Annotated in this window: 233 protein-coding genes and 1 pseudogene (2 of these 234 cut by a window edge); 78 read left to right on the top strand and 156 right to left on the bottom strand. The window is 66.5% G+C overall.

The features are described 5' to 3' along the window. Window positions 1-427 carry the 3' portion of a glycoside hydrolase family 65 protein gene (locus ACZYZF_RS11225; RefSeq protein ID WP_463835880.1) on the top strand. It extends 1,940 nt beyond the left edge of the window, so the window shows 427 of its 2,367 coding nt (coding positions 1,941-2,367); its start codon lies off the left edge, out of view; the stop codon is at window positions 425-427. Window positions 428-555: 128 nt separating this feature from the next. Continuing rightward, window positions 556-2,001, top strand: coding sequence for a catalase (locus ACZYZF_RS11220; protein WP_463745285.1), 1,446 nt, complete (start codon window positions 556-558; stop codon window positions 1,999-2,001). Here ACZYZF_RS11220 and ACZYZF_RS11215 read toward each other — a convergent pair. Then, a complete protein-coding gene (locus ACZYZF_RS11215; RefSeq protein ID WP_463835702.1) occupies window positions 1,978-2,583 on the bottom strand; it encodes a TetR/AcrR family transcriptional regulator in 606 nt (201 codons plus the stop codon). The two genes, ACZYZF_RS11220 and ACZYZF_RS11215, sit on opposite strands and share 24 nt — an antisense overlap. A 73-nt stretch (window positions 2,584-2,656) precedes the next feature. Between ACZYZF_RS11215 and ACZYZF_RS11210 the strand changes: the two genes are divergently transcribed. Next, a complete protein-coding gene (locus ACZYZF_RS11210) occupies window positions 2,657-3,556 on the top strand; it encodes a TauD/TfdA dioxygenase family protein (protein ID WP_463835701.1) in 900 nt (299 codons plus the stop codon). 1 nt (window position 3,557) lies between these two features. Here the strand turns inward: ACZYZF_RS11210 and ACZYZF_RS11205 are convergent, their stop codons facing one another. Both ACZYZF_RS11205 and ACZYZF_RS11200 read right to left on the bottom strand, forming a co-directional pair. Then, window positions 3,558-5,555, bottom strand: coding sequence for a YhgE/Pip family protein (locus tag ACZYZF_RS11205; RefSeq protein WP_463835700.1), 1,998 nt, complete (start codon window positions 5,553-5,555; stop codon window positions 3,558-3,560). 1 nt (window position 5,556) lies between these two features. Further along, complete coding sequence (locus tag ACZYZF_RS11200; protein ID WP_463744834.1) at window positions 5,557-6,264, bottom strand: P-loop NTPase family protein; 708 nt, start codon at window positions 6,262-6,264, stop codon at window positions 5,557-5,559. Between the two features lie 46 nt (window positions 6,265-6,310). On the opposite strand from ACZYZF_RS11200, the gene ACZYZF_RS11195 reads away from it, so the two are divergent. After that, a complete protein-coding gene (locus tag ACZYZF_RS11195) occupies window positions 6,311-6,937 on the top strand; it encodes a TetR/AcrR family transcriptional regulator (protein WP_463745286.1) in 627 nt (208 codons plus the stop codon). Between the two features lie 6 nt (window positions 6,938-6,943). Here ACZYZF_RS11195 and phoU read toward each other — a convergent pair whose 3' ends face one another. Beyond that, the gene (gene phoU / locus ACZYZF_RS11190) at window positions 6,944-7,603 is read right to left on the bottom strand and encodes a phosphate signaling complex protein PhoU (protein ID WP_463835699.1); all 660 of its coding nucleotides are present in this window, start codon (window positions 7,601-7,603) and stop codon (window positions 6,944-6,946) included. Between the two features lie 73 nt (window positions 7,604-7,676). Beyond that, window positions 7,677-9,413: a GMC oxidoreductase gene (locus tag ACZYZF_RS11185; protein ID WP_463835698.1), complete on the bottom strand. Its 1,737-nt coding sequence runs from the start codon at window positions 9,411-9,413 to the stop codon at window positions 7,677-7,679. Window positions 9,414-9,633: 220 nt separating this feature from the next. On the opposite strand from ACZYZF_RS11185, the gene ACZYZF_RS11180 reads away from it, so the two are divergent. Beyond that, on the top strand, window positions 9,634-10,515 hold the full coding sequence (locus ACZYZF_RS11180; protein ID WP_463835697.1) for a hypothetical protein: 882 nt from the start codon (window positions 9,634-9,636) through the stop codon (window positions 10,513-10,515). 80 nt (window positions 10,516-10,595) lie between these two features. Here the strand turns inward: ACZYZF_RS11180 and ACZYZF_RS11175 are convergent, their stop codons facing one another. Beyond that, the gene (locus ACZYZF_RS11175) at window positions 10,596-11,723 is read right to left on the bottom strand and encodes a GuaB3 family IMP dehydrogenase-related protein (protein WP_463745287.1); all 1,128 of its coding nucleotides are present in this window, start codon (window positions 11,721-11,723) and stop codon (window positions 10,596-10,598) included. A 38-nt stretch (window positions 11,724-11,761) separates the two neighbouring features. Then, window positions 11,762-13,303 carry an IMP dehydrogenase gene (guaB, locus tag ACZYZF_RS11170; RefSeq protein WP_463744837.1) on the bottom strand — a complete coding sequence of 514 codons (1,542 nt, stop codon included), beginning with the start codon at window positions 13,301-13,303 and terminating at the stop codon, window positions 11,762-11,764. Between the two features lie 158 nt (window positions 13,304-13,461). Here guaB and ACZYZF_RS11165 point away from each other — a divergent pair, with 158 nt between their 5' ends. Further along, the gene (locus tag ACZYZF_RS11165; protein ID WP_069404784.1) at window positions 13,462-13,866 is read left to right on the top strand and encodes a DUF5319 domain-containing protein; all 405 of its coding nucleotides are present in this window, start codon (window positions 13,462-13,464) and stop codon (window positions 13,864-13,866) included. On the opposite strand, the gene ACZYZF_RS11160 is transcribed toward ACZYZF_RS11165, so the two are convergent. From ACZYZF_RS11160 to ACZYZF_RS11150, 3 genes are all read right to left on the bottom strand, one after another. Beyond that, complete coding sequence (locus ACZYZF_RS11160; RefSeq protein ID WP_463835695.1) at window positions 13,857-15,035, bottom strand: anti-sigma-D factor RsdA; 1,179 nt, start codon at window positions 15,033-15,035, stop codon at window positions 13,857-13,859. The genes ACZYZF_RS11165 and ACZYZF_RS11160 overlap by 10 nt on opposite strands. Continuing rightward, window positions 15,028-15,606, bottom strand: a complete 579-nt coding sequence (locus ACZYZF_RS11155) for a sigma-70 family RNA polymerase sigma factor (protein ID WP_463744839.1) — start codon at window positions 15,604-15,606, stop codon at window positions 15,028-15,030. Before ACZYZF_RS11155 ends, ACZYZF_RS11160 begins: the two co-directional genes overlap by 8 nt. 101 nt (window positions 15,607-15,707) lie before the next feature. Further along, window positions 15,708-16,505 (bottom strand): hypothetical protein, encoded by a 798-nt coding sequence (locus tag ACZYZF_RS11150; RefSeq protein ID WP_463835694.1) that lies wholly within the window; start codon window positions 16,503-16,505, stop codon window positions 15,708-15,710. Window positions 16,506-16,940: 435 nt separating this feature from the next. On the opposite strand from ACZYZF_RS11150, the gene ACZYZF_RS11145 reads away from it, so the two are divergent. Continuing rightward, window positions 16,941-17,231 carry a WhiB family transcriptional regulator gene (locus tag ACZYZF_RS11145; RefSeq protein ID WP_454788825.1) on the top strand — a complete coding sequence of 97 codons (291 nt, stop codon included), beginning with the start codon at window positions 16,941-16,943 and terminating at the stop codon, window positions 17,229-17,231. A 73-nt stretch (window positions 17,232-17,304) separates the two neighbouring features. Here ACZYZF_RS11145 and ACZYZF_RS11140 read toward each other — a convergent pair whose 3' ends face one another. Then, entirely contained in the window at window positions 17,305-17,667 is a 363-nt protein-coding gene (locus ACZYZF_RS11140) for a DoxX family protein (RefSeq protein WP_463745288.1), read from the bottom strand. 77 nt (window positions 17,668-17,744) lie between these two features. On the opposite strand from ACZYZF_RS11140, the gene ACZYZF_RS11135 reads away from it, so the two are divergent. From ACZYZF_RS11135 to ACZYZF_RS11125, 3 genes are all read left to right on the top strand, one after another. Continuing rightward, a complete protein-coding gene (locus ACZYZF_RS11135) occupies window positions 17,745-18,611 on the top strand; it encodes a sigma-70 family RNA polymerase sigma factor (RefSeq protein WP_463835692.1) in 867 nt (288 codons plus the stop codon). 91 nt (window positions 18,612-18,702) lie between these two features. Further along, window positions 18,703-19,131: an OsmC family protein gene (locus ACZYZF_RS11130; RefSeq protein WP_463835691.1), complete on the top strand. Its 429-nt coding sequence runs from the start codon at window positions 18,703-18,705 to the stop codon at window positions 19,129-19,131. 42 nt (window positions 19,132-19,173) lie between these two features. Then, complete coding sequence (locus ACZYZF_RS11125) at window positions 19,174-19,581, top strand: nitroreductase family deazaflavin-dependent oxidoreductase (RefSeq protein WP_463835689.1); 408 nt, start codon at window positions 19,174-19,176, stop codon at window positions 19,579-19,581. Here the strand turns inward: ACZYZF_RS11125 and ACZYZF_RS11120 are convergent. The 7 genes from ACZYZF_RS11120 to ACZYZF_RS11090 all read right to left on the bottom strand — a co-directional run bounded on the left by ACZYZF_RS11120 (window position 19,550) and on the right by ACZYZF_RS11090 (window position 25,638). Further along, window positions 19,550-20,353, bottom strand: coding sequence for an enoyl-CoA hydratase (locus ACZYZF_RS11120; RefSeq protein WP_463835688.1), 804 nt, complete (start codon window positions 20,351-20,353; stop codon window positions 19,550-19,552). The two genes, ACZYZF_RS11125 and ACZYZF_RS11120, sit on opposite strands and share 32 nt — an antisense overlap. Further along, window positions 20,350-21,384 carry a zinc-binding dehydrogenase gene (locus ACZYZF_RS11115; protein ID WP_463835687.1) on the bottom strand — a complete coding sequence of 345 codons (1,035 nt, stop codon included), beginning with the start codon at window positions 21,382-21,384 and terminating at the stop codon, window positions 20,350-20,352. Before ACZYZF_RS11115 ends, ACZYZF_RS11120 begins: the two co-directional genes overlap by 4 nt. A gap of 249 nt (window positions 21,385-21,633) precedes the next feature. Beyond that, on the bottom strand, window positions 21,634-22,413 hold the full coding sequence (locus ACZYZF_RS11110) for a bestrophin-like domain (RefSeq protein WP_463835686.1): 780 nt from the start codon (window positions 22,411-22,413) through the stop codon (window positions 21,634-21,636). Between the two features lie 37 nt (window positions 22,414-22,450). Further along, window positions 22,451-22,813 (bottom strand): heme-binding protein, encoded by a 363-nt coding sequence (locus ACZYZF_RS11105; protein ID WP_463835685.1) that lies wholly within the window; start codon window positions 22,811-22,813, stop codon window positions 22,451-22,453. A gap of 44 nt (window positions 22,814-22,857) precedes the next feature. After that, window positions 22,858-23,190, bottom strand: coding sequence for a hypothetical protein (locus ACZYZF_RS11100; protein ID WP_454788815.1), 333 nt, complete (start codon window positions 23,188-23,190; stop codon window positions 22,858-22,860). Window positions 23,191-23,581: 391 nt separating this feature from the next. Then, on the bottom strand, window positions 23,582-24,175 hold the full coding sequence (locus ACZYZF_RS11095; RefSeq protein ID WP_463744847.1) for an HD domain-containing protein: 594 nt from the start codon (window positions 24,173-24,175) through the stop codon (window positions 23,582-23,584). Between the two features lie 11 nt (window positions 24,176-24,186). Then, complete coding sequence (locus tag ACZYZF_RS11090; RefSeq protein ID WP_463835684.1) at window positions 24,187-25,638, bottom strand: FAD-binding oxidoreductase; 1,452 nt, start codon at window positions 25,636-25,638, stop codon at window positions 24,187-24,189. Between the two features lie 148 nt (window positions 25,639-25,786). Here ACZYZF_RS11090 and ACZYZF_RS11085 point away from each other — a divergent pair, with 148 nt between their 5' ends. Beyond that, window positions 25,787-26,452, top strand: a complete 666-nt coding sequence (locus ACZYZF_RS11085) for a DUF6891 domain-containing protein (protein ID WP_463835683.1) — start codon at window positions 25,787-25,789, stop codon at window positions 26,450-26,452. A gap of 78 nt (window positions 26,453-26,530) precedes the next feature. After that, window positions 26,531-27,076, top strand: a complete 546-nt coding sequence (locus ACZYZF_RS11080) for a hypothetical protein (RefSeq protein ID WP_463744850.1) — start codon at window positions 26,531-26,533, stop codon at window positions 27,074-27,076. On the opposite strand, the gene ACZYZF_RS11075 is transcribed toward ACZYZF_RS11080, so the two are convergent. The 4 genes from ACZYZF_RS11075 to groES all read right to left on the bottom strand — a co-directional run bounded on the left by ACZYZF_RS11075 (window position 27,039) and on the right by groES (window position 31,145). Beyond that, window positions 27,039-27,518 carry an SRPBCC family protein gene (locus tag ACZYZF_RS11075; RefSeq protein ID WP_463744851.1) on the bottom strand — a complete coding sequence of 160 codons (480 nt, stop codon included), beginning with the start codon at window positions 27,516-27,518 and terminating at the stop codon, window positions 27,039-27,041. The genes ACZYZF_RS11080 and ACZYZF_RS11075 overlap by 38 nt on opposite strands. A 57-nt stretch (window positions 27,519-27,575) precedes the next feature. After that, window positions 27,576-29,072 carry an adenylate/guanylate cyclase domain-containing protein gene (locus ACZYZF_RS11070; protein ID WP_463744852.1) on the bottom strand — a complete coding sequence of 499 codons (1,497 nt, stop codon included), beginning with the start codon at window positions 29,070-29,072 and terminating at the stop codon, window positions 27,576-27,578. Window positions 29,073-29,137: 65 nt separating this feature from the next. After that, entirely contained in the window at window positions 29,138-30,757 is a 1,620-nt protein-coding gene (gene groL / locus ACZYZF_RS11065; RefSeq protein WP_463835682.1) for a chaperonin GroEL, read from the bottom strand. A gap of 85 nt (window positions 30,758-30,842) precedes the next feature. After that, entirely contained in the window at window positions 30,843-31,145 is a 303-nt protein-coding gene (gene groES, locus ACZYZF_RS11060) for a co-chaperone GroES (protein WP_163669842.1), read from the bottom strand. A 258-nt stretch (window positions 31,146-31,403) separates the two neighbouring features. On the opposite strand from groES, the gene ACZYZF_RS11055 reads away from it, so the two are divergent. Then, window positions 31,404-32,696, top strand: a complete 1,293-nt coding sequence (locus ACZYZF_RS11055) for an HNH endonuclease (protein WP_463835680.1) — start codon at window positions 31,404-31,406, stop codon at window positions 32,694-32,696. Window positions 32,697-32,719: 23 nt separating this feature from the next. Here ACZYZF_RS11055 and ACZYZF_RS11050 read toward each other — a convergent pair whose 3' ends face one another. The 11 genes from ACZYZF_RS11050 to pdxR (ACZYZF_RS11000) all read right to left on the bottom strand — a co-directional run bounded on the left by ACZYZF_RS11050 (window position 32,720) and on the right by pdxR (ACZYZF_RS11000) (window position 42,988). After that, window positions 32,720-33,148, bottom strand: a complete 429-nt coding sequence (locus tag ACZYZF_RS11050) for a nuclear transport factor 2 family protein (RefSeq protein WP_463744855.1) — start codon at window positions 33,146-33,148, stop codon at window positions 32,720-32,722. After that, the gene (gene tsaD / locus ACZYZF_RS11045; protein WP_463835678.1) at window positions 33,145-34,167 is read right to left on the bottom strand and encodes a tRNA (adenosine(37)-N6)-threonylcarbamoyltransferase complex transferase subunit TsaD; all 1,023 of its coding nucleotides are present in this window, start codon (window positions 34,165-34,167) and stop codon (window positions 33,145-33,147) included. The genes ACZYZF_RS11050 and tsaD overlap by 4 nt, the downstream gene beginning before the upstream one ends. After that, complete coding sequence (gene rimI / locus ACZYZF_RS11040) at window positions 34,164-34,625, bottom strand: ribosomal protein S18-alanine N-acetyltransferase (RefSeq protein WP_463744857.1); 462 nt, start codon at window positions 34,623-34,625, stop codon at window positions 34,164-34,166. Before rimI ends, tsaD begins: the two co-directional genes overlap by 4 nt. Next, complete coding sequence (tsaB, locus tag ACZYZF_RS11035) at window positions 34,622-35,254, bottom strand: tRNA (adenosine(37)-N6)-threonylcarbamoyltransferase complex dimerization subunit type 1 TsaB (protein ID WP_463835676.1); 633 nt, start codon at window positions 35,252-35,254, stop codon at window positions 34,622-34,624. The genes rimI and tsaB overlap by 4 nt, the downstream gene beginning before the upstream one ends. Continuing rightward, window positions 35,251-35,718 (bottom strand): tRNA (adenosine(37)-N6)-threonylcarbamoyltransferase complex ATPase subunit type 1 TsaE, encoded by a 468-nt coding sequence (gene tsaE, locus ACZYZF_RS11030; protein WP_463835674.1) that lies wholly within the window; start codon window positions 35,716-35,718, stop codon window positions 35,251-35,253. Before tsaE ends, tsaB begins: the two co-directional genes overlap by 4 nt. Then, window positions 35,711-36,799: an alpha/beta fold hydrolase gene (locus ACZYZF_RS11025; protein ID WP_463744860.1), complete on the bottom strand. Its 1,089-nt coding sequence runs from the start codon at window positions 36,797-36,799 to the stop codon at window positions 35,711-35,713. Before ACZYZF_RS11025 ends, tsaE begins: the two co-directional genes overlap by 8 nt. Continuing rightward, complete coding sequence (gene alr, locus ACZYZF_RS11020; RefSeq protein ID WP_463835672.1) at window positions 36,796-37,965, bottom strand: alanine racemase; 1,170 nt, start codon at window positions 37,963-37,965, stop codon at window positions 36,796-36,798. Before alr ends, ACZYZF_RS11025 begins: the two co-directional genes overlap by 4 nt. Window positions 37,966-38,012: 47 nt before the next feature. After that, window positions 38,013-38,648: an AAA family ATPase gene (locus ACZYZF_RS11015; protein WP_463835671.1), complete on the bottom strand. Its 636-nt coding sequence runs from the start codon at window positions 38,646-38,648 to the stop codon at window positions 38,013-38,015. 10 nt (window positions 38,649-38,658) lie between these two features. Then, entirely contained in the window at window positions 38,659-40,041 is a 1,383-nt protein-coding gene (locus ACZYZF_RS11010) for a glutamate decarboxylase (RefSeq protein WP_463744863.1), read from the bottom strand. A 29-nt stretch (window positions 40,042-40,070) separates the two neighbouring features. Further along, window positions 40,071-41,489, bottom strand: a complete 1,419-nt coding sequence (locus ACZYZF_RS11005) for an NAD(P)H-hydrate dehydratase (protein ID WP_463835879.1) — start codon at window positions 41,487-41,489, stop codon at window positions 40,071-40,073. A gap of 95 nt (window positions 41,490-41,584) precedes the next feature. Further along, a complete protein-coding gene (gene pdxR, locus ACZYZF_RS11000; protein WP_463835670.1) occupies window positions 41,585-42,988 on the bottom strand; it encodes a MocR-like pyridoxine biosynthesis transcription factor PdxR in 1,404 nt (467 codons plus the stop codon). 69 nt (window positions 42,989-43,057) lie between these two features. On the opposite strand from pdxR (ACZYZF_RS11000), the gene ACZYZF_RS10995 reads away from it, so the two are divergent. Continuing rightward, entirely contained in the window at window positions 43,058-44,041 is a 984-nt protein-coding gene (locus ACZYZF_RS10995) for a DMT family transporter (RefSeq protein ID WP_463835668.1), read from the top strand. Here ACZYZF_RS10995 and ACZYZF_RS10990 read toward each other — a convergent pair. Beyond that, entirely contained in the window at window positions 43,933-44,547 is a 615-nt protein-coding gene (locus ACZYZF_RS10990; protein WP_463835666.1) for a TetR/AcrR family transcriptional regulator C-terminal domain-containing protein, read from the bottom strand. The two genes, ACZYZF_RS10995 and ACZYZF_RS10990, sit on opposite strands and share 109 nt — an antisense overlap. A gap of 93 nt (window positions 44,548-44,640) precedes the next feature. Between ACZYZF_RS10990 and ACZYZF_RS10985 the strand changes: the two genes are divergently transcribed. Together ACZYZF_RS10985 and ACZYZF_RS10980 are read left to right on the top strand one after the other, a co-directional pair. Continuing rightward, entirely contained in the window at window positions 44,641-45,600 is a 960-nt protein-coding gene (locus tag ACZYZF_RS10985; protein WP_463835665.1) for a PDR/VanB family oxidoreductase, read from the top strand. An 8-nt stretch (window positions 45,601-45,608) separates the two neighbouring features. Continuing rightward, window positions 45,609-46,280: an MSMEG_1061 family FMN-dependent PPOX-type flavoprotein gene (locus ACZYZF_RS10980; protein WP_463744868.1), complete on the top strand. Its 672-nt coding sequence runs from the start codon at window positions 45,609-45,611 to the stop codon at window positions 46,278-46,280. Window positions 46,281-46,282: 2 nt separating this feature from the next. Here the strand turns inward: ACZYZF_RS10980 and ACZYZF_RS10975 are convergent, their stop codons facing one another. Then, window positions 46,283-47,362, bottom strand: a complete 1,080-nt coding sequence (locus ACZYZF_RS10975) for a zinc-dependent dehydrogenase (RefSeq protein WP_463835664.1) — start codon at window positions 47,360-47,362, stop codon at window positions 46,283-46,285. Window positions 47,363-47,557: 195 nt separating this feature from the next. On the opposite strand from ACZYZF_RS10975, the gene ACZYZF_RS10970 reads away from it, so the two are divergent. Together ACZYZF_RS10970 and ACZYZF_RS10965 are read left to right on the top strand one after the other, a co-directional pair. Further along, window positions 47,558-49,573 carry a PTS mannitol transporter subunit IICBA gene (locus tag ACZYZF_RS10970; RefSeq protein ID WP_463835663.1) on the top strand — a complete coding sequence of 672 codons (2,016 nt, stop codon included), beginning with the start codon at window positions 47,558-47,560 and terminating at the stop codon, window positions 49,571-49,573. A 36-nt stretch (window positions 49,574-49,609) separates the two neighbouring features. Continuing rightward, on the top strand, window positions 49,610-50,368 hold the full coding sequence (locus ACZYZF_RS10965; protein ID WP_463744871.1) for a DeoR/GlpR family DNA-binding transcription regulator: 759 nt from the start codon (window positions 49,610-49,612) through the stop codon (window positions 50,366-50,368). 19 nt (window positions 50,369-50,387) lie between these two features. Here the strand turns inward: ACZYZF_RS10965 and ACZYZF_RS10960 are convergent, their stop codons facing one another. Both ACZYZF_RS10960 and glmS read right to left on the bottom strand, forming a co-directional pair. Beyond that, entirely contained in the window at window positions 50,388-51,308 is a 921-nt protein-coding gene (locus ACZYZF_RS10960) for an alpha/beta fold hydrolase (protein WP_463835662.1), read from the bottom strand. An 84-nt stretch (window positions 51,309-51,392) separates the two neighbouring features. After that, on the bottom strand, window positions 51,393-53,270 hold the full coding sequence (glmS, locus tag ACZYZF_RS10955; protein WP_463835661.1) for a glutamine--fructose-6-phosphate transaminase (isomerizing): 1,878 nt from the start codon (window positions 53,268-53,270) through the stop codon (window positions 51,393-51,395). A gap of 116 nt (window positions 53,271-53,386) precedes the next feature. Here glmS and ACZYZF_RS10950 point away from each other — a divergent pair, with 116 nt between their 5' ends. Beyond that, a complete protein-coding gene (locus ACZYZF_RS10950; protein ID WP_463744874.1) occupies window positions 53,387-54,238 on the top strand; it encodes a dienelactone hydrolase family protein in 852 nt (283 codons plus the stop codon). Window positions 54,239-54,260: 22 nt separating this feature from the next. Here the strand turns inward: ACZYZF_RS10950 and ACZYZF_RS10945 are convergent, their stop codons facing one another. Next, window positions 54,261-54,977 carry an SDR family oxidoreductase gene (locus ACZYZF_RS10945; RefSeq protein ID WP_463835660.1) on the bottom strand — a complete coding sequence of 239 codons (717 nt, stop codon included), beginning with the start codon at window positions 54,975-54,977 and terminating at the stop codon, window positions 54,261-54,263. A gap of 71 nt (window positions 54,978-55,048) precedes the next feature. On the opposite strand from ACZYZF_RS10945, the gene ACZYZF_RS10940 reads away from it, so the two are divergent. After that, window positions 55,049-55,930: a LysR family transcriptional regulator gene (locus ACZYZF_RS10940; RefSeq protein ID WP_463835659.1), complete on the top strand. Its 882-nt coding sequence runs from the start codon at window positions 55,049-55,051 to the stop codon at window positions 55,928-55,930. A 34-nt stretch (window positions 55,931-55,964) separates the two neighbouring features. Here ACZYZF_RS10940 and ACZYZF_RS10935 read toward each other — a convergent pair whose 3' ends face one another. From ACZYZF_RS10935 to ACZYZF_RS10870, 14 genes are all read right to left on the bottom strand, one after another. Then, on the bottom strand, window positions 55,965-56,195 hold the full coding sequence (locus ACZYZF_RS10935) for a biotin/lipoyl-containing protein (protein WP_463744877.1): 231 nt from the start codon (window positions 56,193-56,195) through the stop codon (window positions 55,965-55,967). A gap of 61 nt (window positions 56,196-56,256) precedes the next feature. Next, window positions 56,257-57,402, bottom strand: a complete 1,146-nt coding sequence (locus tag ACZYZF_RS10930) for a thiolase family protein (protein ID WP_463835658.1) — start codon at window positions 57,400-57,402, stop codon at window positions 56,257-56,259. Beyond that, window positions 57,399-57,830, bottom strand: coding sequence for a Zn-ribbon domain-containing OB-fold protein (locus ACZYZF_RS10925; RefSeq protein ID WP_463835657.1), 432 nt, complete (start codon window positions 57,828-57,830; stop codon window positions 57,399-57,401). The genes ACZYZF_RS10930 and ACZYZF_RS10925 overlap by 4 nt, the downstream gene beginning before the upstream one ends. Beyond that, entirely contained in the window at window positions 57,823-58,167 is a 345-nt protein-coding gene (locus ACZYZF_RS10920; protein ID WP_463744880.1) for a 2Fe-2S iron-sulfur cluster-binding protein, read from the bottom strand. The genes ACZYZF_RS10925 and ACZYZF_RS10920 overlap by 8 nt, the downstream gene beginning before the upstream one ends. Window position 58,168: 1 nt before the next feature. Next, a complete protein-coding gene (locus ACZYZF_RS10915) occupies window positions 58,169-59,314 on the bottom strand; it encodes an acyl-CoA dehydrogenase family protein (protein WP_463835656.1) in 1,146 nt (381 codons plus the stop codon). Next, entirely contained in the window at window positions 59,307-60,368 is a 1,062-nt protein-coding gene (locus tag ACZYZF_RS10910; protein WP_463835654.1) for an acyl-CoA dehydrogenase family protein, read from the bottom strand. Before ACZYZF_RS10910 ends, ACZYZF_RS10915 begins: the two co-directional genes overlap by 8 nt. Next, complete coding sequence (locus ACZYZF_RS10905; protein WP_463835652.1) at window positions 60,368-61,888, bottom strand: AMP-binding protein; 1,521 nt, start codon at window positions 61,886-61,888, stop codon at window positions 60,368-60,370. Before ACZYZF_RS10905 ends, ACZYZF_RS10910 begins: the two co-directional genes overlap by 1 nt. 5 nt (window positions 61,889-61,893) lie before the next feature. Then, on the bottom strand, window positions 61,894-62,940 hold the full coding sequence (locus ACZYZF_RS10900) for an alpha-ketoacid dehydrogenase subunit beta (RefSeq protein WP_463835651.1): 1,047 nt from the start codon (window positions 62,938-62,940) through the stop codon (window positions 61,894-61,896). 4 nt (window positions 62,941-62,944) lie between these two features. Beyond that, on the bottom strand, window positions 62,945-63,910 hold the full coding sequence (locus ACZYZF_RS10895) for a thiamine pyrophosphate-dependent dehydrogenase E1 component subunit alpha (RefSeq protein WP_463835650.1): 966 nt from the start codon (window positions 63,908-63,910) through the stop codon (window positions 62,945-62,947). A 159-nt stretch (window positions 63,911-64,069) separates the two neighbouring features. Further along, window positions 64,070-65,527, bottom strand: coding sequence for a carotenoid oxygenase family protein (locus tag ACZYZF_RS10890; protein WP_463835648.1), 1,458 nt, complete (start codon window positions 65,525-65,527; stop codon window positions 64,070-64,072). A gap of 37 nt (window positions 65,528-65,564) precedes the next feature. Beyond that, window positions 65,565-66,947 (bottom strand): aldehyde dehydrogenase family protein, encoded by a 1,383-nt coding sequence (locus tag ACZYZF_RS10885; RefSeq protein ID WP_463835646.1) that lies wholly within the window; start codon window positions 66,945-66,947, stop codon window positions 65,565-65,567. Between the two features lie 3 nt (window positions 66,948-66,950). Then, entirely contained in the window at window positions 66,951-67,583 is a 633-nt protein-coding gene (locus tag ACZYZF_RS10880; RefSeq protein WP_463744888.1) for a TetR/AcrR family transcriptional regulator, read from the bottom strand. Window positions 67,584-67,632: 49 nt separating this feature from the next. Then, entirely contained in the window at window positions 67,633-69,042 is a 1,410-nt protein-coding gene (locus ACZYZF_RS10875) for an aromatic ring-hydroxylating oxygenase subunit alpha (RefSeq protein WP_463835644.1), read from the bottom strand. Further along, window positions 69,039-69,845 carry an SDR family NAD(P)-dependent oxidoreductase gene (locus tag ACZYZF_RS10870; RefSeq protein ID WP_463744890.1) on the bottom strand — a complete coding sequence of 269 codons (807 nt, stop codon included), beginning with the start codon at window positions 69,843-69,845 and terminating at the stop codon, window positions 69,039-69,041. The genes ACZYZF_RS10875 and ACZYZF_RS10870 overlap by 4 nt, the downstream gene beginning before the upstream one ends. A gap of 41 nt (window positions 69,846-69,886) precedes the next feature. On the opposite strand from ACZYZF_RS10870, the gene ACZYZF_RS10865 reads away from it, so the two are divergent. Genes ACZYZF_RS10865 through ACZYZF_RS10810 form a run of 12 tightly spaced genes read left to right on the top strand, consistent with a single transcriptional unit; the run spans window position 69,887 to window position 82,618 of the window. After that, the gene (locus ACZYZF_RS10865) at window positions 69,887-71,245 is read left to right on the top strand and encodes a cytochrome P450 (protein ID WP_463744891.1); all 1,359 of its coding nucleotides are present in this window, start codon (window positions 69,887-69,889) and stop codon (window positions 71,243-71,245) included. Next, complete coding sequence (locus tag ACZYZF_RS10860) at window positions 71,242-72,102, top strand: MlaE family ABC transporter permease (RefSeq protein WP_463745290.1); 861 nt, start codon at window positions 71,242-71,244, stop codon at window positions 72,100-72,102. Before ACZYZF_RS10865 ends, ACZYZF_RS10860 begins: the two co-directional genes overlap by 4 nt. 1 nt (window position 72,103) lies before the next feature. Continuing rightward, window positions 72,104-72,958, top strand: a complete 855-nt coding sequence (locus ACZYZF_RS10855; RefSeq protein WP_463744892.1) for an ABC transporter permease — start codon at window positions 72,104-72,106, stop codon at window positions 72,956-72,958. Next, window positions 72,958-74,250 (top strand): MlaD family protein, encoded by a 1,293-nt coding sequence (locus ACZYZF_RS10850; protein ID WP_463835643.1) that lies wholly within the window; start codon window positions 72,958-72,960, stop codon window positions 74,248-74,250. The genes ACZYZF_RS10855 and ACZYZF_RS10850 overlap by 1 nt, the downstream gene beginning before the upstream one ends. After that, complete coding sequence (locus ACZYZF_RS10845; protein WP_463835642.1) at window positions 74,247-75,305, top strand: MlaD family protein; 1,059 nt, start codon at window positions 74,247-74,249, stop codon at window positions 75,303-75,305. Before ACZYZF_RS10850 ends, ACZYZF_RS10845 begins: the two co-directional genes overlap by 4 nt. Then, window positions 75,305-76,366: an MCE family protein gene (locus ACZYZF_RS10840; protein WP_463835641.1), complete on the top strand. Its 1,062-nt coding sequence runs from the start codon at window positions 75,305-75,307 to the stop codon at window positions 76,364-76,366. Before ACZYZF_RS10845 ends, ACZYZF_RS10840 begins: the two co-directional genes overlap by 1 nt. After that, a complete protein-coding gene (locus tag ACZYZF_RS10835) occupies window positions 76,363-77,469 on the top strand; it encodes an MCE family protein (RefSeq protein ID WP_463835640.1) in 1,107 nt (368 codons plus the stop codon). The genes ACZYZF_RS10840 and ACZYZF_RS10835 overlap by 4 nt, the downstream gene beginning before the upstream one ends. Continuing rightward, window positions 77,466-78,587, top strand: a complete 1,122-nt coding sequence (locus ACZYZF_RS10830; protein ID WP_463835639.1) for an MlaD family protein — start codon at window positions 77,466-77,468, stop codon at window positions 78,585-78,587. The genes ACZYZF_RS10835 and ACZYZF_RS10830 overlap by 4 nt, the downstream gene beginning before the upstream one ends. Then, window positions 78,584-79,873: an MlaD family protein gene (locus tag ACZYZF_RS10825; protein ID WP_463835638.1), complete on the top strand. Its 1,290-nt coding sequence runs from the start codon at window positions 78,584-78,586 to the stop codon at window positions 79,871-79,873. Before ACZYZF_RS10830 ends, ACZYZF_RS10825 begins: the two co-directional genes overlap by 4 nt. Before the next feature lie 15 nt (window positions 79,874-79,888). Further along, complete coding sequence (locus tag ACZYZF_RS10820) at window positions 79,889-80,488, top strand: Mce protein (protein ID WP_463835636.1); 600 nt, start codon at window positions 79,889-79,891, stop codon at window positions 80,486-80,488. Further along, complete coding sequence (locus tag ACZYZF_RS10815) at window positions 80,485-81,153, top strand: hypothetical protein (RefSeq protein WP_463835635.1); 669 nt, start codon at window positions 80,485-80,487, stop codon at window positions 81,151-81,153. Before ACZYZF_RS10820 ends, ACZYZF_RS10815 begins: the two co-directional genes overlap by 4 nt. A gap of 25 nt (window positions 81,154-81,178) precedes the next feature. After that, window positions 81,179-82,618 (top strand): carotenoid oxygenase family protein, encoded by a 1,440-nt coding sequence (locus ACZYZF_RS10810; protein ID WP_463744901.1) that lies wholly within the window; start codon window positions 81,179-81,181, stop codon window positions 82,616-82,618. Between the two features lie 7 nt (window positions 82,619-82,625). On the opposite strand, the gene ACZYZF_RS10805 is transcribed toward ACZYZF_RS10810, so the two are convergent. Next, complete coding sequence (locus ACZYZF_RS10805; protein WP_463835634.1) at window positions 82,626-83,345, bottom strand: DUF3298 domain-containing protein; 720 nt, start codon at window positions 83,343-83,345, stop codon at window positions 82,626-82,628. Between the two features lie 157 nt (window positions 83,346-83,502). Here ACZYZF_RS10805 and ACZYZF_RS10800 point away from each other — a divergent pair, with 157 nt between their 5' ends. Then, complete coding sequence (locus ACZYZF_RS10800) at window positions 83,503-84,543, top strand: LLM class F420-dependent oxidoreductase (RefSeq protein WP_463835633.1); 1,041 nt, start codon at window positions 83,503-83,505, stop codon at window positions 84,541-84,543. A gap of 3 nt (window positions 84,544-84,546) precedes the next feature. On the opposite strand, the gene ACZYZF_RS10795 is transcribed toward ACZYZF_RS10800, so the two are convergent. Further along, entirely contained in the window at window positions 84,547-84,963 is a 417-nt protein-coding gene (locus tag ACZYZF_RS10795; RefSeq protein WP_463835632.1) for a hypothetical protein, read from the bottom strand. 29 nt (window positions 84,964-84,992) lie between these two features. Here ACZYZF_RS10795 and pdxR (ACZYZF_RS10790) point away from each other — a divergent pair, with 29 nt between their 5' ends. After that, complete coding sequence (gene pdxR / locus ACZYZF_RS10790) at window positions 84,993-86,438, top strand: MocR-like pyridoxine biosynthesis transcription factor PdxR (RefSeq protein ID WP_463835631.1); 1,446 nt, start codon at window positions 84,993-84,995, stop codon at window positions 86,436-86,438. Window positions 86,439-86,502: 64 nt separating this feature from the next. Here the strand turns inward: pdxR (ACZYZF_RS10790) and ACZYZF_RS10785 are convergent, their stop codons facing one another. Beyond that, a complete protein-coding gene (locus ACZYZF_RS10785) occupies window positions 86,503-87,642 on the bottom strand; it encodes a Rieske 2Fe-2S domain-containing protein (RefSeq protein ID WP_463835630.1) in 1,140 nt (379 codons plus the stop codon). 313 nt (window positions 87,643-87,955) lie between these two features. Between ACZYZF_RS10785 and ACZYZF_RS10780 the strand changes: the two genes are divergently transcribed. Beyond that, window positions 87,956-91,039 carry an ATP-binding protein gene (locus ACZYZF_RS10780; RefSeq protein ID WP_463835629.1) on the top strand — a complete coding sequence of 1,028 codons (3,084 nt, stop codon included), beginning with the start codon at window positions 87,956-87,958 and terminating at the stop codon, window positions 91,037-91,039. 18 nt (window positions 91,040-91,057) lie between these two features. On the opposite strand, the gene ACZYZF_RS10775 is transcribed toward ACZYZF_RS10780, so the two are convergent. From ACZYZF_RS10775 to ACZYZF_RS10705, 15 genes are all read right to left on the bottom strand, one after another. Further along, window positions 91,058-92,521 (bottom strand): hypothetical protein, encoded by a 1,464-nt coding sequence (locus ACZYZF_RS10775; protein ID WP_463835628.1) that lies wholly within the window; start codon window positions 92,519-92,521, stop codon window positions 91,058-91,060. Between the two features lie 3 nt (window positions 92,522-92,524). Continuing rightward, window positions 92,525-92,830, bottom strand: a complete 306-nt coding sequence (locus ACZYZF_RS10770; protein ID WP_463744909.1) for a type VII secretion target — start codon at window positions 92,828-92,830, stop codon at window positions 92,525-92,527. Window positions 92,831-92,867: 37 nt separating this feature from the next. After that, window positions 92,868-94,208: a phosphoglucosamine mutase gene (gene glmM / locus ACZYZF_RS10765; RefSeq protein ID WP_463835627.1), complete on the bottom strand. Its 1,341-nt coding sequence runs from the start codon at window positions 94,206-94,208 to the stop codon at window positions 92,868-92,870. 141 nt (window positions 94,209-94,349) lie between these two features. Further along, on the bottom strand, window positions 94,350-94,778 hold the full coding sequence (locus ACZYZF_RS10760; RefSeq protein ID WP_463835625.1) for a hypothetical protein: 429 nt from the start codon (window positions 94,776-94,778) through the stop codon (window positions 94,350-94,352). A gap of 330 nt (window positions 94,779-95,108) precedes the next feature. Further along, a complete protein-coding gene (rpsI, locus tag ACZYZF_RS10755) occupies window positions 95,109-95,549 on the bottom strand; it encodes a 30S ribosomal protein S9 (RefSeq protein WP_463745291.1) in 441 nt (146 codons plus the stop codon). A 59-nt stretch (window positions 95,550-95,608) separates the two neighbouring features. Beyond that, a complete protein-coding gene (gene rplM / locus ACZYZF_RS10750; protein WP_454788774.1) occupies window positions 95,609-96,052 on the bottom strand; it encodes a 50S ribosomal protein L13 in 444 nt (147 codons plus the stop codon). A gap of 181 nt (window positions 96,053-96,233) precedes the next feature. Next, a complete protein-coding gene (locus ACZYZF_RS10745) occupies window positions 96,234-97,520 on the bottom strand; it encodes an HAD family hydrolase (protein ID WP_463835623.1) in 1,287 nt (428 codons plus the stop codon). A 22-nt stretch (window positions 97,521-97,542) separates the two neighbouring features. Continuing rightward, the gene (gene eutC, locus ACZYZF_RS10740; RefSeq protein ID WP_463835622.1) at window positions 97,543-98,316 is read right to left on the bottom strand and encodes an ethanolamine ammonia-lyase subunit EutC; all 774 of its coding nucleotides are present in this window, start codon (window positions 98,314-98,316) and stop codon (window positions 97,543-97,545) included. Then, window positions 98,313-99,728, bottom strand: a complete 1,416-nt coding sequence (locus ACZYZF_RS10735; RefSeq protein ID WP_463744915.1) for an ethanolamine ammonia-lyase subunit EutB — start codon at window positions 99,726-99,728, stop codon at window positions 98,313-98,315. Before ACZYZF_RS10735 ends, eutC begins: the two co-directional genes overlap by 4 nt. Next, window positions 99,725-101,137 (bottom strand): ethanolamine permease, encoded by a 1,413-nt coding sequence (eat, locus tag ACZYZF_RS10730; RefSeq protein ID WP_463835620.1) that lies wholly within the window; start codon window positions 101,135-101,137, stop codon window positions 99,725-99,727. The genes ACZYZF_RS10735 and eat overlap by 4 nt, the downstream gene beginning before the upstream one ends. Window positions 101,138-101,357: 220 nt before the next feature. Continuing rightward, window positions 101,358-101,741, bottom strand: coding sequence for a glycerol dehydratase reactivase beta/small subunit family protein (locus ACZYZF_RS10725; RefSeq protein ID WP_463835619.1), 384 nt, complete (start codon window positions 101,739-101,741; stop codon window positions 101,358-101,360). Beyond that, window positions 101,707-103,566 carry a diol dehydratase reactivase subunit alpha gene (locus tag ACZYZF_RS10720; RefSeq protein ID WP_463835618.1) on the bottom strand — a complete coding sequence of 620 codons (1,860 nt, stop codon included), beginning with the start codon at window positions 103,564-103,566 and terminating at the stop codon, window positions 101,707-101,709. Before ACZYZF_RS10720 ends, ACZYZF_RS10725 begins: the two co-directional genes overlap by 35 nt. Next, window positions 103,566-104,159: a propanediol/glycerol family dehydratase medium subunit gene (locus ACZYZF_RS10715; protein WP_463835617.1), complete on the bottom strand. Its 594-nt coding sequence runs from the start codon at window positions 104,157-104,159 to the stop codon at window positions 103,566-103,568. The genes ACZYZF_RS10720 and ACZYZF_RS10715 overlap by 1 nt, the downstream gene beginning before the upstream one ends. 1 nt (window position 104,160) lies before the next feature. Further along, on the bottom strand, window positions 104,161-105,873 hold the full coding sequence (locus ACZYZF_RS10710) for a propanediol/glycerol family dehydratase large subunit (protein WP_463835616.1): 1,713 nt from the start codon (window positions 105,871-105,873) through the stop codon (window positions 104,161-104,163). A gap of 9 nt (window positions 105,874-105,882) precedes the next feature. Next, window positions 105,883-106,311, bottom strand: a complete 429-nt coding sequence (locus ACZYZF_RS10705) for a diol dehydratase small subunit (protein ID WP_463835615.1) — start codon at window positions 106,309-106,311, stop codon at window positions 105,883-105,885. A gap of 137 nt (window positions 106,312-106,448) precedes the next feature. Between ACZYZF_RS10705 and ACZYZF_RS10700 the strand changes: the two genes are divergently transcribed. Then, entirely contained in the window at window positions 106,449-107,153 is a 705-nt protein-coding gene (locus tag ACZYZF_RS10700) for a (2Fe-2S)-binding protein (RefSeq protein ID WP_463835614.1), read from the top strand. A 5-nt stretch (window positions 107,154-107,158) separates the two neighbouring features. Here the strand turns inward: ACZYZF_RS10700 and ACZYZF_RS10695 are convergent, their stop codons facing one another. The 3 genes from ACZYZF_RS10695 to ACZYZF_RS10685 form a co-directional block, all read right to left on the bottom strand. Beyond that, the gene (locus ACZYZF_RS10695) at window positions 107,159-107,572 is read right to left on the bottom strand and encodes a GlcG/HbpS family heme-binding protein (protein ID WP_463744923.1); all 414 of its coding nucleotides are present in this window, start codon (window positions 107,570-107,572) and stop codon (window positions 107,159-107,161) included. An 85-nt stretch (window positions 107,573-107,657) separates the two neighbouring features. Further along, window positions 107,658-109,181 carry an aldehyde dehydrogenase gene (adh, locus tag ACZYZF_RS10690; protein ID WP_463835612.1) on the bottom strand — a complete coding sequence of 508 codons (1,524 nt, stop codon included), beginning with the start codon at window positions 109,179-109,181 and terminating at the stop codon, window positions 107,658-107,660. A 95-nt stretch (window positions 109,182-109,276) separates the two neighbouring features. After that, entirely contained in the window at window positions 109,277-110,581 is a 1,305-nt protein-coding gene (locus ACZYZF_RS10685) for a helix-turn-helix domain-containing protein (protein ID WP_463835877.1), read from the bottom strand. A 283-nt stretch (window positions 110,582-110,864) separates the two neighbouring features. On the opposite strand from ACZYZF_RS10685, the gene ACZYZF_RS10680 reads away from it, so the two are divergent. Then, complete coding sequence (locus tag ACZYZF_RS10680) at window positions 110,865-112,247, top strand: DEAD/DEAH box helicase (protein WP_463835876.1); 1,383 nt, start codon at window positions 110,865-110,867, stop codon at window positions 112,245-112,247. A gap of 88 nt (window positions 112,248-112,335) precedes the next feature. On the opposite strand, the gene ACZYZF_RS10675 is transcribed toward ACZYZF_RS10680, so the two are convergent. The 4 genes from ACZYZF_RS10675 to eccCb all read right to left on the bottom strand — a co-directional run bounded on the left by ACZYZF_RS10675 (window position 112,336) and on the right by eccCb (window position 117,970). Next, complete coding sequence (locus ACZYZF_RS10675) at window positions 112,336-112,632, bottom strand: WXG100 family type VII secretion target (RefSeq protein ID WP_463744925.1); 297 nt, start codon at window positions 112,630-112,632, stop codon at window positions 112,336-112,338. Window positions 112,633-112,644: 12 nt separating this feature from the next. Then, entirely contained in the window at window positions 112,645-112,968 is a 324-nt protein-coding gene (locus tag ACZYZF_RS10670) for a WXG100 family type VII secretion target (RefSeq protein WP_463835611.1), read from the bottom strand. 77 nt (window positions 112,969-113,045) lie between these two features. After that, entirely contained in the window at window positions 113,046-114,176 is a 1,131-nt protein-coding gene (locus ACZYZF_RS10665) for a type VII secretion-associated protein (protein WP_463744927.1), read from the bottom strand. A 26-nt stretch (window positions 114,177-114,202) separates the two neighbouring features. After that, complete coding sequence (gene eccCb / locus ACZYZF_RS10660; RefSeq protein WP_463835610.1) at window positions 114,203-117,970, bottom strand: type VII secretion protein EccCb; 3,768 nt, start codon at window positions 117,968-117,970, stop codon at window positions 114,203-114,205. 122 nt (window positions 117,971-118,092) lie between these two features. Here eccCb and eccD point away from each other — a divergent pair, with 122 nt between their 5' ends. Together eccD and mycP are read left to right on the top strand one after the other, a co-directional pair. Beyond that, complete coding sequence (gene eccD, locus ACZYZF_RS10655) at window positions 118,093-119,442, top strand: type VII secretion integral membrane protein EccD (RefSeq protein WP_463835609.1); 1,350 nt, start codon at window positions 118,093-118,095, stop codon at window positions 119,440-119,442. After that, window positions 119,439-120,755, top strand: coding sequence for a type VII secretion-associated serine protease mycosin (gene mycP / locus ACZYZF_RS10650; protein WP_463835608.1), 1,317 nt, complete (start codon window positions 119,439-119,441; stop codon window positions 120,753-120,755). The genes eccD and mycP overlap by 4 nt, the downstream gene beginning before the upstream one ends. Here mycP and eccB read toward each other — a convergent pair. Continuing rightward, entirely contained in the window at window positions 120,726-122,111 is a 1,386-nt protein-coding gene (gene eccB / locus ACZYZF_RS10645; protein ID WP_463835607.1) for a type VII secretion protein EccB, read from the bottom strand. The genes mycP and eccB overlap by 30 nt on opposite strands. Window positions 122,112-122,175: 64 nt before the next feature. Further along, window positions 122,176-122,727 (bottom strand): CGNR zinc finger domain-containing protein, encoded by a 552-nt coding sequence (locus tag ACZYZF_RS10640; RefSeq protein ID WP_463835875.1) that lies wholly within the window; start codon window positions 122,725-122,727, stop codon window positions 122,176-122,178. A 92-nt stretch (window positions 122,728-122,819) separates the two neighbouring features. Here ACZYZF_RS10640 and ACZYZF_RS10635 point away from each other — a divergent pair, with 92 nt between their 5' ends. The 5 genes from ACZYZF_RS10635 (at window position 122,820) to ACZYZF_RS10615 (ending at window position 126,694) form a co-directional block, all read left to right on the top strand. Further along, complete coding sequence (locus tag ACZYZF_RS10635) at window positions 122,820-123,857, top strand: EamA family transporter (RefSeq protein ID WP_463835606.1); 1,038 nt, start codon at window positions 122,820-122,822, stop codon at window positions 123,855-123,857. A 25-nt stretch (window positions 123,858-123,882) separates the two neighbouring features. Continuing rightward, window positions 123,883-124,545 (top strand): cutinase family protein, encoded by a 663-nt coding sequence (locus ACZYZF_RS10630; protein ID WP_463745295.1) that lies wholly within the window; start codon window positions 123,883-123,885, stop codon window positions 124,543-124,545. A gap of 25 nt (window positions 124,546-124,570) precedes the next feature. Further along, the gene (locus ACZYZF_RS10625) at window positions 124,571-125,245 is read left to right on the top strand and encodes a cutinase family protein (protein WP_463744933.1); all 675 of its coding nucleotides are present in this window, start codon (window positions 124,571-124,573) and stop codon (window positions 125,243-125,245) included. Window positions 125,246-125,329: 84 nt separating this feature from the next. Then, entirely contained in the window at window positions 125,330-125,965 is a 636-nt protein-coding gene (locus ACZYZF_RS10620; RefSeq protein WP_463745296.1) for a cutinase family protein, read from the top strand. A gap of 81 nt (window positions 125,966-126,046) precedes the next feature. Then, a complete protein-coding gene (locus tag ACZYZF_RS10615) occupies window positions 126,047-126,694 on the top strand; it encodes a cutinase family protein (protein ID WP_463745297.1) in 648 nt (215 codons plus the stop codon). A 174-nt stretch (window positions 126,695-126,868) separates the two neighbouring features. Here ACZYZF_RS10615 and truA read toward each other — a convergent pair whose 3' ends face one another. The 8 genes from truA to infA all read right to left on the bottom strand — a co-directional run bounded on the left by truA (window position 126,869) and on the right by infA (window position 131,578). Then, a complete protein-coding gene (gene truA, locus ACZYZF_RS10610; RefSeq protein ID WP_463745298.1) occupies window positions 126,869-127,738 on the bottom strand; it encodes a tRNA pseudouridine(38-40) synthase TruA in 870 nt (289 codons plus the stop codon). 16 nt (window positions 127,739-127,754) lie between these two features. Continuing rightward, window positions 127,755-128,315 (bottom strand): 50S ribosomal protein L17, encoded by a 561-nt coding sequence (gene rplQ / locus ACZYZF_RS10605; protein ID WP_463835604.1) that lies wholly within the window; start codon window positions 128,313-128,315, stop codon window positions 127,755-127,757. A 74-nt stretch (window positions 128,316-128,389) separates the two neighbouring features. Beyond that, window positions 128,390-129,445: a DNA-directed RNA polymerase subunit alpha gene (locus ACZYZF_RS10600; RefSeq protein ID WP_463835603.1), complete on the bottom strand. Its 1,056-nt coding sequence runs from the start codon at window positions 129,443-129,445 to the stop codon at window positions 128,390-128,392. A 74-nt stretch (window positions 129,446-129,519) separates the two neighbouring features. After that, window positions 129,520-130,125 carry a 30S ribosomal protein S4 gene (rpsD, locus tag ACZYZF_RS10595; protein WP_463744936.1) on the bottom strand — a complete coding sequence of 202 codons (606 nt, stop codon included), beginning with the start codon at window positions 130,123-130,125 and terminating at the stop codon, window positions 129,520-129,522. Between the two features lie 15 nt (window positions 130,126-130,140). Beyond that, the gene (gene rpsK, locus ACZYZF_RS10590; RefSeq protein ID WP_004571524.1) at window positions 130,141-130,554 is read right to left on the bottom strand and encodes a 30S ribosomal protein S11; all 414 of its coding nucleotides are present in this window, start codon (window positions 130,552-130,554) and stop codon (window positions 130,141-130,143) included. A gap of 5 nt (window positions 130,555-130,559) precedes the next feature. Beyond that, the gene (gene rpsM, locus ACZYZF_RS10585) at window positions 130,560-130,934 is read right to left on the bottom strand and encodes a 30S ribosomal protein S13 (RefSeq protein WP_166902746.1); all 375 of its coding nucleotides are present in this window, start codon (window positions 130,932-130,934) and stop codon (window positions 130,560-130,562) included. A 222-nt stretch (window positions 130,935-131,156) separates the two neighbouring features. Continuing rightward, window positions 131,157-131,270, bottom strand: a complete 114-nt coding sequence (gene rpmJ / locus ACZYZF_RS10580) for a 50S ribosomal protein L36 (RefSeq protein ID WP_003879483.1) — start codon at window positions 131,268-131,270, stop codon at window positions 131,157-131,159. Window positions 131,271-131,356: 86 nt separating this feature from the next. Continuing rightward, window positions 131,357-131,578, bottom strand: a complete 222-nt coding sequence (gene infA, locus ACZYZF_RS10575; protein ID WP_003418601.1) for a translation initiation factor IF-1 — start codon at window positions 131,576-131,578, stop codon at window positions 131,357-131,359. 330 nt (window positions 131,579-131,908) lie between these two features. Between infA and ACZYZF_RS10570 the strand changes: the two genes are divergently transcribed. Both ACZYZF_RS10570 and ACZYZF_RS10565 read left to right on the top strand, forming a co-directional pair. Further along, window positions 131,909-132,403 (top strand): hypothetical protein, encoded by a 495-nt coding sequence (locus ACZYZF_RS10570; protein ID WP_463781812.1) that lies wholly within the window; start codon window positions 131,909-131,911, stop codon window positions 132,401-132,403. A gap of 39 nt (window positions 132,404-132,442) precedes the next feature. Next, the gene (locus tag ACZYZF_RS10565) at window positions 132,443-133,957 is read left to right on the top strand and encodes a flotillin family protein (protein ID WP_463744938.1); all 1,515 of its coding nucleotides are present in this window, start codon (window positions 132,443-132,445) and stop codon (window positions 133,955-133,957) included. A 3-nt stretch (window positions 133,958-133,960) separates the two neighbouring features. Here ACZYZF_RS10565 and ACZYZF_RS10560 read toward each other — a convergent pair whose 3' ends face one another. Further along, window positions 133,961-134,428, bottom strand: a complete 468-nt coding sequence (locus ACZYZF_RS10560) for an SRPBCC family protein (RefSeq protein ID WP_463835601.1) — start codon at window positions 134,426-134,428, stop codon at window positions 133,961-133,963. A gap of 113 nt (window positions 134,429-134,541) precedes the next feature. On the opposite strand from ACZYZF_RS10560, the gene ACZYZF_RS10555 reads away from it, so the two are divergent. The 7 genes from ACZYZF_RS10555 to ACZYZF_RS10525 all read left to right on the top strand — a co-directional run bounded on the left by ACZYZF_RS10555 (window position 134,542) and on the right by ACZYZF_RS10525 (window position 141,678). Beyond that, window positions 134,542-136,245: an NAD(P)/FAD-dependent oxidoreductase gene (locus tag ACZYZF_RS10555; RefSeq protein WP_463835599.1), complete on the top strand. Its 1,704-nt coding sequence runs from the start codon at window positions 134,542-134,544 to the stop codon at window positions 136,243-136,245. A 33-nt stretch (window positions 136,246-136,278) separates the two neighbouring features. Then, window positions 136,279-137,778: an ATP-binding protein gene (locus tag ACZYZF_RS10550; RefSeq protein ID WP_463744941.1), complete on the top strand. Its 1,500-nt coding sequence runs from the start codon at window positions 136,279-136,281 to the stop codon at window positions 137,776-137,778. Between the two features lie 79 nt (window positions 137,779-137,857). Next, window positions 137,858-138,733 (top strand): LLM class F420-dependent oxidoreductase, encoded by an 876-nt coding sequence (locus ACZYZF_RS10545; RefSeq protein ID WP_463744942.1) that lies wholly within the window; start codon window positions 137,858-137,860, stop codon window positions 138,731-138,733. A 24-nt stretch (window positions 138,734-138,757) separates the two neighbouring features. Continuing rightward, the gene (locus tag ACZYZF_RS10540; RefSeq protein WP_463744943.1) at window positions 138,758-139,609 is read left to right on the top strand and encodes an LLM class F420-dependent oxidoreductase; all 852 of its coding nucleotides are present in this window, start codon (window positions 138,758-138,760) and stop codon (window positions 139,607-139,609) included. 25 nt (window positions 139,610-139,634) lie between these two features. Continuing rightward, the gene (gene rfbB / locus ACZYZF_RS10535) at window positions 139,635-140,630 is read left to right on the top strand and encodes a dTDP-glucose 4,6-dehydratase (protein ID WP_463835598.1); all 996 of its coding nucleotides are present in this window, start codon (window positions 139,635-139,637) and stop codon (window positions 140,628-140,630) included. Then, complete coding sequence (locus ACZYZF_RS10530; RefSeq protein WP_463744945.1) at window positions 140,627-141,229, top strand: dTDP-4-dehydrorhamnose 3,5-epimerase family protein; 603 nt, start codon at window positions 140,627-140,629, stop codon at window positions 141,227-141,229. The genes rfbB and ACZYZF_RS10530 overlap by 4 nt, the downstream gene beginning before the upstream one ends. Window positions 141,230-141,327: 98 nt before the next feature. Next, window positions 141,328-141,678: a hypothetical protein gene (locus ACZYZF_RS10525; protein ID WP_463744946.1), complete on the top strand. Its 351-nt coding sequence runs from the start codon at window positions 141,328-141,330 to the stop codon at window positions 141,676-141,678. On the opposite strand, the gene ACZYZF_RS10520 is transcribed toward ACZYZF_RS10525, so the two are convergent. Next, window positions 141,672-142,790, bottom strand: coding sequence for a DmpA family aminopeptidase (locus tag ACZYZF_RS10520; protein WP_463744947.1), 1,119 nt, complete (start codon window positions 142,788-142,790; stop codon window positions 141,672-141,674). The two genes, ACZYZF_RS10525 and ACZYZF_RS10520, sit on opposite strands and share 7 nt — an antisense overlap. 97 nt (window positions 142,791-142,887) lie before the next feature. Here ACZYZF_RS10520 and ACZYZF_RS10515 point away from each other — a divergent pair, with 97 nt between their 5' ends. Both ACZYZF_RS10515 and ACZYZF_RS10510 read left to right on the top strand, forming a co-directional pair. Then, the gene (locus ACZYZF_RS10515) at window positions 142,888-143,508 is read left to right on the top strand and encodes a TetR/AcrR family transcriptional regulator (RefSeq protein WP_463835597.1); all 621 of its coding nucleotides are present in this window, start codon (window positions 142,888-142,890) and stop codon (window positions 143,506-143,508) included. Further along, the gene (locus ACZYZF_RS10510; RefSeq protein ID WP_463835596.1) at window positions 143,505-144,179 is read left to right on the top strand and encodes a DMT family transporter; all 675 of its coding nucleotides are present in this window, start codon (window positions 143,505-143,507) and stop codon (window positions 144,177-144,179) included. The genes ACZYZF_RS10515 and ACZYZF_RS10510 overlap by 4 nt, the downstream gene beginning before the upstream one ends. A 68-nt stretch (window positions 144,180-144,247) precedes the next feature. Here the strand turns inward: ACZYZF_RS10510 and ACZYZF_RS10505 are convergent, their stop codons facing one another. From ACZYZF_RS10505 to ACZYZF_RS10490, 4 genes are all read right to left on the bottom strand, one after another. Continuing rightward, window positions 144,248-145,387: a hypothetical protein gene (locus tag ACZYZF_RS10505; RefSeq protein WP_463835594.1), complete on the bottom strand. Its 1,140-nt coding sequence runs from the start codon at window positions 145,385-145,387 to the stop codon at window positions 144,248-144,250. Window positions 145,388-145,503: 116 nt separating this feature from the next. Next, window positions 145,504-146,265, bottom strand: a complete 762-nt coding sequence (locus tag ACZYZF_RS10500; RefSeq protein ID WP_463835593.1) for an ABC transporter permease — start codon at window positions 146,263-146,265, stop codon at window positions 145,504-145,506. After that, window positions 146,262-146,975, bottom strand: a complete 714-nt coding sequence (locus tag ACZYZF_RS10495; protein WP_463744952.1) for a fluoroquinolone export ABC transporter permease subunit — start codon at window positions 146,973-146,975, stop codon at window positions 146,262-146,264. The genes ACZYZF_RS10500 and ACZYZF_RS10495 overlap by 4 nt, the downstream gene beginning before the upstream one ends. Continuing rightward, window positions 146,972-147,844 (bottom strand): ABC transporter ATP-binding protein, encoded by an 873-nt coding sequence (locus ACZYZF_RS10490; protein WP_463744953.1) that lies wholly within the window; start codon window positions 147,842-147,844, stop codon window positions 146,972-146,974. The genes ACZYZF_RS10495 and ACZYZF_RS10490 overlap by 4 nt, the downstream gene beginning before the upstream one ends. A gap of 185 nt (window positions 147,845-148,029) precedes the next feature. Between ACZYZF_RS10490 and ACZYZF_RS10485 the strand changes: the two genes are divergently transcribed. After that, entirely contained in the window at window positions 148,030-148,440 is a 411-nt protein-coding gene (locus ACZYZF_RS10485; protein ID WP_463745299.1) for a GbsR/MarR family transcriptional regulator, read from the top strand. On the opposite strand, the gene ACZYZF_RS10480 is transcribed toward ACZYZF_RS10485, so the two are convergent. Both ACZYZF_RS10480 and ACZYZF_RS10475 read right to left on the bottom strand, forming a co-directional pair. Beyond that, entirely contained in the window at window positions 148,419-149,021 is a 603-nt protein-coding gene (locus ACZYZF_RS10480; RefSeq protein ID WP_463835592.1) for a TetR/AcrR family transcriptional regulator, read from the bottom strand. The two genes, ACZYZF_RS10485 and ACZYZF_RS10480, sit on opposite strands and share 22 nt — an antisense overlap. Next, on the bottom strand, window positions 149,018-150,529 hold the full coding sequence (locus ACZYZF_RS10475) for an FAD-dependent oxidoreductase (protein ID WP_463744955.1): 1,512 nt from the start codon (window positions 150,527-150,529) through the stop codon (window positions 149,018-149,020). The genes ACZYZF_RS10480 and ACZYZF_RS10475 overlap by 4 nt, the downstream gene beginning before the upstream one ends. Before the next feature lie 162 nt (window positions 150,530-150,691). On the opposite strand from ACZYZF_RS10475, the gene ACZYZF_RS10470 reads away from it, so the two are divergent. Genes ACZYZF_RS10470 through mmsB form a run of 3 tightly spaced genes read left to right on the top strand, consistent with a single transcriptional unit; the run spans window position 150,692 to window position 154,271 of the window. Continuing rightward, window positions 150,692-152,212, top strand: coding sequence for a CoA-acylating methylmalonate-semialdehyde dehydrogenase (locus ACZYZF_RS10470; RefSeq protein ID WP_463835590.1), 1,521 nt, complete (start codon window positions 150,692-150,694; stop codon window positions 152,210-152,212). Between the two features lie 31 nt (window positions 152,213-152,243). After that, on the top strand, window positions 152,244-153,389 hold the full coding sequence (locus ACZYZF_RS10465; protein WP_463745300.1) for an acyl-CoA dehydrogenase family protein: 1,146 nt from the start codon (window positions 152,244-152,246) through the stop codon (window positions 153,387-153,389). A 9-nt stretch (window positions 153,390-153,398) separates the two neighbouring features. Beyond that, entirely contained in the window at window positions 153,399-154,271 is an 873-nt protein-coding gene (gene mmsB / locus ACZYZF_RS10460) for a 3-hydroxyisobutyrate dehydrogenase (RefSeq protein ID WP_463835588.1), read from the top strand. Window position 154,272: 1 nt separating this feature from the next. Here the strand turns inward: mmsB and ACZYZF_RS10455 are convergent, their stop codons facing one another. Beyond that, entirely contained in the window at window positions 154,273-155,070 is a 798-nt protein-coding gene (locus ACZYZF_RS10455) for an HAD family hydrolase (RefSeq protein ID WP_463835586.1), read from the bottom strand. Window positions 155,071-155,185: 115 nt separating this feature from the next. Here ACZYZF_RS10455 and ACZYZF_RS10450 point away from each other — a divergent pair, with 115 nt between their 5' ends. Both ACZYZF_RS10450 and ACZYZF_RS10445 read left to right on the top strand, forming a co-directional pair. Continuing rightward, the gene (locus ACZYZF_RS10450; RefSeq protein WP_463744959.1) at window positions 155,186-155,848 is read left to right on the top strand and encodes a response regulator; all 663 of its coding nucleotides are present in this window, start codon (window positions 155,186-155,188) and stop codon (window positions 155,846-155,848) included. 50 nt (window positions 155,849-155,898) lie between these two features. Beyond that, window positions 155,899-157,077 carry a GAF domain-containing sensor histidine kinase gene (locus tag ACZYZF_RS10445; RefSeq protein WP_463745301.1) on the top strand — a complete coding sequence of 393 codons (1,179 nt, stop codon included), beginning with the start codon at window positions 155,899-155,901 and terminating at the stop codon, window positions 157,075-157,077. A gap of 11 nt (window positions 157,078-157,088) precedes the next feature. Here the strand turns inward: ACZYZF_RS10445 and ACZYZF_RS10440 are convergent, their stop codons facing one another. After that, window positions 157,089-157,670 carry a TetR/AcrR family transcriptional regulator gene (locus ACZYZF_RS10440; protein ID WP_463835584.1) on the bottom strand — a complete coding sequence of 194 codons (582 nt, stop codon included), beginning with the start codon at window positions 157,668-157,670 and terminating at the stop codon, window positions 157,089-157,091. Window positions 157,671-157,756: 86 nt separating this feature from the next. Between ACZYZF_RS10440 and ACZYZF_RS10435 the strand changes: the two genes are divergently transcribed. Beyond that, window positions 157,757-158,140 (top strand): nitroreductase family deazaflavin-dependent oxidoreductase, encoded by a 384-nt coding sequence (locus tag ACZYZF_RS10435; RefSeq protein WP_463835582.1) that lies wholly within the window; start codon window positions 157,757-157,759, stop codon window positions 158,138-158,140. On the opposite strand, the gene ACZYZF_RS10430 is transcribed toward ACZYZF_RS10435, so the two are convergent. The 6 genes from ACZYZF_RS10430 to ACZYZF_RS10405 form a co-directional block, all read right to left on the bottom strand. Beyond that, window positions 158,137-158,574, bottom strand: coding sequence for a hypothetical protein (locus ACZYZF_RS10430; protein WP_463835580.1), 438 nt, complete (start codon window positions 158,572-158,574; stop codon window positions 158,137-158,139). The two genes, ACZYZF_RS10435 and ACZYZF_RS10430, sit on opposite strands and share 4 nt — an antisense overlap. 63 nt (window positions 158,575-158,637) lie before the next feature. After that, entirely contained in the window at window positions 158,638-159,141 is a 504-nt protein-coding gene (locus ACZYZF_RS10425) for a MarR family winged helix-turn-helix transcriptional regulator (protein ID WP_463835579.1), read from the bottom strand. A 72-nt stretch (window positions 159,142-159,213) separates the two neighbouring features. Continuing rightward, entirely contained in the window at window positions 159,214-160,245 is a 1,032-nt protein-coding gene (locus tag ACZYZF_RS10420; protein ID WP_463835578.1) for a pyridoxal phosphate-dependent aminotransferase, read from the bottom strand. After that, on the bottom strand, window positions 160,245-161,282 hold the full coding sequence (locus ACZYZF_RS10415; protein WP_463835577.1) for a 3-oxoacyl-ACP synthase III family protein: 1,038 nt from the start codon (window positions 161,280-161,282) through the stop codon (window positions 160,245-160,247). The genes ACZYZF_RS10420 and ACZYZF_RS10415 overlap by 1 nt, the downstream gene beginning before the upstream one ends. Window positions 161,283-161,291: 9 nt before the next feature. Then, the gene (locus tag ACZYZF_RS10410; protein ID WP_463835576.1) at window positions 161,292-161,972 is read right to left on the bottom strand and encodes an SRPBCC family protein; all 681 of its coding nucleotides are present in this window, start codon (window positions 161,970-161,972) and stop codon (window positions 161,292-161,294) included. Beyond that, the gene (locus tag ACZYZF_RS10405; protein WP_463835575.1) at window positions 161,953-163,746 is read right to left on the bottom strand and encodes a thiamine pyrophosphate-binding protein; all 1,794 of its coding nucleotides are present in this window, start codon (window positions 163,744-163,746) and stop codon (window positions 161,953-161,955) included. Before ACZYZF_RS10405 ends, ACZYZF_RS10410 begins: the two co-directional genes overlap by 20 nt. A gap of 181 nt (window positions 163,747-163,927) precedes the next feature. On the opposite strand from ACZYZF_RS10405, the gene ACZYZF_RS10400 reads away from it, so the two are divergent. Then, on the top strand, window positions 163,928-164,572 hold the full coding sequence (locus ACZYZF_RS10400; RefSeq protein ID WP_463744968.1) for a class I SAM-dependent methyltransferase: 645 nt from the start codon (window positions 163,928-163,930) through the stop codon (window positions 164,570-164,572). Window positions 164,573-164,583: 11 nt separating this feature from the next. On the opposite strand, the gene ACZYZF_RS10395 is transcribed toward ACZYZF_RS10400, so the two are convergent. The 5 genes from ACZYZF_RS10395 to secY form a co-directional block, all read right to left on the bottom strand. Beyond that, window positions 164,584-165,318 (bottom strand): anti-sigma factor family protein, encoded by a 735-nt coding sequence (locus ACZYZF_RS10395; RefSeq protein ID WP_463744969.1) that lies wholly within the window; start codon window positions 165,316-165,318, stop codon window positions 164,584-164,586. Then, window positions 165,315-165,845 carry a sigma-70 family RNA polymerase sigma factor gene (locus tag ACZYZF_RS10390; protein WP_358020954.1) on the bottom strand — a complete coding sequence of 177 codons (531 nt, stop codon included), beginning with the start codon at window positions 165,843-165,845 and terminating at the stop codon, window positions 165,315-165,317. Before ACZYZF_RS10390 ends, ACZYZF_RS10395 begins: the two co-directional genes overlap by 4 nt. 114 nt (window positions 165,846-165,959) lie before the next feature. Then, window positions 165,960-166,757: a type I methionyl aminopeptidase gene (gene map / locus ACZYZF_RS10385; RefSeq protein WP_463835574.1), complete on the bottom strand. Its 798-nt coding sequence runs from the start codon at window positions 166,755-166,757 to the stop codon at window positions 165,960-165,962. After that, window positions 166,754-167,299, bottom strand: a complete 546-nt coding sequence (locus ACZYZF_RS10380) for an adenylate kinase (RefSeq protein WP_358020960.1) — start codon at window positions 167,297-167,299, stop codon at window positions 166,754-166,756. The genes map and ACZYZF_RS10380 overlap by 4 nt, the downstream gene beginning before the upstream one ends. After that, window positions 167,296-168,621, bottom strand: a complete 1,326-nt coding sequence (secY, locus tag ACZYZF_RS10375; RefSeq protein ID WP_463744971.1) for a preprotein translocase subunit SecY — start codon at window positions 168,619-168,621, stop codon at window positions 167,296-167,298. The genes ACZYZF_RS10380 and secY overlap by 4 nt, the downstream gene beginning before the upstream one ends. A 310-nt stretch (window positions 168,622-168,931) precedes the next feature. On the opposite strand from secY, the gene ACZYZF_RS10370 reads away from it, so the two are divergent. Genes ACZYZF_RS10370 through ACZYZF_RS10355 form a run of 4 tightly spaced genes read left to right on the top strand, consistent with a single transcriptional unit; the run spans window position 168,932 to window position 172,609 of the window. After that, window positions 168,932-169,846 carry a class I SAM-dependent methyltransferase gene (locus ACZYZF_RS10370; RefSeq protein ID WP_463744972.1) on the top strand — a complete coding sequence of 305 codons (915 nt, stop codon included), beginning with the start codon at window positions 168,932-168,934 and terminating at the stop codon, window positions 169,844-169,846. A gap of 12 nt (window positions 169,847-169,858) precedes the next feature. Beyond that, entirely contained in the window at window positions 169,859-170,761 is a 903-nt protein-coding gene (locus ACZYZF_RS10365) for a class I SAM-dependent methyltransferase (protein WP_463835572.1), read from the top strand. A 7-nt stretch (window positions 170,762-170,768) separates the two neighbouring features. Beyond that, on the top strand, window positions 170,769-171,674 hold the full coding sequence (locus ACZYZF_RS10360) for a class I SAM-dependent methyltransferase (protein WP_463835571.1): 906 nt from the start codon (window positions 170,769-170,771) through the stop codon (window positions 171,672-171,674). Between the two features lie 14 nt (window positions 171,675-171,688). Further along, window positions 171,689-172,609 (top strand): class I SAM-dependent methyltransferase, encoded by a 921-nt coding sequence (locus ACZYZF_RS10355; RefSeq protein ID WP_463835569.1) that lies wholly within the window; start codon window positions 171,689-171,691, stop codon window positions 172,607-172,609. Here ACZYZF_RS10355 and ACZYZF_RS10350 read toward each other — a convergent pair. From ACZYZF_RS10350 to ACZYZF_RS10340, 3 genes are read right to left on the bottom strand one after another with little or no spacing between them, the layout of a single operon-like run. After that, window positions 172,585-173,100: a DUF3830 family protein gene (locus ACZYZF_RS10350; protein ID WP_463835568.1), complete on the bottom strand. Its 516-nt coding sequence runs from the start codon at window positions 173,098-173,100 to the stop codon at window positions 172,585-172,587. The two genes, ACZYZF_RS10355 and ACZYZF_RS10350, sit on opposite strands and share 25 nt — an antisense overlap. Beyond that, window positions 173,097-174,497 (bottom strand): amidase, encoded by a 1,401-nt coding sequence (locus ACZYZF_RS10345; protein ID WP_463835873.1) that lies wholly within the window; start codon window positions 174,495-174,497, stop codon window positions 173,097-173,099. The genes ACZYZF_RS10350 and ACZYZF_RS10345 overlap by 4 nt, the downstream gene beginning before the upstream one ends. 5 nt (window positions 174,498-174,502) lie before the next feature. Next, complete coding sequence (locus tag ACZYZF_RS10340) at window positions 174,503-175,486, bottom strand: D-2-hydroxyacid dehydrogenase (protein ID WP_463835566.1); 984 nt, start codon at window positions 175,484-175,486, stop codon at window positions 174,503-174,505. A gap of 77 nt (window positions 175,487-175,563) precedes the next feature. On the opposite strand from ACZYZF_RS10340, the gene ACZYZF_RS10335 reads away from it, so the two are divergent. The 3 genes from ACZYZF_RS10335 to ACZYZF_RS10325 are packed head-to-tail and all read left to right on the top strand — an operon-like array spanning window position 175,564 to window position 177,699. Further along, window positions 175,564-176,301: a maleate cis-trans isomerase family protein gene (locus tag ACZYZF_RS10335; RefSeq protein WP_463744979.1), complete on the top strand. Its 738-nt coding sequence runs from the start codon at window positions 175,564-175,566 to the stop codon at window positions 176,299-176,301. Between the two features lie 25 nt (window positions 176,302-176,326). Then, the gene (locus tag ACZYZF_RS10330; RefSeq protein WP_463744980.1) at window positions 176,327-177,046 is read left to right on the top strand and encodes a maleate cis-trans isomerase family protein; all 720 of its coding nucleotides are present in this window, start codon (window positions 176,327-176,329) and stop codon (window positions 177,044-177,046) included. Continuing rightward, window positions 177,043-177,699, top strand: a complete 657-nt coding sequence (locus ACZYZF_RS10325) for a GntR family transcriptional regulator (protein WP_463744981.1) — start codon at window positions 177,043-177,045, stop codon at window positions 177,697-177,699. The genes ACZYZF_RS10330 and ACZYZF_RS10325 overlap by 4 nt, the downstream gene beginning before the upstream one ends. On the opposite strand, the gene ACZYZF_RS10320 is transcribed toward ACZYZF_RS10325, so the two are convergent. Next, window positions 177,685-179,142 (bottom strand): MFS transporter, encoded by a 1,458-nt coding sequence (locus ACZYZF_RS10320; protein ID WP_463835564.1) that lies wholly within the window; start codon window positions 179,140-179,142, stop codon window positions 177,685-177,687. The genes ACZYZF_RS10325 and ACZYZF_RS10320 overlap by 15 nt on opposite strands. A 207-nt stretch (window positions 179,143-179,349) precedes the next feature. Then, window positions 179,350-181,134: a signal peptide peptidase SppA gene (gene sppA / locus ACZYZF_RS10315; RefSeq protein WP_463835562.1), complete on the bottom strand. Its 1,785-nt coding sequence runs from the start codon at window positions 181,132-181,134 to the stop codon at window positions 179,350-179,352. Between the two features lie 84 nt (window positions 181,135-181,218). On the opposite strand from sppA, the gene ACZYZF_RS10310 reads away from it, so the two are divergent. Then, a complete protein-coding gene (locus tag ACZYZF_RS10310) occupies window positions 181,219-182,145 on the top strand; it encodes an LLM class flavin-dependent oxidoreductase (RefSeq protein WP_463835561.1) in 927 nt (308 codons plus the stop codon). 99 nt (window positions 182,146-182,244) lie between these two features. On the opposite strand, the gene rplO is transcribed toward ACZYZF_RS10310, so the two are convergent. From rplO to ACZYZF_RS10240, 14 genes are all read right to left on the bottom strand, one after another. Further along, on the bottom strand, window positions 182,245-182,688 hold the full coding sequence (rplO, locus tag ACZYZF_RS10305) for a 50S ribosomal protein L15 (protein WP_463744985.1): 444 nt from the start codon (window positions 182,686-182,688) through the stop codon (window positions 182,245-182,247). Continuing rightward, entirely contained in the window at window positions 182,688-182,873 is a 186-nt protein-coding gene (gene rpmD, locus ACZYZF_RS10300; RefSeq protein ID WP_463744986.1) for a 50S ribosomal protein L30, read from the bottom strand. The genes rplO and rpmD overlap by 1 nt, the downstream gene beginning before the upstream one ends. Window positions 182,874-182,875: 2 nt before the next feature. After that, window positions 182,876-183,532 (bottom strand): 30S ribosomal protein S5, encoded by a 657-nt coding sequence (gene rpsE / locus ACZYZF_RS10295; protein WP_084621991.1) that lies wholly within the window; start codon window positions 183,530-183,532, stop codon window positions 182,876-182,878. Window positions 183,533-183,557: 25 nt separating this feature from the next. Continuing rightward, complete coding sequence (gene rplR, locus ACZYZF_RS10290; RefSeq protein ID WP_463744987.1) at window positions 183,558-183,965, bottom strand: 50S ribosomal protein L18; 408 nt, start codon at window positions 183,963-183,965, stop codon at window positions 183,558-183,560. Between the two features lie 3 nt (window positions 183,966-183,968). Beyond that, window positions 183,969-184,508: a 50S ribosomal protein L6 gene (gene rplF / locus ACZYZF_RS10285; protein ID WP_276128392.1), complete on the bottom strand. Its 540-nt coding sequence runs from the start codon at window positions 184,506-184,508 to the stop codon at window positions 183,969-183,971. 13 nt (window positions 184,509-184,521) lie between these two features. Beyond that, on the bottom strand, window positions 184,522-184,920 hold the full coding sequence (gene rpsH / locus ACZYZF_RS10280; protein ID WP_029106887.1) for a 30S ribosomal protein S8: 399 nt from the start codon (window positions 184,918-184,920) through the stop codon (window positions 184,522-184,524). A 106-nt stretch (window positions 184,921-185,026) separates the two neighbouring features. Then, window positions 185,027-185,212: a type Z 30S ribosomal protein S14 gene (locus tag ACZYZF_RS10275; RefSeq protein WP_003892855.1), complete on the bottom strand. Its 186-nt coding sequence runs from the start codon at window positions 185,210-185,212 to the stop codon at window positions 185,027-185,029. Window positions 185,213-185,216: 4 nt separating this feature from the next. After that, window positions 185,217-185,780, bottom strand: coding sequence for a 50S ribosomal protein L5 (rplE, locus tag ACZYZF_RS10270; protein ID WP_358021016.1), 564 nt, complete (start codon window positions 185,778-185,780; stop codon window positions 185,217-185,219). Further along, window positions 185,780-186,097 (bottom strand): 50S ribosomal protein L24, encoded by a 318-nt coding sequence (gene rplX, locus ACZYZF_RS10265; protein ID WP_463744988.1) that lies wholly within the window; start codon window positions 186,095-186,097, stop codon window positions 185,780-185,782. Before rplX ends, rplE begins: the two co-directional genes overlap by 1 nt. Beyond that, window positions 186,097-186,465, bottom strand: coding sequence for a 50S ribosomal protein L14 (rplN, locus tag ACZYZF_RS10260; protein ID WP_463744989.1), 369 nt, complete (start codon window positions 186,463-186,465; stop codon window positions 186,097-186,099). The genes rplX and rplN overlap by 1 nt, the downstream gene beginning before the upstream one ends. 253 nt (window positions 186,466-186,718) lie before the next feature. Then, on the bottom strand, window positions 186,719-187,594 hold the full coding sequence (locus ACZYZF_RS10255) for a formylglycine-generating enzyme family protein (protein WP_463835560.1): 876 nt from the start codon (window positions 187,592-187,594) through the stop codon (window positions 186,719-186,721). A 36-nt stretch (window positions 187,595-187,630) separates the two neighbouring features. Beyond that, window positions 187,631-188,329 (bottom strand): hypothetical protein, encoded by a 699-nt coding sequence (locus ACZYZF_RS10250; RefSeq protein ID WP_463835559.1) that lies wholly within the window; start codon window positions 188,327-188,329, stop codon window positions 187,631-187,633. A 3-nt stretch (window positions 188,330-188,332) separates the two neighbouring features. Next, window positions 188,333-190,693 carry an arylsulfatase gene (locus ACZYZF_RS10245; protein ID WP_463835557.1) on the bottom strand — a complete coding sequence of 787 codons (2,361 nt, stop codon included), beginning with the start codon at window positions 190,691-190,693 and terminating at the stop codon, window positions 188,333-188,335. A 78-nt stretch (window positions 190,694-190,771) separates the two neighbouring features. Continuing rightward, window positions 190,772-191,473: a DUF2306 domain-containing protein gene (locus ACZYZF_RS10240; protein WP_463835556.1), complete on the bottom strand. Its 702-nt coding sequence runs from the start codon at window positions 191,471-191,473 to the stop codon at window positions 190,772-190,774. Between the two features lie 54 nt (window positions 191,474-191,527). On the opposite strand from ACZYZF_RS10240, the gene ACZYZF_RS10235 reads away from it, so the two are divergent. Continuing rightward, window positions 191,528-192,226, top strand: a complete 699-nt coding sequence (locus tag ACZYZF_RS10235) for a TetR/AcrR family transcriptional regulator (RefSeq protein ID WP_463835554.1) — start codon at window positions 191,528-191,530, stop codon at window positions 192,224-192,226. A gap of 4 nt (window positions 192,227-192,230) precedes the next feature. Here the strand turns inward: ACZYZF_RS10235 and ACZYZF_RS10230 are convergent, their stop codons facing one another. The 18 genes and pseudogenes from ACZYZF_RS10230 to rpsJ all read right to left on the bottom strand — a co-directional run bounded on the left by ACZYZF_RS10230 (window position 192,231) and on the right by rpsJ (window position 207,678). Next, window positions 192,231-192,938 (bottom strand): TetR/AcrR family transcriptional regulator, encoded by a 708-nt coding sequence (locus tag ACZYZF_RS10230; protein WP_463835553.1) that lies wholly within the window; start codon window positions 192,936-192,938, stop codon window positions 192,231-192,233. 76 nt (window positions 192,939-193,014) lie between these two features. Beyond that, a complete protein-coding gene (locus tag ACZYZF_RS10225; RefSeq protein ID WP_463835552.1) occupies window positions 193,015-194,439 on the bottom strand; it encodes an NAD(P)/FAD-dependent oxidoreductase in 1,425 nt (474 codons plus the stop codon). A gap of 54 nt (window positions 194,440-194,493) precedes the next feature. Continuing rightward, the gene (locus ACZYZF_RS10220; RefSeq protein WP_463835550.1) at window positions 194,494-195,018 is read right to left on the bottom strand and encodes an NUDIX hydrolase; all 525 of its coding nucleotides are present in this window, start codon (window positions 195,016-195,018) and stop codon (window positions 194,494-194,496) included. A gap of 9 nt (window positions 195,019-195,027) precedes the next feature. Continuing rightward, window positions 195,028-197,586, bottom strand: coding sequence for a LuxR C-terminal-related transcriptional regulator (locus tag ACZYZF_RS10215; protein WP_463835549.1), 2,559 nt, complete (start codon window positions 197,584-197,586; stop codon window positions 195,028-195,030). A gap of 111 nt (window positions 197,587-197,697) precedes the next feature. Further along, window positions 197,698-199,779, bottom strand: coding sequence for an alkyl/aryl-sulfatase (locus ACZYZF_RS10210; RefSeq protein WP_463835548.1), 2,082 nt, complete (start codon window positions 199,777-199,779; stop codon window positions 197,698-197,700). Between the two features lie 182 nt (window positions 199,780-199,961). Further along, window positions 199,962-200,282: a Rieske (2Fe-2S) protein gene (locus ACZYZF_RS10205; RefSeq protein ID WP_463835547.1), complete on the bottom strand. Its 321-nt coding sequence runs from the start codon at window positions 200,280-200,282 to the stop codon at window positions 199,962-199,964. Between the two features lie 25 nt (window positions 200,283-200,307). Then, on the bottom strand, window positions 200,308-202,047 hold the full coding sequence (locus ACZYZF_RS10200) for a GMC oxidoreductase (protein ID WP_463835546.1): 1,740 nt from the start codon (window positions 202,045-202,047) through the stop codon (window positions 200,308-200,310). Window positions 202,048-202,316: 269 nt separating this feature from the next. Then, the gene (rpsQ, locus tag ACZYZF_RS10195; protein ID WP_463745002.1) at window positions 202,317-202,613 is read right to left on the bottom strand and encodes a 30S ribosomal protein S17; all 297 of its coding nucleotides are present in this window, start codon (window positions 202,611-202,613) and stop codon (window positions 202,317-202,319) included. After that, window positions 202,613-202,846: a 50S ribosomal protein L29 gene (gene rpmC / locus ACZYZF_RS10190; protein WP_055109978.1), complete on the bottom strand. Its 234-nt coding sequence runs from the start codon at window positions 202,844-202,846 to the stop codon at window positions 202,613-202,615. The genes rpsQ and rpmC overlap by 1 nt, the downstream gene beginning before the upstream one ends. Continuing rightward, window positions 202,846-203,262, bottom strand: a complete 417-nt coding sequence (gene rplP, locus ACZYZF_RS10185; protein ID WP_036441254.1) for a 50S ribosomal protein L16 — start codon at window positions 203,260-203,262, stop codon at window positions 202,846-202,848. Before rplP ends, rpmC begins: the two co-directional genes overlap by 1 nt. Window positions 203,263-203,265: 3 nt before the next feature. Continuing rightward, window positions 203,266-204,108, bottom strand: a complete 843-nt coding sequence (rpsC, locus tag ACZYZF_RS10180) for a 30S ribosomal protein S3 (protein ID WP_463745003.1) — start codon at window positions 204,106-204,108, stop codon at window positions 203,266-203,268. Window positions 204,109-204,122: 14 nt separating this feature from the next. Next, window positions 204,123-204,584 (bottom strand): annotated as a pseudogene (gene rplV / locus ACZYZF_RS10175) (50S ribosomal protein L22); the annotation flags it as partial. Further along, a complete protein-coding gene (gene rpsS, locus ACZYZF_RS10170) occupies window positions 204,581-204,862 on the bottom strand; it encodes a 30S ribosomal protein S19 (RefSeq protein WP_044516135.1) in 282 nt (93 codons plus the stop codon). The gene rpsS and the pseudogene rplV, both read right to left, overlap by 4 nt. Before the next feature lie 21 nt (window positions 204,863-204,883). Then, a complete protein-coding gene (gene rplB / locus ACZYZF_RS10165) occupies window positions 204,884-205,720 on the bottom strand; it encodes a 50S ribosomal protein L2 (protein ID WP_463745004.1) in 837 nt (278 codons plus the stop codon). Between the two features lie 29 nt (window positions 205,721-205,749). Further along, window positions 205,750-206,052, bottom strand: a complete 303-nt coding sequence (gene rplW, locus ACZYZF_RS10160; RefSeq protein ID WP_463745005.1) for a 50S ribosomal protein L23 — start codon at window positions 206,050-206,052, stop codon at window positions 205,750-205,752. Next, complete coding sequence (gene rplD, locus ACZYZF_RS10155) at window positions 206,052-206,708, bottom strand: 50S ribosomal protein L4 (protein ID WP_463745006.1); 657 nt, start codon at window positions 206,706-206,708, stop codon at window positions 206,052-206,054. The genes rplW and rplD overlap by 1 nt, the downstream gene beginning before the upstream one ends. Beyond that, a complete protein-coding gene (gene rplC, locus ACZYZF_RS10150) occupies window positions 206,708-207,358 on the bottom strand; it encodes a 50S ribosomal protein L3 (protein WP_166902623.1) in 651 nt (216 codons plus the stop codon). The genes rplD and rplC overlap by 1 nt, the downstream gene beginning before the upstream one ends. 14 nt (window positions 207,359-207,372) lie before the next feature. After that, window positions 207,373-207,678, bottom strand: a complete 306-nt coding sequence (gene rpsJ, locus ACZYZF_RS10145) for a 30S ribosomal protein S10 (RefSeq protein ID WP_003925843.1) — start codon at window positions 207,676-207,678, stop codon at window positions 207,373-207,375. 473 nt (window positions 207,679-208,151) lie between these two features. Here rpsJ and ACZYZF_RS10140 point away from each other — a divergent pair, with 473 nt between their 5' ends. Continuing rightward, window positions 208,152-208,622 carry a hotdog fold domain-containing protein gene (locus ACZYZF_RS10140; RefSeq protein WP_463745007.1) on the top strand — a complete coding sequence of 157 codons (471 nt, stop codon included), beginning with the start codon at window positions 208,152-208,154 and terminating at the stop codon, window positions 208,620-208,622. A 64-nt stretch (window positions 208,623-208,686) separates the two neighbouring features. On the opposite strand, the gene ACZYZF_RS10135 is transcribed toward ACZYZF_RS10140, so the two are convergent. Both ACZYZF_RS10135 and ACZYZF_RS10130 read right to left on the bottom strand, forming a co-directional pair. Continuing rightward, the gene (locus ACZYZF_RS10135) at window positions 208,687-209,040 is read right to left on the bottom strand and encodes a nuclear transport factor 2 family protein (RefSeq protein ID WP_463745008.1); all 354 of its coding nucleotides are present in this window, start codon (window positions 209,038-209,040) and stop codon (window positions 208,687-208,689) included. 5 nt (window positions 209,041-209,045) lie between these two features. Continuing rightward, window positions 209,046-210,671, bottom strand: a complete 1,626-nt coding sequence (locus tag ACZYZF_RS10130) for a carboxylesterase/lipase family protein (protein WP_463835545.1) — start codon at window positions 210,669-210,671, stop codon at window positions 209,046-209,048. 107 nt (window positions 210,672-210,778) lie between these two features. On the opposite strand from ACZYZF_RS10130, the gene ACZYZF_RS10125 reads away from it, so the two are divergent. Then, entirely contained in the window at window positions 210,779-212,032 is a 1,254-nt protein-coding gene (locus ACZYZF_RS10125) for a cytochrome P450 (RefSeq protein ID WP_463745010.1), read from the top strand. Here the strand turns inward: ACZYZF_RS10125 and ACZYZF_RS10120 are convergent. Next, window positions 212,017-212,646: a TetR/AcrR family transcriptional regulator gene (locus tag ACZYZF_RS10120; protein ID WP_463835543.1), complete on the bottom strand. Its 630-nt coding sequence runs from the start codon at window positions 212,644-212,646 to the stop codon at window positions 212,017-212,019. The two genes, ACZYZF_RS10125 and ACZYZF_RS10120, sit on opposite strands and share 16 nt — an antisense overlap. A gap of 85 nt (window positions 212,647-212,731) precedes the next feature. On the opposite strand from ACZYZF_RS10120, the gene ACZYZF_RS10115 reads away from it, so the two are divergent. Beyond that, complete coding sequence (locus tag ACZYZF_RS10115; protein ID WP_463745012.1) at window positions 212,732-214,363, top strand: MFS transporter; 1,632 nt, start codon at window positions 212,732-212,734, stop codon at window positions 214,361-214,363. Here ACZYZF_RS10115 and mftG read toward each other — a convergent pair. The 7 genes from mftG to mftA all read right to left on the bottom strand — a co-directional run bounded on the left by mftG (window position 214,293) and on the right by mftA (window position 220,808). After that, window positions 214,293-215,711, bottom strand: coding sequence for a mycofactocin dehydrogenase MftG (mftG, locus tag ACZYZF_RS10110; RefSeq protein ID WP_463835542.1), 1,419 nt, complete (start codon window positions 215,709-215,711; stop codon window positions 214,293-214,295). The two genes, ACZYZF_RS10115 and mftG, sit on opposite strands and share 71 nt — an antisense overlap. A 6-nt stretch (window positions 215,712-215,717) precedes the next feature. Continuing rightward, the gene (gene mftF, locus ACZYZF_RS10105; RefSeq protein ID WP_463835540.1) at window positions 215,718-217,130 is read right to left on the bottom strand and encodes a mycofactocin biosynthesis glycosyltransferase MftF; all 1,413 of its coding nucleotides are present in this window, start codon (window positions 217,128-217,130) and stop codon (window positions 215,718-215,720) included. Next, window positions 217,127-217,870, bottom strand: a complete 744-nt coding sequence (mftE, locus tag ACZYZF_RS10100) for a mycofactocin biosynthesis peptidyl-dipeptidase MftE (protein ID WP_463745015.1) — start codon at window positions 217,868-217,870, stop codon at window positions 217,127-217,129. Before mftE ends, mftF begins: the two co-directional genes overlap by 4 nt. Before the next feature lie 132 nt (window positions 217,871-218,002). After that, a complete protein-coding gene (gene mftD / locus ACZYZF_RS10095) occupies window positions 218,003-219,193 on the bottom strand; it encodes a pre-mycofactocin synthase MftD (RefSeq protein WP_463745016.1) in 1,191 nt (396 codons plus the stop codon). 3 nt (window positions 219,194-219,196) lie between these two features. Then, window positions 219,197-220,399, bottom strand: a complete 1,203-nt coding sequence (gene mftC, locus ACZYZF_RS10090; RefSeq protein ID WP_463745017.1) for a mycofactocin radical SAM maturase — start codon at window positions 220,397-220,399, stop codon at window positions 219,197-219,199. Further along, the gene (gene mftB / locus ACZYZF_RS10085; RefSeq protein WP_463745018.1) at window positions 220,396-220,710 is read right to left on the bottom strand and encodes a mycofactocin biosynthesis chaperone MftB; all 315 of its coding nucleotides are present in this window, start codon (window positions 220,708-220,710) and stop codon (window positions 220,396-220,398) included. The genes mftC and mftB overlap by 4 nt, the downstream gene beginning before the upstream one ends. 2 nt (window positions 220,711-220,712) lie before the next feature. Next, on the bottom strand, window positions 220,713-220,808 hold the full coding sequence (gene mftA, locus ACZYZF_RS10080) for a mycofactocin precursor MftA (protein WP_463745019.1): 96 nt from the start codon (window positions 220,806-220,808) through the stop codon (window positions 220,713-220,715). Between the two features lie 105 nt (window positions 220,809-220,913). Here mftA and mftR point away from each other — a divergent pair, with 105 nt between their 5' ends. Both mftR and ACZYZF_RS10070 read left to right on the top strand, forming a co-directional pair. Continuing rightward, window positions 220,914-221,543, top strand: coding sequence for a mycofactocin system transcriptional regulator (gene mftR / locus ACZYZF_RS10075; RefSeq protein ID WP_463835538.1), 630 nt, complete (start codon window positions 220,914-220,916; stop codon window positions 221,541-221,543). A 31-nt stretch (window positions 221,544-221,574) separates the two neighbouring features. Then, a complete protein-coding gene (locus tag ACZYZF_RS10070) occupies window positions 221,575-221,742 on the top strand; it encodes a hypothetical protein (RefSeq protein ID WP_463745021.1) in 168 nt (55 codons plus the stop codon). Here ACZYZF_RS10070 and ACZYZF_RS10065 read toward each other — a convergent pair. Then, entirely contained in the window at window positions 221,727-222,482 is a 756-nt protein-coding gene (locus ACZYZF_RS10065) for a phytanoyl-CoA dioxygenase family protein (RefSeq protein ID WP_463835537.1), read from the bottom strand. The two genes, ACZYZF_RS10070 and ACZYZF_RS10065, sit on opposite strands and share 16 nt — an antisense overlap. Window positions 222,483-222,576: 94 nt before the next feature. Here ACZYZF_RS10065 and ACZYZF_RS10060 point away from each other — a divergent pair, with 94 nt between their 5' ends. Beyond that, window positions 222,577-222,757 carry the beginning of an RNA polymerase sigma factor gene (locus ACZYZF_RS10060; RefSeq protein WP_463835535.1) on the top strand. The gene runs 335 nt beyond the window's last position, so only the first 181 of its 516 coding nucleotides appear in the window; it begins with the start codon at window positions 222,577-222,579; the stop codon falls past the right edge of the window.

The following is a 222,757-nucleotide window of genomic DNA, read 5'->3' as shown; positions in this document are numbered from 1 at the left end:
CTACGCCTACGAAGCCGCGCTGATCGATCTGCGTGACCTGCACCAGAACACCCGCGATGGTCTGCACATGGCGTCGCTGGCCGGCGCATGGACGGCGTTGGTGGCCGGATTCGGCGGGCTGCGCGACGACGAGGGCGTTCTCTCACTCGACCCGCGTCTGCCCGACGGCATCTCTTGCCTGCGATTCCGGTTGCGGTGGCGAGGTTTTCGGGTGACTGTCGAGGCGACCCACGACAACGTCACCTACACGCTGCGCGACGGACCAGACGGGTCGCTGACCATCCGTCACGCCGGCGACGACGTGGCGCTCAAGACCGCCGGGCCGACCACCGTCGCCGTCGTTCCGCGGCCTCCGCTGCTGCCGCCTCCGCCTCAGCCGCCCGGCCGGGAGCCGATACGTCGTCGCGCCGGTCTCTCCGAGCGGTAGGGACCCGTCGCGGCCGGCGGGGTTTGAAGTACCGATGTCGCGGGGTACCCCGGTTCTCGTACGTCACGGCGGTGGCGTCGCTGCCTGGCGCCCACCGTGAACAGCGAAAGGAGCGCAAGGTGACCGGTATGCAGCCCAAGCCGACAACCACCGACGCCGGAATTCCGGTCTACAGCGACGAGCACTCGCTGACGATAGGTCCCGACGGGCCGATCCTGCTGCAAGATCACTATCTGATCGAGCAGATGGCGATGTTCAACCGGGAGCGCATCCCGGAGCGCCAGCCACATGCCAAAGGCGGAGGCGCATTCGGTCACTTCGAGGTCACCAACGACGTCAGCGCATACACCAAGGCCGCACTGTTCCAGCCGGGCGTCAAAACCGAGACGCTGACCCGGTTTTCGACCGTGGCCGGCGAGCGCGGCAGCCCAGATACCTGGCGTGATCCACGTGGGTTCGCCACCAAGTTCTACACGTCCGACGGCAACTTCGACATGGTCGGCAACAACACGCCGGTGTTCTTCATGCGTGACCCGCTGAAGTTCCAGCACTTCATCCGCTCCCAGAAGCGCCGGGCCGGAAACAACCTGCGCGATCACGACATGCAGTGGGATTTCTGGACGTTGTCCCCCGAGTCCGCACATCAGGTGACGTGGCTGATGGGTGATCGTGGCATCCCCCGCGATTGGCGGCACATGAACGGCTACTCCAGCCACACCTACAGCTGGATCAACGCGGCCGGCGAGATCTTCTGGGTGAAATACCACTTCAAGACGGACCAGGGCGTCGAGTTCCTCACGCAGGAGGAAGGCGACGAGATGGCCGGTATCGACGGCGACGCCCACCAGCGCGATCTGTACTCGGCGATCGAGCGCGGCGAGTTCCCGACCTGGTCGCTGAAAGTGCAGATCATGCCGTTCGAGGAGGCCAAGGACTATCGGTTCAATCCGTTCGACCTGACCAAGGTGTGGCCGCACGGCGACTATCCGCTGATCGACGTCGGCACGTTGCGCCTGGACCGCAACGTCACCGATTACCACACCGAGATTGAGCAGGCCGCTTTCGAACCGAACAACCGAGTGCCCGGTACGGGCCTGAGTCCCGACAAGATGCTGTTGGCCCGCGACTTCTCCTATGCCGATGCCCACCGTCACCGGCTGGGCAGCAACTACAAGCAGATTCCGGTCAACGCGCCGAAGGTCGAAGTACACAGCTATTCGAAAGACGGCGCCATGCGGATCAAGAATGTGTCCGATCCGGTGTATGCCCCCAATTCGTACGGCGGCCCCCAGGCCGATCCGGCGCGAACCGGCGAATCGCTGTGGCACGCCGATGGCGACATGGTTCGTGCCGCCTACAGCCTGCACGCCGAGGATGACGACTGGGGTCAGGCCGGAACAATGGTGCGCGATGTGCTCGACGACGCGGCACGGGCCCGGTTGGTCTCCAACATCGCCGGGCACCTGTCCAAGGGCGTCTCCGAACACGTGCTCGAGCGTGCCTTCGAGTACTGGAAGAACGTGGACAAACAGCTCGGCGAGAAGGTCGAATCAGCGGTCCGTAACGGCGGCTGACCAGTCCGCGGCGGCGCCGGGTTCGAGGATGCGCGCGATCTCGGCGCCCATCGCGGCGCGCATCTCATCGTCGCTGAGCGAGTCCAGGCCGGTCGCCGATTTCAGGAACGGTTCGAACATCCGCCAACCCAGTTGCAGCGCAACGGCATTGGCGACGGCGAGCCGGCCACCGCGTTCATCGTCGAAGCGCGGCAACACCTGGCCGAGCAGCCTCGTCACCCCCGGGAACCGCGTCTGCAGCCGACCCACGGGATAACCGTCGAGCAGCGCCCTGGCCATCAACCGCATGTGCTGGTCCATGGTCCGGTCGATCTCGTCGGCTGGTCCGCCGGCGTCCAACAGGGCGGTGAGCCGGCCGCCGAGGTGATCGAGTACGGCTCCCACCAATTGATCTTTGGTGCCGAAGTGCCGGTAGATAAGTCCGTGATTCACCTTGGACTTCGCCGCGACGTCACGGATCGACGTGGCCGCCGGTCCTTGTTCGGCGAACAACTCCGCCGCCGCCACCAGCGCGGCGGCCACCACCTCGTCCCGGCCGACCGGACCGGCCGCATCCGTGGGCGGTGGCGTCGGTGTAGTCATGTGGTTACACTAGCTCACAGGCAAGTGTAGTCACTTGACTACAGCTCTTCCGACCAGCGCAAAGGACACGCCAATGACCGCTTCCACCGCCGCTCCCCTCACCGTCAAGAAGCTCGGAAGCCGGATCGGCGCCCGGATCGACGGCGTGCACCTGGGCGGAGACCTCGATGAGGCCACGGTCGCCGAGATCCGGCGCGCCCTGCTGCAACACAAGGTGATCTTCTTCGGCGGTCAGCACCACCTCACCGATGAAGAGCACAACGCGTTCGCACGGCTCCTGGGCCGGCCCATCGGCCATCACGCCCTCAAGTCGGACGATGCACCGCTGATCACCCCGATCGACTCCGAGTACGCCAAGGCCACCCGCTGGCACACCGACGTCACGTTCGTGCCGGACTATCCCGCCATCTCGATCCTGCGCGCGGTGACGTTGCCCGAATACGGTGGATCCACTCTGTGGGCATCAACCGCGGCGGCCTATGACGCACTACCCGAACCACTCAAGCGGCTCACCGAGAATCTCTGGGCCGTGCACAGCAACCGCTTCGACTACGCGGCGGTGGCGGCTGCCGCGCTCAGCGAGGAACAGCAGCAGCTGCGGGCCGCCTTCGAGAAGCCGGACTTCCGTACCGAGCACCCGGTGGTGCGGATACACCCCGAAACCGGTGAGCGCACCCTGGTGGCCGGTGACTTCACCCGCGGCTTCCTGGGCTTGGACAGCCATGAATCGGACACCCTGCTGGAGTTGCTGCAGCGTCGGATCACCTTCCCGGAGAACACCGTTCGCTGGGACTGGGCTCCCGGCGACGTCGCCATCTGGGACAACCGGGCCACCCAGCACCGTGCGGTCGACGATTACGACAACCAGCGCCGGGTGATGCACCGCGTGACGCTCGCCGGCGACGTGCCCGTCGACATCCATGGGCAGCGGAGTCGCCCGCTCGCGGACGCCGCTCTACTGCAGGCGGTCTGACTCACATCTTGATGGCGGGCATCAGCCTGGTCATATTCCACAGTCGGTTGCGTCGGGCCGACAAGGCCGAGATGGTCAGGGCACCGACCCAGATCACCAGCAGTGTGATGATCGCCTGCCAGAGCCGGTGATCGATCCCGCCGAGGATGAGCTGACGTAATCCGTTGACGCCGTATGTCATCGGATCGTAGTTGTGGAACGCCTGGAACGGCCGTGACGTGGTCTCCACCGGATACATGCCGCCGGCGCTGACCAGCTGGAGCATCAGCAGGGCCATCAGCAGCACCCGGCCCACCGCGGGTCCGACGAATGCGTTGATCGCCTGCGTCGCGGCGACGAAGGCGCACGAGACCAGGATCATGAAGCCCAGCATCGCGACCGGATGAGCCACCTGCATGCCGAGCGCGAACCGCACGACGCAATACAAGATGATCGCCTGGAATATCCCGATCACTGCCGCGGGCAGGTAGCTGGCGAGCACCACGCGGATCGCCAGCACCTCCGCGGCAATCGGCCGGTTCTGCAACGGCCGCAACACCATCCACAGCACCAGCGCACCGAAGAACAGGGCGAGCGTGATGAAGAACGGCGCCATCCCGGTGCCGAAGTTGGGTGCGGCGTGCTCGGACGAGTTCTGTAGGTGAACGGGACCCCCGATGGTGTCGGCGATCGCCTCCTTCTGCGCAGGCGTCCAGTCCGGCACCTGGCCGGCACCGTCGGCGAGCTTGGTCGCCAACTCGGCCGAGCCGGACCGCAGCTGCGAGGTGCCGGATTTCAGCTGTCCGGCGCCAGTGTCGAGTTTGGCTATGCCACTGGCCAATTCGGCGTTACCCGAGGCCAGCTGCTGGGCGCCGCTGCGCAGCTGGTTCAGCTGGGCAGTGAGGTCCCGGTTTTTGGTACCCACCTGATTCAGCGCCGAGTTGAGCGGGCTGCCCGGGTCGCGCAGTGATGACGTCATCGAGATCGCCGCGTTCTCGGCGTCGGTGAGCTGCTGACGAATCTGCGGGGTAAATTGGTGGGCCCGAAGGTCATCGGCCACCCCGCGCAGGGTTCCGGCGGCATTGCTGGCGATCGGATCCGGGCTAGTCGAGAGCTGGTCGATCACCGAGTTCAATGCCGTCGCGGCGGAATCCTGCGCGCCGGTGATGGCACCGATCTGATCGTTGGCCTGCCGCAATGCCGCGGTGCCGTCCTCCAGTTGTGCAGTGTCGCCGCCGATCTTCGACAACGCAGAGGTCACAGCCACGAGCGGATCGGTGGCCTTGTTGATTCCATCGGAGAGTTGCTTGGCGCCCGTGGCCAGCTGGGCCGACCCGGACCGCGCCGTGTGCAGCCCGGTCGCCAGCTGGCTTGCTCCGTCGTCGACTTTCACTGCCCCGTCCGCGAGTTGGCCGGCACCGTCGGCCGCCTGCTTTATCCCCGCACCCGAGCTGACCACAACCGAGAGCACCTGGTTGACCGCCTGGCCCGAGATCCGCGTCGACACTGCGTTGAGCACCTGGTCGATCGCCGTGCGGCCGATGTTCGACGAGATGTAGTTGTTGGCGTCGTTGTAGACCGCGTTCAGGTTGGCCTGCTTGGGATTTCCGGTCAGCGGTGACGCGATGGCCTCGCTGAAATCCGGTGGCAGCTCCAGCATGAAGTAGTACTGACCATGGTCGACGCCTTTGCGCGCCTCGTCCGCATCGACCACGTGCCAGTTCAGGCTGGCATCGTCGGTCAGGCTCTTGGCGATCTCTGACCCGACATTGACGTGCTGGCCCGAAACCACCGCGCCCCGATCGGAATTGACCAGTGCCACCGGCATCTTGTCGACCTGCCCGAACGGGTCCCAGTATGCCCAGAGGTAGAGCGCGCCGTAGACGAGCGGCAGCAGCATCAGCACCACGATCGCGGCGCGGGTCAACCGGCTGCGGCGGAAGCGTTTGATTTCGGAGCCGAAGGCGAGCCCGGCGGCAGGTGTGCCGAACGAACGTTTGGCGAATGGGAATGTGACCATCTCAGTTCTTTCCGGTCAGGATTCGGTGATCGTGCAGATCGTGGTCCGGGGCTTCCACCCCGAGCGGATTGGTCACGCCGACAACGACACTGCGCTTGGTGGCGATGGCGCCGAGGCGTTCGACGGCCGTCGCCCGTCGTGCGTTGTCCCTCACCTGTTCGAGGTCGCCGACCACCAGGATGGGGCGATTCGAGAACAGCGCCAGGGTGACCTTCAGCAGGAACAGGTCGAGATCGGACAGCTCGCTGATGTAGGTCCCGGGCGCGGGCGGCACCAGCTCGCCGAACACCTCGCGCAGCGTGGCGTCGCCGGCCTCGATCGGAACCCGTCGATACCACGGCGCCAGCCACCGGCGCTGCTCGGCGAGCACCGTCTGCACGGTGACCGAGTCCTCCAGCTCGTCGATGTCGGCGAACGCCGCGATCGCGCATTGTCGCCTGATCGCACGAGGGTTGGTTTCCCCGCAGACGGTCACGGTGCCGTGGCTGGGTGCCAGGCGTCCCGCCAACGTCAGCAGCAGCGCGGTCTGGCCCCATCCACCGGGCATCTGGATGGCGTGGAATCCCGGCGTGAGTGCGAGGTCGATATCCGAGAACAGTGGCCCGTGCTCTCCGTCGACTCCCAGTCCGGCCGCGATGATCTGCGGCGCGTCCTGCGCCGCGTCTTCCTCGGACACCTGGGCATCCTCGGCGTCGTCCCTGTCTTCCATCTGCGACCTTTCGATACTCACTGGTATCCATACGATACTAGCGAGTATTGTGTTGGTCATGTCGGCTGTCAAACCCGCCCGCACCCGCCCCACCCGCGACGAGGTACGCGATCGGATCCTCGATGCCGCGCTGAAGGTTTTCGCGGCCGAAGGGTTCGCCGGCGCCACCATCGACGCCATCGGTCACGCCGCGGGGTTCACCAAAGGCGCGGTGTACTCGAACTTCGAATCCAAGGACGAGCTGTTCCTGGCGCTGCTGGACCGCCAGTTCGAGAGTCGCGGCGCCCTGATCGCGACCGCACTCGACAGTGGCGGCGGCGACACTGCCACGATCGCCGAGGCCCTCAGCCGGTCAACGCTGGACTCGATCCACGATCAGACGGAGTACCAGATCGTGTTGATCGAGTACTGGCTCCGCGCGATACGTGATCCCCAACTCCGCGAGCGGTTGGTGGCCCGCCGCCGCGCAGCGGCAGATCAGGCCCTGCACATCGTCGAACAAGCCGGCACCGCACTGCCCGGTCACCAACTGTCGGCGCTCGCCCAACTTGTGGTCACCGTCATCTCCGGCATTGCCACCGAGGAGGTGCTGCAGCCGGGCACGATCGATATCGACACCCTCGCCCGGCTTTTCACCGCGCTGCTGGAATCCTCGCCCGCCGCCACGCGGTAGTCCGGCTCAGGCGAGCTTCTTGTGCATCGGCCGCCCGCCGGTGGCTTCGAAGATGACCCGCTTGCCGATCTCGACGGCGTGATCGGCATACCGCTCGTAGTAACGGCCCAACAATGCGACGTCGACAGCCGAGCACACCCCGTCCTCCCACTGACGGTCCAGCAGCAGAGTAAATAGGTGGCGATGCTCGGCGTCGACGGCGTCGTCCTCATCGCGCAGGCGCGCGGCCGCGTCGGGATCCCGCGACACCAGCACCTCCTGCGCGGTCTGCGCCAACCGCACCGCCTGCGAACCCATATCGGTGAAGCTCGCACGCACCTCGTCCGGCACGGCGCAATCGGGATGGCGCAATCGAGAGATGTCCGCGACATGCACGGCAAGCGCGCCCATCCGGTCGATGTCCGCAGCGATGTGCATCGAACCGACGACCGTGCGCAACTCGCTGGCAACCGGCTGTTGCAGGACCAGCAGCCGGAACGCCGACTCCTCGATTCGGTGGCCGTATGCGGCGATGCGTTCGTGATCGGCGATGACCTGCTCGGCCAGCGACAGGTCCGATTCCAGCAGGGCCTCGTTGGCCCGCTGCATCGCACTCACCGCCAGGGCACACATCTCGGCGAGTTGATCGCACAGTGCCGCCAACTCGTCGTGGAACGCCTTGCGCATGTGCCACCCTCCCGCCAGTCACCACCGGACCTCACCGCCCGGCGAGGACTAGGTACCCGGAAGGGGCCGGTTGCTAACCGGCGGAATTGACCGGCTCGATCGGCAGCCGCCGCAATCCACCAGGAGCCTCGGCAGGCACCACGGGATGCTGCGGCGCGATCGGCGCCAGTTTCCGGTACGGCTCATTCTGCGCCGGACGCTGGTCATCCTCGCCCTTGTTCGGCCACAACGACGCCGCACGCTCGGCTTGTGCCGTGATCGACAACGACGGATTCACACCGAGGTTCGCCGAGATGGCCGCGCCGTCCATGACATACAGCGTCGGATAGTTGTAGACGCGCTGATACGGGTCGATGACGCCGTGCTCGGCGCTGTCACCGATGGCCGCGCCACCGAGGAAGTGTGCGGTGAGCGGGATGTTGAACAGCTCGCCCCAGGTGCCGCCCGCGACTCCGTCGACCTTCTCCGCCATCCGCCTGGTGAACTCGTTGCCCACCGGGATCCACGTCGGATTCGGCTCGCCGTGCCCCTGTTTCGACGTCATCACCCGCTTGCCACCGGGCCCGCGCTTGGTGAAGGTGGTGATCGAGTTGTCCAGATGCTGCATCACCAGGGCGATGACCGTCCGTTCACTCCAGCGGGCCGGGTTCAGCAGCCGGATCAGCAGCCCTGGCCGCTCACGGCCCTGGTCCAGGAACTGCCGCCAGCGCGGCACATCGGTGCCCTGCGGCCCGGTGCCGTCGGTCATCAAGGTCTGCAGCAGCCCCATCGCGTTGGAACCCTTGCCGTAGCGCACCGGCTCGACGTGGGTGTCGGCGGTGGGATGCACCGAGGAGGTGATGGCCACACCGTGGGTGAGATCCAGATCCGGCGGCACCGTCAGGGTCTGGGCGCCAACGATGGACTCGGAGTTGGTGCGGGTCAGTACGCCGAGACGCGAGGACAATTTTCCGAGTTTTCCCGAGTCCCGCACCTTGAACAACAGCTTCTGGGTGTTGTACGTACCGGCCGCCAGGATCAGATGCGATGCGGTGAAGGTCTTACGTCTGCGCCGCAGCTTGCTGCCGGTACGGACGGTGGTGACCTCCCACAGACCGTCGGCGCGCTGCTCGAAACTCGTCACCGTGGTCATCGGATGCACTTGCGCCCCAGCGGATTCCGCCAGTCCCAGGTAGTTCTTGACGAGCGTGTTCTTGGCGCCGTGCCGACATCCGGTCATGCATTCGCCGCATTCGATACACCCGGTGCGGGCCGGTCCGACACCGCCGAAGTACGGGTCCGGCACTGTTTTGCCCGGCGTCATCTCACCGTCGGGCCCGAAGAACACACCCACCGGCGTCGCGACGAACGTGTCACCGCAACCCATATCGTCGGCGACCTCTTTGACGATGCGGTCCGCGTCGGTGAAGGTCGGGTTCTTGACCACGCCGAGCATGCGCTGCGCCTGGTCGTAATGCGGCATCAACTCGGCGCGCCAGTCGGTGATGTCCTTCCACTGCGGATCGTTGAAGAACGGCTCCGGCGGTACGTAGAGGGTGTTGGCGTAGTTCAGCGATCCGCCGCCCACGCCGGCACCGGCCAGGATCATCACGTTGCGCAGCAGATGGATGCGCTGGATGCCGTACATGCCCAGTTGCGGGGCCCAAAGGAACTTGCGCAGATCCCACGAGGTCTTGGCGAAGTCGGCGTCGGTGAACCGCTGGCCGGCTTCGAGTACACCGACCCGATAGCCCTTCTCTGTCAGCCGCAGCGCACTGACGCTGCCGCCGAACCCCGAACCGATCACCAAGACGTCATAGTCAGGCTTCATGTGTTCAGTATGACGCTACCCACAGGTAACTTCTAGACAGGAAGCCCTAACTTGTAAAGACGCGTTTCTCGCCGAGCAGACGCAGACTCGCACAAATCAGGCCGCGGTAATGCGATTCTCTGCCTGCTGGGCGAGGGTGCGTTATCCACACCCCGAGGTTCATCCACATTCGACCCAAGTGGTGGAGCTGAGCACCCCGTGGGCGACGCAGTATTCGATCGTGACTGCAGCGGCTCTGTTGGATGGACTGGGCGGATTCGCCACGACTCAGCAGCTCCTGACGGTGCTGACGCGCCAGCAGCTGGACGTCCAGGCGCGCAAGGGCACACTCGTCCGCGTTTGGTACGGCGTGTATGCCGCGTCTAAACCAGATCTGATGGGGCGCCTGGCCGCGCTCGACCTCTACATGGGCGGCGAGGCGGTCGTGTGTCTGGGTACCGCCGCCGCGCTGTACGGATTCGACTTCGAGAACACGACAGCCATTCACATCCTCGATCCGGGCGTCCGCATGCGACCGACCGTCGGCCTGATGGTTCACCAACGGCTTAGCGCTCCACTACGCCGAGTTTCCGGACGACTCGCCACGGCACCCGCGTGGACTGCGGTCGAAATTGCGCGGCAACTACCGCGGCCAAGAGCACTCGCCGCGTTGGACGGGGCACTTCATTTGTCGCTATGCAGCCCCGCCGACCTGGACAAAGCAGTACGCGAGCAGCGCGGTCGGCGCGGCATCGTCGCAGTACGAGATCTCCTCCAATATGCCGACGGCCGAGCCGAATCCGCGATGGAAAGCGAATCGAGGCTGGTCATGATCGATCACGGCCTACCACGTCCTGAACTCCAATATGAGATCCACGGCCGAAACGGCGAGACATGGCGAGTCGATTTCGCTTGGCCCGGCGCACGGGTGGCCGCGGAGTACGAGGGGCTCGACTGGCACTCCGGACCCGTCAAGATGATCGAGGACAAGGTCCGGCTGGCCGGCATCCAAGAGCAGAGATGGACGGTGATTCCGATCGTCGCTCAGGACGTCCGGAGATTTCCGGACCGGCTGGCCGACCGGATCGCTTATCACCTCTCGGCTGCAAGGCTGGCCGGTTGAGCTGGCGAGCAGACGCAGACTCGTACAAATCAGGCCACGGTAATGCGATTCTCTGTCTGCTCGGCGTCAATGCGCAGCGATCAGCTCCCGACCGAGAGCCCCACCTTCTGGAACTCCTTGAGATCGCAGTACCCGGCCTTCGCCATCGACCGCCGCAGGCCGCCGACGAGGTTCAACGAGCCGAACGGGTCGTCGGACGGTCCGGTGAGCACCTGCTCGAGACCCGGCCGCTCCCCGACTGCCACCTGAAGGAGGGCGCCGCGCGGCAACGACGGGTGCGCAGCCGCGGTCGGCCAAAACCATCCGGCGCCCTGAGCCTCGGCAGCCACCGCCAGCGGCGTGCCCAGCACGACGGCGTCGGCACCGCAGGCGATCGCCTTGGCCAGGTCTCCGGACGTGTGGATGTCACCGTCGGCCAGCACGTGCACGTACCGGCCGCCGGTCTCGTCGAGGTATTCGCGACGGGCGGCCGCCGCGTCGGCGATCGCCGTGGCCATCGGCACGCTGATGCCGAGCACCTCGTCGCTGGTGGTGACACCGGCCGTGGAGCCATAGCCGACGATCACGCCGGCTGCGCCGGTACGCATCAGATGCAGGGCAGTGCGATGGTCGAGCACGCCGCCGGCCACCACCGGGATGTCGAGCTCGGAGATGAACGTCTTCAAGTTCAACGGCTCACCATCGGACGCGACCCGCTCGGCCGAGATGATGGTGCCCTGGATGACCAGCAGGTCGATCCCGGCGGCTACCAGCGTCGGGGTCAGCGCCTGGGCATTCTGCGGGCTGACGCGGACCGCGGTCGTCACGCCGGCCTCACGGATACGCGCCACCGCCGCGCCCAGCAGCTCGGGGTCCAGCGGCGCGGCATGCAACTGCTGAAGCATCCGGATCGCCGCCGAATCGTCAGGTGCCGACGCAGCGACATCCAGCACCCGGGCGATCTTCTCCTCGACATCGGCATGCCGGCCGATCAGCCCCTCGCCGTTGAGCACGCCGAGCCCGCCGAGCCGACCCATCTCGATCGCGAACTCCACCGACACCAGGGAATCGGTCGGGTGTGCGATGACCGGGACCTCGAAGCGGTAGGCATCGAGCTGCCACGCCGTCGAGACGTCCTTCGACGATCGGGTGCGCCGCGAGGGCACGATCGTGACGTCGTCGAGCTCATAGGTCCGGCGGGCGGTTCTGCCCATGCCGATTTCAACCATGTCGCGCATGACTGTTCTTAGTCTCCTGCCCCACCGGTTCAGCGGGTGTAGTAGTTGGGGGCCTCGACAGTCATGGTGATGTCGTGGGGGTGGCTTTCCTTCAACCCGGCTGCCGTGATCTGAACGAACTGCGCCTGCTGCAACTGCTCGATGGTCGCCGAGCCGGTGTAGCCCATGGCTGCCCGCAACCCGCCCGTCAGCTGATGGATCACCGACCCCAGCGGACCGCGGAACGGCACCCGACCCTCGATGCCCTCGGGCACCAGCTTGTCCTCGGAGAGCACATCGTCCTGGAAGTAGCGGTCCTTGGAGTAGGACTTGCCACCGCCGCGTCCCTGCATGGCACCCAGTGAACCCATGCCGCGGTAACTCTTGAACTGCTTGCCGTTGACGAAGATCAGGTCACCCGGTGACTCGGCGGTGCCGGCCAGCAGCGAGCCCAGCATGGCCGTCGACGCGCCGGCCGCGAGTGCCTTGGCGATGTCGCCGGAGTACTGCAGGCCGCCGTCGGCGATCACCGGGACGCCGTAGGGGCGGCAGGCTGCCACCGCCTCCAAGATGGCGGTGATCTGCGGGGCGCCGACACCGGCGACCACACGGGTGGTGCAGATCGAGCCGGGGCCCACACCGACCTTGACCGCGTCGGCGCCCGCCTGCACCAGCGCGGAGGCGGCGGCCCGGGTCGCGACGTTGCCGCCGACGACTTCTACGCGGTCACGCACGGTCTGCTTCAGCCGCGCCACCATGTCGAGCACGCCCCGGTTGTGGGCGTGGGCGGTGTCGACGATCAGCACGTCGACTCCGGCGTCGACCAGTGTCATGGCCCGGGCCCAGGCATCCTCCCCGACGCCGACGGCGGCGCCGACCAGAAGCCGGCCGTCGCTGTCTTTGGTGGCCAACGGGAACTGCTCGGTCTTGACGAAATCCTTGACCGTGATCAGGCCGGTCAGCTTGCCGTGGCCGTCGACGATCGGCAGCTTCTCGATCTTGTGGCGACGCAGCAGGCCCAGTGCAGCCTCGGCGGACACCCCTTCTTGCGCGGTGATCAGCGGCGGTTTCGTCATCACCTCGGCGACCGGCTTGTTCTCGTCGACCTCGAAGCGCATGTCGCGGTTGGTGATGATGCCAACAAGCTGCCCGGCCTCATCGACGACCGGGAGACCGGAGATCCGGAACCGGGCGCACATCGCGTCGACCTCGGCCAGGGTGTCGGTCGGCGAGCAGGTGACCGGGTCGGTGACCATGCCGGCCTCGGACCGCTTCACTGTCTCCACCTGGGCGGCCTGTTCGGCAGCGGGAAGGTTGCGGTGCAGCACACCCATGCCGCCGGCGCGGGCCATGGCGATGGCCATCCGCGATTCGGTGACGGTGTCCATTGCCGAGCTCACCATCGGCACCCGCAGACGGATGTTCCGGGTCAGCTGGCTCGAGGTGTCAGCGGTGGCGGGGACCACATCAGAGGCAGCCGGCAGCAGCAGCACATCATCAAAGGTGAGACCGAGCATCGCGATCTTGGTGGGATCGTCGCCGCCGGTGGGGACCGGTACGGCGATGGGAACGCTGCTTTCAGCGATCGACATGGGTGGGGCCTCCAGTGGCAGGCGTGGGGCTTGTAACTCGATTCTATCGGCTCGGATATCGACAGCGATGTTGCCGCTCCTTGCACCTCAGGGCGCAGATCACGGCGCGCATCAGGACGGCTGGCGCGATGGGAGTACGGCTGCGTAGTGTGGGACTCGTGCGTGACCACCTCCCCCCTGGTTTGCCGCCCGATCCGTTTGCCGATGATCCTTGCGATCCTTCTGCTGCGCTGGACGCGATCGAGCCGGGCCAGCCTCTGGACCCCCAGGAACGGACGGCTGTCGAGGCTGATCTAGCCGATCTCGCGGTGTACGAAGCGCTGTTGGCACACAAGGGAATTCGTGGCCTCGTCGTGTGCTGCGACGAATGCCAGCAGGACCACTACCACGACTGGGACATGCTCCGCGCCAACCTGCTGCAACTACTTGTCGACGGCACCGTGCGCCCGCACGAGCCGGCCTACGATCCCGAACCCGATGCCTACGTGACGTGGGATTACTGCCGCGGCTACGCCGACGCATCGCTCAACGAGGCGACGTCGGAAACCGACGGCTACCGCTGAGAACCGCCTAGCCCCGGCAACAGGGGCACCTCGATCGCCGGCATGGCCGGTCCTTCTCCGCCGTGCCCGCCCGACTGGCTTCCGTGACTTTCGCCACTGCCGGTCTCCGCGGGCGCGGCCGGCGTCGTGCGCGCCGGCGGTGCTGAGGGCACAGATGTCGGCTCCACGGACGGTGCGACCGTCGTCGTGGTCGCCGGAGGTACTTCGACCACCGGCGCCGACGAGGTGGTCGGGGCCGACGTCGTATGCGTCGCCGACGACTGTGTGATCGGTGACGAGGGAGCTGTCACCGGCGCCGGGGCGCTCGTCGTCGGCTCGGCACTGCTAGACGGTGTCGGTGCCGCGGTCGAGGAGGACGGGGTCGACGGCTGGGTCGACGTCGGTGCGGACGTCGGGTTCTCCGACGGCGACGTCGACGGCGTGGACGTCTCCGAACCCGGGCTGGGCTCCGTCGGCGACGTCGATGGCCCGGTCGTCGGTGTGGACGTCGGAGTCTCCCCTGGCGTGCTCTCGGACGGGGTCGTCGTCACCGTCACCTCGGGCAACACCACCGGCGGCGCATCGGGCGGCACGGTCGCATTCGGGTCGCGGTTCTCCACCTTGACCGACAGCTGCTGCCACTGGTCGACGAGCTGCTGCTTGCGCTGCTGGTCGTCGACGGTGGCAACAGTGGTGGTGATGGTCTGCAGCTTCTGCTGGGCCTGTTCCCACTGCCCGTCGTCGATCAGCTGCTGGACTTGTTTGAGCTCGCTCGACGCCAGCTCGACCCCCACGTCGCGCGTCACCGGCGCCGACCCGAAGACCAGTCCGCGCACGCCGTAGAGGGCATCGCCGGGGCCGGAGCCGTACACGGCCGCCCCGAATCCACCGAGGCACAGCACGGCCGCGGCCATCGATCCCACCAGCGCCATCGGGAAACGTACCCGCCCCTGCGCGGTGGCCTTGTCGAGCGCTTTGACGGCCTCACGCGGCGGCGCGATACCCGACATCGGGGTGCGGCGTGCGTCATCGCGCCACCCGGCCAGCAGGACGGCCAGTTCGGCTTCCTCCCGGTCGGTCGCATAGACCTGATGCTCGAGGGACAGCGCCTCGATGAATTTCTCGGACCGGTTGATCTCGTTGAGGGACGGATCACCACCATTTGAGGTCCAGCGGCCGAAGTCAGGCATGATCCCGCCCCGTCGCCATGATCTCGTTCTTCAGCCTGGCCAGTGCGCGGTGCTGGGCGACACGTACGGCGCCGGCGGTGCTCCCGACGGCCTCGGCGGTCTCCTCGGCGCTCATCCCGACCACGACACGCAGGATGAGGATCTCGCGCTGCTTCTCGGGCAGCACGGCCAGCAGCCGGGCCATTCGTTCAGAAGATTCGGTGTCGAGAGCGGATTGCTCGGGCCCCGTGTCAAGGGAAAACCGCTCGGGCACCACGTCGGTGGGCTCGGCACGGTTCCTGGCTGCCGCGCGATGCGCGTCAGCAACCTTGTGCGCAGCGATGCCGTAGACAAAGGCCAGGAACGGGCGTCCCTGATCTTTGTAGCGCGGCAGCGCCGTAATGGCGGCCAAGCACACCTCCTGCGCAACGTCATCAGCTGATAGACCACTGCGCTCGGTCGCCCCCACCCTCGCCCTGACGTACCGAACGACGATCGGCCGAATGATCTCCAGCACTTCCGAGAGCGCGTTTCGATCACCTGCCACTGCCTCAGCAACGACAACGTCGAGACGGTCTCCCGAACTTGTCATCGTGGGCGATCTCTCCAGCGTTACGTTGCACCGACACTCGCGGCGGATTGGCTGAGCTAAACAATAACGATCAATGGGGCGGTGCCCTGCCGGTGCCGCGCTCAGGCGCCGGCCCAGACCCCGCCTCTGCGACGCACTGTATCGGCGCTGAGGTCCCGGATCCGGCTGATTTGGGCAGCGTCGTGCGTGCTACTTCCGATGTCGGCCAGCACGCAGGCCAGGGCCCAACGCAGCGGAATCAGCCCGGATTTCTCGGTGGCCGGCAGGGCCGCGTCGGCGACGTCCCGGGCAGCGTCGAGTTCGCCGGCGCTGCACAGCGCTGCGGCCAGCACGACTTCGGATTTGACGGCGTGGCGCGTCGAGCTGTGTCCGGCCGCCGCGGCGACTCCGCAACGGGCATGCTGGACCGCCGTCACACCGTCGCCCTGAACCATCGCCAGTTCGGCACCTACCCACGACAGCCGGATCCGCTGTCGCGAGCCGGCGGGAGTGTCGATGGCGCGCGCCCGGTCGAGCAGTCGGGCCGATACGGCGAACCGCCCGACCCCGAGGGCGTCCGCGGCGAGCCCGACGAGCGCGTCGGCGGCGGCCTCGTCGTCGTCACCGCGGTGAGCCCACGCCTGACCGTCGGCGCCACGAGCGCGCGCGTGCCCGCCCAGCTGGCGGAGAAACGACGCGCGGGTGCTGTGGGCAATTGAGACCAGCGGACCGGAATCCGGGCTCCGCAGGATCGCGGCGAGCTCGGTGAGCGCACAGCTGTAGCGCCCCTGCCCACCCGCGGCGACAGCCCGCAGCCAGCGCTCGTGCGGAGTGGCCGCGCTGGGCAGCGGCCAGCGGCCCGGATCGGCCCCGAAAGCAGCGTCAGCCAGCGTCGAGGCAGCAGGTGCGGATGTCGTCATCGGTAGGCGACGGTATCAATACGGAACGATTCGAGGGCCCGTGGGAACCGGATACCGGCGGAACCGGGTATTGAATATTGCGCTATGCGCATTAGTTAACAATTGATGGCTCGAATGTTAATGGCGTGTCAACTAACTGTCGATTGCCCGGAATTGCATACAACGCCCCAGCCTGGCCCAACAGGGAAAACCGCAAGACCTCTAGCAGATCCTCATCACCGATGTCTCCGTCACCGCGTCACAATGATGAACGTGATGTAAATTCTCGACCTGCGGTTATGTCCTTTGGCACACCGCCAAGGTATTGACTCGCTTTATTCGGTCCCCCTAGTTTGTGTGCACGAGCGGTCATCGGCGACATGTGCTCAGTTCGGTTCCACCGACTCATACCCGCCCACTTTTGGCGAAATGGGCGAGCAGAGAGGGGTTTTCCAAATGCCGCAGCCGCAGCAACTTCCCGGACCCAACGCGGATATCTGGGATTGGCAAATGCAGGGACTTTGCCGTGGAGTCGATTCGTCGGTGTTCTTCCATCCCGACGGCGAACGTGGACGCGCCCGGGCGCAGCGTGAGGTGCGCGCCAAGGAGATGTGCCGCAGTTGCCCGGTGATCACCCAGTGCCGCTCCCACGCGCTCGCCGTCGGCGAGCCGTATGGCATCTGGGGCGGGCTGAGCGAGGCCGAGCGTGAGCTTTTGCTCAAGCGGGGCATCCGCCGCAGCGCCTGACTCCACAGCAAACTTCACACTCCGAACTGCAAAGGCTCCGTCCCGCGAGGGGTGGGGCCTTTGCAGTTGGAGGTCAGCCCGCCGCGAAGGCGCCCAGCGCCAGCACCGCGAGCACGAGGAACGCGGCCGGGAAGGCAATGTTGTAGAACACCCGCGCGCGGATGTGGGTGATGAGGGCACCGACGAAGAACGCGATCAGACCGATCGCGGCGGCGACGCCGAGCGGCGGGAAAGCCCACAGACCCACAAGCAGTCCGACGGCGCCCGCGCCTTTGAGCAGCCCGAGCGTCGGTACCCAGGTCCGCGGGACGCCGACCTCTGCAGAGTTGGCCAGTACGAAGCGGGCCCCGACGAGGTCCGCGAGTGCCATCGCCCCATTGGCCGCGATGGCGATCGCGACGATCACGGCCGCGATCGTGCCGAGTTGTAGGGTCATGATGGTCGTCTCCCATGTTCGGTTGCAGCGGTGGTGGTTCACCTTGATGACGTTTCCCACGCCCGAAAGGTGACGCTGTGACCGACCTCGAGGCCCTCGCCGCCCGATTCGAGGAGGATCGGCACCACTTGCGCGCGGTCGCCCATCGGCTACTCGGTTCGGTGCACGACGCCGACGATGCGGTCCAGTCCGCGTGGCTGAAGGTCAGCCGGCGCGGCATCGCCGACGTGGGCAATCCGACCGGCTGGTTCACCACGGTGACCGCGCACGAATGCCTCGACCGACTGCGGGAGCGGAAACGGCGTGCCGAGGTCCTCGGCGCCGACGAGCCGCCTCCCACTGCCGTCGCCCCCGCCGCCGACGAAGAGGTGACCATGGCCGAGTCGGTGGGCCGCGCCCTGCTCGTGGTGCTCGACCGGCTCTCCCCCGCCCAGCGGGTGGCCTTCGTTTTGCACGACGCCTTCGCGGTGCCGTTCGACGACATCGCCGCACAGCTCGATCGCACGCCGACGGCTGCGAAGAAACTGGCCAGCCGGGCCCGGGAGCGGGTGCATGGTGCGGCCGTCGCGGCTCGCCCCACCGCCGAGCACCTCGAGATCGCTCGGACATTCCTGGCCGCCTCGCGAGAGGGCGACCTCGATGCGTTGTTGGAGATTCTCGATCCCGACGTGGTGCGCCGCGTGGATCGCGTGCTCGTCGGCGGACACCTCCCCGTCCAGCTGCGCGGCGCCCGGGAGTTTGTCGAGGAATCCAAGATGTTCGCCGCGACAGCGCGGGGCGGTGAGGTCGCCGTCCTCGACGGCGCCGCGGGTATCGTCATCGCACCCGCAGGCCGGCTGAAGTCCCTACTGCGCCTTGACATCCGTGACGGACGGATTCACGGCATCGACATCATCGGCGACCCGGACCGCCTGGCCACGGTCGACGTGAGGTTGGTGGGCTGAATTCTCTCGATTCTCTCGCGAGCAGACACAAAACTGCCCAAAAATCAGCATTTGGAGGCAGTTGTGTGTCTGCTCACGGAGACTCGTGGGCATGACAACAGACGTGACCGTGGCCGAAACAGGCGCCGGTACCTACACCCAACAGATCACTGTCGGGCGCCACGAATTCATCGCCGACGAACCCCTCCCCGTGGGCGACGATGCCGGCCCCAATCCCTATGACCTGGTGTTGGCCGGTCTGGGCGCGTGTACGTCGATGACGGTGCGGATGTACGCAAACCGCAAGGGTTGGCCGCTTGAGCAAGTGCGAGTGACGTTGCGTCACTCACGTATTCATGCCAAAGACTGTGCGGACTGTGAAACCACCAAGGGCATGCTCGATCAGATCGATCGCGAGATCGAGCTGATCGGCGAGCTCGACGAGACGCAACGGCAGCGGCTCATGGACATTGCCGAACGTTGTCCCGTGCATCAGACCCTGACCTCGTCGGTCCACGTCACCACGACCGCGATTTCGTGATCTCACTGCACCGTTGCGCTGCCCAGGCGTAGGAAGGAAACCATGGCAGACAACTGGAATGACAACATCATCGCCGAGTTTCGCGCCAACGGCGGCAAGGTCGGCGGCCCTTTCGAGGGGGCAACGCTGCTCCTGCTTCACACCACCGGCGCCAAGTCCGGCAAGGAGCGCGTCAACCCGGTCATGGCATTCGACATCGACGGGAAACTCGCCATCGTCGGCTCGTACGCGGGTGCTGACGTCGACCCGGCGTGGCTGCACAATCTGCGCGCGCATCCCGATGCCCACGTCGAGATCGGCACCGACGCCTACGACGTGCATGCCCGGGAGATGCCGCTGGCCGAGCGCGACTCCGCCTACCCACGCATCGTCGAGAAGGCCCCGGGATTCGGGGAGTACCAGACCAAGACCGCCCGGATCATCCCGGTGATCGAATTGCAGCGCCGCTGAGGCCCGGCCACGCCGGGGGGCGCTTGTCGATGAAGGCCTGCACCCCCTCGAGGGCACTCGGGTCCATCATGTTGCAGGCCATCGTCTGCCCCGCATCGGCGTAGGCGGACTCGATGTCGACGTCAATCTGCCGGTAGAACAACGCCTTCCCCATCGCGACCGCGACGCGGGGCTTCGCCACGATGCTCGCGACCAGCACCTCGATCTCGTCGTCGAGGGCCTCGGCCTGTGCCACGCGGTTCACCAGTCCCAGCGCGCAAGCCTGCTCGGCGGAGATGAACTCGCCGGTCACCAGCATCTCGAATGCGACCTTGCGAGGCACGTTGCGCGACAGCGCGACTCCCGGGGTTGCGCAGAACAGCCCGACGTTGACACCGCTGACCGCGAAACGGGCATCCCGAGCTGCCACCGCGAGATCGCACATCGCGACAAGCTGACAACCCGCTGCCGTGGCAAGCCCCTGGACCCGCGCGATCACCGGCACCGGCAGGCGCTGGATGGACAGCATCACGTCGGTGCACTGTTCGAACAATTGCTCGTAGTACGCCAGTGACGGCTCGGCCCGCATTTCCTTGAGGTCATGCCCGGCGCAGAAGGCCTTGCCCGAAGCGCCGAGGATCACGGCCCGCACTGTCTCGTCTTCGGCCAGTGCATCAATGGCCTCACCCAACGCGTTCAGCATCGCCTCCGACAGCGCGTTGAAGGCTTGGGGGCGGTTGAGCGTGAGGGTGACGACGCCACGATCGTCACGATCGTGCAGCAGCAGAGTCATGGCTCGATCAACACCTTGAGGGCCTCACGGTCGGCCATGGCGCGGTAGCCGGCGGGGGTGTCGTCCAGGCCGATGGTGCGGTCGAAGACCCGACCGGGCTCGATGGTGCCGTCGAGAACATCGGGCATCAGTTCCTCGATGTAGGCGCGGGCCGGTGCGACGCCGCCGGTGAGGGTGACGTTACGGAAGAAGGTTCCGAAACCCATTGGCACCTCCGTGTATTGAGACACCCCCAGCCGGCTGACGCGGCCACCGGCCCGCACCGCATCGAGGGCGGTGGCGAGCGACGGCTCGGTCCCGACGCATTCGATCACCGCATGCGTCCCGTCACCACCGGTCAATTCACGGATCCTCTCGACGGCTTCATCACCACGTTCCGGTACCACGTCGGTGGCGCCGAACTCGCGGCCCAGGTCGGTCCGGACGGTGTGTCGTCCGTTCAGGATGATCTGCTCGGCGCCCAACCGCTTGGCGGCCAGCACCGCGCACAACCCCACCGCACCGTCACCGATGACGGTCACCGAAGATCCCGGCCCCACCCTGGCAGTCACCACGCCGTGGTGACCGGTGCAGAAGACGTCGGACAACGTCAGGAGGGAGGGCATGAGCGCGGAGTCCTGCGCTACCGGAAGCTTCACCAGCGTGCCCTGCGCCTGCGGAACGCGTACGGCCTCACCCTGGCCGGCATCGACTCCGGGGGCGCCCCACCCTCCGCCGTGGCGGCACGACGTCTGTAATCCCTCCTGGCAGAAGTCACAGGTGTTGTCCGCCCATACGAAGGGCGCCACCACCAGATCGCCGCGACGAAGCCCGGACACGTCGGCACCGACGTCCTCGACGATGCCGATGAATTCGTGGCCCATCCGCCGGCCGCCGTCCTTGTGCGGCATGGACTGGTACGGCCACAGGTCACTGCCGCAGATACAGGCGCTGGTGACGCGCACGATTGCGTCGGTCGGCTCCTTCAAGGTCGCGTCGGGCACGTTCTCGACCCGCACGTCACCGGCTCCATACATCACGGTTGCTCGCATGTTCGGTTCCTTCACTCGTTCGGGTGGCAAGTGAGACACATCGTCTTCGAGGCTAGGCCGGTGGGCAAGGCCACGGGACTGAAAGGGCAGCCCTACACGGTTCGTGCACATGACCCAGACCGCCGGTGACGTGCCCGTCGATTGCCAGGACTCTCCCTGACGGTCCCCGTTGACGAGCTGCCTTTTCAGAACCAACAGGAAATCTATGGGATGGAAGAACTTCCGGTCACATGGCGACCTTCGCACCGTCTACTTGCCTTGATCGACGCCGTCGAAGACCTGCACCGCGTAGTCGAGCAATGCCGGCGTAACGCCAAGCTGCTCCCCGAACGGATGGTCCAGCCAGAAGATGAGGAACAGCAGCAGGCCGAGCAGGATGGCGATCGCGCTCGACAGAATCATGTGACTCACCGCATTGCCGAGGTGAGTAAAGCCGATGAGCCCGATGAGAAGGACAGCCCCGAACAGCAGACCGCTCCACAGCAGACCCGGTATCCGAGGCTTCGCATCCAGGACTCTCGTGTTCCGTTGCGATGTCAAGACATTGAGCTGATCGCGAATCTCCGCGTTGACCGGGTGGGCGGTGGGGCCTTCCCGACCCAATACGCGGTACATGTCGGTGATCGCCCCTCGCGCCGAACCACTCGCGACAACGCGTTGCCGCGTATCCCACTCGGCCTGCGCGGCGACGGTGTAGGTACGCAGCAGTCCCCGGATTCGCACCTGCTCAGGCCCCGGCAGGCTCACCGATTGCCGGTACATCGTCGCCAGAGTCGATGACTCATTGGTGACGTTCTCCTCCGCCGAGGAGAACTGCTCCCATGCGACGACAACCGTGAACCCCAGCAGCGTGCCGTAAACGAGGGCAACGGTGGTCAGAAACGGTGACAGTGTGCCCGTCTGCGTCTTGACGCCCGGCCGGTACACGGTCTTGTTGGCAATCCAAACACTCACGACAGCCAACAAGACCGACCCAGCGAGAACCACGGCCAGAAACAACCACAACCCCGGCAGGCTCAAGCCGCCCATCGCTCACCTCGGCCTCGGGCCAACGAACATCAAATCATCAGGGAATCGCGGGAAGTCCGCAGCGCTGTCGGAAGTCGGCGCCCGGTTGCCTGATGCGGGCGAGGTCGTCCTGCACGGCGGGATTGGCCTCCAGGTAGCTTCGAACCTGTTTTCCGATCTGATCCTTCGGTTGGCCCTTGAGACTGGTGAAGAAGTCGTTGGTGTCAGGGTGAGCGGTCAGATAATTCGAGGTCTCGAAGGAGACACCCGACATCACGCGCGCCATTTCAGCGGCCGTGCACGGCGGCGGGACGGGTGGATCTGCCGCGGCCGCCCCAGCAGTCAGAAGTGTCAGGCCGGCGAACACACCGGCACCGATCGCGGCGCCGGCTGCGCGCCGCGTGAGACGTGAGAGCGACATGTTGGCTCCTTCAGCAAGTTGTCCACGGTTCATGACGTAGCTCCTCAACGCGGTCCGATGCCGCCACCGCCACCCGGACGGCCGGGGCCGCCCGGACCACCAGGCCCACCTGGGCGGCCAGGCCCGCCCGGATCCCAGGCGACATCGAGATCCCACCCGGTGTCGCAATACCAGTCGTAGTCACAGGGATAGGGCACGACCGGTGTTGCTGCTCGTGGCACGCCATCTGCACCGCGCACGTCTCCCTGCGCACAGACCGTGGCATAGCCCGAACTTGTGCATTCCGCCTTCGCCGGAGGTGCTGTGGTGGTGACGACCCCCAACGGGACCATCGCCGACAGCAGTCCCAAAACCAGATAGCGCTGTGGTGTTCGCACGCCCGCCCCCTTTGTCAGTTTGGTCGGGGTCCACCCATATGCACGGATTTATACCGCACTACCAGCGAGTATGTAGAGTATTGACGCCCATGACGGTAATCGCGCCGCCTCCTTCTTGACTCGGAAAGCATGCGAGCACGCTTTCTCTTTGCGTCGCAACCGATTTCGATCAGGGAATCTCGCGGATGCAGTAGACCTTGCCGTCCACACGCTGATTGCGCTGCCCTTGATTGGTCACTGCGACGAACATCCCGGTCCCGAACACCGGTATCGAAATCGCTTGTGTGTCTTGCGGTCCGAAGGTGCATTGGCGGCCACGCACGCACGAGTAGTCCGCTACACCTCTCTTGGGCGGAGCACGTGAAATCGACTGCGCCGGAGATTGAAGCGGCTACGCCAAGGTGTCCAAAGGATTGGCTCTGATGCGTTCGGCACCATTGTTGGCCACCGATACGGCAGCGGCGCCACCCGGTTTGCGCCTCGCCTGATCCTCGAAGCACGCAATGAATTCACTGCCGAAACCTTGCCTGGGATAGCGCGCGAATATCTCCAGCCTCGTCTCGGTGGGGAACTCCTCTGGCCGGCGACCGGCGACGTCCCACGCAGTGGCGACCTGCAGGAGGTGGGACTCGGGATCGGCAGAAGCCGAAACGTCGTCGCGCATGTGCAGAACGATGATCTCGGTCGCCCTGGCAGCCCGGTCCGCGGGCCAACCGGCTGCCACCCCGAACACCCAGGCCAGGTCACCGCCCGCCACCTCGAACTCGACTCGGTGGCTGTCGAACGGGTCGGTCAAACCGAGGTCGTGCAGCATCGCCGAGACGTAATAGAGCTCGTCGTCGAAGGCGATGTCGTGCGCGGCGGCATACTTCACGCCCCACAGATACGAACGCGCACAGTGGTTCAACAAGGCGGGCGTGTAGAAACGGGTCGCCACCGCAAGTGCGGCCACGGCCGCCGGGGTCTGCGGAGACTTCTCGTCCATGGCGGCCTCTCTCAGAAGTTCAAGCCCGAGAACATGATCCGGCCCGGGTCATATTTCTGCCGGGTGGCTGCCAAGCGGGACAGGTTGGCACCGAAATACCGCGACGCGGGCTGGTTCGCTTCGAGATAGTTGACGTAGCCGCCGGCCGAATACGGTGCCACCGCCTGGTGAGCGGTGTTCAGCCAATTGGCCGCCGCCGCAGGTGAACCGGAAGTTTCCACGTACCACTGCACCAGCGCGGACTGCCGCCGCCACGGAAAGGCGGTGTCACCCGAGCCCACGGTGGCCAACGCACCATCGAGTGCGTGCATGATCACGATCGGGCGGCCCGCCCCTGCAGGGAAGGCGTTGAACGCCGCGGCGATTCCCTGGGCTGCGGCCGGGGTGATCGTCGGGAACACGTCGGATCCACCGACATAGCCGAGCGGCGACGGATTGAGATTGTCGGCGGCCAGAAACTTCACCAGATCCAGGTAGTTGAATGTGCGGTTCTCGGTCCCAGCCGGCTGCAGCCCTACTGCCTTGATCACAGCAGCTCCCACGCTGTTGCCCGACCCGGCGGGACACGTCGCCAGGATGCGGCAGTGCGCGCCCTGCGGATCGGTGATGGTGTCGGCCAGCGCCCAGCTGTTGCGGTCGGCGGTACGCAGCCAGTTCTGCCACCCGAGAAGGACCTGCGCGAAGGCCTCCAACGGGAAATGCAGGCCGACGACATCCACGTCGCTGGTAGGGAAGGTGGCGAAGGTCAGCGCCGTCGTCACCCCGAAATTACCGCCACCTCCGCCGCGCAACGCCCAGTACAGATCCGGATGTTCGTTGGCCGACGCCGTGACACCGGCACCGCCGGGCAGCACCACGGTCGCCGAGACCAATTGATCACTCATCAAGCCCGCGTGCCGCGACTGGGCGCCCAGCCCACCGCCCAGAGCGTGTCCGGCAGCGCCGACCGTCGGGCAGGTACCCGTCGGGATCCCCCGGCCGGCTCCGGCCAGAGTTTGGTGGATCGCGTACAGACCGGTCGCGGGTGTCACCGTGACCCGCCCGGTCGCCGCGTCGTAATTGATATCGCCGGGCAGTTGGCGCAGGTCCATGACCATCGTGCCGTTCGCCGTCGACGCGCCCACATAGGAGTGCCCGCCGCCGCGTGGAGCGACCTTGAGGTTATGTGCCGCAGCGAATTCCATCGCCCGCTGCACGTCGGCCGCCGTTGCCGGGGTCACCACCGCAGCGGGCGTCAGGCCGTTGAAGTTGGTGTTGAAAACACTTTTGGCCGAGGTGAACTGCCCGCCGTTGTCCGGCAGGACCACTTTCCCATTGATGGCGGCGGCGAGGTCGCCCCAGCCGGCCGGCTCGGCACTGGCCCGGCCCGACCCGAATACCGCGCCGACGGCCAATGCCCCGACGGCCCCGCGCAGGAACGTCTGACGCGAGACCCCGCGCGGCGACTCCCGCGGTTCCGTCATGTCCGAATTGTGGGCTACGTGATGTGAAAAACCGCACTGCCGCATGACGTGTCGTGATCTCGGTCCGATACCGATTCGGTTCCGCCGTTACGATCACCACCGCCGGGCGATCGCCCGGTTCCGACAGCACATCTGGAGGCCCAGCGCAGTGAGCGCACCGTCGAACCCGAACGTGATCCCGGTCCACGCCGCACTCCCCGACCTCGCGCTGGACGCGGACGACCGCGCGACCCTCACCTCCGAGATCTGGGGAATGCTCGTCACCGGCAACGACGATGTCGAGGAGTTCCTCGACAACTACGCCGGCGATTACCAGCTCACCGACGAGCAACTCACCGACGCCTTCGCCGCTCTGCGCGAGGCGAGGCTGCGCCAGCAGACCGAGATCGGCGACTACCGGTCGCGGACCCAGGCGGCGTTCGAGGAGCTCAACACCAACGGCGTGGTCGCGCGGGCCGACTTTTCCTGCTGCGGAACCTGCGCGTCGGCCGAGATCGGCGATGAGCGCGACGACACCCGCCATTGGACCGGGTTCATCTACTTCCACAGCCAGGACACCGATCGCCTGATCGAGGACGGCTCCACCTACATCGGCTATGGAGCGTTCGAGCCCGAGAACTTCGACGAGGACGCATACAACCGGCTCAGCGATCAGGCGAAGGAGGACCTGTATTTCGGTGACGTGGTGCGGATGCTCGACGAGGTCGTCTTCCCCATCGTGCGTCGCCACGGCATCGAGCCGGAATGGAATCGGGACCTGGGGACACGGGTGCTGCTCACCAACGCCGACTGGTACGCGCCTATCGAGAGCTGACGATCTGTAACTGTGGCGATGGGTGAGCCGAAATACAATTCAACACCCGTGAAGGGTGCCCGAAGGAGGGGGACCTCAATGCCGAACGATCGCCGCCGGGCGAAGGCGCTCATCGGTGCTGCCACAGCAGCACTGGCGATCCCCGCCGTCCTGAACGTCGCCCCAGCCCACGCGGCTCCGCTGCCCGGATTCTGCGTGCCGCCCAACGTCGTCGACAACGTGTGCACTGCGCGGCTGACATCGGTGACGGCCGATGTCATCGACGGGACGATCACCGGGACACCGGTCGGCGGCAGCACGGCGATCACCCTTGCCGGACAAGCAGATGCGTACCTGAAATCGGCCGGATTCGGCGAAACACCGCCGGATCCGGTTCAAGAATGGGACACCGAGATCGACAAGGTCGGCAGTCTCGACACCTCCCCCTCCAACCCCAATTGGTACGGCAACGCGAAGGCGAGGGTCTTCCTGCCCAGGACGCTGAATGACCTGGCTACCAAGTTTCCTGCGGAAAGCATCGTGGTCCGGTTCGTGGCTGACGACACACGGCAGGACGCGGTCCGACTGGTATCCATTCAGCCCACGGCTACGTCCGATCTTGCGCCAACCCGGCCAGGTGCTTGAGCGAGTTGTCCAGATGCTGCCGGTCGAACGGCGGGAACTCGATCTCTTCGCGAAGTGCGGGCGGCACCGCCGACCAGTCGTATGTGAGGGTGACCTCGGTCCGGTCGTCACCGCGCGGCTCAAGGTCATAGCGCCAGATCCAGCCGCCGAACTCGATGGCGGCGTCGTCAGCGCCTTGGCCGGGCAGCCATGCGATCGCTTGCGGCGGCTCGAAAACCTCGACCCGGTTGGCCATCTCGTAGTGCATGCCGCCGTAGTTGTCGTGGTACATCGCCATCCGGAAGATCTGCCCGGTTTCGGTCAGCGGCTTACCGTCAAGCGACTCGCGCACCCAGCCGGTGCCATCGATCGCCTGATGAGTGGTCGGGTCGGCCAGCACCGCGAACACGGTTTCGGCCGGCGCATTGATGGTGCACGTGGCGCTCATGGTTTCGTCAGTCATACCCCTACCGACCGGCGGCGGTTCACAAACTCATCGCGCAGGCTCGGCGCAGTGGGGCTATGGGCTGAGCCCGAACACCTTCACCGCGGCTGACTTGCCCTTCAGCTCGTGAAACCCCCGGTCGGTGAGTCCGGGTGGGCGCACGTCCAATGCGTCGGCGGTCGACTGGGTGAGCAGGATCGAATCACCGGTCGTCTTGGTCAGCTGCTCGACACGGGCGGCCACGTTGACGGCGTCGCCGATCAATGTGAATTCCAGCTTGCCTCCTCCACCGATGGTCCCGGCGATCACCACACCGGTGTTGATGCCGATCCCGATCCGAAGCTCACCACCGAATCCCTCACTGACAACCCGATGAATCAGCACGGCGGCGCTCACCGCCGCATCGGCATGACGCGCAAGGACGTTCGGTGCTCCGAAGACCGCGAGCGCACCGTCGCCGAGGAACTTGTTCACATGCCCACCGGCATCGACGACCGCGGGCACCACGATCTCGAAGAGCGCGTTGAGCCGGGCGACGGTGTCCTCGGCACTGTTGGTCTCGGCGAACGGGGTGAAATCGCGGATATCGACGAACAACACCGTGACGTCCCGCCGCTCACCGGTGAAAATGTCGTCACCCTGCTCGAGTAGCCGCGCCGCCAAAGCCGGATCGACATAGGTCCCGAACGCGGCCTGAAGCCGTTGCCGCTCAGCCAAACCCGCCTGCATGCGGTTGAACGACGCCGAGAGTGCACCCAGATCGTCGTCCTGGACTACAGGCAGACGTTGGCTGTAGTCGCCGGCGGCAACACGCTCAGTCCCCTGTGCAAGGTCGCGGATCGGTCGCAGGAAGGGCGACGTCACCATGACCGCTATCGGCCCGGCAATCAGCATCAACGCACACCCGATCACGACGGAGACAACAGGGTCCTGGCGGGCGCGGTCGATCGCGGACGCGGTAAGCGCGGTCCCGGTGCCGAACGCGAGTGCCATCGCGAGCATGGTGATGTTGGACCACGCGGCAAAAGTCGGGTGGGAGCGCGGCAGCGAGTCGCCAATCCCTGTGTCACCGGCGATCTCGGCCCGCACTGGCCGCAGCGACCCCTCGCTGAAGCTGTGCACACCGATCACTCCGATCGCCGCTCCGTATACGGCACCGAAAATCGCGTACTGGACCAGCCGCCACCCGGACGCGCCGGCGATCGCGGCGACACCAACCCCGACGCAGGGCGCCCAGACGACATCGGTTGCGAGTGCTCGGGCTGCTGTCTTGCGCCCGTAGCTGAAGGTGGCACGGAGCGCCTCCATCGGATCGACCTCGTGGCCTGCCGCCCACCTTTCGATCAGACGCAACGGCTTCGAGCCCGGGAGCACCAGCAGGTAAACCCGCAGCAGCATGGCGGCAAAAGCGACGGCGACCGCCTCGATGTAGCGATCGGATCCTTCGAAGGCGACGATGACTATCGGGTAGGCGACGTAAACCGACAGCCCCGCAAGGAAGACCAGTACGCAGATCGCCCAGGAGTACACCGGCCCATACCGATCCCACACCCACTGAAAGATCCGGTCCATGTCGAAACAAAACACCCCCGGCCTGATGGCCGGGGGTGTTTCGGACTACTCCTAGCGAACTACTTCTAGTGAGCGTGGCCGTGATGGCCGTGCCCGTGATCTTCTTCTTCGGCAGGCTTGTCCACGATGGCCGTCTCGGTCGTCAGGATCATGCGCGCCACCGATGCGGCGTTGAGCACCGCGGAGCGGGTCACCTTGACCGGGTCCACGATGCCCTCGGCGACCAGATCACCGTAGGTCAGGGTGGCGGCGTTGAAGCCCTGCCCGTTGGGCAGCTCGCTGACCTTGTTCACCACGACCGAACCGTCCAGGCCGGCGTTGGTGGCAATCCAGTACAGCGGAGCCGACAGCGCCGAGGAGAACACGTCGACACCGAGTGCCTCGTCGCCCTTGACCTCGCCACGCAGCTTGTCGAGGGCCCCGCGGGCCTGCACGAGGGCGGCGCCACCGCCGGTGACGATGCCCTCCTCGACGGCAGCCTTGGCCGCCGAGACGGCGTCCTCGACCGCTTCCTTGCGCTTCTTCAGGTCGGTCTCGGTGGCCGCGCCGACCTTGATCACCGCGACGCCGCCGGACAGCTTGGCCAGCCGCTCCTGCAACTTCTCCCGATCCCAGTCCGAATCAGTGGACTCGATCTCGGCCTTCAGCTGCTTGACGCGATCGGCGACCGCGTCCTTGGAGCCGCCACCATCGACGATCACGGTGCTGTCCTTGGTGACCACCACGCGGCGGGCGGAACCCAGCACGTCCAGACCGGCCTCGCGCAGCACCAGGCCCACATCGGGGTTGACAACCTGGCCGCCGGTGACGACCGCCAGATCGTCCAGGAACGCCTTACGACGATCACCGAAGAACGGCGCCTTGACGGCGACGGCCTTGAGCGTCTTGCGGATGGCGTTGACGACGAGCGTGGACAGGGCCTCGCCCTCGACGTCCTCGGCGATGATCAGCAGGGGCTTGCCGGCCTCGGCAACCTTCTCCAACAGCGGCAGCAAGTCGGGCAGCGAGCTGACCTTGTCGCGGTGCAGCAGCACCACCGCGTCCTCGAGCACTGCTTCCTGCGAGTCGAAATCGTTGACGAAGTAGGCCGAGATGAAGCCCTTGTCGAAGCCGACGCCCTCGGTGACCTCGAGCTCGGTGTTCAGCGTCGAGGACTCCTCGATGGTGACCACACCGTCGTGGCCGACCTTGGTCATGGCCTCGCCGACGAGCTCACCGATCTGCTCGTCACGCGAGGACACCGTGGCGACCTGCGCGATGGAGTTCTTGTCCGACACCGGGGTGGCCGCGGCCAGCAGGGCCTCGGACACCGCGTCCGCGGCCTTGCCGATACCCAGGCCCAGCTCGATCGGGTTGGCGCCCGCCGCGACATGGCGGAGCCCGGTCTTGACCAGGGCCTGAGCCAGCACGGTGGCGGTGGTGGTGCCGTCGCCAGCGACGTCGTTGGTCTTGGTGGCCACCGACTTCACCAGCTGGGCGCCCAGGTTCTCGAACGGGTCTTCCAGGTCGATCTCGCGGGCAACAGTGACACCGTCGTTGGTGATCTGTGGTCCACCGAAAGCCTTGGCCAGCACCACGTAGCGGCCGCGGGGACCCAGGGTCACCTTGACCGCGTTGGCCAGCTTGTCGACACCTGCTTCCATGGCACGGCGCGCAGTCTCGTTGAACTCAATCTGCTTGCTCATAGATGTCTTTCTGCTTGAGAACGCATACCGCCCCGGACATCACCCGCGCTGAACACGGGGATCTCCGGGGCGGTTACACGAGTGATTACTTGTTGACGACAGCCAGCACGTCACGCGCGGAGAGGATCAGGTACTCCTCGCCGTTGTACTTGATCTCGGTGCCGCCGTACTTGCTGTAGATGACGGTGTCGCCCTCGGCAACGTCCAGGGGGATCCGCTTCTCGCCATCCTCATCCCAGCGGCCGGGGCCAACTGCGACGACGGTGCCTTCCTGCGGCTTTTCCTTGGCGGTGTCGGGGATGACCAGACCGGAAGCGGTCGTGGTCTCGGCCGCGTTGGCCTGAACGAGGATCTTGTCCTCGAGTGGCTTGATGTTGACTGCCACGATGGAAGCCCTCCACTTGTTGGGGTATCGAGTCCCGGTGTGCTCCGGGGCCCTCGGGTTAACCAGGTGTTCGGCATGCGCCCGTGCCCCTCGCTCCGTCGTCGCGGGTGCCGGCGCTGGAGGTTGGCCGCGTGCCACCTAGCACTCTATACATGCGAGTGCTAGCACTCAAGGGTGGGCCTGTGCGTGCCGCCAGAACTCGCCGAGGGCTGAAGTTGTCAACGGTTGCGCCGACAATCTTGCCGCACTACTATCGAACATATGTTCGGGTCGAGTTTCACGATCGATCCCAACGTCACCGAGGAGGCGTTGGTCGATCAGCTCGCGGCGATGAACCGAGCGGCCTCCGGCATCGCCGCCGGGCAGGCACGGGTGACCGCGATGCTGGAAGCCAAACGTCATGCACACAGGGCCGCTCAGGGTGTGCCCGCCGCCAAGCGCGGTAGAGGCCTGGCTTCCGAAGTCGGCCTGGCCCGCAATGCCTCGCCGTGGCACGGAGCCAAATATCTGAAGATGTCGCGAATTCTCGTCGACGACATGCCCTACACCCTGGCCGCGCTGCAGTCAGGGGCCCTCACGGAAAACCGGGCCATGATCATCGCGGACCATGCCGCGTGCCTGCGCCCCGAATATCGGCGTGCGATGGATGCCGAACTGTGCTCCGACCCCTCGAATTTGGACGGCCTCGGCGACAAGAAGATCGAAGCGGAGGCCGGCCGGACCGCGTTCCGGCTCGACAGCGCAGCGGTACTGGACAGCATCAGCCGCCACGAAGTGGACCGCACGGTCACGCTTCGTCCCGCCCCGCACAACATGGCATACGTCACGGCCTTGCTGACGGCGGCCGAAGGTCAGACGGTGTACGAGTCGCTGCAGGTAGGCGCCGCGGCCGCTGCCTCCGCCTCAATCGCCGCCGGGGCAGGATGCGACGGGCGGGGCCCGTTGTTGGCCGATACCTTCTATCGTCGCGTCACCGGTCGGGAGGTCGGTGACGCGGTCCCCGTCACCCTCAACCTGGTGATGTCCGACGAAAGCTTGTTGGCCCAGGGTTCCGAGCCCGCCATCCTCGACGGATACGGCCCGATCCCGGCCGAGGTGGCTCGGCGGATGACCTGGGCCGCAGTCCTCGACCCACAGGCCGAGGCCGCGGTTCGACGTCTGTACGCCAATCCCCGCACCGGCAACCTTGTGGCCCTCGAGTCGACGGCCCGCAAGTTCCCCAAGGGCCTGCGCTGGCTCATCAAGTTGCGCGACCAGACGTGCCGCACCCCGTACTGCGATGCACCGGTACGGCACGTCGACCACATCACCCGGCACGCCGATGGCGGCGCGACCAGTGCTGCCAACGGCCAAGGGCTTTGCGAGAGGTGCAATTACACGAAGGAATGTGCCGACTGGCAGACGTTGACCAGCTACGACCGGTACGGCCGGCACACTACTGAAATCACCACACCGACCGGCCGAACGTATCGAAGTACCGCCCCACCGCTACCGATGAGCGCAAGGCTGTTCACCAGCGACATCCATGTCGTGAACATCCACGCGGCCGCATAGCCGGCCGGCGTGATACTCCGCCCCTATAACGGGATGTTCAGATGATCAGACACGTCTCCGACCATCTCGACGTCGACCTTGCGCTCGGTGAAATACCAGCCGTGGTCGTCACGGGCGAACACATCGGCGTAGCGGCCGACCACGATGGGCTGCAGCGGCACGGTCTCGGTGTTCTGCACGACGACGAACGTCGAACGGGCCGTTGCCCGCGCATCCTCGATGTCGACAATCGGGTTGAGCACCAGGTGGCGGGTTCGGGTGCGGTTGCCGTGGTCCGGGAATCGGCGGGTGGTGTGCGCGAACAACTTCGCGATCGCCGACGCATCCGCCACGCCCATGAACGAGCCGCGGCCCAGTAGTTTCCCGACCCCGTCGAAGTCACCCGCATCGATCAGCTCGGCGTAGCGGTACAGCAGCTCGGTGACCTCAAGCTTGTCGCCCGTCGAACTCATGCCACCTGTCCCTTCACCACCGGCAACCCCGGATCGCTGGCCACGTCCAGCGGCGAGGGGGCCGCCCCCGCCGCGATCAGGTGTGCCGCGAACGACGCGATCATCGCGCCGTTGTCAGTGCACAGCCGCGGCCGCGGCACCCGCAGGGTCAGGCCCGCTGCCGCGCAGCGTTCCTCGGCGAGCTCACGTAACCGGGAGTTGGCCGCCACCCCGCCCGCGATCAGCAGGGTGGACACCCCGAGGTCGGTGGCCGCGCGCACGGCCTTCGCGGTCAGCACGTCGGCGACGGCCTCCTGGAAACCGGCGGCGACGTCGGCCTGCGAGGCCTCCGGGTGGCCCTCTACATAACGAGCCACCGCGGTCTTCAGTCCCGAGAAGCTGAACACGTACGGGTCGTCCCGCGGCCCGGTCATGCCCCGCGGAAAGGCGATGGCGTTGCGGTCACCGGTGCGGGCCAGCTCGTCGAGCACCCTTCCCCCCGGATAACCCAGTCCGAGTAGCCGGGCCACCTTGTCGTAGGCCTCCCCTGCCGCATCGTCGACGGTGCTGCCCAACTCGATGATCGGCTCGCCCAACGACCGCACGTGCAGCAGATGGGTGTGCCCACCCGAGACCAGCAGACCGACGCTCTCGGGAAGCGGTCCGTGGTCGTATACGTCGGCGGCGAGGTGCCCACCCAGATGGTTGACCCCGTAGAACGGGACATCCCAGCCGGCCGCGTATGCCTTGGCCGCGGCCACCCCGACCAACAGCGCCCCGGCCAGCCCGGGCCCGATGGTCGCGGCGACGACGTCGGGCCGTTCGATACCCGCGGTGTCCAGGGCCCGGCGCATTGTCGGCCCGAGGGCTTCCAGGTGTGCGCGCGAGGCGATCTCGGGTACGACGCCGCCGTAGCGGGCGTGCTCGTCGACGCTGGAAGCGACCTCGTCGGCGAGAAGCCTTACGGTTCCGTCTTCGGCGAGGTCTGCGATACCGACCCCGGTTTCGTCACAAGAACTTTCGATGGCCAGGATGATCACGTCGGGCCCCCTTGGGGAAGGCGTTGCATGGTGTAGGCGTCGGCCCCGCTGGCGTGGTAGTACCGCTTGCGCAGGCCGATGTTGGCGAATCCGACACTCTCGTACAGCGCGATGGCCGGTTCGTTGTCGGTGCGAACTTCCAGGAAAACCGTTCCGCCGGAAGCGAAGTCGAGCAGGTCGTTCAGCAGCCGGCGTCCGATCCCCTGCCCCTGGAAGTCCGGGTCGACGCCGATGGTGTGGATCTCGTACTCATACGGGCGCATTCGGCCCAGCCGGGAGATACCGGCATAGCCGACGAGGACGTCGTCGCTGCGGGCGGCGAGGTAGCGATTGTGCTTGGCGTCGAGTTCGGCCAGGAACGCCGTGGCCGGCCAGGGATCGTCGCCGGCGAACAGCTTGGATTCCAGCTCGGCGCACCGCGTGGCATCAGCACGGGTCAGTGCGTCGAACACGATCATTTCCGCACCGCCGCAGAGGGTTTGGCGTCGGGTCGGCGCAGATACAGCGGCACCAGGGGTTGTGGGTCGTCCCAGTCGGCGACGGCGCGCACCAGGCCCGCGGGCGTCGGGTACACCACCTCGAGCCGAGGCAACGCGAACATTGCGGCGTGCTCGGGTGACCCGGCCACCGCAGCCACCGTGGAATCCACGACAACGTCGGCGGGTGCGTTGACGGCGGGGCCGTCGACCCTGACTCCGTCGCGGTAACGCGCCCAGTACACCTCGCGGCGCCGCGCATCGGTGACCACCAACACGTCACCGTCGGTGTGGACACCGATGGCGTCCAGGCTGCACACCCCGTGCACCGGAACGCCCAGCGCATGGCCGAAGGCCGCAGCACTGGCCATTCCCACCCGCAGCCCGGTGAACGGGCCCGGCCCGCAGCCGACGACGACCGCGTCGAGATCGGCAACGGTGATCCCGGCAACAGACACGGCACCGAGCACGTTCGGCGTCAGCTGTTCGGCGTGGGCACGGGCATCGACGGTCACCCGCTCGGCGAGGGCCTCCACGACGCCCTCCGGAGCATGGCGGACCACGCCGGCGCTGACCGCCGGGGTCGAGGTATCGATGGTCAAGATGTTCATGGGGCGCTCCACTGCCAGATCACCGTGCGCGTCTCGGTGTCGGTGTCGCGCTCGATACGAATGTCCAGGTGATGATCGGAGAGCCGTTCGGCCAGGCCCTCACCCCACTCGACCACCACGACGGCGTCGTCAAGATCGGTGTCGAGGTCGAGCGCATCAAGCTCACCCAACAGATCGACACCGGGATGGTCCAGCAGTCGGTACATGTCCACATGCACCATCGCGGGGCGGCCGGCCTGCCGGGGCGGATGCACCCGGGCCAGCACGTACGTCGGTGAGACCACCGGCCCGTCCACGTCCATGGCCGCCGCGATGCCCTTGGCCATCACCGTCTTGCCGGCACCCAGCGGGCCCGACAACACCACCACATCACCGGCTTTCAGCCCCGCGCCCAGCGTTGCGCCGAGGGCGATGGTGTCCTCAGTGGTGGCGAGTTCGGCCGTACCGGCGCTGCGCTCAGCCACGGAACCAGACCCGATCGCGGACCCGGCGGGACAGCGTGACCAGTTTGGAGGGCGTGGCCCGCTCCACCAGACGGACCAGTGCGTCGTCGATCACCACGGGCTCCTCAAGCTGGACCAGATGACCGGCTCCCCCGACGATCACCAGTTCGGAGCGGGGTAGCTGTGCGGCCATGGCCTTTGAGTATTCCATTGGGGTCAGCAGGTCCCGGTCACCACAGGCGATCAGTGTCGGCACCTTGGCCAGCACCCGCAGGGCGCCGGCCTCGTCGTGGACCTCGAGGGCGTGCAGGAATTCGACGAGGGTGGTGATCGACGTGCCGTGCATCATCCGTTGGGAGAACTCGACCACGCTCGGGCTGACGGACTCGTCGCCGTAGGACGCCGCCCGCAGGATCGGTCCTATCACCGACCGGGCGGCGCCGCGGGTGCGGTGCACCGCACCAGGGGCATAGCGGGCCAGGAACCGCACCGCCTCCAGCGCCGGGTTGCGCAAGATCTCCCCCAGCGGTGAGCGCGCCACGCCTTCGACCGCCGAGGAGATCACCGCGGCGCCGACGATTTGTTTCGGATAGCGGCGCGGGAACTGTCGCGCATGCGAGAGGACCGTCATGCCGCCCATCGAATGTCCGACCAGCACTGCGGGGCCGCGTGGAACCGTCACGGCGAGAACGGCTTCCAGATCACGTCCGAGTTGTTCGACGGTGTAGGTGTCCGGCGGTGCAATCCCCGACTGACCGTGGCCGCGCTGGTCGTAGAACACCATCCGCACCTGCGGACCCCACTGTTCGGCCAGCCGGGTGCGCTGAAAGTAGAAGGCGCCCATGCGCAAACAGAATCCGTGGGCGAAAACCACTGTCAGCGGCGCGTCATTCGGGCCGACTTCCCGCACGGCCAGTGGCACCCCGTCGTCGGTTGTCACCACGGAACTACGATCGGCGTCCAGGCGTTCGAAATCCTCACCCAGATAGGGATCCTCACCGGTGCTGCGCCGGGTCAGCGACCGTGCCACCGACCGGCCCGCCACCGTGCCCACGGCGGTGACCCCGGCCGCACCGGCCAGCCACTGAGCATTGCGACTCAACGCTCGCGACCTGCCTCTAGGTAGGTGCGGGTGATCCGGCCGCGTGGGCTGGTGGCCACCTCGTAGTTGATGGTGCCGAGCAGTTCGGCCCAGTCCTGGGCGGTCTGTTCGCCCTGGGTGCCGGGGCCGAACAGGATCGCGTCGTCGCCTTCGGCGACGTCGGTGGCGTCCGGGCCAAGGTCGACGACGAACTGATCCATGCAGATCCGCCCGACCGCCGGGCAGCGCCTCCCGTTGATCAGCACCTCGATCCGCCCGCTCAACAAGCGGAAGATGCCGTCGGCATATCCCACCGGTAGCAGTGCCAGCGTGGTGTCCCGGTTGGCGATCCACCGGTGACCGTAGGACACCCCGTCGCCGGCGTGCACCGAACGAACCAGCGCGACAGGGCATTTCAAGGTCATGGCGGGAACCAGACCCATGTCGCCGAGCTCCGGGATCGGGCTGAGGCCGTATACGGCGATCCCGGGCCGCACCATGTCGAAGGCCAGATCCGGACGGGTCATCGCTGCGGGCGAGTTCGCGATGTGGGCCACCTCGAACACCACGCCCTGTTCGGCGGCCTGCTCGCGCATCGCGGTCAGGCGCTTGCCCTGCAGCTCGTTGAACGGGTTGTCGGGCTCGTCGCCGTGCACCAGGTGACTCATGATGCCGCGCACCCGGATCGCGCCGTCGGACTGGGCCCGGCCCAGCGCGGCGACCATCGCGGGGAAATCTGCCGGGCTGACACCGTTGCGGCTCAGGCCGGTGTCCACCTTCACCGTGACCGTCGCGGCACGGCCGGTCTGGCGCACGGCCGCCAGCACCTCGTCGAGTTGACGCACCGAGGACACCGCGATCTGCACGTCGTTTTCCAGCGCGGGCGTGAAGTCGGTGCCCGGCGGATGCAACCAGCACAACACCGGTGCGGTGATCCCGCCGGCCCGCAGCGCCACGGCTTCGGCGATCGTCACCACCCCGAGTTCGGCGGCCCCAGCGGCCACCGCGGCCCGACCCACCTCGACGGCGCCGTGCCCGTAACCGTCGGCCTTGACCACCGCCATCACCCGGGCGCTGCCGGCATGTTCGCGCAGCAGGCGGACGTTGTGGTCGATCGCGCCCAGATCCACCACCGCCCGTGGAGAGGCGTGCGGGATCAGCGATGTCTCGCGTTCGGTCGTCTGCATGTCATATCACCGCCGACCATTGTCCCAGAGGCACGCATCGGGGCAGATCACAGCCGGATGTGACGCGCGGTTACCGCCAGCCGGCGCATCCGGGCCCGGATTTCGCCGTCGGTGTTGGGCGCCAAAGTCAGCCCGGCGGTCGCGGCGATCCGGTCGGCCACCTGGGGTATTCCGACTGTGTCGGTCCAGATATGTTCGGCGAACTCCGGCCTCGACAGAATCTCGAGACCGCGGTCGAGCCGTTCGACCGCGAATGCGTCGCCCCATTGCGGCAGGTCCCGCGGTCCGCCGTGGCGCAGCAGTCGTCCGAAACCCAACCCGCGGTCGGACAGCCGCTTCACGACCGTTTCCCGCTGCGCCAATAGTGCGAAGTGCAAAACGTTGTGACCCGCGTCGCGCAGACGACCGACTGTCTCGGCAAAGTAGCTCGGCTCGAAGACGGTCATCGGTGCGATGACCGGCCCGTCGTACCGCCGCAAGGTGTGTTCCAGCACCTCGAAAACCCCTTGCCGCCAGGCCGGAAAGTCCTGAAAATCCCTGCGCAGCTCGCGCGGCATCGTCCGGTGCAGACCGTATCCGACGAATTCGGGGTCGCAGACCACGCTGCCGGCCAGGCGGCGGTTGAGTTCGTATGCGGTCTGGGTCTTTCCGACCCCGAATGGTCCATTGATCCACAGCAGCATGCCGCCGACGCTAGTGCGCGAACGGCTGCAGGTCGTCGAACGCGCCGCGCGGTTTGAGCTTGTCGAGCCGGCCGAGCACGGTGATCATGTCGTCCTTGAGCGCCCGGGCCAGATCCGCCGAGAAACCCTCACGCACGACGACGCGCAGCACCACGACGTCGGTGGCTCCCTCGGGCATGGTGTACGCCGGGACCTGCCAGCCGAAGGAGCGCAAGCCCTCGGATACGTCGAACTCGGTGTAGCCCGAATTGCCCTTGAGCCGGAAGCTGACCACCGGGATGGCCGAACCGTCGGTGATCAGCTCGAAGTGCTCACTGTCCCGTAGCTCGTCGCCCAGCCAGCGCGCGGTCTGCGACAGGCACTGCATCACCTGGGTGTACCCGGCCCGCCCCAACCGGAGGAAGTTGTAGTACTGGCCCACCACCTGATTGCCGGACCGGGAGAAGTTCAGGGTGAACGTCGGCATGTCACCGCCCAGGTAGTTGACCCGGAACACCAGATCCTCGGGCAGATGCTCCTTGCCGCGCCACACCACGAAGCCGATGCCCGGGTAGGTCAACCCGTACTTGTGGCCGCTGACGTTGATCGACACCACGCGCGGCAGCCGGAAGTCCCACTCCAGGTCGGGGTGCAGGAACGGGACGACGAATCCGCCGCTGGCGGCATCGACGTGCACGGGGATGTCGAGGCCCTTGTCTTGAGCGAGCGTGTCGAGCGCCGCGCAGATCTCGGCGATCGGTTCCAGTTCACCGGTGTAAGTGGTGCCCAGGATGGCCACCACCCCGATGGTGTCCTCGTCGACCGCGTCGAGTACCTGCTCGGGGGTGATGACGTAACGGTCCTCGGTCATCGGGAGGTACCGCGGCTCGACGTCGAAGTAGCGGCAGAACTTCTCCCACACCACCTGGACGTTGGAACCCATCACCAGGTTGGGCGTGCGCCCCTTCCAATCTTTTCCGACCTTCTCGCGCCACCGCCACTTGAGCGCGAGCCCGCCCAGCATCACCGCCTCGCTGGATCCGATCGTGGAGACTCCGCACGCGCTGGACGGATCGTCGTCCCGCAGATCTTCGGCGTGGAAAAGGTCGGCGACCATGCTCACGCAGCGCGCTTCGATCGCGGCGGTGGCGGGGTACTCATCCTTGTCGATCATGTTCTTGTCGAACGTCTCGGCCATGAGCTTCTCGGCCTCGGGGTCCATCCACGTGGTGACGAACGTCGCCAGGTTCAACCGGGAGCTGCCGTCGAGCATGAGCTCGTCGTGGATGAACCGGTAGGCCGCCTGCGGATCCATGGCCTCGTCGGGCAGACGCAGCGACGGGACCGGCGCCATCGCCAACCGGCCGGTGTAGGCCGGCGAGATGTGCGGGGTGCGATGGTGCTTGTGCGACATGGCAAGTCCTTTTCGTTGCGGCGAACTGTTTACAGCGAGGCGATGGCGGCGCGGACGTGGGCGAGGATGCGCGACGCCGAGGTGGGCGCCGGGCTCGGGCCGGGATCGGCCGCCGACAGGTTGGCGGCGCGGGCGTGGACGAAGGCTGCCGCGGCGGCGGCCTCTCCGGCGGGCAGGCCGGCCGCCAGCAATGCGCCGATGATGCCCGTCAGCACATCACCGGATCCCGCTGTGGCAGCCCAGGACTGGCCGGCCGGATTGAGGTACGTCATGCCCGCCGAACCGGGCTCTGCGATGACGGTGACATTGCCCTTGAGCAGCACCGTGACTCCGAGTCGCTGCGCCAGCTCGCGGGTGGCCGTCACCCGGTCAGCGCCCGGCGGATGGCCGGCCAGCCGCTGGAATTCGCCGGCATGCGGGGTCAGCACGGTCGGCGCGCCGCGGCCGGTGAGCGGGCCCGGGTCGGCGGCGAGCATCGTCAGCCCGTCAGCGTCCACAATGACCGGAAGATCGGATTGGAGCGCGAAATCCAATGCCGCCCTCGCAGTCTCGTCGGTACCCAGACCCGGCCCCACCGCCCAGGCCTGCACCCGGCCTGCCTCCTGCGGGGTAGGCGAGGCGATCACCTCTGGCCAATGTGAAAGCACCTGCGGTGCAGCGCTTCCCGCATAGCGGACCATGCCCGAGGTGACGGCGACGGCGGCACCGGCACTCAGCACCGCCGCACCGGGATAGGTCGACGACCCGGACAGTACGCCCGTCACGCCCTGGGTGTACTTGTCATCGTGCGGCCCCGGAATCGGCCACCGCGCCCGCACATCGGCCACTTCGAATCCGGCGAGGTCGCTGGGCGCCAGGCCCAGTCCGATGTCGATGAGTTCGACGCGACCGCACTCCCCCAGTGCGTGAACAGGTTTGAGGCCGCCGAATGTGACGGTCAGAGCGGCACGCACATGTGGGCCTTCGGCGGCGCCGGTCTGCACGTCGAGGCCGCTGGGGATGTCGACCGCCACCACGGGCACCGTGTTGGCCTCGAATACCGCCGCGGCGTTGGGACGCAACGCACCGCGTCCGGAGATGCCGACAACACCATCGATCACCAGATCGGTTCCGGCCGCGATCCCGGACACCACCCGACCACCGGCGCTCCGGAATGCGGCCAGGCCCTTGGTGTGAGTTTTGTCAGGGTTGAGCAGGACGGCATCGGCCGCCGCTCCGCGACGACGTAAGAACGTCGCCGCCCACAGGGCATCGCCGCCGTTGTCGCCGGAACCCACGACCGCGCAGATCCTCCGGCCGGCCACACCACCGGTGCGCAGCTTCAACTCCGTCGCGATCGCCGTCGCCAGCCCATAGGCGGCGCGGCCCATCAGCACCCCGTCGGGCAGTGATGCGAGCAGTGGCGCCTCGGCCGCACGGATCACATCGGCCGAGTAGTAGTACCGCATCAGCTCCCGCTCCACTCGAGGTGTCTTCGACTTTGCCGCGCGCCAACAGGTTACGTGTGTTTGCTCGGCACGGTCACAGATTTGCGCCGAGCGGGCTACCCCACGATGCGGGCGATCACGGCTGCAGCTTCGCGTAACCGGTCCGGTGGATGCGATGCGTACCCGACAACCAGGCCTGGCGGTCCGGGTAGCCGCCGGTGCCATGACACCGGGTGCACGAGAACGCCGGCCTCACGCAGCTCGTCGGCCAGCGCAACGTCGTCGACTCCCTCGGGCAGGCTGACGAGCAGGTGCAGCCCGGCGGCGACACCGGTCACCGTCGCAGCGGGGATCGCGGTGGCAAGCACGCCCAGCAGGGCATCGCGCCGGGCCCGGTGCCGCGCCCGGACCAGCCGGACATGGCGATCGTACTCGCCGGATTCCAGTAGCCGTGCGAGCACCAGTTGCGGCACAGTCGGGCTTCCGAGGTCGGTGGCATGCTTGGCCGCCACCAGGCCGGGTCGTCGCTCCCGCGGCGCAACCAGCCAGCCCAGACGCAGTGCGGGTGCGAGGCTCTTCGAGGTGCTGCCGGCATACGCGATGCGATCGGGCGCCGACGGATGCATGGCCGGCACGGGTGCGCGGTCATAGCGGTATTCGGCGTCGTAGTCGTCTTCGATGATCAGCTCGCCGTCCCACTCGAGCAGCTCGCGGCGCCGCTGCGGGCCGAGCACCACGCCCGTCGGGAACTGATGCGCCGGGGTCAGGAAGACGGTGGGTGCGCCAGTGGCAGTCAGCTCCGTGACGACGATGCCGTCGCCGTCGACCGGGACCGGCACCGGGCGCACTCCCCAGTACTCGAGTTCGTCGACCGCACCGCGCGAGCCGGGATCCTCGACGGCGACCGTGTCGAGCCCTTCACCGCGCAACTGCTGGGCCAGCAGGGCAATGGCCTGCGCGACGCCCGCGACGACCAGGATGTCGTCGGGCTCGATGCGCAGCCCGCGCGTCCTGCCCAGCCACGGGGCGAGTGCCGCGCGCAACCGGGGATGACCGCGGGGATCTCCGTAGCCGAGGTCGTCCGGAGTGGCCTCGGCCAGCACCGCCCGTTCGGCGCGCAGCCAGACACTGCGGGGAAATGCCGACAGATCGGGCACTCCCGGCGAGAGGTCGATCCCCTCACCTACCGGTAGGCGGGAACGCGGCAGACGTGACACCGACGGCGCCGCGGGGCCTACCCGTGGCGGCCGGACCGGTTGCGTGAGCACGTGGGTGCCACCCCCGGCGCGTCCCCCGACCAGACCTTCGTCGGCCAGCCGTCGGTAGGCCTCGACGACGACGCCGCGAGATATCCCCAGTTCGCCGGCCAGGATCCGGGTCGCGGGGAAGCGGGTACCCGACGTCAGCCTCCCGTCGGCGATCGCGCCACGCAGCGCATCTGCGAGCCAGTCGGTCAGGCCGCGCGCCGGGGCAGTCGCCGCATCGAGCTGTAGAAAATCTGCGCCGACCGCATCCCGCACCGTTTGGTCCATTAGAGATGTCCAGACTTGGTTCTATTTGTTGGACCATGTTGGCCCGAAGATGGTCACATGTCCAGCCCTGCCCGTGCCGGCCTGTCCGGCGCCCTCGGTATGACGTTCGTCGGCGGCAGCGTCGCCGTCTCGAGCGCCCTCGCCGACGCGCCACTGCACACCGCGCAGGCACTGCGCTACGCCATTGCCTGCCTGCTGCTGCTCGCCTGGGTCCGGTTGACCGGCCGACCGCTGCGCCGCCCCCGCGGCAGCGAGTGGTTCTGGCTACTCGGCGTCACCGTGACCGGCCTGGTGCTGTTCAACGTGGCCCTGGTGTACGGATCACGCCACGCCGAACCGGCGGTGCTGGCCGTCGCGGTGGCATGCGTGCCGTTGGCACTGGCGACGGTGGGGCCGCTACTGGAGAGCCACCGGCCAGGGAGCCGTGTGCTTGCCGCGGCCGGCGTGGTCAGCATCGGCGCTGTCATCGTGGAAGGGCTCGGCCGCGCCGACGCCGTCGGATTACTCTGGGCCATAGTCGTTTTCAGCTGCGAGGCCGGCTTCACGCTGCTGGCTGTGCCAGTCCTCGGGTCACACGGTCCCGCCGGAGTGTCTGTACACACCACCTGGATGGCCTCCGCGATGTTCGGCGTGCTGGCGCTGGCAACCGAAGGGCCCAGAGCGGCAGGCGCTTTCGATGCCGGCGAGATCCTGGCGATCGGCTATCTGGCCGTCTGCGTGACGGCGGTCGCGTTCGTCCTCTGGTACACCTGCGTGCACACACTTGGCGCCGGACCGGCCGGGCTATTGACCGGAGTGGCACCCATTGCCGCCGCGGTGATCGGCATACCCGTCACCGGCACCCCACCCGCGGCGCTGGTGTGGGTGGGCATCGGATTGATTGCCGCAGGGCTGGCACTGGGTTTCAGCGACAAGCCGGTAGCCGGGCAGGCTCAGCCATCGAGGGAACGCATGCCCGATATGAGCAGGCCCAGCCCGAACTCGAATCGCGCGCCGAAATCGAGCAACTGCTCAGCGGGACTGGACGCGAGGTGCGGGTAGTGCCCGGCGCGAACCACAGATTCGAGCGTCTCGGTCTCACCACCGGCGGCACCCTGCTGCTCAAGAACTTCACCGAGGACGTAGCAGAAAAGTGAGCTGGCAGACCACAAGGCATGTTCCCGGACCAGACCGCCGGCCTGGATACTGCCTACGAGCGTGTCGACAAAGGTCAGGTTGGCCCGCTTGGCGGCGTAGTTGCCGCCGACGATACGGGCTCCGTCGCGCTGCGCCAGCAGAGCCGAACGCAGGCCCGCGGCAAGACTTTTGACGCGATCGGCCCACTCCGGATGATCGGTGTCAGAGCTCTCGAGCGCCTTCGCCAGAATCGTCTCGGCCATCTCGTCCATCAGGGCGTCCTTGCCGTCCACCAGCCGGTAGATCGTCGGGAGGTGGGCCCGCAGCCGGTCGGCCAGCCGTCGCATCGTCAGCGATTCCAGCCCGCCCTCGTTGACCAGCGCCAAGGCTTCACCGACCACACTGTCCAACGACAGGTTTGCCAGTGCCACGCGATCACGTCCAGTCGGGGCGGTTGACACGTTAACAACGTTATCATTACGCTCTGAACTGCAATTAACATTGTTAATGCGGAAGGAGGGTGTGTGAGAGACGAACTGCCAGCCGACGGAATCGGCGTCGCCGTGCGGCAGCTGCGTTGGGAAGCCGATGGCGTGGTATCCGTGCAATTGCAGCCGCGTGCCGGTGAACTACTGCCGGCCTGGGACCCGGGCGCACACATCGACCTGGTCCTGCCGACCGGCATCCAGCGCCAATACTCGTTGTGCGGGCCGGTCGGCGAGCGGTCGTACTACCGCATCGGGGTCCGGCGGGAACGCACCAGCCGCGGCGGGTCCGAGTACGTGCACGCGTTTCTGCGACCAGGACAACAACTTACGGTTGCCGGCCTGCGGAACACCTTCGAGCTGCATCCGGCCACCTCATACACATTCGTGGCCGGCGGCATCGGAATCACCCCGATCCTTCCGATGATCCGTCAGGCCGAGGCCTGGGGTCTGGACTGGAAACTGCTCTACGGCGGGCACACCGCGACCTCGATGCCGTTCTCAGACGAACTCCGCGAATACGGAATGCGGGTGAGCCTCTACGCCTCTGACGCCGACGGTCGCATCCCTCTCGGTGAGCACTTCGCCGAGGTTCAGCCCGAGGTGAAGATCTATGCGTGCGGCCCCCCGGCGCTGCTGTCGGCGCTGCAGGACGCCACCGCACACTGGCCGGCGGACAGCCTGCATCTCGAGCGCTTCAAGCCGCGCGAACGGGCGCCCGCTGCCGAAGACAAGCCGGTCGAGGTGGTGTGCGCAGCCTCGGGCACAACCGTCAAAGTCGAAGCGGGCCAGAGCATTCTCGCCGCCCTCGATGGCGCCGGGATCAACGTGCCGTCGTCGTGCCGATCGGGTATCTGCGGTGCCTGCGAGACCGCCGTCGTCGACGGAGTACCCGACCATCGCGACGACATCCTCTCCGACTCTGAGCGCGCCGCCAACGATCGCATGTTCATCTGCGTTTCCCGGGCACAGACTCCCCGACTCATTCTCGACGTGTGATGGAGGCGATGGTGAAAACCACAGGTACAGCGGCAGATTCGTACTCCCCGATCTCGATGGAGCGGGTCAGGGAGATCGTCGGGCACCCGGAGCGGTTCATCGCGGAGAAGAAGGAGCCGAAACTCGGCGAATTCTCGGCCCGGTTCATCGCGCACAGTCCGTTCTTCTGCATGGCCACGGTGGGCGCCGACGGCCAATTGGACACCAGCCCGCGCGGCGACCCACCGGGTTCGGTGCGAATCCTCGACCCGTGGACGCTCGCCATCCCGGACCGGCCGGGCAACAAACTGGCCGACACTCACGAGAACATCACCAAGCATCCCGCGGTAGGACTGGTCTTCTTCGTGCCGGGCATCCGCGAGGTGATCCGGGTGAACGGGGACGCGTTCGTCACCGACGACCCCGAACTGCTCGAAATGCTCAGCGCCGACGGCAAACCCGCTGTGTTGGCCACCATCGTGCGCATTCGCGAAGTGTTCGGTCAGTGCGGCAAGGCCGTGATCCGGGCCAAGCTCTGGGAAGGAGACAGCCGGGGACTGGCCGAAGCCGTGACGTTGGGCGGAGACTTCTACACCCTCACGATCACCGAGAGCGCGGCGAAGATGGCCGAGAAACTCGGCGACCTGGCCGGCTCACTTCATGCGGTGATCGACGATCACTACGAGAACGAGCTGTACTGACCTCAGACCGGCGCGGTCGCAGCGGCAGGCTCGACCGTCACCTTGATGGCCTCACCGTTCTGCACGATCGAGAACGCGTCCAGCACGTCGTCGAGCGGGATGTGGCGGGTGATGAGGTCCTTCACTGGCACCTGTCCGGTCGAGATGTACTGCAGCGCACGCTTGTTGTGCTCAGGCGCGGAACCGTTGGCACCGTGGATGTGCAACTGCCGGTAGTGCACGATGTTCGAATCGCACGTGATGGTGGGGTTGGTCTTGGGCAATCCACCGAAGAATGAGATACGCCCGTTTCGGGCGGCCATCGCGATGGCCTGTTCCTGAGTGACGTTTGCTGCGGTGGCGGTGATGACGACGTCGGCGCCGCGGGCGCCGGTCAGTTCCATCACCTTCTCGACGACGTCGACCTCCGCCGCGTTGATCACCCCGTCGGGATGCACGGCGTCGGCCGACATCTTGAGCCGGCTTTCGTTCACGTCGACCAGATAGACCGGACCGCAATTGTGCACGCCGCGCGCGATGCGGATGTGCATACAGCCGATCGGTCCGGCGCCGAACACCACGACGGTGTCGCCCTCCTCGATACCGAGCAGGTCCTGCGCGTTGATCGCGCACGCGAACGGTTCGGCCGCCGACGCTTCGTCGTAACTGACGTTGTCCGGAATCCGGTTCAGCCCATCGACTTTGAGCACCTGGCGCGGAACGATCATGTACTCGGCGAACCCGCCGTCGTACTGGTACCCCATCGACGTCTGGTTCTGGCAAACGGCCATCCAGCCCTTGCGGCACTCGTGACATTCTCCGCACGGGACCGCCGCGATCACCTGGACGCGGTCGCCCTCGGCCCAATCGGTGCCATAGGTGGAATTCACGTCGGCACCCACCTCCACGATGTCACCGGCGATCTCATGGCCGATGGTGCGCGGTGGGGTCAGGTTCTGGTGCCCGTTGTGCAGGATCTTGACATCGGTGCCGCAGGTGGAGCAGTTGCGAACCCGGATCTTCACCTCGCCGGGGCCGCACTGGGGCTCCGGTACATCCTCCAGCCGGACGTCCTCGGGGGCGTAGTAACGCAGGGCTTTCATGACGGGTCCTCTCGACTCGCAGGGAATGGCGCTAACCGGGTCGGTATCAGCACCCTAACGCTGATCCGGTCATAAAACCACAGTTTTCTGCGCCCATTTACGCCCGATTGGTTGCGGAGATGCCCACTTATGCGATGTACTGAGCATGCATGTGACCGGCGTCACCCAGCAGCCGGCAAGATCGGAGGTCGTCAGATGTCCACTGTCGAAGCGCCACGCACCGGGGTCCGGGTGCATGTGCAGAAGCTGGGCACCTCGCTGTCGAACATGGTGATGCCGAATATCGGCGCCTTCATCGCCTGGGGCCTGATCACCGCCCTGTTCATCGAGCAGGGCTGGCTGCAGGCCATCTTCTCCGGGCTCAAGGACCCCGACGGGTGGGTGGCCAAGATCGGCGGCTGGGGCAGCTACGACGGCGCCGGCATCGTCGGCCCGATGATCACCTACCTGCTGCCCGTCCTGATCGGATACACCGGTGGCCGGATGATCCACGGCAACCGCGGCGCTGTCGTCGGCGCGATCGCCACCATGGGCGTGGTCGCCGGTGCCGACGTCCCGATGTTCATGGGCGCGATGATCATGGGGCCACTGGGCGGCTGGGCGATGAAGAAGGCCGACGCCCTGTGGGAGGGCAAGATCCGGCCCGGCTTCGAAATGCTGGTCGACAACTTCTCCGCCGGCATCCTGGGCATGCTGCTGGCGATCCTCGGCTTCTTCGGCGTCGGGCCGATCGTGTCATCGTTCACCCGGGCCGCCGGACACGCGGTGGACTTCCTGGTCAACAACGACCTGCTGCCCGTGACCTCATTGCTCATCGAACCGGCGAAGGTGCTGTTCCTCAACAACGCCATCAACCACGGGGTGCTGACACCGTTGGGCACCACCCAGGCGCTGGAGACCGGCAAATCGGTCCTGTTCCTGCTCGAGGCCAACCCCGGGCCCGGCCTGGGACTCCTGTTGGCCTTCATGGTGTTCGGCCGCGGCGTTGCCCGCGCCTCGGCACCGGGCGCCGCGATCATCCAGTTCTTCGGCGGCATCCACGAAATCTATTTCCCTTACGTGCTGATGAAGCCCAAGTTGATCGCCGCGACCATCCTCGGCGGTATGACCGGCGTCTTCATCAACGTGCTGTTCGGTTCCGGGCTGCGCGCCCCGGCCGCGCCCGGTTCGATCATCGCGATCTACGCACAGACCGCCGGCGGCAGCTACCTCGGCGTGACGCTGTCGGTGCTCGGCGCCGCCGCCGTGTCGTTCGCTGTCGCCTCACTGCTGCTCAAGACCGACCGGGCCGGTGACGAACCCGATCTGGCCGCGGCCACCGCGGAGATGGAGGCACTCAAGGGCAAGAAGTCCAGCGTGGCTTCAGCCCTGGTCGGTGCGCACCAAGGCCCGGTGACCAGCATCGTGTTCGCCTGCGACGCCGGCATGGGGTCCTCGGCGATGGGCGCCTCGGTGCTGCGCAAGAAGATCCGTTCCGCGGGATTCGGTGACGTCACGGTGACCAACCAATCGATTGCGAACCTCACCGACACCTACGACATGGTGGTGACCCACCGCGACCTCACCGACCGGGCTCGTCTGAAAACCGGATCGGCCGTTCATGTCTCGGTGGAGGACTTCATGAGTAGCCCCCGCTACGACGAGATCGTGGAGATGTTGCGGAACACGAATGCCTCCGCCAGTGGGGTTGCCGAGGAGCAGCCCGATGACATGGCGGATGAGCGCTTGCGCGAAGACCAGAAGGCCCCGGATGAGCGCTCGCGCGAAGACCAGACAGCTGGGGTCGATGTACTCCCCCTCGATTCGATCGTGTTGGCCGGCACCGCCACCTCAGCGGACGCGGCCATCGACGAGGCCGGCGCCCTCCTGGTCGCAGCAGAAGCGGTCGAGCCGGCCTACGTGGATGCCATGCACGAGCGCGAGAAGTCGGTGTCGACCTACATGGGCAACGGTCTGGCCATCCCGCACGGCACCAACGAAGCGAAGTCCGCGATCCGCCGTACCGGGATCTCCTTCGTGCGCTACCCCGAACCCATCGACTGGAACGGCAAACCCGCCGAGTTCGTGGTCGGAATCGCCGGTCTGGGCAACGACCACATGGCACTGCTGACCAAGATCGCCCACGTCTTCCTCGACAAGGATGAGGTGGCCCGGCTGCGGGCGGCGACCAGCGCAGACGACGTGCGCGCGGTGCTGTCCGACAGCAAATAACCGACACGACACCCGGGCTGCCCCAGAATGGCAAGCGTGGATTCAGATACCCGCCAGAGCCGCATCGTCGAGTTCGCGCGCAGCCGCGGCCGCGTCGACGTCCTGACGCTGGCCGACGAACTCGACGTCGCTGCCGAGACCATCCGCCGCGACCTCAAGGCGCTGGCCGGGAGACGACTGCTCAAACGTGTACACGGCGGCGCGATTCCACTGGAGACCGCCGCGTTCGAATCCACCGTCGAATACCGCAGCCAGGTGGATCTGGCCCAGAAGCACCGCATCGCTGCCGCGGCGGCACATCTGTTGCACGGCGCCGAAACCGTTTATCTCGACGAGGGTTTCACGCCCCGGCTGATCGCCGAACAGCTCGTCGATCAGGAACTTACCGTTGTGACATCGTCGCTGCTGGCCGCCGAAGCGCTGGCTCACAGCGAGACCGTCACCGTCCTGATGATCGGTGGGCGAATGCGAGGGCGCACCCTGGCCACGGTCGACCACTGGGCGGTCGAGCGATTGAGCAGCCTGGTCATCGATATCGCGTTCCTGGGCACCAACGGGATCACCGCCGAGCATGGCCTCACCACACCGGATCCCGCCGTGGCAGCGGTGAAGCAGACGGCGGTGAGGGTCGCACAGCGGTGCGTGCTGGTGGCCGCGCATTCCAAGTTCGGGGAGACGAGCTTCTGCCGGTTCGCGGAAGTCTCCGATTTCGAGTCGATCGTCACCGGCACCGAGTTGCCCGCGGAGGAAGCACAGCGTTTCGAAGCGCTGGGGACGTCGGTGATCCGCGCCTGAGGACCAGTCCGGCGAAGGGTTACACGGCGCCCCAGAATTGGCCCACCCGCTGCGCAATGTCTTCCGGGTATTCACCGTTGATGGCGTGAGAGGCGTCGGGCCAGAGTTCAATATTCCCGCGCGGCAACAACTCTCGTCCCCGCGCGACGGCGCGCGCTGGGTCGAGCATGACGCTGCGGCCCGCGATCAATGCCAGCACCGGTACGCGGATTCCCCGCAGCTGCTCATCGCTGAATAGTTTCGGCATCGGAGTGTGGAGCGTGAAATCCGTTGAACCCGCGGAGATCAGCGCGGCTTCCATCTCGGCGGCATCCAGATCGGCACCCCCGGCTATCCAGCTCTGCACCCTCAGGCGCCACTGCTCCGGCACGCCCGGAGCGAACAGTGCCACCGAGGCCAGTATCGCCTTGACCGGAACACCGGTGAAGGTGAAGACCGGATCGAGCAAGGTGATCGACGCTATCCGCGCGGGCCGGTGCACCGCACCGTTGGCTGCGGTCCAGCCGCCCATCGACACACCGAGCAGGTGCGCCTTTTCCAAGCCGAGGCCGGCCAGCGTCTCGTCGAGCCACTGGGCCTGATCCGGGGCGTCGCGAACAGGCTTGTGCTGCACCGACAGGCCTGCCTCGCCGAGCAGGTCGATGCCATAGACCGTGCGGTGCTTCAGCAGGGATTCGAGGTTGGTTCGGTACATCGGCGTCGACGCGTTGCGGCCGGGCAACAGGATTGCCGGTGCGCCGGTGGCCGGCCCGGCGAAGCGATAGGCCCGCACGGTCCCGAATGTGGTTGGCACGTCGAACAACTCGAACGGCGGCAGCGTCGCCATCCCGGCCTCGTACGTGCCCAGGAAATGAGTGAACGCCGCCTCGGAGGCGAATGCGCCCAGCCCGTCACGGGCCCATCGCCCAGCGATGTTGACCTCGGGAACCCGTAGATCCATCAGACCTCGACGCCGAATGTGCGAAAGATCGCGAGATTTCTCGGAAAGCTCGCGATCTTCTTCACGCTCGACGGGATGGCGCGGCTACTCGACGGTGACGGACTTGGCCAGGTTGCGCGGCTTGTCGACGTCGTAACCCCGAGCCCGGGCCACCCCGGCAGCGAACACCTGCAGCGGAATGGTCGACAGCAGCGGCTGGAAAAGCGTTGACACCGCCGGGATCTCGATCAGGTGATCGGCGTAGGGGCGCACCGTGTCGTCACCCTCCTCGGCGATGACGATGGTGACCGCACCACGTGCCTGGATCTCACGGATGTTCGAGAGCAGCTTGGCGTGCAGCATCTGCGCGTTCTTGGGTGACGGCATCACCACGATCACCGGTAGATCGTCGTCGATCAACGCGATCGGGCCGTGCTTGAGCTCGCCGGCGGCAAACCCCTCGGCGTGCATGTACGCCAGCTCCTTGAGCTTGAGCGCACCCTCCAGCGCCACCGGGTAGCCGACATGGCGGCCCAGGAACAGGATCGTGGGCGACGTCGCGAACCGCTGCGCCAGCTGGAACACCGACTCGATGCCGGCCAACACCCGGCTCACCTGATCGGGCATGGCTTCCAGCTCGTGGTACTCGCGCTCGACCTCGTCGGGATACTTCGTACCGCGGGCCTGCGCCAAGGCCAAACCCACCAGATAGTTCGCGGCGATCTGGGCCAGGAACGTCTTGGTGGCGGCCACGCCGATCTCCGGCCCGGCCCGGGTGTAGAGCACCGCGTCGGCCTCGCGCGGGATCTGGCTGCCGTTGGTGTTGCAGATGGCCAGCACCTTGGCCTTCTGCGTCTTGGCGTGCCGCACCGCTTCCAGTGTGTCGGCGGTCTCGCCGGACTGCGAGATGGCGATCACCAGCGTGCTGCGGTCCAGCACCGGGTCCCGGTACCGGAACTCGCTGGCAAGCTCGACCTCGACGGGCAGGCGGGTCCAGTGCTCGATGGCGTACTTGGCCAGCAGCCCGGAGTGGTATGCCGTACCGCAGGCGACGATGAAGACCTTGTCGATCTCGCGCAATTCCTGATCGGACAGGCGCTGCTCGTCGAGCACGATGCGGCCGTCGACGAAATGCCCCAGCAGGGTGTCAGCGACAGCGGCGGGCTGCTCGGCGATCTCCTTGAGCATGAAGTAGTCGTAGCCACCCTTTTCGGCGGCATCGAGATCCCAGTCGATGTGGAATTCCCGGAAGTCGCGGCCGGCCTGCAGATCGTCCCTGCCGAAGAAGTCGGTGATGCGGTAACCATCGGCGGTCAGCACCACGGCCTGGTCCTGGCCGAGTTCCACGGCGTTGCGGGTGTGCTCGATGAATGCCGCCACATCGGAGCCGACGAACATCTCGCCGTCGCCGATGCCGACCACCAGCGGGGTGGACCGGCGCGCGGCCACGATCGTGCCCGGATCGTCGGCGTTGGCGAACACCAGGGTGAAGTGGCCTTCCAGGCGCTGCAGGACGGCGAGCACGGAGGCCGGGAAATCTCCGGCGGTCGCGCCGTCGCGGTACTGCCGGGCCACCAGGTGCACGGCCACCTCGGAGTCGGTGTCGCTGGCGAACTCCACCCCGTCGGCTTCCAGCTCGGCGCGCAGGACGGCGAAGTTCTCGATGATGCCGTTGTGGACGACGGCGATCTTGCCCGCCGCGTCGCGGTGCGGGTGCGCGTTGCGGTCGGTGGGCCGGCCATGGGTGGCCCAGCGGGTGTGACCCAGGCCGGTGCTACCGCTCAGCACGCCATCGTCGGTCTCGGCGAGGGCAGTCTCGAGGTTGGACAGCCGGCCGGCCCGGCGACGTACCGTCAGGCCGCCGTTGCCGTCGATCAACGCGATGCCCGACGAGTCGTAGCCGCGGTATTCCATCCGGCGCAGCGCGTCGACGACGATGCCTCGGGCCGGGCGCGCCCCGACGTAGCCGACGATTCCACACATAGGGTCCCAGGGTAGTGCAGTCGGGCCCGTGACCCGATTCTGCGCGACGGCGGTTGACGCAAATCACCGTGTCCGCACCCGGGCCCCGATTGGGCGCGCTGCGCTACGGTCAACGCGTGGCCAGCACAAAGAAGCTTTTCGCAGGGTTGTCCCGCCGGGGGCCGCATCGCGTTCTGCGCGGCGACCTGGCTTTCGCCGGGATGCCGGGCGTGGTGTACACCCCGGAGTCCGGCCTGAACCTGCCCGGTGTGGTCTTCGGCCACGACTGGATGGCCCAGGCCGGCAACTACACGGGCACACTGGAGCATCTCGCCTCGTGGGGAATCGTGGCCGCAGCACCCGACACCGAGAAGGGGCTGGCTCCGTCGGTCCTCAATTTGGCCTTCGACCTGGGTGCGGCACTGGAGATCATCACCGGCGTGCGGCTCGGACCGGGCAAGATCAGCGTGCATCCGGGCAAGCGAGGCGTCGTCGGGCACGGCTTCGGCGGATCGGCCGCAGTCTTCGCCGCTGCCGGGATGGCAGGTGACGCGCACCGCCCGAAAGCAGTGGTGTCGCTCTTTCCGACCGTGACCAAGCCACAGGCCGAAGAACCCGCGTCGGCGTTGCGGGTGCCCGGCCTGATCCTCACCGACCCCGGCGACCCGATGACGCTGCGCTCGAACGCCGTGGAGTTGGCCCGGGCCTGGAACGGCGCCACATTACGGACGGTCAGCAAGGCCAAGGCCGGCGGCCTCGTCGAGGGGCGCCGGCTGGCTCGTTTCATCGGGCTGCCCGGCGCCGACCGCGAGACCCAGAAGATCGTCCGGGCCCTGCTCACCGGGTATCTGCTGGCCACACTGGCCGGGGACAAGACCTACCGCGATTTCGCCGATCCCGACGTCGACCTACCGCACACCGAAGCGGCCGATCCGAATGCCGATCCGGTGGCGCTGGAGGACAAGGTCGTCGCGCTGCTCAAGCCGTGACCGCGCGTCACACCAAGCCCGATCAGACCAGCGTTGTACCGCCGTCGACCGTGAGAACGACGCCGGTGCCGAACTCCTGTTCCATCAGGTAGGTGTACGCCAGTGCGGTGTCGGCCGGCTGACCGATCCGGCCGGCGGGGAGATTGCTCGCGAACTGCTCGTATACGGCGTCGCGATCGGCCTCGCCGAGTGCCGACCACAGAGGCGTCTCGATGGGCCCCGGGGCGACGGCGTTGACCCGCAACGGCGCAAGTTCGACTGCCAGTGCTCGGGTCATGGCGTTGATCGCGCCGCAGATGGCGGTGGGCAGCACCCCCAGCCCGGGCTTCTCGGCGGCCGTGCCACTGGTCAGCGTGATCGACCCGCCCGGCGTGATCCGGGGAGCGAACTCCCGCACCGTCTGCAATTGACCGACGAACCGGGTGCCGATGAACTCGGTGATCGCTGCGGCGGTCAGATCGGCCAGGCCGACCATGGTGAGTGGTTCGCCTGCGCTGAATACGAGGTGCTCGATCTCCCCCACCTCGTCGACGAGATGCGCGAGCGACGAGGGATCATCGAGATCGACGGTCAGTCCGCGGGCGTTCTCGCCGAGTCCGGTCAGCGCTCGGTCGACGTTGGACCGGTTGCGCGACACCACGATCGGTATGCCGCCTCGATCAGCCACCGCTTGCGCCACTCCCAGACCGATGCCGGAGGTACCGCCGATGATCAAGACGCGTGCGTTCTTGAGGTTCATGAGTCCACTGTGTGTTCGCCTCGGGTTCGTCGTCCAAGACTCTTTTGGTCGGACGGCGATACCCTCAGGGCATGAGCACGCCAGACCTCGATCTGCGCAAGCTGCGGTATTTCATCGCAGTGGCCGATGAGCTCAATTTCGGGCGTGCCGCGCAGCGCCTGCATATCGCCCAGCCGGTGTTGTCGCGACAGATCCGGGCATTCGAGAGTGAGCTCGGCGCTCAGTTGTTCATCCGCGGCAGCAGCGGCACCCAACTGACCAGTGCCGGTGCCCAGCTTCTGCAGGACGCCAAGGTTCTGCTCGACGACGCACAGGCACTGCGGCAGCGGTTGACCCAGGCCGCCGGACGCACGGTGACCGTGACGGTCGGGGTGATGGCCGGGCTGCGTGCGACGGCAGCGGCCGCGGCATTCGAAGCGGGCAATCCGCAGGGCCGCGCGGTGATACGCCAAATCCCGTGGCAGCAGCAGGCTGAGTTGGTCCGGTCAGGCGAAGTGGACGTGGTCTATGCACGTGAACCCGTCGACCACCGCGGGCTGGGCAGCGCCCCGCTGCTGGAAGAACCCATGGATGCGGTGCTGCCGGCTGACGATGCCCTGGCCACCCGGGCGTCACTGCGACTGGCCGACCTCACGTCCAGGGTGTTGTTGTTGCCGGACCCGGCGATGTTGCCGGAATGGCTGTCGGCGGCCGTGGCCGGTCAGCGTTGGGCACCGCCGCGCGAGGAGTTCCGCACCATGGAGGACAAACTCGAACATGTCGCCGCACGTGAGGGTTTCGTCATTCTGCCGCGATCCGCGACTGCCTACTACCGTCGTCCGGACGTGCGAGCGGTGCCGATCGAGGACCTCGGGCCGGCCCGGGTCACGCTGATCTGGAACGCCACGACCGACAATCCGATGCGGGACGAGTTCGTGGCGGCTGCCCTGGCGTGCCGGGATCAGACGACCTGATGCCCGACGTGGCGCGGGCACCGGTGCCGCGCCGCTATACCTCCAGCGTGCCCAAAATGGTTCCCACTGCATAGGTCTCGTCTTCCTTCGCCGAGCCGTAGCGTAGTACCCCGGGACTGGGCGCCGGAACGTCAGCGGACACTTTGTCGGTGCCGACCGTGTACAGGTCCTCCCCCTCCTCCACGGCCGTCCCGTCGGGCACCAGCCAACCGAGGAACGTACCTTCGGTCATCGTCACGTCGAGTTTGGGCATCTTGATCTCCACGGCGTTAAACCTTTCGGGCGGGTTCAGCGGACGGGTCGACGGTCGCTTTCATCGCGCGCCCTTACCTGGTGAGAATCGTGCAACCGCTGAGGCCCGGTGCACCGTAGACGTGGGACAGCGCAACCCTGGGTTGCCCGAGCACCTGGCGCTCCCCCGCGGTGCCACGCAGTTGCAGGACGTTCTCGTGGATCTGCCGGAGGCCGGAGGCGCCGATCGGCTCTCCGTTGGCCAGGCATCCGCCGTCGGTGTTGATCGGCAGCCGGCCGGTGAGTTCGGTTGCGCCGGAGACGATCAGCTCGGCCTGCTCACCATCGGCGCACAGGCCGGTCTCGGCCATGTGGATGATCTCCGCGCCCGCATCGGTGTCCTGCAACTGCGCCAGGTCGACCTCGTCGGGCCCGATGCCGGCCAGCTCGAACGCCGCAGCCGCGGCATCGACGGTCGGGCTGACGCCCCGGCGAACGGACAGCGACGGACTGAGCACCTCGAATGAGCCGGGACGGCGCGTTCGCACCGCCGACGACGCGACGTACACAGGGTGCGGGGTGAACTCCTTGGCCTTCTCGGCATTGCACAACACCAGCGCGGTCGCACCGTCACCCGGCGAACACAGCATGTACTGACGCAATGGATCCGAGAGCATCATCGACGCTTCGACCACGGCCACCGACTGCGGCTTGCGGCGCCAGGCATTGGGATTGAGCGATCCGTTGCGGAACGCCTTGGCCGCAACCTCGGCAAGCAACCGCTCCGGCAAGCCGAACTCGTGCAGGTACCGCTGGATCTTCAGCGCGAAGAACTGCGACGTCAGCGCGAGACCCGATGGGCCATACCACTCTCCGAGGCCCAAGGCGGCGGGGTTGATCGAAAATGCGCCGCGAGGATGCGAGTCGAAGCCCACCACCAGCGCGAGATCCGCCGCCCCGGCCTCGATGGTGTGCATCGCCGAGATCAGCGAACTGCTGCCCGTCGCACAGCCGTTGAGGACGTTGACGAACGGAACGCCCGTCAACCCCAAATCGGACACCAGCGTGTCGGCCGACCCGGCGGCCATGCTGCCGCCCACGGCGTATTCGATCTGCGGCCACGTCACCGACGCGTCGGCCAGCGCCTGCCGGACGGCCGCCACGGCCTCCGAACGCGCCGAGGTGTCCTGATAGCGCCCGAAGGGCCGGCAACCGATGCCGATGACCGCTACGGAGTTCATGATCGATCCCCTCGCGGTTCAACCGGCATGAACGCGAACGTCCGCGCTAATTCTCCGGTTTCGGTGATCACATCGATATCGGACAGAGCCATCGGCATACCGATCCACAACCGATCGGGATCCGATTCGGTCAGCCGTGCCTCCACAATCACCTCTCCGGAGAGTTCCACGTAGCCCACACCGAACGGCTCGAATTCGTCTGCGGCGCCGAAGTATGGCGGGCTGGGCGGCGGGAACCGCTGCACAGTCCAACTCCAGAGCACGCCATGATCGGCCAGCGGCACACCCGCGATGTCGACCCCACCGCAGTCACGGCATGACTGCTTGCGCGGGAACTCGATCTCACCGCAGTCGCCGCAGCAGCCGCCGACCAGCCTGAGCCGGCCGTCGATGACCTCCATGATGCCGGGATCGATGAGCTCAGCCACCCAACTCCTCCTGTCCAACTTCGTTGCGTCGCTTACGCACCCCACGTTTTTCGACCACCACGTCTCCCAGCACGCCCGCCTGGCAGGCCAGCCGCACATGCTCGCCGCGCCCGCCCCGATCGCCGGCGAGGTTTCGCACCGCTTCGGTTTCGGTCGCCGACGGCTCTGCCAGGTGCTGTGCTCCCTGAAGCACGCCCACGTGGCAGACCAGGCAGTCGCCGTTTCCGCCGCACACCGTCGGCCACCGAAGGCCCGCTGCCAACGCGGCAGCCATCACCGTCTGCCCCTGGCAGGCCTCGAACGTGATCCCCGAGGGTCGGACGGTGACGGTCGGCATGTCAGCTGCGCCGCAGTTCACGCCAAGGCTTGCCACGCCCCGGATCGATCTCGCGGTCCAGGCCCAGCACTCGTTCGCCGACGATGTTGCGCTGAACCTCGGACGTTCCGCCGGCGATGGTGAACCGACGGCTGTCGAGCAGCGCGTGCGTCTCCGACGGTATCGCTCCATCCCAGTACGCCGCCTCTGGCCCACCCAACTCGAAGCCGAGTTCGCTGATCTCCTGGGACAATTCAGACAGCACCAGCTTGGTGATCGACCCAGTCGGTGAGCCTCCCGGCGTACGGGATTCGGCGATCGACCGCAGATTGGTCAGACCCAGCGCGTGCTCGATGGCGAACAGATCCACGAGCCGGTCCCGAACCACAGGATCGGTCCAGCCTCCGTTGCGCCGTGCCAGATCGAGCACTGGCGCCAACCGGATGCCGCTGGCGCTCGAGGTTTCCGAGAGCCCTGAACGTTCGGCGTTCAGGGTCGTCATGGCGACGCGCCATCCATCGTTCACCTTCCCGAGTACCGTCTCGGGTCCCAACACCAGCTCCTCGAGGAACACCTCGCAGAAGTGCTCATCGCCGGTGAGTTGGCGTAGCGGCCGCACGGCCACACCCGGAGAGGCCATATCGACCAGGAAGCAGGTGATTCCGGCGTTCTTCGGCTGATCCAGATCGGTGCGCGCCAACAACATCCCGTAGCGGGACTCGGTGGCGAACGAACTCCACACCTTCTGTCCGTTGACCCGCCACGAATCACCTTCGGGCACCGCGCGGGTGGCCAGACTGGCGAGGTCCGATCCCGCCCCGGGTTCGCTGAACAGCTGGCACCACATGTCCGCGCCGGCCGCGATCCCGGGCAGGTACTTCCGCTGCTGTTCGGCGGTGCCCCAGTCCATGAGGGCCGGGCCGATCAGCATCAGCGGCACGAAGTAGTGGTCGGGTAACCCGGCGCCGTGTTCGTTCAGGACCGACCGCACCACGGCGGCCTGCTGCTCGGTGAAGCCGAGTCCGCCGTGTTCGCGCGGCCAGTGGGGAACGGTGTAGCCACGGTCCCCAAGTGCGGCATACCAGGTTTCGGTGACGCCGGGAAAGTTCTCGACAACCCAGCGGCCGACCTCGTCGCGCAGATCGGCGTCGTTCACCTGCTCAGACAATGTCACCATCCCGTCGATCGATCAGGTCAGCGAGCTGGCGCCTGCACTCATTGGGCGAACCGGTCAGCGCGACAACCGAATTGGCTCGCCGCAGGTAGCGGTGTGCCCAGTGTTCCCAGGTGATCGCGATGCCACCGTGCAGCTGGACGGCGGCCTTGGTGACCGCGAGTGCCGACTGCCGGGACAGCAGCGCCGCCACCGCCAGGTCGATGTCGGTGCTCAACGAGCCGGGATCACGACTGAGCCGCCAGGCTGCCCCGTAGACGGCCGAACGGGTGAGTTCCACCGCGGCCAGCAGATCCACCAGACGATGTTTGACCGCCTGGAAGGAGCCGATGGTGCGGCCGAACTGGACTCTCTTGCCGACGTAGGAGACGGTCGAGTCCAGTACGTGCTGAGCCACTCCGAGCAACTCGGCCGAGATCACCAGGCCGGCCCGCTGCGCCGTCACGGTATGCACTGCGACGGCCTCGTCTCCGCGAAGGAGCACCTCCGGTTGCGTTGTCTCGACGGACAACCTCCCCAGTGGCCGGGACAGATCCAGCCCGGACAGCTCGTCCACCGCCCCGGCGGAACCGGTGAACAGAGCTACCGCAGGCGCACCGTCCAAAGTTCCAGAGATCACCACCAAATCGGCTCCGGTCGCATTCCACACCGGGGCAGCCCTCACGTCGACGCCACCAGACGGGTTGGTGCTCATCTGGGCATCCGTGGCGGAGGCGACCGTTCGCCTCCCGTCGCGCAATGGGGCCACCAGCGCCGCGTCTCCGACGCTTGCGGCCAGTACTCCCGCGGCGACACTGGGGAGTAACGGGCCGCCGAAGAGCGCTGCGCCGGCCTGCTCGGCGACAATCGCCAAGTCGACGGCGGTGGCCGCGGATTCCATGGTGTCGAAAACGATCTCGTCGATCCCGACTTCGGACAGCAGTCTGCGCCAACTGGTCTCGGCGGCACCGGCAAAGAACTCCTGGAGCACGGTCCGCAGCGCAGTGTGCTCCTCGGTGAACGCGAACTCCGTAGACGGGGTGTCACGCGTCAGCCCGGCGTTGTCCATCAGGACCTCCCGGCCGACGTCGTGGCAGCGACCATCCGGGCCAGATACCGGTCCCGCAGCTGCCGCTTGTTCAGCTTCCCCATCACCGAACGCAGATCGAAGTCGACGAGCTCGATCAGGTTTGGGCATTTGTAGTGCGCCAGGCGTTCTCGCGTCCACGCGACCAACTCCTCGGGTTCGACCTCGGGGCCGGCGCTCACGACCAGGGCACACAGCTGCTCGCCGAGATCGTCGTGCGGAATGCCGATGACAGCCACGTCGGCGACGGCGGGATGCCGGCGCAGCACCGCCTCCGACTCGGCCGGATACACGTTGACCCCGCCACTGACCACCATGTCAGAGGCCCGATCCGTCAGATACAGATAGCCATCGTCGTCGAGGTAGCCGATCTCACCGAGCGCAAACACCCCGTCGGCCACATAGCTGCGGCGGGTCTTGTCCGGATCACCGTGATAGCTGGGGCGGTGCCCGACGCTGGACTGCACGCAGACCAATCCCGTTGTACCGCGGGGAAGGACCTCGCCTTCCTCGGTGCGGACGCTCAGCTCGTATCCCGGCATGGCACGCCCCACCGAACCTGGGCGTGCCAGCCATTCGGCCGAGTTGATCAAGGTGACGGTGCCGGCCTCGGTGGAGCCGTACGCCTCCACCAGGATCGGACCGAACCATTCGATCATGGCCCGCTTGACCTCGATCGGACAGGCCGCGCCGGTATGCACGATGCTGCGCATGCTGCTGATGTCGTAGCGGTTGCGGGTGCCGTCCGGCAGCTGCAGCAGGCGGGAGAAGTGGGTCGGCACCATCATCGTGGCCCCGATGCGCTCCCGGTCGATGGTGGCGAGCACCTGCTCGGCGTCGAACTTCGGCAGGATCACCAAGGGCTGACCCGCCAGGATGCCGCGCACACCCGCCATGGGTCCGGTGTGATGCATGGGCGCCACGACCAACTGCCTGCCGGGTGTGCGAAGGGGTGAATCGATCACGCGCTGCACATATTCGGCCATCGAATTCCCGCCGGGAAACATCTGGTCGGGCAGTTCGACGCCCTTCGGGTAGCCAGTGGTGCCCGAGGTGTAATACAGCGGCTTGACCGGCGCGATGCCCGCGGGCGGCTCAGCGTCGGGACACTGCGCCGTCACGGCGTCGAGATCTCCCCAGTCCACCACATGCACATCGCAATCCGCAGTGCGCACGGTGGCCGCCACGTCGGCACTGCACAGCACCGTGTGCACGGCGGCGTCGCGCAGGATGTAGCCCGCCTCACCCGCAGTCAGGTGGTAGTTCACCGGGACCGCCGACAACCCGGCATAGGTGGTGGCCAGGTGCGCCAGCACCACGTGCACGCTGTTGGCGCCCATCACCGCCACTCGGGCGCCATCTGGAACATGTTGCGCCAGCAACCAATTCACACAACTGTTCAGTCGTTCATCGAGCTGCTGCCACGTCCACGAGGTCGTCCCATCGGATAGCGCCACCGCGGCCCCGTCTTGACGAGCGTATTGCTCGATCGCATGGACCACGGAAGTCAGCCGGGCGATCCGGCGGTGGCGCGCGACCGTGAGACCGCACGCTTGGCCGCTTCCACGATGGCATCCTGACCCGGTATGAAGGCATCCTCGAGGACCTTCGCGAACGGTATCGGGGTGTCGGCGCCGGCTACCCGCTGCACCGGAGATCCAAGCTCGTCGAACAGGTTTTCGGTGATCAGCGCGGCGAGCTCGGCACCGAATCCCCCACGGCGAACGGCCTCGTGAATGACCACGGCGTGCCTGGTGCGGGCAACGGATTCCAGAATCCTGCTCTCGTCCAACGGCACCAGCGATCGCAGGTCGATCACCTCGGCGTCGATCGAATCCTGCGCCAGCTCCTCCGCGGCGGCCAGTGCGGTGTGCACCTGCCTGCCGTAGCTGATCAGGGTGACGTCGCTGCCCGTGCGCACTGTTGCCGCCGAGCCCAGCGGGACGACATGATGGCCGACCGGCACCGGCTGCGGCGGCGCGAAATAAAGGAGGCTCTGCTCGACCACCACCACCGGGTCGGAGTCGAAGATCGCCGCGGTGAGCAGCCCCTTGGCATCGGCGGGGTTACTGGGCACCACGACCTTCAAACCTGGGATGTGGGTGAGCCAGGCCTCCAGCATCTCGGAATGCTGTGCCCCGAACTGCATTCCGGCACCGGCAGCGCACCGAATGGTCAACGGCACGGTGGTCTGCCCGCCGGACATGTAGCGCAGCTTCGCGGCGTGATTGGACACCTGATCCATGCACACGGCCAGGAAGTCCATCAGCATGATCTCGGCGACCGGCCTCATGCCGGCGATCGCGGCGCCCACCGCGGCGCCGACGATGGCCTGCTCGCTGATCGGGGTGGCCCGCACCCGGTCGGCACCGTACTTGGTGGAGAGCCCGGCGGATACCTTGAACACGCCGCCGCTGGGGTCGGCGATGTCCTCGCCCAGCAGGATCACGGACGGGTCGCGCGACAGTGCGTCGTCGAGAGCACTGCCAAGGGCCTGGAATCCGAGCATCGGGACCGTTTCCACGCTCTCGGTCCCTGCCGTTTCGGTGGTCATGGCCTCATACCCCTTCGTAGACGTCGGTCAACAGCTCGGAAAGCTCGGGAACCGGGCTGGATTCGGCGAACTCGAAGGCGTCCTGTACTTCCGCCTTTGCCTGCGCCTCGATGGCCTTGGCCTCGTCCTCGGTGAGCACGCGATCCTCGATCAGCCCGGCCCGTAACCGGAGCACCGGGTCGGCGGCGCGTTCGGCGTCCAGTTCACCGGGCTTCATGTACTCGTTCTGGTCCGACATCTGATGGCCGTAGAAGCGGAAGGTCATGGCTTCCAACAGGGTTGGCCCTTCACCGGCGCGGGCCCGATCGATCGCGGTGCGGGCCGCGTCGTACATCGCCACCGGGTCGTTGCCGTCGACCCGTACGCCGGGCATCTTGTAGGACGCCGCCCGGTCGGCCACCCGGTCCACGCTGGTGCCACCCTCGAAAGACGTGTGCTCGGCGTACCGGTTGTTGTGACAGCAGAACACCACCGGCAGCTTCCACAACGACGCAAGGTTGCAGGCCTCGTGGAACGCCCCGATGTTGGTGGCGCCGTCACCGAAGTTCACGATCGTGACCCGGTCGCCGCCCTGTAGTTGGGAGGCCAGCGCCAGCCCGTTGGCGATGGGCAGGCCGCTGCCCACGATCCCGGTGGTGACCATCAGGCCGGAGTCGGGGTGGGTGATATGCATCGGACCGCCTTTGCCTTTGCAGGTGCCCGTGGCCTTGCCGAAGAACTCGGCCCACAGCTCTCGCATCGGCACACCCTTGGCCAGATGGTCGTGCAGCCCGCGGTAGGTGGTGACCAGATAGTCGTCCGGGCGGAGCAGTGCGCCGATCGACGAGGACACGATCTCCTGCCCCCGCGGCGAGTAGTACTGGGCGCTGACCTGGCCGGTCAGGATCAGAGAACGGAATTTCTCGTCGCACACCTTGATCCGCGTGGCAGTGGTGAAGATCTGCGTCAGCTCGGCTGCCCCAGGCGTCATCAGCTTCCCATCTATTGGTCGGTCAGATAATTAATTAGTAACAGAGATCACTTCTCCATGTCAACGGATGTTTTACGGCCATCCCGCCCGGTGACTCTGCGTGCGGGGCGCAAAAGTACGAGAAGCCTGCGCCCTCACCGCAGAGCGAACGAGGAACGGCTAGAGGTTTCCGAAAGCCTGCGAGTACAACGGGCCGTCCACGCTGTAGTAGCTGCAGTGGAATCCGCTGGGGACACCGAAGGGGATGACGGCACTGGCAAGCGGACCGCCGGCGATGTCAGCCGCATCGAAAACCACGAGTTCACTTTCCCGGGCGTCGGCGCGGTGCACCAATGTCAGCGCGTAGCCGTCGAGTTCGTGAGTGCTTCCGACCCGCGGAGCGAAGATGAGTTCGCCGACGGCGGTCCCTGCGCCGAAGTGATAGAGGTCCTCGGCCCCGGTCACGGTGTCCACCCGCAGTGCCGAGTCCATGCCGTCGACCCGGCCGTCACGTGATTGCAGATTGCTGTTCGCGAACGCGTGCCGGCTTCGCTGCGCCATCAACCGGTCGTCGGGCCGCGGGAACTGGATGTCGCGATCGTTGATGATCTCTTCATTGAGTGTGTCCGACATTGCCTGCGGATCAATCGTCCAGCGGCGCAAGCTTTGCCGGGTTTCCGCATGCCCGGCCCGGTTGCCGTCGACGTCGGGAAACAGTGCGGTGCCCTCCGCTGCAGCGACATCGGCGATGATGCGGCCCTGCGCGTCCTCCCACACGTTCGCCTCGTGCAGCATGTGCCGCGGCTCTACCTCGATCCAGCGCACGTCGGCTGCGTTCCCGCGCCGCGGCATCAGCCCCAGCTTGCTCGGCCGGCCGGGCACCCAGGCCGTCATGGGACCGCCGCGCATCGCCCGCGCCAGGCTCAGCTCGAGCGGCATGACCGGGAACACCACCCAGTTCTCGGTGACGAAGAAGGTGTGCAGCATGGTCATGTGCGGCACCGGAATCAACTCGGTGACCACCGGAACACCGTCGAAATCGATGACGTCGTAACGGATCACCGCGTCTCCGCCCAGCCCGTGCACCGCATTGCCGATGTTGATCAGCTCGCCGGTGGCGTGGTCGACCTTGGGGTGCGCCGAAAACGTCGTGGTGATGAGGCCGCCGTAGGTCTCCTCGCCCAGCGTGGCCAGTGTGCGCGGGTCCAGGGCCACCGGTGGCGCGCCCTCCATCAGGGCCAGCAGCTTGCCACCGTGGATGATGACGTTGGTGTTGGCGGTGTTGTAGCGGGTGCCGGCGGCGGTCGGATCCGTGGTCATCGGGTTGCCCAGCACGCCGAACAGCCGACGCCCCTCCCCCTGTTCGAGCAAGAACTTGTCGGTGCGCACCCACCGGTTGCGCATCGACACCCGGCCGCTCTCGATGAAGAACGCATAGACCATGCCATCGCCGTCGAACCAGTGGTAGTCCTCGTCAGTCGGCGGATACAGCGACTCGGCGCCGTTGCGATAGAACACCCCCGCCAGGTCTTCCGGTAGCTGACCGCGGACCACCAGGTCGGGGGCGTCGACCTCCATCCGGGTGGGCTGGTGATGGCCGGTCAGAAACGGGCTCTCCCGAACAAGGCTGGCATCCATGGGTTCTCCAAGACTCGTACGTAATCGTTCAACATGCTCACGCCATACGGCGCAGCAACCGCGATCTCTTGTCCGTGTAGGGCGGATAGAACATTGCCGTCAGATCCGGGCGAGTCGGCTTGGCCAGCACCGATTTACGGTGACTGAACTCCTCGAACCCGAACCTACCGTGGTAGGCGCCCATCCCCGACGGCCCGACACCGCCGAACGGCATCTTTGCCGTCGCCACCTGTAGCAACAGCTGATTGATCACCATGCCGCCCGCCGGAACTCGGCGGACGACCCGCTCCCGGGTCGCCTTGGAAGTGGTGAACAGATATGCAGCAAGAGGTTTGGGCCGCCGCCGGATGAACTCGATTGCGTGATCGACGGATTCGACGGTGAGCACCGGAAGGATGGGACCGAAGATCTCGTCGGTCATCAGCGGCTCGCCCGCGTCGGGTTCGACGACAACCGTGGGCTCGATCTCCAGGCGCCCGGCATCGGTGCCCCCGCCGACAACGACGTCGCCGGTGGTGGCGGCCAGGGCGCCCGCCAGGCGGGCGAACTGACGCTCGTTGACGATCGGCAGACCGGTCGCCGCCCCGCGCCGGAAGTCGGCGATGGCCGTGCGGATCTCCTCGACGAACCGATCGCGCACACCCTCATGCACCAGGACGTAATCAGGTGCGACACAGATCTGGCCGGAGTTCATCAGCTTGATCCATGCGATCCGGCGGGCGGCAGTCCTCACGTCGGCATCGTCGGCGACGATCACCGGGCTCTTACCGCCCAACTCCAACGTGACCGGAGTCAAATGATCTGCCGCAGCCGCCATGATCTTCTGGCCGGTCGCGGTGCCACCGGTGAACAGCACCCGGTCCAACCCCTGCGCGATCAGCTCTTGGGTGACCACACCGTCGCCCTCGACGACTGCCACCGCCGCGGGGTCGAGGTAACGCGGTATCAGCTCGGCCATCAGCCGCGAGGAAGCTGGCGCGAGTTCGGATGGCTTGACCACCACGGTGTTTCCGGCAGCGATCGCCCCGATCGCCGGCGTCAGACTTAGTTGGAACGGGACGTTCCACGGACCGATGATCAAGACCGTGCCGTAGGGCTCGTACTGGATCCAGGCCCGGCCCGGCAACTGTGTCCACTCCAGTAGCCGGTGCCTACGTCGGGCCCACCTACCGACATTCCTGGCGGCGTAGCGGGCCTCGTTCGCCGTCGCCACGACCTCGGCCAGCCAGGTCTCGAACGGCTCTCGGCGCAGGTCGGCTGCGACCGCGTCCACGATGGCGTCGCCGTTGTCGGTCAGCATCTCGACGAGAGCCCGCAATTGGGTACGGCGCCAGTCCAGATCCAGCGTTCTCCCGGAGTCGAATGTCTGACGCAGCCGGAGAACCGTTGCCGCGCAGTCGGGTTCGGGAGTACTAAGCATCGACTAAGGCGCGGTGCCGGACTCGAGAAGCAATCTCCCGAACAGATCGTTCATCGAGTCCATGGCGGTGACGTCCGTGTTGGCGGCGGCGTGGGCGAATCCGTCGACTATCGCACTGATCATGCCCGCGACGGCGAGGGCGTCCAGGTCGTCCGGGATGAGGCCGGCGCGCTGGCCGGCGGTCACCGCCTGCGCCAGCGTGTCGGCCATGGCGGCGGCCTGCTTGGCGAACGCCTCGGACAGCTCGGGATGGCGCCGGGCGTCGATGGGTGCGGTGGCCACGAATCCGGCCAGCTCCGGGGACTCGTGGTTGATCCGCATCGATTCGGCGAGGACCGCCCGCAACAAGCCGCGCACCGAGTGCGGGCCGGCCAGCGCCTCCACCGAGCGCGCGACGATCTTGCCGTACACGTAGTCACAGACCGCTTCGAAGAGATTGCTCTTGGATCCGAAGTGGTAGTGCAGCGAGCCTGCGGTCACCCCGGCCATCTCCGCGATCAGGTTGTTCGTGGCCGGTCCATAGCCATGCTGCGCGAAACATTGGCACGCCGCGTCGAGCACGCGCTGACGGGTATCGACGCTGTCGGTGCCTGCCGGACGGCCCGGTCCCGATCGGGTGCTGGTGACCTCGCTCATCAGAACATCATTGCGCAGCGCACTGGCCGACGGGGCGCTCAATGGCAGTTCAGTCGTCACCGGCGAGGTACCGATCCAGGTCCTGGTGAAAATGCCGTATCCGGATTTCTTGGTAATTGGCCAGCGTCACACCGGATTTGGTCATCGACCGCAGACCGCGCTGCACCCGGGGCAGATTGGCCAGGTCCTGGTTGAACACCGCGCACAACCCGCCCAGCTCCGGTGCCGCGCCGTAATCCTCGTCGGCCGTCAGCCAATGGACCGGCGGCGACTTGGGTTTGGGCACACCGGGCGGCAACGGAATCAGCATCATGATGTCGAAGATGCAGCGATCGGGATCGTTGCCGTACGGCCGGAACCGGTAGGTCAGCGGTGCACCGATGCCCGCCCAGGGCACCATGTTCGGAAAGACGAAGTACTGGATCGCGTCGACGATCTCCGAGTCGCTGGTGCCGGAGAGATCGGCGCCGGTGGTCTGCGCCAGATTGTCACGCATCGCCGCGGCCACGATGGGACGCGCCGATTGGCCGTCCGGAACCTCGAACGCCCCGACGCCCTCGGGGAAGAAATCCCGGAACATCGCATCGAGCACGTCCTGGGGCTCCAGCGGTTCCAGGTGCGGGCTGCTGGTCGCCTGCGGTGTGATCATCCGGTTGAACCCCGGCAGTCCGTCGGACCGGGTGTAGATGTCGTACTGAGTGTTGGCGTCCCCGAGGTATTCCAGCAGTTGGGGGTGGGTGGCGATGACGTGGTAGGACTCCAGGAACGCCTCGATGCCGACTTTCCAGTTGCAGTCGATGACCTTGGCGACGTGAATCGCCTTGAAACGGTCCTGCAGGTGAAACGGCGCAAAATGCTTCTCCAGGTCGCCGAGATAGTCCGACAGCGGGGCCGCGTCAGGGTCGGGGTTGACGAAGACGAACCCCGCCCAGGTCCCGGTCTGAGCTTCGGGCAGGGCGAAAGCCGCATCGTCGACGTGCGGGAAGTCCCACCGTCCGGGCACATCAGTGAGGTTGCCCTCCAGGCTCCAGGTGAAGCCGTGGAACGGGCAGCGCAACTGGTTGACCCGGCCGGCGTCGTCACACAACCGGGTACCGCGGTGCAGGCAGGAATTGTGGAAGGCCCTGATCGCACCGGCAGCAGTGCGAACCACGATCAACGACATATCGGCGAGGTCGTAGACGTAGTAGTCCCCCGCTTCGGGGATGTCCTCCTCGCGGCAGGCGAACTGCCAGACCTGCTTCCACATCCGATCCACCTCGAGCCGGTGGAACTCCGCGGTGAAGTAGCGCTCCTTGTCGACGTCGGCCGACCCGAGGAACTCGTACGACTCCTCCAACAGCGGCGCAGGTACTTCCCGGGAGTCGTCGGCGAGCAGACTCTGCACGGTCGGCCCCGAGGATCGCGCCTCCCCCGGCTTGCTCACCTCGTTGTCCGTTCTGCCAGGTGCCTGGGTCACACTGCCTCCTCTGTCAAAGGTGCCTTCAGGGGTGTAGAAGCCAGGCCCTCCAGGTATTCCTGCACAGCTGCGCCGATGAAGGCCGATCCGTTGATGCCCCATCCCCCGTCGACGTAGAGCACCTGACCGGTGATGTAGCCCGCCTGGGCCGAGGCCAGGAAGGCCACCGCCGCCGCGACGTCGGCCGGTTCACCGAGGCGCCCCAGCGGCATCGACTCGCCGATGGCCGACCGCAATCCCGGATCGGCGAACTCGCCCACGGTGCCGTCGGTGAGGACCAGGCCGGGCCCGACGGCATTGACCCGGATTCCCCGGGGCGCGTACTCGGTTGCCATCTGTTTGGTCAGCGCGACCAGCGCGGCTTTCGAAGCCGGATAGATCCCGCGCCCGGCGCCGCCGAGCTCGGCCAGTACCGATGTCAGGTTGACGATCGCGCCGCCGCCGGGCCCGAATCTCCCGAGCAGTGCCCGGGTGACCAGCCAGCTGCCGAGGACATTGACCCGCAACACCGCATCGACCTCGTCGACGGTGCTCTCGGCAAGGGTGTTCGAGCGCCAGATGCCGGCGTTGTTGACCAGCACATCGATTTCGCCGATGTCACCCACAGCACCGGCCAGCGCTGCGACCGACCCCTCAGAGGCGACATCGCAGCCGACTGCTCGACCGCCGATCAAGGTGGCGACATCTTCGGCGGCGGCTACATCCACGTCCACCACGACCACAGCCATACCGTCGGCCGCGAGGCGTTCTGAGATCGCGCGACCGATGCCTTTGCCGCCCCCCGTCACCACTGCTGTCGGCACCGTTCCCTCGCTTTCCCGGGCCCCAGATTGAGCCTTGATATATGACGCACCTCACTATTATATTGGTCCACCAATTAGTCAAGCGGATATTCGAAGCCCCGGGCAGCCTGCCCACAACCCTGGAGACGGCCTTGACCGACATCACCAGCCCGCCCGCCACCTGCCCGATCGCGGCGTTCGACCCGCTGAATCCACAGACGATGCAGGTGCCGCACCCGTGGTACCAGGCACTGCGCCGGGAAGCGCCGGTTCACTTCGTCGCCGAGCGGGGAATGTGGTTCGTGACCTCCCGGGAGCTGGTGTCTGCCGCCCTGACCAACCACGAGGTGTTCTCCTCGGCGTTCGGCCTTCCGCAGATGCCGCCGCCGGCCTCGGTGGCCGAAGAGATCGAAGAACTCAAGAAGCAGGGCTGGGACATGATCCCGACGCTGCTGACCGCCGACCCGCCCGACCACCACTACTACCGCCGGATGGTCGCGCGCGCGTTCACCCCCCGCTTCGTCGCTCAGCGTGAACCGGGGATTCGCTCGGTCGTCAACCAACTGCTCGACACGCTGCCGACCGACGAACCGGTGGAGATCGTCGAACAGTTCGCCGCCCCGTTACCGCTGCGGATCATCGCCCAGGCGCTCAACGTGCCCGACGACCGCATCGACGACTTCCGGCGCTGGTCCGATCAATTCGCGTTGACCATCGGCGCCGAGATCGACGAGACCGGTGCCCTCGAGCAAGCCCGCAGCTTGCTGGAGTACCAGCGTTACTTCGCCGCCGAGCTTGAGGATCGTCGCACCAATCCGCAGGACGACCTGATCACCGGCCTGGTGCAGGCATCCAACGCCAACGACGACGACCCTCTGACCACGGGCGCGGCGCTGAGCATCATCCAGCAGATCCTGATCGCCGGAAATGAGACCTCACGCAAGCTGATGACCGGCACGCTGCACCAACTCGGACTGAACACGAAGTGGTGGCACTGGCTGCAGGAGGATCCCGCGCCCCGTTCCGAATTACTCGTCGAGGAGGCACTGCGCTTCCTCACCCCGGTGCAGTCGATGTTCCGCATCACCAAGGCCGAAGCGAACCTCGGCGACTACACGATCCCGGCCGGTTCGCTGGTAGTGCTGGTCTTCAGTTCGGCCAACCGCGACGAGGCACAGTACGACGGCGGCGAGGAGTTCAACCCCGAACGCTCGAATGCCAGAACGCATCTGGCGTTCGGTCAGGGCATCCATTCCTGCCTGGGAGCCGCGCTGGCACGGTTGCAGGCGCGAATCGCCTTGGAAGACATCGCCCGTCGGTTCAGTGCGGTCGAGCTCGCACCCGATAACGACTACGAGTACGAGCCCAGCTTCATGCTGCGCGGTCTCAAGCGACTCGACCTCATCTTCCGGGCTCACTGACCGTGCCGCACGCGCCGTCGGACGCAGACACCGCAGCCACCGATCGGGTCCTGCGGTGGTGGCGGGGGTACGTGGATCGACACCCGCTCGCCTCGCTGCGCACCGTCGGCGGTCAGTGCATACTGGCGGTCCGCACGATCCAGCACCTGGTCGGCGATCTGGCGCGGGGCCGCTTCCCGTTCTGGGAATTCGTCGAACAGGCCGTCTTCATGGCCCGCACCGCCGTCGTGCCGACCTTGTTCATCGCGATACCCATCAGCGTCACCCTTGCCGTCCAATTCAGCCTGCTGGCAGGACAACTCGGCGCGACCGCGTTGGCCGGTGCGGCCAACGGACTGGCGGTGATCAAGCAGGGAGCACCACTGGTCGCGGCAATCCTGATGGCCGCCGCAGTCGGCTCGGCCATGAGCGCCGACCTCGGTGCGCGGACCATCCGCGACGAGACCGACGCGATGGAAGTCATGGGTATCTCGGTGATCCAACGGCTGGTGGTCCCCCGCCTTGCCGCTGCCGTGATCGTCTCGGTGGCCCTCACCGGGTTCACCTGCTTCATCGGATTCCTCGCCGGCTACGCCTTCACCGTCATGCTGCAGGGCGGCACCCCGGGCAGCTACACCACGACGTTCTCCTCATTCGCCACCGTCGACGACCTCGTCCTCACCTTGATCAAGGCCGTGGTGTTCGGCGTCATCGTCGCCGTCATCGCCTGTTACAAGGGACTGGACACCAGAGGCGGACCCGCCGGGGTGGCGAACTCGGTGAATGCCGCTGTCGTGCAATCGATTCTGCTTTTGTTGCTGACGAACACGCTGATCAGCCAGATGTATCTGGTGCTGTTCCCGAAGACGAGTTTCTGACATGGCCGCCACCTACCTGCCGACCGGCGCCCGCCCCCTGATCTCCGCCGCACGCGCCACCGAATTCCAGATGGCCCGTAACGGCCACATCGTCGCATTCTTCTTCCGCACCCTGGCCGGCATCCCGATCGTGATCAAGAAGTACCCCCGCGAATTCCTGCGACTGTCTTCCGATGTCACGTGGGGCAACGGATCGATCGTCGTCGGCGGCGGCACCGCGGGCGTAGTCCTCGTGGTCGGTGCAGCCGCGGGAGCGGTGGTGGCGATCGAGGGCTACAACGCGCTGAACCTGCTCGGCCTGGGGCCCGCGACCGGGCTGTTGACCGCACTGGCGACCGTGCGCGAGCTGGCGCCGATGATGGCCGCCCTGGCCTTCGCGATCCAGGCCGGCTGCCGATTCACCGCGCAACTGGGCTCGATGCGGATCGCCGAGGAGATCGACGCGCTGGAATCCGTGGCCATTCGCCCGATCCCCTACCTGGTGACCACCCGGGTGCTGGCTTCGGCAATGGCGGTCATCCCGCTGTTCGTCGTGTGCCTGGCGCTGAACTTCCTGGTGTGTCAGCTCGTCGTCTACTTGGCCAGCGGCCAGGCCTCCGGGACCTACCTGCACTACTTCGCGCTGATGCTCTCAGGCCGCGACATGTTCTTCGCGGTGATCAAGGTGGCGGTGTTCGTGGCGATCATGTCCACGGTGCAGTGCTACTACGGCTTCTACGCGTCCGGCGGCCCCCAGGGCGTCGGCATCGCCGCCGGACGTGCCATGCGGCTGTCCATCACGCTGATGGTGGTCACCAACATGCTGCTCACGATGGCATTTTGGGGCGTCGACGCCGGCGGAAGGCTGGGTGGCTGATGCCGAACCCGTTCGAACTGGACGGTCGCGGACCCTCCGAACGCGCCCTGGTCGTCACCTGCGTCGTGTTCCTGGTGGTGTGCGCGATCACCGGATACCTGATGTTCGCCAAGTCCACCGGATCCCTCGACTATCGGGTCCAGATCATCGCGCGCCTGCCGAGCGTCGGCGACGGGCTGCCGCCCAAGTCGGACGTCAAGTACCGCGGCGTCCTGGTCGGGGCGGTGCGGTCCGTCACGCCCGCGCTGGGTGGCGGCGACAATATCGTCAACATCGACCTGCGCCCCGACCACGTCGCCAACATCGCGAACACGGTGACCGCCCGCATCGTCCCCGGCAATGCCTTCGCGGTCTCCACGGTGCAACTGGTCGAGAACGGCGCCGGCAAGCCGATCCGGGCCGGTGACGTCATCGGCCAGGACACCACGCTGCCGACCCAGCTGTTCCAGACCACGCTGGCCAAGCTGCGCGAGCTGGTCGCCGCGGTGGGACGTCCCGGCACAGACCACACGCTGGGCGTGCTGCGCGCCATCGCAGATGCGACGGCGGGTAAGGGCCCCGAATTGACCTCGGCAGCAAAGGGTCTCAACCGGATCGTGACCGAGATGAACGAACTACGCACCGACGACTCCGGCCCGCCCACCCTGCAAACCTGGAACTCCGCGCTCAGCGCCCTCGGCCACACCGCCCCCGATCTATTGGATTCGCTGCAGAGCGCGGTCAAACCGATGCGCACCGTGGCCGAACAGCATGCGGCACTGACAAATCTGCTGACCGGCGCCAACCACACCGCAGGCACCCTGCGAACCGCCATGGACAACCACACCGACGAGCTGGCGGGCATCACCACCAATCTCACCCCGGTGATCGGGGTGCTCGCCGACCGCTCCGGGAAATTCCCGGCCGTCGCCGTCGGCCTGAACAATGTGGTCAACGGCTTCTTCGAGGAAATGTGGACGCGCACCAATCAGAAGGTGACGTTCACGTTCAAGCTCGTCGTCGCACTCGCGCCGCTGCGGCTCTACAACCGCGCGGATTGTCCGGTGTACGGCGAGTTGCGCGGTCCGAGCTGCGAGACCGCACCCGAGGGTATCCCGATCGTCGACACCCACGGCCTGCCCGATCCGCGCGCCTACGTCCCGCCGGACGGCATCACCCTGCCCGACCCGGCCAATCCTGCCGACGAGGTACTTCAGAATGCTTTGCAAATACCGCCCGCCCCAGAGGAATTCGTCCCCACACCGGCTCCGGTCCCCCCACTGCCCGCCGAACAGCCCACGGGAACACCATGAACGCACGCGCCCGCATGTTGGTCTGGCTTGCCTTCTTCATGGCGGTGTGCCTGGCACTCACCTGGACCATCCTGGTGACGCTGCGCCGAGGAGTGCAGGGCGATACCTTCACTTACACCGCACAATTCACCGATGTCACCGGATTGCGCGAGGGCTCGGATGTGCGGGTGGCGGGCGTGCGGGTCGGCCGGGTCGACTCTGTCACCCTCGTCAATCCGGGCTCGGGTGAGGCCACCCTGGCCACCGTCGGATTCCGGGTGCAGCGCGATCAGCCGTTGTACGGCAACACCAAGGCCTCGGTCGTCTATCAGAACATCATCGGCCAGCGCTACATCGGCCTGACCCTGGCCGATTTCGGCCGGCCCGAGCGCCTTGCCGACGGCGCCGCGATCCCCGTCGAGCACACGGAGCCGTCATTCGACGTCACCAACCTCCTCAACGGTTTCGAGCCGATGTTCACGCTGCTCGATCCGACCAACCGCGGGAACCTCTCCAACGCGTTGATCAATGCGCTGCAGGGTGATTCGGACTCCGTCGTGGTCCTGGTGGCACAGACCTCGGAGTTGGCACAATCGATGGCCGGCCCGGACCAGGTCCTCGGCCGGGTGATCGACAGCCTCAACGCCGTCACCGAAAACCTGGCCTCTCGTGGCGCTCAACTCCAGACCACGCTGGTCCAGATGCGTTCGGTGATCGCCGGGCTCAACGTGCACCGCGACGAGCTGGTGAACTCGACCGGATCGATCGCGACCGTGGTGTCGCGGCTGTCTGCAATCACCACCGCGACGCAGCCCGAGCTGCACGATCTACTGAGCCGCGAGCCCGGGATGCTGTCGACGATGGTGGCCAACCGCGACGGCTGGGCGACACTCGGCTCAAACCTGCCCGCGGTGCTCAAAGGGCTGTCTCGCATTACGGGGGACTCCACCGCGATGAGCGCGATGCCGTGCGACTTCAACTTCACGCTGTTCAACTTCCTCAAGCCGATCATTCCGACCATCGTCAACGCGGCCACCCCCGGCGGGCAGCGTAAGTACACGGCGAAGTGCAGGTGATGAGCGAGATGAGCCAATCCGATCCACAGACCCGGCGCCCTAGGACACTCGAAGACCGCAACCCGGCGGTGATCGGCACCCTCGCCCTGCTGGCCTTGACCGTCGTGATCGTCGCAAGCACGGCCCTTAGCTCGATGCATCTCGGCAAACGGACCTACACCGCCGAGTTCCAGCAAGCGGCCAGCCTGCGGCCCGGCGACCAGGTCAGCATCGCCGGCGTTCCGGTCGGCGTGGTGGCCGCCACCAAACTGGCGGTCAACCGCGTCATCGTGACCATGAAGCTGGACAACAACATTCGTCTGGGCGACGACACCAAGGCCGCAATCAAGCTCACCACGGTGCTGGGGTCGCGCTATGTCGAGCTGCGCCCCAAGGGCGGCAGCACGCTGGCCGATGACCGGATCCCACTGGCGAACACCTCGGTCCCCTACGACCTGCAGAAACTGCTCTCCGATTCGACGACGACGTTCGAGGACGTGGACGCCGAGAGGTTCGCCACGTCGATGCAGACGCTGTCGCAGCAACTCACCGGAGTGCCTGCGGTGCTCCCGGAGGCGCTGACCAACGTCCAGAACCTGTCGGCGATCATCTCGGCGCGCCGAGACCAGATCTCCAATCTGCTTCGTAACACCGCCAGCGTCGCCGAGATCCTGGGCGGTCAACAGGACGATCTGGCCGCACTCGTCGTTCAGGGCCACGAACTCACCGGCGAGATAGTCCGTCGCCGCGCGAGCGTCGAACGGTTGCTGCAAGCGACCACCACCCTGATCACCACCGCCGACGGCGTCGTCGGGACCAACAGCGCGCAGATCGACAAGATGCTCGCCGACTTGCAGCAGGTCACGTCGATACTCGGCGACCATGACGCCTTGTTGCGCAACCTGTTCCAGATCATGCCGGTCGCCATGCGGAATGCCGCCAACGCCACCGGGTCGGGACCGTTCCTCGACTTCATGTTGCCCGGCGGGCTGATGGTGGATTCCTGGATGTGCGCCATCAGTGGCCGCGCCGAGCAGTGGAAGTGGCCGGAGCGCTACCAGTATTTCAAGGACTGCGAATGACACGAAAGACCGCGATTGTGACGGTACTGATCACCGCAGTGGCGCTGGCGGTGACCGGCGCCTATCTGTTCCGGCCGAAACCAACGGCCCCGCTGAGGTTCACCGCCCAGTTCGATAACGCCATCGGTCTGTACGTCGGGAACGACGTTTCGGTGCTGGGCATGTCGGTCGGACGCGTGACCGCGATCGACAACCGCGGCGCCCATGTCGACGTGGCCATCGAGGTCGACCCAGGCACCAGCATCCCCGCCGACGTCTCTGCAGTCACCGTCGGAACCTCTATTCTCACCGACCGCCACATCGAACTCACCCCCGCCTATTCGGGCGGGCAGATGCTGACCCAAGGCGCCGTGCTGGGACCGCAGCACACAAGAACCCCAGTCGAATTCGACCGGGTACTGAAGATGGTGGACAAGCTCGGCAGCGCCATGGGTGGCGACGGACAGGGCAACGGACCGTTGTCCGACCTGATGTCGGCCACCTCCGCGATCACCTCCACCAGCGGGCCCGAGATCAAGAACGCACTGGCCGGAATGTCGGACGCTCTGCGCACCGGCGCCGACGGCGGCGCCGCGACCAAGCAGAACCTCGACGCCATCATCACCAATCTCAGCAAGCTCACCGACGGTGCAGCACGCAACGAGGCCCAGGTCCGTGAATTCGGTTCCTACGTCCGACAGCTCACCGATCTGCTGGCATCCGAGGCAGTCGGTCGCGGTGACACCGGCCGACGGCTCAACGGACTGCTCAACCAGCTCAACGAACTCCTGGCAGACAATGGCGGCAACCTCGAGAACAGCATCGCAAGCAGCGCCAGGCTCAGCAGGGCGCTCGTGGACTATCGTCGCGAGCTCGCCGAGGTGTTCGACGTGGCACCGTTGGCAATCGACAATGCCGCAGGCGCGATCGACATGCAGAACGGAATGCTGCGCGTCGGCGCCCATTTCGACAACGTGTTCTTCGACAGCTCGATGACCAAGGAAGTCTGCAACATCCTGGGACTGCGTCAACTGGGCTGCCGCACCGGATCCATTCGCGATCTCGGCCCCGACTTCGGGATGACCAGCATGCTCGAAGCCATGACGAAGCTGGGGGATCGATGAAGACGGCCCTTCACATCGCAGTCGGCACCGTGGTGGCGACCGCGACCGTGGGATGCTCTGCCGGAGTGGAGCAACTGCCTCTTCCTGCCCCCGGGCTCAGCGGGTCTACGTACGAGCTCGATGCGGAGTTCTCCAACGCGCTCAATCTCCCGGACCGTGCGAAGGTCCGCGTCGGCGGGGCCGATGTCGGCGAGGTGATCGGCATGAGCGCCAAGGACTACACCGCCGTGGTCCAGATGCGCATCCTGGACGGCATCCGTCTGCCCGAGGGCACCACCGCCGAACTGCGTTCGGCGACACCGCTCGGCGACGTCTTCGTCTCCCTGACCCCACCCGCATCCAGCCCGGCCGGCACAGCGCTGCTCGCCGACGGGGACCGGATTCCGCAGCACGCCACGACCGCGGCCGCGACCGTCGAACAGGTGCTGGCCACTACATCGTTGATCGTGAACGGTGGCGTGATCCGGAACCTGACGCGGGTGCTCAACGGGGTCGGCGGAGCACTCGGCAAGGACGGCGAGGGCCTCACCAGACTGATCCACGAGTCCCGCGCACTGGTCTCTACGATGGCCGACCGCTCTGACGAGATCCGGACCATGCTGGAGGCGACCGCCAGGCTGGCCGACGAGCTCAACGCCCGTCGCGACACCATCAACGAGGTCTTGGACTCCGCCACGCCCGCATTACTGACGATCGCGGACAACACCGCTGCGATCGTGGACCTGGTCGATGAGATCGGCGCCGTAACTGCGCAACTGCAGAAGCTCCCGGCCATCGCTGGTACCGACACCCGCAGCTGGATCCACGACCTCAACACCCTGTCGTCCGCCTTCAACGAGGCTTCCACCGAGCCCAGGGTGACCATGGCGAACTTTCTGCGGTTCATGCCGGCGGCGCTGAAGCTGTTCGGCAGCAACGCTGCCGCTGCCGACGTCGACCTTCAGCAGGTCGCGATCGGGCACATCCCGGACATGAACCACTTCGCGGACCCGGGGTTCACCGGTCCCAAGTGGGCCAACTGGGAGAACATGGTCGGCTCGATCCGGTTCGTCCTGACCCAGCTCGGTGACCGGGTATGGGGCCCTGATCGCGGCCAGATCTGGGGGCCGCCGCAATGAGCCTGCGCACTGTACTGAACCCGTTGGCGACCTTGGCCATTCGCTCGGTGCACTTTGTCACATCGCGCAAGCTGGTGCTGTCGGTCGTCGGCCAACTGCTCTTGGTGGTGATCGGCGTTGCGTATCTGGCGTTCGGCGCGTTGCGGGTCAACCCGTTCGATCGCCAGATCACCGTAAAGGTGGACCTGGCCGAATCAGGTGGGCTGCTCCCCGGCCAGGACGTCACGGTCCGGGGCATCCCGGTCGGCCGGGTCAAGTCTGTCGAGGTGGCAGGCAACGGTGTGGTCGCGACCGCGATGATCGACCGCGTTGCTCATATTCCCATGGCCGACACTGTTGTTCGGGTCTCAGCGCTTTCCCCGGCCGGAGAGCAGTACCTGGACTTCACCCCGCAACACGCCGACGGGCCGTTCCTGTCGGACGGCACGGTGATCGACCGCAGCCAGACTGAGATTCCGGTCCCCTTGTGGCGCCTGCTGACCAATGTCGACGGGGTGCTGGCCCAGGCCGACCCCGAGCAGATCGAATCGGTTATCGACGAGCTCGGGGTCAGCGCAGAGGGGCCGGAGAAACTGCGTGCCCTGTTCAACGGTTCGGCGGTGTTGCTCAACACCCTCGACGGGGTGCTGCCGCAGACCATGACGCTGCTCCGGAGCAGCCGCACGGTATTCAAGATCATCGACGACTCCTCCGGCGGGCTGACCGCCATGTCGCACAACCTGGCCGGCACACTCGGCGGCATCGGCGAAAAAGACGAGGGAATAAGGACCTTGCTCGCCAAGACACCGGAACTGCTGGCGACCGTGGACTCCGTGATCGACAACAACTCGCCCACCATGGTGCAGCTGCTCGGCGACCTGACCACGGTTGCCCAGCTCTCCCAGGTCCGGGTTCCCGCCCTCGACGGGATGTTCAACGACCATCGCCAACCCCTGCTCGACGGCATCCGGTCACTGATGCACGACGGTGCCATCTGGGCCATCGCCGATATCTATCCCCGGCCGGTGTGCGACTACCCGCACCAGCGCGATGTGCCGTTCATCCCGAACTATCCCGAACCGTACCTGTACACGTACTGCGAGAATCAGGATCCCAATCTCCTGGTCCGAGGCGCCCGCAACGCACCCCGACCGCCCGGCGACGACACCGCCACGCCCCCACCGGGACTCGATCCCCTACGGCGCGCCGACCCGACGCCGACCACCGACCACACCATCGAACTGCCCTACGGCGGGCCGGCGCTCCCTCCGGAGTCCCAGCCGCAACGCCAGGGTGGACAGTGGTAAGAGATGAGGAGCACCATGGCAAGCATCAAACTGGCCGAACGTCTCGACAGTGAGACTGCCGATCCTGCAGATGGCGACACCGGCGACTCCCCAGAGAGCGATGTCGAAGAACCGGAATCCGTTGATTCCCAGGTTAGTTGGAAGTCGCGGCTGGTTGCGTCAGGAGTTGCAGCCCTGCTGCTGACCCTTGCCGGTGTCGCCGGATTCTTCGGCTGGCACTACTTCGAAGGCCGCCGGATCGCGAATGCCAGTGCAGCCGCGCTGAATACGGCGGGCTCCTACGCGGTGACGCTGACGTCGGTGGACACCAACAACCTGGACGCGAACTTCGCGGCCGTACTCGACGGTTCCACAGGCGAATTCCATGACATGTACGCCAAATCCAGCGCCGAACTCCGCAAGTTGCTGATCGACCACAAGGCGACCGGCCACGGCGTGGTCGTCGACTCCGCGATCAAGTCGGCCACCACCGACCAGGTGGTTGTGTTGTTGTTCATCGATCAAACGGTGACCAACACCGAAGTACCTGACCCGCGGGTGGATCGCAGCCGCATGGTCATGACCATGCAGAACGTCGACGGCCGATGGAAGGCCGCCAAGGTGGAGCTCCCGTGACCGCGCCGACCGGCGGCGTCGCCATGCTGCGCGACGAGTTGCTGATGCATTCGATGCTCAAGCGTGTCGCCGGTCTCCCCGAAAATGTGTTCCTGCCAATGCTGCGATTGGTCACCGACGACCGCCAGGCGATCGATGCGCAGTGGGGGACCCTGGTGGCCAAGCGCCGCCGGCGTGGGCTGTTCGAGAGCCCACGGCACTCCTGGGAACGCCAATATGGGCAGTTCGTTGCCGAACTCGAATGGGTGACCTCGGAACTGCTGCGGGATCTGCCCTTCGCGGCAGTGGAGGAACTGGTGTCCGACGCCGTCGCGGCCAGGCTGCGGCAGTGGCTGCGGTTCCTGCTGCCGATCTTCCACGCCGTGAAGATCGTGCCGAAGGCGTGGTACGCACCGGTGATGGATATGGGTGTCGGCATCTCCACCTTCCTGGTCGGACCCATCTACCGCACCGGCGAGGAACCCGGTGGCACATTGGTCTACGAGATCCCCGAATGCGCGATGCATGTCGTGGTCGGGACGTCTACTGCACAGGAGAATTCCTGCCAGATGGGCTGCAAGGCGGCCTGCGAGAAGGTCTTTCACGCCGACGGACCGATGCCGCTGGAATTCGACCCTCATCTGCCCGGCCTGGGATGCACCCTGCGCGTCCACCCGGCCCACTGACCAACACCGAACAAGGAGTCCCGTCATGACCAACGTCGACAACAATCCCATCCAGACCTACGCCCCCCTCTACGAGGAGTACGACTACACGATCGACGACGTCACCGGCGAGTTGCCCGACCAATTGCGAGGAACGTTGTACCGCAACGGCCCCGGCAAGATGGAGGCCGGCGGAACGCCGCTCGGCCACATCTTCGACGGCGACGGAATGCTGACGATGTACTCGATGTCCGACGGCAAGGTTCACTTCCGCAACCGGTTCGTCCAGACCAAGCACTACCAACGCTCGATCATCTCCGAGGGCGCGCCATTCCGTGCCCTGGGCACCATGCGCCAAGGTGGCCTCCTGGCCAATGCGTTGCGGTTTCCCGCGAATGTCGCCAACACCGCTGTCGTCGTGAATGCCGGGAAACTGCTCGCCCTCTGGGAAGGTGGCCGGCCCACCGAACTCGATCCCGACACCCTGCGCACCAAAGGTGAGTACGACTACGACGGTGAGCTCAAATGGCTGGGAGCATTCTCCGCACATCCGAAGTGGGACTGGGAAACCGGCGAAATGTACAACTTCGGGATGGCGATGGCGCCGGTCCCCAAGCTGATCTGCTACCGGGTCGATCGCGCAGGCAAGCTGCACCGTCTGGGTGCGGTCCGGCTGCCCGGGCCCATGTTCAACCACGATGTGGGCCTGACCAAGCGGTACATGGTCTTCGTGATCCCTCCGCTGGTCTTCCCCCTGAAGAAGTTCTTCGGCGCCGCCTTCGGGTTGCTCAACTACATTGACGCGATTGAATACGACGCATCAATGGGCACCATGATCGCGTTGGTACCGCGCGACGGCGGCAAGCCACGCATCTTCCACACCGATCCGATGTTGCACCTGCATTTTGCCAATGCCTACGACGACGAGAACGGCGACGTCGTGGTGGACGTGATGAACTACCACGCCACCTGGGAGCAACTCAACGGTCAGCTGGCCGGCGTCGAAACCCTGATGGAAACCTCCACGATGCCCTTCGGCGGCCTGCCCACCCGGTTGAGAATCTCTGGGACCGGGAACGTCACCATCGACGAATTCTCCAGCGTTCACGGCGAATTCCCGAGTATCAACGTCTTCAAGATGGCCAAGCCCAATCGCTACTTCTACATGTCGGCCGCTACCGGCGGGAGCCTCTACCCGAATGCGGTGGCGAAGATCGACAACGAGACCGGCACGGAAACCCAGTTCCAGTTCCCCGACGGAGAACTCCCCCACGAAGCCGTCTTCGCGGCCCGCCCGGGCGCGACCGACGAGGACGACGGCTGGCTGATCGGACCGGTCCTCGACGCGGTCAACAACACCGCCAAGCTGTCGGTGTTCGACGCCAAGGACATCGCAGCCGGACCGGTCTACGTCGGCCGGCTGCGCCATCACCTGCCGCTGAGCTTCCACGGGTGCTACACCCCGCGGATCGTCCAACCGCACTGACCACCGGTTACCCGGTGATCGCCTGAAACTCCGGCGCGATCAGATCTCTGACCGCCGCCCAGCCGACGGTGATCACCGGGAGCCCGCGACCGAACTGCCAGTCCGGGAAGCGCAGCTCGATGCCCTGATCGGTAGGGATCCAATAGCGGAAGTTGTCGTCGACCGGAGCAATCTCGCTGCCGAACTGCCACACCCCGGGACGACTGGGGGGCGCGTAGACCGTCGGGAGGATCCGTTTCGTCTGCTCGGAAAGCCGCTCGAGCCCCGCCTTTTTATCGGTGAAGAGATTGTCCCAATCGATCAGAATTCCGCTTCGACAATCGAAAACCCGGGTCGCAACGGCGTTGAATGGCATGTTCGGCTGGTCGGTATTGTATTCGCCGGTGAACAGCGCAGAAATGGTCACCTGCCGTTTGACAACATGCCCATCTATATTCAGCGTCCAGGGATTCGCCTTGGTCGCACTGGGCTCGTAGGTAGCTACCTGGCCCCGAGCTTCGGCATCGATCACCTGGTTTATCGCGTCAGCGATCGCCGGGTCGCCGGCACTCACCCGCTCATAGCGAACGACCCAGTTGCCCAAGTGTTCTGGGCTGGCGCCGGCAATCGTGTCGGCGATCGGCACGTACGGCGCACAAGGAGATTCCGGAGCTGCCGAAACTATGCCGGTTCCCAGGATTGCGACCCCCGCACTCACCGCGGCGACGCCCAGAATACGGGTCAGCATTTCAGCCCTCCTGCATGGTTGTCGATTTCCCGTGCGTCCATTACTCCGAATTATGTCACGTCATAATTGGATTATCGTGACGAATTATTCACCTATCCGGACAAATTCCACCTGCCCCGAAATTGGCCAACCAACTGGTTGGTGGTAAGGTATTGTCATGCGGACAGGAATATTTCTGAGTTACGCCGGAGGCTTCAAGGAGGCGGCCGATCAGGTCGTCGATCTGGAGAAGGTGGGCGTCGATATCGCCCTGGTCGCCGAGGCGTACTCCTATGACGCGATCAGCCAGCTGGGTTACCTTGCCGCCAAGACCTCGACCATGGAGCTCGGCACCGGCGTCGTCCCGATCTACACCCGCACGCCGGCCCTGATGGCCATGAGCGCCGCCGGCGTCGACTACGTGTCGGACGGTCGGTTCCGGCTGGGCATCGGCACCTCCGGACCACAGGTGATGGAGGGCTTCCACGGCGTTCCGTTCGACGCACCGTTGGGCCGCACCCGCGAGGTGGTCGAGATCTGCCGGCAGGTGTGGCGCCGGGAGAACCTCGACTACGACGGCAAGTACTACCAGCTTCCCCTGCCCGCCGACCGGGGCACCGGACTGGGCAAGTCACTGCACTTGATCAATCACCCTGTGCGCGAGCGTATTCCGATTACCATCGCGGCACTGGGACCCAAGAACGTCGAGCTCACCGCCGAGATCGCCGAGGGCTGGCAGCCGGTGTTCTACCTCCCGGAGAAGGCCGATGACGTGTGGGGGGATGCCCTGCGGGCCGGGACGGCCAAGCGCGATCCGGCGCTGGGACCGCTGGACGTCATGGTCAGCGCCAGCCTGGCCATCGGCGACGACGTCGACGACCGGCTGGCCTGGGCGAAACCCCAACTGGCGCTGTACATCGGCGGCATGGGCGCCAGAGGCAAGAACTTCTACCACAACCTGGCCACCCGCTACGGGTACGGCGAGGTGGCCGATCACATCCAGGACCTGTTCCTGGCCGGCAAGAAGGCCGAGGCCATCGCCGCGGTGCCCGACGATCTGGTCCGCAACATATCCCTGGTCGGGCCAAAGGGATTCGTCAAGGAACGGCTGGCCGCCTATGCCGAAGCCGGGGTGACCACGATGCTCGTGCACCCGTTGGCCACCGACACTGCCGAGACGGTGAGGTTCTGCGAAGAGCTGGTGTCTCTCACCCGATAACGACTACTGCCCGATCCATTCCCGCGCCCGCGCGAGGGTGCTCGTCCGATCAAATGGATCGACCTCCCAGGTGGTCGACCGGACGTCTCCTCGATCGCCATAGCGGCGCATGATGTCGACGTGATGCGGCAGGATGACGAACTGCTGCAACGCCTCTGCATCCGTCCACACCGAAATCGATCCGCCGCGGCCTGCAGCGGGCAAGCTCCACAACCACAGCCCGACCGCGCCCGGCATGGCGTACCAGCCTTCCCGCATGCGCATCCCGTTGTAGGCGACGCCCGGCAGATGCCGTAGAGAATGCGCGGCATACTCGGTCACGCTGACCAGGACCGGTCCGTCGCCGACTGGGGCAGGCCCGGGCATCCACGACGTGATCACCGGGCGGACGACTGAGGAGAGGTTGTTGATCGTAGACATGGCTCCACGATCGCTCCTAGCATTGGTCTATGTCAGGGTCCAATTCTGGAGATCTTCAGCAGACCAATTCAGCTGAGGCCGGATTTCCGCCGGACCTTCTGCTGGACCTGGACCGCGCGTCCCGCGACGGGCTCGCGTTGCAGTTGCAACATCAGTTACGCGTGGGGATACAGCAGGGACGGCTCACCGCGGGCTCGCTCCTGCCGCCGTCCCGGGTACTGGCCGCACAGCTCGGCGTGGCACGAAGCGTCGTCGTCGCCGCCTACGAACACCTGGTGGCCGACGGCTACCTGACCGGACACCAGGGTTCGGGTACCCGGGTGAGACCGGTTGCGCCACAACAATCTCCGCGCACGCGCGAGGCCCGAGACCCGGCCGTGCCGCTGGGTGGAGGCCTGCCCGATGCCGCGCTGTTTCCCCGCAGCGAGTGGCTGCGCCACTACCGAAGTGCCCTCACCGCGGCACCCAACTCCCAATTGGGCTACCCGGGTCCGCTCGGCACGCGCCCGCTACGCGAAGCCCTCACCGAGTACCTGGGCCGCGTCCGTGGCGTTGCGGTCAAGCCCGACCACGTGATCGTCACCTCGGGTCTCACGCAGGCGATTACGCTGCTGGCCCGGGCGCTGCAGGCGCGGGGATGCGACGCAGTCGCTGTCGAGGACCCGTGTTTCGGATTTCATCGCGACGCGATCGCACGTGCCGGGCTCCGGGTGCTGCCGGTGCCGGTCGACAAGAACGGGCTCGATGTCTCCAGATTGGCTCAACTCGACGTCGGCTCAGTGTTGGTGGCGCCCGCCCATTCCTATCCGACCGGGGCCGTGCTCGACACCGACCGCAGGGCAGCGCTGATCGCCTGGGCCCACGACCGAAATGCGCTGATCATCGAAGATGACTACGATGCCGAATTCCGTTATGACAGAAGTCCTGTCGGCGCGCTGCAGGGACTCGCCCCGGATCACGTGGCCTATGCGGGGTGCCTGAGCAAGACGCTGTCCCCTGCTCTGCGACTCGGATGGATGGCGCTGCCGTCCGGGTTGGTTGAATCCGTGGCCGCCGAGAAGCTGTACGACGACATGGGCAACTCCGCGCTCGAACAACTCGCCCTGTCCCGGTTCATCGCTACCGGCGGGATGACTCGCCATCTGCGGCGGGTGCGCCCGGTATATCGCCGGCGACGCGATGCCATGCTGTCGGCAATCAGCACGTCGATGCCCCAGACCAGGCCGACCGGCATCGACGCGGGCCTGCACGTCTATCTCCGATTGCCCGGCAACTCGGACGAGGATGCCATCGTCACCGCCGCCCGCGAACAGGGCCTGCGCCTGGACGGCGCCCGGTGGAACTGGGCGGATCCCGACTCTGCGCCACCTGCCCTGGTGATCGGATACGGCGCACTCGGCGAGACCGCCATCCGCGACAGCATCAGCCGACTAGGAGCGATCCTCACCCGATCGAAGGGCCATCCGCACCGTTAGCCGCAGCGGCGGCAGGACACCGGCACCATCGGCAACTCTTCGAGCCGAGGATCGAGGCGGACGGTCATGGCGCTGACTCAACGGTGGCGCGGGCAACGATGTTGTCTTCGATCTCCTGCGCCCACGCATGCTGAGCGCTCGTCGTGTCGATCACGTACTCGAACCGGTCGACCATGTCGGCGGCCACGTGGTCAGCGTCGACGTAAAACTGTTCGTACCAACGGCGCAGCTGGTACACCGGCCCGTCTTCCTCGCACAGCAACGGGTTGTCGATGCGTGCCTTGGTCTTCCAGATTGCCACATCTTGTTCGAAGCCGATCTTGACCCAGTCGCCCAGTGCGATTGCGTTCTGCAGGGCCAATTCTCCGGACACGCCCTCGGCTTTCTTGACGATGATTCCGTATTGCAGGACAAACGAATTCGCGTCGATCGGATAGTGGCAGTTGATCAGCACGCTGTAATGGTCGGCTTCGGGATAGTGGTAGGTCAGGTCATCGATCATGAAGGCCGGCCCGTAGTACGACGCCACCGATGTGGTGCCGAGCATCGCCGAGCCGCCGACATCGTCACGGTCGGCGCGGGTATCCGCGTTCATGTACTGGGTTGCGATGTGGCCCTCGAAGATGTTCTTGAAGTAGGTGGGCATTGATCCGTGCACGTAGAAGAAGTGCGCCATATCGACCACGTTGTCCACCAACTCACGGCAGTTGGCATTGACGACCGTTGTGTACCAATGCCAATCGGTCCACTCATCACTGGTGGCACCTTCGATGCGCGGAATCGTCACATCGGCCGGCGGAGGATTGCCCTCGGGATCGTTCCAGACGAACAGCATCCCGTCCTGCTCAAGGGTCGTCCAGGTGGCGGTGCGGGCCAGTCGGGGCGCACGCTTGCCGTACGGCACGTTCTTGCAGCGCCCGTCGCCGCCCCACCGCCAGTCATGGAACGGGCAGGCGATCTCATTACCCTTGACCTGACCTTGGGACAGGTCACCGCCCATATGTCGGCAGTATCCGTCGAGCACGTTGATCCTGCCGTCACCACTGCGGAATACGACAAGCTTCTGCCCGAATACGTTGATCCCGTGCGGTTCCCCGTCGCCGAGGTCGCGAGTCAGTCCGAGGCAGTGCCAGCCACGAGCAAATCGCGTCGGCGGTGCTTCGGCTTCTATCTCGCGCACCTCGCACTCGGATTCCATCGTCATCAAGGACCCCCTCCGAAGTTTCGCAGCGACTGTGGTTCACGTCACAACCAGGTCTAACACCCAGGTGTCCACTTCGGCTCCCAAAGTCCCACTGGCAGGGATCGAAAGCCGATTCGGCGCAGACCCTAGCCACCCACCTGCGGTAGCTCGTCGGTGGCGATCTCGCACGGCGCTGCAAGCTACGCCGTACCCTTGGCGAATCGGCTGATCGCACCGCGGATGGGTGGTGGTCGACATGATGGCAGCAGGCGTGAAGTGCGCTGCCTGCGGCAACCAGCTGCCGGCGAACTCGAAGTTCTGCAACGAATGCGGCGTGGCTGTCAGAGTCGCCGAACCGGCCGAGTTCAAGCAGGTGACGGTGCTGTTCGCCGACGTGGTGCATTCGATGGAAATTGCCGCGACGGTAGGCGCGGAGCGGCTGCGGGAGATCATGACCGAACTGGTCGGTCGTAGTGCAGCGGTAGTGCGACGTTACGGCGGCACGATGGAACAGTTCACCGGTGACGGCCTGATGGCCGTGTTCGGGGCACCGGTCGCACTCGAGGATCATGCGATCCGCGCGTGCCTGGCGGCCCTTTCCATTCAGACCGACGCTGGACATTTCGCCGACGAGATCCACCGCCGCGACGGTGTCGCCTTGCGATTGCGGGTGGGCCTGAACTCGGGCGAGGTCACAGCCGGGGCCACGGGGCCGGGCGTGCTGGGCTACACCCTCATCGGAGAGCAGGTCGGGTTGGCACAGCGGATGGAATCCGTCGCTCCCCCGGGCGGAGTGATGCTGTCCGAGTCGACCGCGCGACTGGTCGAGCATGCCGCGGTCCTCGACGACACCGAACTGGTCCACATCAAGGGAACTGACAAGCCGGTGCCCGCGCGCCGGCTGCTGGCGGTGGAACCGAAGCGCGCTCTGGTCGGGGGCACGGAGTCGACCTTGGTCGGTCGACAGGCCGCACTGGACGCTGTCGGGGCATCAGTGGACCGCGCGAGCAGTGGTCGCGGCGCGGTCGTGGGATTGGTGGGGCCGCCAGGTGTCGGCAAGTCCCGGGTGCTCCGGGAGGCCGCGGCGCTGGCGGCCGACCGCGGGCTCGAGGTGTATTGGACGTTCTGCGAATCGCATGCCGGCGACCTGCCCTTCCGGGTGGTCAGGCACCTGTTACGGGCGGCGTGCGGGATAGCCGAACTCGGTGACGGGGCGGCCCGGGTTCGGGTGCGGACGCAGTTCCCTGGCACTGAGGAGCAGGATCTGCTGCTGCTCGATGACCTGCTTGGCATCGCCGACACTGCCACTCCGCTGCCCAATATCGACGCGGACGCTCGGCGGAGCCGGCTGACGACGATGATCAACGGCGCATCGCTGGCCCGCACCGACCCGGTGCTCTATCTCATCGAAGACGCGCACTGGATCGATGAGGTCAGCGAGTCGATGCTGGTCGACTTCCTCGCCGTCATCCCACAAATCCCGGCGATGGCGCTGATCACCTACCGCCCCGAATACCATGGGGCGTTGAGACGCGTGACCGTTACACAAACGATAGCGCTTGCACCGCTGAGCAATTCGGAATCAACGGCACTGATTGACGAGCTGCTGGGTACAGATCCCTCGGTTGGCGACGTGGCCGCCACCATCGCCGAACGAGCCTCGGGTAACCCGTTTTTCGCCGAGGAAATGGTGCGCGAACTGGTCCAGCGTGGTGTGCTGAACGGTGGCCGCGGCGACTATGTGTGCCATGCCGACACCGCCGACGTCACCGTGCCCGCGACGGTGCAGGCGGTCATCGAGGCCCGCATCGACCGCCTCGACGCCAAGGCCAAGCGGACGTTGAACGCCGCGTCGGTGGTCGGGTCACGCTTCGGCGCAAAGCTTCTGACCGCGCTGAGGATCGATCCGGTGTTCGACGAGCTGCTCAGCGCGGAGCTGATCGATCAAGTGGGGTTCGCCCCGCACGTCGAATACGCCTTCCGGCACCCACTGATCCGCGCGGTGGCATACGAGTCGCAACTGAAGTCCGATCGTGCCGAAGTGCACCGTCGGCTGGCCGCCGCCATCGAATCTGGCAGCCCGGCGTCAACCGACCAGAACGCGGCGCTGATCGCCGAACACCTCGAGGCCGCCGGCGAACTGCGCGTCGCCTACGACTGGCACATGCGCGCCGGCGCATGGTCGGTCAACCGCGATATCACTGCGGCGCGGGTCAGTTGGGAACGTGCGCGCCAGATCGCCGATTCGTTGCCGAGCAACGACCCGGACCGCACCGCTTTGGGCATCGCTCCCCTCACCATGCTGTGCGCCACCGGTTGGCGGACAGCCGAAGCGAACATCTCGGGCCGGTTCGACGAGCTGCGGACATTGTGCGAGCGGGCTGGCGACAAGGCCTCCCTGGCCATGGGCATGACGGGTTTGGCAACCGCGCGCATGTTCCACGGGCGGGTGCGCGAGGCATCGCGGCTGGTGTCCGAACAGATGGTGCTGCTCGACTCGATCGGTGATCCAACCCTCATCATGGGAGCGACGTACGCCGCGTCAGCCGCCAAGATGGTAACCGGTGCGATGGCCGATGTTTTGGGGTGGTCGCAGGCCGTCATCGACATGGCCGACGACGCGCGTAGCAACCTCGGCATGGTGTCGCCGCTGGCGTCGGCGTTGGAGTTTCGCGGCATCGCTCGTGCCTGGCTGGGACAGCCCGGGTGGCAGCAGGATCTCGACGACGCGGTGGCCATGGCCCGAAGCTGCGACCCGGTCACCCGTGCTTTGATCGCCGGAGGTGCGTATGGATTCGCGTGTTCGAACGGGATGGTTCACGCCGACGATGGCGTCGTGGAAGAGCTCGATTCAGCGCTGCGCGCCGCCGGGAGATTGACCGGCGATTCAGCGCTGAGCAGCGTCAAACTATTTCTTGGTGTCACACTGGTGAGCCGGGATTCCCGCACGGACTGGGACCGAGGTTTGGCCTTGCTGGAGCAGATGCGCAACATGTGGCTACACGAGCGGTCCCGCCTCTACCTCGTGCCGACCGCCGATCTCACCGCCGGCTTGGCAAGAGCCAAGCTCGGTGACCGCAACGAGGCGATACCGGTGATGCGGAGGGCCCTGGACCACATGTTCCGGACCGGAGCCCTCATGGCGTGCACGAGCGGCACCAGAGTTCTGGTGGAGACACTGTTGGAACGCTGCGCCGACGGTGACGTGGCCGAGGCCGAGTGCGCGGTCAGCAGATTGGCGCTCGCACCCCTCGGCGTGTCGGCTGTCCGCGACATCGTGCTGCTGCGATTGCGCGCGTTGCTTGCGCGGGCGCAAGGCGATGACGCCACCTATACGAACTTGAGGGATCGCTACCGGGAAATGGCGACATCGCTTGGCTTCGAAGGACATCTGGCCATGGCCGAGGCAATGAGCTGACCGCAGTGCCATGACTGGTCACGGACCCGCCTGAGGTAACTCGTCGGCCGCGATCGCACACGGAGTTTCACCCGCGGGCGCGGCGAGCGGATCGGCAACCGGATCCGGCACAGTGGACGGCGGGCCGACGGGTGCGGGGACCTCCGGTGCGGGCTCGGGTGAATCGGATTGGGGCGCATCAATCTGCGGCTCGGTCACTGCCCCGGTCTCATCCGGCTGCACAGCTTCGTCGCCGGAGATCTCACCGTCCTCGTCCGCGCCTTCGGTGCCGTCGTCCTCGGTGCTGTCGTCCTCGGTATCCTGTTCGGCTTCATCGGCCATGTCGTCGGGTGCGTCATCGTCTGTTTCCGGATCAACGTCCTCGAAGTCGTCGTCCTGCAGGTCACCGATATCCCCGGGCAGATCATCGGCAGACGACCCGATCAGCCCGCCCAGCAGATCCGCCAGTGGCTGCCCGGAACCTGCCAAGCCGGAACCGATGTCAGGCATGCCACCCAGACCGGGCAGGCCACCGCCACCGAGGCCCTGTCCCAATCCTGCAGGTGAGGCCAGGGCGGGAGCCGCCGACTCGACGGGTGGTACCGCCGGGACGGTGGGCTCGGGTCCGGCCGCCGGGGCGCCGGGTGCCATCCCGGCGGGCACCATCGTCGCGGGAGCCGAGAACGAAGGCACGCTCGCCGGAGCCGCGGCGAATCCCCCACCCGAACCGGCTGCCGAAGGCCGGTCGGCGGCATCAGCGGTCGCAGCCAGGACGGGACCCGGAGAGCCGCCCGACGGAAGCCAGGCCGGCCCCAGATCCCCCGGGATGCCGAACACCGGTTGCGCCTCGGCTCGCAACGCGGCGACCGCCTGCGCGTACGCATCGGCAACCGCCCGCGTCGTGCTGCGCATCGCCGTCAACCAGTCGCCGCCGATGTCGTTCACCACAAAGGGTTTCACCTGCGTGTCGATCAGTTCACTGGCCACCGAACGGTCCCCCACACCGCTGCTCACCGTCCGCGCCGCCGCCAGCCAGGTGCCGCGGTGCCCGGCCTGGCGCTCCTCGATCTGAAGCGCGGCGGAGACCTTGGCGTCCACCGCATCCCGGAGCGTGTCGTGCAACCGGGTCAATGTCGCTGCCGCGCTGCGGATCCCGGCGGCGACCTGCGTCGCCGAGGTCGCGTGCCGGGCGAGAAAATCCGTCGACGCGCGAGCCCCGGCGCCCTGCCATGCCCGCGACAGATCCTGAAAGTGGTTGTCCTGCAATCGCAATGTCTGCTCCGCCACCGCAGCAGCCGCGGCCAGTGATGCGTATTCGGTATCCAGCGTCCGCAGGTCCAGGCCGTCCTCGGCGGCATACCAGTCGCGCACCTGATAGCGGTAGCGGGTCAGATCGGGGTGGCCGAAGCCCAGCAGGTGGCAGGCCCAGACGTATTCGGCGATCGTGTCGACGGCGACCTGCCCCTCATCCAACCGGGCCGCCACATCGAGGCTTGCCGCCACGGCTCAACGCACCCGGGCCGCAGCACGCGCGTCGGCAACCGCGTACCGATCGATCGAGCTGCGCAACACGGCCGCGACCTCGGCACTGGCCCGTGACCACCGGCGCAACCCGTCCGTCACCTCATCCACGGCGGTCCGCACCGCGTCCCCGTCGGCAACGTGGGCGTGCCCGGCGGACGCACCGTCGAACACGGGCCCACGCAGGCGGTCACGCACCACTGAATCGAGATCGTCGGCAACGGCGTCGTATCCGGCGGCCACGGACGCCAGTGCCGCGCCGTCAAGACTGGCGGCAGTTACATCTCCCATGCCCGGTTTAGACGCAGCCGGGCACCGTCCGGTTCCCTCAGGCCGATTGCCCGCTGACCGAATCGGCCACCCGAACGGCGACCATCCTGGCCGTGTTCTCGTCGGCCGCCTCGACCATCACCCGAACCACCTGCTCGGTACCCGAGGGCCGCAACAGGATTCGGCCTGTGTCCCCCAACTCGGCCTCGGCCTGGGCCACGGCAGACTGCACGGACGGCGCTTTCGCCACCGCAGCCTTGTCATCGACCGCAACATTGATCAGGACCTGGGGCAGGGTGCGCATCGGCGCGGCAAGCGTCGCCAGCGTTGCGCGGGTCTGGGCCATCCGGGACATCAACCGCAGACCGGTGACGATGCCGTCTCCGGTGGTGCCCAAACCGGGCAAGACGATGTGACCCGACTGCTCACCACCGAGGGAGAACTCGCCGGACCGCAGTTCCTCCAGGACGTAGCGGTCCCCGACACCGGTGGTGCGGACCTCGATACCGGCCGCCCGCATGGCGATGTGCAAGCCGAGATTGCTCATCACCGTGGCCACCAGGGTGTCCGACGCCAACTCGCCGGCGTCCTTCATGGCCAGCGCCAGCACCACCATGATCGCGTCGCCGTCGACGACCTGGCCCGCAGCGTCCACGGCCAGGCACCGGTCGGCGTCGCCGTCGTGGGCCAGGCCCAGATCGGCGCCGTGCTCGAGGACTGCCGCCTGCAGGACCTCCATGTGGGTGGATCCGCAGCCGTCGTTGATGTTGAGGCCGTTGGGTTCGGCGTTGATCGCGATGACGTTGGCTCCCGCGGCCCGGTAGGCCCGGGGAGCGGCCGACCACGCCGCACCGTGCGCGCAGTCGACGACCACGGTGAGTCCTTCGAGTCGGGTGGTGACGGCCTTGGAGGCGTGACGCAGGTAGCGGTCCAACGCGTCCTCGGCGTCGAGAACCCGGCCGATACCCGCCCCCGTGGGCCTACTCCCGGGACCCGCCTGGACGAGCTCTTCGATGCGGTCCTCTGCGGCATCGTCGAGCTTGTGTCCACCCGGACCGAAGATCTTGATGCCGTTGTCGGGCATCGGATTGTGCGACGCGGAGATCATCACCCCGAAATCCGCATCATAAGCACTGGTCAGGTACGCCACCGCAGGCGTCGGCAAGACACCGACCCGCAACGCGTCGACACCCTCGCTGGTGATGCCGGCGATCACCGCGGCTTCCAGCATCTCGCCACTGGCCCGCGGGTCACGGCCCACCACAGCCACCCGACGGCCGGGTCCCGCAGAGTTGCCGAGACGCCGTGCCGCCGCCGAACCGAGCGCAACCGCCAGCTCAGCGGTCAGATCGCGATTGGCGACCCCACGCACCCCATCGGTGCCGAACAGTCGACCCATGCCCTTAAACTTCTCATAATTGGCCGCCGTAAACACAACCGACGAGGTCAGCGACCATCCCGGCGCCGGATTGATACCCGTTCGAGATCCAGCGGATCACCGCCCGCGGGTCGGGCACGGGCGGTGATCGGCGACAAATCGCTAGCTGATGCCGGTGCCTGACGGCGAGTTGCTGCCTCCCGGCACCATGTTGGGTGCCGTCGTCGGCGCAACGCTGTGCGGCTCGGTCCCCTGGGAAACCCCACCCGGGCGCTCGGTCGTTCCGTTCTGGCTGAACGAGATGGTCCCGAGGTTGTTTGTGCAGACCACGTGGTCGGTGCTGTTCGCGTCGACACCTTGAACCGCGGTGGTCAACGAGGCCGTGTCGGTGTTGTCGCACACCCCTGCAGCGATCTGCGCGGCCGCGGCGTCGTCGACGTTCTCCAGGACGGAAACGTTGCCGAGGGTGAGGTTGACCTTGCCGTCTCCGGCAGTTTCGGGCGCCGCACTGGCGATACCCAGGCCGGCGGTAAACAGCAGCGATCCACCGAGCACTGCGCCCGCAGTCGCTGTCTTCGCGAAGTTCCCCACAATTACTCCTTCCGATGGGACAGCGGCACCCGGTCCCCCGACATCGCAATGACATCCACCGGCGGCAGGAAGGTCCTGCGGGCACAACCCTGCTGACACAAAGCGGTCCCCTGCTCTCCGCACAGTGGGCTTCCACGCAGCGTCTGCCGTCAAACCCGAATCCGGAAAAAAGTTGTGCCCGGTCCCGCGCCGTTTTCGACATGAGGGTCGCAAAAACCTCCAAGAGCAGCCCATACGTAGAACTCGGCGAGTCCGAGCGGACGCAAAAACAAACCCGCCGGGTGTGTGCGTGACACACCCGGCGGGTTCGTTCGACCAAATGGCGACAGATCAGCGCTTGCTGTACTGAGGCGCCTTGCGGGCCTTCTTGAGGCCGTACTTCTTGCGCTCGATGGCACGCGGGTCACGCGTCAGGAACCCGGCCTTCTTGAGTGCGGGCCGGTCCTCCGGCTGCACCAGGATCAGCGCACGGGCGATGGCCAGGCGCAGGGCACCGGCCTGGCCCGAGGGGCCGCCACCATCGAGGTGGGCGTAGATGTCGAAGTGCTCGACCCGGTCGACGGTCACCAGCGGGGCCTTGATCAGCTGCTGGTGCACCTTGTTCGGGAAGTAGTTCTCCAGCGTGCGGCCGTCCAGGTTGAACTTGCCGGTGCCGGGCACCAGGCGCACCCGCACCACGGCCTCCTTGCGGCGGCCGACGGTCTGGATCGGACGGTCGATGATGATCGGCTCGCGGTGATCCTGCTCCGCCACCTCGACGGTTTCGGTCACGGCTTCGACGTCGGCTTCGACAGCCTCGGTGTTCTCACTGCCGTTCTCAATCGTTTCGGTCACTGGGCCACCTGCTTGATCTCGTACGGAACCGGCTGCTGCGCGGCGTGCGGATGATCCGGACCGGCGTAGACCTTGAGCTTCTTCTGGATCTGCCGACCAAGCTTGGTGTGGGGCAGCATGCCGAGGATCGCGTTCTCGACGACGCGGGTCGGGTGCTTCTGCAGCAGGTCACCGATCGCGCGCTTGCGCAGACCGCCCGGGTAACCCGAGTGGCTGTAAGCGAACTTGTTGGTGAGCTTGTTGCCGCTGACGGCAATCTTCTCGGCGTTGATGACGATGACGAAGTCGCCACCATCGACATTCGGCGTGAATGTCGGCTTGTGCTTGCCGCGGAGCAGCTTGGCTGCTTCGACGGCGAGCCGGCCGAGCACCACGTCTTGGGCGTCGATGACATACCACGAACGTGTGGTGTCACCCGCCTTCGGCGTGTACGTAGGCACAGCGCATACCTCTTCTTCTCGGGTTTGACCCCGGGGTGACCCGGGTGCCGGTCTGGTGGGCGCGCTACGACGTTCCGGCGACCGACGTTGACCCGGAACCGCATGCCCAAAAGGGCAGCACACACCAACGGAGCAGCTTACCTGTGGGCGTCCATGCAGGTCAAAACGCGGCTTCCAGGGTCTAGGAGACGGAATCCTGCTGGTCGGGCACCACGCTTCCGTCCGGACGGTGCAGCGGGGCCTCCTTGCCGCTGGGCTCGATAAAGCCCTCCGTCGCGCACTCGTACGCGTCGCCCTGCTTCTTCTTCGGGTCGATGAACATCGGATTGACCACCCAGCGACCGTCGGCGTTGTCGTAGGCCGTGCACATCAACTCGGTCTTGTTGCGGTTGAGCACCAGCCGCAGCGCCGTCGCATCGGTGAGGAACGTGACGTCGGTATCGGAGTCGCCTGCGCCGAAGGCCGCGCGTTTCGACTCGGGCTGCTGTTGGAACGCGGCCGGCCCCGTGACGCCGAAGACATCCTCGTTCACCCGGCACCGCTTGCCCTCGATGTACGGGATAGCCGTCTCGCCGCCGCACGGCACCAGCTTCGAGGTGAGCACGTCACCGCCGCGTTCGGTCCGCACCCCCATCACCTTGTCCGGGGTGAAACCGAGATCGGCCGCCCACACGCGCACGACCGGCTCAGCCGACGCGGAGATGATGCGGACGTCGAAACCGTTGGCGCGCAAGGTTTCCACGAGATCGCGCATCTGCGGGTAGTAGCGCACCCAGCCGGTCTCGTCACCGCTGCCGACCTTCTGCTCCGTGCCCTCGGGCGCGTCGAGGTTCTCCTTGCGGGCGGCCTCGGCGAAACCGGTCAGCTCGGATTCGGGCCAGCCGGCCAGCATCTGCGCGGCCCAGGCATACGAGGGCTCGAACCGACGGGCGTTGAACCCGGCGAACGCCGGCTCGTCGGCACGCGTCTCACCGTCGGTGTAGACCGACAGCAGCTCGTCGGCGCAGCCTAGGTCGGTGTTGGTCGGCATCGGCCGGCCGGGAGTGGCAGCGGCGCACGCCTTGGCCAGCGCCGCCGCGGCCTGCGGTGTGAGGTAGGGGCTGGTGCTCGCCCAGTCGCCGCCCGCGGGGGCCCGCAGCTTGCCGTTGCGCACCATCCAGAAGAAGGTCGCGTCACCGATGTCGTTCTTGACCACGGTGTTGTCCCAGTCGAACAGCGCCAGCGGCGCACCGTCGGCCACCGATCCGTTGGCCCCGCAGGTTCCCAACTCGGCGAGCATCGCGTCGATGCGGTCCCGGTTGTCGCCGTACCAGCCGGGGTTCTCCGCCAGCGTGCGACAGCCGGCGGCGGGAGTGGCGGCCGAGGTGGCCGACGACTGCGACGACTCGGTTCCGGAGCCGCACCCGGCGACGGTCAGCACCGCGGTCACCGCGGCGACGAGAAGGGACAGCGGTGCGCGTGAGGTCATCAAGGGTTCCCGTCTGGTGGGTTCAGGTGAGTTCGACGACACCCGGGGTGCCGAGCGCCGAGGTCCGTGAGGTGTCCTTCAGGTCGACGCCGGAGCGGCCCAGCGCCCGCGCACCGTCGACCAGTCCGGCCGCCACCTTCGCGGCTTCGGCGTATCCGAGGCCGTCGGGCGGGTGGATGTTGGAGATGCAGTTGCGATCGGCGTCGGTGCGGCCGGGCATCGGCAGGTGGGTCAGGTAGATGCCGAGGCTGTCGGCGACGCTCAGACCCGGCCGCTCCCCGATGATCACGAGCAGAGTTCGGACGCGCGACTGTGCCCCTATGTGGTCGCCGAGGGCCACGCGGGCCTGCGTGGCAATCACGGGCGGGGCCAGGGTGTAGCGGTCCTGCAGCTGGGCCACCAACGCCGCGAGCAGTGTCGCGCCGTGCCGATCCAGGGCAGTCGGCGACAGCCCGTCGGCCAGCACGAAACCGATATCGGCCGGGGTGTCGGGCACGTGCATGCCGTCGGCGGGCTGCCGTCCCAGATCCGGGCGGCGCAGATACTCGTCACGTGAGGTGGCCCGGCTGGTCACCACGGTCGGCTCACCGATACCCACCTCGAGGAGAGCTTCCCTGAGGCGATCTACGTCCAGCGGCACGTGCACCGCATCGCGCGCGGCGGCATGCGCCGCGCCCAGTTCGAGCACCCGGCGGGTGGGCAGTGCGTTGCCGGCCCGGCCCAGCCCGATCCTGGCCTGTGTGGTCTTACGCAGCTCATCCCAGAACTCTTGAACCGCAACCTCATTGGGGCTCATGACGTCTCCGCGGAGGTAAGGGACCGCAGCACCGAACGCTCCAGGTCGAACGGGGTCAGCTTGCCGGAGTCATCGACCATGCCCACGCTGCGCAGCCACGCCTCGAACTCGGCGGCGGGCCGCAGGCCCAGCGTGCGCCGGGTGGTCAGCACGTCGTGGAACGACAGGCTCTGGTAGCCGAGCATCACGTCGTCGGCGCCCGGCACGGTGATGACGAACGCCACTCCCGCCGCGGCCAACAACGTCAGCAGGGTGTCCATGTCGTTCTGGTCGGCCTCAGCGTGGTTGGTGTAACAGACATCCACCCCCATCGGCAGGCCGAGCAGCTTGCCGCAGAAGTGATCCTCCAGACCGGCCCGGATGATCTGCTTGCCGTCGTAGAGGTACTCCGGTCCGATGAACCCGACGACCGTGTTCACGAGCAGCGGTTGCAGGTCGCGGGCGACCGCGTAGGCGCGGGTCTCCAGGGTCTGCTGGTCCACCGGTTTGCCGCCGACACCCAGATGCGCACCGGAGCTGAGCACCGAGCCCTGCCCCGTCTCCAGGTACATGACGTTGTCGCCGACGGTGCCGCGGCGCAGGCTGCGCGCCGCCTCGTTGCCTTCCCGCAGCAGCTGCAGGTTCACTCCGAATGCGGAGTTGGCCCCTTCTGTGCCCGCGACGGACTGGAACATCAGGTCCACCGGCGCCCCGGCCTCGACCAACCCGATCGTCGTGGTGACATGGGACAGCACGCACGACTGGGCGGGAATGTCGTAGCGCGTGCGGATCGAGTCGAGCAGGTAGAGCAGGTCCGCGGTGGCCTGCGGCGAGTCGGTCGCCGGGTTGATCCCGATCACCGCGTCACCGCAGCCCAGCAGCAGCCCGTCGAGCACCGCCGCCGCGATCCCCCGAGGGTCGTCGGTGGGATGGTTGGGCTGCAGCCGGGTGGCCAGGGTGCCGCGGGCACCGACGGTGGTCCGGAACGCCGCGGTCACCTCCGCGGCGGCCGACACCGCGATCAGGTCCTGGTTGCGCATGATCTTGCTGACCGCCGCAACCATTTCCGGGGTCAGCCCCGGGGACACAGCGGCCAGCCGCTCGGCGCTGTGATCATGCGCCGCGGTGTCCATCAGCCAGTCCCGCAGCCCACCGACGGTCAGGTGCGAGATCTCCGAAAAGGCTTGGCGGTCATGGCTGTCCATGATGAGCCGGGTCACCTCGTCGGTGTCGTACGGCACCAGTTCCTCGTTGAGGAAGACCTCCAGCGGCAGGTCGGCGAGCACCCAGGCGGCCGCGGCGCGTTCACCGTCGTGCTCGGCCGCGCAGCCGGCGAGTTGATCGCCGGAGCGCAGCGGGGTGGCCTTGGCCATCACCTCGACCAGACCGTCGAAGCCGTAGTTCACCCCCGAGACCTGCTGGTGGTACTTCATTTCAGGGCACTCTCCGCCTCCGCGAGCATCGCGAACTCCTCGTCGGGCGAGTTGGCCACCAGGCGGTGGCGGCTGTAGAGCGCGAAGTAGAGCATGAACGCGGCGAACACGCCCAGGCACAGACCGGCCGCCACGGGGTTCACCAGGAAGGTCGCAATGACCGCGAAAACTGCAATGACGAGGGCGATTCCGGTGGTGATCGCACCGCCCGGGGTGCGGTATGGCCGCGGCATCTTGGGTTCGCGGATGCGCAGCACGATGTGGCTGGTCATCATCAACACATAGCTCAGCGCGGCGCCGAAGACCGCCATGTTGAGCAACAGGTCGCCCTTACCGGTCAGGGACAGCAGGAAGCCGATGACGCCGGGGATGATCAGAGCCAGTGTCGGCGCCTTGCGCGAATTCGTCACCGACAAAGCCCTGGGCAGGTAGCCCGCACGCGACAGGGCGAAGAGTTGACGCGAGTAGGCGTAGATGATCGAGAAGAAGCTCGCGATCAGCCCGGCCAGTCCGATGTAGTTGACCAGCTTGGACGCGGTGCCGTGGCCCAGCGCCTCGACCAGCGGGTTGCCCGAGGCCGACATCTCGTCGGCGCCACCGGCGCCGGTGGCCAGGATCAGCACCGCCGCGCAGGTGACCAGCAGGACGCCCATCCCGGCGATGATGCCGCGGGGGACGTTGCGTTCCGGGTTGGCGGTTTCCTCGGCCGCCAGCGGAACGCCCTCGATTGCGAGGAAAAACCAGATGGCGAACGGGATCGCGGCCCAGATGCCCAGGTATCCGTGTGGCAGGAACGCCGACGCCCCAGCTGCTCCGCCGTCCACCGCGATGTTGGTCAGGTTCGACACGTCGAAATGGCCGATGGCGGCGATCGCGAAGACCAGCAGGCCCAGCAGGGCGATCGCGGTGATGACGAACATGACCTTGAGCGCCTCACCGACGCCCGACAGATGTATCCCGATGAACAGGGCGTAAGCCGCGAGGTAGACCCACCAGCCGTTGGTGATCCCGAACAACCCCAGCGATTCCACGTAGGCGCCGATGAAGGTGGCGATGGCCGCAGGCGCGATCGAATACTCGATGAGGATCGCTGTGCCGGTGGCGAACCCGCCCCACGGCCCGAGCGCGCGCCGGGCGAATGTGTACCCGCCGCCCGCCGCGGGCAGCGCCGAGGACAGCTCCGCCATGCCCAGCACGAGGGCCAGATACATGCCGGCGATGATCACGGCGGCGATCGCCAGGCCACCGAAGCCGCCCTGCGCCAGGCCGAAGTTCCACCCTGAATAGTCGCCGGACACCACGTAGCTGACGCCCAGGCCGGCCAGCAAGAGCCAGCCCGCACTTCCGGATTTGAGCTGACGCTTCCGCAGATAGTCAGCGCTCTCCAGGTGTTCTTCCACACCCGCCATTTCAAACTCCTTCATGGACAACGTTTTCGTATGTCTCGTATTGATGCCGTCACCTGTTGACGGCTTTTCCACGCGGTGGCCGACCTTTAACCCGGCAACGCTGCCGGCCCGGCGCAAGATCTCGGGCGAGCTGACCTTCCAAAGGTATGAAACTCAACCTTTAATCGAAGATTATTGCCCCACTACGCGGCGGTGTCTACCCCAATGGCCAGTTTCGTTGTCAATCGTCGGGTTTGAGCGGAACGCCGACCACGATCCGGGCCGCGTTGTGCCCCAATACCCGCACAACCGCAGAGCTGGCTCCTTCACCAGAGGACAACTCGGGCAACGGATCTGACAGTTTGGCATGTTGCACGCACACTTCACCTCGCAGGCCGACGCCCACCCCGACATGCAGCGGTGACCTGAGCGCCGCGCGGCGGGCCAGTTCGGCCGCCGACACCTCGGAGTCGCAAGGAACCAGCATGTGCGGAACACCTTCTTCCTCGATGCCCGCCAACACGTCGCGTTCGACATCCCGGCTGCCCGAACTCAGCACCACGATCGCGGGACGATCGGGTTGACCACCGCTACGCACTGACACCCGCTCCGACCAGCCGAGCATGCGACGCCACCAAGCCAGTGGCCACCGCATTGCGCGGCCCTTCTGACCCACGCACATTTCCTGTGCCGCAGACGATTCCGAAGGGAGCAAGGGCATCCGCGATGAGTTCTGGAATCTCGAAGTCCAGCGCGCACCCACCGAGCAGCACCACGAACCCGATCTGACGCAGGTCGCCACCTGGAGCGACGGACCGCAGTGCGCGCAGCGCATTGACCACGAAGACCCGCTCCTTGGCCGCACGGCGCACCAACCTGACCCGGTCCATGGAATGCCGGGTCGGGATCGCATTCATGCCGTACTCGGCCAGCGTGACCACCCGCGCGAACGATGCCGCGGGCAGTGGCTTCTCGAAGAACATCACGGTGCCGTTCTCCAGCCGCACATGAAAGAAGCTCTCGGCTTTGCCCAACGGTGATCGTTTGATGTCCTCGGCCAGTTCCAGGTTGTCGAGACCGAGCTCGGCGTCGATCAGCTTGGTGACCAGGTCGCCGGCGCCGGCCAGGTGCACGGCACTGATCCCGCCGTCCACCTCTATCAATGCGGCATCGGTCGACCCACCACCCAGGTCGAGCACCACGAGCGGCTTGCCGGTGCCCGGCGTGGTCAGCGCACCCAGCGCCGCCATCTCGGCCTCGACACCGCCGACCATCACCTCAACGCCTTCGGCCCCGGCGGCCCCCAACCGGGACCGAACCTCATCGGCCACGGCTCGCATTCCGCTTTCGCGCGTCCGGACCATGGCAGCCAATGCAACCGCGTTCTCCAGGGCCACCTCACCGGCCACCCCGCCACGAACCTCCTGCGGCACAAAGGTATCCACCGCAAGCAGATCCTGGATGCACACGTCGGCGAGCGCATGTCCGGAGAGCTCGGCCATGCTGTGCCGGACGTTGGCGATCATGCCGCCGGTGTTGGTGCCGGCCTCCCCCGCCACATCCGCCAGCGGAGCGACCCGCTCGACCGCGCTCATGATCTCCGGCGCACCGCGGGACACGTCGACCGATGCCCGCTTGTGCACACCGGCCAGCTCGAGCGATCCGGCCGGGATACTGCGATCAGCGACATCGCCTGCCGGAGTGCGAACCACCACCGCAGAGCGGTTGCCGGTCAGCGCCCGGGCCACCGGCGAGATCACCTTCGTGGCAGCCGCGTCCAGGTCGAAGATCGTCGCCAGCCCGTAGGCATTGGACAGGGTCCGGATCGAGTTGCCGGGCGCGGCCACTTCAACCGCGGCCAGCATGCCCAGCGGCACCGCATCGATGCGCGATACCTCATCGATCACCGGGACCACGGTGTCGAGCCGGTTGGCCACCAGCACAGCATCATCGTTGCCGAGGATCACCCCGCACACCGTCAGCCCATGGGCCGCCGCTGCATTGATCCCGCGTGCCGCGTCCTCAAAGTCCACACCCCTTGGCACCACCACGATCACTTCGGTGCCCGAAGGGGTTTGGGCGAGGGCGTCGAACGCCACGGTGACGCCCACACCGAGACCGCGACCGCCCGGAGTGCGCGGGTCATGGCCGATCATCGTCGACTCGGTGATGATGGTTTCTGTGATGGTCTCCATCGCCATGCCACTGATCACCGGCGTGGCCTCGTTCAGCAGGACGAGGTCGAGGTCGGCCAGCCGGATCGCGCTCGCCTCCAGCGCACGAACCACCGCCTGGGCCACGCCGTCGACGTTTCGAGGAGTGCCCTTGACGCCCGTTGTCGGGGTCAGCGCCGCGCCACGGAACCCGATCGAGCCGTCAGACGCGACGACTGCGGCGCTGGCCTCGGTCGTCGAGTTGCCGATGTCGACACCGACAACATTCAATGCCATCAGGTGCCCAGTGCCTCGGGGATCTGGGCGAACTCCGCGACCACCTCGACGGGGCGGGCGTTCCTGCGGATCTGCTCGGTCTCCTTCAAATGCAGCAGCGCGGCCTTGGCCTGCCAGCGGGGCCGGGCCATCTGATCGTTGAGGGTCGGAACCGGTTCGGGTGACTCACCTTTGGCGTACTGGGCGGCGTTCGACCCGATGCGGCGATAGGTCTCCAACGTCATCAGCGGGCTCTGGGGGAACAGTTCAAGGCTGGACAACCTCGGCAGGTCACGCTGATGGATCATCGATGTGCCGCGAGACAGGATTCCGATGCCGATACCTGATCCGCTGAGCCTGGCCGCTGCGTGCGCGACCACCGCGAGGTCGCTGCTGTGCCTGATACGGATGCACCGGGCGGTCACCTCCTGCTCCTCGATGCCGGCCAGGATCTGGCGGATCACCTCAGCATGGGGCAGGCCGACGATGGTCTGGCTGAAGAAGTCGGCGAACGCCGGCGAAATCGCCAGCACCACTTCATCAGAGCGCTTCCCAGGTTCTGCCGGCCGCTCGCCGGTGAATGTCAGTGTCCGCTGCCCAGTCACTGCCGACATGTCACTCGACCTCCAGTTCGGGGTTCTCGGCGCTGGTCACGTGACGTAGCCGCTTCATCTCCTCCCAGCGCGCGCCCGTGGGGCGGTAGCCGGTGCCCGGGCCCGCATAGTCATTGCGGTCGTTTATCGCAGACAACGGCTGGAGCTCGCGGGTCATGATCGCCGATGTCTGGAGCAGATCACCCGAGACCCGTTGCCGCAGAACGGCCAAAAGGTTCTCGGCGACATCGGAGAAGCCGGTCGATTCCAGTGCCTTCACCAGATCCAGTCCGGTGATGTTGCGGTCCATCACCTGCTGTGCGCCCTTGAGGTCTTCCAGGACGTCACGCGGGATCAACTCGCGGCTGCCATGCGCGTACACGGCCGTCTCGATCTCGGCGTCGGAGATGGCGGGCAGATCAAGGTATGCGAACACCGCCTGCAGAGCCTTGCCCGCGCGGTGCCGGGCAGCGAGAATCTCGGCCTCGTTGACGTGGCGCAGCCCGCCGTCGATCTGCAGGTCCCGCTGGATCGTGTTGAAGTCGTCGTAATCCTCGGCGTCCAGGTTCGATCCGGCGAACATGTCGTCGTAGTTGGGTGGCGCCGAGTAACCGGAGCAGATGAAATCAGTGCCCGGCATCAGCTGCGGCAGCAACCGTGCCACCCGGCGCATCGGTGAGTGTGAGAACGACTGGTCGTTGCCGGAAGCGCATTCCAGGTCCACCGCAGAGGCAATCAGATTTTCCGCCGCAACCGCCCGGATCCCCGCCGGGACCGCACCCGGCACGCCGATGCAGGAAATCGAACCGTTCTGCAGGCCTTGCACCCCTGCGCCTTTCGCGACCAAGATGCACCGGATCTCCAGGTACAGCATGGAGCGGCCCTCGGCGTTGCCCATCTGCACCTCGGAACCGGTGCCCGAGGTGAAGCGCATCTTGATGCCACGCGAGGCATAGGCCGCGGCCAGGAAGGCTTTCGACCACGGGGTGTCATCACCGTCGACGAACACCGACTCCGTGCCGTAGACCGAGATGGTCTCGGCGTAGGCGGTGATGCCGCGCATGCCGAGTTCGAGTTCGGTGGCCTCCTCGAGGGCGCACTGGGTGAGGCGTCCACCACAGCCGACCTGGCTGCCGATCTGCTGCGCCATTGCCACCAGTGGGGCGTAGCGAACTACACCCAAAGTGGTTTCCACTTCCGAGAATCCGCGCAGCGATGCCTCGGCGGCTTCACAGGCGACCTGGAGCGGGTTGTCCCGGGCACTGGTGCAGTGCGCCTGGTTCGCCGGAGTGCGGCGGGCACGCATCTTCTGCATCCCCATCATGATCTCGACGATGTTCAGCGTCTTTGCCACTTCGAGCAGCTTGGCCGGGGTCAGTGCCGTGGTCACCGCGATCACCTCGTCGCGGGCCACGTAAGGGTCGACCAGCATCCGGCCGATTTCGGCGGCCGGGATCTCCATCGCCTGTTCGGTGGTCGCGGCGTCGATGGCGTGATCGGCGATGAACTGGTCGATGAAATCGAACTCGGCGCGGGTCCGACCGTCCATCTCGACGATCACCCCGTCGACGACGCGCACGCTGGGCGCGGGATCGAATGCGCTGTCCAGCGCCACCATGCCCACCTCGGGCCATTCCTCGACGAAGCCGTCGAGGTTGACGGGACGGTCTTCCAGTACCTTCGTCCGCTCGGACTGGCGTCTGCCGTCAACGCCGAGATTTCTGGCTGTCGTCACAGGTGTCTCCTACTCGCTCGTGGCCAGAATGTCGCGGCGCTCGTATACGTCGGCGGCCTCGCGCACCAGCCCGGCCAACAGAGTTGCGCCGTACTGCGTGTCGAGTTCGTCGGCGATCGAGTCGAGCTCAGCCTTGGACGATGCGTTGGGCCGCAACGCGTTGTAGATCTGCAGCACCCGCTCGTCACTGATCGCGGTCATCTCCGCCGCGCGACGCAGATTGCCGCCGAGCTGCTTGCGGCCGACCTTCTCCGCGATCTGCGCCTGCAATCGCAGTGTCTGCGGGGTGATGCGCAGGTCCGATGCCTCCACATCACCGGCCATCACCGCCTCCATGGTGATGGCGTCGATCGGCCTGCCGTTGGGGGTGAAGAGCAGGTCCTTGCGATTGCTGCTCAGCGGATAGTCCACCGAGGGATCGAGGATCGGTTCTGTCATGCATTGCTCCCAACTGGTGTGACTCGGCCAGTGCGTCTGCTCGATTGTGCGCTGCATCACGTTGCATGAGGGTTGCGCCGCAGGTCAGTGGCCCGATCCGGGTTGGGGCTGTGAGCAGGGGCTAGATTGTGCCGACGATGGACGTTCCCGGGTTCGAATCGCTCGCACCGCTCGGCGAGTTCTTCGCCCTGCCGGCCGCTGCCGAAGGTTCGTGGATGCCGATCACGTCCCTGCTGAGCGACGCCGCGACCGTACGCGACTACGCGTACCTGACCCGGACGGCGCTCGCGTCGTCGATGGGTGTCGCCGCAGCCGACGTGCCGCTCAAAGCGGCGGCGTCCTCGGTGCACCTGTCGGTCGCGGCCCGGCTGTTGTCCCCAGTGATCGGCGCCGCCGTATGCCTGGATGCCATCCCGCTCTTGGGGTCGGATTCCCTCTATTGGCAACAGGATTCGTCACACCGCCCGATGTTGGGTGTGGCGGACCTCGCCTGGGCGGCGGTGACCGGCCCGGCCCAGACCGCCACGCTCATCACCGATTCGCTCGTCGAGGGCGTGCTGCGTCCACTCAACGAGACCATGCGATCAGCGACAGCACTGTCACCACAGGTGCTTTGGGGCAACGTGGCGTCGGCGGCCAACGGCGCGGTAACCGTGCTGTCCATGTCCAGACCCGGCGACCAAAGGCATGGCCGCGCGTTGATCGCCGCACTGCTGAGCGCGCATCCGCTGTCCGGTACGGCCGAGATCACCAGTGGCCGGTTCATGCGCCGGAATTGCTGCCTGTTCTATCAGGTTCCGGGTGGCGGCTACTGCGGTGACTGTATTTTCACCGACTCATAGCGCCGCTACACCGGCTGCGGTTGTATTGCCGCGACACCGGCGGTCGCCACCGCCACGTCCTGCTCGACGCTGCCCGCGCTGACGCCGACCGCGCCGACCACGGCTCCGTCGACCTCCAGCAGCAGCCCGCCGCCGAACACCACGAGTCCGCCGGATGTCTGTTCCAGGCCATAGAGTTCCGCGCCCGGCTGCACCGCAGCGGTCAGCGCACTGGTGGGCAGATTCATCATCACCGACGTCCGCGCTTTGCGGATGGAGATGTCGATGCTCGCCTTGATGGCGCCATCCATCCGGGCGAACGCGACCAGATGGCCACCGTCGTCGACGACAGCGATGTTCATCGGCTGGCCGATCTCCGCCGCTTTGGCGATGGCGGCATCGATCACCTTGTGTGCGGTGTCCAGAGACAGGGATGCCACAAAAATCCTTTCAGGTGGGCGAAAGTGAGCTTGTGTGCGAGTTCTGCGGGTTTTTTCGCACACAAGCTCACGTTCGAGGGACGGCTTAGAAGAACCCCTGGGCCTTGTTGCCGTAGCTCACCAACAGGTTCTTGGTCTGCTGGTAGTGGTCGAGCATCATCTTGTGGTTCTCCCGGCCGATGCCGGACTGCTTGTAGCCGCCGAACGCCGCATGCGCGGGGTACTGGTGGTAGCAGTTGGTCCACACCCGGCCGGCTTTGATGTCCCGGCCAGCGCGGTAGGCGGTGTTGCCGTTGCGGCTCCACACGCCGGCACCCAGGCCGTACAGGGTGTCGTTGGCGATCGAGATGGCGTCGTCGTAATCGGTGAACGAGGTGACCGCCACGACCGGACCGAAGATCTCCTCCTGGAACAGTCGCATCTTGTTGTTGCCGGTGAAGATCGTCGGCGCCACATAGAACCCGCCGGCCAGATCGCCACCGAGGTCGGCCCGCTCGCCGCCGGTGATCAGTTGGGCACCTTCGGATTTCCCGATCTCGATGTAAGAGAGGATCTTCTCCAGCTGATCATTGGAGGCCTGGGCACCGATCATCGTCTCGGTGTCCAGCGGGTCACCCTGACGCACCGCCTTGGTGCGGATGGCGGCCAACTCCAGGAACTCGTCGAAGATGTCGGCCTGGATCAACGACCGCGACGGACAGGTGCACACCTCGCCCTGGTTCAGGGCGAACATGGTGAAACCTTCCAGGGCCTTGTCCTGGAAATCGTCGGCGTCGGCAAGCACGTCGGAGAAGAAGATGTTCGGGCTCTTGCCGCCCAGTTCCAGGGTCACCGGGATCAGGTTCTGGCTGGCGTACTGCATGATCAGCCGGCCCGTGGTGGTCTCGCCGGTGAACGCGATCTTGGCGATCCGGTTGCTGGACGCCAGTGGCTTGCCGCACTCGACACCGAACCCGTTGACCACGTTGATCACACCGGCCGGCAGCAGGTCGCCGATCACCGACATCAAGAAGAGCACTGAAACCGGCGTCTGCTCAGCGGGTTTGAGCACCACCGCGTTGCCCGCAGCCAGTGCCGGCGCCAGCTTCCACACCGCCATCAGGATCGGGAAGTTCCACGGGATGATCTGCCCGACCACGCCCAGCGGCTCGTGGAAGTGGTAGGCGACGGTGTCCTCGTCGATCTGCGAGAGCGAACCTTCCTGGGCGCGCAGCACACCGGCGAAGTACCGGAAGTGGTCGACCGCCAGCGGGATGTCGGCGTTCAGCGTCTCGCGGATCGGCTTGCCGTTGTCCCACGACTCGGCCAGTGCCACCGCTTCGAGGTTCTCCTCGATGCGGTCGGCGATCTTGTTGAGGATGACGGCGCGCTCGGCCGGCGAGGTCTTTCCCCACGCAGGCGCGGCCGCGTGCGCGGCATCCAGGGCCTTCTCGACGTCGGCCTCGGTGGAGCGGGCCACCTCACAGAACACCTGACCGGTGATCGGCGTGGGGTTCTCGAAGTAGCGGCCCTCGGCGGGCGCGACCCACTGTCCACCGATGTAGTTGTCGTAGCGGGCCTCGAACGACATCAGGGCGCCTTCGGCACCCGGACGTGCATAAACAGTCATGGCAATCTCCTGCATTCGGACACCAGGTGTGTCGGTCGTCACTAAAGGTACTCAGCAGCAGGTTGCAGCACAGTTGCACACGTTGGGCCGGGTGATCAGCCCAGTTCGGAATCGATCCCGGCCAGGTGACCGCGGGCCTGCGCCCTGGCCACGGGATCAGCCTCGGCATGGTCGTGCAGCACCCGCCAACCCTGACGATCGTCACGACCATCGGGCAGTGCCAACCACCGTCGCAGCAGGCCCAGGTCACCCCCGGTCAGCACCGCTTCGCGCAGGCCGGCACTCAGCTCGGTGCGCAGCCGCGCGATGGCCGGCGAGACCGATTGCGGCAACAACGCCCCCGAGTAGGCGTCCAGCGCGGCCGAGAGGTTCCCGGCCTGCAGCGCGTCGAAGACATCGCCCATGTCGCTGGCCACCGGTGCCAACAGCCGGTACGGCCGGGACTCGATGTAGGTACTGCCGATGACCCGACGCAGCCGCGACACCTCGGCTCGCACCGTGACGACGTCGAGGTCCTTGTCGTCGAGCAGCATGGCCAGGTGATCGGCACTCAGCCCCTCGGGATGGCGGATCAGCAGAACCAGGATGTCGGCGTGGCGGCCGGTCAGCCCGCTGGACTGGGAACGGCCCGCGTCGTCGATCGTCTGCCAGCGTGGGCGGTCGGCGCCCAGCACCGTCAACCGGGCGCCTTCGGGCGCCGCCGGCGTGACGGGTCCGGCGAGGCGAAGCAGGGCCAGCTGGTTCTCCACGGCGACGGCAGTCGCTCTGACCAGCGCCAATGTCTGCGGCGTCGCGACGGCTGAGCCGCCGGTCAGGTCGATGGCGCCCAGCAGCACCCCGGTGGCCGGGTCGTGCACCGGAACCGCCGAACAACTCCACGAGTGCATGATGCGGGAGAAGTGCTCGGTCCCCTGGATCTGCAGCTCACGGTCCAGCGCCAGCGCGGTGCCCGGGGCATTCGTCCCGGCCGACTGCTCGCTCCAGTCCGATCCGGGCACGAAGTTCATCGCCTCCGCCTTGCGACGAACGCCGGCGTCGCCCTCGACCCACAGCAGCGTGCCGTCGGCCGCGGTGATCGCCACCACCACTCCGGCGTCGACGGCATCGTCGACCAGCAGGCGGCGGATCAGCGGCAGGGTGGGGGCGAGCGGATGCGTATTGCGTAATTCGGTCAATGCCGCGGCCGCGGCGGCCGCGCGGGCGCCCAGATCGGGGTCCACCCCGGTGGCCAGGCTGCGCTGCCAGCTCTCGGCGATGATGCGGCGTACGGGGGTGGAATCCAGGTAATCGGCGTCTACCTGGCCTTCGATGAACAGGTCATGGACAGCACGCACCTTCGCGGGCACCGCTCGGGTCGACACCCGGCCTCCCGCGTTCCTCGATGCGGCCACGGCGATCATCTCTCCCGGCGTCGGGCCATTGGACATGGCATTCACGCGTAACCGCCAGGATAGTTGACCAGCCCGGCCTGTGATGGATACCACCAGCACCTCAACCACCAGGAATCGGGGAATCCACCCCACGACCCGTATAGTTGGACCACAGCGGCATGCCTGTTCTGCCTTTGCCGCCTTCTCGATCGTCACACCGAGCGCCGCGAGATGTCACTCGCGCCGGGCAGGACGACCGCCCTCTATTTTCGGAGCTTTCATTTTGTCTGTCCAAGAAACCCCTGGCACCGCTGTGCCCACTTTCGCCGACCTCGGCCTGCCCGCCGAGATCGTCGCCACCCTTGCGGCCAGCGGGGTCGAGACCCCGTTCCCGATCCAGGCCGCCACCCTGCCCGATTCACTGAACGGCCGCGACGTGCTGGGCCGCGGCCGCACCGGGTCGGGCAAGACCTACGCATTCCTGCTGCCCCTGGTGGCACGGTTGTCGACCAGCGGCACACGTCGCGCACCCAACCGGCCCCGTGCGCTGATCCTGGCGCCGACCCGCGAACTGGTCACCCAGATCGAGGCCTCACTGGCTCCGTTGGCCAAGGCCACCGGCCTGCGGTCGGTCAACATCTTCGGTGGTGTGGGCGCCAACCCGCAGATCTCCGCACTCCGGGGTGGCGTGGACATCGTGATCGCCTGCCCGGGCCGGCTGGAAGACCACATGCGCTCCGGCCACGCAGACCTGTCGGCGGTCGAGGTCACTGTGCTGGACGAGGCCGACCACATGGCCGATCTCGGCTTCCTGCCCGGCGTCAAGCGCCTGCTGGACCGCACGCCGAAAAACTGCCAGCGCCTGCTGTTCTCGGCCACTCTCGACGCCGGGGTCGACGTGCTGGTCAAGCGCTATCTGCACGACCCCGTGGTCCACAGTGTCGATTCGGCACAGTCACCGGTGAGTGCGATGGTGCATCACGTGCTGCACGTGGACAACGCCGCCCGGATCAACGTGGTTGCCGATCTGGCCGCCGCCCCGGGACGTACCATCGTGTTCGCCCGCACCAAGCACGGCGCGAAAAACCTGACTCGCCAACTCAATTCGCGTGGCGTCTCGGCAGTTGAGCTGCACGGCAACCTTTCTCAGAACGCCCGCACCCGCAACCTGACGGCGTTCTCCGACGGGTCGGCCGGGGTGCTGGTCGCCACCGACATCGCCGCCCGCGGTATCCACGTCGACGACGTCAGCCTCGTCGTGCACGCCGACCCGCCGGTCGAGCACAAGGCCTATCTGCACCGGTCCGGCCGTACGGCCCGCGCCGGGAACGAGGGCACCGTCGTGACGCTGATGCATGACGCGCAGGTCTCCGATGTGCGCACCCTGACCAAAAAGGCCGGAGTCAAGCCCACGATCACCCGCGTGAACAGCATCGACCATCCGGTTCTGCGTGAGATCGCACCAGGGGACCGGGTTTTCGGTGATCCGATTCGTCTCGAGCCGGCCGCCCAGGCCGCTCCGGCACCGCGGCGCCAGCCCGGTAGGTCCGGCCAGCAGCAGCGCAACCGCCCCAATGGGTCCACCCGCAACGGCGGCGGTGCCCCCGCAGCCCGATCCGGTGCCGGCGCAGGCGGACAGCGCGGTGGTGGACACCGTCGTCCCCGTCGCGGAAGCGATTCCGGCTCAGGCCGCTAGACAGAGGCCGCCAGACAGAGAAAGTGTGCGGTCCCGTTCGGTCCTCTCCACCGAACGGGACCGCACATGTCTTTCTGGGCGACCAGCGTCACGCTCCCCACGCATTGGCCGCGCTACGGTCGGTCGCGGCCACCTCGTCGGCACCGTCGCGCACCGCGTTGCCCAGGGAGAACAGGATCTCGTTGAGAGCGGCCGCGGCCTGGTTCCAGCGGGCCTGCTCGACGGCGTAGGCCTGCGCGGCCTCGCGAGTCCAGACCTGCTGCAAAGGCGCGATCTGCGAACGCAATTCATCGAGGGCAGCGTTGAAGCGGCTCGACGTGGTGTGGATCTCCTGGCGAACCGAGTACTCGATCTCGCCGAAATCGTATGACAGCACGTGTTCCATGGTCGATGCCGATCAGATGCCGTTGCCCACGGCGCCGAGCCGCTGCGCGTGAGTGGCGGCAGCGGCGCGCAGCGTGCGCTCATTGGTCCGGATGGTCTCGGCGATACGGCCCAGTGCGGTATGCAGGGTCAACGATTCGCCGTTCCAGCGGTCCACCACGTCACGGAACCGTACTGCGGCCACACCGCCCCACACCGACGGTGGCACGCTGCTCATCTTTGCGATAAAGGTCTGCAGCATGGACCGGACATCGTCGTTGAGCACGTCGATCCGGCCGGCCACGCTCGTCATTACCTCGAAATCGGTGCCCAACGGCCCCGTCAGTCCTGGTGGCATGTCCTGTGCCCTTCCGGTTTTGTCTTGCGGGATATAACAATTCGACGCAGCGGAGCTCGGTTTGGTTCCACCCGATTTCAGAACATCGCATGCGCGGATCTCGTGGCCGCCTCGCAAGCCGGGCGCACGGCCTCCTCGCGTCCCGGTGAGCTCTGGCACCCGACCGCGATCCGCACGGCACCGTCGACGAACACCGCCCAACGGATCTCCCGCCCGGTACGGACCTCCCGGTAGCTGACCACCGGCCGGGCAGCCACGACCGCGGACGGATCGAAGTCGACGAACACCCCCGCAGGCTGCTCCTGCAGAGCACGGCCCACGGTGTCGGCCAGTGTGCCGTCACCGACACCGGACTGGGTCAGATGAATCATCACCTGCGGGTCATCTGGCGAAATCACCTGAACCCGAGCCGATCCCGGCCCGTCAATCACCGGTCGAGCAGTCCAGCCGGCCGGAATCTGCATACCTACCCGGCCTTCGACGAGAACCGTCATCGAGGGGTGTTCCGCGGGTCCGCCCCGGGCGGCGAAGACGATCCCGCCGAGCACCGACGCCAGCCCCGCTGCGGCGCATGTAGCGACCCAGATCGAGTCCCTGCCGGGCCGTCGCCGCCTGCCGGCCTGCTGGTCGACCGGGATGTCCGGCGCGACGAGGGCGTCGCGCCAGGACCGGGAATCGGCCATGGTCGCCGCCACGCCGCGACGACGAAGCGCAGCCACTACCGCGTTGCCGACCCTCGCTGCTCCGGCCACCTCTTCCGGAGCGTCGACAACCACCTCTGCAGCCGTGCCGTCGATCGCCATCACGGCGCGTACCACCGCGTCGGGATTCAGATCACCTTCGGTATGGCGGGCCAGCGCGACGCCACCGGCATGCACGCGCGACACCATGACCAGCTCGTCGGCGATCTCGACCACCACCGGGGACGTACCCGACGAGCATGCGCTCAGTGCCTGAACCCGCTGCATCACCACGACTTCGGCATCCGCGGCGGCCTCCCGGACGCGGTCACGACGGTCGCGCGTCCACCACGTCGGACACACCAGGGTGAGCGCCCGTGCCCCGGCACCCGCCGCGTCGAGAACCTCGATCCACAGGTCCGACACCGCGACCGGCTCGTCGTCGACCAGGGCGATCTCGTCGTCGATACCGGCCACCGCGACTTCGGCGAGGTCTGCCGACACCGGGCCGGGTCCGCGCACGGTCACCGGTCCCACCTCGACGACGGCCGACCTCACGGCGCATCGGCCCCTGGGGGCAGGGCAACCTGAACCAGCTGATCGGGCGCCGCACGGGTGATCAACGTGCCACGCCCCGGTGGAAGGCGAATCGGCCGTACCGATCCCAGCAGCACGCCGTCGTCGGGACCGGCGCTCATCATCAGGCCCATGCAGCCGAGGTCCCTGACAGCGGCCAGCACCGGATCGAACATCGCCCGCGCCGCACCGCCGGAACGGCGGGCCAGCAGCAGGTGCAGTCCCAGGTCACGGGCGTGTGGCAGATAACTCAACAGCGATGACAGCGGATTCGACCCGCCTCCGGCCACGAGGTCGTAGTCGTCGACCACGACATAGAGCTCGGGCCCGCTCCACCAGGAACGTTCACGAAGCGCCCGCTGGGTTACCTCGGGTCCTGGCATCCGGTCCTTCAGCGTCTCAAGCACTCCCGGAAGCGCAGCGTCCAGCGCCACAACCGACGCGGCGTATCCCGCCAGATGGTCCGGTTCGACCGCGCCCAGCAGCGCACGGCGGAAATCCACGATGAGCAGCTGGACGCTCGCCGGGTCGTTGCGCGCCGCCAGGTCGCAGCACAGGGCGCGCAGCGTGGTCGACTTGCCGCATCCGGTGTCACCGAAGATCACCAGATCGGGTTGCGCGTTGAAATCGACCAACACCGGCCTGAGTTCGCGTTCACCGAGCCCCAGCAGCACCTCGGTGGCGGGTCGGATGCGAGACACCGGGCTCAGTTCGTGCCCACCCACGCGCGCCGGCAACAGCCGGACACCCGGCGCGCGGGCCCGGCCGTACTGGGCCTGCAGCGTGTCCCCGATCCGTGCCAGCGCCGCACCGATGCCGGTGTCGGACGGTGCGCCGTCCAGCCGGGGCAACGCGATCAAGAACTCGCGGCCGTCCGGCGTGAGCCCACGCCCGGGTGCGCACTGCGTCAGCTGACGCGCGCGTTTGCGGTCCATCTCCGACTCGGCCGGATCACCGAGCCGCAACTCGATGCGGGTTCCCAGCTGGTCCTTGAACGCGGGACGGAACTCCCCCCACCGCGACGCGGTCGCCACCACATGGATTCCGAGCGAAAGCCCCTGCACGGCAAGCGCAGTGATCGACGGCTCCAGAGCATCGAACTCGGTGCGGAACGTCGACCAGCCGTCGATGATCAGGAACACATCGCCCCGGGGATCATCGATCTCCCCGGCGTCGCGACGCGTCCGGTATTCAGCCATGGAACCGATGCCGAGGGCGGTGAATCGCGCCTCACGTGCGTTGACCAGTGCGTGCATCTCGGCGACGGTGCGCCGGACGAGGTCGGTATCGGAACGTCGGGCGACCGTGCCGACGTGCGGCAGCGCCTGCAGTCCACTCAACGTTCCACCACCGAAGTCCAGGCAGTAGATCGACACGTCTCGGGGATGGTGGGTGGCTGCCAGTGCCACCACCAAAGTCTTGGCAGCCGTGGACTTTCCGGATTGGGGACCACCCACGATCGCCACGTTGCCCCAGGCGCCACCCAGCGACAGCATCAGCCGGTCCCGGCGCTGCTCGAACGGGCGGTCGATCAACCCGATCGCGACGGTGAGCGGATCGGGGTCCGACAGCAGGACGTCACTGAGCGGGATGGCGTGCGGCAGCGGTGGCAGCCAAACCTGGTGTGCCGGTGCACCGTACCCGGCCAGCCGAGTGACGACCTGCTGCAGCACAGTCGTCGTGGTGGACGGCGAGGGGTCGCGGTCGGTCGACATCCAGGACACCGCGAAACGGCGGGGCGACGGCGTCTCCTGCGGCGCCGTCGGCAATTGTTCGGGCAATGAGCCGGGCGCCGAGACGAACGCCGTCTGAAACCTGAGGATCTCGCCGGACGGCGTCTTCAGGTAGGCCGCGCCCGGCGTGTTCGGAAGCTCGTACGCCTCAGGGATTCCGAGCACCGATCGGGACTCGTTGGGCGAGAAAGTCTTCAGGCATACCCGGTACGACAGGTGGCTTTCCAGGCCCCGCAGCCGGCCCTCGTCGAGGCGCTGGCTCGCCAGCAGCAGATGCATGCCCAGCGATCGTCCGAGCCGGCCGATCGCCACGAACAACTCGGCGAAATCCGGGTGTTGCTGCAGCAGTTCGGAGAACTCGTCCACCACGATGAGCAACGCGGGTAGGGCGGGAAGGTCGGTGCGGCGCCGGTACTCCGCGATGTTGGCCACGTTGCCGGCCGCCCGAAGCAGTTCCTGACGGCGGGTCATCTCCCCGACCAAGGCATCGGCCATCCGGGCCACGAGCTGCGCCTCCTCGGCCAGGTTGGTGATCAGCGCGCTGACATGATGCGACCGGTGCAGACCGAGAAATGTTGCCCCGCCTTTGAAATCGACGAGGACGAGGTTGAGCGCCTCGGGCGGATGTGTGGTGATCAACCCCAGTACCAGTGTGCGCAGAAACTCCGACTTCCCCGAACCGGTGGCACCGACACACAGCCCGTGCGGCCCCATGCCCTCCTGCGCCGCCTCCTTGAGGTCGAGGTGCAGCGGAGTACCGTCGGCACACCGGCCGACGGGAACCCGGAGGAACCGCTGCGGATCCGGTGTCGTCCACACGCTCGGTGGATCGAAGCGGGCCGGGTCGTCGATACCGATCAGCTCCGGCCAACCAGAGACCTCGGGCACCGGCGCGCAACGCCATCGCGCCAACCATCGGACGCACGTGACGGCCTGCTCATGATTCATCCGGTCGGGCCGCGCCGAGACGTCACCGAACCGCACCAGGTCGGCCTCGAGTTCCAGATGCAGGTCCGCGGTGGCGATCCCGGAATGAGTCGCGACGGTCAGCACAGTGACGCCACCACCGGGGACAGATACTACCGGGCCTGCCGTCGGGCAATCGACGATGACGACGGTATGCACCGGCGACTCCGCCACGGGCAGCGCCGTCAATGTGCGCAGCCGTAACGCGACCGGTTCACCCTGCCCAGCAGGATGCCAGTGGTGGTCAAGCCATTTCAACCAATCCCATTCACCGGCCGTCGCTACGTCGACGACCGTTGCGATGCGGAGATATCGCGGACTGTGCGCCGTAGCCAGCTGGCAGATCACCGCCCGCAGCAAGTCCCGTGCCGCGTCGACCGGCCCGCCCACCGTCACATGCTCGACGCTGCGCAAGTGCAGCGTCACCGGGACGTCTGTCACCGTCGACCGACGCCGGATCAGTTTTGCCAGAGCCGATGCCGTCACCGGATCGGCGTCCCGCCCGGGGTTGGCGCCGGTGGCTATCAGTCTGGTGGACGGCGGCCTCTCCCCCACACCGATCCGCACCTCACAGAACCCTGGGGTATCGGGGCTGCGGCGCCACATCTGCTCGCCGCCGGCCAGTGTCCACAAGCACCCCGGCTCGGGATGGGCAGCGTGCAGGCGCAGCCATTGGGTTCGGGCGGATTCACCGGCCACGGTGTCGATCCCGTCCAGGTAACGCAGGTACTCACTGCGGTCCCGGTAGAGCTGCTGGGCGCGACCGCCGTTCTTGACGCTGTAGGCGGCCGTGCCGATCGCCGACACGGCCATCATGATCGGGAACATCAGGGCGGTCGGACCACGGGTGGCGGCTGCGCCAGAGGTGACGTACAGCGCGACCATGCCGCCCATCGCGACCACGACCAGTAGCGGCAACAACCTGGTCAGCGGGCTGACCGGGTTGTCACGTGGTAGCGCAGGCGGTGCGTCGATCAGCACCTCCGTAGTCGGCGACTCCGATACGGGGAGCTCACCAGAGGCCTGCGGCGCGCGGATGGGTTCCATCGACATTTGGACGCGCGCGGGGCCTGTCGGGTTCCCGCTGCACACCGAAAAAATTGGTGCACGAGGGCGCTCGCCGAGTCGGTTAGCGTGACAGGTGTCGGCGTCAACCGGGGGGTGATGCGATGCCGGATTCATTGCGCCACGTATCGATTCACCGTGGTGCGCCTGACGACGTCGGGCACTGCGCCACGCTCGACCTGTCCTTGCCCGCCGCGATGACCGTAGGCGAGCTGCTGCCGTGGATCGTCCACGCACTCGGTGCCGGCGACGGCACACCGCGGCGCTGGCGGTTGACACACCCGGGCGGATGCCGCCTGGACGAGTCGGAAACCCTGGTACAGAACGATGTTCACGATGGCGATCTCCTGGTTCTGGCCGGGGCCGGCGACAACCCCGCACCTGATCGGTCGCTGACTGCCGCACTGACCGTCGGCCCCACCGAGGACGACGCCCTGCCCGCCGGACTGCGCGTGGCCGCCGGCCTGTGGGCCTGCGTGCTGAGCGCCGTGGCGTTGACGTGGGCCGGCCTCGCCGGTGAGGGGCTGGAGCGCATCGCCGTGGCCGCGGCGGTGGCGTCGGCTGTCATCGCCGTGGCGGTGGCCGCACCACGTCTCGGTCTCAGTTCGGCGAAGGTGGCGACGCTCGACGTCGCGGCCGTCGCGCACGTGGCGGTCCTCGGTTTCCTCGTCGTCCCGGCCGGGCCGGCTCCCGCGAACTTCCTTCTGGCCGCCACGGCTGCCGGATCGCTGTCCGTGGTGCTGATGCGGGTATCCGGTTGCGGCACGGACATCCTGCTCGCGGTCGCGATGGTCGCCGGGATAGTCGCCGTAACGACCGGATTCTCCGCGTTGTGGCCCGTGACCACACCGGCATTGGGTTCGTTGATCGGCGCACTCGGGGTGGGGCTGCTACCGCTGACCCCGCGGCTGTCCATTGCCCTGGCCGGGCTGACGCCACCGGTTCCCGACTACCCCGGCGCCGAGAGTGACCCATCGGACGACTCCGCCCCCGACGGCGACTCACGCGCGCTTGTCGGGCATCGGCACCTGGCGAGCCTGGTCGCCGGATGTTCGGCCGCGGCCGCGCTGGGAACCGCACTCCTCACCTTCGCGGGCCCGCCACGGGTCACAGCCGTCGAGGTCGCGTTCGCCGCGGCCGTGGGCGTGGCACTGCTGCTGCGCTCGCGGTCGTATGCGTCGGGCCGCTGCCGTACCGCGGCGAGCATTGCCGGATTCCTCTCGCTCACTGCGGCTTTCGCCCTGGTGGTGGTCTGGCATCCAGTACAAGGCGGTTGGGCGGGAGTTCTCGCAGTCGGCATCGGGATCGCTGTGGTCTGGCCGGTCACGATCCAGAGTCCCGTGGCGGTCCGCGTCGCCGATGCCCTCGAATACGGCGCGCTGGCCGCGGTGGTGCCGCTGGCATGTTGGCTCGCCGGCGCTTTCGACGCCGTTGGCGACGTGGCGCTGAGGTGAACCGGTCCGGCGGGTTGGCCGCGGCGCTGGTCGTCGGGCTTCCGCTGCTGTCCATCGCGCCGGCAGCAGCTGTCGTCCCGCCGGCAGTCGATGCGACCCTGCTCCCTCGGCCGGCTCCGCCGGGGCCTGTCGAGCGAACCGAACAGCGCCAACCCTGCTATCAATCCCCGGCCGACATCACCACCACCACCGAGCCGGGCAACTCACTGGGCCTGCAAGCGGTATGGCCGCTCACCCGCGGCGCAGGCCAGAAGATCGCGGTGATCGACACCGGTGTCGCCCGGCACCGGCTGTTGCCGCACCTGATCGGAGCCGGCGACTATGTGTCCCGCAGCGACGGCACCGTCGATTGCGACGGCCACGGCACGATCGTTGCCGGAATCGCCGGTGCGGCACCGAGTGCCGGATTCAGCGGAGTCGCACCCGACGCCGTCATCCTGGCCATCCGGCAGTCGAGCAACAAGTTCGCCGCAGACGGTGGCTCGACCGGTGTCGGCGACGTCAACACCCTTGCCATGGCGGTGCGCACCGCGGCCGACCTCGGTGCGACCGTCATCAACATCTCGTCTCCCGCGTGCGTAGCAGCCACCGCCGCACCCGACGACCGTGCCCTCGGTGCCGCGCTGAGCTACGCCGTCGACGTCCGCAACGTCGTGGTGGTGGCCGCCGCCGGCAACGTCGGCGCGGGCTGCACGCAGCAGGACGGCCCCGTCGGGCCATCGGGCGAGGCGGACTGGGACAGCGTCCGCTCGGTGTCGAGCCCGGGGTGGTACGACGACCTGGTGTTGTGCGTGGGTTCGGTTGGATCCGATGGCACCGCATCGGTTTTCAGTCTGGCCGGCCCCTGGGTCGACGTGGCCGCGCCCGGCGAGAATCTCGTGTCGTTACATCCCGACGGCGAGCGATTGATCGACACGATCGGACGGGAAGCCCCGATTTCGGGAACCAGCTACGCCGCGCCCATGGTGGCCGGGGTTGCCGCACTGGTGCGAGCCCGGTTCCCGCAGCTGAGCGCGCGCGAGGTGATGCGCCGAATCGAAGACACCGCGCGCACGCCGGCCGATGGCTGGAATCCGTTCGTCGGGCACGGTGTGGTCGACGCCTTGGCCGCGGCCAGCGGCGGCGGCACCCCGTCGTCGGTGTCCGTGCCGACCGCTCCGGCCTCGGTGGCGCCGACTGCGCGGGTTGCGATCGATCCCCGGCCCCAACGTATCGCCTTCGGCGGCGCCGCCGTGTGTGTCGGCGCGACAGTTCTGACCGCACTCGCGCTGGCGGCCAACCGGTTACGACGACGACGCGTCCCGCACGACTGAGGCCGCGTCACGGTTCAGTTCGGGGCCCCGGGGCAGCATGGCCAGCATCGGCCACGGCGCAGGAACAGCACTGGTCCCCAGACCGAGCATTTCGGCGGTCGCCCCGTCGCGGACGCCGAACAGCACCCCGAGATCGTTCAACAGATACAGCGGCCCACCGTCGATGGCGTCGGGTGTCAACCCACCGGCCTGCAGCAGCATGCTGCGGCCGGCCGGGATCTGCACACGGTCGACATTGGGCCCGTCACCGTCGGCCTGCGCCAGCTGCACACTGTCATCTGGCAGCGAATCAGCCATGGCCACTGTGGTTTTCGTACCCTTGCCAGCCTGTCGCGGATCCCAGCGGGCACACACCACCGCCCGCGCCCGCGGCAACACTCGCTCCGGGAACCGGGCCACGGCGAGGCTGTCGGCGACTGGCACATCGGCCACCGCGTCGGCCGGAACGACGGGCGGTTCGCCATGGGCCTGCGCCACGCTGAAGCGGATGACATCGGCCGCCACCCGCCCGACGCGTTGGAGGCCGTCGGTCAGCACCACGTAGAACTCGGCGGGACCGGCCCGCACTACGCGCACCACGGTACCCACCGCGAGTCCTCTCAGCGCCGCCGGTCCCGGATTTCCCAGACCGGCGATCACTGGTGTCCGCATAGCTGGAGCCTCCGGCACGGAGCCCAACAGAGCTTGCGAAACCGGCTGGGCTGAAACACCTTCCAGATGCAGCGCCCGCACCACGGCGATGTCGCGCAGATCGACCCGGGCCCGCCACCCGTCGGCCAACAGGTATGTCGCACCTCCCACCGCGCGCTCTGACACCAACACCGCCTGACCGCTACCCAACGCCGCCGGCGCCCGGTCGGACCGGCCGGCCAGCAGCACCGTCTCGGCCGGTTCGGCGCCGTCACAGATGGCCCAGTCCGACTCGTCGACGCTCAGTGGTCTGCCGAGCCGTACCGGGGCGCCGGGGATGCCGACCAGCGGCCCGCGCGGGAACTTCGCCACGGCGGCATCGTTGATCACCACCGGATTCGCCGGTGTACCAACGATGAGCCGGGCCGACGCGAGATTGGGCACCGGGTGCACGGTGTCGTCGATACGGACGTACAGCGCGCCGGTGTCGCGCGCCATCAGGATCGGCGCATCGCCCGGCACCGAACCGGGGCGTACCAGCGCGAGAACCGCACACACCGCGATCGCAACGGCCGTCAGCGCACAGCCCGCACCGTAGGCGACCGCCTGTGTGCGCAGCGGATCGTCGAGCATCCGCGCGTCACCGCGAACCAGCGCGTGTGCCATGCGCCGCAACAGGAATCGATGCCCGCTGAGCTGTAACCGAGTGGCCGATCGCCGTGCCATGTGTCCCCCGTGCGCAACCCTAACCCGGCCGGGGACAGCGTGATCACGCTGATTTACCCAGCCACTAGTCGGTGCGTTGACGCTGCCGGTAGGCCGCGACGTGCTGACGGTTACCGCAGTTGCCGGTGTCGCAGAAGATGCGGGAGCGGTTGCGCGACAGGTCGGTCAGCACCGCCTCGCAGTCCGGGGCCGCGCAGATCTTGAGGCGGCGCAGTTCGCCGCCGCGGATCAGATCGGCGAGGGCCATCGCCATCTCGGCGCCCATCCGTTGGGCCAGCGGATCGTCGACCGACGCCAGGTGCAGGTGCCATTCCGGCATCTCCTTGTGCCGGGTCAGCCACGGCGCCGCCTTGGTGTCGCTCAACAGGGCGTTGACCCGCCGGACCGTCTCCTCCTCGTCGTCGGCCACCGCCCAGACCTCCCCGACGCGCCGGCGTAGCGCGCGCACGGCCTCGAGTTCGGCGTCGTCGCGATCGCGCCGCCCGGTCCAACCGAACTCATCCAGATAGGCGTTGAGATCCGCCTGATCGGACAGTTGTTCGCCTTCTACCCGATCGGTGTTCACCAACACCATCGCGGCCCGGAGGGTGAGCTCCGTGTCATAGGTAAAAAGCATTTGACTCATGACCCCCTGTCGCCGTAGCGTCACCGCTACCGTCATCACCATAATCCATTTTACTCATGACATGCCCTCGGGGAGGTGTACCGATGACTGCCGAAGCCCAGCTCGACCGCACGACCGCCGATAACCACTTTCGGCTCGGCCTGATGTTCGCCGTCAGCTCCGCGCTGGCGTTCGGCTCATCGGGCCCGTTCGCCAAAGCCCTGATGGAATCCGGCTGGAGCCCCACCGCGGCCGTGACCGCCCGCCTGGCCGGCGGCGCGCTCATGATGGTGGCCTTCGCCTCCATCGTCCGGCCCGGCTGGATCCGTGAGGTGCTCGACCACGCCAAGACCGTCGTCGGCTACGGCCTGATCCCGATCGCGGGCGCGCAACTCTGCTACTACAACGCCGTGGCGCACCTGTCGGTCGGAGTGGCCCTGCTACTCGAGTACACCGCACCGATTCTCGTCGTCGGCTGGGTCTGGGCCACCACCCGGCACCGCCCCAGCGCCATGACCTTTTCCGGCGTGGCCGTCGCCATCGCCGGCATCGTCCTGGTGCTCAACGTATTCAGCGGCGCCCAGATCAACCTTGCCGGCGTGAGCTGGGGCCTGGCCGCCGCCGTGTGCGCCGCCTGCTACTTCATGATGTCCAACCAGGCCAGCACCGACGGCGACGGGCTCAGCCCGATCAGCCTGGCCGCCGGTGGGCTGATCGTCGGCACCGGCGCCGTCACGCTCCTCGGCGTCACCGGCATCATGCCGCTGACCTTCACGACGAATTCCGTGACGATCGCCGGGCACACCACCGCATGGCTGGTGCCGGTGATCGCACTCGGCCTGATCCCCACCGCCCTGGCCTACACCCTGGGCATCGTCGGGATCGCCCGGCTCAAGCCCCGCTTCGCGTCGCTGATCGGGCTGTCCGAGGTGCTGTTCGCGGTCCTCATCGCGTGGATCATGCTCGGGGAAGCCATGTCGGCGAGCCAGGCGATCGGCGGCGCGGTGGTGCTGGTGGGCCTGGCGGTGGCCCGCCAGGGTGACCGCAGTGAGCAGGCGGATCCCGAGGCGGCCACCCAGATCGAGAGAGCCACCTGGCCCGACCTGCCGCTGCCGGAGACCGTGGAGGCGGCAAACGATTAGCCGTGGCTAACCATTTTGTGTGACGATGTCCCCCGTGAGTCTCCTCCGGAAGTCGGCCCGGGTGGCCGCGATTGCTTCAACGCTGGTCAGCGCCGCTTTGCCACTGGCCCTGGCTGCGCCCGCCACGGCCGCGCCGTGCTCCGACATCGAGGTCATCTTCGCCCGTGGCACCAATGATGCGCCCGGCCTGGGCCGGCCGGGCCAGGCATTCGCCGATGCGCTGCAGTCACAGGTCGGCGGCCGCTCCGTGAGCACCTATGCGGTGAACTACCCGGCCAGCTACGACTTCCTGGCCGCCGCCGACGGCGCCAACGACGCCGCCAACCGCATCGCCACACTGGCGTCCAGCTGCCCGTCCACGCGGGTCGTACTCGGCGGCTACTCACAGGGCGCCGCCGTCGTGGACATGCTGGCCGGAATCCCCCCGCTCGGCAACAAGGTCGGGGAGATCGGATCGGCGCCGCCGCTCGCGGGCGATCTGGTGCCCCAGATCGCGGCCGTCGCCGTGTTCGGCAACCCGTCGACGAAATTCGGCATTCCGATCACCTCCTCGGTGTTCGGAGGCAAGTCGATCGACATCTGCAAAGACGGGGATCCGATCTGCTCACGCGGCCGGAATCCCTTCGCTCACAGTGACTACGTGGGCATGGCGGATCAGGCCGCCAACTTCGTCGCCGGAATTGTCTAGCCGGCACCCGACGTTAGGATTTGACGTGGCCATTGATCTTGTTCGTCGTTGCACTGTGTTCGTGGCGGCAGCGCTCACCGCTGCCGCCGCCGTCGTCGCACCGGTTCTGGTGCCCACCCCCACTGCAGGGCTGGGCCTCCCCATGGCCAAAGCCGCGGACTGCCCCGACATCGAGGTGGTCTTTGCCCGCGGCACCAATGACACCGCCGGCCTGGGCCGCATCGGCAACGCGTTCGTCAGTTCGCTGCGCAACAAGGTCGGTGGCCGTTCGGTCGGCGCTTACGCGGTGAGTTATCCGGCCAGCTTCGACTTCCTGGCCGCGGCCGGCGGCGCCAACGACGCCTCCGGCCATATCCAGTGGATGGTGGACAACTGCCCCGCCACCCGGCTGGTGCTGGGCGGGTACTCGCAGGGCGCCGCAGTGATCGACGTGATCGCCGCCGTCCCGTTCCCTGCCGTCGGCTTCAACGCACCGCTACCGCCGAACGTCCCCGAACACGTCGCCGCCGTGGCCGTCTTCGGCAACCCGTCGGCCAAGCTGGGCTTGCCGCTGACATCCAGCCCGGTTTACGGATCGCGCGCCATCGACCTGTGCAACCCGGGCGATCCGATCTGTGGCGACGGCGACAGCGTTCAGGCGCACCGGGCATACGAAGGCCCAGCCAATGACGCCGCAAACTTCGTCGCCGGGTTGTTGTAGCTCTCGTCCGCTACGATCGCCTAGGTGGTCGAACTTTTTGCCGGCCGACGGCTCCGGCGATGGATCTGTGCGGGCGCCGTCATCGTGGCGGCTGTCGCTGTCCTGCCTGTCGCTTCAGCTGTCCTGCCTGGATCCCCAGCCGTGGCCAACGCCGCCCCATGCTCGCCGATCGAGGTGGTCTTCGCCCGGGGGCGCACTGAACCCGCAGGCACCGGCACGCTGGGCAACGCGTTCGTGAGCGCGCTGCGGTCCCGCGTCCACAAGAACATCGGCGTCTACGCCGTCCGGTACCCGGCTGACACCGAGGTCGACATCGGTGCCAACGACATGAGCCAGCACATCCAATACATGATGAACAACTGCCCGGATACCCGGCTGGTGATCGGTGGGTACTCGCTGGGTGCGGCGGTCGCCGACGTGGCGCTGGCCGTTCCGTTCACCGGCTTCGGCTTCAAGAATCCGCTGCCGGCAGGCGCGGACACGCACATCGCGGCGGTCGCGCTGTTCGGCAACGGATCCGCATGGGCAGGTCCGATCACGAACTTCATCAGCCCGGTCTACGGCGACCGGACCATCGAGTTGTGCCACGGCGCCGATCCGATCTGTAACCCGGCCGATCCCGACACCTGGAAGAACAACTGGCCCGATCACCTGGCCGGCGCCTACATCGACGGCGGCATGGTCAACCAGGCCGCGGATTTCGTAGCGGGCAAGCTCTAGGTTCGTCGCCGGATCGTTGCCTGACCGGCACCTATTCTCGACGTGGCCGTCAATACCATCGTATGCGTGATTGTCCGCCGGATGTTCACCGCGCTCATCACCACCCTGACTGCCGTCGTGACGCCGATGACGGTAGCGCCCAGCATGATTGGCGTCGCCCGTGGCGCCGTGTGCCCAGCGGCGGAAGTGGTGTTCGCCCGCGGCCGGATGGAGCCCCCGGGCCCGGGTCAGGTCGGCACCGCATTCATCAAGACGCTGCGAGCCCTCCGAGGGCCGAATATCAGCTTCTATCCGGTGAACTACCCGGCGGATACCCAGGTCGACGTGGGCGCCAACGACATGAGCCGGCACGTGCAGTGGATGACCCGCAACTGTCCGAGGACCAAGCTCGTACTGGGCGGTTATTCGTTGGGCGCCGCCGCCACCGATCTCGTTCTGGCCATGCCGGTTTCGGCGTTCACCTTCAACAGTCCGCTGCCGCGTGGCACCGACCGGCACATCGCGGCAGTGGCATTGTTCGGCAACGGCGCAAACTGGGCCGGCCCGATCACGTTGTTGAACCCGACGTATCAGAGCCGCACCATCGACCTGTGTCACAGCGACGACCCGGTCTGTAACCCGAGCAGCCCGTACAACTGGCGGGCGGGGTGGCAGGACCATCTGGCGCCCGGCTACATCCGTTCGGGCATGGTGGCGCAGGCGGCCAAGTTCGTCGCCGCCCGACTGTGAGTGTCAGGTCTCTCCGGTCATCACCTACCTTCGCGACGCTGTGACCAACGTGCGGCCTTTTACGGCGAGACGGCGAGACCGCAAGGAGAACCTGCACGTTCGTCACAGCGGCCCGAAGTGGACACATGCGGAGACCGAACCTGTGGACAACTGACTCCCGTTCGCCGCAAGGCCTCAGAGCGTGCGCATGTCCCGGGTGATCGTGTTCCGGCCGGCCAGCTGGTCATCGGGCGGGTAGTCGACCTGCACGAGAGTCAGCCCACGCGCCGGCGCAGCGGCGAAATCACTGGACCGGCTCGTCGCGCCCAGTAGCCCGGCCGTCCACTCGGGCGACCGCCTACCTTCGCCCACCGCGAGCATCGCGCCGACCAGCGAGCGAACCATGTTCCAGCAGAAGGCATCCGCGGTGACATACGCCGTCACATAGAAGCCGCCACGCACCCATTCCAGCCGCTGCAGGTCACGGATCGTGGTGGCGCCAGGGCGGTGCCGGCAGAATGCGGCAAAATCGTTGAGTCCCACCAACTCCCGCGATGCGGCAGCCATCGCATCAAGGTCCAACGGCTTCGACCACGGCGTGACGAACCGCGTTTCGGCCGGCTCGACCCCGTACGGGGCCAGGCACAGCCGGTAGGTGTAGTGCCGACGCAGTGCCGAGAACCTGGCGTCGAAACCCGCGGGCGCCCGCACGATGTCGCGGATCCGGACGTCGGCCGGCAGCAGCCGGGCCAATCGCCGCACCAGCGGAGTGAACTCGGCGTCACCGGGATAGGTGGTCCGCGGATAGGCGTGCGCGACGGCCTCGACCGGAACGTCGACATGGGCGACCTGGCCGGTGGCATGCACCCCGGTATCGGTACGGCCCGCGGTGCGCGTCACCACCGGTGTGCGAAACACCGTGGACAGCGCCTCATCGATCACGCCGGCGACGGTGCGCTGACCGACCTGCGTGGCCCAACCCGCGAAATCGGTTCCGTCGTAGGCTACGTCGAGCCGCAGGCGGATTGATGCGACATGCCCGCCACCGGAATCGATGGCGGGCATGTCGTTCAATGCCTGGTTAGGACTTGGCTTCATCCTCAGAAGCTGCCTCGTCGGAGGGAGCCTCCTCGGTCGCCTCGGCCTCAGGAGCCTCGGCCTCTTCGACAGCATCCTCAGCGGGAGCCTCGGCCGGAGCGGCCTTGGCCTGCGCGGCGGCGGCGCCGGACTGGATGTCGCCGCCGGAGCGGCTCCGGCGAGCCCTTTCGGCCTCAGAGGTCACGGTCTTCTCCCGCACCAGCTCGATGACTGCCATGGGGGCGTTGTCGCCCTTGCGTGCCTCCACCTTGATGATGCGGGTGTAGCCACCCTCGCGGTCGGCGAAGAAGGGGCCGATCTCGGCGAACAGAACGTGCACGACGTCCTTGTCGCGGATCTTCTTCATCACCTCGCGCCGGTTGTGCAGCTCACCCTTCTTGGCGTGGGTGATCAGCTTCTCGGCGTACGGACGCAGCGCCCGTGCCTTCGGCTCGGTCGTCTTGATACGGCCGTGCTCGAACAGCGAGGTCGCCAGGTTGGCAAGGATCGCCTTCTGGTGTGAGGACGACCCGCCGAGGCGGGCACCCTTTGTGGGCTTGGGCATTGCGACTATCTCCTAAATGGGGCCGGCCCCCGTATCAGGTAGGACCGGGACGGCTGTGTACTTGTAGAGCTGAGTTACAGCTGCTCGGTCTCGGCGTAGTCCTGGGTGTCGTCCAGGTCGTAACCGCCGGCGTCCGCAGTCCAGGTGCCGGTGGCGGCGTCGTAGCCGGCGACCTCCGACGGATCGAACGTGGCCGGGCTGTCCTTGAGCGAGAGACCCAGCTGGTGCAGCTTGATCTTCACCTCGTCGATGGACTTCTGGCCGAAGTTACGGATGTCCAGCAGATCGGACTCCGTGCGGGCGACGAGCTCGCCCACCGTGTGCACACCCTCGCGCTTGAGGCAGTTGTACGAGCGGACGGTCAGGTCCAGATCGTCGATCGGCAGCGCGAAGCTGGCGATGTGGTCTGCCTCGGCCGGCGACGGCCCGATCTCGATACCCTCGGCCTCGACGTTGAGTTCCCGTGCCAGACCGAACAATTCGACCAGGGTCTTGCCGGCGGACGCCAGAGCGTCGCGCGGGCTGATCGAGTTCTTGGTCTCGACGTCGAGAATCAGCTTGTCGAAGTCGGTGCGCTGCTCGACACGGGTGGCCTCAACCTTGTAGGTCACCTTCAGCACGGGGCTGTAGATGGAATCGACCGGGATACGGCCGATCTCGGCACCCGAGGCCTTGTTCTGCACGGCGGGGACGTAACCGCGACCGCGCTCGACGACGAGCTCGACCTCCAGCTTGCCCTTGTCGTTCAGGGTGGCGATGTGCATGTCCGGGTTGTGCACCGTCACACCGGCCGGCGGAACGATGTCGCCGGCGGTGACCGCACCGGGACCCTGCTTGCGCAGGTACATGGTGACCGGCTCGTCCTCCTCGGAGGACACGACCAGACCCTTGAGGTTCAGGATGATGTCGGTGACGTCTTCCTTCACCCCGGGGACGGTGGTGAACTCGTGCAGCACACCGTCGATGCGGATGCTCGTGACTGCCGCGCCCGGAATGGACGACAGCAGCGTGCGCCGCAGCGAGTTACCCAGCGTGTAACCGAAACCGGGCTCCAGCGGCTCGATGACGAACTTGGAACGGTTTTCGGCGAGGGATTCCTCGGCCAGTGTGGGTCGCTGAGAGATCAGCATTGTGTTCTTCTCCTTCTCGGCACCCGCTATTTGATGCCGTCTGGGTACCTACCGGCCGAACGGCCGATAAGTCATTACTTCGAGTAGAACTCGACGATGAGCTGTTCGGCGAGCGGCACCTGGATCTGAGCGCGCTCAGGCAGCTGGTGCACCAGGATGCGCTGACGCTCGCCGACGACCTGCAGCCACGACGGGATCGGACGCTCACCCGCGGTCTGCCGAGCAACCTCGAAGGGCAGGGTGTTGAGCGACTTTTCCTTGACGTCGATGATGTCGTACTGCGTCACCCGGTAGCTCGGGATGTTCACCTTGACACCGTTGACGGTGAAGTGACCGTGGCTGACCAGCTGACGGGCCATCCGGCGGGTGCGCGCCAGGCCGGCGCGGTACACCACGTTGTCCAGGCGGGTCTCCAGGATCTGGAGCAGGTTCTCACCCGTCTTGCCTGCCTTGCGGTTGGCCTCTTCGTAGTACTTGCGGAACTGCTTCTCCAGCACGCCGTAGGTGAAGCGAGCCTTCTGCTTCTCCTGCAGCTGGGTGCGGTATTCGCTCTCCTTGATCCGCGCGCGACCATGCTGGCCGGGCGGGTAGGGGCGCTTCTCGAACGACTGATCTCCACCGATCAGGTCGACGCCGAGACGACGCGACTTGCGGGTGGCGGGGCCGGTATAACGTGCCATGAGTCTCTATTCCTCCTAGACCCGGCGCCGCTTGGGCGGACGGCAACCGTTGTGCGGCTGCGGGGTGACATCGGAAATCGCGCCCACCTCGAGGCCTGCGGCCTGCAGCGAGCGGATGGCGGTCTCGCGGCCCGAACCCGGGCCCTTCACGAACACGTCGACCTTCTTGACGCCGTGCTCCTGTGCCTTGCGGGCGGCGTTCTCGGCGGCCAGCTGTGCGGCGAACGGGGTCGACTTACGCGAACCCTTGAAGCCGACGTGACCCGACGACGCCCAGGCGATGACGTTGCCCTGAGGGTCGGTGATCGAGACGATCGTGTTGTTGAACGTGCTCTTGATGTGCGCAGCGCCGTGCGGAACGTTCTTCTTTTCCCGGCGCCGGGTGGTCTTACCGCGCTTGGCGCCCGCGGCCTTCTTCGGTGGTGCCATCGGGGTTACCTAGCCTTCTTCTTGCCGGCGATGGTGCGCTTGGGGCCCTTGCGGGTACGCGCGTTGGTCTTGGTCCGCTGGCCACGCACCGGCAGGCCACGGCGGTGCCGCAGGCCCTGGTAGCAGCCGATCTCGATCTTGCGGCGAATGTCGGCCTGCACCTCGCGGCGCAGGTCACCCTCAACCTTGAGGTTGCCTTCGATGTATTCGCGCAGAACGGACACCTGATCGTCGGTCAGGTCCTTGGTGCGCATGTCCTTGTCGATGCCCGTCGCGGCGAGGATCTCGTTCGAACGGGTCCGGCCGATGCCGAAAATGTAGGTCAGCGCGATCTCCATGCGCTTGTCGCGCGGAAGATCAACGCCCACAAGTCTAGCCATTGTGTGCTATTCCTCTTGTTCTCTGCGGAGGTCTGGTCCCAGCCCGTTCCCATCAGCCCCTAAGGGCTCCCCGGGGTCCGGCCTCCGTACCGGACGTGGATGCTTGCCGTTGGCTCGCATCACGAGTGAGCGGCCTATCCGCTCAGTGGTGCTGGGGGTTCATCATTCAGTTGTGGTGAGATGAGCGACAGCGCGACTAACTGCTCGTCACGCAAGCGCTCATCAGCCCTGCCGCTGCTTGTGGCGGGGATCGCTGCAGATCACCATGACCCGCCCATGCCGGCGGATCACCCTGCACTTATCGCAGATGGGCTTGACGCTCGGGTTCACCTTCACGGCTGTTTCGATCCTTCTGGCTCTGTTGGTGGCGTGCAGGCACGCACGTCACCGGTCTCGTCGTTACTGGTCGGGCTTCTATCGGGTCACTTGTACCGGTACACGATGCGGCCCCGGGACAGGTCGTAAGGAGAGAGCTCCACCACTACCCGGTCCTCGGGCAGGATGCGGATGTAGTGCTGCCGCATCTTGCCGCTGATGTGGGCCAAGACCTTGTGTCCGTTCTCCAGCTCAATGCGGAACATCGCATTGGGCAGAGGTTCGACCACGCGACCCTCGACCTCGATGGCACCGTCTTTCTTGGCCATACTTTTCGGCGATCCTTGCTTTCGTTTCGTAGCTTCATCAGTCGCAATGCAGCCCGTGGTGGTGCCGCCGCCGACCGACTTCGAGACGTGAGCCGGTCAAAGCGAAATTGCAGAAATTCAGCAGTTCCAAGGCGGAGCACGCAAAAAGTCGGCACGATAGCCGCACCGTTGGTCCACGATACTCGCTTCGCGGCCTGTACCAAAATCACGGCTGATCAGCTCCGGCTGCCCGATATGCCCGCCGCAGATTGGTGCGACGGCGCAGCCGCGGCACAGGTGAGAATGGTACGGACTGATCCGCACCCGGCGAACGGAGACCACGAGCACGTGATGGCTGTGTACCTGGCCGCATTCGTCGTCGGCGGCATCGCTGTACTGGCCGCTCTGCTGCTCGCCGACGTCGGGCACGGGGACGGAATGCCCTTCCTGAGCCTGACCGGACTGTCGGTCGCCCTGCTCGGTGCCGGCACCGGAGGCCTGATCGGCACCTGGGTGGGGCTGGGCACCGTGTGGAGCGCGGCGCTGGCGGCGGCCTGCGCCATCGTGCTGGTTTTCGCCCTCAACGGGCTGCTGCTCCCCTACATGCGCCGCCAGCAGTCCAACTCGCACCGGGGCCGGTCGTCCTATGTCGGCCTGCTCGGCACCGTCACCCTCGAGGTCCCGCCCGGCGGCTGGGGTGAGGTCTCCTTCGTCGACGCCGACGGCAACCGCGTCTTCTCCCGCGCGAAGAGCGACGAAGTGGCCGCGTTACCCAAATCCACTCGCGTCTACATCGCCGATATCGATCCCGACTTCGTCCACGTCGTCGCTGTTCCAGAGACCTGAGCTGTTCCCGAGCACTGACCCACTGAGAAAGGCACCACCGTGTCCCTGCTGCTCATCGTCGTCCTCGCTGCCATCGCCGCGATCCTCATCCTGGTGGTGCTGCCGATGGTCTACGTCAAGAACTACATCAAGGTCCCGCCCAACGAGGTGGCCGTGTTCACCGGCCGTGGCACACCCAAGGTGGTCCGCGGCGGGGCCCGGTTCCGGATGCCCGGCATCGAGCGGGTCGACATCATGAGCCTGGAACCGTTCAACGTCAGCATCAACCTGCAGAACGCGCTGTCCAACAACGGCGTCCCGGTCAATGTCGAGGCGGTCGGCCTGGTCCGTATCGGCTCGGCCGACGAGGCCGTGCAGACGGCGGTCCAGCGGTTCCTGACCTCCGACCTCAACGAGTTGCAGCGCCAGATCAACGAGATCCTGGCCGGCAGCCTGCGCGGCATCACCGCGACCATGACCGTCGAGGATCTGAACTCGAACCGCGACAGCCTGGCCCGGAGCGTGGTCGAGGAGGCCGGCGGCGACCTGTCCCGCATCGGCATGGAGGTCGACGTCCTCAAGATCGCCGGCATCTCCGATGCCAACGACTACCTGAAGTCGCTCGGCCAGCGGCGCATCGCCGAGGTCAAGCGTGATGCCACGGTCGGCACCGCCGAGGCCGAACGCGACGCGCAGATCCGGTCGGCCAAGGCCCGCCAGGAGGGGTCCATCGCCCAGGCCGAGGCCGACACCGCCATCGCGACCGCTAATCAGAAGCGCGACGTCGAACTGGCCCGGTTGCGCGCACAGACCGAGGCCGAGAACGCCCAGGCCGATCAGGCCGGACCGCTGGCCAATGCCCGTGCCCAGAAGGACGTCGGCATCGCCACCGAACAGGCCGAGGCGGCCCGGGTGCAGGCCCGCATCGAAGTGGAGCAGCGTCGTGCCGAGCAGGCCCAGGCGGCCTTGCAGGCCGACGTGATCGCGCCGGCCGAGGCGAAACGACAGGCCGATATCGCGCTGGCCGAAGGACAGCGGCAGTCCACGATCCTGGCCGCCGAGGCCGCGGCCGAGTCCGAGCGACGCAAAGGGCAGGCCGACGCCGATGCCCGCAAAGCCGCCGCCGACGCGCTGCGGGTCGAGAAGCAGGCCGAAGCGGACAGCCTTCAGGCCAAACTGGTCGCCGAGGCCGCCGGCAAGAAAGAACTGGCGGACGCACTGCGGGTCGAGCAGCAGGCCGAGGCCGCCGGTATCGAGGCCAAACTGCTGGCCGAGGCCAACGGTAAGAAGGAGATCGCCGCAGCGCTCAACGGCTACTCGGCCGACGCCGCGCGTCTGCTGATGCTGCCCGACGTGCTGGCCTCGGTGGTCAAGGCCACCGAAGCCGCCGCCTCCCCGCTGGCCGAGATCGAGCGGCTCTCCATCATCGGCGGGTCACGGGACACCCAGGACGCCATCGGCGGCCTGCTCGGCGTCAGCCCGCTCGCGGTGGCCAACATCCTGGAGGCGCTCAAGGCCTCGGGCATCGACGTGGCGTCCATGCTGAATCGAAACGGGCAACCTGCCGAGAACTGACGGTCAACCGGCCTCGGCGGTGACTTTGATCGCCGCGAGGGTTTCGGGGATGCCGGTGACTGCGGCCTCACTGCGCGCTGCGATCTCGGCATCGGCCCGCTCACCGAAGCGGTCATGGAAGCCGGCGATGCCCTTCGGCAAGAAGGTCCAGGCCTGGGTGATCTTCGTACCGCCCTCGGCAGGTTCGAGATGGAAGCCCCACCGGACCCAGCCGTCGTTGACCTCCCAGGTGAACTGGCGACCAGGAATCGCAACGACGACCTGACTGCGGGTGTCCCAGGTGCGCTGCGGCGTGACGTTGCGGCCGGTGAACCAGGCGCCGGCGATCGCGCCCGCGGCGGGGTCGTCCCACCAACACGACTTACAGATCGGGCTCCACTGCCCCATTCGCGAGATATCGGAGACCAGGGCGTAGGTCGAATCCGGGTCAAGCGCAACAACAACCGAATCGGCGAATTCGAGAACAGTCACGAACCGGATTCTAGGAGCCGGCCGGAATCCGCTCGGTTGATGCGGTGATGACGTGGGCGAAGGTGGCGACCTGGCCCGATATCCGCTGGACTGGCGGCGCATACTTGGTAGCGATGACTGGCCCTGCCTCCCAGCCCCGTAAACCCGTGATCCTGACCGTGGACGACGACCCGGCGGTGTCGCGGGCCGTCGCCCGCGATCTGCGCCGCCACTACGGCGAGCGCTACCGAATCGTTCGTGCCGAATCCGGCCCGGACGCCCTGGAGACCCTCAACGAGTTGAAGCTGCGCGGCGACACGGTCGCGGTGTTCGTCGCCGACTACCGGATGCCGCAGATGAGCGGCATCGAATTCCTCGAATCGGCGATGGACCTCTACCCGATGGCGCGCCGGGTGCTGTTGACGGCGTACGCCGACACCACCGCGGCCATCGCCGCCATCAATGTCGTGGACCTCGACCACTATCTGCTCAAGCCGTGGGACCCACCCGAGGAGAAGTTGTACCCGGTGATCGACGGCCTGTTGGAGGCCTGGCACGCCGTCGGCGACCGGGCCATCCCGCACACCAAGGTGATCGGGCATCAGTGGAGTTCGCGGTCCTGGGAGGTGCGTCAGTTCCTGGCCCGCAATCAGCACACTTTCCGCGCGTTCACCTCCGACGAACCCACGGGGCGTCAGCTCCTGGACGCTGCCGGGCTGGACGGTCTGCTGCTGCCCGTGGTGATCACCGAGGGCGGTGAGACGCTGGTCGAGCCCAGTGACGGCGAACTCGCCGACATGCTGGGCCTGTCGACCACCCCGTCGCTGACCATGTACGACCTCGCGGTGATCGGCGGTGGCCCGGCGGGTCTGGCGGCCGCGGTGTACGGGGCCTCCGAAGGTCTCAAGACCGTGCTGATCGAGGGCACCACCACGGGCGGGCAGGCCGGTCGCAGTTCGCGGATCGAGAACTACCTGGGCTTCCCGACCGGAGTGTCGGGGGCCGAACTGGCCACTTCGGCCCGTAGGCAGGCCGAGCGGTTCGGCGCCGAGGTCATCACGACCCGCGAAGCCGTCGCCCTCGACATCGCGGGCGCGGCCCGCACCATCACCTTCGCTGACGGCGAGACCATCGGCGCCCGGGCGGTCATCCTTGCCACCGGCGTCGAGTACCGCCAGCTCCCGGTGCCGGGATGTTTCGCCGATCCGGACAACCCGAACAACTATGTCGGCCGCGGCGTGTACTACGGCGCCTCGGTGTCGGACGCCTCCGAATGTCGGGGCGAGGACGTCTACATCGTCGGCGGCGCCAACTCCGCCGGGCAGGCCGCGATGTTCATGTCGCGCGAGGCCAAATCGGTGACGCTGCTGGTGCGCGGGCCCTCGCTGGAGTCGTCGATGTCGTACTACCTGATCCAGCAGATCGAGCAGACGCCCAACATCTTCGTGCGCACCTGTACTGAGGTGGTCGGCGCCATCGGCAGCGATCTCGGTGGAGCCGACCATCTCATTGGTCTTGAGCTGGTGAACCGGCAGTCCGGGGAGCACGAGGAGGTGCGGGCGACGCGCCTGTGCTGCTTCATCGGCGCCACGCCCCGTACCGATTGGCTCGACGGCGTGGTGGCCCGCGACGACCACGGCTTCATCCTGGCCGGACCTGACCTGCGCGACGTGTGCGGCTGGTCGCTGGAGCGTCCGCCGCACCACTTGGAAACAAGTGTGCCCGGTGTGTTTGTTGCAGGAGACGTGCGCGCCGAATCCGCCAAGCGGGTGGCTGCCGCCGTCGGCGAAGGGTCGATGGCCGTGATGCTCGTACACCGCTATTTGGCAGAAGCGTGACGGCCGGCGAGGCCTGAGGAGTTGAGGACGGATATGGGCGAGACGTGCGTACGGGACGAACTTCGGACGCTGTTCCTGTTCGAGGATCTTTCCGACGAGCAGCTCGACACGTTGTGCCAGGCGGGCAGCATCGAGAAGTTCCCGGCCGGCCCGATCGTCACCGAGGGCGACCCGGCCACGTGTTTCTACGTGATGCTCGACGGTGAGCTGGTGATGTCGAAGCGCTCCGGCGGCGTCGACATCCAGACCAACCGCACCTCCATGCGCGGCGTGTACTTCGGCGCATGGTCGGCCTACATCCCCGGTGAGGAGCACATCTACGAGGCGTCGGTGCGCCTGACGAAACCGTCGCGGGTGTTCGTGCTCGACGCCAACGCGTTCGCCGGGTTCATGCAGTCCGAGTTCCCGATGGCGGTGCACCTGCTCGAGGGCCACAAGGTAGGCGGCCGGCGGCAGAGCCAGATCATCGGACAGCGCGAGAAGCTGTTGGCCCTCGGCAACATCACCGCCGGGCTGACCCATCAGCTCAACAACCCGGCAGCGGCGACCGCCCGGGCCGTGGCAGATCTGCGCGAGGGCGTCGGCAAGATGCGGCACAAGCTGGCGATGCTGGCCGACGGCAAATTCACCCCGCAGGCGCTGCGGATGCTGGTGACCATCCAGGACGAGGTAGCCGAGCAGGTCGCCAAGAACAAGGGCCTGGAGCTCACCGCGCTGGAGACCTCGGACCGCGAAGACGAGATGGGCGACTGGCTCGAAGACCACGACATCGTGGGTGCCTGGGACTACGCGCCGACGTTCGTCGAGGCCGGGCTGGATATCGACTGGCTGGAACGCATCTCGGCGTCGGTCGACGACGCGCTGCGCGACGGCGAGGCCTCGGCGACCCTGCAGGCCGCCCTCGGCTGGCTGAAGTACACCATCGACACCGAGCTGCGGATGAACGAGATCGCCGAGGCCAGCAAGCGGATCTCGGCGCTGCTCGCCGGCGCCAAACAGTACTCGCAGATGGACCGCGGGTCCTATCAGAGCGCCGACGTCCATGAAGGCCTGCGCAGCACGATGATGATGTTCGGCGACAAGGTCGGCAAGGACAAGCCGGTCAGCCTATGCAAGGAACTCGACAAGTCTCTTCCTCAATTGCATTGCTACCCAGGTGATCTCAATCAGGTGTGGACCAACATCATCGACAACGCGATCCAGGCGATGGGCGGCCACGGCACGCTGACGCTGCGCACGTCGCGGGAGACCGACGAGATGATCCGGGTAGAGATCTGCGACGACGGCCCGGGCATCCCCGCCGAGGACATCAGCCGGATCTTCACGCCGTTCTTCACCACCAAACCGTTCGGTGAGGGCACCGGGCTGGGCCTGGATCTGGCGTGGCGCATCGTGGTGGAAAAGCACCATGGGGATCTGCGGGTGCAGTCCAAGCCGGGCGACACCCGCTTCATCGTGCTGTTGCCGCTGCAGGCCCCCGCCCCGGAAGCGTGGAATCCGTCGGAGACCTCGGAGACGTCGGCATCGGAGTGACGCTCATGGTCTCGGCCAGTTCCAGAATCAGCGTGATCGGTTCGGAATACCCACCCGCGAGACCCGAGTTGAGAGATTCATGACCCAGACCACAGCTGGACCCAAGCCCGATCTCGGCACGTTCGGTGCATTCGGCCACTATTCGCAGTTCCAGCAGTTGTCGCCGCAGCAGCTGCGGGACATCGAAGGGCTCGGTTACGGCGCCATCTGGGCCGGCGGATCGCCGCCCGCGGAGCTGGAGTGGATCGATCCGATCCTGGCCGCCACCACCACCTTGCAGCTGGCCACCGGCATCGTGAACATCTGGAGCGCGGCGGCCGGTCCGGTCGCCGAGTCGTTCCACCGCATCGAGGCGGCCTACCCGGGACGGTTCCTGCTCGGCATCGGCGTCGGCCATCGGGAGGCGACCGGCGAATACCGCAAGCCGCTCGACGCGCTCACCGAGTACCTCGACAAGCTCGACGAGTACGGCGTGCCGCGACACCGCCGGGTCGTCGCCGCGCTCGGTCCGAAGGTGCTGCAGTTGTCGGCGGCACGTTCGGCCGGCGCGCACCCGTACCTGACCACACCGGAACACACCGCGCAGGCCCGCGAGCTGATCGGCCCCGACGCGTTCCTGGCCCCGGAACACAAGGCCGTGCTCACCACGGACGACCCAGCTGGCACAGACAAGGCGCGCACTATCGGCCGCAAGGCTCTCGACATCTACCTCGGTCTGACCAACTACCTCAACAACTTCAAGCGGCTGGGCTTCACCGACGAGGACCTGGCCAAACCGGGCAGCGACCGCTTCATCGACGCCGTCGTCGCGCACGGCACGGTGGACGAGGTGGCCGCCCGGCTTCGCCAGCACGTCGATGCGGGCGCCGACCATGTGCCTGTACAAGTGCTGACCTCACCGGACAAACTGGTACCTGCACTGGCCGAACTCGCCGGGCCGCTCGGCCTGGCCTAGAGGACCACAGATAAGGACTCGCAGATGACCGAATCTCTCTCGCTCAAGCCGGATCTGGGTCGCTACGGCGTGTGGACGTTCGGGGCTGTCCAGCCTGAGCAGGCGGCCGAGATCGAGGATCTGGGTTATGGCGCACTGTGGGTGGGTGGATCGCCGGCCGCCGATCTGTCGTTCGCCGAACCCATCCTCGAGCGGACGCAGTCACTTCAACTGGCCACCGGCATCGTCAACATCTGGACGGCTGATGCCAACACGGTCGCCGAATCGTTCCACCGCATCGAGGCCGCGCACCCGGGCCGGTTCCTGCTCGGCGTCGGGGTGGGGCATCCCGAGCACACCGACGAATACCGCAAACCCTATGACGCGCTGGTCGAGTATCTCGATGTGCTGGACGCGGCCAAGGTACCGACCAGCCGGCTGGTGATCGCCGCGCTGGGCGACAAGGTATTGAAGCTCTCGGCACAGCGCAGCGCCGGCGCTCACCCGTATCTCACGACACCCGAGCACACCGCTCATGCCCGTGATGTGTTGGGCGACACGGTGTTCCTGGCACCCGAGCACAAGGTGGTGCTCAGCACTGATGGCGCGGCGGCCCGCGCGGTCGGGCGCGAGACGGTCGATTTCTACCTGAGCCTGAGCAACTACCTGAACAACTGGCGGCGGCTCGGTTTCACCGAAGACGACATCGCCAAACCGGGTAGCGACAAGCTGATCGACGCCGTTGTCGCGCATGGCACCGCCGAGAACATCGCCGCGCGCCTGCAACAACACGTCGCCAACGGCGCCGACCATGTCGCCATCCAGGTTCTCGGTGGTCCCGACAAGCTGATCCCGACCCTGACGGAATTGGCAGGCCCGCTGGGCCTGAAAGGCTGACGCTGCGGCCAGTTAGGGTTGGCCCATGCGGCTACTGGTCACCGGCGGCGCCGGGTTCATCGGGGCGAATTTCGTGCGTCTCGCGGTGCGGGAGGCGCAAACGACGTCGGTGACGGTGCTCGACGCCATGACCTACGCGGGCAGCCAGGAATCCCTGGCACCGGTGGCCGACCAGATTCGGCTGGTGCAGGGCGATGTCGCCGACGCCGACCTGGTGAATCGGCTGATCGGCGAGGCGGACGCCGTCGTTCATTTCGCCGCCGAGACCCACGTCGACAACGCCCTGGCGAACCCGGAGCCATTCCTGCACAGCAATGTCATCGGCACGTTCACCGTGTTGGAGGCCGTGCGCAGGCACGGCGCACGGCTCCACCACATCTCCACCGACGAGGTGTACGGCGATCTGGAACTCGACGACCCGGCCCGGTTCACTGAGGGCACGCCGTACAACCCGTCGAGCCCCTACTCGTCCACCAAGGCTGCCGCCGACCTGCTGGTGCGCGCGTGGGTGCGCTCCTACGGCGTACGCGCGACGATCTCGAACTGCTCCAACAACTACGGGCCCTATCAGCACGTGGAGAAGTTCATCCCACGTCAGATCACCAACATCCTCACCGGCAGGCGCCCCAAGCTGTACGGCACGGGCGCCAATGTGCGTGACTGGATCCACGTCGACGACCACAACCGAGCGGTGTGGCAGATCCTCATGAATGGCCACGCCGGCCGCACCTATCTCATCGGCTCAGAATGCGAGCGCAACAACCTCACGGTCATGCGCACACTGCTGCGGTTGATGGACCGCGACCCGGACGACTTCGACCATGTCACCGATCGGCTGGGCCACGACCTGCGCTACGCCATCGACCCGTCGACCCTGCATGACGAACTGGGCTGGGCGCCCGAACACACCGATTTCGACGAGGGCCTGCAGGCCACGATCGACTGGTACCGCAACAACGAATCCTGGTGGGGTCCCTTGAAAAAGGAAGTTGAAGACACGTATTCGGAGCGCGGCCAGTGACCGCCCGCGAACTCACGATCCCCGGCGCCTGGGAGATCACACCCAAACTTCACGGCGACGGGCGCGGGCTGTTCTTCGAGTGGTTCACCGACGCCGGGTTCACCGAGATGACCGGGCATCGCTTCGACCTGCACCAGGCCAACTGCTCGGTGTCGGCGGCCGGGGTACTGCGCGGCGTGCATTTCGCCCAACTGCCGCCCAGCCAGGCCAAGTACGTGACGTGTGTCCGCGGCGCCGTGCTCGACGTGGTGGTCGATGTCAGAGTGGGCTCCCCGACATTCGGTCAGTGGGATTCGGTGCTGCTCGATGAACACAGTCGGCGTTCGGTCTACCTGTCGGAGGGCCTTGGCCATGCCTTCCTGTCGATGGAGGACAACTCGACGGTGATGTACCTGTGTTCGGCGCCGTACAGCCCGGAGCGGGAGCACACCATCCTGGCCACCGATCTGGGGATCGACTGGCCGGTCAGCGAGCCGGTGCTGTCCGAGCGCGACGCCGCCGCCCCGACGCTGGAGCAGGTGCGCGCCGCCGGGCTCTTGCCGACGTGGGACGAGACCCGCGCGTTCGTCGACGAGCTGCGCGCCGGCGTCCGGGGCTGATTGAGGTAGCGCGCTACTCCATACCTGTCGGCCGCATTCGGTGACGATGGCGCTATCCGCGCATCAAACGCCCGTGCGCCCGACGGAACGAGACCAGCATGAACCGAGCTTCGCGGTTGGCGGCGACGATGCTCACGTCCGGCAGCCTGGCCCTGGCAGGCCTGGCAGTCGGTGCGGGTGCCGCGCACGCCGGCGGCCCCTACCAATGGTGTCCGGGCGATGAACCGGGCGGTTACGGCGGCGGGTTCAACTCGCCGGTAGATGCCAGGCCGAACTGGGACTGGAATACCTGCCACAGCTACCACTTCGTCAACGCCGGACAGGGCAACGTCTCCTCCACCGTGTGGGAAGGCGACAATCCGCCACCGCCCTATCCGTGGCAGCCGCCGAACATGTGCTGGTCGCTGTTCCTGCCGAGGCCGTGCGGACCCGCCGACCTAGGTCAGTGACCCTCGAGCACCAGGGCCGAGTGCAGCAGCTTGTGGTCAAGCGCGTGGGCGGTCAGCCCACCGCGACCGGTCATCGTCTCGGCAGCCACCAGCGCGTTGACGATGGCTTCTTCGGTGGCTTCGATTGCCAGGTCGAACAGTCGGGTCATCAGCTGCGGCGCCACCATGCGCACCGCGATTTCGGGGCGGTTCGCGTCGGGGTTCTCGTCCCACCCGTACGGCGGGATCCCCCGGTTGCCGGTGGAGAAGGCCAGCATCATGTCACCGCTGTACTGCTCACCGGTTCCGCCGACCCGGCCGACGGCCAGGGCCGAGCGTTGCGCGAGCCGGGTGCACTGGTGCGGCAGCAACGGCGCATCCGTGGCGATCACGACGATGATCGAACCGGATCCTGCCGGGTACGGCATCGGGAGGTGGGGGGTCGGCACCAGCTCGGGGCTCACCATCTCCCCGACGGGCACCCCGTTGACCCGAAGACGTTCGCGCCGGCCATGATTCGCCTGTACGAGCACGCCGACGGTGTAGGGCCCGGCCACGGTTTCGGTGACCCGCGAGGCGGTTCCGATCCCGCCTTTGAAGCCGTGGCAGATCATTCCGGTACCGCCGCCGACATTGCCCTCACCGACCGGCCCGCCCGTGGCGTCAGCCAGTGCGGCGCCCACGTGTTCGGGGCGGACGTGGTGGCCGTTGATGTCGTTGAGCAGCCCGTCGTAGGTCTCCCCTACGACAGGCAGGGACCAGTAGAGCCCGTCACCGCGGGCCTGCACCTGAGCTTGGACCAGTGTGTCGCGGACGATGCCGACGCTGTGGGTGTTGGTCAGGCCGATGGGTGTGGTGAGTTCACCGGACTCGCGGATCCACTCCAGTCCGGTGAGTTCGCCGCTGCCGTTGAGCCGGTGCGCGCCGGCGAAGACCGGCTCGGTGAAGATTCCCGGGTGTGGGATCACGACGGTGACGCCGGTGTTGACGGGGTTGGGTCCGGGCCGCTGGATGGTGGTGTGCCCGACGCGTACGCCGGCCACGTCGGTGATGGCGTTGTTCGGGCCCGTGGGGTGCTCACCGATCACGACGCCGATGTCACGGGCGCGCGGGCGCGAGGAGCAGTCCGGCATGCATCCCCCGGCTGGTTGTGGCGAAATTGTTTTCAAGATTGGAAAATAATGGCTGCGGATGCCGCTCGACGCAACTAATCGGCGAAACCCGGTAAGGATGGGACACGTGGGACGGCCGAATCGACAAGCGCAACGACGCGAGGAGATCCTCGACGCTGCGATCGCACTGATCGAGCGCAGCGATCTGAACACCGTGCGGATCGCCGACGTGGCGGCTGAGCTCAATCTGACCCCCAATGCGGTGCGCTACTACTTCCGGGAGATGGACCAGCTGCTGTCGGCGCTCGCGCAACGCTCCGACCGCAAGTTCTACGACGACCGGCTCTCTGTGGTGGAGCGCACCGCGGACGCCCGCGATCAGATCGCATTCATGATCGCCGCCGGCCTGCCGACCGGACCGGAGGACGCCGAGTGGCGGGCGATCTGGCGGGCCGTACTGGCCGCCGGATTCGTACTCGACCAGCGTCGCGACATCCAGCACATCTATCACCGGCAGGTGGATCTCTACGTGCAGATACTCGAATCCGGCTCCGCCGGCGGTGTTTTCACACTCGCGTCTCCCGCCCGCGATATCGCCATGACACTCATGGCCATGGAGGACTATCTCGGGTACCGCATCGTGGCACGAGATCCGGACCTCGACCGCAGCACCGCCCTACGGCTGATGCGCGGCTATGCCGAACTGGCGACCGGGGCTCGGCTTCCGGTGATGGAGTGACCACCCGCGCCCCGGTCGCGGCTGCGCTGCTGGTGGTGATCGCCGCGGTCAGCCAGGAGGTGGGCGCGGCGTTCGCGGTGGGCCTCTTCGCCGCGGTCGGCACAGTGGGAGCGCTGTTCGCCCGGTTCGCGGTGGCCGGGGTCATCCTGTGCGCGGCGGTGCGCCCGACCGTTCGGGGCCTGACGCGGCAGGCCTGGGGTGCGGCGATCGCCCTGGCCGCGACGCTGGCCACGATGAATTTCTGCTTCTACCTGGCCATCGCGCGGATCCCACTCGGCATTGCGGTGACCATCGAAGCCCTGGGCCCACTGATTCTGTCGGTGCTGACCGGTAAGAGCAGGGCTGCCTGGCTGTGGGCGGTGCTGGCCCTCGCCGGCGTCGCATCGCTGGGCCTGCCGCACGGAGGCGGGGGGCATTTCGAGGCCACGGGATTCGCGTTCGCGGCCGCCGCAGGGGTGGCCTGGGCCGGCTACATCCTGGCGTCGGCACGTACCGCCGCGGAGTTCCGTCGCGTCGACGGCCTGTCACCGGTCACCGCGGCGCTCGCCGGGCTCGTGGTGCTCGGCCAACAGATCGGAGTTCTCGGGTACCTCGGTGTCACCCTGGTGACCGCGGCCGGCATCGGCGCGGTGCGTTCAGCGCACGCGGGGCCGGCAGAACCTCTCGGTTAACGACACGAACAGACGCACAGGTACCCACGCGATGAACATCTGAGGTACCCGCACGTCTGTTCGCCGGTTCAGTCGGCGTCCCCCGCCGCGCCGGTCGACCCGCTGCCGCTGCCGCGGGATCCCGTCGTCGCCTTCTTCTCAGGCTTGGCGAATGCCTTCTTGATCCCCTCGTCGACCTTCTTGACGGTCGACGAGATCTTTTCTCTCACATCGGAAGCCACCTTGGCGGACCGATCAGACCCGACCCGGTCGATCCCGCTCTTGCCCGGAACCGCGACGAGGCCATGCCGGACAACGGGTTTCACAGTTTCCTTGACGGTCTCGCCAGCCGGTTCCGGCGCGGCCGGTGTTTCGACGGCCTGCGATTTCGTGGCCGGTGTTGGCGCCGGCAGCGACAGCGTCACAGCATCCGTGACCGCCGTTGTGCCGGAAAGCTTCTCAGACGCGGTCACTGGCGGAGGCGGGTTCAGGATGTCGCGGATCCTGCCGCGGCTGCGGTCGAGGTGCACCCTCACTCCGCCGGCGATGCTGAGCACTGCGTCTGCGGTATTGGCGATGCCGTGCTGAACGGCGTTGATCGCCCGACCGGGATCACCTGCCGGAATCGCGTCTGCGATCTCATCGAGCGCGCCCGCTACTGCGTTCACCACGGTGAACACTCTCAACGCCTGCCCCATGGTGATCGACCAAGTTACCCCCATCGCCTCGCTCACCAATTGCCCCGCGACGACGAACTGTTGCCGCACATAGGCCGGGATAGCCGGCCACTGCGCGATCAGCTGAAAGACGGGCCCCGTGAAGACGGGGGTGAACTCGCCGACCGCGCCGGTGAAGTCACCCGCGGCAGCCCGTTGGGCCGCTTTGCCCATGGCGACCGGGAAATTGGCCGCCACGCTGAAGACCTGCTGGCCGACCACATTCGCAATCGCGCCCAGGTGTTGACCGTCGGCCAACGCCTTCCCGATCAACCCGTTGACGACCGGGAAGGGGTTGTCGACCTGCGCCTGAATGGCCTGCTGAACCAGGGTGTCCACCCGGGCGAAGACTGGGCTGAACACCGCGATCGGATCGTCGATCGCGGTGGCGCTGAGTTGCACTGCGCGCGTTTGGATGTCGGGCGGCGGGGCCGCCACCGGGGTAACAGCGATGACACCGGCGCCGACCAGCGCAACGCCGGCCGTCATATACGGCCGTAGAGCGAGTCTCACTCGTTCTCCTTCAGTTATACGAGGTTCCAGCGACAGCTGGCCGCGCGACCATAGCTGAGAATCCGCTGTGAAACATTCGCATTCTGCGAAGGTTCGAATTGTTGATCCGGCGCGCTCTACAGCGCAGACCTGGCGACGAATCGCCGGAACAACGGCCAGGCAATCGCGAGGTTGTAGGCCACTCCACCCACCAGATACGGCCACCAGGTGCCATGCGCGCTGGCGGCCCAGAACGCCTTGGCCGCCCAGTACGGCGGCAGCACTCCGAAAGCCAGGTTCCAAGGCGAGTCGATGAACCAGGGCAGGCACGGCAACCCCGCGATCAGCATGCCCAACGCGCGCAGCATCGCGATGCCCTGAATCTTGTTGCCCGCCAGCGTGACAATCAGGAGCTGTGTCACCACAGCCGACAGTCCGGCGACCAACCCGATCGGGACGAGGGCCCCCACCACCCCCGGCTCCAGGATTCCACTGAACGACAGTGTCGCGATCACATAGACCGTGGTGACCACCATGACTGTGCCCGCGCGATAGGCGAAGAACGTCGACATCGGCACCGGCGTCACGCGCAGTGCCGCCAGCGTGCCGGCGTCGACCTCGTCGAGCATCAGGAACGCGCCCAATCCCCCGGCGATGATGATGCTGGTCAGCAGGAGAAACGCGGTGAGCACCAGCGGGTAATACGGCACGAGGTCGAAGTCGTAACGCTGCGCCAGCATCTCGGTGACCTTAGGGGTCAGAAGAGCCACGCCACTGGTCCAGATCACGGGTGCGAACACCACCATCACCAGCAGCGGATCACGGTAGGTGCCACGAATATCGTTGCGGCCGAATGCAGCCAGCGCCCTGCCCGTGCCGGAATTCAGTATTGCAGTCACAGGACACCCGACCTCTCGACGACGTACCGTCCGAACAGCACGTGGGCCGCCCACCACAGAACGGCCAGTGACAGAACGGGATACAGCACCGAATAGATCAGCTGTCCGGTCGTCAATGCCACCTGGTCGAACGCCACGCCCAAGAGCAGCAGCGGGCCCTGGGTGGGCACGATGTACAACACCGGGTTGGGCCACAACCCCGAGTAGTAGATCAGTGGCGGCACCAGCATGACCGCGAGCGGGATGGTGGCGGCCAGAAACCAGTCGGTGACCGAGCCGAACGGTAGCGACGTGATGAACCCGACCAGCAGCATCAGCAGGGTGCCGAGCACGACCCCGAGGATCAGCGGCACCAGACGGTAGCTGAAGCCGTCGGCGATGGTCGATATCACGATCGCCACGAACAACGAGATAGCCAACAGGACACAGAGTTTGGCGCTCAAGTACTCCCAGAACCGCAACGGGGTGGAGATGATGGCGCCGAGCGTGCGCTCCTGCTTTTCGAAGAACACCGAGCCGCCGATGAAGAAGAAGCCGATGATCGCAATGTCACCGACGAGCACGTACGGTTCGGCGACCGGGCGCAGGTCACGCGGCATCGGCAGCAGCACCGCCAGCCAGATGAGACCGGAGAACACACCCGCGTGCAGGAACTTCTGCCGGGCCGCGATGGTCAGTTCCAGCCGGACCGCGGTGAGCAACCGGGTCATGACAGCCGCCGCCCGGTGACCTCGACGAAGACGTCGTTGAGACTGGCTTCGCGACTGTGGATCGTCTCGACGTGGTGATTACGCAGAATCGCATGGAATTCCGGATCGTCGGCCAGACCGTCCATCCCGTACTCGGAGGTGGCGAGCCCATCGGAGGTGCGGTACTGCAACCGGACGCGGCGCTGGCTACGCGCGATTTTGAGCTCGGCCGGCGTATCCAGCGCGACGATGGCGCCGTCGACGACGAAGGCCACCCGGTCGCACAGTTCGTCGGCTGTGGACATGTCGTGTGTGGTGAGGAAGATCGTGCGGCCACGCGCCTTCAGGTCCAGGATGATGTCTTTGACCTTGCGGGCGGTGACGGGATCGAGCCCCGAGGTGGGCTCGTCGAGGAACAGCAACTCGGGGTTGTTGATCAGCGACCGCGCGAACGTGAGCCGCATCTGCATTCCCTTGGAGTACTTGGCCACTCGCGTGTTGGCGGCGTCACCCAGACCGACCGCCTCCAGTAGCTCCATCGGATCGGCTGTCGGGCCCTCGTACAGCGAGCCGAAGAACCGGAGGTTCTCCAGGCCGGTGAGCTTGTGATAGTGGTTGGGAAGTTCGAAGGAGACGCCGACGCGCTGGTAGTAGTCCGGCCCCCAGTCCACGGGGTCGCGACCCCATACCGTGGCCTGGCCGCCATGCCCGCGCAGCAGGCCGATGAGAAGCTTCTGCGTCGTGGATTTCCCGGCTCCGCTCGGGCCGAGAAATCCGAAGATCTCCCCGTTTCCGACGGCGAAGTCCATTCCCCGCACCGCCGGTTCGGTGGACCGGGGATAGGTGAACGTCAAACCCCGAACGTCGATGACATCGGTCGCTGTGTGCATCAGTGCCCTTCCGCGCAGACGAAAATTACATCTCCGACCAGACTTCCCGGAACACCGCCCATGACTGTACTAAACTTTCAGAAATTATTGAAGGGTATTCCTGCCAAGGAGGATTCGTCGTGGCGAAAGCCGCAGATGCGCAGCAAGCAGCCGAGCAGCTCGCCCTGGTGCTCAGCAGCCACGGCATGCAGCGGATGCCCGCGCGCGTGCTCGCCACCCTGCTGTTCACCGAACTACCCAGCGTCACGATGGCCGAGTTGGCCGACACCCTGCAAGCCAGCGCCGGGTCGATTTCGAGTTCGCTCAAGATGCTGACGTCGGTCGGTCTGGCCGAGCGGGTTCCCGCGCCGGCCAGCCGGCGCGATCACTTCCGGTTACGTGACGACGCGTGGGCGGTTCTGTTCACCAGCCAGAACGAGACGATCGCGGCCATGCAAGCCGCCGCCGACGCCGGAATCACGGCCACCGACCGCAACGGCCCGGCTCACCGCCGACTGAGTCAGATGCGCGACTTCTACGCGTTTCTGATGGCCGAGATCCCCACGCTGCTGGATCGCTGGCAGCAACAGAACGGTCAGGGAAGCAAACCGACCTGACGGTAGACCGCCCGCAGATAGCGCCGCATCTCCTCGGTGTCGGGCGGGTCGGGTTGCAGCACGCGGTAGGTGATCGCACCGACCATCATGTCGATCGCCACGTCGAAATCGGCGTCGAGAGCGACAGTTCCGCACTCCTGCGCGCGCTCGAGTAGTCGGGCCGCGAGCCTTCGGCGCGGCAGGATATAGCGATCCCAGTACAGTCCCATCAACGCTGGATGGCTGACCGCAGAACCATAGATTCGGGCTACCAGCGCGCGGTAGTGCGGTGTGGTGGTGGTGACGGCCGCACTCTCGATTGCCGCTTCCACGAGCTCGTACGGCGAGGCTAGATCGATCGCCTCCGGTGAAGCCCAGCCCACCTCCTCGGCGATCAACGCCTCCATGGCCGCGGCAATCAGATCCTCCTTCGCCGACCACCGCCGATAAATGGTCGGCTTGCCGACGCCGGCACGCTTGGCGATCTGCTCGATACTGGACCCTTCGACCCCACGCTCGATGAACAGATCCAGCGCGGCCTGCAAGATTGCGCGATCAGCTCCCACGTCACGTGGCCGGCCCCGGCCGACCGGCGTGGTCATCGAACGGTTCCCGAGCCCAGAGCGGCGGCCAGCCAACGGTCGGGGCCCTCGACATCGCCGGGTCTTCCCCGCCACGCGAGGTGGCCGTCGGGCCGGATCAACATGACGTCTGAGCCGTCGTGGCGAAGGATGACGACGAAATCGCCGAGCCGCCTGACCGATTCGAGATCGACGGGCGCACCACCGGGGAGTAGCAGCACCCACCGACCGCCGAGCTCGCTGTGCAGTCGGGTTGCCGCGCCGTCCGGACGCGTGCAGTGCCGGTCGGCAATCGGATCTCCCGATCGCGGCTTGCCGCCACGCCCACCGAGTGGACCTTTGCGATAGCTCACCCACAGTTGTGAGGCGGTGAACGTAGTCCATCGCTGAACGAACGGCAGACCGAAGAGCCGAGTCGCCACGTGGTCGCGCAGGAAGCGGCCGACGGGATTGCTGGCCACGTTGACCCGGGTGACCGCGCTCGTCCCGCGCAGCACTTCGGTGGCCAGGGGCCTGCGTTCGGCCTCATACGTGTCGATCAGTGTGTCGGACGCCAGCTTTCGTGTCACCAGGGCGATTTTGAAGGCCAGGTTCTCGGCATCGCCGATACCGGTCAACATGCCCTGCCCGCCGAACGGCGCGTGGGCGTGCGCGGCGTCACCGGCGATGAGGATCCGCCCGTTGCGGTACTTGTCCGCCAACCGGCGGTGGACGGTGAACATCGACAGCCACTCGGCGTCGCCGACGGTGACGCTGCGTCCGGTCCGCAGCGGCACGACGTACTTGATGCGTTCGAGGATCTCGTTGTCGCTTGGCTTCCCGCCCGGGGTCGGGTCGTAGATGAACAAGCGCCAGAGGTTGTTCGAGCCACTCGCCGTGCCGTTGGAGGGCATCGGCATCGCGCCGAGGATTCCGTCGGGATGGATCCAGCCACTCGTGCCGCCGCGGTCCACATCCCAGTCCAGGTGCACATCGGCCAGCAGGAAGCGTTCGGAGAGCTTGACGCCGGGGAACGCGATGCCCGCCTGCTGCCTGGTCACGCTGGAGGTGCCGTCACATCCGACGATCCAGGGCGCGCGGATCTCCTCACCGTCACCGAGTTCGGCCACCGCGGTGTCACCGTCCTGGTGCACGCCGACGACCGCCCGACCCCATTCCGGCTCCACCCCGAGTTGCGCGAGCCGATCCCGCAGTGCTGCTTCGACCTTGGCTTGCGACACCACCATGGGCGGCGCGGCCGTCCGCATGCCGGGATCACCGAACTCGAGCGTCATCACCGGCCGGTCGCCGAGGTAGTTGGTGATGCGCATGGCCCGCAGCGACTCATCCGGCAGGCGTCCCAGTGCACCGATCCGGCCCAGCACTTCCGAGCCGCGGGCATGCAGGAAATTGGCGCGTGACGTCGTCGCCGGCCCTGGCGCGCGGTCGAGGACGCGCACCGAAAGGCCGTGCAGGCGTAGCGAACAGGCCAAGGTCAGGCCGGTCGGCCCGGCGCCCACCACGATGACTTCTGGATCGTTAGCAGTCATGCGGAATATATTAACGATACGGTGCCGTAAAGAAAAGGCTCATCCCCGAAAAGGGCCACCGCCGAAACCCTTGCCAAAGCCTCTGACCAATTACTAGGATATGCAAGTATCTCGGGTAAGCCCCGAGTTGCCACTACTGCGCACAATCCTGGACGGAACGCCATGACTACACAGATTCCCCACTTCATCAACGGCCGGCGCACCACCGCCGGGTCGACCCGTACCGCCGATGTGGTCAACCCCAGCACCGGCGAGGTGCAGGCAAAGGTGGCCCTCGCCTCCGCTGCCGACGTCGACACCGCCGTCGCCGGCGCCGTCGAGGCCCAGAAGGAATGGGCTGCCTACAACCCACAGCGCCGCGCCCGCATCCTGATGAAGTTCATCGAGCTGGTGAACCAGCACGCGAACGAGTTGGCCGAATTGCTCAGTCTGGAGCACGGCAAGACCGTCCCCGACTCTCTGGGCGACATCCAGCGCGGCCTGGAGGTCATCGAGTTCTCCGTCGGCATCCCCCACCTCCTCAAGGGCGAGTTCACCGAGGGCGCAGGCACCGGTATCGACGTGTACTCGATCCGCCAGCCCCTGGGCGTGGTCGCGGGCATCACCCCGTTCAACTTCCCGGCCATGATCCCGCTGTGGAAGGCCGGCCCCGCGCTGGCCTGCGGAAATGCGTTCGTCCTCAAGCCTTCCGAGCGTGACCCGTCGGTGCCGCTGCGGTTGGCCGAGCTGTTCATCGAGGCCGGCCTGCCCGCCGGCGTGTTCCAGGTGGTGCAGGGCGACAAGGAAGCCGTCGACGCAATCCTCGAGCACCCCGAGATCAAGGCCGTCGGCTTCGTCGGCAGCTCCGACATCGCGCAGTACATCTACTCGGGCGCGGCCGCGCACGGTAAGCGCGCCCAGTGCTTCGGCGGCGCCAAGAACCACATGATCGTGATGCCCGACGCCGATCTGGACCAGGCCGTCGACGCGCTGATCGGCGCCGGCTACGGCAGCGCCGGCGAGCGTTGTATGGCCATCAGTGTCGCGGTGCCGGTGGGTGAAGACACCGCGAACCGGCTGCGCGCCAGGCTCGTCGAGCGGGTCAACCAGCTGCGGGTCGGGCACAGCCTGGATCCCAAGGCCGATTACGGGCCGCTGGTCACCGGCGCGGCCCTCGAGCGGGTGCGCGACTACATCGGCCAGGGCGTCGACGCCGGAGCCGAGCTCGTGGTCGACGGTCGCGAACGGGCAAGCAACGAAATGACTTTCGGCGACGCGAGCCTCGAGAGCGGCTACTTCATCGGCCCCACGCTGTTCGACAACGTCACCACCGACATGTCGATCTACACCGATGAGATCTTCGGTCCGGTGCTGTGCATCGTCCGGGCACATGATTACGAGGAAGCGCTCAAGCTGCCGTCGGAGCACGAGTACGGCAACGGCGTGGCGATCTTCACCCGCGACGGCGATGCCGCGCGCGACTTCGTCTCACGTGTGCAGGTCGGCATGGTCGGCGTCAACGTGCCGATCCCGGTTCCGGTGGCCTACCACACCTTCGGCGGCTGGAAGCGCTCCGGTTTCGGCGATCTCAACCAGCACGGGCCGCATTCGATCCTGTTCTACACCAAGACCAAGACCGTCACGGAGCGGTGGCCGTCGGGCATCAAGGATGGCGCTGAGTTCGTCATCCCGACCATGAAGTAGCAGACCTGTGAACCTGAACGACCCGTACAGCCTGAGCGAGGACGACCGTGTCATCACCGACACGGCGGCCGCGTTCGCCGAGAAACGCATCGCACCATACGCGTTGGAATGGGACGAGACGCATCACTTCCCCACCGACGTGTTGCGGGAGGCGGCTGAACTCGGCATGGGCGCCATCTACTGCGGTGAGGACGCCGGTGGCAGCGGGCTGCGCCGACTGGATGCGGTGCGCATCTTCGAGCAGCTCGCCGCCGCTGATCCGACCCTGGCGGCGTTCCTGTCCATTCACAACATGTGCGCGTGGATGGTGGACAGCTTCGGCACCGAGGAGCAACGCAAGACCTGGGTGCCAAGGCTGGCCTCGATGGAATCCATCGCCAGCTATTGCCTGACCGAACCGGGTGCCGGTTCGGACGCGGCGGCATTGCGGACCAGGGCCGTGCGGGACGGCAACGATTACGTTCTCGACGGGGTCAAGCAGTTCATCTCGGGAGCCGGAAGTTCGGACGTATATGTGGTGATGGCCCGTACCGGCGCCGAGGGGCCGCGCGGCATCTCGGCGTTCGTCGTCGAGAAGGACGCACCGGGGCTGAGTTTCGGTGCGCAGGAACAGAAGATGGGCTGGAACGCACAGCCCACCGCCCAGGTGATCTTCGAGGGGGTTCGGGTTCCGGCCGAGGCCCTGCTCGGTGGCACCGAGGGCACCGGGTTCGGAATCGCCATGAACGGTCTGAACGGCGGGCGGATCAATATCGCCGCCTGCTCGCTGGGTGGTGCGCAGGCCGCCTATGGCAAGACACTGAGCTACCTGGCCGACCGCAAGGCCTTCGGCGGCGCCCTGCTCGACGAGCCGACCATCCGGTTCACTCTCGCCGACATGGCCACGGGCCTGGAGACGTCCCGAAACATGTTGTGGCGGGCGGCGTCTGCGCTGGATGCCAACCACCCCGACAAGGTGACGTTGTGCGCGATGGCCAAGCGGTATGTCACCGACACCTGCTATGAGGTGGCCGATCAGGCGCTGCAGTTGCACGGCGGTTACGGCTATCTGCGCGAGTACGGTCTGGAGAAAATCGTCCGGGATTTGCGGGTGCACCGCATCCTTGAGGGAACCAACGAAATCATGCGCGTGGTCATCGGGCGCGCTGAATCTGCCCGCGCCCGCGCGGCGGGATAGGAGACGTACGTGAGCACGATCGCGTTCTTGGGGCTGGGCAACATGGGCGGGCCGATGGCCGCCAACCTGGTCACGGCCGGGCATACCGTGCGCGGCTTCGACCCGGTGCCCGCCGCGCAGGAGGCGGCAAAAGTCAACGGCGTCAACGTGTTCGGCACCGGCACCGAAGCGGTCACCGGCGCCGACGTGGTGATCACCATGCTGCCCAACGGCGCCCTGGTGAAGAGCTGTTACGCCGAGGTACTGCCCGCCGCCGCTGAGGGGGCCCTGTTCATCGACAGCTCGACGATCTCGGTCGACGATGCCCGTGAGGTCAACAAGGTCGCCCTCGAGCACGGCTTCGCCCAGCTCGACGCCCCGGTGTCCGGCGGCGTCAAGGGCGCGGTGGCCGGCACGCTGGCCTTCATGGTCGGCGGTTCCGATGAAGCTGTCGAGGCTGCCCGGCCGGCGCTGGAACCCATGGCGGGCAAGATCATCCATTGCGGTGCCAGTGGCGCCGGGCAGGCCGCCAAGGTGTGCAACAACATGGTGCTGGCGGTGCAGCAGATCGCCGTCGGCGAGGCATTCGTCCTGGCCGAGAAGCTGGGCCTCGACAAACAGGCGCTGTTCGACGTGATCACCGGGGCGACCGGCAATTGCTGGGCTGTGCAGGTGAATTGCCCGGTGCCGGGACCGGTTCCGACGTCCCCGGCCAACAATGACTTCAAACCGGGGTTCGCCACGGCGCTGATGAACAAGGATCTCGGCCTGGCGATGGCTGCGGTGGAGTCCACCGGGTCATCGGCCCCGCTGGGCACACATGCAGCCGAGATCTACACGAAATTCGCGGCCGACCACGCCGACAAGGATTTCAGCGCGGTCATCGAGACGCTCCGCGGCTGAGCTACGCGGCTGACGGGCTGCGCTGCGCCCACCACTGAGTGTGCAGGCGCTGACATGCCGGCAGACGCAGTGCATCGGGGCCGGCGAAGTCGGGCCGGACCGCGACCGCACCGGGTGGAACCACACCGGCGTCGGGGGCGACCAACACGCCGGCCATCCCGGCTGCGTTGGCAGCACGCAGGCCCGTGGCCGAGCCCACCATGGCCAGCGCATCATGACCCGCCACGCCCAGCTCGGCCAAGGCGTGCCGGTACAGCTCCGCGCCGGGTGCGCTCACGTCATCGTTGGTGACGACGGTTTCCACCAGGCCGTCCCCGACCAGCTGACGCACCAGAGGTTCGGCCCAGCGCCGACGACCCGCCGCGACCACCCCGACCGGCAGGCCGGCCAGGAACGCGTCGTTCACCAGATCCTCCAGACCCGGCCGCGGCGTCAGGCCGGCGTCGAGGATCATCTCGTCGAACATCATGTCCTTGGTCATGCAGATCTCGTCGGCGAGCACTTCGGTGAGCACATCGCAGTCGGGCCCCACGCACCGCTTGCGCAGCTCCGCGGTGACCCGCTGGTGCTCGTCGTGCAGCGCGAGCAGCTGCTGGTACCGCGCAACGCCCCATTCGATGGGCAGACCGTGCGCGGCGAAGGCGGCGTTGAAGACCACGCGATGCCCGTCGACGTCGAGATCCGACAGCGCATCGAGGTCCAGGATCACCGCACGCAGCGGATGGGCGCTCACCTCAGGCTGCGAACAGTCCCACCAGAACCGCCCGGCCCGCCATGACTTCTCTTGTGTTGACGACACCCCATGAGAGTGGCCCACGTCACATCGGTCGCGCGTCCCCCCTACGGGGGATTAAGCGAGTTGATGTTTATCTGCTCCAGCCCTCGCCACCCGGTGCCACCTCTAGGGTGATGCCATGGCGCCCTCCAATCCAGTGCGCCTTGTGCTGGTCGACGACCACGAAATGGTCATCGAGGGTCTCAAGGCCATGCTTGCTGCGTTCAACGACCGGGTCGAGGTGGTCGGCCAGGCCGTCGGCGCCGAGCGGGCGCTGAGCGTCATCGAGACATTGGACCCCGACATCGTGCTGTGCGACGTGCGCATGGAGGGCTCCAGCGGGCTGGATCTGTGCCGGGTGCTGCGCGAACGCGAACCGGACCGCAAGGTGGTCATGCTGTCGGTCTACGACGATGAGCAATACCTGTTCCAGGCGCTGCGGGTGGGTGCGTCGGGGTACCTGCTCAAGAGCATCAGCAGCGACGAGCTGGTACGTCAGCTCGAATTCGCCCACAGCGGGCAGACCGCGATCGATCCTGGGATGGCGGCACGAGCGGCCGGTACCGCGGCCCGCCTGCAACGCGACGAGTTCTGGCCCGGTGTCCGGCAGGGTCTGACCCAGCGCGAGAGCGAGATCTTGTCCTTCGTCGTGGCGGGCCTGTCCAACCGCGGGATCGCCAACAAGCTGGTGATCGGCGAGGAGACCGTGAAGACCCACCTGCGCTCCATCTACCGCAAGCTCGGGGTCAGTGATCGGGCTGGCGCGGTGGCCACCGCACTACGGGAGGGCATCTACCAGTGAGCGCCAAGCCTGAGAAGCCGGGCCGCGACTTGACCTCCGAACCGGGCCCCATCGAGCTGACCGCCGAGGGGGAACTGGCGCTGCTGCGCGAGCTCATCCGCGCTGCATCGAGCGGCCCGGGTGTGGAGCCGTTGGCCGCTGCGGCGGCGCGGATGATCACTGCGTCCACCGCTACCGATGTGTGCTTCGTGCACGTGCTCGACGATTCTGAACGTGCACTGACGCTGGCCGGGGCCACGCCGCCGTTCGATGCCGAGATCGGCAAGATCCGGCTCCCACTGGGGCAGGGTATCTCGGGCTGGGTGGCCAGCCACCGTCAACCCGTGGTGATCAGCCACGACAAGGAATCCGATCCCCGCTACATGCCCTTCGAGTCGCTGCGCGGGCGTGACTTCACCTCGATGGTGTCGGTACCGATGGAGACCGGGCCCGGCGGGCTGGTCGGGGTACTCAACGTGCACACCGTCGATCGCCGTGAGTTCACGCCGCGCGACGTGGAGCTGCTGTTGATGATCGGCCGGCTCATCGCCGGTGCGTTGCACCAGGCCCGCCTGCACCGCCAGCTGGTGGCGCGCGAGCGGGCGCACGAGAATTTCGTCGAGCAGGTGATCCAGGCACAGGAGATCGAGCGGCGCCGGTTGGCCGGCGATATCCACGACGGCATCTCCCAGCGGCTGGTCACGCTGTCGTACCGCCTCGACGCCGCGGCCCGCGCGGTCGACCCGGAGACGGTGGCCGAACAGTTGGCGGCCGCGCGCGAACTGGTCGCGCTGACGTTGCAGGAGGCCAGGGCTGCGATCAGTGGGCTGCGTCCGCCGGTACTCGACGATCTCGGCCTGTCGGGCGGGCTGGCGAGCCTGGCCCGCTCGATCCCACGAATCCCGATCGACGTCGACCTCGCCGAGACCCGGGTGCCCGACCATATCGAGCTGGCGCTGTACCGCATCGCGCAGGAATGCCTGCAGAACGTGGTCAAGCACGCCGAGGCGGACCGGGCCCGGCTCACCTTCTCGGTTGACGACGGCGTGGCCCGGCTCGAAATCGTCGATGACGGAAAGGGTTTCGACACCTTCGAGCATCCGTTGGGCAGTGACGAGATGGGCGGCTACGGGTTGTTGTCGATGGCCGAGCGGGCCGAGATCGTCGGCGGCCGGCTGCACATCCGGTCGAGGCCGGGCGCCGGCACCACCGTGACCGCATCCATCCCGCTGACTTCGGCAATCACCTAGGGATCGAATCCTCAGCTTTCCTGGAGGTGCGCCCGGACAACGGGCACCGTGCGGGCGACCAGCTCCTCGGTCGATTGCGATGCGATCGGCTCGATTCGCAGGATGTGGCGCAGATAGGCGATGCCCAACAGTTGACCCATGGCCAGGTCCACCCGTAGTTCGGCATCGGCACCGTGCAGGGCTGTCGCGATCTGTGGGTAGAGCCGCTGCTCGATGAACTGACGGACCAGGGCCGCCGATTCCTCATGGGTGGCGGCTCCACGCAGGATCGCCAACAGGGGCGAGCGGGTATCGGGATGCTCCCAGAACTCGAAGAAGACCTCGGTCAGCCGTTGAGCCAGGTCGGCGGGACCGTCGTCGAGGATCCGCGCGCTGAATTGTTCGGGGTCGAACGGCCAGCCGACAGTGACCCGGAACAGGTCGGCCTTGCTGCCGAAGTAGTGCCGGATCAGGGCCGGGTCCACCCCCGCTGCCGTCGCGATGTCGCGCAGGGAGGTCTTGTCGTAGCCACCATCGGCGAACATCCGCCGGGCGGTGGCCACCAGCTCGTCACGGGTCCCAGGCTGTCCCGGTCGTCGTCCACGTGGCGGCATAGTGCCGAAATTCTACAGTCGTTGACTTCTTGACGGGCCCGGGATTACCCTCGAAATCATTAATTCCACAAATGAGGAGTTATTCGATGCCCGCTCCACGCTGGGTCGCACATGCCAACAAGCTCGGCCTGAACAAGCTCACCCGGTTCATCGCCCCGTGGGCGCCGGGGTGGGCAGTTGTCATCCACCGGGGACGCAAGTCCGGCCGGACCTTCCGGACTCCGCTGTGGGCGTTTCGACGAGAGCACGGCTACGTCATCGCACTGACCTACGGCTCACAGGCCGACTGGGTGCGCAATGTGCTGGCCGCCGGCGGGTGCGAACTGGAAGCGCGGCGCCGCACCTACCGGCTGACCGCACCCGAGGTGTACCACGACGCCAAGGCCACGGACATGCCCGCGTTCATCCGCTTCATGCTGCGCCGGGTGATCAAGGCGCCGGAGTTCCTCAGCCTCCGGTTCGCGGATTAGCCGCCGAGCTTCCCGGCGAGTTCGGGACACTCGTACTTGAGGGCCACATCCACGATCGTCATGAGCGCGTCGGGTGGGAGCTTGCTGCCCATCTGGGTCAGCACGTTGACGACATCCTGCTTGGTCTTGTTGAAGCTGCCGCCGGCCATGATGCAGGCCATCATCAGCTGATCCCCGATGGCATTGTCCGAACCCTCGATGCCGGCGGCGCGGACCTCGGCGAACGCTTCCGGCGGCAACCCCGCCGAACCACGCGGTGACCCGGCGGTCGGTTTGGGGCTCTTCGTGGGAGTTCGCTTGGGCGCCTTCGACGTCGCCGTGAACGGCGTGACGTCATCGGGGGCGGTTGCCACCCCGGTGGTCGTGGTACTGCAGGCAGCCATCAACACGACAGCGACGGCGCCGAGCGCCGCACCCGCTCGCTTGGCGTTCATCCGTACTCCCCTCAACTGCGTTCAACGGTAGTGGGGGTCAGGCGGGTGGGCCAGAAACCGGCCTCAGAAATCACCGGAGTGTCGGCGCAGGGTCTCGATCGACGCGACCAGGGCTCGTGACTGCTCCTCCGACATCCCGACATCGGCGAAGACCTGCTCGTTCAAGGTCACCGTGGCGTCCTCGACCGTCGATCGCCCGAGTTCTGTGATGCGCACCAGCGTGGTGCGCCCATCGGTGGGGTGTGGGACGCGTTCCACCAGACCGTTGGCTTCCAGGCGCCGGATCGCGTGCGTGACGCTGGTGACGTGGACCTGAAGGCGATCGGAAGCCTTGGTGATCGGCAATGCACCGGCACGGCTGAAGGCCAGCAGGCGCAGCAGTTCGAACCGCGAGAAACTCAGATCGTATGGCCGCAACGCGGTCTCCACCCGGGCCAGCAAGATCTGGTGGGCGCGCATCACCGACGTCACCGCGACCATGCCGCCGGCCACGTCACCCCAGCCTGCGGCCTCCCAGTTCGCGCGGGCCTGCGCGATCGGGTCACGCTTGTCCGGTGGCGAGGTCACGCCTCTTCTTACCGCATCACCGCGCACGCCCCGCGCATTCCGCGCGCAATCTGTGGTTCGGCCCGCCGAGCCTCAACCGGCGGCGGTCACCGCGTTCAACACTGCCCGGGTGGACTGCCGTGAACCGATGGTGATCCGCACCGCACCGTCGGTGTAGTGACGCAATTGCAGCCCGGTGCCGTCGAACACCTCGGGCCACGGCGTGGGCTTGCCGGGGAGAAACAGGAAGTTGGCCTGCCCGTCGGTGCTGTAGACGCCGAGCGCTCGTAACCGCATCTGTAGATAGCGCCTTTCCGAGGCAATCATCCGGATACGTTGGCGCAGTTGATTTTCCGCAGAATAGGATGCTGCGACCGCCACCTGGGCACTGAGCCCGATCCCGAACGGCAACTGCATCCGCCACAGCTCGCGAGCGAGGTCGGGAGCGCAGAACCCGTAGCCGATCCGCAACCCGGCCAGACCGTAGGCCTTCGAAAACGTCCGTACCACCACGACATTGCCGAATCGGGCGACCAGGCTCGGCCCGTCGATGCGCTGCTCGGCGGCCAGGAACTCCACGTACGCCTCGTCCAGCAGGACGACGGTGTCGGTGGGCAACCGGGTCAGGAACCGCTCGATCTCGACGGCCGGCTCGATGGTGCCCGTCGGATTGTGCGGTCGGCAGAGCACCACGACTTTCGCCGGTACCGCGGCCTCGGCCATCGCGTCGAGATCGTGCCGGCCGTGTGCGTCGAGCGGAACGGTGACCGTCCGTAACCGCGCCATCTGCGCGAAGATCGGGTAACCGTCGAAGTTGGGTGCCGCCATCACCAAGGTGTCACCAGGACTGGTCACCGCATGCAGCACCTGCATGATCACACCGGTCGCACCGGGGCCGACGATCACCTGTTCCTCGGCGATCCCATCGTGATCGGCGATCAGCGAACGCAACCGCTGCGGCAGGAATTCCGGATACCGGTTGGCGGCCTCATCGCACGCCCGCAATGCCGAACGCACTGCAGGCAATGGTGGAAAAGGGCATTCGTTGAGCGACAGTGCCAACGGGTTGACCGCCTGCGGCAGCGCACCGACGGCGTCGAGAAGGGCCGCGCGAGGAGCCACCATCACACGTTCCTCGAGTCGCCGCGGCCGCCCCACCGCACGGCGGCGGCCCCGGCGAAGTCACCGGCGTGGGCGAAGGCGGCCATCAGCACGGTATCGCCGGCCTTCACCCGCCCGCCGGTGACGGCCCGGTCGAGGTTCACGGGTATGCCTGCGGCGAAGAGGTTTCCGCATTCCTCAAAGGTGTCGACGTGGCGCTCGGGCGGCAACTCCAGGGCCTCGCGCCAGTTCCGCAGGAACACCCGGTTGGGCTGATTGGTCACGAACAGGTCGATATCCTTGGGCTGCACACCGATCCGGTCGCAGACGGCATAGGACACCTCGGGGACCTGCCGGTTTCCCCTGGCCAGCACCTTGGTGATCTTGCTCTCGGTGAACCCGATGCAGGCCTCCCCCGGGCCGGCCTGCCACCATTTGCGCGGCGGGTCCATGACAACCGTCATATCCCCGGCGTACTCGCCGTAGGTGCGGCACTCGATGTCGAGGATCGGCGACTGGTCGGACAGCGTCACCAGCCCCACCGCGGCCCCGTCGCCGGGAACCGCCGCCTGCGCCTTGCGCCGGATGGTCTCCTGATCGAACACCTGGCCTGCCGAATTCTGGGCGATGGCGATCACCGCGGTCCGGCCCTCCCCCGAACTCAACAGGGTGCGGGCCACCTTGAGCCCCAGCACGAACGCGGCACAGCCGCCGTTGTGCAGGTCGATCACCCAGTTGGGCTTCATGCCCAGCCGGTGCGCCATGCCGGCACCGCCACCATAGAACGGCATGTCGGGCAGCTGCGTGTGGGTGATCAAGACATCGGCAGCGGTGATGACATCCGCACCGTGCCGTTCGATCAACCCGGCGGCGGCCCGCTCCACCATGTCGATCGCGGTTTCGTCGGGCCCGACGTGATGACGGAACCGCGGCGCCCGGAACATCACATTCTCGGCCAGCTCGTCGGTTTCGGCGAACCCCGCGTAGTAGTCGGCACTGATCGGGTCACCGGGCAGATACGTCGACACGTCGATGAGGCTGACGGGAGTGTTCTCGGTCATCAGCGGACCTCACTTCATCCAGGCCGGGGTGACCGGCAGGCCGTTGCGGTGCCGGTATTCGGCGATTGCCTTGAGGTTTCGCAGCTCCAACAGATGGCCGGGACCGAACATGTCCCAGAAATCGCCCACCCAGACCGGTCGCGCCGGGGGCGCGGTCTCCGGGTAGGGGTTCTCGTCGTAGAACGGATGATGGCAATTCGTCCACAGCACAACCGAACCCGGCTTGTCGAAGACAACCTGTGCATCGACGATGCGCATCAGATAGATCATCCACAGGTGCTTGCCCTGGTCCCACGCGCAGTGGTAATCAACGGTCAGCGCGTCGCGGTTCGCCACGGTGCGGGTGTAGATCGCACTTCCCGGGCCCGACGGCCCGGCACCGAGCCGGTCATGCGCCAGCCACAGCCCGGGCTCCTCCGTCGGGGTGAAACCACGCAGGCTATAGGTCCACTCCTCCAGGCAGCGGGTATCGGACAGGTAGTCGAACAACTCGTCGGGCGGGCACTCGATGTAGTCGTTGACCGTGCAGTACTGACCGAACACCTGGTCGTGCGGGTAAACCGACCGCATCATGTCCATGATGATCGGAGTGGCCTGCTCCTTGGGTGAGGTCTCGATCCGGATGAGTCCGTCCATCGGGTTACGGGTGCCCCGGTGGACCGTGATGTCTTCAAGCGCGGGCAGTGACATGAGACCTGTTCTCCTTCGTATCGGAAGTGGCGCCATTGGTGGCGAGAAATGCTGCGAAAGGCGGGATTTCGTCGGCCGAACACTCGATGCTGAGCACCGATGGTCCGTCGTTGTCGAGGGCCATGCCCAGCGCTTGGGGCAATTGGCGGACGTCGGCGACGTCGTAGGCGGGTAGGCCGGGGAACATCGCGGCCAGCCCGGCACCCAGCCGGCTCGGGCCGAACCTGTTGTAGGAGTAGCGGTCCTCGTAGAACAGCTGCTCACGGGTGACGCACATCGCGTGCGCGTGATTGTCGAACAGTACGAAGGTGATCGGCAGCCGGTACTGCACCGCGGTGTGAATCTCCATGCCGTGCATGAAGAATGAGCCGTCACCGGCAACCACCACGGTGCGCCGGGCGGTGCCCCCGGCGGCCCGGTGAAACGTCATCCCGATCCCGGCGCCGAAGCTGTAGCCCATACCGCCCATTCCGAGCGCCACCATGAAGCGCCCGTCCCGCCGGGCGGGCAGGTAGTGGATCGCCGAGGCCCCCACGTTGCCGGCGTCCACGACGATGTCGGTGCCGTCGGTCAGGGCCGCGTCGAGCGCTGCCATCGCGTCGCGGTACCGGATACCTGGACCGTCATGGACCGGCGGCCGCAGTTCGGTGCGCGGCGAGTGGTCGGGCACCCGAACCAGGGTCGGCCGACCTGCCCCGGACAACGCGCGGGCCAGATGCGTCAACGATTCCCGTAGGTCCTCGGCGTGGATGTGGGTGCACGACGGATAGGGCACCTGTGCCCCGATCGAGTAGGTCGCCACCTTGCCCAGCGCCGCGTCGAGACCCGCCCGTGCGGTCACCGTCATACGGGTTCCGACCAGCAGGCACAACGCGCTCTGACTTGCGGCGACAGCCACCCCGGGATGCCCCATCACCCCGGCCACCCCCAGTGCGGAGGACGAGCCGAATCCCGGGATGCCGGCCACGTCTTTGGCATCGGGCACCGTCGCCACCCGCGCACGCAGCGTGGCTCGAAGACGTTCCAGTTCGGCGCGGGCGTCGTCACGGGCGACCTGCTCACCGGCGATGATCGTGATCGGCCCGTCGGCGTCGCGCAACGCCTGCTCGAGTATCTGCGGATCGGAATTGCCGGGACCGCCCGCGACGGTCCTGTCGACGGTCCTGTCGACGGTCCTGTCGACGGTCCTCTCGACGGTCCGGGTGGCGCGTCCATTCCCCCGGCCTGCGGTCGCGACGGGCGCCCCCACCTCGGCCTGCTGGATATCCTTGGGCAGCAACAGAACCGCGGGTCCGCCACGATGGGCAGCCGCCAGCGCCTCGGGCAGCGCGGTGAGGATGTCGGTGGGCGTGAGCACCCGGCGGCAGTACACCGAGACCGCCGAGAAGAGGGCCTGCGCATCCAGACTCCCGTTGGCCCCGCTGGTGTCCTGGAAGGCGCCTCTGCCGTCGAGCGTGGTCGGTGCCTGCCCGATCAGGGCCAACACCGGAACGCGGCTGGCCAGCGATTCGGCCAGGCCGGGCACGGTGTTCAGGCAGCCGCCGCCGGACGTCGCCGCCACCACGCCGATCCCGGCGCCGCTGCGGCTGTACCCGTCCGCCATCGTGGCAGCCGAGAATTCATGCTTGGCCAGCACCGCGGTGATGTCGTCACGAAAGTACGCGGCATCGTAGAGATCCTCGATGTTGGCGCCGTCCACACCGAAGATGTGCGAGACCCCGGCCGCGGCCAGATATCCGACGATGTGGTCCACCACCCTGTGTGCCTCGACCATGTGTCACCTACTTCCGTGCTCTGCCAGTGACACGACACGTGGGCAGCATCGGTTCACCCACGATCAAGATCAGTTCGATCACCGCCCGGCCGAAACCGCATTCCAGCAGGAGAAGTGCGAGCAGCCACCCGCCGGAATGCGGTTTCGGCGCAAGGTTGCAAGACTGGGCATAGTGGAGGACATGGACTGGGACGACGCGTATCGGCAGGAAACCCCGCCGCCGTGGAGCATCGGCGCCCCGCAACCCGAGCTTGCCCGACTCATCGAGCAGGGCAAGGTGCACGGCGAGGTTCTCGACTCCGGGTGCGGGCACGCCGCACTCTCGCTCGCACTGGCGGAGCAGGGTTACACCGTTGTCGGACTGGATTCCAGTCCGACAGCGGTCGCAGCGGCGACCGCTGTCGCAGCCGAACGTGGTTTGACCACAGCGAGTTTCGCGCAGGCCGATATGACATCGTTCACCGGCTACGACGGCAGGTTCAACACCGTGCTCGACAGCGGCCTTCTGCACGCGCTCCCGATCGACGGCCGCCGGCCCTACATCCAGGCCGTCCACCGAGCCGCGGCCCCGGATGCACGGCTGTACATCCTGGCCTTTGCGACAAGGCCCTTCGGCGACCACGCGCCCGGCCCCAACGGCTTCACCGCCGACGAGTTGCGTGACACCGTCGCCGACTGTTGGACCGTGGACGAGATTCGCCCGGCCAAGCTGTACGCCAACGACGGTCCGGCCGACGGCCCGGCGTCAGTACCCGGTGTCGAGAGCGACGGTGCCGGCCACATCACGATGCCGGGCTTCCTGCTGAGCGCACACAAGGGAAGCTGACGCAGCGGGACTCAGAGCTGCTTCTCGAGGAGCACCTTGCCTTCGGGGGACGTAACCAGTTGCACCGCAGCGATATCCGTCATCGGCATCTGGGTATTGCCGCTGGGCAGTGCGGTGGCCCCGGACAGGCCCAGCCACGTCGCGATCTCGTCGCGACTGCCGTCGCGGCCGATCACCACCATGCCGAGGTTCTGCGGGGGTGCGTCCTGCTTGCCCCAGCTCCCGTAACTGCAGGCCATGTCGATGCGGGTACCCCAGGAGTAACCGGTCATCGCGATGCTGGCGTTGATGGGTGTATCGGAGACCTTGCGCATCGCCAGCATCTCCGCACTCTGCTGCTCGGAGCCACTGTGCAGGCCGAACACTTCGGGACGAACGCCGACCAACACACCCAGTGCCAGCAGGGCAGCGGCCACACCCACGGCGGCCGTGGTCACCCAGCGCGAACGCCGCCGGCCCCAGCTGACCTTGGCCAGCACGGACTGCAGCACCTCGGGCCGCAGCGGCGGATCGGGCTGTTCGGATTCGAGGGCAAGTACGTCGTCGAGCTCGAGCATGGCCAGCAGAGCGGGCATCCCGGTCAACTCGGCCACCGCGGAACGGCACTGCGCGCAGCCCTCCAGATGAGCCTCGTACTCGCGTCGTTCGCCGCTTTCCAGCGAGCCAAGCACATAGGCCGCATCCCAGGTCCGGTACTTGTCGAGCGCAGGCGGATCAGGAACGTGCGGCACACCGAACAGTGTCATCGTGTCACCCCCATCTCCTGCAAATTCAGTCTCAGCGCGCGTACCGCGTAGTGCAGCCGCGATTTCACGGTGCCCTCGGGTATCTGCAGATCGTTGGCAATCTGCCCGGTTGTCCAGCCCTGGTAGTACGCCCGGCGGACCACCGCCCGGTGTTCGTCGGAAAGTTGGCTCAGCGCCGTGCTCAGCAGGATTCGGTCCAACGCGTTGTCCACTTGGTCGGGGGTCGCGGCGGCGGCCTTGGAATGGTCTGCCACCTGTTCGGGGTCGGAAACCCCGGTTTCGTTCCGAAAACGGGCACTCCGACGTTCATCAATGATCATGTTTCGGGCCACGGTAAACAACCACGCCCGTGCCGAACGGTCGGTGTCGGCGGTGACGTCAGGGTGCCGCCAGGCACGCAGCAGCGTTTCCTGCACCACGTCCTCGGCCCGGGCACGGTCACCCGTGAGTCGAAGCGCGTAGCGCCATAGAGCTGCAGCATGCTCGTCGTAGAGCACCCGCATCATGGCGGCCTCCGGATCATCCATTCCCTACCTCCGTCTGTGATACGACGTTGGAGGCGATCCGGTTCAATTACTACCTTTGCGCGTGGGCTTACACCAGCACCTGTGCGCGATTCGAGTATTGATTGCTGGCGTTAATTACTGAGTGAGGATTCGGGGGCCGTCTTCGGTGACGGCGACCGTGTGCTCCCAGTGCGCCGCGCGGGTCCCGTCGGCGGTGACGACGGTCCACTCGTCGTCGAGGATCACCGTCTCGGTCGTGCCCAGGGTGAGCATGGGCTCGATCGCCAGTACCGAGCCAGGCTCCAGGTACGGGCCGCGCCCGGGCGAGCCTTCGTTGGGCAGGAACGGGTCCATGTGCATCTGCCTGCCGATGCCGTGGCCGCCGTAGCCGTCGACGATCCCGTATCTGCGGTCGTGGCGGGCTTCGGCCGCGTGGGTCTCGACCTCGATCGCGTGCGAGACATCGGTGAGGCGATTTCCGGGCAGCATCGCGGCGATGCCGGCCTCCATCGCCGATTTCGTTGCCGCAGAAAGGGCTTCGTCGGCCGCGATGATCGCGCCGACCCCGAAGGTGACCGCCGAGTCGCCGTGCCAGCCGTCGACGATCGCGCCGCAGTCGATGGACACCAGGTCTCCAGCGGCCAGCACCTCGTCGGCGGTCGGAATGCCGTGCACCACACGGTCATTGACCGACGCGCAGATACTGGCCGGGAATCCGTGGTAGCCCAGGAACGACGGGGTGCCGCCACCGTCACGGATGACGGATTCGGCGATCTGATCCAGTTCGAGGGTGGACACACCGGGGGCGGCAGCCGCCCGGACGGCCCGCAGCGCCGAGGCGACGAGCGCCCCGGCCACGGCCATGGCGTCCAGCTCTCCGGCGCTGCGCTGCGCAACGACCTTGCGCTTACGCAACCCCGGCAATCTGATCACTTACCCAGTGCGTGCAATGCGCGGGCGAACACCTCGTCGAGGGCGCCCACCGCATCCACGGTCTTCAGGTCGTCGCGGTAGTACTCCAGCAGCGGCTCGGTCTCGTCGCGGTAGACCTTCATGCGGTTGCGAATGACCTCGTCGGTGTCGTCCGCGCGGCCCCGGCCCTTGAGCCGGGTCAGCAGCTCGTCCTCGGACACCTGGAACTCCACCACCGCGTCCAGCTTGTGGTTACGTGCGGCAAGCATGTCCTTGAGCGCCCCGGCCTGCTCGACCGAGCGCGGATACCCGTCGAGAATGAATCCGTCGGCAGCGTCGGCCTGATCGATACGGTCCTCGACGAGGCGGTTCGTCAGCTCGGCCGGCACCAGATCGCCGGCGTCCAGGTAGCGCTTGGCCTCCAGGCCGAGCGGAGTGCCGTCACCGATGTTCTTGCGGAAGAGATCCCCGGTGGAGATTTGCGGGATGCCGAGCTTCTCGGACAGCTTCTCCGCCTGCGTGCCTTTGCCCGCCCCGGGCGGTCCGAGTAGAACGACTCTCACTTCAGGAACCCTTCGTAGTTGCGTTGCATGAGCTGGCTCTCGATCTGTTTGACGGTATCCAGGCCGACACCGATCATGATCAGCACCGCGGTACCGCCGAACGGCAGATTCTGTACCGAGCCCGTGTTTCCGATCTGCAGGAACAAGTTGGGCAGAACGGCGATCACACCGAGGTAGATCGAGCCGGGCAGGGTGATCCGGCTGAGCACATACCGCAGATAGTCCGCGGTCGGTTTGCCGGGCCGGATGCCCGGGATGAATCCGCCGAACTTCTTCATCTCGTCGGCGCGCTCGTCGGGGTTGAAGGTGATCGACACGTAGAAGTACGTGAAGAAGATGATCAGGCCGAAGTAGAGCGCGATGTACACCGGATCCGCCGGATTGGTCAGATAGTCGGCGACAAACTTGTCCCACCATCCGGTACCCGGGTTGGAGCTGCCGCTCTGGATCAACTGGGTGATCAGGTGCGGGATGTAGATCAGCGACGACGCGAAGATCACCGGGATGACGCCGGCCTGGTTGACCTTGAGCGGCAGGTAGGTGGAGGTGCCGCCGTACATCTTGCGGCCCACCATGCGCTTGGCGTACTGGACCGGGATGCGGCGCTGGCCCTGCTCGACGAACACCACGCCCACGATGATGGCCAGGGTCGCGGCGACCACGGCGGTGAACACCAGTCCGCCACGGCTCTCCAGGATGGTCTGGCCTTCGGACGGGATCCGGGCCGCGATGCCGGCGAAGATCAGCAGGGACATGCCGTTGCCGATGCCGCGCTCGGTGATCAGTTCGCCCATCCACATCACCAGTGCCGCGCCTGCGGTCAGCACGAGCACGATGACGATCAGACCGAAGATCGAGCTGTCCTGGATGATGTCGAGGCTGCAGCCCTGCAGCAGGCCGCCGTTGGCGGCAAGCGCCACGATGCTGGTGGCCTGCAGGACGGCCAGCGCGATCGACAGATAACGCGTGTACTGCGTCATCTTGGCCTGACCGGCCTGGCCCTCCTTCTGCAACTGTTCGAATCGCGGGATCACCACGACCAACAGCTGCACGATGATGCTGGCGGTGATGTAGGGCATGACGCCCACTGCGAACACTGTCAGCTGCAGCAGCGCGCCACCCGAGAACAGGTTGATCAACGAGTAGATCTGCGCCGAATCTCCGCCGCTGACCTGCTCGATGCACTTCTGGACGTTCGGGTAGTTAACCCCCGGAGACGGGATCGACGCGCCGGCCCGGTACAGGATCACCAGGCCCAACGTGAAAAGGATCTTGCGTCTGAGGTCGGCCGTCCGCAGCGATGAGATGAAAGCCGAAAGCACTCTTCCTCCTGCGCAGCCGACCTTTAAGCGCGGCGTGCCAATGGGGCTGGTGGAGCCAGCGTCGATGGTCAAGTCGTGTACGACCGCCCTGCAAGCGCGCAGCCTGCGGACTCAGTCGTCAAATCAGTCTACGAGAGTAACAGTTGAGTCGGATAGGACCCCTGCGCGCACCCGCACCCCCTCTCCGATCCGTCCCTGTAGGGCCCGGCTGCGGAGCAGAGCCGCTCTTCAGAATCGGAGCGTACAGTCGGCGACAGCTCATTACCTCACCTAACTAACACGTTGATTTTCACTGAACAAAGGGGAATTCATGGCTCGGACCGCTGACGACTCGTGGGATCTCGCATCCAGCGTGGGTGCCACGGCGACGATGGTCGCGGCAGCGCGCGCAATGGCCACCAACTCCGATGACCCGGTGATCGACGACCCCTTCGCCGCTCCCCTGGTTCGCGCCGTCGGGATGGACTTCTTCTCCCAACTCGCCGACGAGAACTTCACCACCGAAGGACTCGACGAAGAGGCGGCTACCGGCCTGATCCGTTTCGCCAACGGCATGGCCGCCCGCACCCGCTTCTTCGACGACTTCTTCCTGAGCGCGTGCCGCACCGGCATCAGGCAGGCGGTGATCCTGGCGGCCGGCCTGGACTCGCGCGCCTACCGGCTGCCGTGGCCGGCCGGCACAGTCGTCTACGAGGTCGACCAACCCGAGGTGATCGAGTTCAAGAGCGCCACCCTGGCCGGCTTGGGCGCTGAGCCGACGACCGACCGCCGCACCGTGGCGATCGATCTGCGTTTCGACTGGCCCTCGGCACTGACCGAGGCCGGCTTCGACCCGTCGGTGCCGACAGCGTGGATTGCCGAGGGGTTGCTGGGCTACCTACCCGGCGACGCCCAGGATCGTTTGCTCGACCAGGTCACCGCGCTCAGCGCGCCCGGCAGCCGCCTCGGCGTCGAGGGTGTGCCCGCCACCGAGTCCAACGACGAAGAGACGATTCGGGCCAAGATGAAGGAGTTCACCGACCGCTGGCGTGCGCACGGCCTGGACATGGACCTCAACGAGCTGATCTTTTTCGGCGACCGCGCCGACGTGACCACGTATCTGGAAGGACATGCCTGGAAGACGACCGGCATCTCGTCCAACGATCTGCTCACCCGTACGGGCCTGCCCCCGGTCGAGGATGAGGCCCACGCGGCGTCGGTGCTCTACATCAGCGCCGAGAAGTGAGGTAGGTGAGTGATGGCACGGTCTGACACCGACAGCTGGGATCTGGCCTCCAGCGTGGGCGCGACGGCGACGATGGTCGCCGCCGCCCGCGCAATCGCCAGCGCCGAACCCGAGCCGCTGATCAACGACCCGTATGCCGCGGACCTGGTGCGCGCCGTCGGGGTGGAGTTCTTCACCAAGCTCGTCGACGGTGAGATCGCCCTCGACGGTGAGTTGGCCGCCGGCGCCGAGTTGATGATCGGGATCATGGCGGTGCGGACGAAGTTCTTCGACGACTTCTTTCTGAGCGCGTGCCGCACCGGTATCCGCCAGGCCGTGATCCTGGCCTCCGGTCTGGACTCGCGGGCCTACCGGCTGCCGTGGCCGGACGGCACGGTGGTCTACGAGATCGACCAGCCCGAGGTGATCGGGGCGAAGACCGCCACCATGACGCAGATCGGGGCCACGCCCGCGGCCGAGCGCCGCATCGTGGCCGTCGATCTGCGCGAAGACTGGCCCGCGGCGCTGCGAGCGGCCGGCTTCGATCCGACGGCGCCGAGCGCGTGGAGCGCCGAGGGGCTGCTGGCGTATCTGCCGCCGGAGGCCCAGGACCGGTTGTTCGACAACATCACCGCACTCAGTGCCCCGGGCAGCCGGCTCGCCACCGAGTTCCATCCCGATATCGCGGCGAACCTGCGCGAGCGCGGCAACGCGATGAGCGAGCAGTGGCGTCAACACGGCTTGGACCTCGACCTGGCCAACCTCTGGTACGACGGCGAGCGCAACTCGGTCACCGAATATCTCTCCGGCAGCGGATGGTCGGTGACGGCACAGACGCGGCCCGAACTGTTCGCCGAATACGGTCGCGAGTTCCCCTCCGGAGAAGCCGCTGCACCGCAACGTAATTCGCAGGCCGTCATCGCCGTACGAGACTAGGAGCACCATGACACGCACCGAAGGCGACAGCTGGGATCTGGCCAGCAGCGTCGGAGCCACCGCGACCGGTGTCGCAGCATCCCGCGCGCTGGCCACCAAACAACCGGAACCGCTCATCAACGACCCGTTCGCCGACGCCCTGGTGCGCGCCGTGGGCTTGGAACACAGCATCCGGCTCGCCGACGGCGAGGTGTGCGTCGAGGGCGATCTGATGCTGGACCGGCAGCGGATGTGCGAGCAGATCGCCGTCCGGACCCGGTTTTTCGACGACTTCTTCACTCAGGCAGGCACGGCGGGCATCCAACAGGCAGTGATCCTGGCCTCCGGTCTCGACACCCGCAGTTACCGGCTACCCTGGCCGGCCGACAGCGTGGTGTTCGAGGTGGACCAGCCCGCGGTCTTGGAGTTCAAGACCCGCACGCTGACCGATCTCGGGGCCCAGCCGGCCGCCGAACTTCACACCGTCGCGGTCGATCTTCGCGATGACTGGCCGGCAGCCCTGCGCGCCAACGGCTTCGATCCAGCCGTCCCGACCGCCTGGATTGCCGAAGGTCTGCTGATCTACCTGCCGCCGGAGGCCCAGGACCGGCTGTTCGACAACATCACCGCGCTCAGCGCGCCGGGCAGCCGGCTGGCCACCGAACACATGGACACCGCCGCAATGTCGAAGGACTGGTCGGCTCGGGTCAGTGAATGGTCCAAGAAGGTCGGCACCGACGTGGATCTGCTGGACCTGTTCTACTCAGGCGACCGGACATCGGCCCGCGATCACCTCTCCGCACAAGGGTGGGACGTCACGGTGCAGCCCACCCGGGCCGCCTACGAATCGCACGGTTTCGCCTATCCCGAGGAACTTGACGAGATCGCCGGCGATTCTGGTTATCTGTCGGCAACGCGCAAGACATCGAAATAAGGAAGGCCCGCACGATGGCACGTACCGATGACGACAGTTGGGATCTGGCCTCCAGCGTCGGCGCCACCGCGACGCTGGTGGCGACCGGGCGGGCGATCGCCAGCCAGGATGCGCACGGGCTGATCGACGACCCGTTCGCTGCGCCGTTGGTGCGCGCGGTGGGTATCGAGGTGTTCACCAAGATGGTCGACGGTGAGCTGAGTCTGGATGCGCTGGCCGAACTCGCACCGGATGCGGCCGAGCGGGCTCGCTCCAACATCGACGAGATGGCCGTGCGCACACGGTTCTTCGATGACTTCTTTCTGAGCGCGTGCCGCACCGGTATCCGGCAGGCGGTGATCCTGGCCTCCGGTCTGGACTCGCGTGCCTACCGGCTGCCCTGGCCCGAAGGCACGGTGGTCTACGAGATCGACCAGCCCGAGGTGATCGAGTTCAAAACTCGCACGCTGGCCGACCTGGGCGCGGAGCCGACGGCGGAGCGACGCACGGTGCCGATCGACCTGCGTAACGACTGGCCGGCCGCCCTGAAGGCAGCGGGATTCGATCCGTCCGCACCGACCGCGTGGTGCGCCGAGGGTCTGTTGATCTATCTGCCGCCCGAAGCGCAGGACCGGTTGTTCGACAACATCACCGCACTCAGCGTGCCCGGCAGCATGGTGGCCACCGAGTTCGTGCCCGGGCTCAAGGATTTCGACCTGGAAAAGGCTCAGGCGGCCACCGCGGTGTTCAGCCAGATGGGTCTGCACATGGACATGCCGTCGCTGATCTACCACGGCGAAAGACATTCGGCCGCCGACTATCTGGGCCCCAAGGGCTGGAAGATGTCCGGAGCCGCTCGCGCGGAGCTGTTCGTCCGCCACGGGCTGCCCGTCCCCGACCGTGACGAGAACGATCCGATGGGCGAAATCGTCTACATCAGCGGAACGTTGGGCTGAGCTCGGGCGAAGCGCAGCGTCTCGCCTCTGGCTCCGCCCATCCACAAGTCCTGGCAGGCGGCGGCCATGTCCTCCAGTCCGTCGACGATCTCGCCGAAGACGTTGCCGGGCACCCAACCCTGGTCTCCGTTGATCAGTAGATTGTTGCGACCGTAGAACAGCGCGAGGTCGACGATCGCGCCGGTGGTCCCGGTGCCCGTGCTGTTCTCGTATCCGTACGCGGGGTTGCCCAGATCGTCGGAGTCGAAGGAGAACCAGCACAGATCGCCTGGTATCGGCGTGACGGTGGTGTTCTCTTTACCAGGGTCGGCACCGAATGCCGGGAGCAGAGTGTAGATCTCGTTACGTGCATACTTGCCGTGAAACACCTGCGCCGCCAATGGTAGGGCATCCCACACGGCGGCACACGTTCGCGGTGCTGCCTCATCGAGCAACCGGGCAACGCAGCTGACTCCACGCGTGTCCAGCGAAACGGTGATCAATCGGCTCATGCAACCTCCTCGGTGAGCATCGCCGGCACCCTGCGGTGCCAGTCCGTGGCGCTCTGGTAAGAGTCCCCCACCCGAAGCACCACCGCATCCCCGTGCCGGGGACCGACGATCTGTAGTCCGATGGGCAGGCCGCCCGAGCTGAACCCGCACGGCACCGAAAGTGCGGGCTGCTGGGTCAGATTGAACGGGTAGGTGTAGGGCGTCCAACTCGTCCAGTCGGGCGATGACGAGCCGTCGGGCACGTCCCGGCCGACCGCGAAGGCGGCCAGCGGCAGAGTCGGGGTGACCAGGATGTCGTAGGTCTGGTGGAACCTTCCCATCAGTTCTCCGAGTGTCATCCGGACGGCCATCGCGTCCAGATAGTCCGACGCGGTGAAGGCCGCCCCGGTTTCGGCCGTGCGCCGCAGGCCGGGATCGACACGTCCGGCGTCCGATCCACTCAGCTTGCCCTCCAACACCTTTGCCTCGCCGGAGAACCACAGCACGTGGAAGGCGTGCACCGGATCGGCGAAGCCTGGGTCGACCTCCTCGACGTGCGCCCCCACCGCCGCGAGTACCTCCACCGCCGCACGCACCGCAATGTCCACCTCCGGGTCGTTGGTGCCGTAGCCGAGGTTCGGCGAGAAAGCGACCCGCAGCCCTGCGATCGAGTGCCCGAGGGCAGACTTGAAAGACGAACGCGGAGAAGGCAGTGCCGACCAGTCACGCGCGTCGAATCCCGTGATCACGTCGAGCAGCGCGGCAACGTCGGCCACCGTCGTGGCCATCGGGCCGGCGTGCGAGAGCGTGCCGAACGGGCTCGGCGGATACAGCGGGATCAGACCGTAGGTCGGCTTGATCGCGACGGTGCCGGTGAACGCCGCGGGGATGCGCACCGAACCACCGCCGTCGGTGCCGACCGACCACGCACCCATACCGAGTGCCACTGCCGCGGCACTGCCACCGCTCGACCCACCTGCAGTCACCGCGGTGTCCCACGGATTTCCCGTCACCCCGTAACGCGGCGAATCGGTCACCCCTTTCCACGAGTACTCCGGTGTGGTGGTCTTGCCGAGGAGCACCGCACCGGACTCCCGCAGACGCGCCACGCTGGGCGCATCCTCGGCCCACGGACCCGCCTCGTCGATGAGCCAGCTGCCACGCAGTGTCGGCCAACCGCGCGTCCACAGCGCATCCTTGATCGAGGTCGGAATGCCATCGGCCGGGCCGAGCGGACACCCGTCATACCAACGCTTCTCGGACTCACGCGCGGCGGCGACCGCGCCGTCGGAGTCGACCAGGACGAACGCGTTGACCGCGTGATCGTGGCGGTCGATGGCCGACAGGGCGGCCTCGGTCGCCTCCACCGGGGACAGCGTCTTGGCGCGGTAGGCCTCAAGCAGCTCGACCGCCTGCATGATCGTCACCTCGGGCCCCCCGGTACGTAACCCAGCAACTTGTCGACCACGTTGAGTAGCGGCTGCCCAGCCAGCCAGCGCCGCGCATTGTCGGCGAACTGAGCGGCCAGGGTGTCGCGGAACCCTACGACGTCGCCGGACATGTGCGCGGTGATGACGGCGCCCGGCGCGTCCCACAACGGGTGTCCGGCGGGCAACGGCTCGATGCTGAGCACGTCGAGGGTGGCTCCGCCGATGCGGCGTTCGGTCAGCGCGGCGAGCAGCGCGTCCTCGTCGACGATCGGCCCCCGCGCGATATTGACAAGGTGCGCATCGGGTTTCATCGCCTTGAGCACCGCCGCGTCGACCAGACCTCGCGTCGCCGGGGTGAGTGGGGCGGCAAGCACCAGGTGATCGCACCAGCCGACCGTCGTAGCCAGGTCGGTGGCGGCAACGATCGTTCCGAAATCCGGATCCCCGTCGGCGGCCGCCCGCCCGACGCCGCGCACGGACAGTCCGGCCACCCGAAGCAGACGCGCGATCTCGCGGCCGATGCCGCCCGTTCCGACCACCAGTGCGTGCGCGCCTGCGATGCTGCGGGTCTCGCGGTAACGCCACTCATGCCGACGTTGGAAGTCCAGGCTGGCCAGGCTCCCCTTGGCATGGGCCAGCACCGCGCCGAGCACGTATTCGGCTATGGGACGGTCGAATACGCCGCGGGCGTTGGTGACCACGACGTCGGATTCCCGCAGCTGGTCGAACAGCAGTGTGTCGACACCGGCTGCCGCGACGTGAATCCACTCCAGCGCATCCGCATGGGTCCAGACCTCACGAAGTGCGGTGGAGAAGTAGTCCCACAGCAGCAGCGCCTGCGCACCCTTGACAGCCTGGCCCAGCCCATCGGCGTCGCAGTAGCGGAACTCCGCGTCCACACAGTCCAATCCCGGCACCCGGTCGGTCTCACGCTCGCACAGCACCGCGATCACCGGTCGGGCAGCTTTGGGCGGCACCGTTCCGAGGCTAGGCGCCTTCGTAGGATTGTCAACAATCTGTTGCCGGTTCGCCCTTGCGGCCTCACACTGTGGACATGACGCTCGAGGATCTCGTTCCTCCCCCACCGTTGCAGCAGGTGGGGATAGGTGTCGTGACGCCGTATGACTTCGCCCTCGACCGCGAACTGTGGCGCTGGGTGCCCGATGACGTCAGCCTCTACGTCACCCGGTTGCGGTACGCGCCGCTTCCGGTGACCGTCGACATGGCGGTGCATGTCTCCGAACCCGAGCAGGTCGAGGCCGGTGCGGCGAACGTACTGGCAGTGTCGCCACTGGTCACGGCGTATGCGTGTACCGCGGGAAGCTTCGTCAAGGGAATGGCCGGCGAGGCCGCCCTGGTCGCGGCGATGCGTGCCGCCGGCGCCCCGGCTGCGGTGACCACCAGCGGCTCCATGCTCGCCGCACTCCGGCACCTCGGAGTGCGGACCGTCGCCACCGTCACCCCCTACACCACCGACCTGACCAGCGGGCTGACCACGTACCTGATGGAGGCCGGTATCGAGGTGGCCGCGACCGCAGGCCTGGGTATGACCTCGCGGATCTGGTCGGTCCCCTACGAGACGACAGCCGAGTTGGTTTGCGCCACAGACTGTTCCGACGCGCAGGCCATCGTCATCAGTTGCACGAATCTGCCTACCTACGATCTGATCGCCCGCCTGGAGCGCGAACTCGACAAGCCCGTCGTCACCGCCAACCAGGTCACCATGTGGGCGGCCCTGGCCGTCGCGGGCCGCAAGGCCGTCGGTGCCGGTCAACGGCTGCTGGAAACCTGAACACGTAGCAGAGAACGGAGATTGCATGGCCACGGTGGGCATCCTCTACCCCGGCCACAGCGCCGAAGACGACTTCGGTGCGCTGGAAACCCGCCTGCAGGCGAGCGTCAGACTGCCGGTTGCGATCACTTCCGTCGGCGAGGACGCCCATCGCGTCGATGCTCTCCTGGATCTCGGCCGGACCGAACGCCTGGCCGACGGTGTCGCACGGTTGGGGCCGGAGCATCCGGATTCGATGATGTGGGCGTGCACCTCCGGCAGTTTCGTCTTCGGCCGCGACGGCGCCCGACAGCAGGCCGATGACGTCGCCACCGCCTCCGGTGTCCCGGCGTCGTCCACGTCGATCGCCTTCGTAGATGCATTGCAGCACCTGGGTATACACCGGGTTGCGGTGGCCGCTTCCTACCCTGAGGACGTGGCGGCGCACTTCGTCGCATTCCTGGCGGGCGGCGGCGTGGACGTGGTGTCGATCGGCAGCCACGGCATCGTCACCGCGGCCGAGGTGGGCCGGCTGCAGCAGGCGCAGGTACTCGCGATGGTCGCCGCAGCCGACCATCCCGACGCCGAGGCCGTCCTGGTGCCCGACACTGCCATGCACACAATGGCTTTCATCGACCAACTGGAATCCGCCGTCGACAAACCGGTGCTCACCGCGAACCAGGTCACGGTCTGGAAGGGCTTGCAGCTGATCGGCTCGGTTCCGCCGCTGCCCGGGCTGGGCCGCCTGTTCGGAGCGAGGCCGTGACCGACTTCATCACCCCGCTCGAACAGGAGTCGACGCCGAGCATCGTCGCCGAAAAACTCCGGCAGGCCATCGCATACGGCGAACTCGTACCTGGCACGCAACTCGGCGAGGCTGAGTTGGCGCGCAGCTTCGGAGTCAGCCGCGGTCCACTGCGCGAGGGCATGCAGCGCCTCACCCAGGAAGGCCTGCTCATCGCGATCCGCAACCGCGGCGTGTTCGTCAACACCATGGACTCAGACGAGATCCGCGACATGTACCTGGCCCGCGAGGCGATCGAGCGGACCGCGAGCCGCCAGATCCTGCAGGGTGACTACGCGAGCGCCGGGGACGCGTTACTCGCCGTGGTGGAGGAAATGGCAGCAGCCAGAGACCTGGACGAGGTCAGCGAAGCCGACATGCGTTTCCACGAGCTGCTCGTCGAGCTCGCAGCCAGCCCCCGGCTCTCCCGTCTGCACCAGACCTTCCTGGTCGAGACCAGGATGTGCGTGCACGCACTGGCCGACACCTACGACAGCTCCACCGACCGGGTCAACGAGCATCAGGCGTTGGCCGGCGCCATCCGATCCGGCGACGTCGCACTCACCGACAAGCTGATGCTGGCCCACATGGAGGATGCCGTCGACCGGTTGATCGCCCGGCTACCGGCCGGCTGACGGAGACGACGTGCCGGCGTCGGTCTCTTTCTCTGTCTCGGTTTCCGCCTCGGTCTCGGTCTCGGTCTCGTAGTCCAGCTGGGGCGGTGCTTCCGGCGTCCCGGGTATCTCGGTGCCGCTGATCGGGCACCGCGCGGTTTCGGGCACCTTGATCAACGCGATCATCCCGATCACGCACGCAATCATCATGTAGTAGGCAGGCACCAGCTGGTCGCCCGTTTTTCCCACCACCCAATCGTTGACCGCCGGAGCCGTACCGCCGAAGAGCGACGTCGACACGTTGTACGCGATGGCGAAGCCGGCGTAACGCACCTGGGTTGGGAACATCGCCGGGAAAGTCGCGGAGATGGTCGACAGCTGCGGCACATAGAGCAGGCCCAGCACCGCGAACGCGATGATTGCGCCGACCATGTTCGTCGCCATCAGCAGGAACATCGGGATACCGGCGATGAAGAGGCCGATCAGCGAGAACCACCACATCGGTTTGCGGCCCACCCGGTCGGAGATGTGCCCGGACAACGGCAGGAACACCATCATCGACAGCATGCCGATGATGGGTACCACCAAGGAGTGGTTGCTCGACAAGCCGATCGTCTGTTCCAGGTAGGTCGGCATGTAGGTGAGCAGCGTGTAATTGACCACGTTGAGTGCGACGACCAGACCGCCCAATCGCAGGATGGGGCCCCAGTACTCGACCACCAGATCCTTGAGCTCAGACGCGGGTCCGCCTTCCCGCTCCCCCGTCGCTTCGAGTTCGCGGAAGATCGGGGTGTCCTCCAGCTTCGAACGCAGGTAGACACCGACCAGGCCGAGCGGGGCAGCCACGAGGAACGGCAGCCGCCAACCCCATTGCCCCATCTGGTCATCGGAGAGCAGTGCCGAGAATCCGAGCATCAACAGCGCACCCAGCGAAAAGCCCGCGAGGGTGCCGAATTCCAGGAAACTGCCGAGGAATCCGCGTCGGCGTGATGGCGCGTACTCGGCCATGAACGTCGCGGCGCCGCCGTACTCTCCACCGGTGGAGAAGCCCTGGATCATCCGCAGCCCGACCATGAGCACGGGGGCCCACATCCCGATCGCGGCATAGGACGGAATCAGCCCGGCGCAGAACGTGGCGCCCGCCATCAGCACGATGGTGATCGCGAGCACGTGTTTGCGGCCGAGCCGGTCGCCGAGTGGACCCCAGACGAATCCGCCGAGTGGGCGGACGAGGAACGACACCGCGAACGTCGCGAGGGCCAGCAGTGTCGCCTGTTGGGCGTCTCCGGGGAATATGGCAGCGGATATGTAGCTCACGCCGTACGCGTAAATGCCGTAGTCGAACCATTCGGTGGCGTTGCCGATCGCCGATGCGGCGATCGCCCGCTTCAAGACGCCGGGGTCCGGCGAATTCTCGGCGGGTTCGCGATAGTCAATCTCCGGTTTGTCTCCAAAGCCCCTCATAGGGCTTTTATGCGCGGGCACGAGTCCTCCATGTGTCTGACGACACCGTTCCCCGCCGCGCGCTCTGTTACGGCTGCTCTGACTGGGTTGAACACCGCAGGGCCAGGCCGTCGTTTCGTCGACAATTCATCAGTTGCCAAGATCTGACGTTACAGCCCCGCTCGCGACAAAGCGCCACTCGCCACCACGTCGTAATTATCTACAGCGTCAAAATCGGTATCCGCCCAGCCACAATGCGCTGATACCCGTCAAGGATCGCTCCGCCCCTTCGAGCGCGCCGGCCACCGACTGACCAAGGAGCGCGCCCATGGCCTGCGGTAAGGAGGCTGCCGCCGGCTGCGAGGACTGCTTGGGCCGCAACATGTCCAGCCACGACGACCCCGGATAGCTCAGTACCCGTACCTTGGTGTCCGGATCAAGCCCGGCCAGGACCTTGGCCCGGGTGATCGCGGTTCGGAGCCCACCGAGTTCGTCGACGAGGCCGCGGTCCTTGGCGTCGGCACCGGTCCAGATCCGTCCGCGCGCCACCTCGTCGACCTGCCCGACCGACAGCTTGCGCCCGTCGGCCACCCGCGAGATGAAATCGGTGTAGAGCAGGTCGGTCTCGGCTTCGATCTGGGTGTGCTGTTCGTCGGTGAACGGCGCATTCGATGACCAGGCATCGGCATTGGGATTGGTACGCAAGGAATCCGATCCGACCCCGAGCTTGTCCTTGAGTTCGCGCGAGACGAGCTTGCCGGTGATGACACCGATGGATCCGGTGATGGTGCCGGCGTTGGCGACGATCTCGTCGGCCGCCATCGACACGTAGTAGCCGCCCGACGCGGCGACCGCACCCATCGAGGCGACGACGGGCTTGCCACGCTCACGGGCCCGAACCACCTCTCGCCAAATGGTTTCCGACCCGCTGACCGAACCGCCCGGGCTGTCCACACGCAGGACGATCGCCGACACCTCGTCGTCGGTGGCAGCCTCGCGCAGGGCCGCGGCGATGGTGTCGCCGCCGGCGCTCGAATTGCCCAGTGGCAGCACCTGCGGCCCGCCGCGACCGCTGACGATGGGACCGTGCAGCGTCACCACGGCGATGGACGGTTTGGACTTGCGGCCCGGAATCTGCGGAGCCGGCACCTTCGGTGTGGTGCGTGCGTAACGCGAAAGATAAAGCCGCGGTAAGGCATCCGGGTGGCTGTCGGCATCCGCACCGGCATCGGTGGGGCCGCCCGACAGCTCACCGATCCGCGAGTAGGCCTCATCACGGAACCCGATCCGGTCGACCAGACCGGCGGTGATCGCATCATCGCGCAACACCGGCGCCTTGTCGGCCAGCGCGTCGAGCGTGTCCGTGGTCAGCTGCCGCGATGTCGCGATGGCCTGCCATACCTGCGATTGCAGGCTCTCGATCATCCGACCATCGGCCTCGCGTTGTGCGGCCGTGTAGCGATCCTCGGTGAAAATATTTGCCGCGGACTTGAATTCACCGCGCGCGACGAACTGTGCCTCGATGCCCACCTTGTCGAGCGCATCGCGCAGGAACATCGCGTTGGTGGCGAAGCCGACCAGACCGACCGTGCCCGACGGCTGCATCCACACCTCGCGGAAGGCCGACGCCAGGTAGTAGGACAACGTGCCGGGGTAGGTTTCGGCCCAGGCCAGCGTGGGCTTGACTGCGCTGAATGCCGCGATGGCATCGCGCAGTTCCTGCACCGGGCCGGGTGCGGCCGCGGGCAGTTGCACGCGCGCGATCAGCCCGGCAACCCGATCATCCTCGGCAGCACGGTGGATGGCCGCGACGGCCTGGCGCAACACCAGCGGACGGCCACCGCCCGCGATCATGGCCAGCGGGTCGAATCCGGTGGTCTCCGGCGGTAGCGAGGTGAGGTCCAGCTCCAGCACACACCCATTCGGAACTCCGTTGTGCCGGGCAGTGTCGAAGCGCCGGGCCAACATCTTCAGATCGTCCTGGCCGGGAACCCCCGGGAGAAACGCGAACATGAACCGAGCCTACCGATCCACACATTCCGCGCGCGCCGACGAGAAGTCGCCGCCCATCGGATCCACAGTCGTACCGTGAGACGGGTGACGTTTTCCATCTCGCTCCCGCAGCTCGATCATGACGGCTTCGACGACACGGGCTTCAAGGCTTATCTGGGCCGCGCCGAGGAACTCGGGTTCGAGGGCGGCTGGACGATCGAGCAGACCGTGGGCCCGGCACCGACGATCGCCCCGCTGGAGCTGCTGTCCTATGCCGCGGCGGTCACCACGAGGCTGCGGCTGGGAGTGGCGGTCCTGGTCACCTCGCTGCACGACCCGCTGCAGCTGGCTTCGGCGATCACCGCGGTGGACCGGCTCAGCCACGGTCGCCTCGATGTCGGGGTGGCACCCGGCGGGGGCTTCCGGCAGTTCCCGGCCTTCGGGGTGGACTCCTCGACGTTCATCTCCAGCTTCACCGAGGGTCTGGAGTTGATGAAAGCGGCCTGGTCGGATGAACCCCGGATCACCTTCCACGGCCGCTTCCGCGATGTCGATGACCTGGCCATCAGCCCCAAACCGGTTCAGCGTCCGCACCCGCCGATCTGGTTCGGGGCCAATGCACCTGCGGCGCTGGCGCGGGCGGTGCGTCATGGCGATGCGTTTCTCGGGGCCGGCTCGTCGACCACGGCGGCCTTCGCCGAGGCGGTGCGCACGGTTCGCCGGGAGCTCGACGAACAGGGCAAGGCCCCGGATACGTTCCGGATCGGCAAACGGGTCTATCTGATCGTCGACGACGACAGCGCCCGCGCGCGGCAGCGGGTGGACGCGGGGTTGGCGCGGATCTACGGGGGCCGGCCCGGGCTCGGCGAGGTGGCGGTGGCCGGAACCCCGGACGAGGTGGTGCGGGGCCTGCGCGAGGTGCTCGATGCGGGCGCGCAGACCATCCTGCTGAATCCCACCGGTGCGACCGTCGCCGAGGACCGCGAGCAGATGGAGCGCCTGGCCGCCGACGTGATCCCGCAGCTCACCTAGATGGGCCGAGCAGTCCCCCGCAAGCGGGAGGGGCCCCCAGCAAAACTGCCCCAAAACCGAAGTCTTGGGGCAGTTTTGTGTCTGCTCGCGCAGAAAAAGTTACAGCTCGGTGGCCGAACCGCCGGCAGCGGTGATGGCCTCACGGGCGCTACCGCTGAACTTGTTGGCGGTCACGTCGACCTTGACGGCCAGCTTGCCGTCGCCGAGGACCTTCACCAGGCTGTTCTTGCGAACGAGGCCCTTGGCAACCAGCTCGTCGACACCGATGGTGCCGCCCTGCGGGAAGGCCTTGGTGATGTCGCCGACGTTGACGACCTCATACTCGGTCCGGAAGGGGTTCTTGAAGCCCTTGAGCTTCGGCAGCCGCATGTGGATCGGCATCTGGCCACCCTCGAACGTCGCGGGGACGTTCTTGCGGGCCTTGGTGCCCTTGGTACCACGACCGGCGGTCTTACCCTTGGAGCCCTCACCACGACCAACGCGGGTCTTGGCCTTCTTCTCCCCGGGGGCGGGCCTCAGGTCGTGAAGCTTGATAACTGACATCAGGACTCCACCTCCTCCACCTCGATGAGGTGATGAACGGTCTTGATCAGACCGCGGGTCTGCGCGTTGTCCTCACGAACCACGGACTGACGAATCTTCTTCAGCCCCAGCGTCCGCAGGCTTTCACGCTGCTTCCAGCGTGCGCCGATGGTTCCGCGCACCTGGGTGATCTTGACTTCTGCCATGGTTATGCCGATCCCTCACGCGCTGCTGCGGCAGCCAGCGCTTCGCTCTCACGCCGGGCCTTCAGCATGCCGGCCGGCGCAACATCCTCGAGGGGCAGACCGCGACGGGCCGCAACCTCTTCGGGACGCTGGATCATCTTCAGCGCGGCAACGGTGGCATGCACCACGTTGATCGCGTTGTCGCTGCCCAGCGACTTGGCCAGGATGTCGTGCACCCCGGCGCATTCCAGAACGGCACGAGCCGCACCACCGGCGATCACACCGGTACCGGGGCTGGCCGGACGCAGCATGACCACACCGGCGGCCGCCTCACCCTGGACCGGGTGGACGATGGTGCCGCCGATCAGCGGAACCCGGAAGAAGCTCTTGCGGGCCTCTTCGACGCCCTTGGCGATGGCGGCCGGAACTTCCTTGGCCTTGCCGTAGCCGACGCCGACCATGCCCTTGCCGTCACCGACGATGACCAGCGCGGTGAAGCTGAAGCGCCGACCGCCCTTGACCACCTTGGAGACGCGGTTGATGGTGACCACGCGCTCGATGTAGTTGCTCTTTTCGCCGCTGTCGCGGCCACCACGGCCACCGCGGTCATCGCGGCGGCCACGGCCACCACGGTTGTCGGAAGCGCCTGGGCCGCCGGCACCAGTTGCCTGCTCGGCCATCATGCAGTCCTCTCGTTGACAGTCATCAGAATTTCAGCCCGCCCTCGCGCGCGGCATCCGCCAGCGCGGCGATCCGGCCGCCATAGGTGTAGCCACCACGGTCGAACACCACGGTGTCGACGCCGGCAGCCTTGGCGCGCTCGGCGATCAGCTGACCGACCCGAACGCTGTGCGCCTTCTTGTCACCGTCGACGGCGCGCACGTCAGCCTCGATCGACGAGGCAGCCGCCAGAGTGACGCCTTCCAGGTCGTCGATGAGCTGGACGTGGATGTGCCGTGCCGAGCGGTTGACCACCAGACGCGGGGTCTGCGCGGTGCCCGAGACCTTCTTGCGCAACCGGGCGTGCCGACGCAGCCGGGAGTTACGGCGGGTCTCAGAGATGTTCTGCCCCACCGGCTTCTTCTTGGTGGCAGCTTCAGTCTTAGTAGCCATGACTTACTTACCTGTCTTTCCGACCTTGCGGCGGATCTGCTCACCCTCGTAACGCACGCCCTTGCCCTTATAGGGATCGGGGCGGCGCAGGCGACGGATGACCGCGGAGATCTGACCGACCTTCTGCTTGTCGATGCCTGTGATCGAGAACTTGGTGGGCGTCTCGACGGCGAACGTGATGCCCTCGGGCGCCTCGATCACCACGGGATGGCTGTAACCGAGTGCGAACTCCAGGTTGGAACCCTTGAGCTGGACGCGGTAGCCGACGCCGAAGATCTCCATCTTGCGGGTGTAGCCCTCGGTGACGCCGGTGACCAGGTTGGCCACCAGGGTGCGGGAGAGCCCATGCAGGGAGCGGCTGCGCCGCTCGTCATCGGGACGGCTGACCACGATGGCGCCGTCTTCGTTGCGCTCGACGGTGATCGGCTCGGCGACATCCAGGGTCAGGGTGCCCTTGGGGCCCTTGACCGAGACGTTACGGCCGTCAATCGTCACATCGACCCCGGCGGGAACCAGGACCGGCTGCTTACCAATACGCGACATGTCTTCTATCCCCTCACCACACGTAGGCGAGGACTTCGCCGCCCACGCCGCTTCGTGCCGCCTGACGGTCGGTGAGCAGGCCCGAGGACGTGGAGATGATCGCCACGCCCAGGCCGCCGAGCACCCGAGGCAGATTGGTGGATTTTGCGTAAACCCGCAGACCGGGCTTGCTCACGCGGCGAAGGCCGGCGATGCTGCGCTCACGGCTGGGGCCGTACTTGAGCGACACCACCAGGGACTTGCCGACGCGGGCATCCTCGGTGCGGTAATCGGAGATGTAGCCCTCTTTCTTGAGGATCTCGGCGATGTTCGCCTTGATCTTCGAGTGGGGCAGGGTCACCTCATCGTGGTACGCCGAATTGGCGTTGCGCAGACGTGTCAAAAAGTCTGCGATCGGGTCAGTCATCGTCATGACAACCGGCTCACCTTCCTCGCGGCGGTTCCCATCTCAGGGCCTGCCGCAACCTGTTTGGATTGGTCTGTGGTCTGCTGCGCTCGCGCGCGGTCGCTGGTAGGAGTTACCAGCTGGACTTCTGCACGCCGGGCAGCTCACCCGCGTGCGCCATCTCGCGCAGGCAGATACGGCACAGCCCGAACTTGCGGTAGACCGAGTGCGGGCGACCGCACTTGTTGCACCGCGTGTATGCGCGAACCGCGAACTTGGGCTTCTTGTTGGCCTTGTGGACCAGCGCCTTCTTTGCCATGTGCTCAGTTCTCCTTGAAGGGGAAGCCCAGCGCCTTCAGCAGCGCGCGGCCTTCGTCGTCGTTGGTCGCCGAGGTGACGACGGTGATGTCCATGCCGCGGGGACGGTCGATGGAATCCACGTCGATCTCGTGGAACATCGACTGCTCGTTGAGGCCGAAGGTGTAGTTACCGGTGCCGTCGAACTGCTTGCCGTTCAGGCCGCGGAAGTCGCGGATACGGGGCAGGGCGATGGAGATCAACCGGTCCAGGAACTCCCACATCCGGTCGCCGCGCAGGGTGACGCGCGCGCCGATGGGCATGCCCTCGCGCAGCTTGAACTGTGCGATGGACTTACGGGCCTTGCGGATCTCCGGCTTCTGGCCGGTGATGAGGGCCAGGTCGGCGACCGCGCCGTTGATCAGCTTGGCGTCACGGGCGGCGTCGCCGACACCCATGTTGACGACAACCTTGACCACGCCCGGGATCTGCATGACGTTGTCGAACTCGAACTGCTTGTTCAGCGTCTCGCGGATCTCTTCGCGGTAGCGCTGCTTCAGGCGGGGCTGAACCTTTTCTGGTGCGGTCATCAGATGTCCTTGCCATTGGTCTTGGCGATGCGGACCTTCTTGCCGGTCTCTTCATCGACGCGGAAACCCACACGGGTCGGCTTGCCGTCGGAGTCCACCACCATCACGTTGGACACGTGGATGGCAGCTTCCTGGGTGACGATGCCGCCCGACGATGCGCCACGCTCGTTCTGCGACTGCGCGGTGTGCTTCTTGATCCGGTTGACGCCCTCGACGAGGATCTTGTCGCGGGTCGGGTAGGCCTCGATGACCTTGCCCTTGGCGCCCTTGTCCTTGCCCGAGACCACCAGCACGGTGTCTCCCTTGTGGACCTTCATCACAAAACCTCCGGCGCCAGCGAGACGATCTTCATGAAGCGCTTCTCGCGCAGTTCCCGGCCGACGGGCCCGAAGATGCGGGTACCGCGCGGGTCGTTGTCGGCCTTGATGATGACGGCGGCGTTCTCGTCGAACTTGATGTAGCTGCCGTCGGCGCGGCGGCGCTCCTTGACGGTGCGCACGATGACTGCCTTGACGACGTCGCCGCGCTTGACGTTGCCGCCGGGGATGGCGTCCTTGACGGTCGCCACGATGACATCACCGATGCCGGCGTAGCGTCGCGCTGAGCCACCGAGCACGCGGATGCACAAGATCTCCTTGGCGCCCGTGTTGTCGGCGACCTTCACCCGCGATTCCTGCTGAATCACTCGATCTCCTGACCTGGATTTGTATGCACGCCAGATACCGACCTGGACGTGCGCGGTCTTTGTCACCGAAGGGCACGCAGGGCTGACTCAGAACAGCAGTCAGCCGAGGTCTGCCCAAGGCAACCCCTACATAGTAGGTGAGCACGGCGAATGCACCAAATCGCCGTGCTTTTCTCATCGAGCGTGCGCTGAGATCACGCCTGAGCTGCGGAACGCGATCTGTGCGCACACTCGGAGCGACGGGGGCGGGGCCTCAGCTGAGCACGCAGCGAAATCCGATGTGCGTGGTCGAGCTGTCTTGCGACTGCGGTGACCTTGCGGCCGGACGGTAGCGGTGACAGTACTCCGGGGCGCACAGGTGTGAACCGCCCTTGAGCACCTGGTTCACCGTCGGATCGGGATCGGCGGGCGGCGGGCAGCACGCCGGCGTGTCGGCGTGCGGCCGGTGCTGCCCGGAGAACCGTGTGGTGGTCCACTCCCACACATTGCCGATCATGTCGGCCACACCGAACGCGTTGGGCGGGAAGCTTCCGACCGGTGAGGTACCGCGCCAGCCCAGCGCACCGTCGTTGCGATACGGGAACCGGCCCTGCCAGGTGTTGGCCATGAGCACTCCGCCCGGGGTGACCTCGTCGCCCCAGGCGTAGATGCCTTCGACTCCCCCGCGCGCGGCGTACTCCCATTCGGCTTCGGTGGGCAGCCGCCGTCCGGCCCACGCCGCGTAGGCCGCCGCGTCCGGGTAGGCGACCTGGACGACGGGATGGTCGGGTGGGGCGGCGTCGCGGCCGGGACCGAACGGCCGGCGCCAGTTGGCGCCAGGGGCCCAGTCCCACCACTGCCGCCAATCCCGCAGGTCGACGGGGCCGTCGGCGGGCCTGAACACCAGGGCGCCGGGCACCAGGTCGGCCTCGTCCACGCCGGGATACAGCGCGGGGTCCATCGGTCGCTCGGCGATCGTGACGTACCCGGTGGCCTCGACGAATGCGCCGAATTGGGCGGTGGTGACCGGATGCTGCTCGATGGCGAACGCGCCGACGGTCACGGCGTGGACCGGGGCCTCTTCGGGGTAGAACGCCGTCGAACCCATCCGGAAGGTTCCGCCCGGAAGCTCGATGAGTTCGGTGACCACGGCACCGAGGCTAGCCGCGGCCGGTCCACGGTCGGCTCAGCCCGGCATGGCGATTCCGAAATCGGCGAGCATTGCCGAACTGGCCTGGTCGAATCCCGGGGTTCCGCTGCGGGCCTCGACGCGCACGGCGGCCAGGAAATCGCCGCCGTTGGTCCAGATGTGAACGATCCGGTCGGCATATTCGGTGCCCTGGCCCGGCTGGTCGGCCAGGATGCCCATCAGCTTCTGCCCGCTGTAGCCGCACAGGTCACCGGGCAACACGCTGACGCTGTTGATCGAGAACTTCGCGACGCGGTCGTCGCTGTACCGATCGAAGGCATCCTGCGCGTCCCGGGTGGACGGGCTGAGCGTGATCTCGGCGGTCATCCCGGCCGGCCCGGTCAGCCGCACCGCCTCCGTATGCGGTTTCACCTCGGTGAACCCCGGGGGTATTCCGACGGTGAGCGTCGGTGAGCCCGGCGCTGGACTCTGCACCGCGACGGTCGGTCCGTCGGGGGTCGGGCAGGTGACCTCACCGGGGGCGAGAACCCGTGTGGTCGTCGGTTCGACGCCGTAGGCGGGCAGGGCGAATTCGGGCGCGGGCCGGCTCGAAGAAGTGGTCACCGCCGGAACCGTCGTGACCGGTGCCGCCACCGTCGTGGCGCGGGGAGCCGGGTGGCCGATGGGGCCGACACTGCCGCAGCCCGCGGTCGCGGCGACGGCCAGCGCACCGAAACCCATCGCCACCGGGTTCATCGATCAGTCCTTGGCGAACGCCGCTGCGAGTCTGCGCTCGAGATCCCGATATGGCTCGCCGGACAGGTCTACGGTGACGTGCCCGATGGTGCCGCCGGTGAAGGCGAAGGGTGCCCGATATTGCTGTGACACTGCCGATCCGGTGTTGCGGCCGATGCAGATGCCACCCCCCGCGAGGGCGAACATGCCGGGGTGGGTTTGCATCCCCACCAGCTCGGCGACCACACCGTCGTCGACGTATAAGGCGGTGTCGCCCAGTGGGGTGTGGCTGCCCTCGACGGTGCCGGTCCGCTGGTATTGCACACCGAAGATGTGCCGTCCCAACGGGATCGGATCGGGTGAGACCAACGACTGCTCGTGCTCGCCCAGGAAGTTGTAGACGTAGTGCAACCTCCCGTCGGCGATGAACAGGGCGTGACCGCCGTGGGCGCCACCCTGCTTGAACAAGACGCCGTGCGTGTCGGCCCCGTCCACGGCGACGTCGGCCAGCACCGTGAACGACTGCCCGCGAAGTTCGGCGGCCGCGCCGAGACCGACCTCGGCACTGTTGGGATAGTAGGTATAGCTGGACCGCTCGCCGGCGAGGTACGGCCGCCAGCGGGTCATGGTCTCGAGGATGTTGAGGTCGGCCAGCGGCAGCCCGTTGTACTTGTCGGCCTCGCTGAACCAGAGCGCCGTGAGTTCGGCGAGTTTGTCCGGCTGTTGGTCGGCCAGGTCGTGGCACTGGCTGCGGTCGGCCTCGATGTGGAACAGCTCCCACCGGTCCGCGTCGAAGTGGGACCAGCCCGACGGGGTCGCGGCGTGCACGGTGTTGGCGAACCAGCCCCGGTGCCAGATGCCGCGCGTACCGAGCATCGTGTAGAACTGGGTCTCTTTGCCCGTCGGTGCATCCGGGTTATCCAGTGCCACTTTGAAACTCACACCGTCAAGCGGCTTCTGCGGAACCCCGCGCACACTCGCCGGCGGCGTGATGTCGAGCAGGTCGTAGACGGTCGGGGTGATGTCACAGACGTTGATGTAATTGTCGCGTACTGCACCATGGGCGCCAATACCGTTGGGCCAGGATATGATTGCGGTATCGGCGATTCCGCCCTCATGCGAGGCGTAGCGTTTGAACAGCTTGTAGGGCGTGTTGAACGCCATCGCCCAGCCGATCGGGTAGTGGTTGTAGGTCTCCGGCGAGCCCAGCCGGTCGATGAACCTGAGCCCTTCCTCGGCGGTGTCGATGTAACCGTTGAAGAACTTGGTCTCGTTGACCGAGCCGTTCGGACCTCCCTCGCCGCTGGCCCCGTTGTCGGAGATCACCACGATGATCGTGTTGTCGAGTTGGCCCGTCTCCTCCAGGAAGTCCAGCACCCGACCGATCTGGGCGTCGGTGTAGGACAGGAACCCGGCGAACACCTCGGCCATCCGGGCGAACAGCCGCTTCTCATCGTCACTCAAGGTGCCCCACGGCCGCCCGGTGTCTTGGCTGGGCCACGGTTCTCCGTTGGGTCCCTTGACATCCGCATAGGGATTGACCGGTGACAGCTCGGTGTCCGGAGGCACGATGCCCAGCCGTTTCTGGTTCACCAACACGATGTCGCGGTAGGCCTCATAGCCCATGTCGAATCGCCCGGCGTACCGGTCGGCCCACTCTTTGGACACATGGTGCGGCGCGTGACCGGCACCTGGGCACAGATAGGTGAACCAGGGTTTGTCCGGGGCGATCACCTTGGCGTCCCGAATGAACTCGATGGTCTTGTCGGCCAGGTCCTGCGACAGGTGGTAGCCCTCCTCGGGCGTGGCCGGCGGATCGACCGGATGGTTGTCGTACACCAGGTCCGGGTACCACTGATCGGTCTCGCCACCCATGAACCCGTAGAACCGGTCGAACCCTCGCGAGCACGGCCAATGACGTTTGGTGGCAGCGAGGTTCGACTCCTCCAACGGGGTCAGGTGCCACTTGCCCACGCAGTAGGTGTTGTAACCGTTCTCGGCGAGGACCTCCGAGAGCAGGGCGGTCTCGAACGGAATCCGCCCGTTGCAGTTGGGGAATCCGTCGGTGAACTCCTCGATGGTGGCCATCCCGACGGTGGTGGCGTTACGACCGGTGAGCAGTGACGCGCGGGTGGGCGAGCACAGCGCGGTGGTGTGGAATTGCGACAGCCGTACCCCGCGTTCGGCGATCCGGCTCATCGCGGGCATGTCCACCAGGCCGCCGAAACAGTCCCAGGTGGCGATGCCGGTGTCGTCCCACACCAGGTAGAGAACATTGGGGGAATTCTCGACAGCGGTGGGCGCCGCGTAAGGCCCCCAGTCCGGTTCGGAATCCCGGATGTCCAGTTCGATCTTGCCGTTGAACGCTGAGTTGCCGGAAGCCATGGGCTTACCTTCCTCCCGGTTGTCGATTCAGCACCGGTAAGACTGATCGCGGAGGAGGTTACTCCTGCTCGCCGGCGTTCATCGGGAAACTGACGGAGCCGTCGACGCAGCTTCGCGGTCGGTGAGACCCGTTAGCGGGTCAGCCTTTCCCGGCCGGCGACGCAGCCACAATTGCAGGAGCAGCAGCGGAATCGTCCATCCCAGCCAGCCACCCGCGCCCGCCACCAACCAGACGTACTTCTCTTCGCTCCCACCAAAAATACTGTCGCGCAACGGCTCGAAACCCAGGTACAGCACCGGGGTCCAGATTCTGTTGGTGATGATCGACAATGCCAGCGTCGCACTGCGCAACATCTGGCGGCGGTGCGCACCGAAGCGCCGCTGCCGCGCCGCCACGAAGCCGTCGACGGTGAACCACAACCACAGGGCCCCTAGCACGACGTCGCTGACCCTCAGGATCGGGCCGAACGGTGTCGCCGCCCCGATCACGATGGCGCAGATGGCCGCCGGGATCGCCGTCGCGACGTAGACGCGTCCGGTGCGCCGGTGCAGCATCGGTCGACGCCGCCGCAGGCCGGGCCAGATCTGCGCGACCGCGCACACCATTGCCACGCTCGCGAACAGGACGTGTGCGACCAGCAGCGGGTAGTGCAGCCCGAACGTGGACTGCACACGGCTGCCGCCGGTCAGGTACGGCGGCAGCGAATAGGCGAGAAACACCACGACGATGACCGCGAGCGCCACCGCCATCCGAACGGAGCGCTTCGATGCGTATGTCATACGCATTAGGGTATGGCATACGCATTCGGATGTCACTGGTTACGCTGAGCATTGATGACCAGCCCTGATGCCCCACTCCCCCGCGCATTGCGCCTGCTCTGGCAACCGGACGCGGCGCCACGTCGGTCGCGGGGACTCAACCGGGAGACCATCGTCGCCGCCGCCGTCGAACTCGCCGACACCGACGGACTCGCGGCGCTGTCGATGGCACGGTTGGCCGAGCGGCTCGGCTGCGGCACCATGTCGCTCTACCGGCACGTGGCCAACAAGGACGAGCTCGTGACATTCATGCTCGCCACTGGGCCCGGCCCACCGCCTTCGCCACCTGACGGCGCCGATTGGCGTGAGGCACTGGCGGATTGGGCGCATGAACTGTGGAACGTGTATCACCGTCATCCATGGATCCTGGAGACCGCGTCCGCCGGACTGCCCGCGGATCCCGGTCAACTCGCCTGGCTGGACGCCGGCCTGTCCGCCTTGTCCTGCACGCCGCTGACCGAACGCGAGAAGCTCACCGCGGTCATGGCCGTGTTGATTTTCACGCGCGGTTCGGCGGCATTGGCAGTCGAGGCCCGCGACGTCGACGACGTCGAGTACGCCGCGCTGCTACGCCGCGTGGTGACCCCGGCGCGGTTCCCCGCACTGGCAACCGCCGTCGATGCCGGGGTGTTCGATCAATCCGACGACCAGATGACCGAATTCCGTTCCGGGCTGGATCAATTGCTCGACGGCATCAACGCCAAGGCCCAGTGAGCGTCTACGTGCGCGAACTGTCCAGCCGCAACGAGATACCGTCCAGCAGCAGGTCCAGTGCTGATTCACATCCGCTTCGCCTCATCGATTCACCGAGAAGCCGGCTCGTGGCCGCGATGTTCGGGTGACTCTCAGCGGGCAGCTGCGCGTAAGTGTCACGCCACGTGTCGTCGTCACGCTGCTGGTGTTCGGCGGGCAGCGCTTCGAAGCCGGCGTCCAGCGCGGCGAACCCCAGCATCTGGTCGATGAAGGCGTGATACACCTCGACCGCCTCCCGCTCGGGGAATCCGGCCGAGCGCAGTGAGCCCAGAACCGTCTCGATGATCTGGATCTCGTGAGCGCCGCCGGTCACCCGGCTCGCGGCGAGCACACCCGCCTGCGGGTGTTCGAGATAGACCCGATGCAGGCGCAGCCCGAGGTCCCGCATGTCATCCCGCCAACGACCGGTCGGCTCCCACCCCTCGACCACTCGTCGGAGCAGCTCGTCGGTGATGGCCAGCACCACGTCCTCTATCCCGCGGAAGTAGCGGTAGAGCGCGGTCGGGTCAGCTCCGAGCGCCACACCGAGACGCCTGACGGTCAGGCCGGCAGCACCGTGATACCGCAGCACGCGCAGCGCAGCCTCGACGATGAGCTCTTCGGACAACACCACGCCCTGCTTCGTCTGGCGCCGTCGCCGCTTCGGCGATTCCGACTTCAATGGTCTGCCCATCCGCACTGCCTCCCGGCGCTTACGTCAACGCCCTCTGACCATTGTGCGGCGTCGCCGTTCCCGGCGCGCGGGAACGCTACGAGTCGAACCCCAATCCCACGGAGTCAAGCGCCTTCAACAAGACATTGCGGCGCCCCTCACGATGGTCGGCGCGGTCGAGCGACCACCGGGTCACCTGAATTCCCGCCGAGGCCAACGGTTCTGGCGGGAACGGCAGGGGCATCGACTTGACCATGTCGAGCTCGGTACGGGCCGTCGGCTTACCGGCGAACCGATCGAGCATGACCTCGGCGGCGAACCGGGTTGCCGCCACACCCAGCCCGGTGAAACCGGCGGCGTATCCGACGCGGTCGCCGTATGCGGAGCCGAAGAACGCACAGAATCGCGTCGAGGTGTCGATCACCCCGGCCCAACGGTGCGTGAACGCGATGTCCTCCAACGGCGGGAAGGTGGTGAAGAAGTGGCCGGCGAGGCGCCGATAGGTGGCGTCGCGGTCCTCGTACTGAGGCCGGATCCGGCCGCCGAAGTGATAGATGGCGTCATATCCGCCCCACAGGATCCGGTTGTCGCTCGACAGCCGGTAGTAATGGAACTGGTTCGACATGTCACTGATGCCTTGCCGGTTGTTCCAACCGATTTCGGCCAGCTGCGAATCGGTCAGCGGTTCGGTCATCAACGCGTAGTCGTACACCGGCACCGTGTGGTAGCGGTAACGCTTCAACAGTGACGGAAAACCGTTCGTCGCCAAGATAACTCGGTCAGCGCGCACCGACACGCGTTCGGTACGCACCGAGACGGGCCCGCCGCGACGGTCCTGATCGAGGCCGAGCACCTTGCTGTGCTCGTAGATGTCGACACCGAGTTCGCCTGCCGCCCGCGCGAGTTCGCTCGCGAGCTTGGCGGGATGGACCAGCGCGGCAGCGTCCTTCGACCACACCCCGGCCAGGTACGTGGGTGAACGCACCTCGTCGCGGATGGCGTGCTGATCGAAGTAGACCTGATCGGGCCGCAGGGCGGCGCCGGCCAGTTCGGCGGCCTGGTACGGCTCGACCGCCACCGCGATCGAGCCGGTCCGCTCGAAGTCACAGTCGAGACCGAGCGACTCGACGGCCTTCTCGATGCCGTCGAGGTTCTCCAACCCCAGCCGGTCGAGGATCTCGATCTCGTCCGGCCAGCGACTGCGACCGTTCTCGGCACCGTGGGTCAGCGACGCCTCGACGAATCCGCCGTTGCGTCCCGAGGCCGCCCAACCGATCGTCTGGCCCTCGATCACCGCCACCCGGATACCCGGGTCCCGCTGCTTTGCCAGCAGGGCAGACCACAGGCCGGTGTACCCGCCGCCGACCACGACGAGGTCGTAGTGCGACGACGCGCTGGTCAGCACCGGATAGTTGGGCTGATCCGGCATGTCGTCTAGCCAGAAAGACTGCAACTCGGCGTTGGCCAGTGAGCGTTCGACAAGGCCGACGGCAGGGACGTTTCTCTCAAATGTGGTTTGCACGGAATCTTCCTAGACGGTGACGTACCACCAGTAAGAAGGATTGCCGGCACTACCTCAAGGGTGTTGACGTAAGCGCAGCAGCGCAGGGATCAGCACCCGGGTGTCGGGCACGAACGGCCAGGCCGGGTCGGCCAGATGCGCGGCGAGTTCCTCATCGGTCCACCACCAGCCGTCCACGATCTCTTCGGGTTGATGGCGGATCAAGCCGTCCCAGCGAGCCTCGAACGCAAACAGGTGACAGCGCAGCGGTTTCCCATCCCAGCGCCCGTCCCAGGCCACCGAGGCCAGCGGCATCAGCGGTGCACCGCTGATGCCGAGTTCCTCGGCCGATTCCCGGGTTGCCGCCTCTGCGGGCGTCTCCCCCGGGTCGACGACCCCGCCGGCCAGGCAGTCGTACATGCCGGCGAACACCGCCTTGGTCATGGTGCGACGGTGGACGTAGATGCGCGCCCCGTCCACAGAACGCACCAGCACTCCGGCGCTGGCGTGCCAGAGACCCTCGGCGTAGACACGTGAACGCGGCGCCGCGCCAACCGCATTGCCGTCGGCGTCATAGACAGTGACGAGTTCGTCGGTCACCGCTTCACGTTAGCGGGCCGCCCGGCTGATGGCTTCCCGGCGGTTGGTAGCACCGAGCTTGCGGTAGATGGCGCGCTGGTGGGTCTTGAGTGTGTTGACCGAGATGGACATCCTCTCGGCGATCTGCTGCATCGTCATAGCGGTCCTCAGGAAAGCCAGGATCTGCCGTTCACGCGGTGTCAGGCGTGCCGCACCAGAATCCGGTCGGTGATGCTCACCCGTCAGCAGGGCTTCCTCGACGAAATCGGGGTATGCGGTGTACGACCGGTGAGCTGCCAGCAGTTCTTTGCAGACAGCGTCGGGGTTGTCGACGAACTGGTACCGCACATGCTCCGGGCACGCCACGGTCAACATCTCTTCCATCCGCTGGTGCGCCTGCTCGGCCTGCCCATGCTGCCAATCCAACAACGCCAACGTGTACAGCGCGTACGCAGCGATATACCCCGGCAGCTGCGGCTCGAGGGCCTGGTGAGCCAGGCGGTCGGCGAGGTCGAGCGCGCCCAGCCGACGGCACATCCCGGACATGACCGCCGACACCATCGGAACATGTTGGGAACCAACCACACTCGCGGCGAGGTCCAGCGCGAGGTCATGCTCCCCCCGCGCCTCGGCCAGGCGGGCACGACTCGCCGTCTTGTAACTGACCCACGGCACGCCATGGGTGTCGGCGTCGGGCATGCGGGCCACGGCGGCCTCGGCGGCGGCGAGCACACCGTTTTCGCGCAGGGTCGCCGCGCTGAATGCCAGGAACATCCGTGACGTGTCGGGGTACCCGACACCGACGGTGCCACTCGACGGGATCAAATCCTCGACCGCCGAGGCGATCTCACCATGCCAGAAGCGAATCCAGCCGGCGGTGAATCGCTCGATACCGTCACCGTCGTGCGACAGCCACAGCTCGGGAGTGGATTCACCCGACGACACGGCCAGTTGCAGTGCCTGCTGTGCCTGGCCCAACTCGCCCGAGTGCGCCAGGGCGAAAGCGAGGCTCTGCCTTGCCCGGTGAGCCACCTCCTGAAGCCCGAGAGCCGCGCACTCGTGCACCGCCGCCTCCAGAAACTCCGAACCACGGGTCGGGCTTCGACGTATCCGCGAATCCGCCCAGCCGAGAACGAACAGCGCGCACGCGTAGATGCGCGGCGCCACCACGTCACGGTCGGCCAGCGCGGCCTGGACGCGGCCGGCGGCACGGTCCATCACCTCGCGGTCGTCAGAGATCAACAACGCAGTGAGATCGGCGATGAAGTCGAGCCGTTCCGGTGACGCCGCCTGTGCGGTCATCCTCTCGGCGCGGTTGAACAACAGCGCTGCCGTGACGTCGTCGCCGGCCATGGCTCGACAGCTGGACCGGATCATCAACGTCTCGGGGTTCTCACCAAAGGCTTCGATGAGCCGGAGGCAGGCCAGATCGAGTGCCGTGGAACGTGATTGAAGCAGCAGCTCAAGCCAATGGTCAGCGACGATCTCGTGCCCGAATGCGTCCTCACCCACGACCGCGAGCTCGACCGCCTCCAACGGATAGCGCTGCGCGAGCTCCACCGCCGCCAACCGGTTGAGCCGCTTCCACTCCTTGGGATCCCGGCGCCTCTGGATCTCCTGGCAGTGCCTGACGAAGATCGAATGCCATTGAAAGACTGCGCTTTCGCCGGACCCGATGCGCTCGATGAACAGCCCCGCGGCGACGCAGTCGTTGAGCAAGGCGCCGCTGTCCGGACGGCCGGAGAGTGCGCGGGCCAGGTGCTCGTCGACCCGTGGGCACACCGTGGCTTTGAGCGCGAATTCGGCCAGATCCGGTCGTATCCGGGCCAGCACCGCCGTGTCGATGTACTCGGTGAGGTCAGCGTCGACGGTAAACGTCGGAGCATCGTCTCCGCTGACCAGGATGAGGCGAACCGCGCCGGGCCACCCGGCGGTGGCTGTCATGATCCGATCGATGTCTTCTGGCTGCGCTGCGGCACCGGATGCGGCCACCAACGTCTGCATGTCGCCACGGGTGAAGACCAGTTCTGTCGCGCCGATCACCGCCGCCTTGTCATGGACCCGAACCCGCGCCCAGGCCGGACTCACCGGGTCGGTCGTGACCAGGACGAACTGCAGCCATTGCGGCCCGTTCTCAACCAGCTCCACCACTTCGTCGTCGCCCCACACTGACCGGGCAAACTGGAAGTCGTCGATCACGATGGTCACGTACCGGCCGGGATCGATCGACATGAGCGCTGCAACGGCCGCATCGTAGGTCGCCGAATCGAATGCCCCTGACAAGGACTGCTCCAGCGAGCTGTCGCCGGTATCGCGTGCGGTGTTCAACAGTGCGGTCAACACCCCGCGCAGCACATCGGTCCGGTCGCTCATCCGGTCGGTCAGCGTCAGCCACGCCACGGAACCCGGTCGCTCACTGTGGCGCCCTGCGGCCCACTGTGACACCGCGACCGTCTTGCCGAACCCCGACGGAGCGCCTACCAGGACCGCCCGCTTGCGGTCCAGGTACTCGTCGATCCTGCTCGCGATCGCCCCGCGCTGCAGCATGTCCGGGTTCGACGACGGCGTGGTGGCGAGAAACCACGGCACCGGGTGCATCCCGGATGTTCCGGACGGTTGCAACAGCGTTTCCTACTCGATCGTCCGAACCGACAATGGTGTGCCGGCTCTGTGTGCAGAGCCGGCACACCATTGTGGCCCCTATGGGGTGACGATGTTGAACCAGAACGGGAAAGTATCGAGCATGCCCACAAAGTCGTCCACTGCTTGGCGATTGCCGTCGAGGGTGACTTTGTTCTGGTCGATCCCCTCGTTGAGTTTGAGCTTGCCCATCTGAATCTCGTTCATGGTCGCCTTGGTCAGCTTGAGGCTGGCGTCGGCGTTGGGAACGGGAGCGTCCGCATAGTTCAGCACGCCGTTCTCCACGGTGAGCACATACTGCTTCTTCAGATCGGTGAAATCGACGTTGAGCGTGATCTTCTTGCCCGCAGCCTTCTGGCCGTTGAGTCGCACGCTCAGGTAGTCGAACATCATCTCCGGCGGCATGGCATTGATGGTGTCCGGACTTGCGGTGTCGGTACCGCCGGCATCCGGCACGCCATTGCGCAATTCATGGGCACCCTGCAGATACACCGCGCGCCACGGCCCCGACTCGGCCTGATAGCCCATCTGCTCGTAACTGTCGGCAAGCAGGTTCTTGGCGTTGGCGTTGTTCGGGTTGGCGAACACCACCTGTTTGAGCACCATCGCCGTCCAGCGGTATTCGCCCTTGTCGAAGTCGGCCTTGGCCTTCTCCAGGACGGCGTCCTCACCACCCATGTAATCGACGTACTTCTTGGCCGCCGGCTCGGGCGGCAGATCGTCGAGGTCGGACGGGTTGCCGTCGTACCAACCCATGTAACGCTGGTAGACCGCCCGGGAGTTGTGCTTCAGAGTGCCGTAGTAGCCGCGGTCGGGCCAGTAGTTGTTGATCTCGGGCGGGAATTGGAGTTCCTCGGCGATCTCGGAGCCCACCAGACCCTGGTTCATCAGCCTCACCGACTGGTCGTGCATGTACTTGTACATGTCACGCTGACGCTTCCAGTAATCGATGATGTTGGCGTTGCCCCACTTGGGCCAGTGGTGACTCTGGAACTTCACCTCTGTGTTGGGGCCGTAGGTCCGGATCGTCTCGTCGAGGAACTTGGCCCAGATGCGGGCATCGCGTACCTGGGCGCCGCGCAGGGTCAGCAGGTTGTGCATGGTGTTGGTGGTGTTTTCGGCCATCCACATGGCTTTGAACTGGGGGAAGAAGGTGTTCATCTCGGTGGGCGCCTCGGTGCCCGGGGTCATCTGGAATTCCATGTCGACGCCATCGATGGTCATCTTCGTGCCGGTGGTACTGATGATGTCGGTCGGGATGATCAGCGTCGGCACACCGGTCGAAATAGTCTGGCCGAGACCGGCGTTCACACCGCCCTGCGGACTGCGCGGCAACAGTGCACCGTACATGTACACGGCACGTCGCGACATGGCATTGCCGGCGATGACGTTCTCGCTGACCGCATCCTCGACGAAGGCCTGGGGTGCAATGACTTTCACCTTGCCGGAATCGACGTCGGCCTGGGAGATGATGCCACGAACGCCGCCGTAGTGGTCGGTGTGTGAGTGGCTGTGTATCACCGCCACGATCGGTCGGGCACCGAGTTTCTCGTTCGCCAGATCCAGGCCGGCTTTGGCGGTTTCCGGCGAGATCAACGTATCGATCACGATCCATCCAGTATCGCCCTTGACGAAGGTGATGTTCGACAGGTCGTAACCGCGGACCTGATAGATCCGGTCGGGTACCACCTCGAACAAGCCGTACTGCATGTTCAGCTGGGCATTGCGCCACAGGCTGGGATTGACGGTGTCAGGCGCGGGCTTGTCGTCGGCGATGTACTTCTTGTACTCCTCCATGTCCCAGATGACGTTGCCGTCGGCGCCCTTGATGGTCAGCGTGTCAGGCTTGGCGATGAGGCCGCGCTTGGCGTCCTCGAAGTCGGCTTTGTCGTTGAACGGCAGCGTGTCGGCCAGCTTCTGGTTGGCCGCCTTGGTCGCCTCGGAGGCACCTTTGACGCTGTTGTCGGTCTTGACTCCGCCATTGCCACCGGAAGATCCGCCGCCGGAGTTGTCGTCACATGCGGCGATCAGCGTGGTCGCGACGCCGGCTACGGCCAGTCCGCCCAGCATCCTGCGCCGCGGCAGTTGTGCACGCAATTCGTGAGGCTTATCGGCTTGATATGGCTTCGAATTGGGATCCATGCGGGCCAATTATGCCGACATCCCAGCCGATTTGCGTGCAAAACACCGGACCGATCCAGTTCGCCACGTCAAGTCCGAATGGTGACCGCCATTCTCCGCATAACCAATTCCGCAGCAGGCGAACGGATATCGGCTCTCCGACATCCGTTGTGTCACCACCACCCGTTGCACGGGTTCGATATTCAGCCGGAAATGTTGATCACACCGTCCGTTTCGTTGACCGGGTAAGTCGTCAGGGGTAGCACCGCGGGGCCGTTGAGCACCGATCCGGTGGTCACGTCATAGCGGCACCCGTGGCACTGGCACAGAATGACGGTCCCGGTCAGCATTCCTGCCGACAGCGGACACGCCTCGTGAGTACACAGATCGTCGAAGGCGTAGAGCTTCCCTTCGACCCGCGCCACCGATACCCGCCACTTGCGGTCTTCGAGGTAGTACGGGTTCACCGAGCCCTCGGGCAGTTGATCTGCGGCGCCGAGCCGCCGTGTCGTCGGTATCGTCATCGTGACCTCGCAGGTTCTCGGGCGCTCAGTACGGGTAATCGGGAATGACGTCCTGATTGCGGGCGTCCAGTCGGAGTTCACCTGGTGCACCGGCCGGCACCAGCGGTCGGTGCGGCATCGTCGCCGACAGCCGCTGGTAACCCGATCCCAGCGGCGGCCGCAGATCCTCCTCACCCTTGTTGGGCCAGAACGACATTGCCCGCTCGGCCATCGCCGTGATGGTCAGCGATGGGTTCACTCCGGGATTGGACGGCATCACGCTGCCGTCGAGGATGTGTAGCCCCGGCTGACCGAAAACCCGTTGGTACGGGTCGACAGCGCCCTGTTCGGCGGTGTCGCCGATGGGCATGCCGCCGATGAAATGTGCTGACGCGGTGCGGTTGAGCGATTCGAACATCAGCGCATACTGGTCGCAGCCCATCTGTTTGGCGAGCCGGTCGGCATACTCCTCGACTACCGGAATGTGCACCGGTGGCGACTTCTCGCTCCCCTTACGACTGCGCAACATGCCGTTCTTCCAGTACAAATTCAGCGATGTGTCGTCGGCCTGCATGCACAACAGAACTGCCATCCGCTCGGACCAGTGCCGAGGATCAGCGCCGCCCAACACATTTCTAGGATGTGTGAAGAGTTCCTTGAACAGATTGAGGGTCGGGTGCTTCTGGTCGCCGATGTGGTGATGGTTGAAGAGCAACGCCATGAGGTTGCTTCCGACGCCGTAATAGACCGGCTCGATACTGGTCATCTCGTCGGGCCAGACGCCCGAGGTGATCGACACCGCCCCGGGCGTGATGTGGATCTTCTCCGGGTCCTTCTTCCATTCACCGTAGGTGCGGTTGACGCTCAGCAGCTGCTCGGAGTTGGTGCGCGCACGTTGGCCGAGGTGACTGGACATCCCTCGCAGCTTGCCGTCGTGCTGCATGTGCAGCAGAAGCTTGGCCGTGCCGTAGGCGTGGGCCGCCACGATCACCTGGTCGGCCGTGTAACGCCGGCGCTGCGACCGCGCCGCACGATGGCCCCATCCGGGATGGCGCGTCAGTACCTCGAATCCTCCGCCGACCAGCTCATCGATCTCGTAAACCTCGTGCAGTTCGTGAACGACGGCGCCGAGCTTCTCGGCCAGATAGAGATAGTTGACCGTCAACTTGTTCTTGGCGTTACGCCCACAGCCGATCATGCAGTCGCCGCAGTTCACACACCCCCTGCGACGGGGCCCGACACCGCCGAAGTACGGGTCGTCGGCTTCTTCGTCGGGAGTGCCGAAGTAGACGCCGACGGGCGCCCGGTTGAAGGTGTGCCCGATCCCCATGTCGTCGGCCACCTGCTGCATATGCCGGTCGACGTCGGTGGGCAGGTACGGCACCCGGACCACGCCGAACATGCGTCGCGCCTGGTCGATGTAGGGCGCCAGTTCGTCAGCCCAATCGGTGATTCCGGACCACTCCGGGGCGTTGAAGAATCGCCTCGGCGGCACGTACAGCGTGTTCGCGTACACGTGTGAACCACCACCGACTCCGGCGCCGGACAGGATCAGCACGTCGTCGAGTACCTCGATGCGCTGGACGCCAAACATCTCGAACTCTGGCTGCCACAGGAACTTACGCATGTTCCAGCTGGTCTTGGCGATCGCTTCATCGGGCCAGCGTTTGCCGGACTCCATCACCGCAACGCGGTAACCCTTTTCGGCGGCACGCATTGCGGCGACACTTCCACCGAATCCGGAGCCTATGACGATGACGTCGTAATGCCTGCCTGAGTCGGTCATGTTCACCTTCACGTAGCTGGCCGTGCCGGGAAAAATTCGCGAACGGGTCCGACCGTAGTACGAGAATGGAACGCCAACTACACAATTGACAATATTGTCGCATTTGCAAAATGGTTGACATAATCAATTCCCTCACCCGAAAAAGGTGAGGAAATAATCAATATCGCTTACGCCGACCTCGCTGCCCACCAGACGCAAAAGTGCCCCAAACCCGAAGGTTTGGGGCACTTTTCTGTCTGCTCGCGCGGAGGAGGGAGAAGGAGCCTTCGCTACTTCGCTTTTTCCAACACCTCGACCAGCCGCCACCGCTTGGTGGCCGACGTCGGCCGGGTCTCCATCAACGAGACGCGATCGCCGATGCCGGCGTCGCCGTTCTCGTCGTGCGCCTTGACCTTCTTGGTGGTCCGGATGATCTTGCCGTAGAGCGGGTGGCTCTTACGATCTTCCAGCTCGACCACGATGGTCTTCTGCATCTTATCGCTGACCACGTAGCCGATGGCGGTCTTGCGACGACCACGCGGTGTCTCGGTGGCCGGCGTGTGCCTGGGGCCCTTAGTTTCTGCCATTACGAATCCTCACCAACAGGTCCGGATGCCAGACCCAACTCACGTTCACGCAGCACGGTGTAGACCCGTGCAATCTCCTGGCGCACGACGCGCAGCCGACGGTTGTTGGCCAGCTGACCGGTCGCCATCTGGAAGCGCAGGTTGAACAGCTCTTCCTTGGACTCGCGCAGCTTCGCCGTCAACTCGGTGTCGGACAGTTCACGCAGCTCACCAGGCGTAGTTCCCACTGCCATCAGAACTGCTCCTCTCGACTCACGATGCGTGCCTTGATCGGCAGCTTGTGGATTGCGCGAGTCAGTGCTTCCTTGGCGATCTTCTCGTCCGGGTAGCTGATCTCGAACAAAATGCGACCCGGCTTGACGTTGGCGATCCACCACTCCGGCGAACCCTTACCGGAACCCATGCGGGTCTCGGCGGGCTTCTTGGTCAGCGGGCGGTCCGGGAAGATGTTGATCCAGACCTTGCCGCCACGCTTGATGTGCCGGTTGATGGCGATACGAGCGGACTCGATCTGCCGGTTGGTGATGTAGGCGTGGCCGAGGGCCTGGATGCCGTAGTCACCGAAGCTCACCGACGTACCACCGCTGGCGATGCCACGCTGGCGCGGGTGATGCTGCTTGCGGTGCTTGACCTTACGGGGAATCAGCATGATTTAGCTCTCCGTGCTCTCAGCGGCCGGCGCAGCCTCGACAGCGGCGGCCGGCTGAGTTGTGGCTGCAGCGGTATCGTCACCCGTCGCAGCGCGTCCCGCCTCAGTGCTCGTCGCCGTGGTGCCCGAAGAACCGCTACGACGCGGCCGGGTGCCCGACGGACGCTCACGACGCGGCCGGTCTGCGGCCGGCGCGGCGGCGGTCAGCTCACGCTTGCCACCGACGATGTCGCCCTTGTAGATCCAGACCTTCACGCCGATCCGGCCGAAGGTGGTCTTGGCCTCGTACAGGCCGTAGTCGATGTCCGCGCGCAGCGTGTGCAGCGGAACCCGACCCTCGCGGTAGAACTCCGAGCGGCTCATCTCAGCACCGCCGAGGCGGCCCGAGCACTGCACCCGGATGCCCTTCACGTTGGGCTGACGCATCGCCGACTGGATCGCCTTGCGCATCGCGCGACGGAACGCCACACGGTTGCTCAGCTGCTCGGCGACGCCCTGGGCGACGAGCTGTGCCGTCGACTCAGGGTTCTTCACCTCGAGGATGTTGAGCTGAACCTGCTTCTTGGTCAGCTTCTCCAGGTCGGCGCGGATGCGGTCGGCCTCGGTGCCGCGGCGACCGATGACGATGCCGGGACGCGCGGTGTGGATGTCGACTCGAACTCTGTCGCGAGTCCGTTCGATCTCCACGTCGGCGATACCGGCGCGCTCAAGACCAGTGGCCAGCAGACGCCGGATGGCGACGTCTTCCTTCACGTAGTCCTTGTACTGCTTGTCGGCGTACCACCGGGACTTCCACTCGGTCGTGATACCGAGGCGGAAACCATGGGGATTGATTTTCTGGCCCACTACTCCGAGCCTCCCTTCGTCTCGGCCGTGCCCTTCGCGGCGGAAGCCTTGCTGCCCTGCGCACGACGGCTGCGTGCCGAACCCGTCGAAGAGCCGCGCGCACCTCCGTTGCTCTTGGGCGGCCTGCTTTCCACGATCACCGTGATGTGGCTCGTGCGCTTGCGGATCCGGAACGCACGCCCCTGGGCGCGCGGGCGGATGCGCTTGGCGGTCGGACCCTCGTCAGCGGTGACAGTGGCGACCACCAGGGTCGTCGGGTCCAGGCCCTCGTTGTTCTGCGCGTTGGCGGCAGCGCTCGCGATCACCTTGGCGACCGGCTCGCTGGCAGCCTGCGGTGCCCACCGCAAGATGTCGAGGGCTTCCTCGACGCTCTTGCCACGGACCAGATCGATGACGCGGCGGGCCTTGCTGGCCGAGACACGCACGAAGCGCGCCTTCGCTGTCGCGGACGGATATTCAATGACTGTGGTACTCATCGCCGCTTGCTCTTCCGGTCGTCCTTGATGTGACCCTTGAAGGTGCGCGTCGGGGCGAATTCGCCAAGCTTGTGCCCGACCATCGCCTCGGTGACGAACACCGGGACATGCTTACGGCCGTCATGCACCGCAAAGGTATGCCCGATGAAGTCGGGGAGGATGGTCGACCGACGTGACCAGGTCTTGATGACCTGCTTGGTGTTCTTGTCGTTCTGAACGTCGACCTTCTTGAGAAGATGGTCATCGACGAACGGACCCTTTTTCAGACTACGAGGCATCGCTGCTACTCCTTCCGCTGCCTAGCGCTTCTTGCCGGTGCGCCGGCGACGGACGATGAGCTTGTCGCTCGGCTTGTTGGGCTTGCGGGTGCGGCCCTCGGGCTTGCCCCACGGGCTGACCGGATGGCGGCCACCGGAGGTCTTGCCTTCACCACCACCGTGCGGGTGGTCAACCGGGTTCATCACGACACCACGGACGGTCGGGCGCTTGCCCTTCCACCGCATACGGCCGGCCTTACCCCAGTTGATGTTGGCCTGCTCCTTGTTGCCGACCTCGCCGACGGTGGCGCGGCAGCGCACATCGACGCGACGGATCTCACCGGACGGCATACGCAGCGAGGCGTAGCTGCCTTCCTTACCCAGCAACTGGATGCTGACACCGGCCGAGCGGCCGAGCTTCGCACCGCCACCGGGCCGCAACTCCACAGCGTGGATCACGGTACCGGCGGGGATGTTGCGCAGCGGCAGGTTGTTACCCGGCTTGATGTCGGCGTTGGGACCCTGCTCGATCACGTCGCCCTGCTTCAGACCCTGCGGCGCGATGATGTAGCGCTTCTCGCCGTCCAGGAAGTGAAGCAGCGCGATGTTCGCGGTGCGGTTGGGGTCGTACTCGATGTGCGCGACCTTGGCGTTGACGCCGTCCTTGTCATGGCGACGGAAGTCGATGACGCGGTAGGCACGCTTGTGGCCGCCACCCTTGTGCCGGGTGGTGATCCGGCCGTGAGCGTTACGACCACCCTTGCCGTGCAGCGGGCGAATCAGCGATTTCTCCGGAGTCGAACGAGTGATCTCGGCGAAATCGGAGACGCTGGCACCGCGACGACCCGGGGTCGTCGGCTTGTACTTGCGAATTCCCATATCAGTTAAATCCTCTTAGTTCCCGGCGCTTACGCCGGGGCTCCGAACAGTTCGATCGGCTTGCTGCCGGCGGCCAGAGTGACGATGGCGCGCTTGGTGTCCTTGCGCTTACCGAAGCCCGAGCGGGTGCGCTTGCGCTTGCCCTGTCGGTTGGCGGTGTTCACCGAACTCACCTTGACGCCGAAGATCTTCTCGACGGCGATCTTGATCTGCGTCTTGTTCGAGTCCGGGTGCACGACGAACGTGTACACGTTGTCCTCGATCAGCCCGTACGACTTCTCCGAGATGACCGGGGCCAGGATGATGTCGCGGGGGTCTGTAATCGTTGCCATCAGACCGACGCTCCTTCTTTTTGGTCCTTGGTGCTCGCTGAGATGTACGCGTTCAGCGCCTCGACGCTGAACACCAGGTCGTCGGCATTGAGCACGTCGTAGGTGTTCAGCTGATCCGGCGAGATCACATGCACACCAGGCAGGTTGCGAACGCTACGGGCGCCCACCTCGTCGGTCCGGCCGATGATCACGAGCACCTTGCGGCGGTCGGTGATCGCCCCAAGGAACGACTTTGCGCTCTTGGTGGACGGGGTCTGACCTTCGACCAGTTCGGTGATCGCGTGGATGCGCTCATTGCGGGCCCGGTCCGACAGCGCACCGCGCAGGGCGGCAGCGATCATCTTCTTCGGGGTCCGCTGGCTGTAGTCGCGCGGCTGCGGGCCGTGCACGACGCCACCACCGGTGAACTGCGGTGCGCGGGTCGAGCCCTGACGAGCCCGGCCGGTGCCCTTCTGCCGGTACGGCTTCTTGCCGCCACCGGAGACCTGGGCGCGGGTCTTCGTCGAGTGCGTGCCCTGGCGCTTGGCGGCCAACTGCGCGTTGACGACCTGATGCATCAGAGCGATGTTGGGCTCGACGTCGAACAGCGCCGCGGGCAGCTCGACGCTGCCGTCGGTCTTGCCGGACGGAGTCTTCACATCAATTTTGAGAGTCATTACTTCTCGCCTCGCTTGATTGCGCTGCGGACAACCACCAGACCACCGTTGCGTCCGGGGATTGCGCCCTTGATCAACAGCACGCCGTTCTCGGCATCGACCTTGTGAACCTTGAGGTTCTGCGTGGTCACCCGGTCGTGGCCCATGCGGCCCGACATCCGGGTGCCCTTGAACACGCGGCCCGGGGTGGCACAGCCACCGATGGAGCCGGGGCGACGGTGCACTGCCTGTGCGCCGTGGCTGGCGCCCTGGCCGGCGAAGCCGTGACGCTTCATCGTGCCGGCGAAGCCCTTGCCCTTGCTGGTGCCGGTCACGTCGACGAAAGCACCGTCGGCGAAGATCTCGGCGGTCAGCTCCTGGCCCACCTCGTACTCGGCGGCAGCAGCCTCGTCGACCCGAAGCTCAGCCAGGTGGCGGCGCGGGTTGACACCCGCGGCGGCGTACTGACCGGTGACGGGCTTGTTGACCTTGCGCGGGCTGATCTCGCCATAGGCGAGCTGCACGGCGCTGTAGCCGTCGCGCTCGGGGGTGCGGATAAGGGTCACCACGTTGGGGCCGGCCTTGACGACCGTCACCGGGACGACTTTGTTGTTCTCGTCGAACACCTGCGTCATGCCCAGCTTGGTGCCCAAAATGCCTTTTCTAGCCATTTTTCTCGGGTCTCCTACTGGATGTTGACGTCGACACTTGCCGGCAGATCGATGCGCATGAGCGCGTCAACCGTCTTCGGCGTCGGGTCGAGGATGTCGATCAGTCGCTTGTGGGTGCGCATTTCGAAATGCTCCCGCGAGTCCTTGTACTTATGCGGCGACCGAATGACGCAGTAAATGTTCTTCTCGGTCGGCAACGGCACGGGGCCCACCACGCTGGCACCGGTACGGGTGACCGTCTCGACGATCTTGCGCGCCGAGGCATCAATGGCCTCATGGTCGTAGGCCTTGAGCCTGATGCGGATCTTCTGTCCCGCCACGCTTCTCCTACCTCTACTTCGTACATCGGCCGGCCGTATCGGAACTCGATGGGAAAAACCCACCGAAACCCGTCGGGCCTGGTGCCTCGGCGCGGGTGCGCCGAGAATTTGCCGCCGCTGTTTACCTGTCTGTGGTCCACCGACCCCCGCGGTCGGGCGTGTCGCCCTCGCGCACACTTTCTCGCCCTGGAAATCAGTCGCGATCTAGTGTTGGGACCGGATGCGCCCGTGGGGGCGCCGGTCGTATGCCCGGCCAGGAAATACCCGGCGCAAGGCAACCCGAACAGTATGCCTTAGAACCTGGCGTGCTCCAAATCCACGATCGAGCAGGTCGGGGGCGTGCATGCACGCCGCCCCGATCGGCGCCGAGATTGCACTCAGGGACAAATCTGGGCCGGGCTCATCCCTCACTTCAATCTGGGTGCTCCGGCGCTGCGCGTATGCCTATCTTACTTATGAGTAAGGTAGGCGCGGTGACCGTCACCTCCACGTACCGCGCTTGGCAGCAGTTGTCCGGCAAGCCACTGGGCACCTACCTGTTCTCGGCGGCGGCCATGGCCCGGGTGCCCTACTTCGCGTCGATCCTGCCGCACGTCGTCCGCATGGAGCCCGGCCTGGCCGAGGTGACCGTGCCGAAGTGGTTCTACGTCTACAACCACCTGCACACCGTGCATGCCATCGCGTCGTGCAATGCCGCCGAGATGGCGATGGGCATGCTGATGGAGGCCACCGTGCCGACGACGCACCGCTGGATTCCCAAGGCGATGAACGTGCAGTACCTCGCCAAGGCCACCACATCGCTGCGGGCCCGGGCCGAGCTCATCCCGCCGGATTTCGGCACCCTCGCCGAAGGCACCGACATCGTGGTGCCGGTCAGCATCACCGACCGCCATGGCGTCGAAGTGGTGCACGCCGACATCACCACCTGGGTGACGCCCGCCTAGTTCACCGAGCGTGCACTCAGATCGTGATTTGCGCCGAAACCGCGATCTGAGCGCACCGTCGGCACTAGTCCAAATAGGTGCCGTGCCCTTCGCGCACCAGTGCACCGTCGAACAACAGCACCTCGTTGACCAAACCGCCGTTCTGATTGCGGTAGTGGATCACCAGGGCCGACTCGCCACGGTATGTCGCAAGCACCTCGAAATGCAGATCCGGCATGCCGGCCAACGCCGTGGTCCAGTAATGGCGTAATGCGTCCTTACCGTGCACCACGCCCCCGGTCTCCGGGAAGACGCGCGCTGCGACCGGCGAACTGAACACCACGTCGTCGCGGAAATGCGCCAGCACCGCCTCCACGTCGTGCGCGTTCCACGCCTTCACCCATTCCTCGGCGAATGCATGTGGATCCGGTGTCGCCATCGAGTTCACTTACCCCTCAGCCCGGCCCAGAACGGGCATTGATGCTCATGTGCGTAGCCATTGTCGACGCGACTGCCGTCGGCCTGCAACGACATTCGGGGCGGTGTTCCGGCGCCGTCGAATTCGGGCCACCCCGGCTGACCGTCGGCCGCGGGATCACCGGTGCGCACGAAAGCGCTCCAGTAGTCGATCATCTGGTCCGAGAGGCGTTGCTGCGCCGGGTCCAACGGAGGCGCCCCGCCCACGTCGAACAGATAGCGAAGCTCCAACGAGTGACTGGCTCCGACCGGGAAGGGCAGCGTTCGCAGAACCTCCGGCGCCGGCGCGGAGCGGTCGTTGAACTCGTAGGCGTAGACGGGCCCGGCGCGGGACAGTTCACCGGCCATCCGCTCCGAGACACACGCGAAGTCACCGTCGGTGACGGCCGCCGAATACGCCTGTGCCACACCGCCGTACCGATCGATCGGATAGGAGGCACCGACGGCTGCGGCGTCGGCGCCGAAGGTCTCGGACAGGAGTCGCGGGTAGTCCCCCACGACGTAGCGCTGGCCTTGACGCAGATAGCGCAACGCCACGAACAGCGTGAACTCATCACGGGTGGTACCGATCAGCACCGGCACCCGATCGGCGCGGTCAGATCCGAATGCCGCCAACGGGGCCTGAGGCACCAAGGCCGATCCGGTGACCGGACCGGTCAGCTCGTCACTGCCGATATTGAAGTACCACACTGGTTTTCGCAGGCTGTCCACCGGCAGTCCACGCAGGCAGTTGGCGGCCACCACGAGATCGGGGCATCCGGCGGCGGCTGCGTAATCGAGCGAGCGTCGGGTCGCCGTGGCTATGTCGGCCTGCGCATGGCACGGCGCGCTCATCAGGATCGCAGCTCGGAACAATCCCGCCGAACCCGGCGACACCAGATGGTCGCACACCGACATGCCACCCGCGGATTCACCGGCGACGGTGACCTTTTCCGGATCGCCGCCGAAGTCGGAGATGTTGTCGCGCACCCACCGCAGTGCCGCCTGCTGGTCGGCCAGGCCGTAGTTGCCGATGTCACCGGAGACCCCAAGGGCCGGGTGGGCCAGGAACCCCAGCGTGCCGAGACGGTAATTGATCGTCACCACCACGATGCCGCCGTGCGCGGCCAACCGGCCCGCGTCATAGATATCGCCGCTGCCGCCCACGAACGCGCCGCCGTGGATCCACACCATCACGGGGCGCAACGCATCCGAGACCGGCGGCGTCCAGACGTTCAGACTCAGGCAGTCCTCGGCGGCGTTGGCCCCGCGTTCGGGATCTGAATCGGGGTCCTGGATGCAGCGCGGACCGGGCCGGGTGGCGTCGCGCTCCCCCGGCCATCCCGGTGCGGGCGCCGGCGCGGAGAACCGCATCGGCCCCACCGGGGCGGCGGCATACGGCACCCCGGCGAAGAGCCGGTGGTCGGATGCCACTGTGCCGCGCAGGGTTCCGGCTACGGTCCGGACGACCGCCGGGTCCAGCCCCTGCGCTTGGCCCGGCGCATGATCGGCCGGATGACCGGGCGTCACCGCCTGACCGCCACCCCGTGCACAGCCTCCCACCAGCATCACCAGCACTGCCAGCAACGCGACGACGCGACGCCCAGACCGCATGGCTGCGAGCGTACGGGGCCGATCGACAAAATCTGCTCCCTTGCGTGGCGCCGATCACATATGGTGGTAATTGACACCCGTCAAATCCCCGGCAGTGAGGAGTCTCGATGAGCGCGCCGACGATGGATGACGCCGCGAAGGTGCTCGCCGATCCGACGGCTTACGCCGACGACGCGCGCCTGCACACCGCGCTGACCCACCTGCGCGCCAACAATCCGGTGGCATGGGTGGACAACCGGCCCTACCGACCGTTCTGGGCGATCACCAAGCACGCCGACATCATGGCCGTCGAGCGGGACAACGAACTCTTCATCAGCGAGCCCCGGCCACTCCTGGCCACCGCCGCCGCCGACGATCTGGCCAAACAGCAGCTCGAGGCCGGGATGGGCCTGCGCACGCTGATCCACATGGACGACCCCCACCACCGCAAGGTGCGGGCCATCGGGGCAGATTGGTTCCGCCCCAAGGCAATGCGGGCGCTCAAGGTTCGCGTCGACGAGCTCGCCAAACGCTATGTCGACAAGATGCGGGATATCGGTCCCGAGTGCGATTTCGTCACCGCGATCGCCGTCGACTTCCCGCTCTACGTGATCATGTCCCTGCTCGGGCTCCCCGAAGAGGACTTCTCGCGGATGCACATGCTGACCCAGGAGATGTTCGGCGGCGACGACGACGAGTACAAGCGCGACGGCGGCTCACTGGAGGACCAGCTCGCCGTCCTGATGGACTTCTTCGCATACTTCTCCGCGCTGACCGCATCGCGCCGCGCGAACCCGACCGAGGACCTGGCGTCGGCGATCGCCAACGGCACCATCGACGGGGAGCCGCTGACCGACGTCGACACCGCGTCGTACTACGTCATCGTCGCCAGCGCCGGCCACGACACCACCAAGGACGCGATCTCGGGCGGACTCCACGCGCTCATCGAGAATCCCGACCAGTTGGCCCGGCTGCGCGCACAGCCCGAGTTGATGGGCAGCGCAGTCGAAGAGATGATCCGGTGGTCCACCCCGGTCAAGGAGTTCATGCGAACCGCCACCGCCGACACCACGGTGCGCGGCGTGCCGATCGCCAAGGGCGAATCCGTCTATCTGGCCTACGCTTCGGGCAATCGTGACGAGGAGGTCTTCGACCACCCGCACCGCTTCGACGTCGGGCGTGACCCGAACAAGCACCTGGCTTTCGGATACGGCGTGCACTTCTGCCTGGGCGCGGCACTGGCCCGGATGGAGATGAACAGCTTGTTCACCGAGCTGCTGAGCCGCCTGGACTCCATCGAATTGGCCGGAACACCAGAGCTTTCCGCGACCACGTTCGTCGGCGGACTCAAGCACCTGCCGATTCGTTACTCGCTGCGCTGAGACTGTTCTGACCGCCGGTGGGTGGCCAGGAACCCGTCCACCGCGGCCCGCACGCAGGTGGTGTAGTCGAATTCCGACAGCGTGCTGAGCTTGCCCAATACGATCGGACCCAGCAGCAGTGCGGCGGCCTGCGTGCGATCGACGTCGCCGAGCTCGACAACGGCCTCGGGGCTGTCGAAGATCGCCTCGAACGGTAGGGCGTACTGCTCGGCCACCCGTTCACGCAAGGTCCGTACCTCGGCACTGTCGTCCGTCCGCCACGGCAGCTGTTCCATGTCGCCGCCGAGCGCCAACCATGACATCGCGGTGATGCTGATCGGCGCCTCGGCGATCGAGTCGGCCTGCGCCTGAACCAGGGCGATCAGCCGCTCACGCAGCGGCCCGTCCCCCGGCGGCATCGGCGCAGCCGGGATGAGAGCCCGAAATGCCGCGGCCAACAAGTCATTTCCGCTCGGGAAGTGCCGGTACAACGTCGCCCTGGCCACATTCGCGGCGCGGGTGACCGCGTCGACCGTGACCGCACTCGGACCGCCTGACCGCAACAAGGACGTCGCCGCTTCGAGCAACCGGGCCCGGGACCGGGCCGGACGCGGGTCACCGCTTTCGGCAGTCATTCGCCAACACCTCCAGAAAACAGACTTACCGTCTCGCTCCAAGACTGTTAGTCTCGAAACTTCATCGACGCAGGAGGTGCCCAGCGTGTCTGACACCCTCGTCGATTCTGGCCAGGATATAGATGCGGGCCTGGCATATCTGTCGATCCGGCAGCGGTACTGGCTGCTCGCCGTGGCTTGTATGGACGTCTCCATCGTGATCGCGTCAATGGTGGCCCTCAACGCCGCGCTGCCCGACATCGCCCGCGAGACCGCCGCCACCCAGGCCCAACTCACGTGGGTGATCGACGGGTACACCCTGGTGCTGGCCTGCCTACTCCTGCCCGCGGGCGCGATCGGGGACCGCTACGGCAGACGCGGCGCCCTACTGACCGGCCTTGCGGTCTTCGTCGTCGCCTCGGCGGCACCGATGCTGTTCGACGACCCCGTCCAACTGATCGCTTCCCGTGCCGTGGCCGGGGCCGGTGCCGCCTTCATCATGCCGGCCACCCTGTCGCTGCTGACCGCTGCGTTTCCAAAGTCCGAGCGCAACAAGGCAGTTGGGATCTGGGCCGGCGTTGTCGGATCGGGAGCCGTCTTCGGCTTCCTGATCACCGGTGGGTTGCTGCACTTCTGGCCCTGGCAATCCATCTTTGCGACCTTCGCACTCGCCGGGGTCGGGTTGTTCATCCTGACTTGCACCGTGTCCTCCTCCCGGGATGAGGATGCCGCGCCGCTGGACTGGATCGGCGCGGTACTGATCGGCGCGGCGGTGGCGACCTTCGTGCTCGGGGTGGTCGAAGCCCCGGTGCGGGGCTGGACGCACCCGATGGTGTGGGGCTGTATGACCGGCGGAATCGGCCTCGCGGTTGCGTTCGCGTTCGTGCAACTCAGACGCCGCTACCCGCTGCTCGACGTCCGGCTGTTCAGAAAACCCGACTTCGCCACCGGCGCGGTGGGCGTCACGTTCCTGTTCTTCGCGAACTTCGGCTACTTCTTCGTCAGCATGCAGTACATCCAGCTGGTCATGGGATACAGCCCGATTCAGACGGCAATCGCCCTCTGTCCATTGATGATTCCCGTGCTTCTCCTGGGCGCCACCACGCACCTCTATCTGCCGCGGCTGGGCTTGCGTCTGTGCGTGACGATCGGGCTTCTGGTGATCGCCGCGGGCCTGTCGTGCATGCGGCTGCTGCAGCTCGACTCCGGCTATCTCGACTACACCTGGCCACTGCTGATCATCAGCACAGGCATCGGCCTGTGCACTGCACCAACGACATCGGCCATCATGGGCGCGGTCCCCGACGAGAAACAGGGCGTGGCGTCCGCGGTCAACGACACCACCCGGGAAGTCGGTGCCGCCCTCGGCATCGCGGTGGCCGGGTCCATCCTGGCCGCCCAGTACCAGAATCACCTGGGGCCCAAGCTGACCGGCCTACCCGCCGAGATACGCGAGCCCATACTCAGCTCGCTGGCCGAGGCACTCGCGGTGGCAGGGCAACTTGGTCCGCAGGGCACGGCGGTCGGCACGCTCGCCAAGCAGGCATTCCTGGACGCGACCAACTCAGCCCTGCTGGTGATGGCGGTGGTGCTGGCAGTGGCCGCGGTGTTCGTCGGGATCTGGGCGCCGGGCCGCGACGGTGAGCAGCTCCGGGCCATCCGGCGGCTCAGGTCGCGAGAAACTCCGCAGCCCGATGACCGATCATGGCAATGGTCGCGTGCGGGCCGCGACTGGTGATGGCCGGCATGATCGACCCGTCCACCACCCACAACCCCTCGACCCCCAGCACCCGGCAGGTCGGGTCGAGTACCGCCTCAGCCCCCGTCCCCATCGGCGCGGTGCCGGCCAGATGCTGCGATGTCGACCACGACGCATCACCGACTTCAGCTGTGTGACAGACCAATTCGCGAGCCAGTTCGGCGCCTTGACGCAAAGCGTCCACATCCTCGGCCACGGTGTCATAGCGGTGCTCGATGACCGGCGCCACCTTTGGGTCGGCTGACGCCAACCGGACCCGGCCCCGCGAGTGCGGACGCATCAGCGCCACCCCCAAGTGCGGAAGTTCGGCGGGGTCATGCCCGGGCCCGTGCACCATGGCCGCGAAGCCGGCAGTGTAGGGACGTACCTCGATACCATCGGCAGTGGTGAGCACGGCCTCCAACGGCGGCAGGTCGTGCGTCGGCGCCCAGGAGACAGGTAGCACCCATTCCGGATGGTCCACGGTGTGCATGCCGACCGGTAGGCCGGAGACCACCTTGATGCCGAGAGCCTCAAGCTCGGCCGCCGGCCCGATACCGGACAACAGCAGCAGGTGCGCTGATCCGATTGCCCCGGAACACAGGATGATTCGATCAGCACTGAGAACCGACCCGTTGTCGCACCGCACCCCGACAGCCCGATTCGCACGGAACAGCACGCGGCCGACTCGGGTGTCGGTCACCAGCCGGAGATTCGGCCGGCCCAGGGCGGGCTGCAGGTAGGCGCCACCCGGCCCAACCCTGTTGCCGCCGTTGATGTTCAGCGGAACGGCACCCACGCCCGGCGGCAGCGGCAACGGAACGTCCGAACCGTTGAGGTCGTCGATCCAGCCGAATCCGGCACTGGTCGCCGCATCGACGAATGATGCTGTGCAACCGTCGAATTCACGTACCCGACGGACGGTTATCGGCCCGCCGTCCCCGTGCAGGGCGGTGCCGAAATCCAGGTCGGTCTCGATGGCGCGGAAATGCGGCAGCACATCGTCCCAGCTCCACCCGGGCACGCCCCACCGCTCGAAGTCGCTCGGCAACCCCCGGCAGAAGTACCCACCGTTGACCGCTCCGGAGCCACCCACCACCGACCCCCGCATGATCTCGGTGTGCCGCGGCGGGTTGTCGGTCAACACCGATGCATAGTGCCGGACCACCGAGCTCGCGGCTCCGATCGGCAGCCGCAGGGCATCGGTGATCTGTGCCGCCACCCGCGGGTCACTCGGCGCCGGACCAGCCTCCACGATCGTGACCCGACAGCTGGGATCGACGGAAAGCCGTTCAGCCAGAATTGATCCGGCGCTTCCGGCACCGACGATCAGGACATCGCGCTCCAACTCGCGTTAGCTCCGCAGCTGCGGCTTGAGCGCGCCCAGCTGACGTTCCCGCACCACACCGGTCCACAAGCCGATCCCGTAGGCGAGATCGTCCAGACGCTTGAGCAGGATGTGGGTCAGCAGACCGACGGGTTTGGTGTCGTCGTCGGCATTGCCGCGCCGGGTCGCCCAGTCGACCACGCCGTCGAGCACCGCGGCCACCAGCACCGCGTGTCTGGCCCGCCGGAACATCAGGGCGGCAACCAGGGCGACCGGCCAGTAGTGCCGACAGATCGCCGAACACAACTGGAGGGCCGCCGACCACAGCCCGCGCGCGGTCACCGCGGCGACCTCGGTGGGTTCGGTATCGACGTTGCTGAGGGACCGTGCGATCCGCCGGCCGGTGAAGATCGCGATCACCACCGAGCCGAGGTACCCGAAACACGACCCCATGGCCAGGAGCAGCCACACCATCAGCGTCCACCCGGAGATCACCACCGGGGCGGTCTTGCCCGGATGCCGGACGGTCAACGGTGCCGCCGACGTACCGTAGAAAGCCTTGCGGTTGAACCACTCTCGCAGATCCGTCCGGTGATCATGAGCAACCAGCGCGATCGGTTCATACCGCAGGCGGGCCCCGGTTTCGACCAGCCGCCAGCACAGGTCGACATCCTCACCGGAGTGCATGGTCTCGTCGAATCCGCCCACCGCGGCCAGCGCCGAGCGCCGGCAGATGATGGCAGCACTCGGTACGTAGGACACCGGGCCGTAAGGCACCACCGGCGCCTCCCGCAACCCGAGGTCCAACGACGAACGAACGGCCTCGTACCGGGCGACGACGTTGTCGGCGGTGTGCAGCCCGACGATGCGCGGCGCCACCAGGGCCACCGCCGGGTCGCAGAAGTGTCCGAGCAATGCCTCCAGCCACCCACGCCGCGGCACCACATCGGAGTCCAGGAACGCCACGAAATCGGTCTCCGTCGCGGCCAGGCCGGTGTTGCGGGCGGCCGCCGGACCGTTGCTACGGAAGTGCCGGAGGACCTGCACGTCGCAGTGCATGCCGGCGAACTCTGATTGCGCGACCGGAACCGCCGAGCCGTCGTCCACCACGATCACCCGAAGGCCCCGCAACGCCGCGATCAGCCGATGCAGACCGGATACGTTGTCGCGCACCGGAACAATGACCGTGACGTCACGGTGCGACGGCCCGCTCGGCGGGCGCGGATGCGCGACCGTGGCGTCGAGCAAAGTCCGGGCCAGTTGCGCGCTCTGCGCGTCGTGCACTTCCAGACGGCCGCCGTTGAGCATGGTCTGCGCCATCGGAGCCAGCTGCAGCAACCGGGTCGGCGACCCGCCGAGTAGGGCCGCGCCGGCCCCGAGCACCTTGACCCGGCGATCCACCTGCACGGCGAAACCGTCGGGCAGCCTCGGTCCGGTCATGTCAGCAATCCGTTCCGGTCCGGCTGCCAACGCCGCATCCGGCCGGCGCAGCCGTTGACCATCTCAGCAAAGATACGCTCCCCCTCGGCAGCTGTGGCGGTTGTCGGATCACCCAGTACGCCGGCTTCGCTGACCGCAGCAATCCCGCCACTGCGCATCGCCGGCATGAGCTCGGCCAGTGGCGCGGTGTTGCCCGGAGTCAGCTCATCGATCCAGACATCGCCGGGCGAAATATGTAGCAATACAGATGTTTCGGTATGCCCCGCGTGCGCATCGGCACCCACGGCCGTGCACGGAACCCAGCCGACGTCGCGGCCCTCCCGGCGCAACAGGGCCACCGCAGCGGCCAGCGCCTCCACATTCCCCCCGTGACCATTGACGAAGACCAGTCGCGACGCCCAGTTCAACGCAGAACGTCCGTACTCCAACAGCAACGATCGCAGGGCCGCGGTGCCGATCGACACCGTGCCTGGGAACCCCTCGTGCTCGCCACTGGCGCCGTAATGGACGGCCGGCGCGACCACCCAGTCACCGGCCGATACGCCGGCGAGGTGGTCGGGCAGTGCCTGCGCCACGGCGGCGGCGATACGCGTGTCGGTGTCCAGGGGCAGGTGCGGGCCATGTTGCTCGGTAGAGCCCACTGGGACGATCAACATTGGCGACAAGCTGCGTAGCTGTCTCGACGTTGAGTTCCCGAGCCCGCTGGGGAAAGCCACGTGCCGATGGTAGGCCGAATTCACCTACTGTGCGCCAATTGTTGGAGCACAGGCAGCAATTGATTTGCCTTTGCTTTCCCGGCACCCGCCATCGGCATCACGTACGTCCCTCCCGCCACCCCTGTCACGCTGCACCTTAGGGTGACGGTAAGCCCCTCAGGCGCCCGCGCGCGGCACACCGAGGGTTCGGGTGAATCCCTCCGGGACCAGAATGTCGTCGGGCGTCAGGTCGTGGATCGAGGACTTGCCCAACCCACGCAGCGCGGAGTCGATGCCGCCGCTGAGAATGTCCAGCACGTTCTCGACACCCGCCTGGCCGTTGGCTGCCAGGCCCCACAGGTAGGCCCGTCCGATCATGACGGCCCGGGCGCCGAGCGCCACGGCCTTCACGACATCGCTGCCGCGTCGGATCCCGCCGTCCAGCAAAACCTCGACCTGGTCCCCCACCGCGTCGGCGATGGCAGGCAGGCAACGGATCGCCGCCGGCGTGCCGTCCAGGTTGTTGCCACCGTGATTGGACACCGTGATCGCCGAAACACCCGCGTCCACGGCACGTTTGGCGTCGTCGACCCGCACCATGCCCTTCAGCAGGAACGGGCCGCCCCACTGCTCGCGCAGCCAGGCGATGTCCTCCCAGGTCGGCGGCGGCGTGCCCATCCACTGCCCGTAGGCGTCGAAGAACGCCGGTCCCGGCTCGCCACGCCGGCCCTGGTTCGGCACCCGCAGGTCCGGCGGGCGAAGGTGCTTGCCGAAGCTCCACAGCCAACGCGGCTTGGTGAGCACCTCCGGAGACATCCGCAGCATGGTCTTGAGATCCATTCGCTCCGGGATCTTCGGGCTACCCCAGTCGCGGCCGTGGCTGAAGCTGTAGTCGGTCGTGGCGATCATGCCGACCGCACCTGCGTCCTTCGCGCGCTGCACCCGCTCGGCGATCTCGTCGCGGGACCCGAGCCAGTAGATCTGGAAGAAGACCTTGTCGTTGACGGCGGTGACTTCTTCCATCGGCTTGCTGGCAAACGACGACAGCCCCATGGCCGTACCGCGCGCCGCAGCCGCGCGGGCCACGGCCACCTCGCCGTCGGGGTCGATCGCCTGCACGCCAGTCGGCGAGATGATGACGGGCATCGAAATGTCTTGCCCCATGACCGTTGTCGACATCTCACGCTTCTCGGTGGCGCCGAGGACATGCGGGGCGAAACCGAGTTCGGCGAACGACTCCACGTTGTCGGAGACCGTCACACCCTTCTCGCTGGCAGAGATCAGCGACGAGTAGGCGGACTTGGGCAGCCGCTTGCGCGCCCGCTGCTGAGCGATGGCGACGGTCTCGAACCAGGTATCACGAGCCATGGGTTACACCGGACTTTCGTTACAGATACGGGCCGGCGGCTTGGTCAGCAACTTCAGTGCCACCGGGCCCTGCTTGGTACCGCGGGAGTGATCGCCGCTGGGCTTGGGTTTGATGCGCTCCTGTGCCAGAGCCGGCTCGCCCCAGCCTTCGACGCACTCGGGGTCCGGCCCGTCCATCGGCAGACCGGTGAAGAACTTGGCTGCCATGCAGCCGCCACGGCAGGCGTCATAGTGTCCACAGCCGCTGCAGGCGCCGGCCGACTGCGGCTCGCGCAGCTCGCGGAACAACGGGGAGTTCTGCCAGACGCTCTGGAAGCCGGTGCCAAAGCCGGTGTCCTCCAGGATGTTTCCGGCCAGAAACTTGTCGTGGATGGCGAACGGGCAGGCATAGACATCGCCCACCGGATCGATCAGGCACACGACCCGGCCGGCGCCGCACAGGTTCAGCCCGGCCAGCGCGCCGGGCTCGCCCAGGCCCGACAGGTGGAAGAACGAGTCACCGGTCAGCACGCGCTCGCCGCGGGCGACCAGCCAGTTGTACAGCTGGCGCTGCTGGTCCTGGGTGGGATGCAGCTCGTCCCAGACATCGGCGCCTCGGCCCGACGGACGCAGCCGCGTGATCCGCAGCGTGGCACCGTACCGGTCGGCCAGCGCTTTGAACTCGTCGAGTTGGTCGACGTTGTGGCGGGTGACCACCACGGAGATCTTGGCATCGGAAAACCCTGCGGCAGCAAGGTTTTCCAGCGCACGCACGGCCATGTCGAACGAGCCCTTGCCGCGCACCGCGTCGTTGACCTCGGCGTTGGCGCCGTCCAGGGAGATCTGCACGTCGACGTAGTCGCTCGCGGCGAGTTTCGCGGCGATCTCCGGCGTGATTCGCACCCCGTTGGTGGAGAACTTGACCCCGACGTGGTGCTCGGTCGCGTAATCGACCAGTTCCCAGAAGTCCGGGCGCACAGTCGGTTCCCCGCCGCCGATGTTCACGTAGAACACCTGCATGCGTTCCAGCTCGTCGATGATGTCCTTGCACTGCTGTGTGGACAGTTCGCGCGGATCGCGCTTACCCGACGAGGAGAGGCAGTGCACGCACGCCAGGTTGCATGCGTAGGTGAGCTCCCAGGTCAGACAGATCGGGGCATCGAGTCCGTGCTCGAACTGCTCGACGAGCCTTGGAACAGGCGTGCGTACGGGCGCAACAGAAGTCATTGTGAATTCCCAGGGATGAGCATCTTCGAGGACACCAGCACGCTCAGCGCGTGCAGGTAAGGGCCTTGGTCGGAGTCGGCGATACCGACCGCGCGACACGCGGACCGGGCGTCGGGGTGATCAGCCAGTGAGTTGACCACCTCGACGACCGTCCGATTCTTCAGAAACGACAGCTTGCGGGTTCCGAAGTGATACAGCAGGGCACCGAACGGCTCCGGCCGCACCGCCACCTGGTGGTGCAACCGCCAGCTGACATTCGGGTCGAATACGACGCCGGTGCGCCCGGCCGTATCGGCAGCCTGTGCGGACACTGTCAGTAAACCCCGCACATACCGTCGATCGAGACCTCTTCGACGAGCGTCTCGGTGGCGAGCTGGGTTTCCGTCTCAACCTGCGGGTTCTGATCCATGAATCGCACCTTTCCTACAACTGTTCCTGTAACTGTGGGTCTCGACAATTGTGACCTGAGTCGCAAGAATATGGCATCGAGTGCACAAATGGAAGGGCGGGTTTTATGCGGCAGGCATCCGGGCCCCGGGTCGGTCGGCGCCCGTCCACCACGCAGGACCACATCACCGACGTCGCGCTGGCGCTGTTCGCGACCCGCGGCTTCGACGAGGTCAGTGTCGATGACGTCGCCAAAGCCGCCGGCATCGCGCGCCGCACACTGTTCCGCTACTACGCCTCCAAGAACGCCATCCCATGGGGAGATTTCGACGCCCACCTGCAGAACCTGCGCGACCTGCTCTCCTCCCTGAGCACAGATATCCCCCTGGCCGAGGCACTGCGCGAGGCCCTGTTGTCGTTCAACACCTTCGATGCCCAGGAAATGACCCAGCACCGCCTCCGCATGCAGGTCATCCTGGGAACGACCGGGCTGCAGGCATATTCGATGACGATGTACGCCGGCTGGCGTGAGGTCATCGCCACCTACGTGGCACAGCGAATCGGCGCGGCACCCCACGACCTGATGCCACAGACCGCCGGCTGGCTGATGCTCGGCGTCGCACTGTCGGCATATGAGCACTGGCTCGCCGACGAGTCCGTCTCCCTGCCGCACACCATCGCCCGGGCCTTCGAAGTGGCACGTCCCGGCTTGGAGGCCTTGGCACCGGCGGGAGTGGACACCGCTCCCTCCGGGTAACCAGGTGCCGACCGACACCCGGAGGTGAACCGTGCGGAAACCGGATAGGACGCCCACCGCGGCCGAACTGGCCGCCCTGATCGTTGCGCTGATCGTCGGATTCGGCGTCGCCACCTACTTCGGAAGCCTGGTCGCCGGTATCGCCGTCGCGATCGGCATCGCGATCATCGGAGCGGGCTTCTTCTACGCCAAGACCTGATCCGGCGGCAGCGCATCCCACACATCGGCAAGCGCCGCAGGCCCCTGTGGACTCAGCGGCTCGGTGAGCATCACCGGTGCCTGCGACATGAAACGCGGTGTGCTGCCACGGTGTACGTCAGCGGCATGCGCAGTGAACGGATGCAGCACATACATGTCACCGGGCCGTCCCGTCGCATATGCCACGGGACGGGTCCGGCTGGCTTCGTCCACCACGCCACCGGCTTCGACGAAGTCGATCGGATCGGGACCCAGCACCCGGGCTGTGTCCCGATGCGAACCGACCCGGATACGCGTCGGCGCGTCAGCGGGCCCGACCTCTGACAGCAGGGTCAACACGAGGACGGTGCGTGGACGACCGCTGACGGCCCACTCCCCACCTGGCAGCGGGGTGTTGGCGTCCACGTGCCAGCCCCGGTCGTCTGCGGGCGGATCCACCGGGAACCGGACCGGGATATGGCCCAGGGCACCGCGCGGTAGCCAACCTCCTTCTCCGCAGATCCGGTCCAGGGCCTCGGCCAGCGGGGCGCTGCTCACCACCTGCCCGAACGGGCCCGCCCCCGTCAGATCTGCCGCCCACCGCACCGGCATGGTCCACGATGCCGGTTCATCAGGCGAGAGCCCGATCTGTGCCCACAGCAGATCCCTGGCCGCATCGGCGATTTCGGCCGGAACGGCCTGTTCGATCTTGACGAACCCGTTCCGTGTGAATGCATCGACGTCCACCACACCGACCACCATGACGCACCTCTGCTGACCAGCGCCAACGAATTTCCGGCGAAAAATTCTTCGCCAACCCCGTCGGAGTTTGGTGCCCGGCGGCGACGATAAGGGTGTGAGCGCCGAAACAGACGCCCCGCGGGTGCTGCTGAGGTGCTACGACGAGGCCCTGCCAGTGGTGTACGGCTACTTCGTACGACGCTGCGGTGACCGCGGAACCGCCGAGGACCTGACGTCGGAGACGTTCCTGGCCGCGATGGATGCGGCCCGCCGACCGTCACCGCCGCAGATCTCGG

This window comes from Mycobacterium sp. IDUB_24 (assembly GCF_055419385.1).
The sequence above is the reverse complement of the archived record's forward strand: the minus strand, read 5'-3'. Positions and strand labels throughout refer to the sequence as shown.

What these genes read in the sequence shown, in the direction of transcription:
- ACZYZF_RS11220 (WP_463745285.1), top strand. Translation starts at nt 556, where the DNA reads ATGCAGCCCAAGCCGACAACCACCGACGCCGGAATTCCGGTCTACAGC.
- ACZYZF_RS11215 (WP_463835702.1), bottom strand. Translation starts at nt 2,583, where the DNA reads ATGACTACACCGACGCCACCGCCCACGGATGCGGCCGGTCCGGTCGGC.
- ACZYZF_RS11210 (WP_463835701.1), top strand. Translation starts at nt 2,657, where the DNA reads ATGACCGCTTCCACCGCCGCTCCCCTCACCGTCAAGAAGCTCGGAAGC.
- ACZYZF_RS11205 (WP_463835700.1), bottom strand. Translation starts at nt 5,555, where the DNA reads ATGGTCACATTCCCATTCGCCAAACGTTCGTTCGGCACACCTGCCGCC.
- ACZYZF_RS11200 (WP_463744834.1), bottom strand. Translation starts at nt 6,264, where the DNA reads ATGGAAGACAGGGACGACGCCGAGGATGCCCAGGTGTCCGAGGAAGAC.
- phoU (WP_463835699.1), bottom strand. Translation starts at nt 7,603, where the DNA reads ATGCGCAAGGCGTTCCACGACGAGTTGGCGGCACTGTGCGATCAACTC.
- ACZYZF_RS11185 (WP_463835698.1), bottom strand. Translation starts at nt 9,413, where the DNA reads ATGAAGCCTGACTATGACGTCTTGGTGATCGGTTCGGGGTTCGGCGGC.
- ACZYZF_RS11175 (WP_463745287.1), bottom strand. Translation starts at nt 11,723, where the DNA reads ATGGTTGAAATCGGCATGGGCAGAACCGCCCGCCGGACCTATGAGCTC.
- guaB (WP_463744837.1), bottom strand. Translation starts at nt 13,303, where the DNA reads ATGTCGATCGCTGAAAGCAGCGTTCCCATCGCCGTACCGGTCCCCACC.
- ACZYZF_RS11160 (WP_463835695.1), bottom strand. Translation starts at nt 15,035, where the DNA reads ATGCCTGACTTCGGCCGCTGGACCTCAAATGGTGGTGATCCGTCCCTC.
- ACZYZF_RS11155 (WP_463744839.1), bottom strand. Translation starts at nt 15,606, where the DNA reads ATGACAAGTTCGGGAGACCGTCTCGACGTTGTCGTTGCTGAGGCAGTG.
- ACZYZF_RS11150 (WP_463835694.1), bottom strand. Translation starts at nt 16,505, where the DNA reads ATGACGACATCCGCACCTGCTGCCTCGACGCTGGCTGACGCTGCTTTC.
- ACZYZF_RS11145 (WP_454788825.1), top strand. Translation starts at nt 16,941, where the DNA reads ATGCCGCAGCCGCAGCAACTTCCCGGACCCAACGCGGATATCTGGGAT.
- ACZYZF_RS11140 (WP_463745288.1), bottom strand. Translation starts at nt 17,667, where the DNA reads ATGACCCTACAACTCGGCACGATCGCGGCCGTGATCGTCGCGATCGCC.
- ACZYZF_RS11130 (WP_463835691.1), top strand. Translation starts at nt 18,703, where the DNA reads ATGACAACAGACGTGACCGTGGCCGAAACAGGCGCCGGTACCTACACC.
- ACZYZF_RS11125 (WP_463835689.1), top strand. Translation starts at nt 19,174, where the DNA reads ATGGCAGACAACTGGAATGACAACATCATCGCCGAGTTTCGCGCCAAC.
- ACZYZF_RS11120 (WP_463835688.1), bottom strand. Translation starts at nt 20,353, where the DNA reads ATGACTCTGCTGCTGCACGATCGTGACGATCGTGGCGTCGTCACCCTC.
- ACZYZF_RS11115 (WP_463835687.1), bottom strand. Translation starts at nt 21,384, where the DNA reads ATGCGAGCAACCGTGATGTATGGAGCCGGTGACGTGCGGGTCGAGAAC.
- ACZYZF_RS11110 (WP_463835686.1), bottom strand. Translation starts at nt 22,413, where the DNA reads ATGGGCGGCTTGAGCCTGCCGGGGTTGTGGTTGTTTCTGGCCGTGGTT.
- ACZYZF_RS11105 (WP_463835685.1), bottom strand. Translation starts at nt 22,813, where the DNA reads ATGTCGCTCTCACGTCTCACGCGGCGCGCAGCCGGCGCCGCGATCGGT.
- ACZYZF_RS11095 (WP_463744847.1), bottom strand. Translation starts at nt 24,175, where the DNA reads ATGGACGAGAAGTCTCCGCAGACCCCGGCGGCCGTGGCCGCACTTGCG.
- ACZYZF_RS11090 (WP_463835684.1), bottom strand. Translation starts at nt 25,638, where the DNA reads ATGACGGAACCGCGGGAGTCGCCGCGCGGGGTCTCGCGTCAGACGTTC.
- ACZYZF_RS11080 (WP_463744850.1), top strand. Translation starts at nt 26,531, where the DNA reads ATGCCGAACGATCGCCGCCGGGCGAAGGCGCTCATCGGTGCTGCCACA.
- ACZYZF_RS11075 (WP_463744851.1), bottom strand. Translation starts at nt 27,518, where the DNA reads ATGACTGACGAAACCATGAGCGCCACGTGCACCATCAATGCGCCGGCC.
- ACZYZF_RS11070 (WP_463744852.1), bottom strand. Translation starts at nt 29,072, where the DNA reads ATGGACCGGATCTTTCAGTGGGTGTGGGATCGGTATGGGCCGGTGTAC.
- groL (WP_463835682.1), bottom strand. Translation starts at nt 30,757, where the DNA reads ATGAGCAAGCAGATTGAGTTCAACGAGACTGCGCGCCGTGCCATGGAA.
- ACZYZF_RS11055 (WP_463835680.1), top strand. Translation starts at nt 31,404, where the DNA reads ATGTTCGGGTCGAGTTTCACGATCGATCCCAACGTCACCGAGGAGGCG.
- ACZYZF_RS11050 (WP_463744855.1), bottom strand. Translation starts at nt 33,148, where the DNA reads ATGAGTTCGACGGGCGACAAGCTTGAGGTCACCGAGCTGCTGTACCGC.
- rimI (WP_463744857.1), bottom strand. Translation starts at nt 34,625, where the DNA reads ATGATCGTGTTCGACGCACTGACCCGTGCTGATGCCACGCGGTGCGCC.
- tsaB (WP_463835676.1), bottom strand. Translation starts at nt 35,254, where the DNA reads ATGAACATCTTGACCATCGATACCTCGACCCCGGCGGTCAGCGCCGGC.
- alr (WP_463835672.1), bottom strand. Translation starts at nt 37,965, where the DNA reads ATGCAGACGACCGAACGCGAGACATCGCTGATCCCGCACGCCTCTCCA.
- ACZYZF_RS11015 (WP_463835671.1), bottom strand. Translation starts at nt 38,648, where the DNA reads ATGCTGCTGTGGATCAATGGACCATTCGGGGTCGGAAAGACCCAGACC.
- ACZYZF_RS11010 (WP_463744863.1), bottom strand. Translation starts at nt 40,041, where the DNA reads ATGTCGCACAAGCACCATCGCACCCCGCACATCTCGCCGGCCTACACC.
- ACZYZF_RS11005 (WP_463835879.1), bottom strand. Translation starts at nt 41,489, where the DNA reads ATGCGGTACTACTACTCGGCCGATGTGATCCGTGCGGCCGAGGCGCCA.
- ACZYZF_RS10995 (WP_463835668.1), top strand. Translation starts at nt 43,058, where the DNA reads ATGTCCAGCCCTGCCCGTGCCGGCCTGTCCGGCGCCCTCGGTATGACG.
- ACZYZF_RS10980 (WP_463744868.1), top strand. Translation starts at nt 45,609, where the DNA reads ATGGTGAAAACCACAGGTACAGCGGCAGATTCGTACTCCCCGATCTCG.
- ACZYZF_RS10975 (WP_463835664.1), bottom strand. Translation starts at nt 47,362, where the DNA reads ATGAAAGCCCTGCGTTACTACGCCCCCGAGGACGTCCGGCTGGAGGAT.
- ACZYZF_RS10970 (WP_463835663.1), top strand. Translation starts at nt 47,558, where the DNA reads ATGTCCACTGTCGAAGCGCCACGCACCGGGGTCCGGGTGCATGTGCAG.
- ACZYZF_RS10960 (WP_463835662.1), bottom strand. Translation starts at nt 51,308, where the DNA reads ATGGATCTACGGGTTCCCGAGGTCAACATCGCTGGGCGATGGGCCCGT.
- glmS (WP_463835661.1), bottom strand. Translation starts at nt 53,270, where the DNA reads ATGTGTGGAATCGTCGGCTACGTCGGGGCGCGCCCGGCCCGAGGCATC.
- ACZYZF_RS10945 (WP_463835660.1), bottom strand. Translation starts at nt 54,977, where the DNA reads ATGAACCTCAAGAACGCACGCGTCTTGATCATCGGCGGTACCTCCGGC.
- ACZYZF_RS10940 (WP_463835659.1), top strand. Translation starts at nt 55,049, where the DNA reads ATGAGCACGCCAGACCTCGATCTGCGCAAGCTGCGGTATTTCATCGCA.
- ACZYZF_RS10930 (WP_463835658.1), bottom strand. Translation starts at nt 57,402, where the DNA reads ATGAACTCCGTAGCGGTCATCGGCATCGGTTGCCGGCCCTTCGGGCGC.
- ACZYZF_RS10920 (WP_463744880.1), bottom strand. Translation starts at nt 58,167, where the DNA reads ATGCCGACCGTCACCGTCCGACCCTCGGGGATCACGTTCGAGGCCTGC.
- ACZYZF_RS10910 (WP_463835654.1), bottom strand. Translation starts at nt 60,368, where the DNA reads ATGGACAACGCCGGGCTGACGCGTGACACCCCGTCTACGGAGTTCGCG.
- ACZYZF_RS10900 (WP_463835651.1), bottom strand. Translation starts at nt 62,940, where the DNA reads ATGACCACCGAAACGGCAGGGACCGAGAGCGTGGAAACGGTCCCGATG.
- ACZYZF_RS10895 (WP_463835650.1), bottom strand. Translation starts at nt 63,910, where the DNA reads ATGACGCCTGGGGCAGCCGAGCTGACGCAGATCTTCACCACTGCCACG.
- ACZYZF_RS10890 (WP_463835648.1), bottom strand. Translation starts at nt 65,527, where the DNA reads ATGGATGCCAGCCTTGTTCGGGAGAGCCCGTTTCTGACCGGCCATCAC.
- ACZYZF_RS10885 (WP_463835646.1), bottom strand. Translation starts at nt 66,947, where the DNA reads ATGCTTAGTACTCCCGAACCCGACTGCGCGGCAACGGTTCTCCGGCTG.
- ACZYZF_RS10880 (WP_463744888.1), bottom strand. Translation starts at nt 67,583, where the DNA reads ATGAGCGAGGTCACCAGCACCCGATCGGGACCGGGCCGTCCGGCAGGC.
- ACZYZF_RS10865 (WP_463744891.1), top strand. Translation starts at nt 69,887, where the DNA reads ATGACGCACCTCACTATTATATTGGTCCACCAATTAGTCAAGCGGATA.
- ACZYZF_RS10855 (WP_463744892.1), top strand. Translation starts at nt 72,104, where the DNA reads ATGGCCGCCACCTACCTGCCGACCGGCGCCCGCCCCCTGATCTCCGCC.
- ACZYZF_RS10850 (WP_463835643.1), top strand. Translation starts at nt 72,958, where the DNA reads ATGCCGAACCCGTTCGAACTGGACGGTCGCGGACCCTCCGAACGCGCC.
- ACZYZF_RS10845 (WP_463835642.1), top strand. Translation starts at nt 74,247, where the DNA reads ATGAACGCACGCGCCCGCATGTTGGTCTGGCTTGCCTTCTTCATGGCG.
- ACZYZF_RS10840 (WP_463835641.1), top strand. Translation starts at nt 75,305, where the DNA reads ATGAGCGAGATGAGCCAATCCGATCCACAGACCCGGCGCCCTAGGACA.
- ACZYZF_RS10835 (WP_463835640.1), top strand. Translation starts at nt 76,363, where the DNA reads ATGACACGAAAGACCGCGATTGTGACGGTACTGATCACCGCAGTGGCG.
- ACZYZF_RS10830 (WP_463835639.1), top strand. Translation starts at nt 77,466, where the DNA reads ATGAAGACGGCCCTTCACATCGCAGTCGGCACCGTGGTGGCGACCGCG.
- ACZYZF_RS10825 (WP_463835638.1), top strand. Translation starts at nt 78,584, where the DNA reads ATGAGCCTGCGCACTGTACTGAACCCGTTGGCGACCTTGGCCATTCGC.
- ACZYZF_RS10820 (WP_463835636.1), top strand. Translation starts at nt 79,889, where the DNA reads ATGGCAAGCATCAAACTGGCCGAACGTCTCGACAGTGAGACTGCCGAT.
- ACZYZF_RS10810 (WP_463744901.1), top strand. Translation starts at nt 81,179, where the DNA reads ATGACCAACGTCGACAACAATCCCATCCAGACCTACGCCCCCCTCTAC.
- ACZYZF_RS10805 (WP_463835634.1), bottom strand. Translation starts at nt 83,345, where the DNA reads ATGCTGACCCGTATTCTGGGCGTCGCCGCGGTGAGTGCGGGGGTCGCA.
- ACZYZF_RS10800 (WP_463835633.1), top strand. Translation starts at nt 83,503, where the DNA reads ATGCGGACAGGAATATTTCTGAGTTACGCCGGAGGCTTCAAGGAGGCG.
- ACZYZF_RS10795 (WP_463835632.1), bottom strand. Translation starts at nt 84,963, where the DNA reads ATGTCTACGATCAACAACCTCTCCTCAGTCGTCCGCCCGGTGATCACG.
- pdxR (WP_463835631.1), top strand. Translation starts at nt 84,993, where the DNA reads ATGTCAGGGTCCAATTCTGGAGATCTTCAGCAGACCAATTCAGCTGAG.
- ACZYZF_RS10785 (WP_463835630.1), bottom strand. Translation starts at nt 87,642, where the DNA reads ATGACGATGGAATCCGAGTGCGAGGTGCGCGAGATAGAAGCCGAAGCA.
- ACZYZF_RS10770 (WP_463744909.1), bottom strand. Translation starts at nt 92,830, where the DNA reads ATGGGAGATGTAACTGCCGCCAGTCTTGACGGCGCGGCACTGGCGTCC.
- glmM (WP_463835627.1), bottom strand. Translation starts at nt 94,208, where the DNA reads ATGGGTCGACTGTTCGGCACCGATGGGGTGCGTGGGGTCGCCAATCGC.
- ACZYZF_RS10745 (WP_463835623.1), bottom strand. Translation starts at nt 97,520, where the DNA reads ATGACCTCACGCGCACCGCTGTCCCTTCTCGTCGCCGCGGTGACCGCG.
- eutC (WP_463835622.1), bottom strand. Translation starts at nt 98,316, where the DNA reads ATGAGCCCCAATGAGGTTGCGGTTCAAGAGTTCTGGGATGAGCTGCGT.
- ACZYZF_RS10735 (WP_463744915.1), bottom strand. Translation starts at nt 99,728, where the DNA reads ATGAAGTACCACCAGCAGGTCTCGGGGGTGAACTACGGCTTCGACGGT.
- eat (WP_463835620.1), bottom strand. Translation starts at nt 101,137, where the DNA reads ATGGCGGGTGTGGAAGAACACCTGGAGAGCGCTGACTATCTGCGGAAG.
- ACZYZF_RS10725 (WP_463835619.1), bottom strand. Translation starts at nt 101,741, where the DNA reads ATGCTCGGCTGGTCGGAGCGGGTGTCAGTGCGTAGCGGTGGTCAACCC.
- ACZYZF_RS10720 (WP_463835618.1), bottom strand. Translation starts at nt 103,566, where the DNA reads ATGGCATTGAATGTTGTCGGTGTCGACATCGGCAACTCGACGACCGAG.
- ACZYZF_RS10715 (WP_463835617.1), bottom strand. Translation starts at nt 104,159, where the DNA reads ATGTCGGCAGTGACTGGGCAGCGGACACTGACATTCACCGGCGAGCGG.
- ACZYZF_RS10705 (WP_463835615.1), bottom strand. Translation starts at nt 106,311, where the DNA reads ATGACAGAACCGATCCTCGATCCCTCGGTGGACTATCCGCTGAGCAGC.
- ACZYZF_RS10700 (WP_463835614.1), top strand. Translation starts at nt 106,449, where the DNA reads ATGGACGTTCCCGGGTTCGAATCGCTCGCACCGCTCGGCGAGTTCTTC.
- adh (WP_463835612.1), bottom strand. Translation starts at nt 109,181, where the DNA reads ATGACTGTTTATGCACGTCCGGGTGCCGAAGGCGCCCTGATGTCGTTC.
- ACZYZF_RS10685 (WP_463835877.1), bottom strand. Translation starts at nt 110,581, where the DNA reads ATGATCGCCGTGGCCGCATCGAGGAACGCGGGAGGCCGGGTGTCGACC.
- ACZYZF_RS10675 (WP_463744925.1), bottom strand. Translation starts at nt 112,632, where the DNA reads ATGGAACACGTGCTGTCATACGATTTCGGCGAGATCGAGTACTCGGTT.
- ACZYZF_RS10670 (WP_463835611.1), bottom strand. Translation starts at nt 112,968, where the DNA reads ATGCCACCAGGACTGACGGGGCCGTTGGGCACCGATTTCGAGGTAATG.
- eccCb (WP_463835610.1), bottom strand. Translation starts at nt 117,970, where the DNA reads ATGGAACCCATCCGCGCGCCGCAGGCCTCTGGTGAGCTCCCCGTATCG.
- eccD (WP_463835609.1), top strand. Translation starts at nt 118,093, where the DNA reads ATGCCGGATTCATTGCGCCACGTATCGATTCACCGTGGTGCGCCTGAC.
- eccB (WP_463835607.1), bottom strand. Translation starts at nt 122,111, where the DNA reads ATGGCACGGCGATCGGCCACTCGGTTACAGCTCAGCGGGCATCGATTC.
- ACZYZF_RS10640 (WP_463835875.1), bottom strand. Translation starts at nt 122,727, where the DNA reads ATGCTTTTTACCTATGACACGGAGCTCACCCTCCGGGCCGCGATGGTG.
- ACZYZF_RS10635 (WP_463835606.1), top strand. Translation starts at nt 122,820, where the DNA reads ATGACTGCCGAAGCCCAGCTCGACCGCACGACCGCCGATAACCACTTT.
- ACZYZF_RS10630 (WP_463745295.1), top strand. Translation starts at nt 123,883, where the DNA reads ATGTCCCCCGTGAGTCTCCTCCGGAAGTCGGCCCGGGTGGCCGCGATT.
- ACZYZF_RS10615 (WP_463745297.1), top strand. Translation starts at nt 126,047, where the DNA reads ATGTTCACCGCGCTCATCACCACCCTGACTGCCGTCGTGACGCCGATG.
- truA (WP_463745298.1), bottom strand. Translation starts at nt 127,738, where the DNA reads ATGCCCGCCATCGATTCCGGTGGCGGGCATGTCGCATCAATCCGCCTG.
- rplQ (WP_463835604.1), bottom strand. Translation starts at nt 128,315, where the DNA reads ATGCCCAAGCCCACAAAGGGTGCCCGCCTCGGCGGGTCGTCCTCACAC.
- ACZYZF_RS10600 (WP_463835603.1), bottom strand. Translation starts at nt 129,445, where the DNA reads ATGCTGATCTCTCAGCGACCCACACTGGCCGAGGAATCCCTCGCCGAA.
- rpsD (WP_463744936.1), bottom strand. Translation starts at nt 130,125, where the DNA reads ATGGCACGTTATACCGGCCCCGCCACCCGCAAGTCGCGTCGTCTCGGC.
- rpsK (WP_004571524.1), bottom strand. Translation starts at nt 130,554, where the DNA reads ATGGCACCACCGAAGAAGGCCGCGGGCGCCAAGCGCGGTAAGACCACC.
- rpsM (WP_166902746.1), bottom strand. Translation starts at nt 130,934, where the DNA reads ATGGCTAGACTTGTGGGCGTTGATCTTCCGCGCGACAAGCGCATGGAG.
- infA (WP_003418601.1), bottom strand. Translation starts at nt 131,578, where the DNA reads ATGGCCAAGAAAGACGGTGCCATCGAGGTCGAGGGTCGCGTGGTCGAA.
- ACZYZF_RS10570 (WP_463781812.1), top strand. Translation starts at nt 131,909, where the DNA reads ATGGCTGTGTACCTGGCCGCATTCGTCGTCGGCGGCATCGCTGTACTG.
- ACZYZF_RS10555 (WP_463835599.1), top strand. Translation starts at nt 134,542, where the DNA reads ATGACTGGCCCTGCCTCCCAGCCCCGTAAACCCGTGATCCTGACCGTG.
- ACZYZF_RS10550 (WP_463744941.1), top strand. Translation starts at nt 136,279, where the DNA reads ATGGGCGAGACGTGCGTACGGGACGAACTTCGGACGCTGTTCCTGTTC.
- ACZYZF_RS10545 (WP_463744942.1), top strand. Translation starts at nt 137,858, where the DNA reads ATGACCCAGACCACAGCTGGACCCAAGCCCGATCTCGGCACGTTCGGT.
- ACZYZF_RS10540 (WP_463744943.1), top strand. Translation starts at nt 138,758, where the DNA reads ATGACCGAATCTCTCTCGCTCAAGCCGGATCTGGGTCGCTACGGCGTG.
- rfbB (WP_463835598.1), top strand. Translation starts at nt 139,635, where the DNA reads ATGCGGCTACTGGTCACCGGCGGCGCCGGGTTCATCGGGGCGAATTTC.
- ACZYZF_RS10525 (WP_463744946.1), top strand. Translation starts at nt 141,328, where the DNA reads ATGAACCGAGCTTCGCGGTTGGCGGCGACGATGCTCACGTCCGGCAGC.
- ACZYZF_RS10520 (WP_463744947.1), bottom strand. Translation starts at nt 142,790, where the DNA reads ATGCCGGACTGCTCCTCGCGCCCGCGCGCCCGTGACATCGGCGTCGTG.
- ACZYZF_RS10515 (WP_463835597.1), top strand. Translation starts at nt 142,888, where the DNA reads ATGGGACACGTGGGACGGCCGAATCGACAAGCGCAACGACGCGAGGAG.
- ACZYZF_RS10495 (WP_463744952.1), bottom strand. Translation starts at nt 146,975, where the DNA reads ATGACCCGGTTGCTCACCGCGGTCCGGCTGGAACTGACCATCGCGGCC.
- ACZYZF_RS10490 (WP_463744953.1), bottom strand. Translation starts at nt 147,844, where the DNA reads ATGCACACAGCGACCGATGTCATCGACGTTCGGGGTTTGACGTTCACC.
- ACZYZF_RS10485 (WP_463745299.1), top strand. Translation starts at nt 148,030, where the DNA reads ATGCAGCGGATGCCCGCGCGCGTGCTCGCCACCCTGCTGTTCACCGAA.
- ACZYZF_RS10480 (WP_463835592.1), bottom strand. Translation starts at nt 149,021, where the DNA reads ATGACCACGCCGGTCGGCCGGGGCCGGCCACGTGACGTGGGAGCTGAT.
- ACZYZF_RS10475 (WP_463744955.1), bottom strand. Translation starts at nt 150,529, where the DNA reads ATGACTGCTAACGATCCAGAAGTCATCGTGGTGGGCGCCGGGCCGACC.
- ACZYZF_RS10470 (WP_463835590.1), top strand. Translation starts at nt 150,692, where the DNA reads ATGACTACACAGATTCCCCACTTCATCAACGGCCGGCGCACCACCGCC.
- ACZYZF_RS10450 (WP_463744959.1), top strand. Translation starts at nt 155,186, where the DNA reads ATGGCGCCCTCCAATCCAGTGCGCCTTGTGCTGGTCGACGACCACGAA.
- ACZYZF_RS10440 (WP_463835584.1), bottom strand. Translation starts at nt 157,670, where the DNA reads ATGCCGCCACGTGGACGACGACCGGGACAGCCTGGGACCCGTGACGAG.
- ACZYZF_RS10435 (WP_463835582.1), top strand. Translation starts at nt 157,757, where the DNA reads ATGCCCGCTCCACGCTGGGTCGCACATGCCAACAAGCTCGGCCTGAAC.
- ACZYZF_RS10430 (WP_463835580.1), bottom strand. Translation starts at nt 158,574, where the DNA reads ATGAACGCCAAGCGAGCGGGTGCGGCGCTCGGCGCCGTCGCTGTCGTG.
- ACZYZF_RS10420 (WP_463835578.1), bottom strand. Translation starts at nt 160,245, where the DNA reads ATGGTGGCTCCTCGCGCGGCCCTTCTCGACGCCGTCGGTGCGCTGCCG.
- ACZYZF_RS10415 (WP_463835577.1), bottom strand. Translation starts at nt 161,282, where the DNA reads ATGACCGAGAACACTCCCGTCAGCCTCATCGACGTGTCGACGTATCTG.
- ACZYZF_RS10410 (WP_463835576.1), bottom strand. Translation starts at nt 161,972, where the DNA reads ATGTCACTGCCCGCGCTTGAAGACATCACGGTCCACCGGGGCACCCGT.
- ACZYZF_RS10405 (WP_463835575.1), bottom strand. Translation starts at nt 163,746, where the DNA reads ATGGTCGAGGCACACAGGGTGGTGGACCACATCGTCGGATATCTGGCC.
- ACZYZF_RS10400 (WP_463744968.1), top strand. Translation starts at nt 163,928, where the DNA reads ATGGACTGGGACGACGCGTATCGGCAGGAAACCCCGCCGCCGTGGAGC.
- ACZYZF_RS10395 (WP_463744969.1), bottom strand. Translation starts at nt 165,318, where the DNA reads ATGACACTGTTCGGTGTGCCGCACGTTCCTGATCCGCCTGCGCTCGAC.
- ACZYZF_RS10390 (WP_358020954.1), bottom strand. Translation starts at nt 165,845, where the DNA reads ATGGATGATCCGGAGGCCGCCATGATGCGGGTGCTCTACGACGAGCAT.
- ACZYZF_RS10370 (WP_463744972.1), top strand. Translation starts at nt 168,932, where the DNA reads ATGGCTCGGACCGCTGACGACTCGTGGGATCTCGCATCCAGCGTGGGT.
- ACZYZF_RS10365 (WP_463835572.1), top strand. Translation starts at nt 169,859, where the DNA reads ATGGCACGGTCTGACACCGACAGCTGGGATCTGGCCTCCAGCGTGGGC.
- ACZYZF_RS10360 (WP_463835571.1), top strand. Translation starts at nt 170,769, where the DNA reads ATGACACGCACCGAAGGCGACAGCTGGGATCTGGCCAGCAGCGTCGGA.
- ACZYZF_RS10355 (WP_463835569.1), top strand. Translation starts at nt 171,689, where the DNA reads ATGGCACGTACCGATGACGACAGTTGGGATCTGGCCTCCAGCGTCGGC.
- ACZYZF_RS10350 (WP_463835568.1), bottom strand. Translation starts at nt 173,100, where the DNA reads ATGAGCCGATTGATCACCGTTTCGCTGGACACGCGTGGAGTCAGCTGC.
- ACZYZF_RS10345 (WP_463835873.1), bottom strand. Translation starts at nt 174,497, where the DNA reads ATGCAGGCGGTCGAGCTGCTTGAGGCCTACCGCGCCAAGACGCTGTCC.
- ACZYZF_RS10335 (WP_463744979.1), top strand. Translation starts at nt 175,564, where the DNA reads ATGACGCTCGAGGATCTCGTTCCTCCCCCACCGTTGCAGCAGGTGGGG.
- ACZYZF_RS10330 (WP_463744980.1), top strand. Translation starts at nt 176,327, where the DNA reads ATGGCCACGGTGGGCATCCTCTACCCCGGCCACAGCGCCGAAGACGAC.
- ACZYZF_RS10320 (WP_463835564.1), bottom strand. Translation starts at nt 179,142, where the DNA reads ATGAGGGGCTTTGGAGACAAACCGGAGATTGACTATCGCGAACCCGCC.
- sppA (WP_463835562.1), bottom strand. Translation starts at nt 181,134, where the DNA reads ATGTTCGCGTTTCTCCCGGGGGTTCCCGGCCAGGACGATCTGAAGATG.
- rplO (WP_463744985.1), bottom strand. Translation starts at nt 182,688, where the DNA reads ATGTCAGTTATCAAGCTTCACGACCTGAGGCCCGCCCCCGGGGAGAAG.
- rpmD (WP_463744986.1), bottom strand. Translation starts at nt 182,873, where the DNA reads ATGGCAGAAGTCAAGATCACCCAGGTGCGCGGAACCATCGGCGCACGC.
- rpsE (WP_084621991.1), bottom strand. Translation starts at nt 183,532, where the DNA reads ATGGCCGAGCAGGCAACTGGTGCCGGCGGCCCAGGCGCTTCCGACAAC.
- rplR (WP_463744987.1), bottom strand. Translation starts at nt 183,965, where the DNA reads ATGGCTACTAAGACTGAAGCTGCCACCAAGAAGAAGCCGGTGGGGCAG.
- rplF (WP_276128392.1), bottom strand. Translation starts at nt 184,508, where the DNA reads ATGTCGCGTATTGGTAAGCAGCCGGTCCTGGTTCCCGCCGGGGTCGAT.
- rpsH (WP_029106887.1), bottom strand. Translation starts at nt 184,920, where the DNA reads ATGACGATGACTGACCCGATCGCAGACTTTTTGACACGTCTGCGCAAC.
- ACZYZF_RS10275 (WP_003892855.1), bottom strand. Translation starts at nt 185,212, where the DNA reads ATGGCAAAGAAGGCGCTGGTCCACAAGGCCAACAAGAAGCCCAAGTTC.
- rplE (WP_358021016.1), bottom strand. Translation starts at nt 185,780, where the DNA reads ATGACCGCACCAGAAAAGGTTCAGCCCCGCCTGAAGCAGCGCTACCGC.
- rplX (WP_463744988.1), bottom strand. Translation starts at nt 186,097, where the DNA reads ATGAAGGTCCACAAGGGAGACACCGTGCTGGTGGTCTCGGGCAAGGAC.
- ACZYZF_RS10250 (WP_463835559.1), bottom strand. Translation starts at nt 188,329, where the DNA reads ATGAACCCGGTGGCGATGGGTTTCGGTGCGCTGGCCGTCGCCGCGACC.
- ACZYZF_RS10245 (WP_463835557.1), bottom strand. Translation starts at nt 190,693, where the DNA reads ATGGCTTCCGGCAACTCAGCGTTCAACGGCAAGATCGAACTGGACATC.
- ACZYZF_RS10240 (WP_463835556.1), bottom strand. Translation starts at nt 191,473, where the DNA reads ATGACATACGCATCGAAGCGCTCCGTTCGGATGGCGGTGGCGCTCGCG.
- ACZYZF_RS10235 (WP_463835554.1), top strand. Translation starts at nt 191,528, where the DNA reads ATGACCAGCCCTGATGCCCCACTCCCCCGCGCATTGCGCCTGCTCTGG.
- ACZYZF_RS10230 (WP_463835553.1), bottom strand. Translation starts at nt 192,938, where the DNA reads ATGGGCAGACCATTGAAGTCGGAATCGCCGAAGCGGCGACGGCGCCAG.
- ACZYZF_RS10210 (WP_463835548.1), bottom strand. Translation starts at nt 199,779, where the DNA reads ATGGATCCCAATTCGAAGCCATATCAAGCCGATAAGCCTCACGAATTG.
- ACZYZF_RS10205 (WP_463835547.1), bottom strand. Translation starts at nt 200,282, where the DNA reads ATGACGATACCGACGACACGGCGGCTCGGCGCCGCAGATCAACTGCCC.
- ACZYZF_RS10200 (WP_463835546.1), bottom strand. Translation starts at nt 202,047, where the DNA reads ATGACCGACTCAGGCAGGCATTACGACGTCATCGTCATAGGCTCCGGA.
- rpsQ (WP_463745002.1), bottom strand. Translation starts at nt 202,613, where the DNA reads ATGGCAGAAACTAAGGGCCCCAGGCACACGCCGGCCACCGAGACACCG.
- rpmC (WP_055109978.1), bottom strand. Translation starts at nt 202,846, where the DNA reads ATGGCAGTGGGAACTACGCCTGGTGAGCTGCGTGAACTGTCCGACACC.
- rplP (WP_036441254.1), bottom strand. Translation starts at nt 203,262, where the DNA reads ATGCTGATTCCCCGTAAGGTCAAGCACCGCAAGCAGCATCACCCGCGC.
- rpsS (WP_044516135.1), bottom strand. Translation starts at nt 204,862, where the DNA reads ATGCCTCGTAGTCTGAAAAAGGGTCCGTTCGTCGATGACCATCTTCTC.
- rplB (WP_463745004.1), bottom strand. Translation starts at nt 205,720, where the DNA reads ATGGGAATTCGCAAGTACAAGCCGACGACCCCGGGTCGTCGCGGTGCC.
- rplW (WP_463745005.1), bottom strand. Translation starts at nt 206,052, where the DNA reads ATGGCAACGATTACAGACCCCCGCGACATCATCCTGGCCCCGGTCATC.
- rplD (WP_463745006.1), bottom strand. Translation starts at nt 206,708, where the DNA reads ATGACTCTCAAAATTGATGTGAAGACTCCGTCCGGCAAGACCGACGGC.
- rplC (WP_166902623.1), bottom strand. Translation starts at nt 207,358, where the DNA reads ATGGCTAGAAAAGGCATTTTGGGCACCAAGCTGGGCATGACGCAGGTG.
- ACZYZF_RS10135 (WP_463745008.1), bottom strand. Translation starts at nt 209,040, where the DNA reads ATGGCGACACCGGATCCACATGCATTCGCCGAGGAATGGGTGAAGGCG.
- ACZYZF_RS10130 (WP_463835545.1), bottom strand. Translation starts at nt 210,671, where the DNA reads ATGCGGTCTGGGCGTCGCGTCGTCGCGTTGCTGGCAGTGCTGGTGATG.
- ACZYZF_RS10125 (WP_463745010.1), top strand. Translation starts at nt 210,779, where the DNA reads ATGAGCGCGCCGACGATGGATGACGCCGCGAAGGTGCTCGCCGATCCG.
- ACZYZF_RS10120 (WP_463835543.1), bottom strand. Translation starts at nt 212,646, where the DNA reads ATGACTGCCGAAAGCGGTGACCCGCGTCCGGCCCGGTCCCGGGCCCGG.
- mftF (WP_463835540.1), bottom strand. Translation starts at nt 217,130, where the DNA reads ATGACCGGACCGAGGCTGCCCGACGGTTTCGCCGTGCAGGTGGATCGC.
- mftD (WP_463745016.1), bottom strand. Translation starts at nt 219,193, where the DNA reads ATGGCTCGTGATACCTGGTTCGAGACCGTCGCCATCGCTCAGCAGCGG.
- mftC (WP_463745017.1), bottom strand. Translation starts at nt 220,399, where the DNA reads ATGACTTCTGTTGCGCCCGTACGCACGCCTGTTCCAAGGCTCGTCGAG.
- mftA (WP_463745019.1), bottom strand. Translation starts at nt 220,808, where the DNA reads ATGGATCAGAACCCGCAGGTTGAGACGGAAACCCAGCTCGCCACCGAG.
- mftR (WP_463835538.1), top strand. Translation starts at nt 220,914, where the DNA reads ATGCGGCAGGCATCCGGGCCCCGGGTCGGTCGGCGCCCGTCCACCACG.
- ACZYZF_RS10065 (WP_463835537.1), bottom strand. Translation starts at nt 222,482, where the DNA reads ATGGTGGTCGGTGTGGTGGACGTCGATGCATTCACACGGAACGGGTTC.